217 protein-coding genes, 1 other RNA gene, 4 pseudogenes and 1 riboswitch (1 of these 223 only partly in view) are annotated in these 222,712 nt (G+C 61.6%); of the genes and pseudogenes, 121 read left to right on the forward strand and 101 right to left on the reverse strand.

All coding sequences use genetic code 11. The annotated features are described in order from the left end of the window. Positions 1–53: 53 nt before the first annotated feature. The 3 genes from M1D68_RS00725 to M1D68_RS00735 all read left to right on the forward strand — a co-directional run bounded on the left by M1D68_RS00725 (position 54) and on the right by M1D68_RS00735 (position 3,955). Positions 54–704, forward strand: coding sequence for a DUF1120 domain-containing protein (locus M1D68_RS00725; protein ID WP_457968969.1), 651 nt, complete (start codon positions 54–56; stop codon positions 702–704). A 132-nt stretch (positions 705–836) separates the two neighbouring features. Further along, a complete protein-coding gene (locus tag M1D68_RS00730) occupies positions 837–1,541 on the forward strand; it encodes a fimbria/pilus chaperone family protein (RefSeq protein WP_420767166.1) in 705 nt (234 codons plus the stop codon). Next, positions 1,541–3,955: a fimbria/pilus outer membrane usher protein gene (locus M1D68_RS00735; protein ID WP_457968971.1), complete on the forward strand. Its 2,415-nt coding sequence runs from the start codon at positions 1,541–1,543 to the stop codon at positions 3,953–3,955. The genes M1D68_RS00730 and M1D68_RS00735 overlap by 1 nt, the downstream gene beginning before the upstream one ends. Positions 3,956–3,994: 39 nt before the next feature. Here the strand turns inward: M1D68_RS00735 and M1D68_RS00740 are convergent, their stop codons facing one another. Beyond that, complete coding sequence (locus tag M1D68_RS00740; RefSeq protein WP_457968973.1) at positions 3,995–5,425, reverse strand: aminotransferase-like domain-containing protein; 1,431 nt, start codon at positions 5,423–5,425, stop codon at positions 3,995–3,997. A gap of 181 nt (positions 5,426–5,606) precedes the next feature. Between M1D68_RS00740 and M1D68_RS00745 the strand changes: the two genes are divergently transcribed. Continuing rightward, complete coding sequence (locus M1D68_RS00745) at positions 5,607–5,852, forward strand: DUF1127 domain-containing protein (protein WP_420767169.1); 246 nt, start codon at positions 5,607–5,609, stop codon at positions 5,850–5,852. A gap of 46 nt (positions 5,853–5,898) precedes the next feature. Here M1D68_RS00745 and M1D68_RS00750 read toward each other — a convergent pair whose 3' ends face one another. Beyond that, on the reverse strand, positions 5,899–7,212 hold the full coding sequence (locus M1D68_RS00750; protein ID WP_434561643.1) for an NAD(P)/FAD-dependent oxidoreductase: 1,314 nt from the start codon (positions 7,210–7,212) through the stop codon (positions 5,899–5,901). A 146-nt stretch (positions 7,213–7,358) separates the two neighbouring features. Here M1D68_RS00750 and M1D68_RS00755 point away from each other — a divergent pair, with 146 nt between their 5' ends. Beyond that, positions 7,359–7,712, forward strand: coding sequence for a YkgJ family cysteine cluster protein (locus tag M1D68_RS00755; RefSeq protein WP_457968975.1), 354 nt, complete (start codon positions 7,359–7,361; stop codon positions 7,710–7,712). A 5-nt stretch (positions 7,713–7,717) separates the two neighbouring features. Here the strand turns inward: M1D68_RS00755 and M1D68_RS00760 are convergent, their stop codons facing one another. After that, positions 7,718–8,206 (reverse strand): Lrp/AsnC ligand binding domain-containing protein, encoded by a 489-nt coding sequence (locus M1D68_RS00760; protein WP_003206849.1) that lies wholly within the window; start codon positions 8,204–8,206, stop codon positions 7,718–7,720. Positions 8,207–8,360: 154 nt separating this feature from the next. Between M1D68_RS00760 and dadA the strand changes: the two genes are divergently transcribed. The 5 genes from dadA to M1D68_RS00785 all read left to right on the forward strand — a co-directional run bounded on the left by dadA (position 8,361) and on the right by M1D68_RS00785 (position 14,199). Beyond that, positions 8,361–9,665, forward strand: coding sequence for a D-amino acid dehydrogenase (gene dadA / locus M1D68_RS00765; RefSeq protein ID WP_420767172.1), 1,305 nt, complete (start codon positions 8,361–8,363; stop codon positions 9,663–9,665). A 127-nt stretch (positions 9,666–9,792) separates the two neighbouring features. Then, complete coding sequence (gene alr, locus M1D68_RS00770; RefSeq protein WP_457968977.1) at positions 9,793–10,866, forward strand: alanine racemase; 1,074 nt, start codon at positions 9,793–9,795, stop codon at positions 10,864–10,866. Between the two features lie 128 nt (positions 10,867–10,994). After that, on the forward strand, positions 10,995–11,543 hold the full coding sequence (locus tag M1D68_RS00775) for a cupin domain-containing protein (RefSeq protein ID WP_030138196.1): 549 nt from the start codon (positions 10,995–10,997) through the stop codon (positions 11,541–11,543). A gap of 184 nt (positions 11,544–11,727) precedes the next feature. Further along, entirely contained in the window at positions 11,728–12,141 is a 414-nt protein-coding gene (locus M1D68_RS00780) for a c-type cytochrome (protein ID WP_420767177.1), read from the forward strand. 135 nt (positions 12,142–12,276) lie between these two features. Next, positions 12,277–14,199, forward strand: coding sequence for an acetyl-CoA hydrolase/transferase C-terminal domain-containing protein (locus tag M1D68_RS00785; protein WP_457968979.1), 1,923 nt, complete (start codon positions 12,277–12,279; stop codon positions 14,197–14,199). Positions 14,200–14,254: 55 nt separating this feature from the next. Here M1D68_RS00785 and M1D68_RS00790 read toward each other — a convergent pair whose 3' ends face one another. Further along, positions 14,255–14,827 carry a xanthine phosphoribosyltransferase gene (locus M1D68_RS00790; protein ID WP_420765163.1) on the reverse strand — a complete coding sequence of 191 codons (573 nt, stop codon included), beginning with the start codon at positions 14,825–14,827 and terminating at the stop codon, positions 14,255–14,257. A 46-nt stretch (positions 14,828–14,873) separates the two neighbouring features. Next, positions 14,874–16,883 (reverse strand): DNA helicase Rep, encoded by a 2,010-nt coding sequence (gene rep, locus M1D68_RS00795; RefSeq protein WP_420765162.1) that lies wholly within the window; start codon positions 16,881–16,883, stop codon positions 14,874–14,876. A 274-nt stretch (positions 16,884–17,157) separates the two neighbouring features. Here rep and M1D68_RS00800 point away from each other — a divergent pair, with 274 nt between their 5' ends. Continuing rightward, a complete protein-coding gene (locus tag M1D68_RS00800; protein ID WP_434561649.1) occupies positions 17,158–18,828 on the forward strand; it encodes a putative bifunctional diguanylate cyclase/phosphodiesterase in 1,671 nt (556 codons plus the stop codon). A gap of 42 nt (positions 18,829–18,870) precedes the next feature. Here the strand turns inward: M1D68_RS00800 and M1D68_RS00805 are convergent, their stop codons facing one another. After that, positions 18,871–20,271, reverse strand: a complete 1,401-nt coding sequence (locus tag M1D68_RS00805) for a NorM family multidrug efflux MATE transporter (RefSeq protein ID WP_457968981.1) — start codon at positions 20,269–20,271, stop codon at positions 18,871–18,873. Positions 20,272–20,423: 152 nt separating this feature from the next. Between M1D68_RS00805 and M1D68_RS00810 the strand changes: the two genes are divergently transcribed. The 3 genes from M1D68_RS00810 to M1D68_RS00820 all read left to right on the forward strand — a co-directional run bounded on the left by M1D68_RS00810 (position 20,424) and on the right by M1D68_RS00820 (position 25,038). Then, positions 20,424–21,344, forward strand: coding sequence for a LysR substrate-binding domain-containing protein (locus M1D68_RS00810; protein WP_420765159.1), 921 nt, complete (start codon positions 20,424–20,426; stop codon positions 21,342–21,344). A 183-nt stretch (positions 21,345–21,527) separates the two neighbouring features. Continuing rightward, positions 21,528–23,504 carry a methyl-accepting chemotaxis protein gene (locus M1D68_RS00815; RefSeq protein ID WP_434608886.1) on the forward strand — a complete coding sequence of 659 codons (1,977 nt, stop codon included), beginning with the start codon at positions 21,528–21,530 and terminating at the stop codon, positions 23,502–23,504. 319 nt (positions 23,505–23,823) lie between these two features. Further along, positions 23,824–25,038, forward strand: a complete 1,215-nt coding sequence (locus tag M1D68_RS00820) for an aldose 1-epimerase family protein (protein ID WP_457968983.1) — start codon at positions 23,824–23,826, stop codon at positions 25,036–25,038. 6 nt (positions 25,039–25,044) lie between these two features. Here M1D68_RS00820 and M1D68_RS00825 read toward each other — a convergent pair whose 3' ends face one another. Further along, complete coding sequence (locus M1D68_RS00825) at positions 25,045–26,538, reverse strand: YifB family Mg chelatase-like AAA ATPase (protein WP_457968985.1); 1,494 nt, start codon at positions 26,536–26,538, stop codon at positions 25,045–25,047. 257 nt (positions 26,539–26,795) lie between these two features. Next, entirely contained in the window at positions 26,796–27,056 is a 261-nt protein-coding gene (locus M1D68_RS00830; protein WP_420765155.1) for an accessory factor UbiK family protein, read from the reverse strand. A 413-nt stretch (positions 27,057–27,469) separates the two neighbouring features. Between M1D68_RS00830 and glnK the strand changes: the two genes are divergently transcribed. From glnK to sutA, 4 genes are all read left to right on the forward strand, one after another. Then, positions 27,470–27,808: a P-II family nitrogen regulator gene (gene glnK / locus M1D68_RS00835; protein WP_002555808.1), complete on the forward strand. Its 339-nt coding sequence runs from the start codon at positions 27,470–27,472 to the stop codon at positions 27,806–27,808. 33 nt (positions 27,809–27,841) lie between these two features. Next, a complete protein-coding gene (locus tag M1D68_RS00840; protein ID WP_420765154.1) occupies positions 27,842–29,176 on the forward strand; it encodes an ammonium transporter in 1,335 nt (444 codons plus the stop codon). A 213-nt stretch (positions 29,177–29,389) separates the two neighbouring features. Continuing rightward, positions 29,390–29,815 (forward strand): secondary thiamine-phosphate synthase enzyme YjbQ, encoded by a 426-nt coding sequence (locus tag M1D68_RS00845; RefSeq protein WP_420765153.1) that lies wholly within the window; start codon positions 29,390–29,392, stop codon positions 29,813–29,815. 101 nt (positions 29,816–29,916) lie between these two features. Continuing rightward, the gene (gene sutA / locus M1D68_RS00850; protein WP_420765152.1) at positions 29,917–30,240 is read left to right on the forward strand and encodes a transcriptional regulator SutA; all 324 of its coding nucleotides are present in this window, start codon (positions 29,917–29,919) and stop codon (positions 30,238–30,240) included. Between the two features lie 114 nt (positions 30,241–30,354). Here the strand turns inward: sutA and M1D68_RS00855 are convergent, their stop codons facing one another. Genes M1D68_RS00855 through lptM form a run of 6 tightly spaced genes read right to left on the reverse strand, consistent with a single transcriptional unit; the run spans position 30,355 to position 34,956 of the window. Then, complete coding sequence (locus M1D68_RS00855) at positions 30,355–31,059, reverse strand: HAD family hydrolase (RefSeq protein WP_420765151.1); 705 nt, start codon at positions 31,057–31,059, stop codon at positions 30,355–30,357. After that, positions 31,056–31,955, reverse strand: a complete 900-nt coding sequence (gene xerC, locus M1D68_RS00860) for a tyrosine recombinase XerC (protein WP_420765177.1) — start codon at positions 31,953–31,955, stop codon at positions 31,056–31,058. Before xerC ends, M1D68_RS00855 begins: the two co-directional genes overlap by 4 nt. 2 nt (positions 31,956–31,957) lie before the next feature. Further along, positions 31,958–32,680 (reverse strand): DUF484 family protein, encoded by a 723-nt coding sequence (locus M1D68_RS00865; protein WP_420765150.1) that lies wholly within the window; start codon positions 32,678–32,680, stop codon positions 31,958–31,960. 13 nt (positions 32,681–32,693) lie between these two features. Beyond that, positions 32,694–33,524 (reverse strand): diaminopimelate epimerase, encoded by an 831-nt coding sequence (dapF, locus tag M1D68_RS00870; protein ID WP_420765149.1) that lies wholly within the window; start codon positions 33,522–33,524, stop codon positions 32,694–32,696. 4 nt (positions 33,525–33,528) lie between these two features. Beyond that, complete coding sequence (gene lysA / locus M1D68_RS00875; protein ID WP_420765148.1) at positions 33,529–34,776, reverse strand: diaminopimelate decarboxylase; 1,248 nt, start codon at positions 34,774–34,776, stop codon at positions 33,529–33,531. 9 nt (positions 34,777–34,785) lie between these two features. Then, positions 34,786–34,956, reverse strand: coding sequence for an LPS translocon maturation chaperone LptM (lptM, locus tag M1D68_RS00880; protein ID WP_033034938.1), 171 nt, complete (start codon positions 34,954–34,956; stop codon positions 34,786–34,788). Positions 34,957–35,181: 225 nt separating this feature from the next. Here lptM and cyaY point away from each other — a divergent pair, with 225 nt between their 5' ends. The 3 genes from cyaY (at position 35,182) to rnk (ending at position 36,315) form a co-directional block, all read left to right on the forward strand. Further along, positions 35,182–35,514: an iron donor protein CyaY gene (gene cyaY, locus M1D68_RS00885; RefSeq protein ID WP_420765147.1), complete on the forward strand. Its 333-nt coding sequence runs from the start codon at positions 35,182–35,184 to the stop codon at positions 35,512–35,514. Between the two features lie 4 nt (positions 35,515–35,518). Further along, a complete protein-coding gene (locus tag M1D68_RS00890; RefSeq protein ID WP_420765146.1) occupies positions 35,519–35,737 on the forward strand; it encodes a DUF1289 domain-containing protein in 219 nt (72 codons plus the stop codon). Positions 35,738–35,904: 167 nt separating this feature from the next. Beyond that, positions 35,905–36,315: a nucleoside diphosphate kinase regulator gene (rnk, locus tag M1D68_RS00895; RefSeq protein WP_420765145.1), complete on the forward strand. Its 411-nt coding sequence runs from the start codon at positions 35,905–35,907 to the stop codon at positions 36,313–36,315. An 8-nt stretch (positions 36,316–36,323) separates the two neighbouring features. On the opposite strand, the gene M1D68_RS00900 is transcribed toward rnk, so the two are convergent. From M1D68_RS00900 to M1D68_RS00910, 3 genes are all read right to left on the reverse strand, one after another. Further along, on the reverse strand, positions 36,324–39,167 hold the full coding sequence (locus tag M1D68_RS00900; RefSeq protein ID WP_457968989.1) for a class I adenylate cyclase: 2,844 nt from the start codon (positions 39,165–39,167) through the stop codon (positions 36,324–36,326). A gap of 178 nt (positions 39,168–39,345) precedes the next feature. Next, positions 39,346–39,591 (reverse strand): TIGR02647 family protein, encoded by a 246-nt coding sequence (locus M1D68_RS00905; protein ID WP_030129110.1) that lies wholly within the window; start codon positions 39,589–39,591, stop codon positions 39,346–39,348. A 145-nt stretch (positions 39,592–39,736) separates the two neighbouring features. Then, complete coding sequence (locus M1D68_RS00910) at positions 39,737–40,027, reverse strand: hypothetical protein (protein ID WP_420765143.1); 291 nt, start codon at positions 40,025–40,027, stop codon at positions 39,737–39,739. A 124-nt stretch (positions 40,028–40,151) separates the two neighbouring features. Between M1D68_RS00910 and M1D68_RS00915 the strand changes: the two genes are divergently transcribed. After that, positions 40,152–40,811 carry a glutathione S-transferase family protein gene (locus M1D68_RS00915; protein ID WP_457968991.1) on the forward strand — a complete coding sequence of 220 codons (660 nt, stop codon included), beginning with the start codon at positions 40,152–40,154 and terminating at the stop codon, positions 40,809–40,811. Between the two features lie 131 nt (positions 40,812–40,942). On the opposite strand, the gene argH is transcribed toward M1D68_RS00915, so the two are convergent. Beyond that, a complete protein-coding gene (gene argH / locus M1D68_RS00920; RefSeq protein ID WP_434608903.1) occupies positions 40,943–42,337 on the reverse strand; it encodes an argininosuccinate lyase in 1,395 nt (464 codons plus the stop codon). On the opposite strand from argH, the gene M1D68_RS00925 reads away from it, so the two are divergent. The 9 genes and pseudogenes from M1D68_RS00925 to M1D68_RS00965 all read left to right on the forward strand — a co-directional run bounded on the left by M1D68_RS00925 (position 42,336) and on the right by M1D68_RS00965 (position 49,234). Beyond that, positions 42,336–42,608 (forward strand): hypothetical protein, encoded by a 273-nt coding sequence (locus tag M1D68_RS00925; protein WP_457968992.1) that lies wholly within the window; start codon positions 42,336–42,338, stop codon positions 42,606–42,608. The genes argH and M1D68_RS00925 overlap by 2 nt on opposite strands. 43 nt (positions 42,609–42,651) lie before the next feature. Continuing rightward, positions 42,652–42,801: pseudogene (locus tag M1D68_RS00930) on the forward strand (sensor histidine kinase); the annotation flags it as partial. Next, positions 42,798–43,544, forward strand: a complete 747-nt coding sequence (locus M1D68_RS00935) for a LytR/AlgR family response regulator transcription factor (protein ID WP_420765140.1) — start codon at positions 42,798–42,800, stop codon at positions 43,542–43,544. The pseudogene M1D68_RS00930 and the gene M1D68_RS00935, both read left to right, overlap by 4 nt. Before the next feature lie 127 nt (positions 43,545–43,671). Further along, positions 43,672–44,613, forward strand: coding sequence for a hydroxymethylbilane synthase (gene hemC, locus M1D68_RS00940; RefSeq protein WP_434561665.1), 942 nt, complete (start codon positions 43,672–43,674; stop codon positions 44,611–44,613). Next, positions 44,610–45,356, forward strand: a pseudogene (locus tag M1D68_RS00945) (uroporphyrinogen-III synthase); the annotation flags it as partial. The gene hemC and the pseudogene M1D68_RS00945, both read left to right, overlap by 4 nt. A 36-nt stretch (positions 45,357–45,392) precedes the next feature. Further along, entirely contained in the window at positions 45,393–46,523 is a 1,131-nt protein-coding gene (locus M1D68_RS00950; RefSeq protein ID WP_457970799.1) for a uroporphyrinogen-III C-methyltransferase, read from the forward strand. Then, entirely contained in the window at positions 46,520–47,767 is a 1,248-nt protein-coding gene (locus tag M1D68_RS00955) for a heme biosynthesis protein HemY (RefSeq protein WP_420765138.1), read from the forward strand. The genes M1D68_RS00950 and M1D68_RS00955 overlap by 4 nt, the downstream gene beginning before the upstream one ends. Positions 47,768–48,054: 287 nt before the next feature. Continuing rightward, complete coding sequence (locus M1D68_RS00960) at positions 48,055–48,597, forward strand: disulfide bond formation protein B (protein ID WP_420765137.1); 543 nt, start codon at positions 48,055–48,057, stop codon at positions 48,595–48,597. Between the two features lie 178 nt (positions 48,598–48,775). Then, positions 48,776–49,234, forward strand: a complete 459-nt coding sequence (locus tag M1D68_RS00965) for an Rsd/AlgQ family anti-sigma factor (protein WP_039590209.1) — start codon at positions 48,776–48,778, stop codon at positions 49,232–49,234. 57 nt (positions 49,235–49,291) lie between these two features. Here the strand turns inward: M1D68_RS00965 and M1D68_RS00970 are convergent, their stop codons facing one another. Further along, entirely contained in the window at positions 49,292–49,957 is a 666-nt protein-coding gene (locus M1D68_RS00970; protein ID WP_457968995.1) for an FKBP-type peptidyl-prolyl cis-trans isomerase, read from the reverse strand. A 193-nt stretch (positions 49,958–50,150) separates the two neighbouring features. Here M1D68_RS00970 and M1D68_RS00975 point away from each other — a divergent pair, with 193 nt between their 5' ends. After that, the gene (locus M1D68_RS00975; protein ID WP_457968997.1) at positions 50,151–51,326 is read left to right on the forward strand and encodes an AlgP family protein; all 1,176 of its coding nucleotides are present in this window, start codon (positions 50,151–50,153) and stop codon (positions 51,324–51,326) included. Here M1D68_RS00975 and M1D68_RS00980 read toward each other — a convergent pair. Continuing rightward, positions 51,323–51,787 (reverse strand): TIGR02444 family protein, encoded by a 465-nt coding sequence (locus M1D68_RS00980; RefSeq protein ID WP_457968999.1) that lies wholly within the window; start codon positions 51,785–51,787, stop codon positions 51,323–51,325. The genes M1D68_RS00975 and M1D68_RS00980 overlap by 4 nt on opposite strands. A 50-nt stretch (positions 51,788–51,837) precedes the next feature. On the opposite strand from M1D68_RS00980, the gene M1D68_RS00985 reads away from it, so the two are divergent. The 3 genes from M1D68_RS00985 (at position 51,838) to rhtB (ending at position 55,060) form a co-directional block, all read left to right on the forward strand. Continuing rightward, entirely contained in the window at positions 51,838–53,748 is a 1,911-nt protein-coding gene (locus tag M1D68_RS00985; protein WP_420765133.1) for an ATP-binding cassette domain-containing protein, read from the forward strand. Beyond that, a complete protein-coding gene (locus tag M1D68_RS00990) occupies positions 53,748–54,329 on the forward strand; it encodes a mechanosensitive ion channel domain-containing protein (protein ID WP_420765132.1) in 582 nt (193 codons plus the stop codon). The genes M1D68_RS00985 and M1D68_RS00990 overlap by 1 nt, the downstream gene beginning before the upstream one ends. A gap of 98 nt (positions 54,330–54,427) precedes the next feature. After that, positions 54,428–55,060, forward strand: a complete 633-nt coding sequence (gene rhtB / locus M1D68_RS00995) for a homoserine/homoserine lactone efflux protein (protein WP_420765131.1) — start codon at positions 54,428–54,430, stop codon at positions 55,058–55,060. Positions 55,061–55,117: 57 nt separating this feature from the next. Here rhtB and M1D68_RS01000 read toward each other — a convergent pair whose 3' ends face one another. From M1D68_RS01000 to M1D68_RS01015, 4 genes are all read right to left on the reverse strand, one after another. Further along, positions 55,118–55,861: a penicillin-binding protein activator LpoB gene (locus M1D68_RS01000; protein ID WP_457969002.1), complete on the reverse strand. Its 744-nt coding sequence runs from the start codon at positions 55,859–55,861 to the stop codon at positions 55,118–55,120. A 3-nt stretch (positions 55,862–55,864) separates the two neighbouring features. Beyond that, a complete protein-coding gene (gene lpoB / locus M1D68_RS01005; protein ID WP_030138155.1) occupies positions 55,865–56,452 on the reverse strand; it encodes a penicillin-binding protein activator LpoB in 588 nt (195 codons plus the stop codon). Between the two features lie 92 nt (positions 56,453–56,544). After that, complete coding sequence (locus tag M1D68_RS01010; protein WP_420765129.1) at positions 56,545–56,916, reverse strand: DUF1425 domain-containing protein; 372 nt, start codon at positions 56,914–56,916, stop codon at positions 56,545–56,547. 18 nt (positions 56,917–56,934) lie between these two features. Continuing rightward, entirely contained in the window at positions 56,935–58,329 is a 1,395-nt protein-coding gene (locus tag M1D68_RS01015) for a COG3014 family protein (RefSeq protein WP_457969003.1), read from the reverse strand. Between the two features lie 313 nt (positions 58,330–58,642). Here M1D68_RS01015 and M1D68_RS01020 point away from each other — a divergent pair, with 313 nt between their 5' ends. Together M1D68_RS01020 and M1D68_RS01025 are read left to right on the forward strand one after the other, a co-directional pair. Next, positions 58,643–60,541 carry an FTR1 family protein gene (locus M1D68_RS01020; RefSeq protein ID WP_434561677.1) on the forward strand — a complete coding sequence of 633 codons (1,899 nt, stop codon included), beginning with the start codon at positions 58,643–58,645 and terminating at the stop codon, positions 60,539–60,541. A 113-nt stretch (positions 60,542–60,654) separates the two neighbouring features. Beyond that, complete coding sequence (locus tag M1D68_RS01025) at positions 60,655–61,110, forward strand: YaiI/YqxD family protein (RefSeq protein ID WP_420765126.1); 456 nt, start codon at positions 60,655–60,657, stop codon at positions 61,108–61,110. A 35-nt stretch (positions 61,111–61,145) separates the two neighbouring features. Here M1D68_RS01025 and elbB read toward each other — a convergent pair whose 3' ends face one another. Continuing rightward, the gene (elbB, locus tag M1D68_RS01030; RefSeq protein WP_434561681.1) at positions 61,146–61,814 is read right to left on the reverse strand and encodes an isoprenoid biosynthesis glyoxalase ElbB; all 669 of its coding nucleotides are present in this window, start codon (positions 61,812–61,814) and stop codon (positions 61,146–61,148) included. Positions 61,815–61,939: 125 nt separating this feature from the next. Between elbB and M1D68_RS01035 the strand changes: the two genes are divergently transcribed. Continuing rightward, positions 61,940–63,172, forward strand: a complete 1,233-nt coding sequence (locus M1D68_RS01035; RefSeq protein ID WP_457969005.1) for a sterol desaturase family protein — start codon at positions 61,940–61,942, stop codon at positions 63,170–63,172. Here M1D68_RS01035 and M1D68_RS01040 read toward each other — a convergent pair. Next, positions 63,156–63,776 carry a DedA family protein gene (locus M1D68_RS01040; protein WP_420765123.1) on the reverse strand — a complete coding sequence of 207 codons (621 nt, stop codon included), beginning with the start codon at positions 63,774–63,776 and terminating at the stop codon, positions 63,156–63,158. The two genes, M1D68_RS01035 and M1D68_RS01040, sit on opposite strands and share 17 nt — an antisense overlap. Positions 63,777–63,982: 206 nt before the next feature. Between M1D68_RS01040 and hemB the strand changes: the two genes are divergently transcribed. Next, entirely contained in the window at positions 63,983–64,996 is a 1,014-nt protein-coding gene (gene hemB, locus M1D68_RS01045; protein ID WP_420765122.1) for a porphobilinogen synthase, read from the forward strand. Between the two features lie 17 nt (positions 64,997–65,013). Beyond that, on the forward strand, positions 65,014–67,230 hold the full coding sequence (gene ppk1, locus M1D68_RS01050) for a polyphosphate kinase 1 (protein WP_434649709.1): 2,217 nt from the start codon (positions 65,014–65,016) through the stop codon (positions 67,228–67,230). Positions 67,231–67,412: 182 nt separating this feature from the next. On the opposite strand, the gene ppx is transcribed toward ppk1, so the two are convergent. The 5 genes from ppx to M1D68_RS01075 all read right to left on the reverse strand — a co-directional run bounded on the left by ppx (position 67,413) and on the right by M1D68_RS01075 (position 71,878). Then, positions 67,413–68,915, reverse strand: coding sequence for an exopolyphosphatase (gene ppx / locus M1D68_RS01055; RefSeq protein ID WP_420765120.1), 1,503 nt, complete (start codon positions 68,913–68,915; stop codon positions 67,413–67,415). A gap of 119 nt (positions 68,916–69,034) precedes the next feature. Further along, positions 69,035–69,769 (reverse strand): amino acid ABC transporter ATP-binding protein, encoded by a 735-nt coding sequence (locus tag M1D68_RS01060; protein ID WP_434608936.1) that lies wholly within the window; start codon positions 69,767–69,769, stop codon positions 69,035–69,037. Further along, positions 69,756–70,406: an amino acid ABC transporter permease gene (locus M1D68_RS01065; protein ID WP_420765118.1), complete on the reverse strand. Its 651-nt coding sequence runs from the start codon at positions 70,404–70,406 to the stop codon at positions 69,756–69,758. Before M1D68_RS01065 ends, M1D68_RS01060 begins: the two co-directional genes overlap by 14 nt. Further along, the gene (locus M1D68_RS01070) at positions 70,403–71,071 is read right to left on the reverse strand and encodes an amino acid ABC transporter permease (RefSeq protein WP_420765117.1); all 669 of its coding nucleotides are present in this window, start codon (positions 71,069–71,071) and stop codon (positions 70,403–70,405) included. The genes M1D68_RS01065 and M1D68_RS01070 overlap by 4 nt, the downstream gene beginning before the upstream one ends. Positions 71,072–71,092: 21 nt before the next feature. Further along, positions 71,093–71,878 carry a transporter substrate-binding domain-containing protein gene (locus M1D68_RS01075; protein ID WP_434561687.1) on the reverse strand — a complete coding sequence of 262 codons (786 nt, stop codon included), beginning with the start codon at positions 71,876–71,878 and terminating at the stop codon, positions 71,093–71,095. Between the two features lie 254 nt (positions 71,879–72,132). Here M1D68_RS01075 and M1D68_RS01080 point away from each other — a divergent pair, with 254 nt between their 5' ends. The 6 genes from M1D68_RS01080 (at position 72,133) to M1D68_RS01105 (ending at position 78,322) form a co-directional block, all read left to right on the forward strand. Beyond that, positions 72,133–72,840, forward strand: a complete 708-nt coding sequence (locus M1D68_RS01080) for a FadR/GntR family transcriptional regulator (protein ID WP_420765115.1) — start codon at positions 72,133–72,135, stop codon at positions 72,838–72,840. 121 nt (positions 72,841–72,961) lie between these two features. Then, entirely contained in the window at positions 72,962–73,291 is a 330-nt protein-coding gene (trxA, locus tag M1D68_RS01085) for a thioredoxin TrxA (RefSeq protein WP_003206727.1), read from the forward strand. 240 nt (positions 73,292–73,531) lie between these two features. Further along, on the forward strand, positions 73,532–74,791 hold the full coding sequence (gene rho / locus M1D68_RS01090; RefSeq protein ID WP_003206716.1) for a transcription termination factor Rho: 1,260 nt from the start codon (positions 73,532–73,534) through the stop codon (positions 74,789–74,791). Between the two features lie 120 nt (positions 74,792–74,911). After that, positions 74,912–76,378, forward strand: a complete 1,467-nt coding sequence (ubiD, locus tag M1D68_RS01095) for a 4-hydroxy-3-polyprenylbenzoate decarboxylase (RefSeq protein ID WP_420765114.1) — start codon at positions 74,912–74,914, stop codon at positions 76,376–76,378. After that, positions 76,378–77,346 carry a CDP-6-deoxy-delta-3,4-glucoseen reductase gene (locus M1D68_RS01100; RefSeq protein ID WP_457969012.1) on the forward strand — a complete coding sequence of 323 codons (969 nt, stop codon included), beginning with the start codon at positions 76,378–76,380 and terminating at the stop codon, positions 77,344–77,346. Before ubiD ends, M1D68_RS01100 begins: the two co-directional genes overlap by 1 nt. A 307-nt stretch (positions 77,347–77,653) precedes the next feature. Then, positions 77,654–78,322: a gamma-glutamylcyclotransferase gene (locus M1D68_RS01105; RefSeq protein WP_434561695.1), complete on the forward strand. Its 669-nt coding sequence runs from the start codon at positions 77,654–77,656 to the stop codon at positions 78,320–78,322. On the opposite strand, the gene glpT is transcribed toward M1D68_RS01105, so the two are convergent. After that, positions 78,298–79,647, reverse strand: coding sequence for a glycerol-3-phosphate transporter (gene glpT, locus M1D68_RS01110; protein WP_434561697.1), 1,350 nt, complete (start codon positions 79,645–79,647; stop codon positions 78,298–78,300). The two genes, M1D68_RS01105 and glpT, sit on opposite strands and share 25 nt — an antisense overlap. A gap of 219 nt (positions 79,648–79,866) precedes the next feature. Next, positions 79,867–80,844, reverse strand: coding sequence for an NADPH:quinone oxidoreductase family protein (locus tag M1D68_RS01115; RefSeq protein ID WP_420765110.1), 978 nt, complete (start codon positions 80,842–80,844; stop codon positions 79,867–79,869). A 150-nt stretch (positions 80,845–80,994) separates the two neighbouring features. Between M1D68_RS01115 and M1D68_RS01120 the strand changes: the two genes are divergently transcribed. After that, the gene (locus M1D68_RS01120) at positions 80,995–81,402 is read left to right on the forward strand and encodes a flagellar basal body-associated protein FliL (RefSeq protein WP_420765109.1); all 408 of its coding nucleotides are present in this window, start codon (positions 80,995–80,997) and stop codon (positions 81,400–81,402) included. A gap of 135 nt (positions 81,403–81,537) precedes the next feature. Here M1D68_RS01120 and M1D68_RS01125 read toward each other — a convergent pair whose 3' ends face one another. Further along, the gene (locus M1D68_RS01125; RefSeq protein ID WP_434608942.1) at positions 81,538–81,990 is read right to left on the reverse strand and encodes an EVE domain-containing protein; all 453 of its coding nucleotides are present in this window, start codon (positions 81,988–81,990) and stop codon (positions 81,538–81,540) included. Positions 81,991–82,185: 195 nt separating this feature from the next. Between M1D68_RS01125 and M1D68_RS01130 the strand changes: the two genes are divergently transcribed. Further along, entirely contained in the window at positions 82,186–82,332 is a 147-nt protein-coding gene (locus M1D68_RS01130) for a hypothetical protein (RefSeq protein ID WP_420765107.1), read from the forward strand. A 39-nt stretch (positions 82,333–82,371) separates the two neighbouring features. On the opposite strand, the gene M1D68_RS01135 is transcribed toward M1D68_RS01130, so the two are convergent. The 4 genes from M1D68_RS01135 to M1D68_RS01150 all read right to left on the reverse strand — a co-directional run bounded on the left by M1D68_RS01135 (position 82,372) and on the right by M1D68_RS01150 (position 83,825). After that, positions 82,372–82,974, reverse strand: a complete 603-nt coding sequence (locus M1D68_RS01135; protein ID WP_420765106.1) for a 5-formyltetrahydrofolate cyclo-ligase — start codon at positions 82,972–82,974, stop codon at positions 82,372–82,374. 117 nt (positions 82,975–83,091) lie between these two features. After that, a non-coding RNA gene (ssrS, locus tag M1D68_RS01140) (6S RNA) lies at positions 83,092–83,271 on the reverse strand. Positions 83,272–83,301: 30 nt separating this feature from the next. After that, positions 83,302–83,619, reverse strand: a complete 318-nt coding sequence (locus M1D68_RS01145; RefSeq protein ID WP_039590276.1) for a cell division protein ZapA — start codon at positions 83,617–83,619, stop codon at positions 83,302–83,304. After that, positions 83,616–83,825, reverse strand: a complete 210-nt coding sequence (locus M1D68_RS01150) for a TIGR02449 family protein (RefSeq protein ID WP_030138125.1) — start codon at positions 83,823–83,825, stop codon at positions 83,616–83,618. The genes M1D68_RS01145 and M1D68_RS01150 overlap by 4 nt, the downstream gene beginning before the upstream one ends. A gap of 129 nt (positions 83,826–83,954) precedes the next feature. Between M1D68_RS01150 and M1D68_RS01155 the strand changes: the two genes are divergently transcribed. From M1D68_RS01155 to gcvH, 8 genes are all read left to right on the forward strand, one after another. Continuing rightward, entirely contained in the window at positions 83,955–84,509 is a 555-nt protein-coding gene (locus tag M1D68_RS01155; protein ID WP_420765105.1) for a YecA/YgfB family protein, read from the forward strand. Between the two features lie 27 nt (positions 84,510–84,536). Continuing rightward, the gene (gene pepP / locus M1D68_RS01160) at positions 84,537–85,871 is read left to right on the forward strand and encodes a Xaa-Pro aminopeptidase (protein ID WP_434649717.1); all 1,335 of its coding nucleotides are present in this window, start codon (positions 84,537–84,539) and stop codon (positions 85,869–85,871) included. Beyond that, positions 85,868–87,055, forward strand: coding sequence for a 2-octaprenyl-6-methoxyphenyl hydroxylase (gene ubiH, locus M1D68_RS01165; protein ID WP_457969016.1), 1,188 nt, complete (start codon positions 85,868–85,870; stop codon positions 87,053–87,055). Before pepP ends, ubiH begins: the two co-directional genes overlap by 4 nt. 61 nt (positions 87,056–87,116) lie before the next feature. Continuing rightward, positions 87,117–88,334: a 2-octaprenyl-3-methyl-6-methoxy-1,4-benzoquinol hydroxylase gene (locus M1D68_RS01170; RefSeq protein ID WP_457970664.1), complete on the forward strand. Its 1,218-nt coding sequence runs from the start codon at positions 87,117–87,119 to the stop codon at positions 88,332–88,334. A 223-nt stretch (positions 88,335–88,557) separates the two neighbouring features. Continuing rightward, entirely contained in the window at positions 88,558–89,562 is a 1,005-nt protein-coding gene (locus M1D68_RS01175) for an extracellular solute-binding protein (RefSeq protein WP_420765102.1), read from the forward strand. Positions 89,563–89,776: 214 nt separating this feature from the next. After that, positions 89,777–91,402: an ABC transporter permease gene (locus tag M1D68_RS01180; protein ID WP_457969017.1), complete on the forward strand. Its 1,626-nt coding sequence runs from the start codon at positions 89,777–89,779 to the stop codon at positions 91,400–91,402. A gap of 168 nt (positions 91,403–91,570) precedes the next feature. After that, entirely contained in the window at positions 91,571–92,653 is a 1,083-nt protein-coding gene (gene gcvT / locus M1D68_RS01185; protein ID WP_457969018.1) for a glycine cleavage system aminomethyltransferase GcvT, read from the forward strand. 53 nt (positions 92,654–92,706) lie between these two features. Continuing rightward, the gene (gcvH, locus tag M1D68_RS01190; protein ID WP_434561707.1) at positions 92,707–93,090 is read left to right on the forward strand and encodes a glycine cleavage system protein GcvH; all 384 of its coding nucleotides are present in this window, start codon (positions 92,707–92,709) and stop codon (positions 93,088–93,090) included. 95 nt (positions 93,091–93,185) lie between these two features. Here the strand turns inward: gcvH and M1D68_RS01195 are convergent, their stop codons facing one another. The 6 genes from M1D68_RS01195 to M1D68_RS01220 form a co-directional block, all read right to left on the reverse strand. Next, positions 93,186–94,055 (reverse strand): outer membrane protein, encoded by an 870-nt coding sequence (locus M1D68_RS01195; RefSeq protein ID WP_457969019.1) that lies wholly within the window; start codon positions 94,053–94,055, stop codon positions 93,186–93,188. Positions 94,056–94,065: 10 nt separating this feature from the next. Further along, entirely contained in the window at positions 94,066–94,383 is a 318-nt protein-coding gene (locus tag M1D68_RS01200; protein ID WP_186633889.1) for a DUF2388 domain-containing protein, read from the reverse strand. Positions 94,384–94,451: 68 nt separating this feature from the next. After that, on the reverse strand, positions 94,452–94,901 hold the full coding sequence (locus tag M1D68_RS01205) for an NfeD family protein (protein ID WP_434561713.1): 450 nt from the start codon (positions 94,899–94,901) through the stop codon (positions 94,452–94,454). Positions 94,902–94,908: 7 nt separating this feature from the next. Then, a complete protein-coding gene (locus M1D68_RS01210; RefSeq protein ID WP_457969021.1) occupies positions 94,909–95,829 on the reverse strand; it encodes an SPFH domain-containing protein in 921 nt (306 codons plus the stop codon). 125 nt (positions 95,830–95,954) lie between these two features. After that, on the reverse strand, positions 95,955–97,739 hold the full coding sequence (locus tag M1D68_RS01215) for a GspE/PulE family protein (RefSeq protein WP_457969023.1): 1,785 nt from the start codon (positions 97,737–97,739) through the stop codon (positions 95,955–95,957). Between the two features lie 150 nt (positions 97,740–97,889). Then, positions 97,890–98,228, reverse strand: a complete 339-nt coding sequence (locus M1D68_RS01220; RefSeq protein WP_434649722.1) for a hypothetical protein — start codon at positions 98,226–98,228, stop codon at positions 97,890–97,892. 126 nt (positions 98,229–98,354) lie between these two features. On the opposite strand from M1D68_RS01220, the gene M1D68_RS01225 reads away from it, so the two are divergent. Next, positions 98,355–98,825 carry an Lrp/AsnC family transcriptional regulator gene (locus M1D68_RS01225; protein ID WP_434561719.1) on the forward strand — a complete coding sequence of 157 codons (471 nt, stop codon included), beginning with the start codon at positions 98,355–98,357 and terminating at the stop codon, positions 98,823–98,825. 144 nt (positions 98,826–98,969) lie between these two features. Here the strand turns inward: M1D68_RS01225 and M1D68_RS01230 are convergent, their stop codons facing one another. Next, on the reverse strand, positions 98,970–100,337 hold the full coding sequence (locus M1D68_RS01230) for a CYTH domain-containing protein (RefSeq protein ID WP_434608963.1): 1,368 nt from the start codon (positions 100,335–100,337) through the stop codon (positions 98,970–98,972). Positions 100,338–100,494: 157 nt separating this feature from the next. Between M1D68_RS01230 and argE the strand changes: the two genes are divergently transcribed. From argE to M1D68_RS01245, 3 genes are all read left to right on the forward strand, one after another. Beyond that, positions 100,495–101,652, forward strand: coding sequence for an acetylornithine deacetylase (gene argE, locus M1D68_RS01235; protein ID WP_457969025.1), 1,158 nt, complete (start codon positions 100,495–100,497; stop codon positions 101,650–101,652). Positions 101,653–101,789: 137 nt separating this feature from the next. Further along, positions 101,790–103,088 (forward strand): amino-acid N-acetyltransferase, encoded by a 1,299-nt coding sequence (gene argA, locus M1D68_RS01240; RefSeq protein ID WP_420765091.1) that lies wholly within the window; start codon positions 101,790–101,792, stop codon positions 103,086–103,088. A gap of 473 nt (positions 103,089–103,561) precedes the next feature. Beyond that, the gene (locus tag M1D68_RS01245; RefSeq protein WP_457969028.1) at positions 103,562–104,884 is read left to right on the forward strand and encodes an OprD family porin; all 1,323 of its coding nucleotides are present in this window, start codon (positions 103,562–103,564) and stop codon (positions 104,882–104,884) included. 82 nt (positions 104,885–104,966) lie between these two features. Here M1D68_RS01245 and hepT read toward each other — a convergent pair whose 3' ends face one another. Continuing rightward, entirely contained in the window at positions 104,967–105,395 is a 429-nt protein-coding gene (gene hepT / locus M1D68_RS01250) for a type VII toxin-antitoxin system HepT family RNase toxin (RefSeq protein WP_420765089.1), read from the reverse strand. Continuing rightward, complete coding sequence (mntA, locus tag M1D68_RS01255; RefSeq protein ID WP_434608969.1) at positions 105,385–105,780, reverse strand: type VII toxin-antitoxin system MntA family adenylyltransferase antitoxin; 396 nt, start codon at positions 105,778–105,780, stop codon at positions 105,385–105,387. The genes hepT and mntA overlap by 11 nt, the downstream gene beginning before the upstream one ends. A 331-nt stretch (positions 105,781–106,111) precedes the next feature. Between mntA and M1D68_RS01260 the strand changes: the two genes are divergently transcribed. From M1D68_RS01260 to M1D68_RS01290, 7 genes are all read left to right on the forward strand, one after another. Then, positions 106,112–106,750: a peroxiredoxin gene (locus M1D68_RS01260; protein ID WP_304551669.1), complete on the forward strand. Its 639-nt coding sequence runs from the start codon at positions 106,112–106,114 to the stop codon at positions 106,748–106,750. A gap of 298 nt (positions 106,751–107,048) precedes the next feature. After that, positions 107,049–107,642, forward strand: coding sequence for an NADPH-dependent FMN reductase (gene ssuE, locus M1D68_RS01265; protein WP_434561727.1), 594 nt, complete (start codon positions 107,049–107,051; stop codon positions 107,640–107,642). Positions 107,643–107,733: 91 nt separating this feature from the next. Further along, the gene (locus tag M1D68_RS01270) at positions 107,734–108,699 is read left to right on the forward strand and encodes a sulfonate ABC transporter substrate-binding protein (protein ID WP_434561729.1); all 966 of its coding nucleotides are present in this window, start codon (positions 107,734–107,736) and stop codon (positions 108,697–108,699) included. 24 nt (positions 108,700–108,723) lie between these two features. Next, positions 108,724–109,872 carry an FMNH2-dependent alkanesulfonate monooxygenase gene (gene ssuD / locus M1D68_RS01275; RefSeq protein ID WP_420765085.1) on the forward strand — a complete coding sequence of 383 codons (1,149 nt, stop codon included), beginning with the start codon at positions 108,724–108,726 and terminating at the stop codon, positions 109,870–109,872. 7 nt (positions 109,873–109,879) lie between these two features. Then, entirely contained in the window at positions 109,880–110,662 is a 783-nt protein-coding gene (ssuC, locus tag M1D68_RS01280) for an aliphatic sulfonate ABC transporter permease SsuC (RefSeq protein ID WP_457969031.1), read from the forward strand. Next, positions 110,659–111,465, forward strand: a complete 807-nt coding sequence (gene ssuB / locus M1D68_RS01285; RefSeq protein ID WP_457969032.1) for an aliphatic sulfonates ABC transporter ATP-binding protein — start codon at positions 110,659–110,661, stop codon at positions 111,463–111,465. Before ssuC ends, ssuB begins: the two co-directional genes overlap by 4 nt. Before the next feature lie 25 nt (positions 111,466–111,490). Further along, positions 111,491–111,706 carry a TOBE domain-containing protein gene (locus M1D68_RS01290; RefSeq protein WP_003177394.1) on the forward strand — a complete coding sequence of 72 codons (216 nt, stop codon included), beginning with the start codon at positions 111,491–111,493 and terminating at the stop codon, positions 111,704–111,706. Positions 111,707–111,781: 75 nt separating this feature from the next. Here M1D68_RS01290 and M1D68_RS01295 read toward each other — a convergent pair whose 3' ends face one another. Next, positions 111,782–112,414 carry a TetR/AcrR family transcriptional regulator gene (locus M1D68_RS01295; RefSeq protein ID WP_457969034.1) on the reverse strand — a complete coding sequence of 211 codons (633 nt, stop codon included), beginning with the start codon at positions 112,412–112,414 and terminating at the stop codon, positions 111,782–111,784. A 239-nt stretch (positions 112,415–112,653) separates the two neighbouring features. Further along, a complete protein-coding gene (locus tag M1D68_RS01300) occupies positions 112,654–114,030 on the reverse strand; it encodes a glutamine synthetase family protein (RefSeq protein WP_420765081.1) in 1,377 nt (458 codons plus the stop codon). Between the two features lie 277 nt (positions 114,031–114,307). Here M1D68_RS01300 and M1D68_RS01305 point away from each other — a divergent pair, with 277 nt between their 5' ends. From M1D68_RS01305 to M1D68_RS01340, 8 genes are all read left to right on the forward strand, one after another. Next, positions 114,308–115,084 (forward strand): gamma-glutamyl-gamma-aminobutyrate hydrolase family protein, encoded by a 777-nt coding sequence (locus M1D68_RS01305; protein WP_457969036.1) that lies wholly within the window; start codon positions 114,308–114,310, stop codon positions 115,082–115,084. Positions 115,085–115,124: 40 nt separating this feature from the next. Beyond that, positions 115,125–116,483 carry a glutamine synthetase family protein gene (locus M1D68_RS01310; RefSeq protein ID WP_030138097.1) on the forward strand — a complete coding sequence of 453 codons (1,359 nt, stop codon included), beginning with the start codon at positions 115,125–115,127 and terminating at the stop codon, positions 116,481–116,483. 56 nt (positions 116,484–116,539) lie between these two features. Further along, positions 116,540–117,904 carry an aspartate aminotransferase family protein gene (locus M1D68_RS01315; RefSeq protein WP_457969038.1) on the forward strand — a complete coding sequence of 455 codons (1,365 nt, stop codon included), beginning with the start codon at positions 116,540–116,542 and terminating at the stop codon, positions 117,902–117,904. A 198-nt stretch (positions 117,905–118,102) separates the two neighbouring features. After that, entirely contained in the window at positions 118,103–119,200 is a 1,098-nt protein-coding gene (locus tag M1D68_RS01320) for a polyamine ABC transporter substrate-binding protein (RefSeq protein WP_420765174.1), read from the forward strand. Between the two features lie 184 nt (positions 119,201–119,384). After that, positions 119,385–120,482 carry a polyamine ABC transporter substrate-binding protein gene (locus M1D68_RS01325; protein WP_457969040.1) on the forward strand — a complete coding sequence of 366 codons (1,098 nt, stop codon included), beginning with the start codon at positions 119,385–119,387 and terminating at the stop codon, positions 120,480–120,482. 71 nt (positions 120,483–120,553) lie between these two features. Further along, positions 120,554–121,696 carry an ABC transporter ATP-binding protein gene (locus M1D68_RS01330; protein ID WP_420765077.1) on the forward strand — a complete coding sequence of 381 codons (1,143 nt, stop codon included), beginning with the start codon at positions 120,554–120,556 and terminating at the stop codon, positions 121,694–121,696. Continuing rightward, positions 121,693–122,610 carry an ABC transporter permease subunit gene (locus M1D68_RS01335; RefSeq protein WP_420765076.1) on the forward strand — a complete coding sequence of 306 codons (918 nt, stop codon included), beginning with the start codon at positions 121,693–121,695 and terminating at the stop codon, positions 122,608–122,610. Before M1D68_RS01330 ends, M1D68_RS01335 begins: the two co-directional genes overlap by 4 nt. Next, positions 122,610–123,497: an ABC transporter permease subunit gene (locus tag M1D68_RS01340; protein WP_420765075.1), complete on the forward strand. Its 888-nt coding sequence runs from the start codon at positions 122,610–122,612 to the stop codon at positions 123,495–123,497. Before M1D68_RS01335 ends, M1D68_RS01340 begins: the two co-directional genes overlap by 1 nt. Positions 123,498–123,625: 128 nt before the next feature. Here M1D68_RS01340 and M1D68_RS01345 read toward each other — a convergent pair whose 3' ends face one another. Beyond that, positions 123,626–124,264, reverse strand: coding sequence for an HD domain-containing protein (locus M1D68_RS01345; RefSeq protein WP_434561743.1), 639 nt, complete (start codon positions 124,262–124,264; stop codon positions 123,626–123,628). A gap of 183 nt (positions 124,265–124,447) precedes the next feature. On the opposite strand from M1D68_RS01345, the gene M1D68_RS01350 reads away from it, so the two are divergent. Next, entirely contained in the window at positions 124,448–125,413 is a 966-nt protein-coding gene (locus M1D68_RS01350; protein WP_420765173.1) for a GlxA family transcriptional regulator, read from the forward strand. Between the two features lie 2 nt (positions 125,414–125,415). Here M1D68_RS01350 and M1D68_RS01355 read toward each other — a convergent pair whose 3' ends face one another. The 3 genes from M1D68_RS01355 to M1D68_RS01365 all read right to left on the reverse strand — a co-directional run bounded on the left by M1D68_RS01355 (position 125,416) and on the right by M1D68_RS01365 (position 128,961). Further along, positions 125,416–125,757 (reverse strand): carboxymuconolactone decarboxylase family protein, encoded by a 342-nt coding sequence (locus tag M1D68_RS01355; RefSeq protein ID WP_014340738.1) that lies wholly within the window; start codon positions 125,755–125,757, stop codon positions 125,416–125,418. Positions 125,758–125,856: 99 nt separating this feature from the next. After that, on the reverse strand, positions 125,857–128,265 hold the full coding sequence (locus M1D68_RS01360) for a penicillin acylase family protein (RefSeq protein WP_457969043.1): 2,409 nt from the start codon (positions 128,263–128,265) through the stop codon (positions 125,857–125,859). A 108-nt stretch (positions 128,266–128,373) separates the two neighbouring features. Then, on the reverse strand, positions 128,374–128,961 hold the full coding sequence (locus M1D68_RS01365) for a DUF6436 domain-containing protein (RefSeq protein ID WP_457969045.1): 588 nt from the start codon (positions 128,959–128,961) through the stop codon (positions 128,374–128,376). Between the two features lie 107 nt (positions 128,962–129,068). On the opposite strand from M1D68_RS01365, the gene bipL reads away from it, so the two are divergent. Beyond that, positions 129,069–130,016, forward strand: a complete 948-nt coding sequence (gene bipL, locus M1D68_RS01370; protein ID WP_457969047.1) for a phospholipase BipL — start codon at positions 129,069–129,071, stop codon at positions 130,014–130,016. A gap of 98 nt (positions 130,017–130,114) precedes the next feature. Here bipL and M1D68_RS01375 read toward each other — a convergent pair whose 3' ends face one another. Continuing rightward, positions 130,115–130,858, reverse strand: coding sequence for a DUF2059 domain-containing protein (locus tag M1D68_RS01375; RefSeq protein WP_434608990.1), 744 nt, complete (start codon positions 130,856–130,858; stop codon positions 130,115–130,117). A gap of 140 nt (positions 130,859–130,998) precedes the next feature. Here M1D68_RS01375 and M1D68_RS01380 point away from each other — a divergent pair, with 140 nt between their 5' ends. Beyond that, positions 130,999–131,628 (forward strand): 2OG-Fe(II) oxygenase, encoded by a 630-nt coding sequence (locus M1D68_RS01380; RefSeq protein ID WP_420765069.1) that lies wholly within the window; start codon positions 130,999–131,001, stop codon positions 131,626–131,628. 2 nt (positions 131,629–131,630) lie between these two features. Beyond that, positions 131,631–132,122: a 2-thiouracil desulfurase family protein gene (locus tag M1D68_RS01385; protein WP_420765068.1), complete on the forward strand. Its 492-nt coding sequence runs from the start codon at positions 131,631–131,633 to the stop codon at positions 132,120–132,122. A gap of 156 nt (positions 132,123–132,278) precedes the next feature. On the opposite strand, the gene M1D68_RS01390 is transcribed toward M1D68_RS01385, so the two are convergent. Further along, positions 132,279–133,652: a GTPase/DUF3482 domain-containing protein gene (locus M1D68_RS01390; protein WP_457969049.1), complete on the reverse strand. Its 1,374-nt coding sequence runs from the start codon at positions 133,650–133,652 to the stop codon at positions 132,279–132,281. After that, positions 133,645–135,012, reverse strand: a complete 1,368-nt coding sequence (locus tag M1D68_RS01395; protein ID WP_434608996.1) for a DUF2868 domain-containing protein — start codon at positions 135,010–135,012, stop codon at positions 133,645–133,647. The genes M1D68_RS01390 and M1D68_RS01395 overlap by 8 nt, the downstream gene beginning before the upstream one ends. Positions 135,013–135,089: 77 nt before the next feature. On the opposite strand from M1D68_RS01395, the gene M1D68_RS01400 reads away from it, so the two are divergent. Further along, the gene (locus M1D68_RS01400; RefSeq protein ID WP_434561759.1) at positions 135,090–135,602 is read left to right on the forward strand and encodes a dihydrofolate reductase; all 513 of its coding nucleotides are present in this window, start codon (positions 135,090–135,092) and stop codon (positions 135,600–135,602) included. Positions 135,603–135,651: 49 nt separating this feature from the next. Here the strand turns inward: M1D68_RS01400 and M1D68_RS01405 are convergent, their stop codons facing one another. Beyond that, positions 135,652–137,043, reverse strand: a complete 1,392-nt coding sequence (locus M1D68_RS01405; protein WP_457969051.1) for an L-cystine transporter — start codon at positions 137,041–137,043, stop codon at positions 135,652–135,654. Positions 137,044–137,284: 241 nt separating this feature from the next. On the opposite strand from M1D68_RS01405, the gene M1D68_RS01410 reads away from it, so the two are divergent. Beyond that, the gene (locus M1D68_RS01410) at positions 137,285–138,340 is read left to right on the forward strand and encodes a haloacid dehalogenase-like hydrolase (RefSeq protein WP_457969053.1); all 1,056 of its coding nucleotides are present in this window, start codon (positions 137,285–137,287) and stop codon (positions 138,338–138,340) included. Between the two features lie 124 nt (positions 138,341–138,464). Here M1D68_RS01410 and ilvD read toward each other — a convergent pair whose 3' ends face one another. The 6 genes from ilvD to M1D68_RS01440 all read right to left on the reverse strand — a co-directional run bounded on the left by ilvD (position 138,465) and on the right by M1D68_RS01440 (position 146,051). Further along, positions 138,465–140,306 (reverse strand): dihydroxy-acid dehydratase, encoded by a 1,842-nt coding sequence (ilvD, locus tag M1D68_RS01415; RefSeq protein WP_420765062.1) that lies wholly within the window; start codon positions 140,304–140,306, stop codon positions 138,465–138,467. Between the two features lie 267 nt (positions 140,307–140,573). After that, entirely contained in the window at positions 140,574–141,779 is a 1,206-nt protein-coding gene (locus M1D68_RS01420; protein ID WP_457969055.1) for an MFS transporter, read from the reverse strand. Continuing rightward, positions 141,772–142,725, reverse strand: a complete 954-nt coding sequence (locus M1D68_RS01425) for a diiron oxygenase (RefSeq protein WP_457969057.1) — start codon at positions 142,723–142,725, stop codon at positions 141,772–141,774. The genes M1D68_RS01420 and M1D68_RS01425 overlap by 8 nt, the downstream gene beginning before the upstream one ends. After that, positions 142,722–143,789, reverse strand: a complete 1,068-nt coding sequence (locus M1D68_RS01430; RefSeq protein ID WP_457969059.1) for a SagB family peptide dehydrogenase — start codon at positions 143,787–143,789, stop codon at positions 142,722–142,724. The genes M1D68_RS01425 and M1D68_RS01430 overlap by 4 nt, the downstream gene beginning before the upstream one ends. Before the next feature lie 416 nt (positions 143,790–144,205). Further along, positions 144,206–145,402 (reverse strand): class I SAM-dependent rRNA methyltransferase, encoded by a 1,197-nt coding sequence (locus M1D68_RS01435; RefSeq protein ID WP_434609011.1) that lies wholly within the window; start codon positions 145,400–145,402, stop codon positions 144,206–144,208. Between the two features lie 109 nt (positions 145,403–145,511). Then, positions 145,512–146,051 (reverse strand): type 1 glutamine amidotransferase domain-containing protein, encoded by a 540-nt coding sequence (locus M1D68_RS01440; RefSeq protein WP_434561773.1) that lies wholly within the window; start codon positions 146,049–146,051, stop codon positions 145,512–145,514. 178 nt (positions 146,052–146,229) lie between these two features. Here M1D68_RS01440 and M1D68_RS01445 point away from each other — a divergent pair, with 178 nt between their 5' ends. The 3 genes from M1D68_RS01445 to M1D68_RS01455 are packed head-to-tail and all read left to right on the forward strand — an operon-like array spanning position 146,230 to position 148,319. Next, on the forward strand, positions 146,230–147,099 hold the full coding sequence (locus M1D68_RS01445) for an HDOD domain-containing protein (RefSeq protein WP_434609013.1): 870 nt from the start codon (positions 146,230–146,232) through the stop codon (positions 147,097–147,099). A gap of 30 nt (positions 147,100–147,129) precedes the next feature. Then, positions 147,130–147,942 (forward strand): bifunctional DNA-formamidopyrimidine glycosylase/DNA-(apurinic or apyrimidinic site) lyase, encoded by an 813-nt coding sequence (mutM, locus tag M1D68_RS01450; protein WP_420765055.1) that lies wholly within the window; start codon positions 147,130–147,132, stop codon positions 147,940–147,942. A 56-nt stretch (positions 147,943–147,998) separates the two neighbouring features. Then, positions 147,999–148,319, forward strand: a complete 321-nt coding sequence (locus M1D68_RS01455) for a multidrug transporter (protein ID WP_420765054.1) — start codon at positions 147,999–148,001, stop codon at positions 148,317–148,319. A gap of 131 nt (positions 148,320–148,450) precedes the next feature. On the opposite strand, the gene M1D68_RS01460 is transcribed toward M1D68_RS01455, so the two are convergent. The 5 genes from M1D68_RS01460 to M1D68_RS01480 form a co-directional block, all read right to left on the reverse strand. Then, complete coding sequence (locus tag M1D68_RS01460; RefSeq protein ID WP_009683359.1) at positions 148,451–148,702, reverse strand: YfhL family 4Fe-4S dicluster ferredoxin; 252 nt, start codon at positions 148,700–148,702, stop codon at positions 148,451–148,453. A 145-nt stretch (positions 148,703–148,847) separates the two neighbouring features. Continuing rightward, positions 148,848–149,327, reverse strand: coding sequence for a pantetheine-phosphate adenylyltransferase (gene coaD, locus M1D68_RS01465; RefSeq protein WP_007897855.1), 480 nt, complete (start codon positions 149,325–149,327; stop codon positions 148,848–148,850). A 115-nt stretch (positions 149,328–149,442) separates the two neighbouring features. Continuing rightward, positions 149,443–151,038, reverse strand: a complete 1,596-nt coding sequence (locus M1D68_RS01470) for a GMC family oxidoreductase N-terminal domain-containing protein (RefSeq protein ID WP_457969062.1) — start codon at positions 151,036–151,038, stop codon at positions 149,443–149,445. A gap of 49 nt (positions 151,039–151,087) precedes the next feature. Beyond that, positions 151,088–151,633, reverse strand: a complete 546-nt coding sequence (locus tag M1D68_RS01475; RefSeq protein WP_457969064.1) for a twin-arginine translocation pathway signal protein — start codon at positions 151,631–151,633, stop codon at positions 151,088–151,090. 27 nt (positions 151,634–151,660) lie between these two features. Next, positions 151,661–153,091 carry a coniferyl aldehyde dehydrogenase gene (locus M1D68_RS01480; RefSeq protein WP_457969066.1) on the reverse strand — a complete coding sequence of 477 codons (1,431 nt, stop codon included), beginning with the start codon at positions 153,089–153,091 and terminating at the stop codon, positions 151,661–151,663. Between the two features lie 148 nt (positions 153,092–153,239). Between M1D68_RS01480 and M1D68_RS01485 the strand changes: the two genes are divergently transcribed. Beyond that, the gene (locus M1D68_RS01485) at positions 153,240–153,911 is read left to right on the forward strand and encodes a TetR/AcrR family transcriptional regulator (protein WP_420765050.1); all 672 of its coding nucleotides are present in this window, start codon (positions 153,240–153,242) and stop codon (positions 153,909–153,911) included. Positions 153,912–153,948: 37 nt separating this feature from the next. Beyond that, complete coding sequence (locus M1D68_RS01490; protein ID WP_434561779.1) at positions 153,949–154,803, forward strand: sulfurtransferase; 855 nt, start codon at positions 153,949–153,951, stop codon at positions 154,801–154,803. Positions 154,804–154,925: 122 nt separating this feature from the next. On the opposite strand, the gene M1D68_RS01495 is transcribed toward M1D68_RS01490, so the two are convergent. The 4 genes from M1D68_RS01495 to M1D68_RS01510 are packed head-to-tail and all read right to left on the reverse strand — an operon-like array spanning position 154,926 to position 159,405. Beyond that, positions 154,926–155,924 (reverse strand): hydrolase, encoded by a 999-nt coding sequence (locus M1D68_RS01495; RefSeq protein WP_434561781.1) that lies wholly within the window; start codon positions 155,922–155,924, stop codon positions 154,926–154,928. Between the two features lie 31 nt (positions 155,925–155,955). Then, complete coding sequence (gene rsmD / locus M1D68_RS01500) at positions 155,956–156,567, reverse strand: 16S rRNA (guanine(966)-N(2))-methyltransferase RsmD (RefSeq protein WP_420765047.1); 612 nt, start codon at positions 156,565–156,567, stop codon at positions 155,956–155,958. Continuing rightward, a complete protein-coding gene (locus M1D68_RS01505; protein WP_434561783.1) occupies positions 156,567–158,057 on the reverse strand; it encodes a M16 family metallopeptidase in 1,491 nt (496 codons plus the stop codon). Before M1D68_RS01505 ends, rsmD begins: the two co-directional genes overlap by 1 nt. Further along, positions 158,050–159,405 (reverse strand): M16 family metallopeptidase, encoded by a 1,356-nt coding sequence (locus M1D68_RS01510; RefSeq protein ID WP_457969069.1) that lies wholly within the window; start codon positions 159,403–159,405, stop codon positions 158,050–158,052. The genes M1D68_RS01505 and M1D68_RS01510 overlap by 8 nt, the downstream gene beginning before the upstream one ends. A gap of 344 nt (positions 159,406–159,749) precedes the next feature. On the opposite strand from M1D68_RS01510, the gene ftsY reads away from it, so the two are divergent. The 4 genes from ftsY (at position 159,750) to rpoH (ending at position 163,832) form a co-directional block, all read left to right on the forward strand. After that, a complete protein-coding gene (gene ftsY / locus M1D68_RS01515; RefSeq protein WP_457969071.1) occupies positions 159,750–161,177 on the forward strand; it encodes a signal recognition particle-docking protein FtsY in 1,428 nt (475 codons plus the stop codon). Then, the gene (gene ftsE / locus M1D68_RS01520; RefSeq protein WP_024778908.1) at positions 161,174–161,845 is read left to right on the forward strand and encodes a cell division ATP-binding protein FtsE; all 672 of its coding nucleotides are present in this window, start codon (positions 161,174–161,176) and stop codon (positions 161,843–161,845) included. The genes ftsY and ftsE overlap by 4 nt, the downstream gene beginning before the upstream one ends. Beyond that, positions 161,842–162,864 (forward strand): permease-like cell division protein FtsX, encoded by a 1,023-nt coding sequence (gene ftsX, locus M1D68_RS01525; RefSeq protein WP_420765043.1) that lies wholly within the window; start codon positions 161,842–161,844, stop codon positions 162,862–162,864. The genes ftsE and ftsX overlap by 4 nt, the downstream gene beginning before the upstream one ends. 113 nt (positions 162,865–162,977) lie before the next feature. Beyond that, a complete protein-coding gene (rpoH, locus tag M1D68_RS01530; RefSeq protein ID WP_003177476.1) occupies positions 162,978–163,832 on the forward strand; it encodes an RNA polymerase sigma factor RpoH in 855 nt (284 codons plus the stop codon). 193 nt (positions 163,833–164,025) lie between these two features. Here rpoH and mtgA read toward each other — a convergent pair whose 3' ends face one another. Further along, entirely contained in the window at positions 164,026–164,748 is a 723-nt protein-coding gene (gene mtgA, locus M1D68_RS01535) for a monofunctional biosynthetic peptidoglycan transglycosylase (protein ID WP_420765042.1), read from the reverse strand. A gap of 73 nt (positions 164,749–164,821) precedes the next feature. Between mtgA and M1D68_RS01540 the strand changes: the two genes are divergently transcribed. From M1D68_RS01540 to trmB, 4 genes are all read left to right on the forward strand, one after another. Beyond that, a complete protein-coding gene (locus M1D68_RS01540) occupies positions 164,822–165,202 on the forward strand; it encodes a DUF423 domain-containing protein (protein ID WP_420765041.1) in 381 nt (126 codons plus the stop codon). A 91-nt stretch (positions 165,203–165,293) separates the two neighbouring features. After that, positions 165,294–165,494 carry a sulfur carrier protein ThiS gene (gene thiS / locus M1D68_RS01545; RefSeq protein WP_420765040.1) on the forward strand — a complete coding sequence of 67 codons (201 nt, stop codon included), beginning with the start codon at positions 165,294–165,296 and terminating at the stop codon, positions 165,492–165,494. Between the two features lie 54 nt (positions 165,495–165,548). Further along, on the forward strand, positions 165,549–166,343 hold the full coding sequence (locus M1D68_RS01550; protein WP_003177480.1) for a thiazole synthase: 795 nt from the start codon (positions 165,549–165,551) through the stop codon (positions 166,341–166,343). A gap of 9 nt (positions 166,344–166,352) precedes the next feature. Next, complete coding sequence (trmB, locus tag M1D68_RS01555) at positions 166,353–167,078, forward strand: tRNA (guanosine(46)-N7)-methyltransferase TrmB (protein WP_434561791.1); 726 nt, start codon at positions 166,353–166,355, stop codon at positions 167,076–167,078. A 129-nt stretch (positions 167,079–167,207) separates the two neighbouring features. Here the strand turns inward: trmB and M1D68_RS01560 are convergent, their stop codons facing one another. From M1D68_RS01560 to M1D68_RS01600, 9 genes are all read right to left on the reverse strand, one after another. After that, positions 167,208–167,531, reverse strand: coding sequence for a DUF3392 domain-containing protein (locus tag M1D68_RS01560; RefSeq protein ID WP_014340681.1), 324 nt, complete (start codon positions 167,529–167,531; stop codon positions 167,208–167,210). An 18-nt stretch (positions 167,532–167,549) separates the two neighbouring features. Further along, positions 167,550–168,683, reverse strand: coding sequence for a radical SAM family heme chaperone HemW (hemW, locus tag M1D68_RS01565; protein ID WP_420765172.1), 1,134 nt, complete (start codon positions 168,681–168,683; stop codon positions 167,550–167,552). A 62-nt stretch (positions 168,684–168,745) separates the two neighbouring features. After that, positions 168,746–169,342: an RdgB/HAM1 family non-canonical purine NTP pyrophosphatase gene (gene rdgB, locus M1D68_RS01570; protein WP_457969075.1), complete on the reverse strand. Its 597-nt coding sequence runs from the start codon at positions 169,340–169,342 to the stop codon at positions 168,746–168,748. Continuing rightward, entirely contained in the window at positions 169,339–169,773 is a 435-nt protein-coding gene (locus tag M1D68_RS01575) for a DUF4426 domain-containing protein (protein ID WP_434561797.1), read from the reverse strand. Before M1D68_RS01575 ends, rdgB begins: the two co-directional genes overlap by 4 nt. Before the next feature lie 25 nt (positions 169,774–169,798). Continuing rightward, a complete protein-coding gene (gene metW, locus M1D68_RS01580) occupies positions 169,799–170,419 on the reverse strand; it encodes a methionine biosynthesis protein MetW (protein ID WP_420765036.1) in 621 nt (206 codons plus the stop codon). A gap of 7 nt (positions 170,420–170,426) precedes the next feature. Further along, a complete protein-coding gene (gene metX / locus M1D68_RS01585) occupies positions 170,427–171,566 on the reverse strand; it encodes a homoserine O-succinyltransferase MetX (protein ID WP_420765035.1) in 1,140 nt (379 codons plus the stop codon). Between the two features lie 281 nt (positions 171,567–171,847). Further along, entirely contained in the window at positions 171,848–172,438 is a 591-nt protein-coding gene (locus M1D68_RS01590; RefSeq protein WP_420765034.1) for a YggT family protein, read from the reverse strand. Positions 172,439–172,448: 10 nt separating this feature from the next. Then, complete coding sequence (proC, locus tag M1D68_RS01595; protein ID WP_457969077.1) at positions 172,449–173,267, reverse strand: pyrroline-5-carboxylate reductase; 819 nt, start codon at positions 173,265–173,267, stop codon at positions 172,449–172,451. Positions 173,268–173,294: 27 nt separating this feature from the next. Further along, entirely contained in the window at positions 173,295–173,987 is a 693-nt protein-coding gene (locus M1D68_RS01600) for a YggS family pyridoxal phosphate-dependent enzyme (protein WP_457969079.1), read from the reverse strand. 56 nt (positions 173,988–174,043) lie between these two features. On the opposite strand from M1D68_RS01600, the gene M1D68_RS01605 reads away from it, so the two are divergent. Then, positions 174,044–175,078 carry a type IV pilus twitching motility protein PilT gene (locus tag M1D68_RS01605; protein WP_198796877.1) on the forward strand — a complete coding sequence of 345 codons (1,035 nt, stop codon included), beginning with the start codon at positions 174,044–174,046 and terminating at the stop codon, positions 175,076–175,078. 164 nt (positions 175,079–175,242) lie between these two features. Here the strand turns inward: M1D68_RS01605 and M1D68_RS01610 are convergent, their stop codons facing one another. After that, positions 175,243–175,854, reverse strand: coding sequence for a C40 family peptidase (locus M1D68_RS01610; protein WP_434649763.1), 612 nt, complete (start codon positions 175,852–175,854; stop codon positions 175,243–175,245). A gap of 249 nt (positions 175,855–176,103) precedes the next feature. Between M1D68_RS01610 and M1D68_RS01615 the strand changes: the two genes are divergently transcribed. Continuing rightward, positions 176,104–176,532 carry an NINE protein gene (locus M1D68_RS01615; RefSeq protein WP_420765029.1) on the forward strand — a complete coding sequence of 143 codons (429 nt, stop codon included), beginning with the start codon at positions 176,104–176,106 and terminating at the stop codon, positions 176,530–176,532. Between the two features lie 133 nt (positions 176,533–176,665). Here M1D68_RS01615 and M1D68_RS01620 read toward each other — a convergent pair whose 3' ends face one another. From M1D68_RS01620 to gshB, 7 genes are all read right to left on the reverse strand, one after another. Then, positions 176,666–177,937 carry a dihydroorotase gene (locus M1D68_RS01620; protein WP_457969081.1) on the reverse strand — a complete coding sequence of 424 codons (1,272 nt, stop codon included), beginning with the start codon at positions 177,935–177,937 and terminating at the stop codon, positions 176,666–176,668. Further along, positions 177,934–178,938 carry an aspartate carbamoyltransferase catalytic subunit gene (locus M1D68_RS01625; RefSeq protein WP_420765027.1) on the reverse strand — a complete coding sequence of 335 codons (1,005 nt, stop codon included), beginning with the start codon at positions 178,936–178,938 and terminating at the stop codon, positions 177,934–177,936. The genes M1D68_RS01620 and M1D68_RS01625 overlap by 4 nt, the downstream gene beginning before the upstream one ends. Positions 178,939–178,962: 24 nt before the next feature. Then, entirely contained in the window at positions 178,963–179,469 is a 507-nt protein-coding gene (gene pyrR / locus M1D68_RS01630; protein WP_420765026.1) for a bifunctional pyr operon transcriptional regulator/uracil phosphoribosyltransferase PyrR, read from the reverse strand. A gap of 82 nt (positions 179,470–179,551) precedes the next feature. After that, positions 179,552–179,989: a Holliday junction resolvase RuvX gene (gene ruvX, locus M1D68_RS01635; RefSeq protein ID WP_434649767.1), complete on the reverse strand. Its 438-nt coding sequence runs from the start codon at positions 179,987–179,989 to the stop codon at positions 179,552–179,554. Further along, the gene (locus M1D68_RS01640; RefSeq protein WP_186612059.1) at positions 179,989–180,558 is read right to left on the reverse strand and encodes a YqgE/AlgH family protein; all 570 of its coding nucleotides are present in this window, start codon (positions 180,556–180,558) and stop codon (positions 179,989–179,991) included. The genes ruvX and M1D68_RS01640 overlap by 1 nt, the downstream gene beginning before the upstream one ends. Positions 180,559–180,738: 180 nt before the next feature. Further along, the gene (locus M1D68_RS01645) at positions 180,739–181,635 is read right to left on the reverse strand and encodes an energy transducer TonB (RefSeq protein WP_420765024.1); all 897 of its coding nucleotides are present in this window, start codon (positions 181,633–181,635) and stop codon (positions 180,739–180,741) included. Between the two features lie 96 nt (positions 181,636–181,731). After that, positions 181,732–182,703: a glutathione synthase gene (gshB, locus tag M1D68_RS01650; protein ID WP_420765023.1), complete on the reverse strand. Its 972-nt coding sequence runs from the start codon at positions 182,701–182,703 to the stop codon at positions 181,732–181,734. A gap of 222 nt (positions 182,704–182,925) precedes the next feature. On the opposite strand from gshB, the gene pilG reads away from it, so the two are divergent. From pilG to madM, 15 genes are all read left to right on the forward strand, one after another. Next, positions 182,926–183,354 carry a twitching motility response regulator PilG gene (gene pilG, locus M1D68_RS01655; RefSeq protein WP_434561813.1) on the forward strand — a complete coding sequence of 143 codons (429 nt, stop codon included), beginning with the start codon at positions 182,926–182,928 and terminating at the stop codon, positions 183,352–183,354. A 45-nt stretch (positions 183,355–183,399) separates the two neighbouring features. Next, a complete protein-coding gene (gene pilH, locus M1D68_RS01660) occupies positions 183,400–183,765 on the forward strand; it encodes a twitching motility response regulator PilH (RefSeq protein ID WP_420765021.1) in 366 nt (121 codons plus the stop codon). Between the two features lie 10 nt (positions 183,766–183,775). Continuing rightward, on the forward strand, positions 183,776–184,315 hold the full coding sequence (locus tag M1D68_RS01665) for a chemotaxis protein CheW (protein WP_420765020.1): 540 nt from the start codon (positions 183,776–183,778) through the stop codon (positions 184,313–184,315). Positions 184,316–184,468: 153 nt separating this feature from the next. Further along, positions 184,469–186,529 (forward strand): methyl-accepting chemotaxis protein, encoded by a 2,061-nt coding sequence (locus M1D68_RS01670; RefSeq protein ID WP_434561815.1) that lies wholly within the window; start codon positions 184,469–184,471, stop codon positions 186,527–186,529. Positions 186,530–186,730: 201 nt separating this feature from the next. Next, positions 186,731–192,658, forward strand: coding sequence for an Hpt domain-containing protein (locus tag M1D68_RS01675; RefSeq protein ID WP_457969084.1), 5,928 nt, complete (start codon positions 186,731–186,733; stop codon positions 192,656–192,658). Beyond that, positions 192,651–193,112, forward strand: coding sequence for a chemotaxis protein CheW (locus M1D68_RS01680; protein WP_434561819.1), 462 nt, complete (start codon positions 192,651–192,653; stop codon positions 193,110–193,112). Before M1D68_RS01675 ends, M1D68_RS01680 begins: the two co-directional genes overlap by 8 nt. 163 nt (positions 193,113–193,275) lie before the next feature. Then, positions 193,276–194,946: a malonate decarboxylase subunit alpha gene (gene mdcA, locus M1D68_RS01685; protein WP_457969085.1), complete on the forward strand. Its 1,671-nt coding sequence runs from the start codon at positions 193,276–193,278 to the stop codon at positions 194,944–194,946. After that, a complete protein-coding gene (locus M1D68_RS01690; RefSeq protein ID WP_420765014.1) occupies positions 194,947–195,822 on the forward strand; it encodes a triphosphoribosyl-dephospho-CoA synthase in 876 nt (291 codons plus the stop codon). It begins immediately after the preceding gene. Beyond that, the gene (locus tag M1D68_RS01695) at positions 195,822–196,121 is read left to right on the forward strand and encodes a malonate decarboxylase subunit delta (RefSeq protein WP_420765013.1); all 300 of its coding nucleotides are present in this window, start codon (positions 195,822–195,824) and stop codon (positions 196,119–196,121) included. The genes M1D68_RS01690 and M1D68_RS01695 overlap by 1 nt, the downstream gene beginning before the upstream one ends. Next, positions 196,114–196,965, forward strand: coding sequence for a biotin-independent malonate decarboxylase subunit beta (locus tag M1D68_RS01700; protein WP_420765012.1), 852 nt, complete (start codon positions 196,114–196,116; stop codon positions 196,963–196,965). Before M1D68_RS01695 ends, M1D68_RS01700 begins: the two co-directional genes overlap by 8 nt. After that, a complete protein-coding gene (gene mdcE / locus M1D68_RS01705; RefSeq protein WP_457969087.1) occupies positions 196,962–197,765 on the forward strand; it encodes a biotin-independent malonate decarboxylase subunit gamma in 804 nt (267 codons plus the stop codon). Before M1D68_RS01700 ends, mdcE begins: the two co-directional genes overlap by 4 nt. Next, positions 197,762–198,382: a malonate decarboxylase holo-ACP synthase gene (locus M1D68_RS01710; RefSeq protein WP_457969089.1), complete on the forward strand. Its 621-nt coding sequence runs from the start codon at positions 197,762–197,764 to the stop codon at positions 198,380–198,382. The genes mdcE and M1D68_RS01710 overlap by 4 nt, the downstream gene beginning before the upstream one ends. After that, positions 198,379–199,299 carry a malonate decarboxylase subunit epsilon gene (mdcH, locus tag M1D68_RS01715; RefSeq protein WP_434675511.1) on the forward strand — a complete coding sequence of 307 codons (921 nt, stop codon included), beginning with the start codon at positions 198,379–198,381 and terminating at the stop codon, positions 199,297–199,299. The genes M1D68_RS01710 and mdcH overlap by 4 nt, the downstream gene beginning before the upstream one ends. Before the next feature lie 66 nt (positions 199,300–199,365). After that, complete coding sequence (madL, locus tag M1D68_RS01720; RefSeq protein ID WP_420765008.1) at positions 199,366–199,758, forward strand: malonate transporter subunit MadL; 393 nt, start codon at positions 199,366–199,368, stop codon at positions 199,756–199,758. Positions 199,759–199,763: 5 nt separating this feature from the next. After that, positions 199,764–200,528 (forward strand): malonate transporter subunit MadM, encoded by a 765-nt coding sequence (gene madM / locus M1D68_RS01725; RefSeq protein WP_420765007.1) that lies wholly within the window; start codon positions 199,764–199,766, stop codon positions 200,526–200,528. 119 nt (positions 200,529–200,647) lie between these two features. On the opposite strand, the gene M1D68_RS01730 is transcribed toward madM, so the two are convergent. Then, positions 200,648–201,562, reverse strand: a complete 915-nt coding sequence (locus M1D68_RS01730) for a LysR family transcriptional regulator (protein WP_420765006.1) — start codon at positions 201,560–201,562, stop codon at positions 200,648–200,650. A gap of 172 nt (positions 201,563–201,734) precedes the next feature. Between M1D68_RS01730 and trhA the strand changes: the two genes are divergently transcribed. After that, a complete protein-coding gene (gene trhA, locus M1D68_RS01735) occupies positions 201,735–202,352 on the forward strand; it encodes a PAQR family membrane homeostasis protein TrhA (protein WP_457969091.1) in 618 nt (205 codons plus the stop codon). Here the strand turns inward: trhA and M1D68_RS01740 are convergent. Next, positions 202,340–203,263, reverse strand: coding sequence for a LysR family transcriptional regulator (locus M1D68_RS01740; protein WP_434561833.1), 924 nt, complete (start codon positions 203,261–203,263; stop codon positions 202,340–202,342). The genes trhA and M1D68_RS01740 overlap by 13 nt on opposite strands. Before the next feature lie 105 nt (positions 203,264–203,368). On the opposite strand from M1D68_RS01740, the gene M1D68_RS01745 reads away from it, so the two are divergent. After that, positions 203,369–204,607 (forward strand): D-amino acid dehydrogenase, encoded by a 1,239-nt coding sequence (locus M1D68_RS01745; protein WP_457970667.1) that lies wholly within the window; start codon positions 203,369–203,371, stop codon positions 204,605–204,607. A 23-nt stretch (positions 204,608–204,630) separates the two neighbouring features. Continuing rightward, positions 204,631–205,533, forward strand: a complete 903-nt coding sequence (locus tag M1D68_RS01750) for a transporter substrate-binding domain-containing protein (RefSeq protein WP_434561835.1) — start codon at positions 204,631–204,633, stop codon at positions 205,531–205,533. Positions 205,534–205,648: 115 nt separating this feature from the next. Here M1D68_RS01750 and M1D68_RS01755 read toward each other — a convergent pair whose 3' ends face one another. Together M1D68_RS01755 and M1D68_RS01760 are read right to left on the reverse strand one after the other, a co-directional pair. Further along, on the reverse strand, positions 205,649–206,368 hold the full coding sequence (locus M1D68_RS01755) for a 16S rRNA (uracil(1498)-N(3))-methyltransferase (protein ID WP_434561837.1): 720 nt from the start codon (positions 206,366–206,368) through the stop codon (positions 205,649–205,651). Positions 206,369–206,456: 88 nt separating this feature from the next. Continuing rightward, positions 206,457–207,863 (reverse strand): adenosylmethionine--8-amino-7-oxononanoate transaminase, encoded by a 1,407-nt coding sequence (locus tag M1D68_RS01760; RefSeq protein WP_434609068.1) that lies wholly within the window; start codon positions 207,861–207,863, stop codon positions 206,457–206,459. 248 nt (positions 207,864–208,111) lie between these two features. On the opposite strand from M1D68_RS01760, the gene M1D68_RS01765 reads away from it, so the two are divergent. The 3 genes from M1D68_RS01765 to M1D68_RS01775 all read left to right on the forward strand — a co-directional run bounded on the left by M1D68_RS01765 (position 208,112) and on the right by M1D68_RS01775 (position 212,096). Then, complete coding sequence (locus M1D68_RS01765; RefSeq protein WP_457969094.1) at positions 208,112–209,890, forward strand: flavin monoamine oxidase family protein; 1,779 nt, start codon at positions 208,112–208,114, stop codon at positions 209,888–209,890. Between the two features lie 1,040 nt (positions 209,891–210,930). After that, positions 210,931–211,482 carry a cytochrome b gene (locus tag M1D68_RS01770; RefSeq protein WP_434609071.1) on the forward strand — a complete coding sequence of 184 codons (552 nt, stop codon included), beginning with the start codon at positions 210,931–210,933 and terminating at the stop codon, positions 211,480–211,482. Positions 211,483–211,514: 32 nt separating this feature from the next. Then, the gene (locus tag M1D68_RS01775; protein WP_420764999.1) at positions 211,515–212,096 is read left to right on the forward strand and encodes a YceI family protein; all 582 of its coding nucleotides are present in this window, start codon (positions 211,515–211,517) and stop codon (positions 212,094–212,096) included. 243 nt (positions 212,097–212,339) lie between these two features. Here M1D68_RS01775 and M1D68_RS01780 read toward each other — a convergent pair whose 3' ends face one another. From M1D68_RS01780 to ahcY, 5 genes and pseudogenes are all read right to left on the reverse strand, one after another. Next, on the reverse strand, positions 212,340–214,214 hold the full coding sequence (locus M1D68_RS01780) for a DEAD/DEAH box helicase (protein ID WP_445571198.1): 1,875 nt from the start codon (positions 214,212–214,214) through the stop codon (positions 212,340–212,342). 233 nt (positions 214,215–214,447) lie between these two features. Beyond that, a pseudogene (locus tag M1D68_RS01785) lies at positions 214,448–215,256 on the reverse strand (substrate-binding periplasmic protein); the annotation flags it as partial. Positions 215,257–215,311: 55 nt separating this feature from the next. Beyond that, the gene (locus M1D68_RS01790; RefSeq protein WP_457969096.1) at positions 215,312–216,394 is read right to left on the reverse strand and encodes a hypothetical protein; all 1,083 of its coding nucleotides are present in this window, start codon (positions 216,392–216,394) and stop codon (positions 215,312–215,314) included. An 81-nt stretch (positions 216,395–216,475) separates the two neighbouring features. Continuing rightward, a complete protein-coding gene (gene metF, locus M1D68_RS01795) occupies positions 216,476–217,321 on the reverse strand; it encodes a methylenetetrahydrofolate reductase [NAD(P)H] (RefSeq protein ID WP_420764996.1) in 846 nt (281 codons plus the stop codon). A 180-nt stretch (positions 217,322–217,501) separates the two neighbouring features. Further along, on the reverse strand, positions 217,502–218,911 hold the full coding sequence (gene ahcY, locus M1D68_RS01800; RefSeq protein WP_420764995.1) for an adenosylhomocysteinase: 1,410 nt from the start codon (positions 218,909–218,911) through the stop codon (positions 217,502–217,504). A gap of 23 nt (positions 218,912–218,934) precedes the next feature. Continuing rightward, a riboswitch (S-adenosyl-L-homocysteine riboswitch) is annotated at positions 218,935–219,041 on the reverse strand. 189 nt (positions 219,042–219,230) lie between these two features. Between ahcY and M1D68_RS01805 the strand changes: the two genes are divergently transcribed. Both M1D68_RS01805 and M1D68_RS01810 read left to right on the forward strand, forming a co-directional pair. After that, a complete protein-coding gene (locus M1D68_RS01805; RefSeq protein WP_420764994.1) occupies positions 219,231–219,632 on the forward strand; it encodes an acyl-CoA thioesterase in 402 nt (133 codons plus the stop codon). Positions 219,633–219,723: 91 nt separating this feature from the next. After that, the gene (locus tag M1D68_RS01810; protein ID WP_434561847.1) at positions 219,724–220,608 is read left to right on the forward strand and encodes a formate/nitrite transporter family protein; all 885 of its coding nucleotides are present in this window, start codon (positions 219,724–219,726) and stop codon (positions 220,606–220,608) included. Here the strand turns inward: M1D68_RS01810 and M1D68_RS01815 are convergent. After that, positions 220,559–221,728 (reverse strand): MFS transporter, encoded by a 1,170-nt coding sequence (locus M1D68_RS01815; protein ID WP_457969099.1) that lies wholly within the window; start codon positions 221,726–221,728, stop codon positions 220,559–220,561. The genes M1D68_RS01810 and M1D68_RS01815 overlap by 50 nt on opposite strands. Positions 221,729–221,918: 190 nt before the next feature. Here M1D68_RS01815 and M1D68_RS01820 point away from each other — a divergent pair. Both M1D68_RS01820 and M1D68_RS01825 read left to right on the forward strand, forming a co-directional pair. After that, positions 221,919–222,017 (forward strand): annotated as a pseudogene (locus M1D68_RS01820) (EamA family transporter); the annotation flags it as partial. A gap of 45 nt (positions 222,018–222,062) precedes the next feature. Beyond that, entirely contained in the window at positions 222,063–222,446 is a 384-nt protein-coding gene (locus M1D68_RS01825) for an MAPEG family protein (RefSeq protein WP_434561851.1), read from the forward strand. A gap of 80 nt (positions 222,447–222,526) precedes the next feature. Here the strand turns inward: M1D68_RS01825 and mltA are convergent, their stop codons facing one another. After that, positions 222,527–222,712: the final stretch of a murein transglycosylase A gene (mltA, locus tag M1D68_RS01830; protein WP_434675504.1), read on the reverse strand. The gene runs 1,002 nt beyond the window's last position; the window shows 186 of its 1,188 coding nt (coding positions 1,003–1,188); the start codon falls outside the window, past its right edge; its stop codon occupies positions 222,527–222,529.

Consider the following 222,712-nt stretch of genomic DNA (forward strand, 5'->3'; position numbering starts at 1 on the left):
CCCTGATAGCCATCGCATGACTTCACTCCCTCCCATTCCACAGGTAAGTAATCATGAAAAAAATATTCCTGGCCAGCATGCTGGCTGCTGCTTCCACGCCCATGATCGCCCAGGCGGCCAGTGTTGATTTGAATGTAACTGGCCGGGTCATTCCGACCTCCTGCGTTCCGGCATTTGCCGGTGGTAGCGATGTCAACCTAGGCCGGATTTTTTCGTCCACCCTGGCCCCCGATCGGCAGAACGATCTTCCTCAGCGGGACGTCAGCCTGCAAATCACCTGCTCCGCTCCGGCGGCCGTGGAAATTGCCGTGACTGACAACCGCGGTGCTTCCAAAGTGCCGGGCCTGTCCTTCAACGGAAGCCGAGGCGATGATCTGTATTACGGCCTGGGTAGCACCCAGGGGGTCGGCATCGGTGGTTTCGGTTTGTTGAGTGGCCAGCCTCGGGCCGACGGCGCTTTGCAGTCACTACTGCTACGAACGGCGGCCAATCCGGGCTGGAGCGTGCCGACCAATGGTTTGGTGACCAATGCGCCAACGACTTACTCCTGGGGGGGTAGCCCGGCAGCCGGTCCCGCACCGGCTCGTCTTCACACCTTCCCGATGAAAGTCGCCGCGGTCATTCGCGCCACGTCCGAATTACCGGCTACCACCGATGACTTCGATCTCGACGGTTCGGTTACGTTCGATGTGTTTTACCTCTGACTCCTGGCGCATGCGACGCGTGATGCGCGTCTGAAGGGCCATCGATTCGCCTGAGGAGCCGTGCTCCTGCAGGTAGTTTGATGCCGACGAGACGTGCCTGGCATGTCTCGGTCGGTGCCTCTGGAGATTCCCATGTTTGTTCGAAATTGCTCGCTGTGGACGAGTGCGATGGCAGCGCTGTGCCTGCCATTCATAGGCCTTGGCGCCCAGGCGGCCGGAATGGTCCCGGAAACGCCGGTTGTGATTGTCGACCAGGGCATAGGGGAGGCGACCCTGAATGTCAGGAATACGGACGATCAACCGGCATTGCTCTATAGCGCTGTCCTTGACCTTCCGGAGGACAAGGAACCGTTGCTCCTGGTCAACCCTCCCGTGGCTCGACTGGAACCCGGCCAGAGCCAGCAAGTGCGTTTTATCCTTCACAGTGCCGCTGTCTTGCAGACGGAGCGGCTCAAGCGCGTCGTGTTCGAGGGCATCAAAGCGCGTCCGGCGGCGAGCGGCGCACAAATCTCCATGGGCGTGCGCCAGAACATCCCGGTGATTATTCGTCCGGCTGGTCTGGCAACGGAGCGAATGCCTTGGAAACGGCTGGTCTGGAGCGCCAGGACCGGTGAGATAAGCGTGAGCAATCCCAGCCCCTATGTTGTAAGGCTGGCGCGATCGGTGAGTCTGATTCCCGGTGGTGCAACACTGGATATCGGCCGTACCTATATCCTGCCGGGGGAAACGCTGGCGTTCGCCACGCCATCGAGCCTGGGCACACATGTCCGGTTGTTCCCGGCCACCACCTACGGGTTTGCCGCTGGTAGCCACGACGCACGCTTGAGCTTGCAGTAGTGGGCCTGGGTGTCTTCTGGCGGCCTGTCGGCAGCCTGGTCCTGATGTCGATTGCCTGGACCGAAGCCTCGGCACAGGCGTCCGATGAATTTGACCGTTCGGTGCTCGAAGCCCGGGGGATCGATCCGAATGTCGCCGAGTACTTTCGCAGCGCCGCGCGGTTTGCCGCAGGACGCAACCGCGTCGCCCTGAATGTCAATGGCGTACCTTCCGGGCAGATCTTCGTGACGTTCGATGACGAAGGGCAGTTGTGCGTCGATGCGAACTTGTTTGAGCACGTGGGAATCGCCGCGCCGTCGAACGTGAATCCAGGCGTTGATGAGGCGCTGTGCCTGTCTGCCGTACAAGCGTTGGCCGGCTTCCAGGTGCAGCTTGATCCGGGACAGAACCTGGTTTCATTGGTGGTGCCCGCCGACTTGCTGGCGACGCCAGGGCAGCGTCCCGGCGGCTGGGACTCCGGAGGGGTGGCGGGTGTGTGGAATTACGATGCTCTGGTCATCGACGGTTCCGCTGCGGGGCAGTCCAGCCACTATCGCAGCTTGGGCACTGAGCTGGGTTTCAATGCCGGAGATTGGGTCGTGCGCAGCCGCCAGAATTACACGTCGTTCCAGGGCGTGACGCGTTTCGAGACGCTGTACACCCAAGCATCCAAGACCTGGGAGCGATTTGGCGCGCAGGTGCAGTTGGGCCAGTTGAACATGCGTTCCTCGTTGTTTTCCACGGGCCCGTTCACCGGGGTGCAAATCTTCCCGGAAACGGCGCTTTCCGCGGATGCGGGTGGGCTGGGCGCGGGATCCGAGGTCCAAGGGTTGGCCTATTCGACGGCCCGAGTCGAGGTCCGCCAGAGTGCCATCGTGATCTATACCACTCTGGTCCCCCCCGGGCCGTTCACCTTGCGCGACCTGCCGCTGATCAGTGATAGGCTGGATCTGGAAGTCAGCGTGTTCGAAGAAAGCGGTGAGCGTCGCGACTTTCATGTGCCTGCCGCGCAAGTGCGTCCCGCGAGACTAGGCACCCTGCCCAGTTATGGATTGGCGGCAGGCAGGATCCGGCAGATCGGGCGTGACCATGACACTCCGTCATTTTTTGCCGCCAGCCGGGACTGGCGATGGGGTCCGCGGACGCAGACGAGCGCAGGGTGGATGGGGGCCGACGGTTACCAATCCATTGGATGGGGCGTTTCTCAAGCGCTGACCCCAGCGACCGTGCTGACCCTGCAGCAGCTCGGTTCACGCACGACACGAGGCATCGGCGGCCAAGAGATCCAGGCCACACTCAACACGACGCTGGGCGACGGGCTATCGGTCGGTTTGACAGCGGGCCAGCGCAGCTCTGGGTTTCGATACTTGTCTGAGGCCGGGCGTGATGCCGTTGGAGGTGACCCGTTTGCCCGCGCGGCCAATCACTGGAGCCTATCGCTGAGGAGAGCGGATCCGGCTTGGGGTGCGCTGAGCGGATCATTGGCTCGGTATCAGGGCGGGGGTGGAAAAGCTCATTCGAGGGTCAGCGCGGCATGGTCGCGGGGTTTCGACTGGGTGACGTTTTCGCTGAGCCTTGAACACGACAGGTTTGAGCAAGCGGGTAAATCAGGTGCGTTCGTCAACGTGGGTGTGCCCCTGGGACGCAACCGAAGAATAAGCACTGCTGTACGTTACGATGATTCGAGAGGAGTGCGCAGTGGCGCACGTTATTCGGAGCAGGTCAGTGACAGCCTTGGCTACAGCATCGGTGCCGATCGCTTCGCCGACGACCGGAACGACTTCAACGCCAGGCTTAACGCCGTGCCCCGTTATACCAGCGCAGAACTGGGGTATTCCCGAAGCAGCGCCGGCGCGCGCCATTATGACCTGACGCTACGCGGCGGGTTGGCTTTGCATGACGAGGGCGTGACGCCTTCGCCGTATCCGCTGCGCGACACGTTCGGCCTGCTCAAAGTCGGCGACTACGCCGGAGTCAAGATTGGAACGCCCCAGGGGCCCGTCTGGACCGATGGAGCCGGGCGTGCGGTGGCGGCTGAACTGCCGCCTTACCAGGCGAGCCGTGTTGAAATCGACACGGTCAGCCTCCCTCGCAACATTGAGGTGCCAAATGGTTACCAAGAAGTGCGGGCAGCGCGCGGTGCTGTGCCGCGGCTCGACTTCCAGGCCGCCAGGGTTCGTCGCTTGTTGCTATACGTGCGCAACGAAGAGGGGGTACCCATGGCCAAGGGCCTTGGGGTTTACGACCACGCGGGTCAGTACTTGACGACGGTGGTCGACACGGGCCTGGTATATCTGGAGGATGCCCCTGTCGTGGCAAAACTCTCTATAGCGCTTGCCGATGAGCAAATCTGCCGCTTGGAAATCGATACTCGCCAGATGCCGGCATCCTCAGCGCCTATCGATCGTCTTGAGGTGGCTTGCCAGGTTGGCTGAGCGTACCTGCACCGCCGATCGTTCAGTGATCGATGAGCTTCATTGGACGTTGGCGACATCGCTCAACAGCTTGCTCGCGGCGGCACCCACCTTGCGTACAGCATCTTCGATTTGCGCCGTTGGCTTGGCAGCGTAGTTCATGCGCAGGCAATTACGGTATTTGCCAGATGCCGAGAAAATACTGCCGACCGCGATCTGGACCCCTTGGTCATGAAGCATGCGGTTGAGCTTCAGCGTATCGAAGCCTTCCGGCAACTCGACCCAGAGCATGAAGCTGCCACGAGGGCGGCTGGCGCGGGTGCCCTGGGGGAAATATCGGCTGACCCAGTCCATCATTACGTCGCGATTGCGCTGGTATTGCGCGCGCATGCGGCGTAAATGCGGCTCGAAATGACCAGCCTTGAGAAACTCGGCGATAGCGATCTGGGGCTGCGGCGCGGTAGATCCCGTGCTGATGTACTTCATGTGCAGCACCCGTTCCAGATAGCGACCGGGGGCAACCCAACCCACTCGCAGGCCCGGCGCCAAGGTCTTGGAAAAAGAACTGCAGAGCAGGACGCGCCCATCTTCGTCGAAAGACTTTATGGTGCGCGGACGCGGGTAGGTGTAGGCCAGTTCGCCATACACATCGTCTTCGATAATCGCCACATCAAAGCGCTGTGCCAAGGTCAGGAGGGCGCGTTTGTTGGCCTCGGGCATGATGTAACCCAACGGGTTATTGCAGCTCGGGGTCAACTGTATGGCCTTGATCGGCCATTGCTCCAGCGCCAGTTCCAAAGCTTCCAGGCTGATGCCAGTGAGTGGGTCGGTGGGGATTTCCAGGGCTTTCATGCCCAGGCCCTTCAGCGTCTGCATGGCGCCATGGAAGCTGGGTGAATCCACCGCGACGATGTCACCTGGCTCGCAGGTGGCGCGGACACTCACTGACAGCGCTTCGTGGCAGCCGGTAGTGACAATCAGGTCGTTGGCGCCCAGTTGGCAGCCGGAGTCCAAGGACAGCCGGGCGATCTGTTCCCGCAGTTCCAGGTTGCCGTAGATGTTGTCGTAATACAGGCCGGGCATGTCTTGCCGTCGGCTGATCTGCGCCAGGCTGCGAAGTAATGGCTTCATGGTTGGCGAATGGATATCCGGCATCCCGCGACCCAGCTGCACCACGTCTTTGCGCGGTACGGCGCGTATCAGTTCCAGCACTTGGTCCCATTGTGAAATGTCCACCGGGCGCTGGGCTGGACGGCCCACCGCCGGCAGGTCCGGCAGTTCCCGGCTGACCGGCACGAAATAGCCAGACTTGGGTTTCGGCATTGCCAGCCCGCTGTCCTCCAGCACGCGATAGGCCTGCTGGACCGTGCTCAGGCTGACCCCGTGTTCGGTGCTCAAGGCGCGCACCGACGGCAGCCGGTCACCGGGGCGGTAGAAGCCTTGTTCGATACGGGTGCCGAGCAGCTCGGCGAGGTTCACGTACAGCGTCATGGTGCGTTCTCAGTGAAGTGGGAAAGCGACAACCAATACAGTTGCGGCGCAAAAGTTCGATTCAGTGCCGAAAACGCCGATTCTGTATGCTTATAAAAGACATCGCCTGAATCTGTATTGCTTTTGGCCGTCCGCGCATCATGAAAGCTCTGGCTACCCAAGTAAACAGGAGCGATCAAAAATGAACGGCTTGAGCGATGTACGGCTGACGTTACACAGTCAGGAACTGGCGGCTGGGCAGGAAAAGGAGCTGCGCAGCGGGGCTTTGCGCAATGCGCCAGCCGGCCTGAGTCGCTGGGGACTGTTCTGGCATCGTTTGCATACACGCAAAGCCCTGTTGGACATGTCGACCGAACAGTTGCGTGATATTGGACTGAGTCGGGAGCAGGCGCGGGCGGAAGGCTTGAAGCCGTTCTGGCGGATTTGAATCGATAAGAAACCTGTGGCGAGGGAGCAAGCTCCCTCGGCCCCTGTCACACCAGTTCTTTCAATCTATGCCACAACATCCCCAATGCCAGCAGCGGTGAGCGCAAATGTTTGCCCCCTGGGAATGTCATGTGCGGCACCTGTGCAAAAAGATCGAAGCCACCTCCCTGTTGCCCACTGATTGCTTCGGCCAGCAGTTTGCCCGCCAGGTGCGTGGCGTTTACGCCATGGCCCGAGTAGGCCTGGGCGTAATACACGTTCGGCTGATCCTTGAGACGGCCGATCTGTGGCAAGCGGTTGGCGCCGATGCCGATCATCCCGCCCCATTGATAATCGATTTTCGCGTCCGCTAACTGAGGGAAAACCTTGAGCATTTTCGGACGCATATAGGCGCCGATGTCCTGCGGATCGCGCCCGGAATAATGACAAGCCCCGCCGAACAACAAGCGGCGATCCGCCGAAAGCCGGTAATAATCCAGCGCCACCCGCTGATCACAAACGGCCATGTTCTGCGGTAATAGCGCATGTGCCTGAGTTTCGCTCAACGGCTCGGTCGCGATGATGTAGCTGCCGGCCGGCAGCACTTTGCCGCTCAACTCCTGGTTCAAGCCATTGAGGTAGGCGTTGCAGCCCAGCACCAGGGTATTGGCGCGGACCGAGCCGTGCTCGGTATGTACTTTTACTTGATGGCCATAGTCGATGCGGGTGACGGCTGATCGTTCGAACAGTCGAACTCCCAATTGCTGGGCCGCCGTGGCTTCTCCCAGCGCCAGGTTGAGCGGATGCAGGTGACCCGAACCCATGTCGACCAAGCCGCCAACGTAACGATCCGAGCCCACCACGTTGTGCATTTCGTCAGCGCGCAGCAGTCGGGTCTCGTAGCGGTAGCCCAGGCTGCGCAATTCTTCGGCGTCTTCGGCGAAGCCCTGAAGGTCGCCGGGTTTGTTCGCAAGGTCACAATAACCCCAGGTCAGGTCGCAAGAAATCTGAAAGCGCTCGACTCGTTGTCGGACGATTTCCACCGCCTCAAGCCCCATCAGTTTCATCTGACGGACGCCGTCGTTACCGACGACCGAAGCAAACTGGTCGAGGCCGTGCCCAACGCCGCGAATCAACTGGCCGCCGTTGCGTCCGCTGGCACCCCAGCCAATTTTATGTGCTTCGAGCAACACCACGCTCATCCCGCGCTCGGCCAGTTCGATGGCCGTGTTCAACCCAGAGAACCCGCCGCCCACCACACAGACGTCCGCGATCAGCTCGCCTTGCAACACCGGATGGTCCGGCTGCGGCAGGCTGCTGGCGGCGTAATAAGAGGCGGCGTGCGCGTGGCTCGGGACAGGTTGCTGAACACGGGCGTTCATGTGCGTAATCCTGATTGATGTGTTTGAGAAATTTTACGGAGCATAAGCCGCGCTTTCCTCCATCGGCAACTCTGGTCGGCTGACGCTGTCTGGCCTGCGCCTTTTGAGGCAGAATCCAAGGCTGTCCCGACCCGGTACTCGCCTCGATGAGCTGCAACAGCCAAAAAATCCGCACGCTGCGTCAGCAGCTCCCTACGTTTGAGTGCGTGCCGGGCTGTCACGACTGCTGCGGCCCGGTGACCACCTCGCCCGAGGAAATGTCCCGGCTACCGCGCAAGACCCGCGCCGAACAGGACGCCGCCATGGAAGCGCTCGATTGCGTGCACCTGGGGCCGAACGGTTGCACGGTCTACGACGAGCGGCCGTTGATCTGCCGTCTGTTCGGCACCACGGCGACCTTGCCATGTCCCAATGGTCGACGGCCGGTGGAGCTGATCCACCCGCGTGTCGAGAAGCAGATTCATGAGTACATGGCGAGTACCCGGCAGGTGTTGGTCTAGGCCGCTCAATCCGGGATCGGCAGGTTCAGGCTCTCCTTCACTTCTTCCATCACGATATAGCTCTTGGACTCACGCACGTGGGGCAGCTTGAGCAGGATGTCGCCCAGCAGCTTGCGGTACGAGGCCATCTCGGAAATCCGCGCCTTCACCAGATAATCGAAGTCGCCCGATACCAGGTGGCATTCCAGGACGTGTGGCAATTTCAGCACTGCGCGTCGGAATTCTTCGAAGGTATCGCCGGACTTGTAGTCGAGGCTGATCTCGACAAACACCAGCAGGCTGCCCTTCAGGTGCTGCGGATTAAGCCGGGCGTTGTAGCCCATGATGATGCCTTCGCGCTCCAGGCGCCGGACCCGCTCGGTACATGGCGTGGTGGAGAGACCGACCTTTTCGCCCAGTTCGGTGAAGGAAATCCGCCCGTCCGCCTGGAGGATGCGCAGAATGTTGCGGTCGATCTTGTCCAGCTCGCGCTTGGTCTGGGTATTGGTACGCACAGGTGATGCGCCTCCATGAAAAGGGTTTTTGCCGAGAATTCTCGCCAAATATAGGGATTTATATAGTGAAAAGCACTGGCTGATCTTTTTTACACTGCGCCCATCTAAGCTTTGTACAACAAACGTCAGCGGTCATCCGCGATGAGGATTCAACATGCGCGTTCTGGTCTTGGGTAGCGGCGTCATCGGTACCGTCAGTGCTTACTATCTGGCCCGTGCCGGGTTTGAAGTGGTGGTGGTCGACCGTCAGCCGGCGCCGGCCATGGAAACCAGCTTCGCCAACGCCGGCCAGGTGTCGCCGGGTTACGCCTCGCCGTGGGCCGCGCCCGGTGTGCCGCTCAAGGCCATCAAGTGGCTGTTGCAGCGTCACGCGCCGTTGGCGATCAAGGCCACTGCCGACATCGATCAATACCTCTGGATGGCGCAGATGCTGCGCAATTGCACTGCCAGCCGCTACGCAATCAACAAGGAGCGCATGGTCCGCCTGTCCGAGTACAGCCGTGACTGCCTGGACGAGTTGCGCGCCGAGACCGGCATTGCCTACGAGGGCCGCAGCCTGGGAACTACTCAACTGTTCCGCACCCAGGCCCAGCTCGATGGCGCGGCCAAGGACATCGCCGTGTTGAAGGAGTCTGGCGTGCCGTTCGAAGTCCTCGACCGCGCAGGCATCGCCCGGGTCGAGCCGGCGTTGGCCAACGTCACCGACATCCTCGCCGGTGCGCTGCGCTTGCCCAATGACCAGACCGGCGACTGCCAGATGTTCACCACCCGCCTGGCGGAAATGGCCGTCCAGCTCGGCGTGCAATTTCGGTTCGACCAGAATATCGAGCGCCTGGATTTCGCCGGTGACCGCATCAACGGCGTCTGGATCGACGGCAAGCTGGAAACAGCCGACCGCTACGTCCTCGCCTTGGGCAGCTACTCGCCACAGTTGCTCAAGCCCCTCGGTATCCGCGCGCCGGTGTATCCGCTCAAGGGCTATTCCCTGACCGTGCCGATTACCGACCCGGCGATGGCGCCGACCTCGACCATTCTCGATGAGACCTACAAGGTCGCGATCACCCGGTTCGACAACCGTATTCGCGTCGGCGGCATGGCCGAAATCGCTGGATTCGACCTTTCGCTGAACCCGCGTCGGCGCGAAACCCTGGAGATGATCGTCAACGACCTTTATCCTCGGGGCGGCGACCTGGCCCAGGCCAGTTTCTGGACAGGCCTGCGCCCAACTACACCGGACGGCACGCCTATCGTGGGCGCTACCCCGTTCAAGAATCTGTTCCTGAACACTGGCCACGGCACCCTCGGTTGGACCATGGCCTGTGGTTCCGGTCGCCTGCTGGCGGACCTGATGGCGAAGAAAAAGCCACAGATCAGCGCCGAAGGCCTCGACATTTCCCGTTATGGCAGCAAACCCCAGGAGTCCGCAAAACATGGCAATCCAGCGCCAGCTCACCAATGACTGCTTGAGTGTTTCGGCCGCGCTGCCCTGACAGCTGTCAAAACTCTCCCTCTCCCGGCGCTGTTGGTGGTTGATGCTGTCAGCCTGCGCCGGTTTTTTATCCATGACTGCCTAGAAGCGTGCCGCCATGCGTCCTGCCCGTGCCCTGATCGACCTCCAAGCCTTGCGTCATAACTATCAATTGGCCCGCGAAGTCACGGGGGCCAAAGCCCTTGCGGTGATCAAGGCCGACGCCTATGGGCACGGGGCGGTGCGCTGCGCCGAAGCCTTGCAGGAAGCGGCCGACGGGTTTGCCGTGGCCTGTATCGAAGAGGCCCTGGAGCTGCGAGCGGGCGGTATTGGTGGACCGATCCTGCTGCTGGAAGGATTTTTCGAGGCCGATGAGCTTGCCTTGATCGTCGAACATGATTTCTGGTGCGTGGTGCATGCGTTGTGGCAACTCGAAGCGATCGAGCGCGCGACGCTGGGCAAGCCGATCACGGTCTGGCTCAAGCTCGATTCGGGTATGCATCGGGTCGGATTGCATCAGGACGAGTTCCAGCCGGCGTATCGTCGCCTCCTGGCCAGTGGAAACGTGGCGAAGATCGTACTCATGAGTCACTTCGCCCGTGCCGATGAACTGCATGACCCCAGCAGCCTGCAACAATTAGCAGTATTCGAGCAGGCCCGCCAGGGCCTGATGGCAGAGGTCAGCCTGCGCAATTCTCCGGCGGTGCTGGGTTGGCCGCAGATCCCCAGCGACTGGGTGCGGCCCGGCATCATGCTGTACGGCGCAACGCCTTTCGAGGAGGCCAATGCCGTTGCTTCGCGCCTGCAGCCGGTCATGACGCTGGAGTCTAGAATCATCAGCGTGCGCGAGCTTCCCGTCGGCGAGCCCGTGGGTTATGGCGCACGCTTTGTCACGGCGCAACCGACACGCGTGGGCGTGGTCGCCATGGGCTACGCCGACGGCTACCCGCGCCAGGCGCCCAACGGCACGCCGGTGCTTGTGGACGGGCAGCGTAGCCAACTGGTCGGGCGGGTATCGATGGATATGCTGTGCGTGGACTTGACCCATATCCCCCAGGCCGGGCTCGGCTCCACGGTCGAGCTATGGGGCAAAAATGTCCTCGCCAGCGACGTGGCGATGGCTGCCGGCACGATTCCCTACCAGATATTCTGCAACCTGCGGCGGGTGCCAAGGCTCTATTCCAAGGGGTGAGGCTGAGCGCGATCTACCGAAAGTCGCTTCACCGCACAGGATTCGGGCCAAAGTGTTGTAAATACTGAACGCTGTCGCCATGATAACGCTCACTTTACACACAACCTGATTCCCTGGAGGCTCCAGCATTGGACGTCGGTGAACGACTGCAATCCATTCGTAAACTCAAAGGCCTTTCCCAGCGTGAACTCGCCAAGCGCGCGGGCGTCACCAACAGCACCATTTCGATGATCGAGAAAAACAGCGTAAGCCCCTCGATCAGCTCGCTGCGCAAGGTCCTTGGCGGGATTCCCATGTCCATGGTCGAGTTTTTCTCCGAAGAAATCCTCCAGGAGAAACCGACCCAGATCGTCTACAAAGCCAACGAACTGATCGACATCTCCGATGGCGCCGTGACCATGAAACTGGTGGGCCGGGCGCATCCGAGCCGGGCGATTGCGTTTTTGAATGAAATCTATCCGCCTGGCGCCGACACGGGTGACGAGATGCTCACCCACGAAGGCGAAGAAACCGGGATCCTGGTGGAAGGGCGGTTGGAATTGGTGGTGGGCGCCGAAACCTTCGTGCTCGAAGCCGGTGACAGCTACTATTTCGAAAGCACCAAGCCCCACCGCTTCCGTAACCCGTTCGACGTGCCGGCGCGACTGATCAGCGCAGCCACACCGGCCAATTTCTAGACCAAGAGGCGCCGAGCCCGCAGGGGCAAAGGCGCCCGAAGGTTGGCCTGTCATGACAAACAAGACCCTTGCGACTTTGGGGTTGTTTCGGAGTGACAGGCTTACCGCTATACTTGCGCCCGCCTGCAAACCGTGGCCGCAGGCGTGACTAGCCACCATTGAGGGTGTACGCGTGAACCTAATTATGAAAATGCTGGCTGCACCAGCAACCGTATTGGCCCTATGGGCTGCGAGCGCTCAAGCGGCGCCCAACGATGACATCGCCAAGCGCCTTGAACCCGTCGGCCAGGTTTGCGTCCAGGGCAAGGAATGCAAGGGGATGGAAGTGGCTACTGCGGCGGGCGGTGCCGGCGGTGCCAAGGCGCCAAAAGACGTCATTGCCAAACATTGCAACGCTTGCCACGGTACTGGTCTGCTGGGCGCGCCGAAAATCGGTGACAAGGCAGCCTGGAAAGAACGCGCCGACCACCAGGGCGGTCTCGATGGCATCCTGGCCAAGGCCATCACGGGCGTCAACGCCATGCCGCCTAAAGGCACCTGCGCCGATTGCTCGGATGAAGAGCTCAAGGGCGCCATCAAAGAGATGTCTGGGCTGTAAAACGCCGGCATCGTTCACAAAAAAGCCGCTTACGAGCGGCTTTTTTGCGCCTGGGATTTTTCAGCGCTGTTCATCGCAACCAAGACCCGGCAAGCTCGGTCCAACCCACATTCATGGAAAGTCACGGAGGGTAGGATGGTGCAGTTGTGTTCAATCGAACAGGCGGTGGATGAGGTGCTCGAGCGCCTGCCCGCGCATATCCACCTCGGCATGCCCCTTGGGCTGGGCAAACCCAATCTGTTCGCCAACGCGCTGTACCGGCGCATCGCGCAACTGCCCGAGCGACAGCTGACCATTTACACCGCCTTGAGCCTGGGGCGGCCGACCTTGGGCGATGGGTTGCAGAAGCGCTTCCTCGAACCCTTCGTCGAACGGGTCTTTGGCGATTATCCCGAACTCGATTACCTGGCCGACCTGCAGCGCGACAGCCTGCCGGCCAATATCCGCGTCCAACAATTCTTCATGCAGCCCGGCAGCCTTTTACACAGCGCGTCGGCCCAGCAGGACTATGTCAGCAGTAACTACAGCCACGCGGCCCGGGACATCAACGGGGCAGGCTTGAACCTGATCGCCCAACTGGTGGCGAGCGACCCGGACCACCCGGATCGGCTTAGCCTGAGTTGCAATCCGGACATTACCCTGGATCTGTTGCCGATGATCGCCAAGCGGCGCGAGGCGGGGGAGACCATTCTCATGGTGGGCCAGGTCCACAGCGACTTGCCGTACATGCCCGGTGACGCGGAAATCGGCATCGACGGCTTCGACTTGTTGATCGACGAGAAGGACAGCCACACGTTGTTTTCCACACCCAACATGCCGGTAGGGTTCCAGGATCACTTGATCGGCCTGCATGCCAGCACCCTGGTGCGCGATGGCGGTACGTTGCAAATCGGCATCGGCTCCATGGGCGACGCACTGACAGCGGCACTGCTGGCGCGCCAAGCCGATAACGCCGGTTACCAGGCTCTGTTGGCGGAACTGAACCTCAGCCAGTGGGCGCAATTGATCGAGCGCGAAGGCGGGGTCGAGCCTTTCGCCAAGGGGTTGTACGGTTGCAGTGAGATGTTCGTCAACGGTTTGCTGGTGCTGGCGGAAGCCGGAATTATCCGGCGCAAGGTCTACCCCGACGAGCCGACCCAGGAGCGGGCCATTGCCGGAACCCTCGACGAGGCGGCGCAACCCGATGGCATCTGCATTCATGGCGGGTTCTTCCTCGGCCCGCGCAGTTTCTACGAGCGCTTGCGCGAGTTGCCGCAGAGCCGTCTGCTTGAATTCAACATGACGCGTATCAGCTACATCAACGAGCTGTACGGTCAGGAGCAGCTCAAGCGCTTGCAGCGCCTCGATGCTCGGTTCATCAACACGGTCTTCACCATGACTTTGATGGGCGCGGGAGTGGCTGACCAATTGGAAAACGGGCGGGTGCTCAGCGGCGTCGGTGGGCAGTATAACTTCGTCGCCCAGGGCCACGCGCTGGAAGGGGCGCGTTCGATACTGCTGTTGCGTAGCTGGCGGGAATCGGGAGGGGTGGTCAGTTCGAACATTGTCTGGGAATACGGTCACTGCACGATTCCACGCCATTTGCGTGACATTGTGGTAACCGAGTACGGCATCGCCGACCTGCGGGGCAAGACCGACGCCGCGGTGATCGAGGCGTTGCTGAACATCAGCGATTCACGCTTCCAACCCGGATTGATCGAGCAAGCGCAAAATGCCGGCAAGCTGCCGAAGGACTTTCGCCTCGATCCACGCTTTGCCGACAACACCTCGGAGCGTTTGCAGGGGATCCAGGCGCGGCATGCCAACCTGTTTCCGGAGTACCCGTTGGGCTGTGATTTCGATGAGGTCGAGCGGGACTTATTGCGGGCGCTGAATTGGCTGAAAAGCAAATTCAAGCTCACCGAGATCCTGGATCTGGGCAAAGCCGCCCTGGATGCGCCGCAGCCCTGGGAATATGCCGGGCATCTGGAGCGAATGCAGCTGACGAGCCCGGAGGGGCTGAAGGAAGAGCTGTATCAGCGGCTGTTGCTGGCGGGGCTCAAGGCGACTGCGCCTTAGAAATCGGCCATCCCCTGTGGGGGCGAGCAGGCTCGCTCCCACAGGGGAATGGGTATTAATCGAGGAAGGTCACAACCCCACCCGCCAACGACTTCACCCGGGCCAACGATTCGACGCGATAGCCCTGGGCATCCAGTTCGGCTCGGCCGCCCTGGAACGACTTCTCGATCACGATCCCCAGCCCGGCGACGGTGGCGCCGGCCTGCTTGATGATGGAAATCAGCGCCTGGGAGGCTTTGCCGTTGGCCAGGAAATCATCAATGATCAGCACGCGGTCGCTGCTGGTCAGGTGGCGCGGGCTGATGGCGACGGTGCTTTCGGTCTTCTTGGTGAAGGAATACACGGTGGCCGACAGCAGGTTCTCCGTCAGGGTCAGGGACTGTTGCTTGCGGGCGAAGATCACCGGCACGCCAAGATTCAGCCCGGTCATGATCGCCGGGGCGATGCCCGAGGCTTCGATGGTGACGATCTTGGTGATGCCCGAATCCTTGAACAGTGCGGCAAATTCATCACCGATCAGCTTCATCAACTGCGGATCGATCTGGTGGTTGAGAAACGCATCGACCTTCAATACCTGGTCGGACAGCACGATGCCTAGCTCTCGGATTTTCTGGTGCAGGGCTTCCATGAAGCCTCCTCTGGGACGCGTTCAGCGCCTGAAATAGTGGAAAATTCTAGCGCTTCAACATCGCGCGTATATCCGCCAGGGCACTGTTGCCGCGAACGGCTTTGACCTCTGTCGGCGTGTCGTCGTTGCCTTCCCAGGCCAGGTCGTCCGGCGGCAACTCATCGAGGAAGCGGCTCGGGGCGCAGTCGATGACTTCGCCGTATTGCTTGCGCTTGGCGGCGAAGGTGAAGGCCAGCGTCTGGCGCGCCCGGGTAATCCCGACGTAGGCCAGGCGCCGTTCTTCTTCGATGGTGTCGGCCTCGATGCTGGAACGGTGCGGCAGGATTTCTTCTTCCATGCCCATGATGAACACGTAGGGAAACTCCAGGCCTTTGGAGGCGTGCAGCGTCATCATTTGCACACCTTCGGCGCCTTCTTCCTCTTCCTGCTGGCGTTCTAGCATGTCCCGCAGCACGAGCTTGCCGATGGCGTCCTCGACGGTCATGTCGCCGTCTTCGTCTTTTTCCAAGGTGTTCTTCAACGCCTCGATCAAGAACCAGACGTTGCTCATGCGGTAATCGGCGGCCTTGTCGCTGGAGCTGTTGGTGCGCAGCCAGTTTTCGTAGTCGATGTCCATGACCATGCTGCGCAGCGCAGAGATCGGATCTTCCCCGGCGCACTGCTCGCGGACCTTGTCCATGAAACGCTTGAAGCGCGCCAGGCGATCGGTGAAGCGGCTGTCCAAATGCTCGCCAAGGCCGATTTCGTCGGTGGCGGCGTACATGGAGATCTTGCGCTCGGTGGCGTAGTTGCCGAGTTTTTCAAGGGTGGTCGAACCGATTTCCCGGCGCGGCACGTTGATCACCCGCAAGAAGGCGTTGTCGTCGTCCGGGTTCACGATCAGGCGGAAGTAGGCCATCAGGTCCTTCACTTCCTGGCGGCCGAAAAAGCTGTTCCCCCCCGACAGACGATAGGGAACCTGGTGATGCTGCAGTTTCAGCTCGATCAGCTTGGCCTGGTAGTTGCCGCGGTACAGGATCGCAAAATCGCTGTACGGCCGGTCGGTGCGCAAGTGCAGGCTGAGGATTTCCATGGCCACGCGCTCGGCTTCGGCGTCTTCGTTGCGGCAACGGATCACGCGGATCTCGTCGCCGTGGCCCATCTCGCTCCACAGTTGTTTTTCGAACTCATGGGGGTTGTTGGAAATCAGCACGTTGGCGCAGCGCAGGATCCGGCTGGTGGAGCGGTAGTTCTGTTCCAGCATCACCACTTTGAGCGACGGGTAGTCTTCCTTGAGCAGCATCAGGTTTTCCGGCCGCGCGCCGCGCCAGGCGTAAATCGACTGGTCATCGTCGCCCACCACGGTGAACTGGTTGCGTTTGCCGATCAGCAGTTTCACCAGCAGATACTGGCTGGCGTTGGTGTCCTGGTATTCGTCCACGAGCAGGTAGCGGACCTTGTTCTGCCATTTCTCGAGGATGTCGGCGTGGTCCTGGAACAGTTTGACCGGCAACAGGATCAGGTCGTCGAAGTCCACCGCATTGAACGCCTTGAGCGTGCGCTGGTAATGGGCGTAGACGATGGCGGCGGTCTGTTCCTTGGGGTTGCGGGCGTTTTCCAGTGCTTCGGGCGGCAGGATCAGGTCGTTTTTCCAGGCGCCGATCATGTTCTTGATCTCATCCACGCCGTCGTCGCCGGAATATTCCTTCTGCATGATGTCGGTCATCAGGGCCTTGACGTCGGCCTCGTCGAAGATCGAGAAGCCCGGTTTGTAGCCCAGCCGCGCATGTTCCTTGCGGATGATGTTCAAGCCCAGGTTGTGGAAGGTGCAGACCGTCAGGCCGCGACCTTCGCCGGCGCGCAGCAGGCCGCCGACCCGCTCTTTCATTTCCCGGGCGGCCTTGTTGGTGAAGGTCATGGCGACGATGTACTGGGCGCGGATGCCACAATTCTGGATCAGGTGCGCGATCTTGCGGGTGATCACGCTGGTCTTGCCGGAGCCTGCACCGGCGAGCACCAAAAGAGGGCCGCCGACATAGTTCACGGCTTCTTGCTGCCGGGGGTTGAGTCGGGACATGACAGGGTTCAGGGAGTCGTTTGCGAAATGGGCCGGCATTTTAACAGGCTCTGAGAATTGTGCTTCCCTGTCCGACTTGTGACGTTGCGCATCATTGCAATTGCCGCTTTCGTCACTTTCCCTCAGGATGCGGACGGAAATTGGTTCCAACGTTCGTTTTTTGGGATGAAAAACCTTCAAAAGCGGGTATCTGAGAACCATTGGCATTGGTGATTGCCCATCGGCGCGTCATAATGCCCCGCGCCTACCACCTTGCAGAGTCTAGGGAGTCAGCTTGTCCACGCCTGTCGAACCCTTGCGTTTGCTGTTGTTGGCCGAAACGCCTGAGTGGTCAGCGATATTGCGCGAGTGCCTGGCGCCTATGGGGCCCTCGGTCGTGTTGATCAGCGCCCCGAACTGGGACTCGGTCAGCAGCTTGTTCGAGGACAACCGCAACGCGGTGCTGCTCACCGTTGCCGCCCTGCAGCCGGCACCGGGTCGTTGTCGTTTGCCGACAGTTCTGTTGCTCGAGCATGAACCTTCGGTTTCCCCGGATGGCGTCAGCGACTGGCTGGTGCGCGACGCCCTCGATGAGGCGACCCTGCGTCGTTGCCTGCGTCACGTGCGCGAGCGGGGGATGCTCGAAAACACCCTGCAACGGCTCGCCGAGCAGGACCCGTTGACAGGCATCGCCAACCGCCAGGGTTTTCAGACCTTGCTGGCGGCTCGCCTGGCTGAAAACGAAGGCCGTGGCCTGGCCCTGGGTCACCTGGACCTCGACAATTTCCGCCACGCCAATGACGCCCTCGGCCACCAGGCCGGCGATCGGCTGATCCTGCAGGTTGTCTCGCGGCTCAAAGGCGCGCTTGAGGCCGGTGATCAGCTGGCACGGCTGGGGAGCGACGAGTTCGCCTTGTTGATAGACACCCGCCGGGCGCCCCAGCGAGCGGAGTGGATGGCCGAGCGCATCATCGAAGCCATGGCCGAACCCTACTGGGTCGACGGTGAAAGCCTGTTGATCGGTTGCAGCCTGGGCATTGCCCACGCCCGGGCGCAAGCCGGTGCGGACCCCTTGATGTGGCACGCCCACATCGCCATGCAGCAGGCCAAGAGCACCCAAGGCTGCACCTTTCATATTTTCAACGAGCGCATCAACCGCAACGCCCGCAGCCTCGCCGACCTGGAAAGCGAGCTGCGGCGGGCGTTGCGACGTGATGAGCTGGAATTGCATTACCAGCCTCGGCTGAACCTGGCGGATGGCACGATTGTCGGCCTCGAAGCCCTGGTGCGCTGGCGCCATGGCGAGCGCGGCTTGTTGCCACCGAGTGAGTTCGTGCCGCTGGCCGAGCAGAGCGGGCTCATCGTGCCGTTGGGTTACTGGGTGATTGCCCGGGCCCTTCGGGACATGCAGGACCTGCGTGAACGTGGGCAGGCGCCGTTGCACATGGCGATCAACCTTTCGTTCCGGCAGTTCCAGGACAGCCAGTTGCTGCCGACCCTGAGCCGGTTGATCGCCGAGCGGGGTGTCGAGGCCCAATGGCTGGAGTTCGAGCTCACCGAAACCGCCGTGATGCGTCGCAGCGAACTGGTCAAACAGACCATGGATGCCCTGGGTCGCCTGGGGGTACGGTTCTCCCTGGATGATTTCGGCACCGGATTCTCCTCGTTCGTGCACCTCAACAGCCTGCCCATCGCCCTGCTCAAGATCGACAAGAGCTTCGTCGGCGGCATGGAGCAGCGCGAAGAGAACCGCAAGCTGGTCCACGCGATGATCAACCTGGCCCATAACCTCAACCTCGAGGTGGTGGCTGAAGGCGTCGAGACCCGCGAGCAACTGGAGTTGCTGCGCGGTTTCGGATGCGACCAGGTGCAGGGGTTCCTGATCAGCAAGCCGTTGCCGCTGGCGGAGTTGGTTGAATACCTGATGTCCGAGGGTGATCAGCAGTCGATGCTGGAAATCAGCTAACCCAAAACCCGGTGGGAGCGAGCTCCCACAAGGGGCTTTGTTTCATTTGGCCTGGATCGCTTCGAAACCTTGCTGTCCCGGCTCGCTGCGAATCATCCGCTTCATCTTCCACTCGAACGCCAACGTCAGGCTCACCGCCGCGCAGGCCAGGCCCAGGGCGAGGCCCCACCAGACACCGGTCGGGCCCCAATGCAAATGGAACGCCATCCACCACGCCGCCGGCGCGCCGATCAACCAATAGCAAGCCAGGCCCACCAGGAACGTGGTCTTGGCGTCTTTCAATCCGCGGATGCAACCCATCGCAATGGTTTGAGTGCCGTCGAACAGCTCGAACCACGCCGCCACGGCCAACAGGCTCACCGCCAGGTCGATGACCGCCCGGAACGCCGGGTCCTCATGGTCCAGGAACAGGCCGATCAATTGATTCGGCAGCAGCCAGAACACCATGGCGAACGCCAGCATGGCGGCCGCGCCAAAACCAATCCCGACCCTCCCGGCCAGGCGCGCCATGAGCAATTGCCCGGCACCGTAATGCTGGCCGATACGCATGGTGATGGCGTAGGACATGCCCGCCGGAACCATGAAGGCCACCGAGACGATTTGCAGCGCGATCTGGTGGGCCGCCAGCGGCGTGCTGCCCATGGTGCCCATGCACAGGGCGGCGAATGCGAACAGGCCGACTTCCACCGCGTAAGTGCCACCAATCGGCAAGCCCAGTCGCCACAGTTCCTTGAGGTATTGGCGATTGGGTCGCGACAGGCCGGCAAGCAATGGATAAGCGCGGTAGGCCGAGTGCCGATGAATGTGCCAGGCCAGCGTCAGGGCCATGCAGTTGGCGACGATGGCCGTGACCAGGCCGATCCCCATCAGGCCGAGCTTCGGCAGGCCGAACATGCCGGTGATGAGCGCATAGTTGAGAAGGAAGTTGGCCACCGTGCCGCCGAGGCTGATCACCATCACCGGCGTGGCCCGCCCGATGGCGCTGGTAAAGCCACGCAGGGCCATGAAACTCAGGTAACCGGGCAGGGCGAACGGCAGTGCCAGCAAAAATTGCCCGGCAGAGAGCACGTTGGTTTCGGTCTGGCCGAACATCAACAGCACCGGCTTGAGATTCCACAACAGCAGGCCCGCCACCAGCGCCATCAACCAGGCCAGCCATAATCCGGCCTGGGTCAGCCGGGTGGCGCCTTCGATGTCGCCCGCGCCCTGGCGGATCGCTACCAGGGTGCCCACCGCCGCGATCACGCCGATGCAGAAAATCGATACGAATGAATAGCTCGCCGCCCCGAGCCCGCCGCCTGCCAGGGCTTCGGGGCTCAGGCGAGCCATCATCAGGGTGTCCGTCAGCACCATCAGCATGTGCGCCAACTGCGAAGCAATCAACGGTCCCGCCAGGCGCAGGATGGCCCAGAGTTCGGTACGCACAGGATGCCGCATGATCATCACACTCCATGTTCCAGCAAGGCAGTAAGACGAAGATTCTCGGCCCTCCCGCCGGATTGCACAAAAGGATAAAAAAGATCGCTGGCATGATTAAAACTCATGCTGGATGGGTTTCTGGTAGGGTTTGCAAACCACGCCATGGAGCTTTTGCGATGTCTCGCCGTCTTCCTCCGCTTTATGCGCTACGGGCATTCGAAGCCGCGGCGCGCTACAGCTCGTTTACCCGCGCCGCCGAGGAGCTGTCGATCACCCAGAGCGCCGTCAGCCGGCACATTCGCACACTGGAAGATCACTTTGCCTGTCGACTGTTCCAGCGCAGCGGGCGCAACCTGCAACTGACCGAGTCGGCGCGCCTGCTGCTGCCGGGCGTGCGGGAGGGCTTCATGGCGCTGGAGCGGGCTTGCCACACATTGCACGGAGAAGACGGCATCCTGCGGATGAAGGCGCCATCGACCCTGACCATGCGCTGGCTGCTGGCGCGCCTGAGCCGCTTTCGCCATCTGCAACCGGGCAACGAAGTGCAGCTGACAAGCGCCTGGATGGACATCGACTCGGTGGATTTCAATACCGAGCCTTTCGATTGCGCAGTCCTGCTGGGCAATGGGCATTTCCCTGCGGACTGGGAGGCCAGCCTGCTGTTTCCCGAGGAGTTGATACCGGTCGGCGCTCCGAACCTGCTCAATGACCAACCCTGGGATGTGGCGCGATTGGCCAAGGCCGAGCTATTGCATCCCACTCCGGATCGCCGCGACTGGCGCAATTGGCTGCAGCGCATGGGCTTGGCGGACAAAGTCTCGCTCAGGGGCGGTCAGGTGTTCGATACCCTGGAACTGGGCATGATCGCGGCCGCGCGCGGCTACGGCGTATCCATGGGCGATTTGTTGATGGTGGCCGAGGACGTTGCCCAGGGGCGCTTGAGCCTGCCATGGCCAACCGCTGTCGCCAGCGGCGAGCATTACTACCTGGTCTGGCCGAAAACCCGGCCCGGGGGTGAACGTTTGCGCCGGCTCAGCGACTTTCTCCAGAGCGAGGTGAAGGCCATGCAACTACCTGAGGTCAAGCGCCTGGGCTGAAACGTTGCAGTCGCCGTGCTAGCCACTTGGTATTATTCCTTCCAAAGCCCTCAAGTATTCGGCGTTACGGCCGAAGGTGAACATAGAACCTTCGTTCAGAAAGGGCCAATACCTACCTCATCGAATCAGATGCCGAGCGTGCGATGTGATCAAGATGATCCAGTCTCTCGGCCAGGAGCCGTCATGTCTCAACCTCGTGCCCGGATCGCCTCACAGCTAGGCCTTGCCCTTGCCGTGATACTGGCGGTCGTGATCTCCGGCAGTACTGTCTTTGCCTTGCGTTCGCTTGACGCTGCAAACCTTTCTACCCGTGAAGAGCATCTCGCGAGCGAAGCGCGACTGATGGCCGATCAGCTCAACACGTTCCACAGCACGTTGCGCGAAAGCACCCAACGGCTGGCGGGTCTGTTCGAAAAGCGTTTCAGCGCCGGTTTGAGCGTGCATCCGGACCAGCCGGTGACGGTGGCGGGCGTTCAGACGCCTGGCTTGAGCCTTGGCAGCGAAGTGTTGAACAACAATTTCAAGGAAGTGGATGATTTCAAGACGATGACCGCCGGCGTGGCCACGGTATTCGTGCGCAGCGGCGACGATTTTGTCCGCGTCAGTACATCCGTCAGCAAACAGGACGGTACGCGCGCCATCGGTACTGTGCTCGACCGCGCCGGACCGGCCTACGGCCCGGTGATCAGCGGCCAAAGCTACATTGGCCGGGCGTTGCTGTTCGGGCGCTTCTACATGTCGCAGTACACGCCTGTACGTGATGGCAGCGGCAAGATCATTGCCGTGTTGTACGTAGGATTCGATTACACCGATGCGCAGAATGCGCAGTTCGAAAACCTCAAGCGCTTCCGAATCGGACAGACCGGTTCGCTGGCGTTATTGGACGAGCAGAACAAATGGTTGGTGCCGCCGGCCGGCGTGCAGGCGCTGGACCGTGCTACCGCGGCCATCACAGCGTTGGTCAAGAAGCCTGGCAAGGGTGCTTTCTGGGACGACACCGCGGAGGAGTTCTATAGCGTTGCCGTGCCGTTCGAGGGCGGGCCCTGGTCGGTCGTGGCGAGCATGCCGAAAACCGAGATCAACGCAGTGACCTGGAACGTCGGTACGCAACTGGCGATCGGCAGTTTGCTGGCGATGTTGCTGGCGGTCGGTGCGGCGGTATGGCTGTTGCGCAGCAAACTGGCTCCCCTCGGTGACTTGGTGCGTCAGGCCGAAGCCTTGGGCGCCGGCGACCTGAGCGTGCGCCTGAATGTGTCGAGCCACGACGAGATCGGCCAACTGGCCCGTGCGTTCAACCAGATGAGCCAAGCCTTGTCGACCATGGTCGAGCACATTCGCAAAGCCTCCCAAGAGGTCAACAGCCGTGCCCAGGCGCTCTCCGGATTGTCCAGTGGCGCCTATGAAGGGATGGAGCAACAGTCCGGCGAGATCACCAGCATGGCCGGGGCGGTGGAAGAATTCAGCGCCACCTCCCTGAACATCGCCGACAACATGGGCAATACCGAGCGCCTGGCCCAGGACAATGCCCAACAGACTCGCATCGGCCGTACCTCGATGGACGAAGCGTCATCGTCCCTGGAACAGATCGCGGGCGCCTTGAACAGCACTGCAACGGTCATCAACACGCTGGGCCAGCGCTCCCAGGAGATCGGTGGCATTGTCGGTGTGATCACTTCGATCGCCGAGCAAACCAACCTGCTGGCGTTGAACGCCGCCATCGAAGCTGCACGGGCGGGCGAGCAGGGTCGTGGTTTTGCCGTGGTAGCTGACGAGGTTCGGAGCCTGGCCTCGCGCACTCGCCAGGCCACTGACGAAATTTCCGGCATGATCAACAGCATCCAGCAGGAAACCGGCAACGCCATCAGCACCATGGAGAAGGGCAACCTGCTCATGCAGGAAGGCTTGTCGCGTAACGCCAACGTGGCCTCGGCCCTGGCGCGTATCGATGAGCAAAGCCGCTCGGCCGGCCAGCAATTCGCCGCGATCACTACGGCTACGCAGGAGCAAAGCAGCACCGCGACCCTGCTCAGCAGCAACCTGCAGAGTATTGCCATGGCCAACAGCGAACAGCGCGAAGTGGTTTCGAACCTGGCGATCACCGCCAAGGAACTGGAAAAACTGGCGCAGGACCTTCGCAAAGAAGTCGATCGGTTCCGCTGAGACCGTCCCCTCACGAGCAAGCCAACCCAATCCCGTGGCGAGGGAGCTTGCTCCCGCGGGCCTGCACAGCAGGCCCGTGCCTTTTCAGGCAGACCTTATCGTCGCGTCTTGCGACTGCTGCGCAGTCGAGCGGGAGCAAGCTCCCCCGTCACGGGTTCTAGGCTGCCTAGGCAAAAAATCACCGCGAGCAAGCTCGTTTCCCGCAAAAAATCTCCAATCTGTAGCCGTGTAGTTTTTCAGGTAGTTGCTGTTTTTTGGCTTGCTGAAACGTTTCTTCAAGTCTATAAAAACCGCACAACTCCAACAAAAGGCCGTCTCCATGAATTCCCTAAGACTCTTCGTTGCCCTCGGCGCCTTGGGCGTAGCTTCCCATGCGATGGCGTGGGATTACGTACTGCTCGACACCGATAAAGCCGCCCAACCCTGGCGAATCACCAGTCAACAACTGGGCGTGAAAACCGATAAGCCGTTTTCCGTGACGATGCGCACCCTCCACGGGGGGCGTCAGGAAGGCGTGAGCATTGTCGACATCGACAACGGCACTCTGAAGCTGTCAGTCGTCCCGACCCGTGGCATGAACGTGCTTCAAGCCTCGGTCGGCGATGTGCGTATGGGCTGGGATTCGCCGGTCAAAGAAGTGGTCAATCCAGCATTCATCGAACTCAACGGCCGAGGTGGCCTGGGCTGGCTCGAAGGCTTCAATGAGTTGGTGACCCGCTGCGGCTTTGAGTGGGTCGGCCACCCCGGCATCGACAACGGTGAACTGCTGACCTTGCATGGGCGCGCCGCGAATATTCCGGCGAACAAAGTCACCTTGCACATCGATGAAAAGCCACCTTACGCCATCACCCTGCGAGGCGAGTTGAAGGAGCAGGCGTTCAAGAAGGTTGACTTCTCGGTCCAGACTGAATTGGTCACCGAGCCCGGCAGCGTGACCTTTTCCCTCAACGACACGCTGACCAACAATGGCGACTATCCGAAGGAATACCAGGCGCTCTATCACAGCAATTTCAGCACGCCATTCCTGGAGCAGGGGGCCCGCTTCGCCGCCCCGGTCAAACAGGTTTCGCCGTTCAACGACAAGGCCAAGGGCGACCTGAAGGATTGGACCACCTATCGAGCTCCCACCAAGGACTACGATGAAACCGTTTACAACGTCGTGCCTTACGCCGACGCCAAGGGCGATACGCTGACCGTCCTGCACAACAAGGCCGGTAGCCTCGGCGTTTCCGTGGGCTTCAATACCGGGACGCTTCCGGTGTTTTCCCTGTGGAAAAACACCGATACCCAAGGCCAGGGCTACGTGACCGGCTTGGAGCCAGGTACCAGTTTTTCCTATAACCGCCGCTACCAGCGTCCGCTGGGCCTGGTGCCCAGCATCGCACCGAAAGAGCGCAAGCAATTCCAGATCCACTACAGTCTTCTGGCGGACAAGGGGGCCGTGGACAAAGCCCTCAAGCGCATCGATGACATCCAGGGCGATCGAAAGGCCGAGGTGCGAGAAACACCGCTGGTGGACCTGAGCAAGCCGTGACCTGTTTCATGGCGTTGCGGGCCGGTATTGCAAGGCTTCGGCCAGGTGCTCGCGGCTGATCCGTTCCAACTGCTGAAGGTCGGCCAGCGTGCGGGCGACCTTCAGCAAGCGGTGGGCGGCTCGCAGCGACAGGGTCAGTCGTTCGCAGGCGGTTTCCAGCCACGCCTCGTCGGTCGAGGACAGTTTGCAATGGCGGCGCAGCCCCGGTAGATCGAGGAATGCGTTGGCACAGCCTTGGCGGGTTTGCTGGCGTTCCCGGGCTTCGGCCACCCGCTCGGCCGCGGTGGCGGTGTCGTCACCCGGTTCGCCTTTGGGATTGAGCGCCGTGGCTTCCCGCGCCACGGTCAGGTGCAGGTCGATGCGGTCGAGCAAGGGGCCGGACAGCTTGTTGCGATAGCGCTGCACCATGTCCGGTGTGCACGAGCAGCGGCCGCTGGGCTCGCCAAGGTATCCACAGGGGCAGGGGTTCATGGCCGCTACCAACTGGAAGCGGGCCGGGAAGCGCACGCGATCGCGGGCGCGCGAAACCACGATATGCCCCGACTCCAAGGGCTCCCTCAGGACTTCCAATACCTTGCGATCAAACTCTGGAAGCTCGTCCAGGAACAGCACGCCGTGGTGGGCGAGGGTGATTTCCCCCGGTTGCGGCTTGGAGCCTCCACCCACCAGGGCAGGGCCGGACGCCGAATGGTGTGGCTGGCGGAACGGCCGTTGCGGCCAATGGCTCAAGGGCACGCAACTGGCAACCGACTGTATAGCCGCGACCTCCAGGGCCTCGCTTTCGGCCAGCGGTGGCAGCAACCCCGGCAAACGACTCGCCAGCAGCGTCTTGCCCGTACCGGGTGGGCCACTGAACAACAGGTTGTGAGCTCCCGCTGCCGCGATCAGCAAGGCGCGCTTGGCTCCGGCTTGACCTTGTACTTCGCTGAGGTCGGGATAGGGCTTGCTGGCCGAGAGCAGCCCGTTGGACACAAAAGGCTCGACTGGGGCGTGGCCGTTGAAATGCGCCACTGCTTCGAGCAGATGGTCCACGGCGATCACCTTCAGCCCCGACGCCAGGCAAGCTTCCTCGGCGTTGGCCCGGGGTACCAACAGCATGCGTCCAGCCTTGCGTGCCGCCAGCGCCGCGGGGAGCACGCCGCGTACCGGTCTCACGGCGCCGGACAATGCCAGTTCGCCGAGGCACTCCACGTCGTCCAGCATCAAGGTCGGCACCTGCACGCTGGCCGACAGGATTCCCAAGGCAATCGCCAGGTCGAACCGGCCTCCGTCCTTGGGGAGATCCGCTGGCGCCAGGTTCAGGGTGATGCGCCGCGCCGGGAAATTGAGCCCTGAATTGATGATCGCGCTACGCACCCGGTCCTTGCTCTCCTTCACCGCCGCCTCCGGCAGGCCGACCATCGTCAGTGACGGCAAGCCGTTGGCCAGATGAACCTCAACGGTAACGGCAGGGGCTTCGACCCCCACTTGGGCGCGGCTGTGGACGATGGCGAGCGACATGAAGCGTTCCTTGACTGATGGAGAGCCGCATCCTGCGGCTCTTGAAGACTAGTCCGGGGAAACTGAGAGGGCGGGGCAATTGAAGGGGCAAATTTTCGCAGGATGTTGCGCAAGTGGGGGCATGAATGAACAACCGCCATTCAGGCGGTTGTTTTTCAGTTGCCGTTACAGGCGGCGAGCCCCTGCCGGCGCTTTGGATGATCTGGTGGGCCTTGGACAAATCACGCGCTTAACGCCGCATCCCTGGCAAGAGGTGCTCACTCGTCCTTGGGGTCGAGTCGCGCCTCCAGCTCGGCCACCTTGGCTTCCAGGCTCTCCAGCCGTGCCCGGGTCCGGGCCAGCACGACCATCTGGCTGTCGAATTCTTCCCGGCTGACCAGGTCCAGCTTGCTGAACCCGCTTTGCAACAGGGCCTTGAACTGGCTTTCGATTTCATTCTTGGGGAGTGGCGTGTCGCCGCTCAACAGGCGGGAGGCGTGGCCGCTCAGGGCGTCGAGGAGGTCTTTGGGCGCGAGCATGTCAGGTGTCCTGGAAACAATGGCGGGCAGTGTATCACGCAGTGTCTATAGTCAATTCGCGGCTCGGGTTGCACGCTTTTCGCGCACGGCCCCGGGCATCACCGCACCGTTGTTGTGCGTATCGCTGCGGTTCGTGGTTCGGCGCAGGCCGGCGCAACGGGTAAAGGGTTGAAATCAGGGGGGTTGGGTACAGATGGCAAGCTTTCTGCTTAGTGGCTGGTGACCCATGCACTGATGCAGTCGCTGTGACGAATGCAGTGCAGCAGGCGGAGCGGGGAGTTTCGTCAGGAGTAGTCAGCTGGCACCGGTCGGGCAACTTGGGCCGACGACGCGTTACAAAGCCAGGCACTGCGCTTAGACTTGAGTCGGGTTTGTTTTCCTGGGGCAAGTCCACCAATTCGGGAGAGAGTTTCATGAAGCTAGTCACTGCCATCATCAAGCCGTTCAAGCTGGACGACGTACGCGAGTCGCTGTCCGAAATCGGCGTGCAGGGCATTACCGTTACTGAAGTCAAAGGCTTCGGTAGGCAGAAAGGCCATACCGAGCTGTATCGCGGCGCGGAATACGTGGTCGACTTCCTGCCCAAGGTGAAGATCGATGTCGCCATCGACGACAAGGATCTTGATCGGGTCATCGAGGCGATTACCAAGGCCGCCAACACCGGCAAGATTGGTGACGGAAAGATCTTCGTGGTCAATCTGGAACAGGCCATTCGCATCCGTACCGGCGAAACCGATACCGACGCTATCTAAGCCGTCAAACCCAACGCCCCAGGAGAAAACAATATGACTCTGCGTAAATTCGCAGGGCTAGGAGCCCTGTTGTCCTTCGTAATGCCTGGCCTGGCCATGGCGGAAGAAGCGGCAGCCCCAGTCCTCAACTCCGGCGACACTGCCTGGATGCTGACTGCCACGATTCTTGTCCTGTTCATGACCATCCCTGGCCTTGCGCTGTTCTACGGCGGCATGGTTCGGTCGAAAAACATTCTTTCGGTGATGATGCAGTGCTTCGCCATCACCGGTCTGATCAGCGTCCTGTGGGTCATCTACGGTTACAGCATTGCGTTCGACACCACTGGCATGGAACAGGGCGTCGTCAACTTCAATTCCTTCATCGGCGGCCTGGGCAAGGCATTCCTGGCAGGCGTCACCCCGGCCAGCCTGACCGGTCCGGCTGCATTGTTTCCAGAAGCGGTGTTCATCACTTTCCAGATGACCTTCGCCATCATCACCCCAGCGCTGATCGTCGGTGCCTTTGCCGAGCGGATGAAATTCTCCGCCATGCTGATCTTCATGGGCGTGTGGTTCACCCTGGTGTATGCGCCGATTGCGCACATGGTCTGGTCCGGCAACGGCGGCCTGATGTGGGATTGGGGCGTGCTGGACTTCGCCGGCGGCACCGTGGTGCATATCAACGCCGGTATCGCCGGTCTCGTAGCCTGTCTGGTATTGGGCAAGCGCAAAGGTTTCCCGACCACCCCAATGGCACCGCATAACCTGGGTTACACCCTAATGGGCGCGGCCATGCTGTGGGTAGGCTGGTTCGGCTTCAACGCCGGCTCCGCCGTCGCGGCCAACGGCACTGCCGGCATGGCGATGCTGGTCACCCAGATCGCCACGGCTGCCGCGGCACTGGGCTGGATGTTTGCCGAGTGGATCACCCACGGCAAGCCAAGCGCGCTGGGCATTGCCTCGGGCGTGGTGGCCGGCCTGGTTGCAATCACCCCGGCTGCCGGCACCGTGGGCCCGATGGGCGCCTTGGTCATCGGCCTGGCGGCGGGCGTGGTGTGCTTCTTCTGCGCCACCACCCTCAAGCGCAAGCTCGGCTATGACGACTCCCTGGATGCCTTCGGCGTACATGGCATCGGCGGTATCCTCGGGGCGATCCTGACCGGTGTATTCGCTGCACCGGCACTGGGTGGCTTCGGCACCGTGACCGATATCGGCGCACAAGTGTGGATTCAATTCAAAGGCGTGGGTTTCACCGTGATCTATACCGCGGTCGTGACCTTCATCATTCTCAAGGTACTGGACGCCGTCATGGGCCTGCGTGTCTCCGAGGAAGAAGAAGCCGTGGGCCTGGACTTGGCCCAGCACAACGAGCGTGGTTACAACCTGTAAGCAACGCGCAAAAAAAATGCCCGGTTCGCCGGGCATTTTTTTGTCTGGAATTTGTCATTGCTCACAAGGTTCGCCGGTTTTTTCCGACGCCTTTTGTTGTGTATATGACATGGGTTTTTCTACCGCCAAAGACTTACATCGAGGCAGGAATATTAGGCCCTTTGTTTTTTTCCAGAGCGCGCTAGAATGCGCGCCGAACGTGCGGAGATCTGTATGTGGCAACAGACGCTGATAACCCTGCGGGCGAGGCCCCGGGGCTTTCATCTGGTGACGGACGAGCTACTCGCCGGCCTGCCTGAACTCAAGGCATGTCGTGTCGGTCTGTTGCATCTGTGGCTGCAGCACACCTCGGCCTCGTTGACCATCAACGAGAACGCCGATCCGGCGGTACGTCGAGACTTCGAACGATTTTTCAATCGGCTGATCCCACAAGGAACCGCCGGCTATGAGCACAACGACGAAGGCCTGGACGACCTCCCGGCGCACTTCAAGGCCAGTGTGCTGGGATGTCAGCTCAGCCTTCCGGTGACGGCGGGACGGTTGGCGTTGGGTACCTGGCAAGGCGTTTATCTGGGCGAGCACCGAGATCATGGCGGTGCTCGTAAAGTCCTCGCCACCTTGCACGGTGAAGGGGCATGACCGCTGCTTGTCAGCGGATCTTGAATTTTTTCTGGCAGCCTTCGACAGATGGCGAAGCTGGGCTATAACTAATCTGCTTTTCGCAAGTCATGAGGTAGAACATGAGCGACGATGATCTGGAAAACGACGACCTCGAAGTAGGTGACGAAGACGAGACCGAAGAAGGCCTGGAAGCGGCGGCTGAAGATGTTGCCGACGACGAAGGTGCCGATGTTCCGGTCCCCACTGCCAAAGGCAAGGCCAAGGCAGCGGTATCAGTCGACGAGTTACCGAGCGTAGAGGCCAAGAACAAGGAGCGTGACGCGCTTGCCAAGGCCATGGAGGAATTCCTGGCCAGGGGCGGAAAGGTGCAGGAAGTGGAGGCCAACGTGGTCGCCGATCCGCCCAAGAAGCCTGACAACAAGTATGGCAGTCGCCCTATCTGAGCCTCTGTTTCTTGCTTGCTGAAAAAGCCCGCCGTCGCTGCGGGCTTTTTCATGGGCGGGATAAACTCCACGGACAGGCTCGGCCCTGTGGGAGCAAGCTCGCTCCCACAAGGTTCAGGGTTGGCTATGCCACGCCGCCAATAACCCTGGCAGTTCGGTCAGGCTGCGAATCTCCGCATCCGGTGCGTGATCGGCATCCCAGGCCTTGCCCATCGGGTTGAACCACACCGCACGCAGGCCGGCCTGCTGGGCGCCGGCGATGTCGTCGCCCGGGTGATCGCCTACATGCACGGCGGTCTGTGCCGTGGCACCGCCGCGCTGCAAGGCCTCCTCGAACAGTCTTGCGTCAGGCTTGGCGATGCCAATGTCCTCGGCGCACAGGGCAAACTTGAAATAATCCGCCAGCCCCAGGCGTCGCACGTCGGCGTTGCCGTTGGTGACGACGCCAAGTGCGAAATGATTGGCGAGGATTTCCAGGGTCGGCTGTACGTCTGGAAAGATCTCCAGTTGATGACGAGCATGCAGGAATGCTTCGAATCCTTGGTCCGCCAACTCAGAGGCTCGCCACTGGTCGTAGCCGGCATCTTGCAGCGCCCGGAACAGCACGCGCCTGCGCAACGCACTGATGCGGTGCTTGAGGTTCGGTTCTTCGCTGAGCACTTGGGCGCGGATCGCCCACAAGCGCTCCACGGGAAAATCGCCCAGGTCGGGTGCGTTGTCGGTCAGCCATTGACGTAGTACGGCTTCGGCGCTGGCGATCACCGGCGCGGTGTCCCACAGCGTGTCGTCCAGGTCGAAGGTGATGAGCTCGATGGTCATGATTCGTCGCCCTTGATGCGTTTGGCCCTGGGGTGGGCACTGTCATAGACCGTCGCCAGGTGCTGGAAATCCAGGTGGGTATAGATCTGGGTCGTCTTGATGTCCGAGTGGCCAAGCAGTTCCTGGACGGCACGCAGGTCCTGGGAAGATTCCAGCAGATGACTGGCGAACGAATGCCGGAGCATATGCGGGTGCAGGTTCTGACCGAGCTCCCGTTCGCCGGCGGCCTTGACCCGCAGCTGGATGGTACGTGGGCCCAGGCGTCGGCCTTGCAGGCTGACGAAGACCGCGTCATCGACGGGGTTGGTCAGCGCTCGTAGTGGCAACCAAAGCTCCAGGGCTTCGCGGGCCTTGCGGCCGATAGGCAGCAAGCGGGTCTTGCTGCCTTTACCGAGTACCTGAACCAGGCCGTCGGCCAAGTCCAATTGGTCCAGGTTCAGCCCCGTCAGCTCGGAAAGCCGCAGGCCTGAGGAGTAGAAGAGTTCGAGGATCGCCTGGTCCCGTCGCGCCATGAAATCATCCTCGACGGCGCCATCGAGCAATTGCAAGGCACGGTCGGTGTCGAGGGTCTTCGGCAACCGGCGTTCGCCCTTGGGGGGTGCCAGGCCTGTGGCTGGATCGTGATCGCACAGGCCCTCGCGATTGAGGTATTGATACAGGCCGCGCACCGCCGACAACAGTCGCGCCAGGCTGCGGGAGGATTGCCCTTGCTGATGCAGGCGAGCAACGAGGCTGCGCAGGCGCTGGATATCGAGGGCCGACCAGTTGTCGATGTTTTGCTTCTGGCACCAGCCCCGCACCTTTTCGAGGTCACGACGGTAGGCCGACAGGGTGTGAGGGGACACCTGGCGCTCACTGCGCAGGTGTTCGCAGTAGGCGTCCAGTTGCCGCTCCATCATCAGCGTACCGAACGCAGCGAACCGGCAACCCGTGGCAGCACACGGCCGGTTACTTCGGCGATATAGCTCAGGAACAGCGTACCCACCGAGCTCTTGTAGTGCTGCGGATCGCGACTGGCGATGGCCAGCACGCCATGCACGCCTTGGTGGGCGATGGCGACAACGGCGGTGGAGCCGATCTGCTTGCGCTGTTCTTCGCCAAACAGGAAATCCAGCTCATGTTCGCGCAGGCTGCCACTGACGCTTTTGTTTTCGGTAAGCAGCCCGCCAATGGCCGTCTGCGCGTCGGCGTGGGTGACCCAGCGGCCCACCGGCATCGCGTTGTCGCCAAACAGGATCAGGCTGACAAAGGGCACCTGGAAATCCTGGCGCAGGCTGTCTTCGACGCTCATTACCAGGTCTTCAAGAGTACTGGCGTCCATCAGCGCGAGGATCAGCCGACGGGTCTTGTCGAAGAGCCGGTCGTTGTCCCGGGCGACGTCCATCAGGTGCGAGAGGCGATGGCGCATTTCGATGTTGCGCTCACGCAGGATCTTCATCTGGTGCTCGACCAGCGACACGGTATCGCCGCGCCGGTGGGGGATCCGCATCGTTGCAAGCAGGTCTTCATGCTCGACGAAGAAGTCCGGATGCGCCTCCAGGTAAGCGGCCACGGCCGCGGCGTCTGAGGGGCTCGAGGATTCGTCGGGCTGCGGGGCTGGAACCTTTGGCTTGTCGGTCATGGGTTTGGCTCACTCAAAGACGAACTTGTCCTTCGTATACGCGTACGGCCGGGCCGGTCATCATCACCGGTTGGCCTGGGCCTGCCCATTCGATGGACAGGCGCCCGCCTGGCAGGTCGATCAGCAGCGGCGAATCCATCCACCCCTGGCTGATCGCGGCGACGGCGGCGGCGCAGGCGCCCGTGCCGCATGCCTGGGTTTCCCCGGCGCCACGTTCCCATACACGCAGTTGGGCGCGGTGGCGATCGATGACCTGCAAAAAGCCGACGTTGACGCGCGCCGGGAAGCGCGGATGGTTTTCGATCTTTGGTCCCAGGTCGTGTACGGCAGCGCTGTTGATGTCGTCCACGCGCAGTACGGCATGGGGGTTGCCCATGGAGATCGCCGCCAGTTCCACCGCGGTGCCGTCGACGTCCACGGTATAGCTCAGGGCTTGGGCTGGCGCTTGGAATGGGATATCCGCCGGCACCAGGCGCGGGGCGCCCATGTTGACGCCGATCTGGCCGTCACTGCGCACATCCAGTTCGATGATGCCGCTTTTGGTCTCGACGCGAATCTGCCGCTTGGCGGTCAGGCGCTTGTCCAGCACGAAACGGGCGAAACAGCGCGCGCCGTTGCCGCACTGCTCCACTTCCGAACCGTCGGCATTGAAGATCCGGTAGCGGAAATCCACGTCCGGGTTGTTTGGTGCCTCGACGATCAGCAATTGGTCGAAACCGATGCCGGTGTGCCGGTCGCCCCATTGTTTGGCGTGCTTGGGCAGGATATGCGCGTGCTGGCTGACCAGGTCGAGGACCATGAAGTCATTGCCCAGGCCGTGCATCTTGGTAAAACGCAGCAGCATGGTTTTACTCCGGCAGCAGGCTTTCGCCGGCAAACAGTTCGGCTACCGTCTCGCGGCGGCGTACTTCGAATGCCTGATCACCGTCCACCAGCACCTCGGCGCAGCGGCCGCGGGTGTTGTAGTTGGAACTCATGACAAACCCGTAGGCGCCCGCCGAATGAACGGCCAGCAGATCGCCTTCTTCCAGCGCCAACTCCCGGCCCTTGGCAAGGAAGTCGCCGGTTTCGCAGATCGGCCCGACGATGTCGTAGGGGCGGGCCGCGGTATCGCGAGGGCGCACGGCTGTGACGTCCATCCAGGCCTGGTACAGCGCCGGGCGGATCAGGTCATTCATCGCCGCGTCGACGATGGCGAAATCCTTGTGCTCGGTGTGCTTGAGGTACTCGACCTGGGTCACCAGCACGCCGGCGTTGGCGACGATGTAGCGGCCGGGCTCGAACATCAGCGCCAGGTCACGGCCTTCGAGGCGCTCGCGCACGGTCTTGATGTAGTCGGCCACCAGCGGTGGCTCTTCATCGCGATAGCGCACGCCGACACCGCCGCCCAGGTCGATGTGACGCAGGTAGATGCCGCAATCGCCGAGGCGATCGACAAGCGCCAGCAGGCGGTCGAGGGCGTCAATGAACGGTTCCAGAGTGGTCAGTTGCGAGCCGATGTGGCAATCGACGCCCAGCACTTCCAGGTTCGGCAGTTGGGCGGCGCGTACGTACACGTCCTCGGCGTCGGCAATGGCGATGCCGAACTTGTTTTCCTTAAGGCCCGTGGAAATGTACGGGTGGGTGCCGGCGTCGACGTCCGGGTTCACGCGCAGGGAAACCGGCGCACGAACACCCAGTTCGGCGGCGACGACTTGCAGGCGCTCCAGTTCGTCAGTGGATTCGATGTTGAAGCAGTGCACGCCGACTTCCAGGGCGCGACGCATGTCTTCGCGGGTCTTGCCGACGCCGGAGAACACGATTTTGTCGGCGCTACCGCCCGCGGCCAGCACGCGCTCCAGCTCGCCACCGGACACGATGTCGAAGCCTGCGCCCAGGCGCGCCAGGACGTTGAGCACGCCCAGGTTCGAGTTCGCTTTTACAGCGAAGCACACCAGGTGCGGCATGCCTTCGAGGGCATCGGCGAACGTCCGGTACTGGGCTTCGATGTGGGCCCGGGAATAGACGTAGGTCGGCGTGCCGAAACGTTCGGCGATCGCGGACAGGGCAACCCCTTCCGCGAACAGCTCCCCGCCACGGTAGTTAAAAGCGTCCATGGCGGTCCCTTAGTAAGTGGTCTGGGTGTCGTGCGAGTGGGACTTGGATTGCGACGACTTGGCCTGCTCTTCAGGGGACTTGCTGTCATCAGGCAGGTACAGCGGACCTTTTTGACCACAGGCTGTCACAAGGCAGGCAACCGCGACGAGCGCAGCAAGGGAAGAGATCAGGCGCTTCATGGCGAAATCCTTGAAAATGCGTTAATTGCGCCGGAGTATACCGGCCACCCGACAGCTTGCCTATGCAACGGGGCGCCCGTCCGGCGGGCCTTGGGCTCCAGGGGCGTTCATTCGATGGACAATGTTCAGCACCCACGGGCCCTTGGTCGTTATCCTTTGCATTCAGCCGGGCGCGTCCGTATCTTGCGGCGCTTGAGCATGATCAGACATTTTGAGGTTGTCGCAATGAGTTTGACTGAAGCCCGTTTCCACGATCTGGTCGATGAAACCCAGGAAAAGCTGGAGGATATCTTCGACGAGAGCGACCTGGACATCGACCTGGAAATCTCCGCCGGCGTACTGACCGTCAAGTTCGAAAATGGCACCCAGCTGATTTTCAGCCGCCAGGAGCCGTTGCGGCAGTTGTGGCTGGCGGCGGTGTCCGGTGGTTTCCACTTCGACTACGACGAGGAAAGCGAGCGCTGGATGTGTGACAAGAGCGAAGAGCAACTGGGCGAGATGCTCGAGCGCATCGTCAAGCAGCAGGCTGGCGTCGAATTCGATTTCGAAGGTTTGTGATTCCGTGAGCCAGACCGTCCCGGCGCGGCCGCCCAAGCCGCTCTACAGCAATGTCAGCCCGGCCGTGCCGTCGCCGTGCACCAGTGTATGCAAGCTCGATGAACGCAAGGTCTGCCTGGGGTGTTTCCGGCATGTGGAGGACATACGCGAATGGCGCTCGGCTGATGATGAGCGTCGGCGGTTGATTTGCGCCGAGGCGCTCAAGCGCAAGTCGCTGGTTTAATCGCTGGATTGGCGAGAGCGCTTTTGTGGCGAGAGCCCTTGGGTTGTATATTTTTTGAGCTGTGGTAGTGTCCAGCAACGCCTCAACTCATCGAGGCGCGTGAAAACCCCGTCTTTATGTGGCGGGGTTTTGCTTTTTCGTGCAGAAGAAAGGAGTCTGCCTGAATCATGACCGCACCTTCCATCACCCTTACTCGCTTGGACGTGCAGCGTCTGGAGCGTTTGATCGACAGCCTGGATGAAACGCTTCCCGGCGTGATCGCCTTGCAAACCGAACTGGATCGCGCCGAGAACCTGGTGGGTCACGATGAAGTGCCTGCCGATGTCGTAACCATGAACTCGCGGGTGCACTGTCGCGAGGAAAGCAGCGGCAAGGATTATCACCTGACGCTGGTCTACCCCAAGGATGCCAACGCCGACGAGGGCAAGATTTCGATCCTGGCGCCGGTGGGCAGCGCCTTGCTGGGCTTGAAAGTCGGCCAGCACATCGACTGGCCGGCGCCGGGCGGCAAGACCTTGAAGCTGACATTGCTGGAGGTCGAGTCGCAGCCGGTCAACGGTGGCGACTGCGCATTCTGAAGCCTGCCTCAGACCTGGTTCAGCGCCTCGTTCAGTGCCCGTTCCAGGTCGGCTTTGTAGCGCAGGAACAGGATACTTGGGCTGGCGCCGTCACCCACCAGGCCCGAGAGGTCCAGGTCGGTGATGTAACAACGATAGCGTTCGGCGTCGCGGCGCTGCCCGACAATTTCCCTGGCGACCACATGAAACAATTGGTCGCCATGCTCCAGTTCCGAAAATTCCCGCTGATCGCAATACAGGGTGACGTGCACTTGTCCGTGCGCCGCTTTGCCGATGATTGCTTGTACGTCATAGAACGGTTTGTTGACCGGCGTCTGCGGCGCCTGTCGTGATTCGACCCTCCGGGCCCGCCCATTCCCTGAAGGCAGGAGCTGGTAATAGAGCATTTCCAGCGTGACCGGCTGGGCAGCGTCCATCGGTAGCAAGGCATCGCGGCGGTACAGCACCGATTGCAGGAACCGCTGCAGCGGTACCAGCAGGCTCTGTTCGTCGTGATAAGGCAAGCGCTGCTGCCACAAGGCGTTGAGCTCATCGAGCACGTACAGCTCGGCTTCGTCCTCATAGACCCGGTAGAACACCTGGATGCACTCGGGTTGGCCCATGGGCAGGATCAGCGCCACATCGTGATCTTCCAGCGCCATTGAGTCCAGGTGCAGCGGGCTGTAGGCCGTCAGCTCTTCCCCCAGGTAATCCATCAGTGCCGACAGGCTGCCCAGCGCCACGTGGCTGACCTGGCCCGGCACCAATTCCAATACGTGGTAGTGCTGCTGGACTTGCAGCAGATAACGGTAATTGAGCTTGCTCAATAGCAGGGTCTGGGTGGTCTCGATGACTTCTTCGACCCGGCGTGCGATGAATTGCGCGCGGTTGTGACAGAAGCACCGGACCTGCAAGCGCGGCTGGCTTTGTATCGCAGGCAAGGCGTTGAGGTAGTCGCGCAAGCAATCGAGCAGGGCATGCTCGCCGTCGAAGCGGTTGACCAGCACTTCATTCCAGCTATTGAGCGTGACCTGGTCGAGGGTCAGCACCAGGTTTTCCCGAACCCCGGCGTAGCTCAGGGAATCGGTGCGCTCGGTGGTCATCAGGATGTTCAGGTCGCGGTGATGCTTGAGTGGGTCGACGCCCACGTTTACCAGAATCAACACTTCACTGGGCACGCTGGCGTGGAGCAACTGTTCTTCGTCGACCGTGGCCAGGGGCAAAGCGATGGCCTGTTGCAAACTGCCCAACAGGTTGAACAGTTCAAACTCGCTCAGGTCGCTTTCGCCGGGGTGCAGCGCCAGACGCGTGCTGCTGTCGATCACACCGTTGCGATGGCACCAGGTGAGTAATTCGAGCAGCTCGCGGCTGCGTTTGATGGGGGCGAAATTTTCCCATTCCAGCGCGTTCAGGCTGCCGTTGTACAAACCCCATTGGTTTTGCCCGGGCTCTTTCTTGTTCGGCGACTGGACCAGGGTCAGGGTGTCTTCCGCCAGGTCCGGGGCAATCCCGGGATTGATGAACTCGACCTTGTCGGCCTTGCGCTCGAAGGCCGCGTACAGCCGGCGACCGAGAACATTGAGGTCGCGCTTGTTGATCAGGCTGACGGTTTTCTCGGTGCGGGCGAACTGGGTCAGGAAGCGATAGCTGTAGGTCAGCTCGTTGACCAGGGCCCGCCGCTCGTTGCTGACTTGGCGCACCTTCCACTGGCTGCGGCTGTCCAGCAGCGCCAGTTGACGTTGGTCCCAGCCCCAATCCCGGGCCAGGCGCTCCAGCAGGTTGCGCTGCCAGCCGCTGCTGCGAGCATGGCCGGTGAGCTTGCGATTGACCTTCAGGTACAGGGCGCGCCGGATCAGTTCCAGACGTTCCGGCTCGCCGCGGGCGATCAGGTATTCCTCGAGGCGGCGATAAACGACCATGTACGGATCCAGCTCATCCAGATCCAGGTGATTGGCGAACACCGCCTGCTTGAAACGCAGGCTCAGGCAGCGGACATCCGGATGTTCGCTGGCGTAGACCTCGGTCAGCAGTAGCTTGAGCACCGACTTGTAGGGCGATTCAATTCCCTTGAATAACTGCCAGAGCCCGGCGCCGATGAATTCTCCCGGCGGGATGTAGGCCAGGTGACCCAAGTCCAGAGTCTCGTCCGCACGAATGAAGCGTTTGGAGATCAGCGTATGGGTGTACTGCTGGTAGTTTTCTTCTTCGTAGACCGGCACCAGCCACCAGATTGGCGTGCGCCCGGCCAGCCAGATCGCGGTGCGATAGAACTCATCCAGCAGCAGATAATGCTGGGTGGTTCCACAGTCGTCGGAGCTGAGCTGATTGTCCCGTTCGCCGCGGACGAATCGCTGCGGGTCGATGAGGAAGAAGTGCGCTTCGGCGCCCTGGGTGGCCGCCCAGGTCTCCAGCAACTGGCATTTCTTTCGCAGTTCGGCCAGTTCGTCGTCGCTCAGGTCCGGGCCATGGCACACCCAAACGTCCATGTCGCTCTGATCGGCCTGGGCCAAGGTGCCGAGACTGCCCATCAGGAACAGGCCGAGGATGGGCCGCGGTGGGTTGCTACCGTGGCGAGGTTTGTACGAGAACGAGCGAGTCAGCCGCTGGGCCTCGGCGAGGACGTCGGTGTCGGGTTCGTAATTGGACAGCCCGGCCGGTGTGCTGCCCGAGACATAACCGGGCAACAAGGGATGGTTGACATGAAAAAACAGCGGAAGCAGCGTCAACACGCCCTGCTGGCGGGTCGACAGCCCTTCGAGGGCGCGCTCCATTCGGCCGCTGTTGAGCTTGAGGAAACGCGCGCGCAGCTGGCTCAGGACCTTGCGGTCGATTCCCTCGTCCAGATCGGGGCGTATTTCATGGTTGCGGGTCATGTCAGCTCAAACCGGATCGCGGCGTCGAACGTGGGGAAAAAAACAGGTGATGGCAGGATAGCGCCCGGTTCCTGGAATTCTTGAGCTGGAAAACGCGGTCGAGCCAAGTATTTTTGCGGAGGCGCCACGCGCCTGCGGAAATCCCGAGCAGAGGGATTTCCGTGGGCGAGGCGGAAAATCAGGCGGTTTCTTGGACGCTAAGAATCGTCAGGACCGTTTGCACATTCTGTGCGGCATCACGGCCCAGGCTGGTCAGGTAACCGCCATCGGGTTGGGTGATGAGTTCTTTGTCAAACAGGCGTTGGGCAGCGGCGATGGCTTTGGGGGCAGCGGTCTGATGAATTTTCAGGCCTTCCTGGGAACTGTCCAGGTTGAAGAGTGCAAGGATTTCCAGTTCGGCAACCAGCTCAGGGGTAAGCGACATAAGGACTCCAGACTTTCTAGGAATTTGGACGACAGCGTCACTAAGGTGAGCGCACTTGGGCGAGCTGTCCAGTGTCAGAGTCATGGTTTTTTGTCCGGGAACTTTTTTATGCCGAGGGAGCCAGCTACCTCGCCACAAGAACAGCTTAGTTTTTTTCCGGCGGCAACTCGGGCAGGGCGCGCAATGCAGCTTCGTACCACTCGGTATTGAACGGACGGTCTTCTTCGAGGATCGCGTCGATTTCCACCGCCAGTACGTGGGCCATCAGGTTGAGAATTTCTTCACGCTCATAACCCACCAGGGTCAGCTTGTTGAACGTGGCCTTGGCCGCTGGTGGATTGTCGCTTTCGATCTGATTCTCGATGGCCTGGATCAGCGTATTCTCGACGAACTCTTCTTCGTCAATGTCGTTGCCGTTGTCGATGGGCTCGCTCATGGCAGCCTCCTCTAGGAAAAGGCGCCAGTTTACCTGTATTCAGCGGCGTGATGCGCCTGGCGCGAAACACGCCGGCGGTCTATAACCCAAGGCTGCCAACCCCGCACGGCCTGGAGGCTATGGAATGCTCAAGCTTTATGGTTTTTCTGTCAGCAATTATTACAACATGGTCAAGCTGGCTCTCCTGGAGAAGGGAGTGCCCTTCGAAGAAGTCCAGTTCTTTGGCGCCCAGACTCCGGAAGCGCTGGCCATCAGCCCGCGCGGCAAGGTTCCGGTGCTGAAGACCGAGCAGGGTTTCATCAACGAGACCAGCGTGATCCTCGAGTACATCGAGCAAACCCAGCCAGGCAAGGCCTTGCTGCCAACGGACCCGTTCGAGCGCGCCCAGGTATTGGCCTTGTGCCGGGAAATCGAGCTGTACATCGAGCTGCCGGGGCGCGCCTGTTATCCGGAAGCGTTTTTCGGCATGTCGGTGCCCGATGCGATCAAGGAAAAGGCCAGAGGTGAATTGCTGTTGGGGTTCGCTTCGCTCAGCCGGCACGGCAAGTTTTCGCCTTATGTGGCGGGAGAGACGTTCAGCATCGCGGACCTGTATTTCTACTACAGCCTTTCGTTGGTTTTGCAGGTGGGCAGGAAAGTCTTCGACATCGATCTGTTGGCGGACATGCCGGCAGCCAGGAACTTGATGGAGTTGTTGGAGCAGAATCCGCACGTGCGGCGGATCGCGGCGGATCGGGATGCTGAGATGCCCGCGTTTTTGGCGAAGATCGCTGCCAGGAAGTGAAATTCAAGCGCCTTGCAGGTCGCCATCGCGAACAGGCTCGCTCCCACGGTTAGATCTTCAGTGAACACATATTGTGTGAGCCTGCGCAGATCAAATGTGGGAGCGAGCCTGCTCGCGATGCTTTTGGCTTTTTAGCGGCTGGCAATCAGCGCCTGGCCACGCATCACGGCGGCCTTGACCTGCGCCGGTGCGGTGCCGCCAATGTGATCACGTGCATTGACCGAACCTTCCAAGGTCAGCACGGCGAACACGTCTTGCTCGATCTGGTCGCTGAACTGGCGCAGTTCGTCCAGGCTCATCTCTGCCAGGTCCTTGCCGCTGTCTACGCCATACTTCACGGCATGGCCGACGATTTCATGGCAGTCCCGGAACGGCAGGCCACGGCGCACCAGGTAATCGGCCAGGTCGGTGGCGGTGGAGAAGCCGCGCAGGGCCGCTTCGCGCATGACCGCATGCTTGGGCTTGATGGCTGGGATCATGTCGGCGAACGCCCGCAGCGAATCACGCAGGGTGTCGGCAGCGTCGAACAGCGGCTCCTTGTCTTCCTGGTTGTCCTTGTTGTAGGCCAGCGGTTGGCCTTTCATCAGGGTCAGCAGGCCCATCAATGCGCCGAACACCCGACCGCTCTTGCCGCGTACCAGTTCCGGTACGTCGGGGTTTTTCTTTTGCGGCATGATCGAGCTGCCGGTGCAGAAACGGTCGGGCAAATCGATGAACTGGAACTGCGCGCTGGTCCAGAGCACCAGCTCTTCGGAGAAGCGCGACAAGTGCATCATGGCAATGCTCGCGGCGGCGCAGAATTCGATGGCGAAATCGCGGTCCGAGACATTATCCAGCGAATTGCCACCGACGGTGTCGAAGCCCAGCAACTGGGCGGTGTATTCACGGTCGATCGGGTAGGTGGTGCCGGCCAGCGCGGCGCTGCCCAGGGGCATGCGGTTGGTGCGCTTGCGGCAATCCACCAGGCGCTCGTAGTCGCGGCTGAGCATTTCGAACCAGGCCAGCATGTGATGCCCAAACGTTACAGGTTGGGCGGTCTGCAGGTGCGTAAAGCCCGGCATGATGCTCTCGGCCTCGCGCTCGGCTTGTTCCAGCAGACCTTTTTGCAAGCGGGTGATTTCGGCCAGGATCAGGTCGATCTCATCGCGCAGCCACAAGCGGATATCGGTGGCGACCTGGTCGTTGCGGCTGCGGCCGGTGTGCAGTTTCTTGCCGGTCACGCCAATGCGATCGGTCAGGCGCGCTTCGATGTTCATGTGCACGTCTTCGAGGTCAACGCGCCAGTCGAATTGGCCGGCCTCGATCTCGCCCTGGATGGTCTTCAGGCCATCGATGATGCTGTCGCGCTCGGCATCGGTCAGCACGCCGACCTTGGCTAGCATGGTGGCGTGGGCAATCGAGCCCATGATGTCGTGGCGATACAGGCGCTGGTCGAAGTTGACGGAGGCGGTGAAGCGGGCGACGAAAGCGTCGACGGGTTCACTGAAGCGGCCGCCCCAGGACTGATTGGTCTTGTCAGTGCTCATGAATTCGCTCGTGATCGGCTGGAAAAAGATAACGGTTAACGCTGGCCCGGATGATAACAGGGTTGCCGGGGCTGGCGCTGGCGCTGCTCGGCAGGTTTTTTACCGTGCGGGTCAACCATTGCACGGGTTTTTTGCACAAGGATATTTTTCGATTGAGCAATATCGTCTTGGCAACCGTCTACAGTGGACGGTAGGTCTTTGCTTTTTCATCCTGGACGCATCGGACGCACCATTAAAGGGGGGTGCTCATATTGGTCAGATCGAGTCTTAACAAACCCTGTGGCGACGCTGTGCGACAACAGGCCTCGAGCATCGGTGGGCAAGCGCTGGTAAAGATCGACAACCGCCTCGCGGCACTTTTTGGCCCTCGGACGAGTCTTAGCGTGGATCGCGGTGACGGATGTCACTTCCCCTGTCTACGCTATCCTTGTGCGAGACTCACGCAGGAATCCAGCGCTATATGAATGTCCTGATCGTTGACGACGAACCACTGGCCCGCGAGGACCTGAGCCGATTGCTCCGTGAACTCGAGGGTTACAGTGTCCTGGAGCCGAGCGCCACCAATGGCGAAGAGGCATTGGCCCTAATCGACAGCCACAAGCCGGATATCGTGCTGCTCGACATTCGCATGCCGGGTCTCGACGGCTTGCAGGTCGCGGCGAAGCTCTGCGAGCGCGAGTCACCTCCGGCGGTGGTGTTTTGCACCACGCGTGACGAGTTTCCTCCCGAGGTATTGCAGACCGGTGCCGTGGGCTATCTGCTCAAGCCAGTGTCCATCCAGGCGCTGGAGGAGGCGTTGCGCAAGGCCGAGCGGCCGAACCGCACGCAGTTGGCGGCGCTCACCCGCCCGGCCGCCGAAAGCGGCAGCGGCCCACGCAGCCACATCAGCGCGCGGACCCGCAAGGGCATCGAATTGATCCCCTTGAACCAAGTGGTTTATTTCATCGCCGACCACAAGTACGTGACCTTGCGTCACGAAAGCGGTGAAGTGTTGCTGGACGAGCCGCTCAAGGCTCTCGAGGATGAGTTCGGCGAGCGGTTCGTGCGTATCCACCGCAACGCCCTGGTGGCCCGCGAACGTATCGAGCGCTTGCAGCGTACGCCGCTGGGGCATTTCCAGCTGTACCTGAAGGGATTGAATGGCGACGCGCTGATCGTCAGTCGGCGGCATGTCGCCGGCGTGCGCAAGATGATGCAGCAGCTCTAGCGCGACGTCCTCGAGCGTTCCGTTTCCAGGATTGGCGGCCAGGGAGGCCGCGACGTCGTGATTCAAGTCAAAGCGGTTTTGGCTGAGCTGTTATTATCTGCCGTATCTTTTAAGTACGGATTGATCCATGTCCCCTCGCGAGATCCGCATCGCCACCCGTAAAAGCGCCTTGGCCCTTTGGCAGGCCGAATACGTCAAAGCCCGCCTCGAAACGGCCCATCCGGGGCTGGTCGTGACGCTGGTGCCCATGGTCAGTCGCGGCGACAAGCTGCTGGACTCGCCACTCTCCAAAATCGGTGGCAAGGGCTTGTTCGTCAAGGAACTGGAAACAGCCTTGCTGGACAATGAAGCCGATATCGCCGTGCATTCAATGAAAGACGTGCCCATGGACTTCCCCGAAGGCCTGGGCCTTTTTTGCATCTGCGAACGGGAAGATCCGCGCGACGCATTCGTCTCAAACGACTTTTCCAGCCTTGACGCGCTGCCCGCCGCGAGTGTGGTGGGCACATCGAGCCTGCGCCGCCAGGCACAGCTGCTGGCCCGTCGCCCTGATCTGCAGATCCGCTTCCTGCGGGGCAACGTCAACACGCGCCTGGCCAAGCTCGACGCCGGCGAGTACGACGCGATCATCCTCGCCGCAGCGGGCCTGATCCGTCTGGGTTTCGAAGAACGCATCACCTCGGCCATCAGCGTCGATGACAGCCTGCCGGCCGGAGGGCAGGGGGCGGTGGGCATTGAATGCCGCAGCGCCGACAGCGAGATTCACGCTCTGCTGGCGCCGCTGCACCATGAAGACACGGCTATCCGAGTCTTCGCCGAGCGGGCACTCAACAAGCATTTGAACGGCGGCTGCCAGGTGCCAATCGCCTGCTACGCCGTCCTTGAAGGTGAGCAGGTCTGGTTGCGGGGCCTGGTGGGCGATCCGAGTGGCGGCCAACTGCTCGCCGCCGAGGCCCGGGCGCCGCGTCGCGATGCCGAGGCGTTGGGCGTGCGCGTCGCCGAGGACCTGTTGAGCCAAGGCGCCGACGATATTCTCAAGAAAGTCTACGGCGAGGCCGGCGACGCGTGACGGGATGGCGGCTGCTACTGACCCGGCCGGCGGACGAGTCGTCTGCGTTGGCGGCCGTTCTGGCGCAGGCGGGCATCCATAGCAGCGCCATGCCGCTGCTGGATATCACGCCGGTCCCCCTGTCCGAGTCCGAGCGAGACAAGTTCCAGGCTCTGGATCGGTACAGCGCGGTGATCGTCGTCAGCAAGCCTGCGGCACGCTTGGCCGTGGAGTTGCTGCGTCAATACTGGCCGCGCCTTCCAGAGCAACCCTGGTTCAGCGTTGGCGCCGCGACCGGGCAAATTCTGGTCGATGCCGGCCTCCGCGTTTTTTACCCCGAAAACGGTGACGACAGCGAAGCCCTGCTTGAGCTGGCGGCGTTGCGCCAGGCTATCGACCGGCCTGACGCACGTGTCTTGATCGTGCGTGGCGAGGGTGGGCGCGGTTTGCTGGCAGAGCGTTTGCGAGAGCAAGGTGCTAGTGTCGACTACCTGGAGTTGTACCGTCGCGGCTTGCCGCACTACGGCGAAGGCGAGTTGCCAGCGAAGGTCGAGGCGGAACGCTTGAACGCGCTGGTGGTCAGCAGTGGGCAGAGCTTCGAGCATCTGCACCGGCTGGCCGGTGACGCGTGGCCCGCCCTGGCGCGGCTACCCTTGTTTGTTCCAAGCCCCAGGGTCGCCGAGATGGCGCGTGCCGCCGGGGCCAGGACAGTTGTGGATTGTCGTGGCGCCAGTGCCGCGGCTTTGCTGGCGGCTTTACGGGAACAGTCCGTGCCGTTTTCTAATGCAAAGGATGGATACGTGAGCGAAACAGCCTTGCCAAAAGATCAAGATCAGCCAGCGGTCGAAGCTCCGACTGACCCGTCGGTGCCGGTGGCGCCGCGTCGCGGTAACGGGCTTGCGATTGTCGCGTTATTGTTGGGCGCTGCCGGCGTGGCCGTGGGCGGATGGGGCATCTGGCAAGTGCGTCACCTGCAAGCCAATACCCAGCAGCAGGCCGCTCAGGTCCAGGCACTCAACGACCAGGCCCAGAACCTCAAGCTCAACGAGCAGCGGCTGAGCGAACGCCTGGAGCAGTTGCCTGCGGCTCAAGAGCTGGAAGAGCGGCGACGTCAGATCGCCCAGTTGCAAGGCGACCAGCAGCGCCTGAACCAGCGCCTGGAAACCGTGCTTGGTTCCAGCCGCAAGGACTGGCGCCTGGCCGAAGCCGAGCACCTGTTGCGCCTGGCCAGCCTGCGACTTTCCGCCCTGCAAGACATCAACAGTGCCCAGGCCCTTGTGCAGGGTGCCGATGAAATCCTTCGCGAGCAAAACGATCCTGGGTCCTTCGCTGCCCGCGAACAGCTGGCCAAGACCCTCGCTGCGTTGCGCAGCACAGAGCAGCCGGATCGCACCGGCCTGTTCCTCCAGTTGGGCGCCCTGCGTGACCAGGTCTTGCAGTTGTCGGAAATCGCTCCCGAATACAAGGACCGCGGTGAATCCCTGCTGGGGCTGACCGCCGATGGCGACGGCGCCAGCCAGTGGTCGCAGTGGTGGGATCGTATTTCGCGCTACATCCGCATCGATTTCAATGCCGATGAAAATGTCCGTCCGCTCCTCGCCGGCCAGAGCCTGATGCAGGTGCGCCTGGCCTTGAGCCTGGCCCTGGAGCAGGCGCAATGGGCCGCCCTCAACGGCCAGGCGCCGGTGTACACCCAGGCACTGGCCGAAGCCCGTGACGTCCTCAAGAACAATTTCAACCAGGACAACCCGCAAAGCAAAATCATGCTGGAGCGAGTCGTTGAGCTGGGCAAGATGCCGGTGACGGTGGTCACGCCAGACATGACCGGCACGCTCAGCGCCGTCCAGGCCTATCTTGAACGCCGCAACGTGAACGCCGAAGAATCGGTCAAGCCGTTGCCCAAGGCAGGTGAGCAGGAGGCCACGCCATGAAGCGCCTCTACGTGATTCTGTTCGTGGTCATCGCCGTTGCCGCTGTGCTGGGCGTCGCGATTGCCGAGCATTCGGGTTACGTGTTGGTGGCGTACAAGAACTTCCGCTACGAGGCCGGGTTGTGGGTCACGCTGGCATTGATCGCGGTGCTTTGGTTGCTGTGGCGAGGTGTCACCGCGCTGATTGGGCTGGTGACCACCTCGACCGGCGTGGTCAACCCGTGGTCGCGGCGCAACCGCAGTCGTCGAATCCAGGTTGCAATCGAGCACGGACAGTTGGACCTGGCAGAGGGACGCTGGGCCAGCGCCCAACGGCACTTGCATCGTGCCGCCGAAGCCGAGCGGCAGCCGTTGCTGTATTACCTCGGCGCCGCTCGCGCTGCCAACGAGCAGGGCCTTTACGATCAGAGCGACAGCTTGCTGGAGCGCGCCTTGGAGCGTCAGCCCCAGGCGGAGCTGGCTATCGCGCTGACTCACGCCCAGTTGCAGATGGACCGTGGCGACACAGACGGTGCATTGACTACCCTGCAAGCCATGCACGAACGCTACCCCCATAACACCCAGGCCTTGCGTCAGCTGCAACGCTTGCACCAGCAGCGGGGGGATTGGCCGGCGGTGATCCGGTTGCTGCCCGAGTTGCGCAAGGACAAGGTCCTGCCTGCCGCCGAACTGGCAGAACTGGAGCGCCGGGCCTGGGGCGAAAACCTCACCCTGGCAGCCCACCGCGAGGCCGATGGCAGTGTTGGCCTGCAATCGCTTGATCGCGCGTGGCAGCAACTGACTTCCGCCCAGCGCCAGGAACCGGCACTGGTATTGGCCTACGCCGAGCAGCTCCGGCAACTGGGTGCCCAGGTAGAGGCGGAAGAGGTGCTGCGCGCTGCGCTCAAGCGCAACTACGACAGCCACCTGGCGCGCCTGTATGGCCTGGTTCGTGGCGCGGATTCGAGCCGGCAACTGCAGGTGGCTGAAGGCTGGCTCAAGGATCATCCGAATGATCCGAGCCTGCTCCTGACGCTCGGGCGCCTGTGCCTGCAGAACAGCCTGTGGGGCAAGGCAAGGGATTATCTGGAAAGCAGCCTGCGCATGCAGCGCAACCCCGAAGCTTGCGCCGAGTTGGCGCGGCTGCTGGCGCAGTTGGGGGATGCCGAGCGAAGCAACCAGCTGTTCCAGGAGGGGTTGGGGTTGCTGGATGAGCGCTTGCTTGCGGCGCCGCTGCCGGTTTCGCCTCAAGTCCTGTCAACTTGAGGCGGGACGAAGACTCTTTGAGGTGGGTATGAACCGCAGGGAAGGGAGAGCACACTCTCTCGCCACGGCGTCGTGCCCATCCTGAGGCAAACGGTGGCGAATCCCGGCCCGGTTTTTGGAGGTCTGACCAAGCGCTCAGCGAAGTCCTACAGCACACTGAGCTGAATCCTCTTTGGCCTGTCGGGAATTCCCTACACCTCTGGTGAAGTGTCTGCGCGGGGCTGCCTTGAAAGGCCCAGGGGCTTTCCTCTACCGTTACAGCTTGTCTCTTCTGTTACGGATCCGCCATGTCTCTGGCCAGCTCACGCTTCTTGTTTCTCATGGCTTCCATCGCTGCTGCCCTGGCTATGGGCGTCGCCAGTTATCTGGAATACGCGGTTGGCCTGTCCCCTTGCAGCCTGTGTATCTTGCAGCGGCTGTGCCTGATGCTCTTCCTGGTGAATTGCCTCGTGGCGTGCGTGCATGGCCCAACCCGCAAGGGCTGCATCGCCTATGCAGCGATGGGGGCTGCCTTTGCATCGGCAGGGTTGGCGTTGGCTTGGCGCAATGTACTGGTGCAAAGCGAGTCACATGAGCTGCTGCCTGACTGCGTGGCCCAATTGCCGGAGGTGGACTCGTGGTGGAGTGCCGCGCATCGCGTCGCCAATGGTGCCCCCGACTGTGCGAGTGTCACCTGGACGCTGTTCGACCTGAGCATCCCCGAATGGAGCCTGCTGTTCTTCCTCGCCGTTGCTGTCTCGATGACTTACCTGCTGTTGCGCCTGGTCTGGGATGCCCTGGTACGGCCGCTCGGCGGCGAGACGTCGCAGTTGGTCCGGGCGCTGGATTAAACACTTGTATGAACTTTCTCTCCTGCGTACCTTGAAGCAGTTGTCGCGCGGGCATAATCTGGCCCGCACGTATCATTGGAATCATGCCACTCGATCATGTTGTGTCTGGCTTGCTCCTGATCATTCAGGCGGGTGTTTCAGACGGCGAGGGGCGTGACTCAGAAGGGAAGAAATCACCATGCTCGAAAGTTGTCAGAATGCTCAGGAACGCTGGGGTGGGGTGCATCTGCTGATCGACCGCTGGTTGCAGGAGCGTCACGAACTGGTTCGAGCCTATGATGCTCTTGGCGACAAGCCTGAAGCACTGAGTGAAAGCCGCAAGCCCTTGCAAGAGTTCTGTGGTGTGCTGGTGGACTATGTGTCCGCGGGTCATTTCGAGATCTACGAGCAACTCACGGGCGAGGCCAAGGCCTTCAATGACAAGCGCGGCCTGGAACTGGCCGACACGATTTACCCGCGCATCGATGTCATCACCGAGAAGCTGCTGGCCTTCAACGACCTGTGCGATGAAGGCAAATGCGTGGCGGAAAAATTCAAGGAACTGGGCGGCTTGTTGCACGAGCGTTTCGAGCTGGAAGACTGCCTGATCGAAGTGCTGCACAACGCCCACAAGGAAGAAGCTGCGGTCCAGGCTTGAGAACATCTTCGGGACAGAAAACGGTACGCATTGCGTGCCGTTTTTCTTTTCAGGGCGTCAAGTCGTCGCGCCCAGCAGTTCAATTTCAAATACCAGGGGCGTGAAAGGTGGAATAACGTCTCCGGCACCTTCGGCGCCATAGGCCAGGGCTGAAGGAATCACCAACCGCCACTTCGCGCCTACGGGCATCTGCGGTAATGCATTGCGCCAGCCATCGATCACGCTATCAAGATAGAACCACTGTGCCTGATGGTTGGAATCGAACACCGTGCCGTCCGGCAGACGACCGACATACAACACTTGGACCTTGCCGTGGGGGCCGGCTTTCGTGCCACTGCCTGGCTTGAGTTCGGTCAACAGGATGCCGTCCGGCAATTGCTGGACGCCTGGCCGGCCTTTTTCCTCGTTGAGAAACTTCTGCTCGGTCTTCAGCGCCACTTGGTCTTGCGGCGTCGCCGATTGCGCCGTCAACTGCGCCTGGTGTTCGGCCAGGATCCTTTCGATGCGTTCATCGTCCAACGCCAGCGGCTTGCCAAGATAGGCCTGTTGCAGGCCTTCGACCAAGGCTTGTATCTGCAGGTCGGGTACGTCTTGGCGCAGGCGTTCCCCCAGGCTCGCGCCAAGACTGTAGGCCAGCTCCCGGGCTTCGTTTGCGTTGGGTTTTTCTGTGGCTTGGGCCACTGGGAAAATCATGCAAAGAAGTAAAAAAAGATGACGCGACATGTGTACTTTCTCCGGCCTCGATTCGAGGGATTATGCCAGTGCCGCAAACAGTAAAAGTGAATTGCCCAGGCGCCGGCGCAGAAGATTTCTTGTGCCGTGCAACGCAACGCCTTGTGTAGTGTCAACATGCCCTAGCGGCGGTTGCAGCAGAGGTCTAGTATGAGCCGCACTCACGTCAGTCAGGAGGTAAACCATGTCGGCCACTAAGAAGCCTGTAAACACTCCGTTGCACTTGCTCCAACAACTGTCGGGCAGCTTGCTCGAGCATCTGGAAAATGCCTGCTCCCAAGCCCTGGCTGATGCTGAAAAACTACTCGCCAAGCTGGAAAAACAACGCGGCAAGGCGCAGGAAAAACTCCACAAGTCGCGCACCAAACTGCAAGACGCGGCAACCGCTGGCAAAGCCAAGGCACAAGCCAAGGCCAAGGATGCCGTGAAGGAACTCGAGAACCTGCTCGATGCCCTGAAGGATCGACAATCCGAAACCCGCGCCTACATCCTGCAACTCAAGCGTGACGCCCAGGAAAGCCTGAAGCTGGCCCAAGGCGTGGGTCGTGTCCAGGAAGCCGCAGGCAAGGCGCTGACGCTTCGCGCGGCCAAGCCTGCCGCTGTATCGGCCAAGAAGCCAGCGGCTAAACCTGTCGCGGCGAAAACTTCAACAAAAGTGGCCGCCAAGCCAGTGACCAAGGTAGGGGCAAAGGCAGCCAGCAAACCAGTGGCCAAACCTGCCGTGAAAAAACCGGTTGCTGCCAGCGCGGCGAAACCCGTTGCGAAAAAACCGGCCGCCAAAGCTGCCGCCAAGCCTGCCGTAAAAGCAGCCGCTGCCAAACCTGTCGCCGCTAAGCCTGCTGCCAAAGTGGCTGCCAAGCCCGCGGCGAAAACCGCTGCCGCCAAGCCTGCGGCAACGAAAGCCACCGCTGCCAAACCGGCTGTGAAAGCGGTCGCCAAACCCGCTGCGAAGCCGGCTGCCAAGCCAACTGCGACCAAGGCCACTGCTGCCAAACCTGCTGCTGCCAAACCTGCTGCGAAATCCGCGGCCAAGCCAGTCGCCGCCAAGGCGCCTGCCAAAGCTGCGGCTAAGCCTGCGGCTAAACCGGCTGCAGCCAAACCAGCGAGCACCGCTGCCGCCAAGCCTGCCGCGACCAAGCCTGCCGCCAAACCTGCCGCCGCCAAGCCCGCTGCGAAGCCGGCCGTGAAAAAGCCAGCCGCCGCCAAGCCAGCCGCTGCAAAACCGGCAACCGCTCCGGCTGCCAAACCTGCTGCGCCAGCTCCGGCAGCAACCCCCGCGCCAACGGTTGGTACGCCAGCACCGGCACTGAACCCCAGTGTAGCCACCGCCCCAAGCCCCACTCCAACCCGCGTTTCCTAAACGTCGGAAACCGCGACGCGCAGCTGATGCAGCGCGTCGTGGTTGGCTTGGCCGGCATTTGCCGCAAGCCTTTGCAGCCACTGCGCTGAATCCAAGGATTGTCCCGTTGGCCAGTCCTTGACCGTTGCCTCCAGCCGCTCAAGCAATAGCCGTTCGGCTTCCAGTTCCAGTTTCTTGACCTGTTCGCGCAAGCCACCCAGCCCTGGATCCTGAAGGGCAAGGTTTTTCCATTGGGTGCGTAACTTGCGCAACGGTTGCACGACGGTCGAGTCCCAAGGTCCGGCCAGATGCTTAAGCTGCTGCAGCTTTTGCTCATCACAGCTCACGCCGCGTTGTTCCAACCACAGCCCACAGAGCAGCAGGCACACGTTCGCGCCCCCTGTCTGTAGTGCCAGGCACGCGGATTCCACACCAGGCTTGGCGTAGAGGTTGATCGAAAAGCTCCACAGATCAGACGACATCGTGCTACTCGCGCCAGTTGCGGGCGAAGCTGGTAGACTCCGCCGCCATTATGATTCGACTTCAGAACCTGACTTTACAGCGTGGCCCGCAACGTCTGCTAGAAGACGCCGAGCTGACCCTGCACGCCGGCCACAAAGCCGGCCTCATCGGTGCCAACGGCGCCGGCAAATCGAGCCTGTTCGCCTTGTTGCGCGGCGAGTTGCACCCGGACTCCGGCAATTGCTTGCTGCCCGCCGATTGGCGCATCGCCCATATGCGTCAGGAGGTCGACACCCTCGAACGCTTGGCGGTGGATTATGTGCTCGATGGCGACCTGCGCCTGCGTCAGGTCCAGCGCGACCTCGCCGCAGCCGAAGCCGCCCATGACGGCGCCGCCCAAGCTCGCCTGCACGCGGAGCTCGACAGCGCCGACGGTTATACCGCCGACGCCCGGGCTCGTAAATTGCTCGCCGGGCTGGGCTTTACCAATGAACAGATGGACCGTCAGGTCGGTGATTTCTCCGGGGGTTGGCGGATGCGCCTGAACCTGGCGCAAGCCCTGATGTGCCCGTCGGACTTGCTGTTGCTCGACGAACCGACCAACCACTTGGACCTCGACGCCATCATCTGGCTCGAAGACTGGCTCAAGAGCTATCCGGGCACGTTGTTGCTGATTTCCCACGACCGGGATTTCCTTGACGCCGTGGTGGATCACGTGGCCCATGTCGATCAGCGCAAGCTCACCTTGTATCGCGGCGGCTACAGCGCCTTCGAGCGTGCCCGCGCCGAGCGCCTGGCCCAGCAACAGCAAGCGTATGAGAAACAGCAGGCGCAGCGCGCGCACATGGAAAGCTACATCGCTCGCTTCAAGGCCCAAGCCACCAAGGCTCGCCAGGCGCAGAGCCGGATCAAGGCCCTGGAGCGGATGGAAGAGCTGTCGGCGGCCCATGTCGATTCGCCATTCGATTTTGTTTTCCGCGAGTCGTCGAAGATCTCCAGCCCGTTGATTGACCTGTCGGATGCACGACTGGGCTATGGCGAAAAAACCGTGCTGGAGAAGGTCAAGTTGCAACTGACCCCCGGCGCGCGGATCGGTCTGTTGGGGCCTAACGGCGCCGGTAAATCGACCCTGATCAAAAACCTTTCCGGTGAGCTCCAGCCTCTGGCCGGGCGCCTGACGCGCGGTGAAAACACCGTGGTCGGCTACTTTGCCCAGCATCAGCTGGATTCCCTCGATGCCAAGGCCAGCCCGCTGCTGCACTTGCAGCGCCTGGCGCCAACCGAGCGTGAGCAGACACTCAGGGACTTCCTCGGTGGTTTCGATTTCCGCGGGGCGCGCATCGACGAGCCGGTTCTGAATTTCTCCGGCGGCGAAAAAGCCCGCCTGGCCCTGGCGTTGATCGCCTGGGGGCGGCCGAACCTGCTGTTGCTCGACGAACCGACCAACCACCTGGACCTGGAGATGCGCCTGGCCCTGACCATGGCCTTGCAGGAATTCAGCGGCGCGGTGCTGGTGGTTTCCCACGACCGGCACTTGCTCAAGAGCACCACGGACAACTTTTATCTGGTCGCGGACGGTAAAGTCGAAGAGTTCGACGGCGACCTTGAAGACTATGCGCGCTGGCTGGTGGATTATCGCCAGCGCAACGCACCGGTCAGCAGCGCGCCGGTCAACCCGGACAAAACCGACAAGAAAGCCCAACGCCAGGCCGCCGCGGCGTTGCGCCAGCAACTGGCGCCGCACAAGCGCGAAGCCGACAAGCTCGAAGGCGAGCTCGGCAAGCTGCATGAAAAGCTGCAAAAAATCGAAACCAGCCTCGGGGACAGTGGTCTCTACGAGGCGGCACGCAAGGACGAGCTGCGTGATCTGCTGGCCGAACAGGCCAAGCTGAAGGTTCGGGAAGCGGAACTTGAGGAGGCGTGGATGCAAGCCCTGGAGTTGCTGGAAAACCTGCAAGCGGAGCTGGAGGCGTTGTCCTGATGGAAGCGTTGTCCTTGCCCATACCGGTCCTGTGGATCGAGCCGATCTGGCTCGGTGTGCAAATCCTGCTGATCCTGTTGGTAGGTTATGTTGCCCAGCGGTTCGTGGCGCGCTTCCTCACGGGGCTCGGCGAGCGCTATCCATTGCCGACCCAGCTGATGATCATCCTGCGCGGCGTGCTGCGCTGGTTGATCATGGGCAGCGCAGTGCTGGTGGCGCTGGAGCGCCTCGGTGTCTCGGCCACGGTGCTCTGGACCGCGCTGTCGGGGTTCGTTGCCGTTGCGGCGGTCGCGTTCTTTGCCATCTGGAGCGTATTGTCGAATTTGCTGTGTGCCATCCTGATCTACACCGTCGGCCCGTTCCGCCTGGGCGACGTAGTCGAGCTGGTGGAAGCCACCGACAAGCCAGGCATCAAGGGGCGGGTGGTGGCGATCAATCTGCTCTACACCACATTGATCGAACCCGAGGAACTCGGCACCGGCAGTTCCATGGTTCAGGTGCCCAATAGCCTGTTTTTCCAACGGTCGGTGCGGCGCTGGCGCGGCAGCGAGGCGTTTCCGGTCGGCGGTTTCGTCGAATAACCCGACACCTACCCTGGCGACCCCTGAAAAAAAGAATGGCCACCGGCCCGGCGGCGCATTAGCTTAGTCGTTTCGATGGATCTGAGCCGAGGTGTGCAATGTTGCTGGAAACGTGGCTGGCGTTTTTCGCCGCTTGCTGGGTCATCAGTCTTTCGCCGGGCGCCGGTGCCATTGCATCGATGTCCAGTGGCTTGCAATACGGCTTCTGGCGCGGTTATTGGAACGCCTTGGGCCTGCAATTGGGCCTGGCGCTGCAAATCGCAATTGTCGCGGCAGGCGTGGGCGCGATCCTCACCGCGTCGGCAACCGCCTTCTATGCAATCAAGTGGTTCGGCGTGGCATACCTGGTCTACCTGGGCGTCAAGCAGTGGCGGGCCGTCCCCGGCGACCTCAGCGACGACGCGGCGGTGCGCCCCATCGGCAAGCCCTTGGCGCTGGTGTTTCGCGGCTTTCTGGTCAACATCAGCAACCCCAAGGCCCTGGTGTTCATGCTCGCCGTGCTGCCACAGTTCATCGATCCCCATGCACCTTTGGTCAAGCAATACCTGATCCTTGGCGTGACGATGATTTGCGTCGATCTGATTGTCATGGCCGGGTACACCGGACTGGCGTCCAAGGTGTTGCGCCTGTTGCGTACCCCTAAGCAGCAACGGCGGATGAACCGGACCTTTGCCGGATTGTTCATTGGCGCGGCGGGTTTGCTGGCGACGATCCGCAAGGCTGCGGTGTAAACCAATGGGGTGAGGGGAGCCATCCCCTCACCACAAAATCAGTTACCTGACCGAAAATCAGCGCAGGATCACTGGCGCCGTGTCCCTCGGCAGATTGTTGCGCTGCACAGGTTCGCCGACTTGCTCCTGGATCGGGCCGCCGAGCTGTTCGCTCAACTGCCGTGTCACATCTTCCCCCAGCGCCTTGGACACTTCACGCACGACCCGCGGACGATTGAGGCTGATGCGCACGTCACGGTGGTTCAGTAGCTTGGTGTCCTGGCCTTCGCCCATGGCGGTGAAGGCCGAGGTGATCTCAAAGGTCTTGGTGTTGATCAGGCTGAAATCCGCCACCAACGTCAGGGCCAGCACCGCCGAGTAGCTGTCGGCAGTGCCAAGTTCATTGATGTCGCGGGTGAAGTCGATGTCCGACACAGTGCCGAACAGCACGTAGTCGGCCCCCTTGAAGTTCCCCGCCTTGATACGCTTGATCACGTCGTATACATCGCCCTTGGACGACGCGGTATACGGCGTACCCTGCACCAGCTGGAACATGCCGCTGCGCAGCATCTCGCCCTTGATATCACCGGTGAACTTGCGCAGCTCACCCTGCTCGATGTAACTGCTGGTGGCCTCCATCTCGTCGTAGCTCGACGACGCACTGGCGCTGTACGGGCTCGCCTGGAAGTTGCTTTGGGCCGAAACCGTGTGGATGTATTCCTCGACGCGTTCTTGGTACGCCAGATCCGTCACCGCGACTTTTGGGGCCGCTTGCGCAGTGAATGCGCAAGCCAGGGCCATCATTGCGATCCATGTGCGCATGGCTTAACGCTCCGTGGTCTTGCGGATTTCTTTTTCGTCCATCCATTCGGCCAGGCCGCTTTCGACGTCGATCAGTTGCAGGCTGAACTTGTAGAACACGTCCTTGTAATCTTCGCTGCGCTTGACGATCGAGCTGATGGAGCCCTCGATACGATATTTGGCGGCGATCATGTTGCCGGTCTTGGCCACGGTGCTCTTTTTGTACAGGCCGCTCTGGTTCTGCAACTTCAGCTGGTCGACCTGGCTGTCCATGGCGTTGTTGTCGCTGGCGAAGCGCGCCGCGCCAGTCTTCATGAGTTGGGTCTTGATGCTGGTGGTGATTTCCCGGGTATCGATGTACTCGCTGGTCTTGTTCTTCACGTCATAGACCTGGACCACTGGGCGACCCTGCAGCACGCCGGACTGGGCGAGGGAGCGAGTCATGGATTCGGCGATCATTTGCAGATCGGTGGAGCCGAATTCGTTGGTGACGGTTTCCACGGCCTTGGTGTCGCCATAGCTGATGTTCTTGTTGCCCAGGACCGGTGAGTTGTTCGCACAGCCGCTGACGAGCAGGGCGGCGAGGGCAAGGGAGGAAATGCGTAGGAACATAGGGGTTGCTCTCAAAGCTGAATAAAGGGATCAGGCATCACTCGGGGGCTGGTGTGGGAGCGAGCAAGCCCGTTCCCACAGGTTTCAGCACCTCACGGGGTGTTGATTTCCAGTCGGAAATCCACCGCCTTGGGTGTCGGTGCGATGGCCGGCAGGAAGCGGGTCTGTTCGCCGTACAGTGTCAGGCTTTTCCAGCTTTCTTCCTCGGCGATGGGGAAGCCTTCCGGTCCCAGCCAGGCGAAGCGGTAATACATGTTCTTGTTGTTGAAGCTGGTGTTGCTCAGCTGCACATTGACGGTCATGTAGCCGTTTTCCCGAGCGACGCGCATGGCGCCCACCACGATGTTCTTGGTCTTGCCCATTGCCACGACCTTGCTGGCGGCGCTGCCCGGCTCCGGTGGCGGTGGGGTGGCGCAGCCGGCCAGCAAGGCCAGGGCGCCGACGGCGATCAGTTTTAAACGCATGTGAACAAGACTCCGTTCTTAAGGTTGCTTGAGGGCGATGGCGGTGGGATTGGCGCTCGGGATTACCTGGGCCGCCAGGCCGCCGGCGAACACCTGGTTGCCCACCGCCCGCAGGGTGATGACCTGGTAACGCTGATCGACCTTGACCTTCACCACCGAGCCGCCGACCACGCTTGGCAAGGTGACCTGGTGCTCGCCTTTTTTCAGGCGCAGGCGCACCACCTGGGTGTAATCCGGCAGGGTGCGCCAGGTCCGGGTGTCGGCCCCTTCAAGCACGGCCGAGGTAATGCCCACGGCCAGGCCGGCCAGGGGATTGGTTTCGTTGATCTGCTTTTGCGCCACGCCACGGCTCACCGCGCGTACGGTGGTACGCAGGATGATCCCCGGCATGTCATCGCGCAGGGCGCGGCGCGACATGGCCGTGGTGCTGTTGAGTGAGGTCAGGTCCAGTTGCCGGCCGTCGACGCCGACCTGGGCGAAGGTGGCGGTGGACGTGTCCGGCTTGATCAGCGGGAATGACAACGGCGTGATAACCACGTTGCCGCTGATGGGCAGGGGCAGCGGGATACGGATCGAATCCCGGGAGGGCGCCAGCCCGCTCTGCACCACGATCAGGATATCGCTGTCGTCGTCCTTGGCGGCGGGCTTGTCGAGATTGAGCAGCGCCTGCTCCAGCAGTGGGGTATTGGGGCGCAGTTCGGCGGCTTTACGGTAACCCGGCGCGGCCAGGTCTTTTTCGCCCAACGCCTCGTACACGAAGCCCGCCAGGTAATGGCTGAACGCGCTCTGGTAACTGTTTTTCAGGCTGACCACTTCCGGTGCGTCCAGGCTGGCAACCGGGTAACCCTTGAGGTCCTTGTATTCGGTCTGGACTCCTTGCTTTTCGGCGTCCTCTTCACGCTTGAGATATTCCTTGTCCCGCAGGTCGGCAATCACCGCTTCGCGCTCGTGGGTCTTTTTGATCTGCATCCGTGCGCCGTCGAAGTCATTCACCGCCAGCAGGTTCAAGGCCATCTGCGTGGTGAGCATGACCTTCTCATAGTCATAACCCTCGTAGCGCCGGACCTTGTCGTTGACCAGGAAGCTGCCGAACTGCGCCAGGTACTTGGCGGTGTCGAGCTTGACCGCGTCTTCCCATTGGCCAACCTGCTGGTCTGCGCTGCCCCAGGCCGCCTGGCTGCCGGAGAGGTCACCCTTGGCCCGCAGCAATTCGCCCTTCTCGAAGAAATACAGCAGGTCTTTATCTTGGCTGGAGTTGTTCTTCTCCAGCAGGGCCAGCGCCGCGTCGACATTGCCGGAGGCCAATTGCTGATTGGTCTGGGCCAATTCACTGTCGTAGTTGCGAAAGGCCGAGCAGCCGGACAGCAGAGTGATCGCGCAGAGGGCGACCGGAAAACAGGCACGGGATGCCATGAACACTTCTTCCCTGAATATCAGCCAGGTGTGCGGGTCGGGCTGGGGCGATCCACGAACGGGGCACTGGAGCGCCGTCGGTTCCTCATGGGGAGAGGAGCTCTTATGCCTTCAACAAATAAGAGGGCGGCGCATTATAAACAGGAGGATTGACCGCGTAGTGGCTTTTTAATCGCCAAATGATGTTTTTGTGATGTCACTTCCAAACCATGAAGATCCGATGAAAATGTGCGTGGAAAACACATCGGTACTTGAGTCAAGCGCATTGGAAGTGAACAATATGTTACTTCTTATTTCCAACCGAGAGTCATTCATGCCTGCCCCGTTTCGTTTCCTGGCTTGGCTAGCGCTGCCGTTGTTGGCGCTGTGCAGCGCCGATCTGCTGGCCGATACCACTGAAGGCGCTCCCCAGGCCTTGCACCTGCTTGATTACATCGGGGCGGATTACCCAGCGACTGTCGAAGCGGGAAAAGTCATTGACGATTCGGAATACCGCGAGCAACTGGAGTTCACCCAAGTGTTGGAGGGGTTGATTGCGGCGCTGCCGGCCAAGCCGGAAAAGGCTGAGTTGACCCAAGGCATCGGCACGTTGCGCGGGGCTATCACCGAACGCCGGGACGGCGACGACGTCGCCCGCCTGGCTCGGCAGTTGGGGGCAAGGCTGGCGGTGGCGTACGAAGTCAGCCAAGCGCCGATCATTACCCCGGATCCGGCGCGCGGTGCGCCGTTGTACGCGCAGAATTGCTCGGTTTGCCATGGTGACACCGGTGCTGGCGATGGTCCGGCCGGCGTCGGCCTGGAGCCGCCACCGGCGAACCTGCGTGATGGCCAGCGCCTGGATCGCCTGAGCCTCTACGCGATCTACAACACCCTGGGCATGGGCGTCGAGGGCACGGACATGCCAGCTTTCGCCGACCAGCTCGACGACCGCCAGCGCTGGGACCTGGCAACTTACATTGCCAGCTTCAGCGCCGACCCGGCCGCGACAAAAAGCGAGCTGACCTACAACCTGGCCGATCTGGCCCGCCAGACTCCGGCCGAAATCCTGGCTGCCCAAGGGCCCGCGGCAGCAGCGACGTTTCGCGCCCAACGTGCCCAGCCGCCGCAAGTGCAGCGCGGCCCGGCGCAGTTGCTCGACTACACCGCCACGACGTTGGACAAAAGCATCGCGGCGTATCGCGCCGGTGATCATGACCAGGCCTACGACCTTTCGGTCGCGGCTTACCTGGAAGGCTTCGAGCTGGTGGAGAGTTCGCTCGATAACGTCGACGCCAATGTGCGCAAAGACACCGAAAAGGCGTTGATGGCTTTCCGTCAGTCTTTACAGGATGGCTTGCCAGTGGACCAGGCCCAACAACGCCTGGACGCGGCGAAGGCCAAGTTGAAGGAATCCGCCGGCCTGTTGGGTGGCGATGGCTTGAGCTGGTCGTTGAGCTACATCTCCGGCTTGCTGATCCTGTTGCGCGAGGGGTTGGAAGCGATCCTGGTGCTCGCGGCTATCCTGGCATTCTTGCGCAACACCGGCCAGCAGTCGGCGGTTCGCAGCGTCAACATCGGCTGGGGGCTGGCATTGCTCGCCGGTCTGGCGACGTGGGGGCTGGCCGCCTATGTGATCGACGTCAGCGGCGCCCAGCGTGAGTTGCTCGAAGGCGCCACCGCGTTGTTCGCCAGCGTGATGGTGTTGTGGCTGGGTGTCTGGATGCACGACCGGCGTCACGCCGCGGCCTGGCAGGATTACATCAAAAGCAGCCTGGTGGGCGGCGGTGGCCGTTTCGGATTCGCGATCCTGGCGTTTTTCTCGGTCTATCGCGAATTGTTCGAAGTGATCCTGTTCTACGAGACCCTGTGGCTGCAGGCCGGTCCCGCCGGTCATGACGCCGTATTGGCTGGCGGCGCGACGGCGCTGGTGTTGCTGGTCGGGTTGGCCTGGGTGATCTTGCGGGGCTCTGCGAAACTGCCCCTGGCGCTGTTCTTCAGCATCAACGCCGCGTTGCTTTGTGCGCTGTCGGTGGTGTTCGCTGGCCATGGCGTGAAGGCGCTGCAGGAAGCCGGGATATTCGGCACGCGGCCGGTGGCATTCTTCGAGTTCGACTGGCTGGGCATTCATGCCGATGCTTATTCGCTGACCGCCCAGGTGGTGGCGATCCTGGCGATCGTCGTACTGTACGGGCGCAGTTGGGTGGCGGAGAAGCGTCGGGTCCAGGTTTCCTGAACGGCCGCATTCGCTGCGCTCATAATCGCGAGCAAGCTCGCTCCCACAGGATGTAGGCTGTCTCTGTGGGAGCGAGCTTGCTCGCGATGCTTTTTAGATAGAGGAAACCACTTATGCGCGTATGGATCGACGCTGACGCCTGCCCCAAGGCCGCGAAGGAACTGGTGGTCAAGTTCGCCTTGAAGCGCCAGTTCGAAGTGGTGCTGGTCGCTGGGCAGCCGCAAATAAAGCCGGGCCTGGCCCTGGTCAAGCTGATCGTGGTGCCAAGCGGTCCTGATGCGGCGGATGACTACCTGGTGGAGCACGCCGTCCCGGGTGAGTTGGTCATCTGCAGCGACGTGCCGCTGGCGGACCGCCTGGTCAAGAAGGGCGTCGCCGCCCTCGATCCGAGGGGCAAGGAATTCGACGCGCAGAACATGGGCGATCGACTGGCGGTGCGCAACCTGTTTACCGACTTGCGTGAGCAGGGCCATGTGGGCGGCGGGCCGGCGGCGTACAGCGAGCGGGACAAGCAGGGTTTCGCCAATGCGCTGGATCGAATATTGACGCGGTTGGCTCGCTTGTCCTGATGCTGGCCCCCTCCCACAGGAAAGAGGAAATGGGGTCAGGCGTCGTTCTCGTGGGTCAATTCCAACACCCGGTCCACCAGCTTGTTGATCCCCGAAGCCGCCTCGCTGATGTTCTTCGCCAGCATATAGGCGGGTGTGCTGACGAGTTTGCGCGCAGTGTCCTCGACGATATCGGTGACCAGGCATTCTTCATGGGTGCCGCCCATCTTGGTCACGGCAGCGGCGGTATCGGCATCCGTGCCGATGGTGCACGTCACGCCGGGGCCGTAGATCTTCGCCGCCAGGGCCGGTGAGATGCACATCAGCCCCACGGGTTTCCCCGCTTCGGCGAAAGCCTCGGTGAGCGCCAGGACGTCCGGCTGCACGACGCAACCGGCCCCTTCGACAGCGAAGTTGGACAGGTTTTTCGCCGAGCCGAAACCACCGGGCACGATCAGCGCGTCAAAGTCCTCGGCCTTGGCTTCGCGCAGGTCTTTCACATCGCCTCGGGCGATGCGCGCCGACTCCACCAGCACGTTGCGGCTTTCGGGCATTTCCTCGCCAGTCAGATGGTTGATGACATGCAGCTGGGCAATGTTCGGGGCGAAACATTGGACCTGTGCGCCACGCTGGTCGAGACGCAGCAAGGTAATCACGCTTTCGTGAATCTCCGCGCCGTCGTACACGCCACAGCCGGAAAGGATCACTGCAACTTTTTTGCTCATGGGCTTTTTCTCCAGATTCATGGCGTTAAATGTCTACTAATTTGTCACTCGTTGCCATAGGGGTCTCGGGCAGCTACACCTAATCTGCCGACTATCTTCCTTGCCTTGCCTGCCCGGGTCGCATCATGAATTTCATTCTGTATGCCGTGCCGTTTTTCTTCGTGTTGATCGCCGTCGAGTTGCTCGCCGATCGTTGGCGCGGCGTGAGCCATTATCGGCTGGCGGACGCCATCAACAGCCTGAGTACCGGCGTGCTGTCGACCACCACCGGGCTGCTGACCAAAGGTGTCGGCTTGGTCACCTATGCCTTTGCACTGGAGCACCTGGCAATCTTCCAACTGCCGGCTGACCAGGCCTGGACCTGGGTGGCTGCCTTCGTCTTCTATGACTTCTGCTACTACTGGCTGCACCGCATGGGCCATGAACGCAATATCCTCTGGGCCGCTCATTCGGTGCATCACCAGAGCGAGGATTACAACCTCTCCACCGCCTTGCGCCAGACCAGCACAGGCTTTCTGCTGAGCTGGATTTTCTATCTGCCGCTGGCGATCCTGGGCGTGCCGCTGGTGGTGTTCGTCAGCGTCGCGGCGCTGAACCTGCTGTATCAGTTCTGGGTCCACACCCAACACATTCCAAAGCTCGGCTGGCTGGAATGGTGCTTCGTCACGCCGTCCAATCATCGTGCCCACCATGCGCAGAACCCTCTCTACATGGATCGCAACTACGGCGGCGTGTTCATTATTTGGGACCGTCTGTTTGGCACCTTCCAGGAAGAGGACGAGGATGAGCCGGTGGTGTTTGGCGTGACTACGCCGCTGGCGAGCTGGAATCCGTTGTGGGCGAACGTGCAGTTCTATGGGCAGCTCTGGGCTGATGCCCGGCGGGCCGAGCGCTGGTGGGACAAGCTGCGGATCTGGTTCATGCCCACCGGTTGGCGCCCGGCCGATGTGGCCGCCAGATACCCGCTGAACAAGCCTGACCTGTCCCAATTCCGCAAATTCGAAGTGCCGCTGGACGCACGCCAGCGGTGGTATGTGGCGCTGCAGTTCTGTATCTACATCGCCCTGGGCAGCTATCTGATGAACTTTGAAAACAGCCTGCCGGTTGCCGCCCTGGTATTGGGCTGGGGGGCGATTGCGTTGGGGCTGTTTGCCTTGGGCGTGGCCCTTGAGAATCGCCCTTGGGCGCTGAAGCTGGAGCTGCTGCGGCTGGCGGCGAACCTGCCGCTGGTAGGGTTGGCGCCGGTGGCAGGGTTGTGGCCAGCGAGCCCGGTGGCTTGGGTGGGGTTGTTGAGCTACAGCCTGGTCAGTGGCATCGGGCTTTACTGCTGTCGCAACCGACTCACTCGCCTGGCGTAGATTCGCTGGCCCTGGCTTGTTCCTGTCGCTCGGTCTCGAGATTTTTCCTGGCCAGCCGGGCATTTTTGATGCGACGGCGCAGCCACAGGCCCAAGCCCAGCAACAGCAGGGCGCCGAGTACCCACAGTTCGTATTTCTTGATACTGCCCAGCATGCCTTCGAGCACCGCGCCAAAGTGATACGCGGCGGCAGCCAGTGCCGTGGCCCAGATCGCCGCACCGATACCGTTGAGCAACAGATAGCGGCCCGGTGGATAGCCTGACAAGCCGATCGCCACTGGCATCACGGTGCGCAGGCCATAGACGAAGCGGAAGCTCAGGACCCAGATGTCCGGATGCCGGCGGATGTGCTCCAGCGCCCGGTCACCCATCAACTGCCAACGCGGTTTGCGCGCCAGCAGCTTGCGACCGTGCTTGCGCCCCAGGAAATACCACAGCTGGTCACCGGCGTAGCTGCCGCAAAACGCCACGACGACCACCAGGTTGATGTCCATGTAGCCACGGAACGCCAGGAAACCTGCGAGCACGAGGATGGTTTCACCTTCGAAGAACGTGCCGATGAACAGGGCCAGGTAGCCGAAGTCGTGGAGAAATTGTTGGAGCATTGTCTGGGTGCTGGCGAAATGAACGCGCAGCCTAACCCTTCAGGCACATTCAGGAAAGTATCGAAATGTGTCTCGACGTGAACATTTCCTACAGAAGACAATGACTGCGACTACCGGTCACGCTTTAGCACAACTGTCATGTGTTCGTCATAATGGCCGCTTATAACTGTCACGCTCGCCCGTTTTTGCGGGCTCAGGAGTCTGCCGTGAGCTTTACCCCCGCCAACCGTCTGTTTCCCGCCACTCGCCTGCGTCGCAATCGCCGGGATGAGTTCTCTCGTCGGCTCGTGCGCGAAAACGTGCTGACCACCGACGACCTGATCCTGCCGGTGTTCGTGCTGGACGGCGAGAATCGCCGTGAGGCGGTGGCCTCGATGCCAGGCGTGGAGCGCCTGACCATCGACCTGTTGCTGGAAGCGGCGGCCGAGTGGGTCGAGCTGGGTATCCCGGCGTTGGCACTGTTTCCTGTCACGCCGCCGGGCCTGAAATCCCTGGATGCCGCCGAAGCGTGGAACCCCGAGGGCATCGCACAGCGCGCGACCCGTGCCCTGCGCGCACGTTTCCCGGAGCTGGGGGTGATTACCGACGTGGCGCTGGACCCGTTCACCACCCACGGGCAGGACGGCATTCTCGACGAAGAAGGCTATGTGCAGAACGACATCACCGTCGATGCGCTGGTCAGGCAGGCGCTGTCCCACGCCGAGGCCGGTGCCCAGGTGGTGGCGCCGTCGGACATGATGGACGGCAGGATCCAGGCAATCCGCGAAGCCTTGGAAGTGGCCGGGCATGTCAATGTGCGCATCATGGCCTACTCGGCCAAGTACGCCAGCGCCTATTACGGCCCGTTCCGCGACGCGGTCGGCTCGGCCCTGAACCTGGGCAAGGCCAACAAGGCCTCCTATCAGATGGACCCGGCCAATGCCCACGAAGCCCTGCACGAAGTGGCTGCCGACTTGTCAGAAGGGGCAGACATGGTCATGGTCAAGCCGGGGATGCCTTACCTCGACATTCTCTGTCGGGTAAAGGATGAATTCAAAGTGCCGACCTTTGTTTATCAGGTCAGCGGCGAGTATGCGATGCACATGGCGGCGATCCAGAACGGCTGGCTGAGCGAAGGGGTGATTCTCGAATCCCTGACCGCTTTCAAGCGCGCGGGTGCTGATGGCATCCTGACGTACTTTGCCGTGCGCGCCGCCCAATTGTTACGAGAGCAGAAATAGCCTCCCAGGAACTTGCGATGAATACCGAAGGACTCACAGAAGTTGCCGTAAAAGACGCTCAGCCCGTGGTCGAGCCAGTCGCCGAAACGCCACCGGAGCTGGAACCGGCCCCCGCTGCCGCGCCCGAGCCGGCCCCAGCGCCGGCGATTGCGGTGCCCAACCTGGATGACAGCAGCCTGTACATCCATCGTGAGCTGTCGCAACTGCAATTCAACATCCGCGTCCTTGAACAGGCGCTGGATGAGTCCTACCCACTGCTGGAGCGGCTGAAATTCCTGCTGATCTTCTCCAGCAACCTGGACGAGTTCTTCGAGATTCGCGTCGCCGGGCTGAAAAAGCAGATCACCTTCGCCCGCGAGCAGGCCGGTGCCGACGGCCTGCAACCGCACCAGGCCCTGGCGCGCATCAGCGAACTGGTGCACGGTCATGTCGATCGCCAGTACGCGATCCTCAACGACATCCTGTTGCCGGAGCTGGAAAAGCACCAGGTGCGCTTCATCCGTCGCCGCTACTGGACCACCAAGCTCAAGACCTGGGTACGCCGTTACTTCCGTGACGAAATCGCTCCGATCATCACCCCGATCGGCCTCGACCCGACTCACCCGTTCCCATTGCTGGTGAACAAGAGCCTGAACTTCATCGTCGAGCTGGAAGGCATCGACGCCTTTGGCCGTGATTCCGGCCTGGCGATCATTCCGGCGCCACGCCTGTTGCCACGGATCATCCGCGTGCCGGAAGACGTCGGCGGCCCGGGCGACAACTATGTGTTCCTGTCGTCGATGATCCACGCCCACGCCGATGACCTGTTCCAGGGCATGAAGGTGAAGGGCTGCTACCAATTCCGCCTGACCCGCAACGCCGACCTGTCGGTGGACACCGAGGATGTAGAAGACCTGGCCCGCGCCCTGCGCGGCGAGTTGTTCTCCCGTCGCTATGGCGATGCGGTGCGCCTGGAAGTGGCCGATACCTGTCCGAAGCACCTGTCCGACTACCTGCTCAAGCAGTTCAACCTACATGAGACCGAGCTGTACCAGGTCAATGGTCCGGTGAACCTGACGCGGCTGTTCAGCATCACCGGCCTGGACAGCCATCCGGAGCTGCAATATTCGCCGTTTACACCGCAGATCCCGAAACTGCTGCAAAACAGCGAAAACATTTTCAGTGTTGTCAGCAAGCAGGACATCCTGCTGTTGCACCCCTTCGAGTCGTTCACCCCGGTGGTCGACTTGCTGCGCCAGGCCGCCAAGGACCCACATGTCCTGGCGGTGCGCCAGACGCTGTACCGCAGTGGCGCCAACTCCGAGATCGTCGATGCCCTGGTGGACGCGGCGCGAAACGGCAAGGAGGTCACGGCGGTGATCGAATTGCGCGCGCGCTTCGATGAAGAGTCCAACCTGCAACTGGCCAGCCGTCTGCAAGCGGCCGGTGCGGTGGTGATTTACGGCGTGGTGGGCTTCAAGACCCACGCCAAGATGATGCTCATCCTGCGACGCGAGGCCGGCGAGATCGTGCGCTACGCCCACTTGGGCACCGGCAACTACCACGCGGCCAACGCCCGCCTGTACACCGACTACAGCTTGCTGACGTCCGACGACGCCTTGTGTGAAGACGTCGGCAAGTTGTTCAGCCAGTTGATCGGCATGGGCAAGACGTTGCGGATGAAGAAGCTGCTGCATGCACCGTTCACCCTCAAGAAGGGCATGCTCGACATGATCGCCCGGGAAACCCAGTTCGCCCTGGACGGCAAGCCTGCGCACATCATCGCCAAGTTCAACTCGTTGACCGATCCGAAAGTCATCCGTGCGTTGTACAAGGCCAGCCAGTCGGGCGTGCGCATCGACCTGGTGGTGCGTGGCATGTGCTGCCTGCGGCCGGGTATCCCGGGGGTGTCCCATAACATCCACGTGCGCTCGATCATCGGGCGTTTCCTGGAGCACACGCGGGTGTTCTATTTCCTCAATGGTGGCGAAGAGCAGATGTTTCTTTCCAGTGCCGACTGGATGGAGCGCAACCTCGACAAGCGCGTCGAGACCTGCTTCCCGGTGGAAGGCAAGAAGCTGATCCTGCGGGTCAAGAAAGAGCTGGAGAGTTACCTCACCGACAACACTCACAGCTGGAGCTTGCAGTCGGACGGTCGCTACATCCGCAACACACCGACCGGCAACCAGAACCCGCGCAGCGCCCAAGCGACTTTGCTGGAGCGCTTGAGCAGCCCGGTGTTGGCGGTTAGTTAAAGCCCGGAGTAGATTGGTTTTTCGTGGCGAGGGAGCTTGCTCCCGCTGGGCTGCGTGAAGCAGCCCCGAAGCCATTCAGCTCGGTGGGTCAGGAAAAATTCCATTTCAGGCAGATCCTGCGGCTGCTGCGCAGCCGAGCGGGAGCAAGCTCCCTCGCCACGGGGGAGCTTGCTGTGTGCCGATCAGTGGATGTTCAGCAAAATCCCCACCCGCGTCAGCCATTCGGCTTCCTGGGCAAAGTCCGCCTGGGTCAGTTGGTTCTCGTCCAGCCAGCCTTCGGGGAATATCACATCCAACTGATCGCCGTCGGCGTGCAGGGTGACCTGGGGCATTTGCTGGGTGCCACGGATGTGGTGGAACAGGATCGCGAAGCGCAACAGCACGCACAGGCGAATCAGCTTGATGCCGTCATCGCCGAATTCGGCGAATTTGTCCTTGGGAATATTGCGTCGATGACCACGTACCAATAGCGCCAGCATTTGCTGGTCTTCGCGTGAGAAACCCGCCAGGTCCGAGTGCTCGATCAGGTAGGCGCCGTGCTTGTGGTAATGGTAGTGGGCGATGTCCAGGCCCACTTCATGCACCTTGGCGGCCCAACCCAGCAGTTCGCGCCAAACGCCGTCGTTCAGGTCCCAATCGTCGGCCACCTGGTCGAAGGCATGCAGCGCCTTGCGCTCGACCCGCGCCGCCTGCTCCTGGTCGACGTGATAACGCTCCATGAGCGAGCCCAGGGTGCGTTCGCGCACGTCTTCGTGATGATGCCGCCCGAGCAAGTCGTAGAGCACGCCCTCACGCAGGGCGCCTTCGCAATGGTCCATGCGTTGCAATTCGAGCGCGTCGAAGATCGCCTCGAGGATCGCCAGTCCCGCCGGGAAAATCGCCCGGCGATCAGGCTTGATGCCCTCGAAATCGATCTTGTCCGAATCGCCGAGCTTGAACACCTTGCGCTTGAGCCAGGCCAGGCCCTCGGCGTTGACTTCACCGGTGCCGTGGCCGCCAGCCTTGAGCGCCAGGCCGATGGCGCGGATGGTCCCCGAGGAGCCGATGGCTTCGTCCCAGGTCAACCGGTGCAAGGCATGTTCGATGCTCATGATTTCCAGGCGTGCCGCCGTGTAGGCCTGGGCATAGCGGGCCGGGGTGATCTTGCCGTCGCGGAAATAACGCTGGGTGTAGCTGACGCAACCCATCTGGAGGCTTTCGCGCAACAGCGGTTCGAAGCGCTGGCCGATGATGAACTCGGTGCTGCCACCGCCAATGTCCGCCACCAGGCGTTTGCCGGGGGTATCAGCAAGGGTGTGAGAAACGCCGAGGTAGATCAGGCGGGCCTCTTCACGGCCGGAAATGACTTCCACCGGATGGCCGAGGATCGCTTCGGCGCGATGGATGAACTCGCCACGGTTGCGCGCCTCGCGCAGGGCGTTGGTGCCCACGATCCGCACCGCGCCCAACGGCATGCCGTTGATCAATTGGGCGAATCGCTTGAGGCAATCGAGCCCGCGTTGGATAGACTCCTCGCTCAACCTGCGTTCTTCGTCGATCCCGGCGGCCAGCTGAACCTTTTCACCGAGCCGCTCAAGAATGCGGATTTCCCCGTTCTGGGCCTTCGCGACGACCATATGGAAGCTGTTGGAGCCCAGGTCGATAGCGGCGATCAGGGACAGATTCTTGGCTTGGGATGGCGGCATGGTCAGAGAGTCTCGGTCGATAACCTTGCCATCCTGCCACGATCGACCGCCTACGCCAACGCACCTGATCCAAACCCTTGATCCAGAGCCGTTCACAGAGTGTTCTTTGGCAGCAAAAATCAGGCAGGCTCCACCGTCCCGATGAAGTTCGCCAGCTCCGCCGTCTGCGGATCGGCGAACAGCAGCTTGGGATCACCCACCTCGTGCACCTTGCCCTGGTGCATGAACACCAGTTTGTCGCCCACTTCCCGGGCGAAACGCATTTCATGGGTGACCATCACCAGTGTCATGCCTTCCTTGGCCAGTTGCCGCACTACGCTGAGCACTTCGTTGACCAGCTCTGGGTCCAGCGCCGAGGTGATTTCATCGCAAAGCAAGACTTTCGGCGACATCGCCAAGGCACGGGCGATCGCCACCCGTTGCTGCTGCCCGCCAGACAAGCGGTCGGGGAAGGCGTCGAATTTTTCGCCGAGCCCGACCCGTTCGAGCATCTGGCGGGCCAGTTCCACCGCCTTGGCCTTGGGCACTTTTTGTACAACCTGCGGCGCGAGCATGACGTTTTCGCCGACGGTCAGGTGCGGGAACAGATTGAACTGCTGGAACACCATCCCGACTTTCTGCCGCAGGCTGCGCAGGTCGGCGCGGGCCGCGTCGAGGTATTCGCCGTCCACTTCGATCACGCCATCGTTGATCGATTCCAGGCCATTGAGGGTGCGCAGCAGGGTGGATTTGCCCGAGCCGCTGCGACCGATGATCGCCACCACCTGGCCTTCTTCGATACTCAGGTCGATGCCTTTGAGCACATGGTGATCGCCGTAGTATTTATGCAGGGCGGAAATTCTAAGCAGAGGCATGCAGTCTCCTTTCCAGGTAGCGCGCGCTGAGGGACAGGGGGTAGCAAAGGAGGAAATAACCGAGGGCGACCAGGCCATACACCATGAACGGCTCGAACGTGGCGTTGGCGAGCATGCCGCCGGTCTTGGTCAGTTCGGTAAAACCGATGATCGACGTCACGGCCGTGCCCTTGACCACCTGCACGGAAAAGCCCACGGTCGGCGCCACGGCGATGCGCAGGGCCTGGGGCAGGATCACGTAGCGCAACTGCTCCAACGGGTTGAGGGCCAGGCTCGCGGAGGCTTCCCATTGGCCGTTGGCAATCGAGTCGACACAACCGCGCCAGATCTCCGCCAGGTAAGCGCTGGTGAACAGCGTCAGGGCAATCGCCGCCGCCATCCACGGCGAAATCTCCACCCCGGCCAGGGCCACGCCGAAGAACACCAAAAACAGCTGCATCAACAGCGGCGTGCCTTGGAACAGCTCGATATACGTGCGCGCAATGTTGCGGGGCAGGGCGCGTTTGGAGATGCGCAGCACCATCACCAACAAGCCGACCACACCACCGCCGATAAACGCCACCAGCGAAAGCGCCAGAGTCCATTGCAGGCCGGTGAGCAGGTTGCGCACCACGTCCCAGAACGTGAAATCGCTCATTGGCTGCTCCTGGCGATGTAGCGACGCCCGACCCAATTCAGGAACTGGCGGATCAGCAGTGCCATGCACAGGTAGATCAGCGTCGTCAGTGCGTAGGTTTCAAAGGCGCGGAAATTGCGCGATTGGATGAAGTTGGCGGCGAAACTCAGCTCTTCGGTGGCGATCTGCGAACAGACCGCCGAGCCGAGCATCACGATGATGATCTGGCTGCTCAAGGCCGGCCAGACCTTGCCCAGCGCCGGCAGCAGCACCACGTGGCGGAACGCTTCGAAGCGGCTCATCGCCAACGCCGCGGCGGCTTCCAGTTGCCCTCGTGCAATGGCCTGGATACCGGCCCGGATGATCTCGGTGGAATACGCCCCCAGGTTGATCACCATCGCCAGCACCGCCGCTTGCCACTCGGAAATCTGCAAGCCAAGGGACGGCAAGCCGAAGAAGATGAAAAACAGTTGGACCAGGAACGGCGTGTTGCGGATCAGCTCCACGTACACGCCAAAGATCGCCGCGAACGGACGGATATTCCACGCCCGCACCACCGCGCCGACGATGCCCAGGCCAACCCCGAGCAACGCGCCGATGGCTGTCAGTTCCACGGTGAACAGCGCACCGCGCAACAGCAGCTCGGTGTTTTGCACCACCGGCAGAAAATCGAACTGGTAAGCCATGCTCAGCCTCTCAAAGGACGATCAGAGGTCGGCCGGCAGCGGTTGCTTGAGCCAGGTCTGCGCGTTCTTTTCCAGGCTTCCGTCCGTCTTGGCGGTGGCGAGAATCTGGTTGACCTTGTCCAGCAACGCCGGCTCGTTCTTGTTCACGCCCACGTAGACCGGAGAATCCTTGAGTTTCACTTTCAGCGCCGGGACGCGCTTGGGGTTGCGCTCGCTGATGGCGACCATCACCACGTTACCGCTGGCGATCAGGTCCACCTGACCGGCCAGGTAGGCGGCGATCGTCGAGTTGTTGTCTTCGAAACGCTTGATGGTGGCGCCTTCGGGGGCGACCTTGGTCAACTCGATGTCCTCGATAGCGCCACGGGTGACGCTGATGGTCTTGCCCTTGAGGTCGTCCAGGCCGGTGATTGCGGCATCGGGCGGGCCGAACACGGCGAGGTAGAAGGGCGCATAGGCGCTGGAGAAATCGATGACCTTCTCACGCTCCGGATTCTTGCCCAGGCTGGAAATTACCAGGTCGACCTTGCCTGTGGTCAGGAAAGGGATGCGGTTGGTGCTGTTGACCGGCGTCAATTCCAGCTTGACCTTGAGCTGGTCGGCCAGCAGTTTCGCCGTGTCGATATCCAGGCCGCGCGGCTTCATGTCCGGGCCGACCGAACCGAACGGTGGAAAATCCTGGGGCACCGCGACCTTGAGCGTGCCGCGTTTTACCACGTCTTCCAGGCCATCGGCGTGGGCGGGCAATTGGCAAAGCATCAGGCTGGCAAACAGGGCAGTGAGCAGGACGCTGCATCGCTGGATCATGGTGAATCTCCGCGGTCGATGGTGTGATTTCTCCGATCGGACACAGCACAGGGCATGCCAAACCGGGCGTCGGTCCGCCAAAGCCACGGTTTTGCAGGCGCCGGTCGGTCTGACTGGTCTGAACAGTTGGGTTGTTTTTCGCACCGTTATCGAGCGTCGCTTCGGGCGGCCGAACCCCGCTGGGGCACGACTTGCCGGGGGCTTCGAATAGCTTTACAACTAGCCGCTCATTCGTCCGGGTTGTCTGGAAAACCATGAATTCCATCGCTCGTGCCGTGCCTGAAGTGGCGCTGCAAGCCATTCGCAAACTCATCGTCGACGAAGGCTTCGGCCCGGGCGATGCGCTGCCCTCTCAACGGGACCTGGCCTTGCAACTGGGGGTCAGCCGGGCGTCTCTGCGCGAGGCACTGTCATCGTTGAGCGCCCTGGGGTTGATCAGCGTCCAACCGGGTAGGGGCGTTTTCGTCCAGGGAGCAGCGCAGGTCGCGCGCGACGACTCGACAGCGCGCTGGCCGTTCGCCGCCCAGGCCTCGCCGGTGGATATCTTCCAGCTGCGCTATGCCCTTGAAGGTTTCGCGGCCGGATTGGCGGCCGTGACGTTGAGCGCCGATGAACTCGACGCGCTGGATGACAACGTCGAGGCCATGCGCCGCGAATTGAAGGCCGGGGAGTTCGACGCAGCGGCACAACTGGATTTCGAATTTCACCGGCGCATTCTGCTGGCCAGCGGCAACCAGGCGATGTTGAGCATTCTCACCGCCAGCGCCGATATCTTCCTTGAGAGTCAGAAGCTACCGTTCATCAGGGCGGAGCGGGCGATGGAAACGTGGCAGGAACACCGCAAGATCCTTCGCGCCCTGGCCCGTCGCGCATCGGTTTCGGCGCACAAAACCATGCAAGAACATGTACGTAATGCTGCGTTGCGCACCGGTATTTCCTTCATCGCCCCGACCGCTTCCTGACGTGGGCCATACGTAAACCCATCGGTCACCATAGGGAGACTCAATCAACTGTGGCTTCCTGAACCTGGGAAGGGCAGCTATGATGGGCCACGTTTTTTTGCTGATTACCCCGGAGATTTCCATGAGCAGCGATCTGATCAAACACGTTAGCGACGCTAGCTTCGAAGCTGACGTACTCAAAGCCGAAGGCGCAGTGCTGGTCGACTATTGGGCTGAGTGGTGCGGTCCTTGCAAAATGATCGCTCCGGTCCTGGACGAAATTGCCGAGACCTACAAGGGCAAGCTGACCGTTGCCAAGCTGAACATCGACGAAAACCAGGAAACCCCGGCCAAGCATGGCGTGCGTGGCATTCCGACCCTGATGCTGTTCAAGAACGGCAACGTCGAAGCCACCAAGGTCGGCGCGCTGTCGAAGTCGCAACTGGCCGCGTTCCTCGACGCCAACATCTAAGCGTCGAATGCCTTGCCAAAAGCCCCGCAAATCGCGGGGCTTTTTCGTTATCCGGGGCTAGACGCTCGCAAATCCAGGTGTTACATTCGGCCCCGCACTGGTTTCTCCATTGCCCCCTGCAAGCCGTCGCCGACGCTCTCCTTTCGAATAAGTACGCGATCCTGTCGCCTTCTCCGCGGCGCGGCCTCATTAAGCCAAAAGCTTAATTTTCCCCTCCATAAATGATTACGTCATTCCTATATGAATCTGACTGAACTCAAGCAAAAGCCGATTACCGAACTGCTCGAATTGGCCGAACAGATGGGCATAGAAAATATGGCCCGTTCGCGCAAGCAGGACGTGATTTTCTCCCTGCTCAAGAAGCACGCGAAAAGCGGCGAGGAAATCTCCGGTGATGGCGTGCTGGAGATTCTCCAGGACGGCTTCGGCTTCCTCCGCTCCGCAGACGCTTCCTATCTCGCCGGCCCGGACGATATCTACGTCTCGCCGAGCCAGATCCGTCGCTTCAACTTGCGCACCGGTGACACCATCGTTGGCAAGATCCGCCCTCCTAAGGAAGGCGAGCGTTACTTCGCACTGCTCAAGGTCGACACCATCAACTTCGACCGTCCGGAAAACGCGAAGAACAAGATTCTCTTCGAGAACCTGACTCCGCTGTTCCCGACCGTGCGCATGAAGATGGAAGCCGGCAACGGCTCCACCGAAGACCTCACCGGTCGTGTCATCGACCTGTGCGCGCCTATCGGCAAGGGCCAGCGTGGCCTGATCGTGGCGCCGCCGAAGGCGGGCAAGACGATCATGCTGCAGAACATCGCGGCCAACATCGCCCGTAACAACCCTGAAGTCCACCTGATCGTGTTGCTGATCGATGAGCGTCCGGAAGAAGTGACCGAGATGCAGCGCACCGTGCGCGGCGAAGTGGTTGCCTCGACGTTCGACGAGCCGCCGACCCGTCACGTGCAGGTTGCCGAAATGGTGATCGAGAAGGCCAAGCGCCTGGTCGAGCACAAGAAGGACGTGGTGATTCTGCTCGACTCCATCACCCGTCTGGCCCGTGCCTACAACACCGTCATCCCGAGTTCCGGCAAGGTACTGACCGGTGGTGTCGATGCCCATGCCCTGGAAAAGCCGAAGCGTTTCTTTGGCGCCGCGCGGAACATCGAAGAAGGCGGCTCGCTGACCATCATCGCCACCGCGCTGGTCGAAACCGGCTCGAAGATGGACGAAGTGATCTACGAGGAGTTCAAGGGTACCGGTAACATGGAACTGCCCCTGGACCGTCGCATCGCCGAGAAACGTGTATTCCCGGCCATCAACATCAACCGTTCCGGTACCCGTCGCGAAGAATTGCTGACGGCCGATGACGAGTTGCAGCGCATGTGGATCCTGCGCAAGCTGCTGCATCCGATGGATGAAGTCGCGGCCATCGAGTTCCTGGTCGACAAGCTGAAAACGACCAAGACCAACGACGAGTTCTTCCTGTCGATGAAACGCAAGTAAATCGAGCAGGCCAGCAAGAGCCGGGGAAACCCGGCTTTTTGCTATCCGTGCATTCACTATTCTGGACGGGCGGCGTTAAACTCGGGCCCCCGAACGCCACGGACACCATGAGGCTTTTGCATGCAGTATCGCGACTTGCGCGACTTTATCAGCGGTCTGGAACAGCGCGGCGAACTCAAGCGCATCCAGGTGCCGGTGTCACCCGTCCTGGAAATGACCGAGGTCTGCGACCGCACCCTGCGCGCAAAAGGCCCGGCGCTGCTGTTTGAAAACCCCACGGGTTATGACATTCCGGTGCTGGGCAACCTGTTTGGCACGCCGGAGCGCGTGGCCCTGGGCATGGGCGCCGAGGCGGTCAGCGAGCTGCGCGAGATTGGCAAGCTGCTGGCGTTCCTCAAGGAGCCCGAGCCGCCGAAAGGGCTGAAGGACGCTTGGTCCAAGCTGCCGATTTTCCGCAAAATCATTTCCATGGCGCCGAAGGTGGTCAAGGACGCGGTCTGCCAGGAAGTGGTGATCGAGGGTGACGATGTCGACCTGGCCATGCTTCCGGTGCAGACCTGCTGGCCGGGCGACGTCGGGCCGCTGATCACCTGGGGCCTGACCGTCACCAAAGGCCCGAACAAGGACCGTCAGAACCTGGGTATCTACCGTCAGCAGGTGATTGGCCGCAACAAGGTCATCATGCGCTGGCTGAGCCATCGGGGCGGCGCGCTGGATTATCGGGAGTGGTGCGAAAAGCATCCCGGCCAGCCATTCCCGGTGTCGGTCGCTTTGGGCGCCGATCCGGCGACCATCCTCGGCGCTGTCACGCCCGTGCCCGACAGCCTCTCCGAATATGCGTTTGCCGGCCTGTTGCGCGGCAACCGTACGGAGCTGGTGAAGTGCCGGGGCAACGATTTGCAAGTGCCGGCCACCGCAGAAATCATCCTTGAAGGCGTGATCCACCCCGGCGAAATGGCCGATGAAGGTCCCTACGGCGATCACACCGGTTATTACAACGAGGTAGACAGCTTCCCGGTGTTCACTGTCGAGCGCATCACTCACCGAATCAAGCCGATCTACCACAGTACCTACACCGGTCGTCCGCCTGATGAGCCGGCGATTCTTGGCGTGGCGCTGAACGAAGTGTTCGTGCCGATCCTGCAGAAGCAGTTTCCGGAAATCACCGATTTCTACTTGCCGCCCGAAGGTTGTTCCTATCGCATGGCCGTGGTGACGATGAAGAAGTCGTATCCTGGGCACGCCAAGCGAGTGATGCTGGGCGTCTGGTCGTTTTTACGACAGTTCATGTACACCAAGTTCGTTATCGTCACCGACGACGATATCAACGCACGGGATTGGAACGACGTGATCTGGGCCATCACGACGCGCATGGACCCCAAGCGCGACACGGTGATGATCGAGAACACGCCGATCGACTACCTCGACTTCGCCTCGCCGGTATCCGGCCTCGGGTCGAAGATGGGGCTCGATGCCACGCATAAATGGCCCGGTGAAACCACCCGCGAGTGGGGTCGGGTTATCGTCAAGGATGAAGCCGTTACCCAACGGATCGATGCCATTTGGAATCAGTTAGGAATAGATTGATGCGTGTAACCTTGCAGCCTTCCGGCGCGGTGCTGGAGATACAGCCGGCCGAGCGGATTCTCGACGGCGCGCGGCGTCTGGGCTACGACTGCCCCCAAAGCTGTCGTAATGGCAACTGCCATGTCTGTGGCGCATTGTTGGTGGAAGGTCGCGTGGAGCAGGCCGGTGAAGTGCGTGACCATGGCGAGATCTTCACGTGCATCGCCGAGCCGCTGGAGGACTGCGTGGTGTTGTGGGATGGCGTGTTGGCACCGGGCGAGCTGCCGGTGCGCAACCTGGCGTGCCAGGTCAGCGAATGCGTTGAAGTGGGCGGCGACGTCTGGCGGGTACGCTTGCGCGCGCCAGCGGGCAAACCGCCGCGCTACCACGCCGGGCAATACCTGTTGATCGAGCGCGACAACGGTGAAAAATCAGCCTTCTCCCTCGCTTCGGCGCCGCACTCGGGGCGCGACCTGCAACTACACGTGCTGGTGCGCGAAAGCAGTGCGCAAAAGCTCCTGGAGCAACTGCAGCGCAACCCCAATGTGCGCATCGAGATGCCGTTTGGCGACACCCACCTGTCCGAGCTTCCTGACGGTCCGCTCGTGCTGATCGCCGCCGGGACCGGCATGGCGCAGATGCACAGCTTGATCGAGCACTGCCGTGCCCAGGGGTTCAAGCACCCAGTGCATCTGTACTGGGGCGTGCGGCGGCCGGAAGACTTCTATGAAATCGAACATTGGGATGAGTGGAAGAAGTTGCCGAACCTGTATCTGCACAAGGTCGTCAGCGATCTTTGTGGTTGGGAAGGGCGCTGCGGGATGCTCCACGAGGCAGTGTGCGAGGACCTCAGCGATCTCTCCGGCGTCTACGTCTACGCCAGCGGCTCGCCGGCCATGATCTACGCCACGCTCGATGCGCTGGTGGAAGCCGGCATGGACGCTCACCAGATGCGCGCCGATGTGTTTGCGTATGCGCCAAGGGCTTGACCCAACCGAGCCTTGAGCTGTGCCGTTGTGGCGAGGGAGCTTGCTCCCGCTGGACCGGTCCGACGCCTCGGGCGAAGCAGTCCCAAAAGAGGCGGTCGCTGCGCAACCGAGCGGGAGCAAGCTCCCTCGCCACAAAAGCCCTGACCGCCCTCGATATAACTTCATATATTGCGTTTCGGTATTTAGTTGGCCGGCCAGATACCGATAACGTATATAGCGTCGGGCTGGCATTTAACTTGCCTCGCTCCTCACGAACGTCAACACACTGGCGTCCCTTTATTTTCTGAGAAGCCAACCGCTAACGGCTATGACCGCTATCGAATCCGCCATTACCTGCGCCTTGTACCCGCCACGACTCGAGCTGGGTGCGCAGCTGACCCATGAACAACTGCTCGCCTCGATGCGATTGACCATGAGTCTCCACCAGGGCGGTCCGGTCTGGTTGTTCGCGTACGGTTCATTGATCTGGCGGCCGGAATGCACGGCGGTGGAGCGGGTGCGCGGTCGGGTCCATGGCTACCATCGCGGTTTATACCTGTGGTCCCACGAACATCGCGGCACTCCGGAGTTGCCAGGGTTGGTGTTCGGACTGGATCGCGGCGGTTCGTGCAGCGGTTTCGCCTACCGGCTGCCGGAGGAAAACCTCGAGGATTCGCTGTTCGCGTTGTGGCAGCGGGAAATGCCGGTGCCGTCCTATCGCCCGCACTGGCTCAGTTGCCGTCTCGAGGGTGGCAATCGGGTGCAAGCCCTGGGCTTCGTGCTGGAGCGACACCTGCCCAGCTATGCCGGCAACCTGCCGGACCATGTGCTGAGCCAAGTGTTTGAAAGCGCTTGCGGGCGTTACGGCACCACTCGCGATTATGTCGAGCAGACCGTACACGCCCTGCGCAGCCACGCCATGCCAGACCGAAATCTGGAGGCGCGGCTCAAGCGCTGCCAATCAATGTGGGATCAGGCGACCGCTTCGCGGCTCTGACTGGCGATCTGCTTGTGCCACAAGGTTGGCGCAAGGAACGCCATCGCCAGCAGACAAGCGCCGACCAGCAGTACAAAACCGCCGTCCCAGCCGAAATGGTCGACGGTATAGCCCATGGCGGCGCTGGCCGCGACCGAACCACCCAGGTACCCGAACAGGCCGGTGAAACCGGCGGCGGTGCCGGCGGCTTTTTTCGGCGCCAGTTCCAATGCCTGCAAGCCGATCAGCATGACTGGGCCATAGATCAGGAAGCCGATGGATACCAGGGCAATCATATCGACGGTCGGGTTGCCGGCCGGGTTCAGCCAGTACACCAGGGTGGCCACGGTCACCAGGGCCATGAATACCATGCCGGTCAGGCCACGATTGCCACGGAAGATCTTGTCCGACATCCAGCCACACAGCAGCGTGCCGGGAATGCCCGCCCACTCGTAGAAGAAATAGGCCCAGGAGCTCTTGTCCACCGTGAAGCCCTTGGCTTCCTTGAGGTAGGTCGGTGCCCAGTCCAGCACCCCGTAGCGCAGCAGGTAGACGAAGACGTTAGCCATGGCGATGTACCAGAGCATCTTGTTGCGCAGCACGTACTTGACGAAAATTTCCTTGGCGCTGAATTCCTTTTCGTGGCTGTCGTCGTAGCCTTCCGGATAATCGTCCTTGTACTTCTCGATCGGCGGCAGGCCCACCGATTGCGGGGTGTCGCGCATGGTCGCGAAGGCAAACACCGCAACGGCAAGTGCTACGGTAGCGGGCACATAGAATGCCGCATGCCAGTCATTGAACCAGCCCATGCCCAGCAGGAACAACGGGCCGATAAGGCCGCCGCCGACGTTGTGCGCCACGTTCCATACCGACACCACGCCGCCGCGTTCCTTCTGCGACCACCAGTGCACCATGGTCCGTCCGCTCGGCGGCCAGCCCATGCCTTGTGCCCAGCCGTTGATGAACAGCAGGATGAACATGATCGTCACGCTGGACGTCGCCCAGGGCGCAAAACCGAAAATGAACATCACGCCGGCTGATACCAGCAAGCCGAATGGCAGGAAATAGCGGGGGTTCGAGCGGTCGGACACCAGGCCCATCAAGAACTTCGACAAGCCATAGGCAATGGCGATGGCCGACATGGCCAGGCCGAGTTGGCCACGGGTGTAGCCCTCGTCGATGAGGTAGGGCATGGCCAGGGAGAAGTTCTTGCGCAGCAGGTAGTAACCGGCATAGCCGATGAAAATCCCCGCGAAGATCTGCCAGCGAAGGCGTCGGTAGGTGCTGTCTATTTTTTCTTCAGGCAGGGTTGCCTGATGTGCGGCGGGTCGAAAGAAAGCAAACATTCAAGTGCTCCAGAATTCTTGTTTTGACTGCGGATGCGAATGTTACAGTTTCGTTACCGAAAATAGCATTGGTTCGAATCAGCAAAACAGTGGAAATGCTGGATTTGGCATGTTCTTTTATGAACATGTCGCTCAGATATAAATGAAGGGCGTTGCGGGAATGGCGAAGCCGGGTCGTAGGGCTTCGACCCGGTACAGATGAAAGAGAATCGCGGCCAATCAGCGAACCTGCACCACCACCTTGCCGACCGCCTTGCGCTGCCCCAAGTCATTGATCGCCTGGGCGGCATCGTCCAGCGGGTAGACCTGCGACACCAGCGGCTTGAGCTTGCCTTCGGCGAACCAGCCGAACAGCTGCTGGAAGTTGGCGGCGTTGTCCTGGGGCTGGCGCTGGGCGAAGGAGCCCCAGAACACACCGACCACCGAGGCGCCCTTGAGCAAGGCCAGGTTCACCGGCAATTCGGGAATGCGCCCGCTGGCAAAGCCAACCACCAACAACCGGCCGTTCCAGGCGATGGCGCGCACGGCCTGGTCGAACAGGTCGCCGCCCACCGGGTCGTAGATGACATCGGCGCCCTGGCCGTCGGTGAGGCGCTTGATTTCGTCCTTCAGGCTGGTTTCGTTGTAGTTGATCAACTCGTCAGCACCGGCGGCCTTTGCCACGGCGAGTTTTTCCGCGCTGCTGGCGGCCGCGATGACTCGCGCACCCATGGCCTTGCCGATTTCCACCGCCGCCAGGCCGACCCCGCCGGAGGCACCGAGCACCAGCAGGGTTTCTCCGGGCTTCAGGTTGGCGCGCTGCTTGAGGGCGTGCATCGACGTGCCGTAGGTCATGCTGAACGCGGCCGCGGTGTTGAAATCCATGGCGGAGGGAATCGGCAGCACGTTGTAGCCCGGTACCGCTACTTGCTCGGCGAAGCTGCCCCAGCCGGTCAGGGCCATGACCCGATCACCGACTTTCAGGTGGCTGACCTTTTCCCCTACTTCGCTGATGACCCCGGCCGCTTCGCCACCCGGGGAAAACGGGAAGGGCGGCTTGAACTGGTATTTGCCCTCGATGATCAGCGTGTCAGGAAAATTCACCCCGGCGGCGTGCACATCCAGCAACACTTCATTCTTCTTTGCGACAGGGCTGGCGACGTCTTCCAGCACCAGCGATTCGGCGGGACCGAATTCTTTGCACAGCACGGCTTTCATCAGGGCTATTCCTTTGGGAGTGATGGCCGATAAGTGTAGGTGTGAGAGTCAACGGGTCAACGAGCATGCCCCGCCCTGATAGCCGGCCATAAGCTTGTGCTTGGACGGCGGGTCGGTATGCTGGGCCGCAAACCGGATGAGGAGTGGAATGTGAAAGCGTGGATGATGTTGATGCTGGCCCTGTCGCTGCCTGTGGCGGCGATGGCCGAAGAGAGCAAGGAAGGCGAGGCACCCAAGGTCAGTTACATCACGTTGAGCCCGCCGTTCGTGGGCAACTATGGGCTGGATGGTACGACCAAGCTGAAGGTCTACAAGGCTGACGTCGCCTTGCGCGTGACCGGCGATGCCGCCGCTGCGGCGGTGAAAGCGAACGAGCCGTTGATTCGCAACCAATTGGTCGCGCTGTTCGCTCAGCAGACGACCGAGACCATGAACAACCTTGAAGCCAAGGAAAAGCTGCGTCAGGAAGCGTTGAAGCAGACCCAGCAAGTGATGAACGACGAGACCGGCAAGCCGATGGTTGAGGATCTGTTGTTCAACAACCTGATCATTCAATAAGTCTTGTGGTAACCAGGCGGGCCCTTTCGCGAGCAGGCTCGCTTCCACAGTGGATCTGCAGTGAACAGTGAGCAACCGAGATTCCCTGTGGGAGCGGGCTTGCTCGCGATGGTGGCCTACCCGACAGCGAATCACTCAAGGCTTCAGAGCAACCACCGCCGCCCATTGCTCCGCCGTCACCGGCATCACTGACAGTCGCGAGCCTTTCTGCACCAGCGGCATTTCTGCCAGGGCGGTCTGTTGCTTGAGGTGGTCGAGCTTCAGGACGTGGCGGAACGTTTCGACATGGGCCACGTCGATCGCGGTCCAGGGGTTTTTCTCCGGGCTGGCCTTGGCGTCGAAGTAGTGGCTGTCAGGCTCCAGCGCCGTGGGATCGGGGTAGGCGGCCTTGATGATTTTTCCGGTGCCCGCGATGCCAGGCTCCGGGCAGCTGGAGTGATAGAAAAAAAATAAATCGCCTTCTGCCATGGCGCGCAGGAAATTGCGTGCCTGATAGTTGCGAACTCCGTCCCAGCGAGCTTGGCCGAGCTTTTCCAAGTCCTGGATGGACAATTCGTCGGGCTCGGATTTCATCAGCCAATAAGCCATGATTTCTACTCCTGGGCGATATATTTAAAAATAGTTCAGCGATTTTATGACAAACCGACAGTCGGTTGACGCCAGAGTTTGCGTGTGGGTCCGGGTTATCGCAAAATGCCGGCCTTCCAAGCTTGACGCTGCTGCACGGCCAATAAGAAAACCGCTGCTGTCATCGTGTGTGATATGCCTTGAGGGGGGCAATCGATGAAACGCAAACCGGATTTGTTGTGGATACTGGTCATTCTGTTCGGCCTGGGTGTCGTGACCACGGGTTACGCCCAGAGCTTGTGGAGCAGCAAGAACGATGTTCCGATGAACATCGCCCAGCCTGCCCCATCGCTCAAGCGCTGAGCGCTTTCTTTCAGGCGCCGCTGGTTCCGGTGGCGCCTATCATGCGATGTACCAACGCCTGTCGCTGACTGTTCCTTGCAGCGGCACGTCCCAGCTTGCCTGTACCAATCGCTCGACCCGTTGGCATTCGTGGGCCAGCCCCAGCAAGGTCGGCTTGCGCCATTGTTTGCGGCGCGACAGATACGCCAGGCTGCGATCGTAGAATCCCCCGCCCATGCCCAGCCGACCCCCGGCATCGTCAAACCCGACCAGCGGCAACAGCACCAGGTCCAGCGTCCAGACCTTGCGTTGCCGGGCTATATTCTTGCGTGGTTCCGGGATGCGAAAGCGATTGGGCTGCATCTTCTCGCCGGGATGGATTCGCTGGAAAACCATTTTCGTCTGCGGCCATGGGCTGAGCACCGGCAGGTACGTCGCCTTGCCCCGACGCTGGGCCGCGCGCAGTAGCAGGCGTGGATCGATCTCGCCGTCGTTGGGCAGGTACAGGGCGATGTGTCGCGCGCGGCGAAACAGCGGGTGCTGGGCCAGTTGCCGGTAGAGGCCTTGGGCGGCGTCCCGTTGCTGGGCCGGGGTCAGGGAGCGACGCGCCTGGCGCAGCAGGCGGCGAAGTTGCGGGCGGGTCGGCAACGCAGGTTCGGTCATATCGGGGTTTCCGAGGCGGTGGCATCGAAACAGCGTAACCGCAAACAACGGCGCCAGAAATGCCAAACGCCAGAAACGACAATGCCAGTCATGATGACTGGCATTGTTTCGAGAATCAGGCTCCCCGGATGAACCGCTGTCGGCTTAGCCCTTGAACCCGAAAGTTCAAGGTGGAAGTTGCAGGAGGCGTTAAGGCTTTCCGTCAAGCGGACATGCACACCGGCCCCAACGTGCAACCCCCGTGGTTGTGCGTATCGGCTCAGGGACATCACCAACTGGCAAGCACCCCAGGGAGTGACGCAAGTATACCCCAGGCAGCCTCGCGAATCAGCCCTTGCTGACGTCCGGATCGGTGGCCAGTACCAAATCCACTCGATCCAGCAGGTCGCGGACTTGTTCGCGGGTCGAGCCGCTGACCTGTACGTCCGGCGTATCCTGGCGGTGCAGCAGGTCGTGGGTGATGTTCAAGGCGGCCATCACGGCGATGCGATCGGCGCCGATGACTTTGCCGCTGCTGCGGATCTCGCGCATCTTGCCGTCCAGGTAACGGGCGGCACTCACCAGGTTGCTACGCTCTTCCTGGGGGCAGATGATCGAATATTCTTTATCGAGGATCTGCACGGTAACGCTATTGCTTGAACTCATGAGTCTTGCTCCAGGGCCTTGAGGCGCGAAATCATCGATTCGACCTTACGCCGGGCGATTTCGTTTTTTTCAATGAGGTGCGCGCGTTCCTCGCGCCAGGTTTTTTCCTGAGCTAATAGGAGTCCGTTTTGGCTCTTAAGTTGCTCGACCCGTTCAATTAGCAGCTCGAGTCTGGCCATCAGCGCTTGCAGGTCGGTGTCTTCCATTGTGTCCACTGAAGATTGTGTCTGATGGGGGATAAAGGTCGCACAGCCTTTAATGGTCTTGGCGAGTCTGTCGATGTAGGATACAAGGCCTCCATTCTAGACATAGCGCCGTCTGGCGCCTAGCTGCCCATGCCCATTCAGAATTCCCCGTATCAAGCGTTCGCCACCCTGCTGAGCACCAGCGGTCATCCTGTCTCGCCCGCCGAACTCCACGGCCTGTTGCTTGGCCGCAGCTGCGCCGGCGCCGGCTTCGAGGCCGACGGCTGGTTGGCCGACGCCGCCGAGCTGCTCGAAGGCGAGCCGGCGGACAACGTGCGTAATGCGCTCATCGGCCTGCAGGAAATGGTCAAGGGCGAGCTGACCAGCGATGACATGACCGTCGTCCTGCTGCTGCCGACTGACGATGCGCCGCTGAGCGAGCGCGCCGCTGCGCTGGGCCAGTGGTGCCAGGGCTTTCTCGCCGGTTTCGGCCTGACCCGCCGCGAATACGCCCTGAGCGATGAAGCGAAGGAAGTCCTGCAAGACCTGGCGGCGATTTCCCAGGTACAGGATGCCCTGGAAGAGTCCGACGACGGCGAAAGCGACTATATGGAAGTGATGGAGTACCTGCGGGTCGCGCCTCTGCTCCTGTTCACCGAGACCAAGAAGACCGCTGAACCGGCCGCCAAACCGTCCTTGCACTGATCGCTTGAAAGGGAACACCGTCTGCCCATGATTCATATCCCGAAGTCGGAATACAGCCGTCGCCGCAAGGCCCTGATGGCGCAGATGGAGCCCAACAGTATCGCAATCCTGCCCGCCGCCGCCGTTGCGATCCGCAACCGCGACGTCGAGCATGTCTATCGCCAGGACAGTGATTTCCAATACCTGAGCGGCTTTCCCGAGCCGCAGGCCGTCATCGTGCTGATGCCCGGCCGGGCCCATGGCGAATACATCCTCTTCTGCCGCGAGCGCAATGCCGAGCGGGAAATGTGGGATGGCCTGCGTGCCGGCCAGGAGGGAGCGATCCGTGACTATGGCGCCGACGACGCGTTCCCGATCACCGACATCGACGACATCCTGCCGGGGCTGATCGAAGGCCGCGACCGGGTGTACTCGGCCATGGGCAGCAACCCGGAGTTCGACCGGCACCTGATGGAGTGGATCAACGTGATCCGCTCCAAGGCCCACCTCGGTGCCCAGCCGCCGAACGAATTCGTTGCCCTGGATCATCTGCTGCACGACATGCGCCTGTATAAATCGGCGGCGGAAGTGAAAGTGATGCGCGAAGCGGCGCGGATTTCCGCCCAGGCGCATATCCGGGCGATGCAGGCGGCGCGGCCTGGGCTGTATGAGTACAGCCTGGAAGCCGAGCTCGATTATGAGTTTCGCAAGGGCGGGGCAAAGATGCCGGCGTACGGTTCCATCGTCGCGGCGGGGCGCAACAGCTGCATTTTGCATTACCAGCAAAACGATGCCGTGCTCAAGGATGGCGACCTGGTGTTGATCGATGCCGGGTGCGAAATCGATTGTTATGCCAGCGATATCACCCGCACCTGGCCGGTCAGCGGGAAGTTTTCTGCCGAGCAGAAGGCGATCTACGAAGTAGTGCTGGCGGCCCAGGAAGCCGCATTTGCGCAAATCGCGCCGAACAAACATTGGAACCAGGCCCACGAGGCGACCGTCAGGGTAATTACTGAGGGGCTGGTCCGCCTGGGGCTGCTGGAAGGCGAAGTGGACGAACTGATCGCAAGCGAAGCCCACCGGGCGTTCTACATGCACCGCGCCGGCCACTGGCTGGGGATGGATGTACACGATGTGGGCGAATACCGCGTGGGTGGCGAGTGGCGAGTGCTGGAGGTCGGAATGACTTTGACCGTCGAGCCGGGCATCTACATTGCCCCGGACAATCGCGGCGTAGCGAAGAAATGGCGCGGCATTGGCGTGCGCATCGAGGATGACGTGGTAGTGACCAAGACCGGTTGTGAAATCCTGACCCGCGGCGTACCGAAGACGGTCGCCGAAATCGAGGCCTTGATGGCCGCCGCACGGACACAAGCGGCATGAACCGGGTCAACGTTGCAATCATCGGTGGCGGCCTGGTCGGCGCGAGCCTGGCGCTGGCGCTGCAAGCCGGTGCCAAGGCACGGGGTTGGAAGATCATGCTGATCGAGCCCTTCGCTCCCGGTGACGCCTGGCAGCCGAGCTACGATGCGCGCTCGTCGGCGCTTTCGTTCGGCGCGCGGCAAATTTATCAACGCTTGGGCCTGTGGCAGGAAGTTTCCCGCCGGGCCGAGCCGATCAAGCAGATCCACGTGTCCGACCGCGGGCGGTTTTCGACGGCGCGGTTGTCGGCCATGGAGGAGGGCGTGCCGGCCCTTGGCTACGTCGTGGAGAATGCCTGGCTCGGCCAATGCCTGTGGCAAGGCCTGGACAAGGATGTCGTCAGTTGGCGCTGCCCCGCGCAGGTCGCTCGGATGGAGCCGCAAATCGCGGGCTATCGCCTGACGCTGGACGACGAAACTGTTGTGGAATGCGACCTCGCGGTATTGGCCGACGGCGGTCGCTCCGGCCTGCGGGAGCAGATGGGGGTCGGGGTGCGCAATCGTCCCTACGACCAGAGCGCCTTGATTGCCAACATCACGCCCAGCGAAGCGCACAACGGCATGGCTTTCGAGCGCTTCACCGATGACGGCCCGATGGCGTTGTTGCCGCTGCCGGAAAATCGCTGTGCATTGGTCTGGACTCGCCAGGGCATGGATGCGCAACGACTTGCGGCCCTTGACGAGCGCAGCTTCCTCAATGAATTGCAAAATGTGTTCGGCTATCGCCTGGGCACGCTGAAGCAAGTAGGCGCGCGTCATCTTTATCCATTGGCGCTGGTGGAAGCCGAGGAACAGGTGCGTCCGCACCTGGCCATCCTGGGCAATGCTGCCCACAGCTTGCATCCGATTGCCGGGCAAGGCTTCAACCTGTCCCTGCGTGACGCCCAGGCCTTGGCCGATACCTTGCTTGAGAGCGACAGCACGCCCGGCGATTTCACCGTATTGCAAGCCTATCGCGAGCGTCAGCGGATGGATCAGGCCTTGACCGTGGGCTTCTCCGACCGGGTGACGCGGCTGTTCAGCAGCGATCTGCCGCTAGTGTCCCTGGGCCGTAATCTCGGCCTGCTGGGCCTGGACCTGCTGCCGCCCGCCAAGCGCTGGTTCGCCCGTCAGGCCATGGGTTTGGGAACACGCCCTGATGCTTGATACGGATCATTCCTTTCACCGGCGGCTGATGTCGCCAGCAACACAGGCTTAAAGCATGGAATTGCGTGCAGATCTGTTGATTGTCGGTGCCGGCATGGTCGGCAGCGCCCTGGCGCTGGCGTTGCAGGGCAGTGGCCTGCAAGTGCTGCTGCTCGACGGCAGCCCGATGAGCGTCAAGCCCTTTGATGCCCAGGCCGCATTCGAGCCACGGGTCAGTGCTCTGTCGGCAGCCAGCCAACGGATCCTCGAACGCCTGGGTGTCTGGGACGGGATCACCGGCCGACGGGCCAGCCCATACACCGACATGCACGTCTGGGATGGCAGCGGCACTGGGCAGATTCACTTTTCCGCCGCCAGTCTGCATGCCGACGTGCTGGGGCATATCGTTGAAAACCGCGTCGTCCAGGACGCGCTGCTGGACCGACTGCACGATTGTGATTTAGGCCTGCTTGCCAACGCGCGCCTGGAGCAGATGCGCCGCTCAGGTGATGACTGGCTGCTGACGCTGGCCGACGGCCGTACCTTGCGCGCGCCGCTGGTGATTGCCGCTGACGGCGCGAATTCAGCCGTGCGTCGCCTGACCGGGGTGGCCACGCGGGAGTGGGATTACCTGCACCACGCTATTGTCACCAGCGTGCGTAGCGCCCGTCCTCATCGGACGACGGCTTGGCAGCGTTTCACCGACAACGGCCCGCTGGCGTTTCTGCCACTGGCCCGCGAGGGTCAGGAAGACTGGTGTTCGATCGTCTGGTCCACCACTCCCGATGAAGCGCAGCGCTTGATGGCTCTTGATGACACTGTGTTTTGCAACGAGCTGGAGCGTGCCTTCGAAGGCCGGCTCGGCACGGTACTGAGCGCCGACCCGCGCCTGTGCGTGCCACTGCGCCAGCGCCATGCCAAGCGCTATGTGGCCGAAGGGCTGGCACTGATCGGTGATGCGGCCCACACCATCCATCCGCTGGCCGGGCAGGGCGTGAACCTGGGCTTGCTGGATGCCGCCGTGCTGGCCGAAGTGCTGCTGCAAGCGGCCGGGCGTGGCGAACGCTTGGCTGACGTGAAGGTATTGAGCCGCTACGAGCGCCGCCGCATGCCCCACAACCTGGCGTTGATGGCGGCGATGGAAGGTTTCGAGCGGTTGTTCCAGGCTGATCCGTTGCCGGTTCGCTGGTTGCGCAACGCCGGTCTGAAGTTGGTGGACCGCCTGCCTGAAGCCAAGGCGTTGTTCGTGCGCGAGGCGCTGGGGTTGACCGGGGATTTGCCGGAACTGGCCAGGGCCTGAGAGGTGTGTCGGGGCTCATGACCTCATCGCGAGCAGGCTCGCTCCCACAGGGTTATGTGAAAGCAAGTCAATGTGGGAGCGAGCCTGCTCGCGATGAGGCCGGAACCGCTACCTCGACCCCACCGCTGCAACATTTGGAAACGTGTCTGCCCACTGTTCGATTGTGGTGCTAAATGTGAGTCCTTATCATTTGCGCTCTGTTCACAATCGAGAGATCGCCACCATGTCGGCCACAAAACGCCTGCTGTCCGCCCTCGCCTTGGCCCTGATTGGCACTACCACGGCCCAGGCCGCCGATGAGGTGGTGGTCTATTCCTCGCGCATCGATGAATTGATCAAACCGGTTTTCGACGCGTATACCAAGAAGACCGGCGTAGCGGTGAAGTTCATTACCGACAAGGAAGCGCCGTTGATGCAGCGGATCAAGGCCGAAGGTGAAAACGCCACCGCCGACCTGTTGCTCACCGTGGACGCCGGGAACCTCTGGCAGGCCGAGCAGATGGGGATCCTGCAGCCCTTCACCTCGTCGGTCATCGACGCCAACATCCCGCCTCAATATCGCGCGTCCTCCCATGCCTGGACTGGCCTGAGCCTGCGGGCGCGGACAATCGCCTATTCCACTGACCGGGTCAAACCGGGTGAGTTGACCACTTATGAGGCGCTGGCGGGCAAGGAGTGGGAAGGCCGCCTGTGCCTGCGGACTTCGAAGAAAGTCTACAACCAGTCCCTGACCGCGACGCTGATCGAAACCCACGGCGCGGAAAAAACCGAGGAAATCCTCAAGGGTTGGGTCAAGAACCTCTCCACCGACGTGTTCTCCGACGACACTGCGCTGCTTGAAGCGATCAATGCCGGCCAGTGTGATGTCGGCATCGTCAACACCTATTACTACGGTCGCCTGCACCAGCAGAAGCCGGACCTGAAGGTCAAGTTGTTCTGGCCGAACCAGGCCGATCGGGGCGTGCACATCAACCTCTCGGGCATCGGCCTGACCAAGCACGCGCCGCACCCGGAAGCCGCGAAGAAGCTGGTGGAATGGATGACCACGCCTGAAGCGCAAAGCATCTTTGCTGACGTGAACCAGGAGTTTCCGGCGAATCCAAAAGTGGAACCCTCCAAGGAAGTCGCTGCCTGGGGCAAGTTCAAGGCCGATACCTTGCCAGTGGAAGTGGCCGGTAAGCGCCAGGCCGAAGCCATCCGCATGATGGACCGTGCTGGCTGGAATTGAGACGGGATCGCTCAGTCCATCGATGAAGTGTGGCGAGGGAGCTTGCTCCCGCGGGATCGGGCTGGCGCTCCAGGGCAAAGCCCTCCCCAACTATCGACCGGGTCTATCTGACGGGGCATGATCCGGATCGTTAGGGCTACTTCGTAGCCCAGCGGGAGCAAGCTCCCTTGCCACATGAGCCCTTTGTCAGTAATGACGCGAACGAGAACTTTCCTTGACCCACCCCGCCCAACGCCGCTGGTATCCCCTGGTCTTCGCCGTCGCTGCGCTAGTCTTGTTGCCCTTGAGCGTGCTGCTGCTGTCCTGGCAGAGCATTGATCTACAAATCTGGTCCCATTTGTGGGAGACCCAGATGCCACGCCTGTTGGGTAACACCCTCACGCTGATCTTTGGTGTGGGTGTCGGGGTGACGCTGCTGGGCGTGAGCCTGGCCTGGCTCACGAGCCTTTGCGAATTTCCCGGCCGTCGATGGCTCGACTGGGCGCTGATGCTGCCGTTCGCGGTGCCTGCCTATGTATTGGCATTTGTCTTCGTAGGCCTGCTGGACTTTGCCGGTCCGGTGCAAACGTTGCTGCGCGAATGGTTTGGCAGTGGCCTGCGCCTGCCTCGGGTGCGTTCCACTGGCGGTGTGATCCTGGTGCTGGTCCTGGTGTTCTACCCCTATGTCTACCTGCTGGCGCGAAGCGCTTTCCTAGCGCAAGGCAAGGGCCTGATGGAAGCGGCGCGGGTGCTCGGGCAATCGCCTTGGCAGGCGTTCTGGCGTGTGGCGCTGCCGATGGCCAGGCCGGCAATCGGCGCCGGCGTGGCGCTGGCGCTGATGGAAACCCTGGCGGACTTCGGTGCGGTATCAGTGTTCAACTTCGACACCTTCACCACGGCCATCTACAAGACCTGGTACGGGTTTTTCAGCCTTTCCAGCGCAGCCCAGCTGGCCAGTCTCCTGTTGTTGACGGTCATGGTGGTCCTCTACGGCGAACGCCGCGCCCGGGGCGCCCAGCGGGCCGGCAACGAGCGACCGCGAGCCCAGGCGCTATACCACCTGCGAGGACTCAAGGCGGTGGCGGCCAGCGGCTGGTGCCTGCTGGTTTTCGCCTGTGCGTTTGTCATTCCGCTCATGCAATTGGTGGTCTGGTTTTGGCAGCGCGGTCGTTTCGACCTGGATGAGCGTTACGCCGGGTTGATTCTCCATACCCTCTACCTGGGCGGACTCGCGGCACTTGTCACGGTTTGCGTCGCCTTGCTGCTTGCCTTCGCTCGACGTCTGGCGCCGACCCGGTCGATCCGCGCCGGGGTCGGTCTGGCGAACCTGGGCTACGCCTTGCCCGGTTCGGTGCTGGCGGTATCGATCATGCTTGCGTTCAGTTATCTGGATCGCGAGTTGGTCATCCCGCTGTCGACACTGCTCGGAGGCGCGGGCAAGCCGTTGCTGCTGGGCAGTTTGTCGGCACTGTTGCTGGCGTACCTGGTGCGTTTCCTGGCCGTGGCCTATGGCCCGTTGGAAAGCAGCCTGGCGCGTATTCGCCCGTCGTTGCCCGAAGCCGCACGAAGTCTCGGGGTGAGTGGGCCGCGACTGTTTTTTAAAGTGTATCTGCCGTTGCTGCTCCCTGGCACCCTGAGCGCCGCGCTGCTGGTATTCGTCGATGTGCTCAAGGAAATGCCGGCGACTTTGCTGATGCGCCCGTTTGGCTGGGACACGCTGGCGGTACGGATCTTTGAAATGACCAGCGAAGGGGAGTGGGCGCGGGCCGCCCTACCGGCGCTGAGCCTGGTGCTGGTGGGGCTGCTGCCAGTCATCGGATTGATACGGCGTTCGGCCCATCGACGCGTTCTGAGTGAATAGAGCACACGCCTAGGTGCCAGCCTTGGATCATGCGGATACAATGCGCGGCATTCGGTGCGGTCCGTCTGTCGGACCGGGTAGCTAGGAGCGTCGGAAAATTCTTTTTTCAGGCGTTCGGGCTGTGGCAGTACCCATCCGCACCTTCGCCAAGCCCGGAAGGAGAAACCCATGGGACAGCGTACGCCTCTGTATGACCTTCATCTCGCCCTCGGCGCGAAAATGGTCGATTTTGGCGGTTGGGATATGCCCTTGCACTATGGATCGCAAGTTGAAGAGCACCATCAGGTGCGTCGCGACTGCGGTGTGTTCGATGTATCCCACATGACCGTGATCGATGTAGCCGGCCCCCAGGCCAAAGCCTGGCTGCAGCGCCTGCTGGCCAACGACGTCGATCGCTTGCAGGACACTGGTCGCGCGTTGTACAGCACGATGCTCAACGAGCGCGGCGGCATTGTCGACGACATGATCATCTATCGTGTCGAGGACGGTTACCGGTTGGTGTTCAACGCCTCGACACGCGACCAGGACCTGGCCTGGATGCAAGCGCAACTCGGCGATTACGCAGTGCAGCTGCACGAGCGTGCCGAACTGGCGATGCTGGCTATCCAAGGCCCCCAGGCCCGGCACAAGATTGCCGAGCTGGTTACGCAACCACGCGGCCAGTTGATCCAGCAACTCAAGCCCTTCGAAGGTCGCGCCGACGGTGATTGGTTCATTGCCCGTACCGGCTATACCGGAGAAGACGGCCTGGAAATTGTCCTGCCGGCCCGTGAGGCCCCGAGTTTCTTCAACGACCTGGTGGGTGCCGGTATTCCTCCCATGGGACTCGGCGCCCGCGATACCTTGCGCCTGGAAGCCGGCATGAACCTCTACGGCCAGGACATCCACCAGGATATTTCACCGTTGGCCTCGAACATGGCCTGGAGCATTGCCTGGGAACCGGCGAGCCGTCAGTTCATCGGTCGCGCTGCGCTGGAGGCTGAACTTGCCGCCGGCGTGCAGCACAAACTGGTGGGGTTGGTGCTGGAAGAGCGCGGTGTATTGCGCGCCCACCAAGTGGTCCGTATCGCCAATGTTGGCGAAGGAGAGATCACCAGTGGTAGTTTTTCTCCTACGCTTAGCAAGTCGATTGCCCTGGCACGCGTTCCGATGGCTACCGCCGACCGTGCCGAGGTGGAAATTCGTGGCAAGTGGTATCCGGTACGAGTGGTCAAGCCGACCTTCGTCCGCCATGGCAAAACCCTGATCTGATTTTTTACGGCGGGCCGCCGGCCGCTGACACTTTTTCTTGAGGACACAGAATTATGAGCGATATCCCTGCCGAACTGCGTTTTGCCGAAAGCCACGAGTGGGCACGCCTGGAAGCCGACGGTACCGTCACCGTGGGCATCAGCGACCATGCACAGGAAGCGTTGGGCGACGTGGTGTTTGTCGAGCTGACTGAAGTCGGTAAAGTTTTTGCTGCAGGCGATCAGGCCGGCGTGGTGGAATCGGTCAAGGCCGCTTCCGATATCTATGCCCCGGTTTCGGGAGAAGTGATTGCAATCAACGAAGAGCTGGGTGGTTCACCAGAGCTGCTGAACTCTGATCCGTACGGCGCCTGGATTTTCAAGCTCAAGCCAAGCGACGAGGCCGAGCTGGACAAGTTGCTTGATGCGGCCGGCTACAAAGCTGCAATCGGCGAATAACCCGGACCTGGCTAGAGCTCACCGGGCCAAAAATGCCGCTCAACTGAGCGGCATTTTTTTTGAGTGTGCACCGCAGTTCTGATTTGTGTCTCAGATCAGAACGCCATCCGTGCCTCGACGTAGAGGTTCTGTTCACGCAATTTGCCCTTGAGCTGTTCGTCCCGAGCGTTGATGCGATTGGCAAAGGTGTTGTAACCGGTTTCGATATCGCCCATGTCAACGTAGCGATAACCAGTGCCAAGGGTGAGTCGCTGGCTGAGCTTGATATCCGCCCCTACGCCCAGTGCATAGGCGAAGTTGTTCTGGCTGTTGTTTGCGAATCGTCGCGAAGGGTTGGACTGGTAACCCTCGGAATCGATAAACGCCACACCCAGGCCAGCCATGGCGTACAGCGAAAAATGTTGGTTAAGCGGGAAGTTTTTGTACCCGTTGATCATCAAGCGGCTGGACGAAACTTGCATATTGTTGACGTTGGCATCGAACGGCGCCCAATGACTCTTGAACTCCGAATTCTGTTTGAGTGAATACTCGGTTTCCAGCCGCCAGTTGCCTTCGAATCCATAGCCAACCGCTACAGATCCGCCAACGTCTTTGTTGCTGGTCGGGCTGACAACACGATTGTTGACTCTGGGGCTGGTAAGGAGGGCATCGGAAAGATCTTGCTGCACGCTCAGGATTTTTATCGAGCCGTATAGGCCCTCGGCATGTGACGTGGTGCTAAGTGTGGCGGTGATCAGCAGCAACGAAAGGCATGGCTTGTTCATGAATATCGGTTCGCTTTGTGGGGAATGTTCGAATCGATAGAGTTTGCGGTGCCAGCCTCGCACGTTTGTATCAGAGCCTTCCTCCGCGGGCCGGTGAACTTTCATCGTAGCGGCGGGGTTGTTGGCCGGTTCGATGTAGGAAAGAAGCTCAGCAGTTGTTTGCCCATAAAAAATGCCGCTCGATCGAGCGGCATTTTTCATGGGGCGGGAATCACTCCTGGGCGATGGCGTTCTTCGCCAGGATCGCGTTGGCCAGTTCCATGTCGGTGGCTTGCAGGCCAGGGTTGTCGGCACGGACTTTCTGCATGGCCGCTTCCAGGTAAGGGCCACGAATGCCGCCGTCACTGGCGACGAAGCTGCCGGCGTCGTCCTGGGCGGCGACGATCAGCTTGTTATCCTTGAAGGTCAGGTAGGTGGAACCGGTGGTTGCGCCGGACGAAATGACGTTACGCCAAAACGTGTCGGCCATTGCCGAGCCCACGGGGAGAGAAAGCAAGGCCAGGGTCGCGACAGCAAGTTTGAGACGCATGATAGGTGACTCCACAGGGTTAACTATGACGTTGGATTACGGTTGCCCCGGTTCAGTTCCATGGCACGTCAGTCAGCCCTTTCCACTGTCAATACCGTACCTTCCTGTGCCACCACCCTGACCCGCGTGCCAATGGACAGGTCGGGGCCCTTCGCCAACCAGACGCCGTCGGCCACCCTGATCTTGCCGCGCCCATCGACAATCGCCTCGTGGACCTGGAACACCTTGCCGATCAGCTCCTGCCCGCGCAGGTTCAGGTGCGGCTGGTCGCTTTGGCGGATGGCGCTGCGCTGGCGTCGCCACCAATACAGGGCTGTCGCGATAGCGAACAGGCCGAACAGCAGGAACTGGATCTCCCACACCAATTGCGGCAGGACGAACGTCAGCACGCCGACCGCTGCGGCGGCCATGCCAATCCACAGTAGGTATCCGCCCGCGCCGAACACTTCCAGTATCAACAGGATGACGCCCAGCGCCAGCCAGTCCCAATAAGACAATTGCTGCAGGAACAGCCACATACGCGCCTCAGGCTTTCTTGTTGTCGAAGGTGGCCTTGACGATTTCGCCAATGCCGCCCACTGCACCGATGACCTGGCTGGCTTCCAGCGGCATCAGGATCACCTTGCTGTTGTTGGCCGAGGCCAGTTGCCCCAGCGCGTCGATGTATTTTTGCGCAACGAAGTAGTTCACGGCCTGTACGTTACCGTCGGCGATTGCCTGGGACACCACCTGGGTGGCGAGGGCTTCGGCTTGCGCCTGGCGTTCACGTGCCTCGGATTCAAGGAACGCGGCCTGGCGGCTGCCCTCGGCTTCGAGGATCTGGGCCTGTTTCTTGCCCTCGGCGGTAAGAATCGCCGACGCTCGCAGCCCCTCGGCTTCCAGGATCTGTGCACGCTTGATACGTTCGGCTTTCATCTGCCCCGACATGGCGGCCATCAGGTCGGCCGGCGGGCTGATGTCCTTGATCTCGATCCGCGTGATCTTGATGCCCCATGGCGCCGTGGCTTCGTCGACCGTGCGCAGCAACTTCTCGTTGATACCGTCGCGCTGGCTCAACATGGCGTCCAGTTCCATGGAGCCCAGCACCGTGCGGATGTTGGTCTGCAACAGGTTGCGGATGGCGTGTTCGAGGTTGTTGACCTCGTAGGCGGCCTGGGCGGTATTGACCACCTGGAAGAAGCACACGGCGTCGATCTGCACTGTAGCGTTGTCGGCGGTGATGACTTCCTGGGGCGGGATGTCCAGCACGCTTTCCATGACGTTGATCTTGCGCCCGATGCGGTCCATCACGGGAATGATGATGTTCAGGCCAGGCTTGAGCGTATTGGTATAGCGGCCGAACCGCTCGACCGTCCATTGATAACCCTGGGGCACCACTTTGAACCCCATGAGCAGGATGGCGACCACGAGGCCGATGAAGAATAGAAGCACGCTGCCGATCTGCATGACGGTTCCCTGTACGAATTGAATGGACCTGCTAACCCTGAGTGTAGGGCAAGCGGCCATTATCTTCGCTACGGTCCGTTCCGGTATGTCTGTGGGACGTTTCCGGTCCCTGAGCCGGACCGTGCCTACTTCTGCTCGCTCTGTGGTGTCACTCGTAATACTTCCTCGACCGTGGTCAAGCCCGCCGCCACCTTTTGCGCGCCTGAAAGCCGCAGGCTTCGCATGCCTTCCTTGAACGCCTGGCGGCGCACGGCAAGCAGGTCGGTGTCGGGGTGGATCAAGGCTCTGACGCTGTCGCTCAGTTGCATGATCTCGTACACCCCGGCGCGACCGCGATAACCGGTGTCACGGCATTCCGAGCAACCCACGGCCTGATGGGCATTGGTGGGCAACGGCGCCTGCCAGGGACGCGTCAGGGTTTGCCAGTCGTCTTCGTCCAGGGTCAGGGGAGCCTTGCAATGCGGGCACAATGTTCGCACCAGGCGCTGGGCCATGACGCCGAGCACCGTCGCTTTGATCAGGTAATGCGGCACGCCGAGTTCCAGCAGCCGGCTGATGGCGCTCGGTGCATCGTTGGTGTGCAGGGTCGAGAGCACGAGGTGCCCGGTGAGCGCTGCCTGGATCGCCATTTCAGCGGTCTCGAGGTCGCGGATCTCGCCGATCATGATGATGTCCGGGTCTTGCCGCATCAATGCGCGTACCCCCGCGGCAAACGACAGCTCGATGTTGTGCTGGACCTGCATCTGGTTGAAGGACGCCTCGACCATTTCAATCGGATCTTCGATGGTGCAGAGATTCACTTCAGGCGTCGCCAGTTTCTTCAGCGTGGTGTACAGGGTCGTGGTCTTGCCAGACCCGGTGGGGCCCGTGACCAGGATGATGCCGTTGGGCTGGCGAGTCATGTCCTGCCAGCGGCGCAGGTCGTCGACAGAGAAGCCGAGCTGGTCGAAATCCTTGAGCAGCACTTCCGGGTCGAAGATCCGCATGACCATTTTCTCGCCGAACGCGGTCGGCAAGGTCGACAGTCGCAACTCCACCTCGCCGCCGTCCGGGGTCTTGGTCTTCACGCGGCCGTCCTGGGGCTTGCGCTTTTCGGCAACGTTCATCCGGCCCAGGCTCTTGAGCCGGCTGATGATGGCCATCGTCACCTGTGGCGGAAATTGATAGACGGTGTGCAGCACGCCGTCGATGCGGAAGCGCACGGTGCCTTGCTCGCGGCGCGGTTCGATATGGATATCGCTGGCCCGTTGCTGGAAGGCGTATTGGAACAGCCAGTCGACGATATTGACGATATGCGCGTCGTTGGCATCCGGCTCCTGATCGCTGGCGCCCAGGTTGAGCAGTTGTTCGAAGTTGGTCAGATTGCTGGGTTGCTGGTCGACCGTGGTCGCGCCGCTGACCGACTTGGCCAGTCGATAGAACTCCACGCTCAGGCGCTGGATGTCCACAGGGTTGGCCACCACGCGCTTGACCGGCAACTTCAGTACGTGGGTCAGGTCCGCTTCCCAGCTGCTGACATAGGGCTGGGCGCTGGCGACCGTCACGGCGTCCCGGTCCACCGCTACCGCGAGAATCTTGTGGCGTTGCGCAAAGGCGTAGGACATCAGCGGCGTAACGGCCGCGACGTTGATCTTCAATGGATCGATGCGCATGTAGGGCTGGTCGGCCTGCTGGGCCAGCCACAACGTCAGGTTTTCCAGGTCCAGGCGCTTGCCGGGACGGCTGAGGTCGTCGAGATGCTGGTTGGCGATGAACTCCAGTGGATGCAGCTGGCTGTTGGCGTTATGGCGCCGGCGGGCATTGAGCGCAGTCTCGGCAGAGTCCTGGCTGATGATGCCTTGGGCAACCAGTTGGCGCAGCAGGTCGTTGAGGTCCAGCCAGCGGTCCTGAGTGGCGTGTTTGGTGGACATGGGCGTTCGGGTTCCTATTGGACAATTGCAGCAAAGCCGCGATACAGACGCTTCGGCGTCGTGGCTCGTTCTGCAAAAGAATAGTCCCGACCCTGCGGACCGTTGGGCCACTACCCGACCAATGCGTTTCCAATTCTTGCCTGGTGGCCCTCAACCGGCCGCCAGCACCGGCTCGGCCCGCGCGATATCAGCGTCTTGCAAGTCGACTGAACAGACGCTTATCAGGTTACGCAATTTTCCAGCGATGACTTGGGCGCGGTGCCAGCTCAGCCCGGTCAGGAGGCATTCCATCGAGAGCAATTCGTCGAGACGTTCGATGCGTGCGGTTTCCAGAACAAGGCCCTGCAAGGCGAACAGGTTGAGCACCCGGCAGGGCAGGTCCGCCTCGGCTTCCCCGAGCAAATGAAAGCGGGCGCGACAATAGGGATTGGCGGTGTGCCAGACGTCGGCGCGGAGCGCGGCGGTGCCGGGGGCTTGCAAAGAGGGCATGGCATTTCTCCTGAGATTGGAGCGAAATCTTTGCATGGGATTGGGGGTATTTCTTATCTAAAATAGGCTTATTCGCCAGCTTGGTGAATTGGATAAATCATGTGATGGCCTTATCGGGGTTTTTTTATGCAAAGCGAGCTGGACGGGTTTGATCGCAAGATATTGGCCTTGTTGCAGGAAGACGCTTCGCTCTCCAGCGCGCAGATCGCCGAACGGGTAGGTTTGTCCCAATCGCCATGCTGGCGGCGGATTCAGCGGATGAAGGAAGAAGGGATCATTCGCGGGCAGGTGACGTTGCTGGATCGTAAGAAAATCGGCCTGAACACGCAGATCTTCGCCGAAATCAAGCTCAACGCCCATGGACGCTCGAATTTTACCGAGTTCACGGAGGCGATCCGCGGCTTCCCTGAGGTCTTGGAATGCTACGTGCTGATGGGGTCGGTGGATTTCTTGCTGCGCATTGTCACGGCGGACATCGAGGCCTACGAGCGCTTCTTCTTCGAGAAGCTGTCGATGGTGCCGGGGATCCAGGAAGTGAATTCGATCGTGGCGCTGTCGGAGATCAAGTCGACGACGAGTTTGCCGGTGGTGCGCTGAGCTTGTTTTTGCGATGTTTGGGCTGGCCTCATCGCGAGCAAGCTCGCTCCCACAGTTGATCTTCAGCGGCCACAAGATCTGTGTGCAACGCTGGACCCCTGTGGGAGCGAGCTTGCTCCGGGCGGCGATCCGACGATGGCGATCTTACAGGCGCAACAAAGTCTTCCAGGCCCGATTCTGATACACCGCGATCGCCTGTTGCTTGCGCGCGTCCAGGAGTTCGTCGGTGATCGGTTCGTTGGCCAGCTGCGCCAGCTTGTTCAGCTCACCGTAGAGTCGGTCCATTTCAGGGATTTCCAGCACCTGGCGGGCGTGATGCAGCCAGGCCTGGATGCGTTCGATGCGCGGCAGTTGTTCGGCGAGGTCTTCCGGCTGCTGTTGGTAGCGTTGCAGTTGCAGCGACGAAGCTTCTTCGCCCAGCAGCCGTGGCAGCCAACTGCCCAGTTGCGCCGCGCCCTGGCGATTGCCCCGGGTGTTGCGGTCGGCGGCCCAACTGCGGGCCAGCAGCCAGCGTGACGCTTGGAGAGAGAAGAGGCCCCAACGCGGGTCCTGCAGCTCCTCGAGGAATTGCTCCGGCGCGGCCTTGCGCACGTCTTCGTCTTCGATGCCGGCCTGAACCAGTGGACGCCAGTCCTCCAGCAGCGCGTCCAGGGCCACCCGCAGGTCGTGGGTCGACTGGCGCGGCGCGGCCTGGCCGAGGCTGCTGAGCAGGGCACGCAGTTCGGCGAGGTTTTCCACCCAGTCTTGCAGCAGGCGCCAATGGCCGTTGAAACGGTACTGCTCGGCCAGGCGCTGGCTGCTCCCTAGGAGGTGCCAGCTCAGTGCGGCGAAGGCGTCGTCCAGCGGCGTTTCAGCGGTCAATTGCGGGGCCGGAAGGCTCAGGGCATAACTGCTCGCATCATGCAGGCGATAGCCGCGTTCGGCCTTGCTGATGTCGCACGGCATCAAGGGCAGGGTCACGGCCAGTTCGGCGGCCAGTTCCAGCAAGGCGGCGGGTTCGCCTTCGCGCAGTTCAAGTTCCAGCTCGCAGATTTCTTCCTTCTGCTTGCCCACCACGACGTGGCCCAGGTCCAGGGCGGCTTCGATGACCACTTTGCTCTTGCCACGGCCCCAGGCGATTTCGGCGCGTTCGCGAACGAAGTCGGTGGTGAAGATCGCTTTGAGGGTTTTTTTGTCCAGGTCAGCCAGCGCCTCGGGCCAGCATTCGCCGTCGAGTTTCTTCAGGTCGAGCTTGGCCTTGGGCAGGTGCCAATCGTATTCGTTGCGCTCGGACAGGCCAGCGATGCTCTGGCCCCGCGTCTTGAGGGTCTGGATCACTGCTTCGCCATCGCGGCGCAGGCGCAGGGCGACCTTGGCCCGAGCCAGGTCGCGTTCTGGTGTGTCGAAGTACTGGTTCATCAGTTCGTGGCGTTCCCAGCCACTCTTGTTGCGTTTTTTCAACAGCGGATGCTCACGCAACGCTGCCAGGGTCTCGCGGCTGACGCGGAGTTTGATTTCGGTTTCTTTCTGCATGGCCGGAAAATCCAGGGATCGGGTGCGCAGCCGGGGGAAGGTGTGGCTGCCAAGGCCGTGCAGTGTACAGGACTCGTCGAGCCTACGCGCCGAACGGTTCCATCCTTGCGCTCGATGGCTCTATGATGGACTTCAATTTGCAAGTCCGGAGCCAGCGATGCCTTTGCCGTCCATGAAAGACCAATTCGCTGCCCTGATCGCTGCACCGTCGGTCAGCTGCACCCAGCCCGCGCTGGATCAGTCCAACGGCACCGTCATCGAACTGCTGGCGGGCTGGCTCTCCGAGCTTGGGTTTCGCTGCGACATCCAACAGGTCAGCCCCGGCAAGTTCAACCTTTTGGCCAGTTTCGGCACGGGCCCTGGCGGGCTGGTACTGGCCGGCCACAGTGACACGGTGCCGTTCGACGGCGCGTTATGGCAGACCGATCCGCTGAAGCTCACCGAAGTCGATGGGCGTTGGGTGGGCCTGGGCAGTTGCGACATGAAAGGCTTCTTCGCCCTGGCCATCGAGGCGGTCAGGCCGCTGCTGGACCAACCGTTCAAGCAACCGTTGCTGATCCTCGCCACCTGCGATGAAGAGAGCTCCATGGCCGGCGCCCGGGCCCTGGCGGATGCCGGTCGTCCGTTGGGCCGCGCTGCGGTGATCGGCGAGCCCACCGGCTTGCGACCGATTCGCCTGCACAAGGGCGTGATGATGGAGCGCATCGACATCCTCGGGCGCAGCGGCCATTCCTCCGACCCGAGCCTGGGCCACAGCGCCCTCGAGGCCATGCACGACACCATGGGCGAACTGCGCGGTTTGCGCCTGCAATGGCAGCGTGAATTCCGTAATCCACAATTCACCGTGCCGCAACCGACGCTGAACTTCGGCTGCATCCACGGCGGTGACAATCCCAATCGAATTTGTGGGCAATGTTCCATGGAGTTCGACTTGCGCCCCCTTCCGGGCATGGACCCTGAAGTGCTGCGGGCGGCGATCCGGCAGAAGCTCGACCCCATCGCCGAGCGGCATAAGGTCAAGATCGACTACGCTCCGTTGTTCCCTGAAGTCCCTCCGTTCGAACAGCCCGAAGACTGCGGATTGGTGCGCGTAGCCGAGCGGCTGACCGGTTATCGCGCCGAAGCAGTGGCGTTCGGCACCGAAGCGCCTTATCTTCAGCGCCTTGGCTGCGAAACCCTGGTGTTGGGCCCTGGCGATATCGCCTGCGCTCATCAGCCGGGCGAGTACCTTGAAATGTCACGTTTGCAACCTACCGTGCAATTGCTCCGTCAGTTGATCGGTCATTACTGCCTGACGCCGACCACGGCCGATTAAATTGCCCGCGTGCGGGCCCGTATCCATTACATGAGGAGAGCGCGCGTGTCGCCAAGCCTGTTCCGACGATAACCACCAGCCCGCTGTGCGTTCTGTTTCGTCTTTTTTCGGCTGTTATTTATTACAGGTCCAGGTTCATGCCCGAATACGTCAATTGGCTTCGTCACGCTTCGCCTTACATCAATGCCCACCGCGATTGCACCTTCATCGTCATGCTGCCTGGCGACGGGGTCGAGCACCCCAACTTCGGCAACATCGTCCATGACCTGGTGCTGCTGCACAGCCTCGGCGTGCGCCTGGTGCTGGTCCATGGTTCTCGCCCGCAGATTGAAACCCGCCTGGCCGCACGGGGCCTGACGCCCCATTACCATCACGGCATGCGCATCACCGATGCCGCGACGCTGGAATGCGTGATCGACGCGGTCGGCCAGTTGCGCATCGCCATCGAGGCACGCCTGTCCATGGACATGGCGTCATCGCCGATGCAGGGTTCGCGGTTGCGGGTCGCCAGTGGGAACCTGGTCACCGCCCGGCCGATCGGCGTGCTCGAGGGTGTGGATTATCACCACACCGGCGAAGTGCGCCGGGTCGATCGCAAGGGCATCAATCGCCTGCTGGACGAGCGTTCCATCGTGCTGCTGTCGCCGTTGGGCTATTCGCCCACCGGGGAGATCTTCAACCTCGCCTGCGAAGACGTCGCCACTCGGGCCGCCATCGACCTGGCGGCGGACAAGCTGCTGCTGTTCGGCGCCGAGCAAGGCCTGATTGGCGAAGATGGCCGACTGGTCCGTGAGCTGCGCCCGCAACAGGTCCCGGCCCATATGCAGCGCTTGGGCAGCGACTACCAAGCCGAACTGCTGGATGCGGCGGCCCAGGCCTGCCGCGGCGGTGTTGCCCGCAGCCATATCGTCAGCTATGCCGAAAACGGCGCGCTGCTGGCAGAATTGTTCACTCGCGATGGCAGCGGCACACTGGTGGCCCAGGAGCAGTTCGAGGTGGTGCGCGAAGCAGCCATCGAAGACGTCGGCGGATTGCTCGACCTCATCAGTCCTCTGGAAGAACAGGGCATCCTGGTGCGCCGTTCCCGTGAGGTGTTGGAGCGTGAGATCGAACAGTTCAGCGTGGTAGAGCGCGAAGGAATGATCATCGCTTGCGCGGCGCTCTACCAGATCGCCGATTCGGATGCCGGTGAGCTGGCCTGCCTGGCGGTGAATCCGGAGTATCGCCACGGTGGCCGGGGCGATGAGTTGCTGGAACGGATCGAAACCCGGGCCCGTGCCCAGGGGCTCAAGACGTTGTTCGTATTGACGACGCGCACGGCCCATTGGTTTCGTGAGCGGGGCTTCGAACCCAGCAGCGTCGAGCGCCTGCCTGCGGCCCGGGCATCGCTTTACAACTACCAGCGCAATTCGAAAATCTTCGAAAAAACCCTGTAGGCAGCCATTCGGAAAACTGGCGTTACCGCGGTCTTCTTGATTTCAGACAATGAGCAGCTAGTCTGGATCCCGTCAAGATCGCGGCATACGCGAGCGGTTGTTGACTGGATCGAAGGCGCAGGAGGCGCGCAAACACATCTCTGCGCCAGACTTTTGCGGGTCTCCAAAGCTGGCGACAAAACACCATTCAGTAATCCTTTGCGCCGCCGATAAGACGTTTCACGGCTTGATGACGCAGTGATGGCACTTATATGTCAAAAAACGCTGAAAACTGCCGAAACAATTCTTTTTGGATTTATAAATAATCCTTTATTCTCCGGGCCGGTGTCGCGGGGTTAGACCATGGTCGTAGGCCGAAAGGGTTACGGTTGACTTGCCAGTCACGGTCTGGCGCTAATCGCGCATCCGCGGATTCCGGGCGTTCGATTCGGAACCAAAGACACACAAGAATTAGAAAACGAGAGGAGCGAAGCATGAAGAAGTCTACCTTGGCCATGGCAGTGGCCTTTGGGGTATTGGCGCAGCAGGCAGGCGCCGCCGGTTTTATCGAAGACAGCAAGGCGTCCGTCAGTTCCCGCACGCTGTACTTCAACAACGACAACCACGAGACGGGCAGTGAAGACCTGCGCGAAACGGGCACTGGCCTTAAGTTCGACTACAAGTCTGGCTTCACGCAAGGTGTCGTTGGCTTCGGTATCGACGCCCAGGCTCTGGTGGGTATCCGTCTCGATGGCGGCAGGGGTCGTAACAACGGTTCCTATATGCCAGCCGATACCGACGGTGCGGCGGTCCACGAGTGGAGCCGTTTGTCCGGTAACGTAAAGGCTCTTTTCTCCAAGACCGAAGCTCACCTGGGCGGTGCCTTGGCGCCTAGCCTGCCGATCCTGGTGGCCAACGACAGCCGCCTGCTGCCGCAGACCTTCGAGGGTGGCACGATCACCTCCAAGGAAATCGACAACGTCACGCTCAACGCTGGTCAGCTGGAGCAGGCCACTGGCCGTGCATCGAGCAACAGCACTGGCCTGGCCGTGGCGGGCGGTACCCAGGACAGTAACCAGTTCCGTTACGCGGGTGCTGATTGGAAGGTCACCAAAGACCTGACGCTGCAGTACTACTACGCGAACCTGCAGGATTACTACAAGCAACACTTCCTGGGCGCGGTCCATGTTTTCCCGATCAGCGAAGGTCAATCCTTCAAGACCGATCTGCGTTACTTCGACAGCAGTTCGGATGGCCGTAATGGTGATGCGGGCTATCGCTTCAGCAACAACGGTGGTTATGAGAAGAATCCGGGCGAGGTCGATAACAAGACCTGGAGCGCCATGTTCACCTACACCTTGGGCGGCAGTGCCTTCCTGTTGGGTCATCAACAAGTCGGCGATGACGGTGGCTTTGTCTACCTGAACCAGGGCAACGTGGTTGACGGCAACAACCGTCCAGAAGGTGCGGGTGGTGCGAGCTTCTACCTGTTCACCGACAGCATGATCAACGGTTTTGTCCGTGCCGGTGAGAACACCACCTTCGGCCAGTACTCCTACGACTTCGCTTCCATGGGTGTTCCAGGCCTGAAAGCCTCGGTTGCCTACCTGCGCGGTGACGACGTCAAGTCCCGCACCGCAGGAGGAAGCGATTACTCCGAGTGGGAACGCGACATGCGTGTGGATTACGTGATCCAGCAAGGCGCCTTGAAAGGCTTCGGCACCACCGTGCGTCACGGTAGCTACCGCAGCAGCGGTGTGGGCGACGACCAGGATCAGACCCGCGTGATCTTCAACTACACTTACAGCTTCATGTAAGACGTAGCGAAGTAAAAAGCCCCGCCCGGCATCGCGCCCGGCGGGGCTTTTGCGTTTTTGGCTCAACGAGCCGGCTATCGCCTTATCCCCTGGGTTCCATCGCGTCCTTACGCAGGATGAATGCGCTGAACGCCAGGAAATCATCCAGATGGCCGGTAATGATCGCGACCATGATCGGCAATTGCAGGGCTTGGTAGTCATGCACGGCGATATTCCTGAACCCCACCATGTTCTTCAGGTTTTTCACCAGACCTTCTTCGACCCAACCGCCTTGAAAAAGCAACTCGAACGTATCGCGGGCGCTTTGCGGGACCCCCAATCGTTCACGCCGAATCAGATGCTGTCCCATGTCCAGCGCGGCTTCACAGGCACGCTGAATGTTCAGGACGGCCGAGTCCTGGCGAGTGAAATCCGTAGCAAAGGTAGCGGGGTCCTTCTCGTATTCCTCCCGCACCCTGGCAACGCAACGCTCGATGCTTGCTGCTTTATTGATCAGTACATCATCGACCATACACCCTGCCTTCTTCCTGGATATCCTTGAGCAATCGCGCTCGAGCCTCATCGAGAGCAGTCTTCTCGCTGAGAATGAAGCATTCGAACAACCCCGCCTGTACGTCCTTGGCCCAGAGTCTTCGGCCTCGGGTCACGATCTGGTGCTGCATGACGGTGGAGGCCGCCCGTAGATCAATCAGATCCACCGGGCTGCCAGCGATGTCCGCCAAATCGCCTGAAAGTTGCCACAACGACACTGGGTCGACCTTGCCTGACAACAGCACAGCCAAATCCACATCACTGTCAGGCCCGGCGGTCTCCTGGGCGTGGCTGCCGAACAGGTAAACAGCCAACAGGTCAGGCAGATGATTTTGCAAGTGAGTCAACAAGGCATGAGCGTTCATGCTGCCTATCCTAGCCGCTCGTCCGGAGATCGCGTCAACAATTTCCGAAATGTACCTACAAAACAAAAAAGCCCCGCCCGGCATCACGCCCGGCGGGGCTTTTGCGTTTCGGGTCCGGCCCACCCCTGTAGCCTTTCCCGAACCTTCTCCTCTTTTCAGCAACTCGAGGCCTTCTCGAAACCTCGGGAATGATCTTGGGCCGCTATGCGCTGCGGCACCAGTAAACAGTTTTTTATATTTCTTAATGATCTAGATAAATGGGTATTCATTCTTTTTAAAGCAACGAAAACCGGTGCACAGTTGGGCTCCAAAAACATTCAGGAGCCGCATCATGAGCCTCAGACTCGGCGACATCGCCCCCGATTTCGAACAGGATTCCAGCGCCGGCAAGATTCGCTTCCACGAATGGCTCGGCGACAGCTGGGGCGTGTTGTTCTCCCATCCGGCGGACTTCACCCCGGTGTGCACCACCGAGTTGGGTCTCACTGCCAAGCTCAAGGACGAGTTCGCCAAACGCGGCGTCAAGGCCATCGCCCTGTCGGTGGACCCGGTGGACTCGCACCACAAGTGGATCGACGACATCAACGAAACCCAGAACGCCGTGGTCAATTTCCCGATCCTGGCCGATGCCGACCGCAAGGTGTCCGACCTGTACGACCTGATCCATCCCAACGCCAGCGACACCTTGACCGTGCGCTCATTGTTCGTGATCGACCCGAACAAAAAAATTCGCCTGACCATCACCTACCCGGCCAGCACCGGACGCAACTTCAATGAAATCCTCCGGGTCATCGATTCCCTGCAACTGACCGACAACTACAAAGTCGCCACGCCCGCCAACTGGCAGGACGGTGACGAAGTGGTGATCGTGCCGTCGCTCAAGGATGAAGAAGAACTCAAGCAGCGCTTCCCCAAGGGCTACCGTGCCGTGAAGCCCTATCTGCGCCTCACGCCTCAACCTAATCGTTGACGCAGAACCTGTGGGAGCGAGCCTGCTCGCGAAAGCGGTCTGTCGGATGCATTTATATTGACTGGTACGCCGCCTTCGCGAGCAGGCTCGCTCCCACAGGAATGGATTTGTACCAAAGGATTTTGGCCGTTTCGACGGCCTTTTTTATTGTGCCGAGAAAAGCAAAACTTATATCTCTGTAAAGAATAACTAAATGAATAAATATGATTTAAAGATATATCAAAGCGCTGTTATGGTTTGATCCATACAGCGAGATCGCCCACCGCGAATCGCGCACGACTCTTAAGGAATGGTTGGCATGTTGGTTGTCTCGCTCGGCGGCAGTCCCAGCCAGCGCTCACGTTCAGGTGTGCTGTTGGAGCGCTCGCAACGTTGGTTGCAACATCAAGGTGTGGAAGTGGTGAGTTATCAGGTACGGGACTTCCCGGCCGAGGATCTGCTCCATGCCCGCTTCGACAGTCCCAAGGTGGTAGACCTGCTGGCACAGATCGAAAACGCCGATGGCCTGTTGATCGCCACGCCGGTATACAAGGCGTCTTTTTCCGGTGCGTTGAAGACCGTCCTTGATCTGCTGCCGGAACGGGCTCTAGCCCACAAGGTGGTGTTGCCCATGGCGACAGGTGGCAGCATCGCCCACATGCTGGCGGTGGATTACGCCCTCAAGCCGGTGCTGTCGGCCCTCAAGGCCCAGGAGATGCTCCATGGGATCTTCGCTGAAGACAACCAGATAGCCTACGGCGAAGGCAGCGCTCAAGCGCGGTTGACGCCTGCCTTGCAACAGCGCCTGGATGAAGCGCTGGAGCAGTTCTACAGCGCCATGGCCCGTCGGCCCAAACCGTTGGACCCCAGCGTACTGAACGAACGTCTGTTGAGTGCTCGCTGGAGCATTTGACGCGCTACATCCCTGATTCAACTCCACCTTACTCAGCCGCCAACGGCCCAGCAGGTGCAGCCAAAACCCCATAGCAAAAAGGAGAGGCGCCATGCGCACTGTCATTTTGCGTCGCGGGCTGGTCGCTCTGTTTGCTGCGGCTGTGTCCTTCGGCGTCATCACCCAGGCTCAAGCCGAAACCTTGCGGATCGGTTATCAAAAGTACGGCACCCTGGTGCTGCTCAAGGCCAAGGGCACCCTGGAAAAACGCCTCGCCGCCCAAGGCGTGGACGTGCAATGGACCGAGTTTCCTGGCGGCCCGCAACTGCTTGAAGGCTTGAACGTCGGCTCCATCGATTTTGGCGTGACCGGCGAAACCCCGCCGGTGTTTGCCCAGGCAGCCGGTGCGGACCTGCTCTATGTGGCCTATGAACCGCCGGCGCCCAACAGTGAAGCGATCCTGGTGCCCAAGGGCTCGCCGATCCAATCGGTGCAGGATCTCAAGGGCAAGAAAATCGCGCTGAACAAAGGCTCCAACGTCCATTACCTGCTGGTACGGGCGCTGGAAGATGCGGGCCTGCAATACACCGACGTCCAGACGGTTTTCCTGCCACCGGCCGATGCCCGCGCGGCGTTCGAACGAGGCAGCGTGGACGCCTGGGTGATCTGGGATCCGTACCAGGCCGCCGCTGAGCAGCAATTGCAGGCGCGCACCCTGCGTGACGGCAAAGGCATCGTCGACAACCACCAGTTCTACCTCGCCACCAAACCCTATGCGCAGAAAAATCCCCAGGTGATTACGGCTCTGGTGGAAGAGGTGCGGGCGGTAGGGGAGTGGTCCAGGGCCAATCCTGAAGACGTGACGCGGCAGGTCTCGCCGCTGCTCGGCTTGCCTGCCGATATCACGCTTACCTCGGTCAAGCGGCAAGGCTACGGGGCGTTGTTCCTGACGCCGGAAGTCGTCGCGGCGCAGCAGAAAATCGCCGACAGCTTCTACCAGCTCAAATTGATTCCCAAGCCCTTGAGCATCAAGGACGTGATCTGGACGCCGCCGGCGGCCGTTGCGAACGCGCAGTAATTCGATCCCTTAGGAGACCACTCCATGAGCCTTAATATTTTCTGGTTCCTGCCCACCCACGGCGACGGCCATTACCTTGGCACCGCTGAAGGCGCCCGCGCCGTCGATCATGGTTACTTGCAACAAATTGCCCAGGCGGCCGATCGACTGGGTTTCGGCGGCGTGCTGATTCCTACCGGGCGTTCCTGCGAAGACTCCTGGCTGGTGGCCGCTTCCCTGATTCCGGTGACCCAGCGCTTGAAATTCCTGGTAGCCCTGCGGCCCGGGATCATTTCCCCGACGGTGGCGGCGCGTCAGGCCGCGACGTTGGATCGACTCTCGGGAGGACGCGCGCTGTTCAACCTGGTCACTGGCGGCGACCCGGACGAGCTGGCCGGCGACGGGCTGTTCCTCGATCACGAACAGCGCTACCAGGCCTCGGTGGAATTCACCCGGATCTGGCGCCGGGTGCTGGAAGGCGAGACCGTGGATTACGACGGCGAACACATCAGCGTGAAGGGCGCCAAGCTGCTCTATCCGCCGATCCAGCAACCGCGCCCGCCGCTGTACTTCGGTGGCTCGTCGGAAGCTGCCCAGGACCTGGCCGCCGAGCAGGTGGAAATGGTGCTGACCTGGGGCGAACCGCCCGCAGCCGTCGCCGAAAAAATCCAACAGGTGCGGGCCAAGGCCGCAAAGCAAGGACGCACCGTGCGCTTCGGCATTCGCCTGCATGTAATCGTACGGGAAACCAACGCCGAGGCCTGGCAAGCGGCCGACCGCTTGATCTCCCATTTGGACGACGAAACCATCGCTCGCGCCCAGGCCTCCCTCGCGCGCTTCGACTCGGTGGGTCAGCAGCGGATGGCCGCGCTGCACGGCGGTCGCCGCGACAAACTGGAGGTGAGCCCCAATCTGTGGGCCGGTGTCGGCCTGGTTCGCGGCGGTGCCGGGACGGCGCTGGTGGGCGATGGCCCGACCGTGGCCGCGCGGGTGAAGGAGTACGCCGACTTGGGCATCGACACGTTCATCTTCTCGGGTTATCCACACCTGGAAGAGTCGTATCGGGTGGCGGAGCTGCTGTTTCCGCACCTGGACGTGGAACGCCCGCAATTGCCGAAAAGCCAGGGCTACGTGAGCCCGTTCGGTGAGATGGTCGCCAACGACATTCTGCCCAAAGCCGCGTCCCAGAGTTGAGGTGGCCATGAAGAAAGTTATCCACAACCTGGCGCCGTGGGCGGTGCCGCTGCTGTTATTGGCGGTGTGGCAATTGTCGGTATCGGCCGGCTGGCTCTCCACGCGGATCCTGCCGGCGCCAGTGGCAGTGATCGAGGCTGGCGTGAGCCTGGTGCGCAGCGGCGAGATCTGGACTCACCTGGCGATCAGCGGTTGGCGCGCGGCGGTCGGCTTCCTGATCGGCGGCGGCATGGGCCTCGCGCTGGGCTTTATCACCGGCCTGTCGAAGTGGGGCGAGCGGCTGCTGGACAGCTCTGTGCAGATGGTGCGGAACGTGCCGCACCTGGCATTGATTCCGCTGGTGATCCTGTGGTTCGGCATCGACGAGTCGGCGAAGATTTTCCTGGTGACGCTGGGCACGCTGTTTCCCATCTACCTCAACACTTACCACGGGATCCGTAACGTCGACCCGGCGCTGGTGGAAATGTCCCGCAGCTACGGCTTGTCCGGTTTCAGCCTGTTTCGCCAGGTGATCCTGCCGGGTGCCTTGCCTTCGATCCTCGTGGGTGTGCGTTTTGCCCTGGGCTTTATGTGGTTGACGCTGATCGTGGCGGAAACCATCTCGGCCAGTTCCGGCATCGGTTACCTGGCGATGAATGCCCGGGAATTCTTGCAAACCGATGTGGTGGTGCTGGCGATTCTTCTGTACGCCGTGCTTGGCAAGCTGGCTGACCTCGCCGCCCGTGGCCTTGAACGGGTCTGGCTGCGTTGGCATCCGGCCTACCAAGTGAACAAGGGAGGTGTCGCATGACCGCCCAACAACCACCGCGCCTGCTGCGAGGCATTCCGCTGGCGGTGCGCAATCTGCAAAAGACGTTTGGCTCGCGACAGGTATTGCATGACATCGACCTGCATATCCCGGCTGGGCAGTTCGTCGCGGTAGTGGGGCGCAGTGGCTGCGGTAAAAGCACCTTGCTGCGTTTGTTGGCCGGGTTGGATCAGCCCTCGGGCGGCCAGTTGCTGGCCGGCTCGGCAGCGCTGAGCGCCGCGCGAGAAGACACTCGGCTGATGTTTCAGGAAGCGCGTCTGCTGCCTTGGAAGAAGATCATCGACAACGTCGGCCTTGGCCTGAAGGGCAACTGGCGGCCACAAGCCTTGCAGGCGCTCGATGCCGTGGGCCTGGCGGATCGTGCCCATGAATGGCCGGCGGCGTTGTCCGGCGGCCAGAAGCAACGGGTGGCGTTGGCTCGCGCGCTGATCCATCAACCGCGCCTGTTGTTGCTGGACGAGCCCTTGGGCGCGCTTGATGCCTTGACCCGGATAGAAATGCAGCAACTGATCGAGCGTCTGTGGCAGCAACACGGCTTTACCGTGCTGCTGGTGACCCATGACGTCAGCGAAGCAGTGGCGATTGCCGATCGGGTCATCCTGATCGAGGACGGCCAGATCGGTCTCGACTTGGCCATCGACCTGCCACGCCCCCGTGCTCGCGGCTCGCATCGCCTGGCGAGCCTGGAAACCGAAGTCCTCAACCGTGTGCTGTCCTTGCCCGGCCAACCGCCGGAACCCGAACCCGTTTCACCCTTGCCCACGCAGTTGCGTTGGGCGCAATAACTTCATCCAGACAGGAATCGACACCATGACCATCAAAGCCATCAACGTACGCAACCAGTTCAAAGGCACCATCAAGGAAATCGTCGAGGGCGACGTGCTGTCGGAAATCGACGTGCAGACCGCTTCGGGCATCGTCACGTCGGTCATCACCACGCGTTCGGTCAAGGAGTTGGAGTTGGCGATCGGCAGCGAAGTGATTGCCTTCGTCAAATCCACCGAGGTGTCGATCGCCAAGTTGTGAGCCGTGTTTTACCCCGGGCCCCGGACGGCGTGAGCCCTTCGGGGCTTATCGTTCCCACGCGGAGCGTGGGCACGATCAATCAGGGCGCTTGGGCAGATACGGTGGCAGATACAGCCCCAGGTACGCGTCAAACACACGCATCCCTTCTTCAGCCATTCGCGGAGTGATCTGGCCGTGTTGCTGGACCGAGCGGGCGTAGACGCGGTCGCCCAGTTCCATGGCCAGGGCGAATACGTCGACGTCGGAGGGGAGCGTCGGCAGCTCGAAATGCCGGGCGAACACGGTGTGCATCAACGCGCCCAGTTCCAGGTCGTGCTGGCGGTCAGCCTGGGTGACTTCGGTGAGGCCATGCTGGGCCAGGATCAGTTGCCGAGCGGCGGCGTCCTCGCTGTAGATCACCAGCATCCGTTGTTCCACCAGCCGCGACAGGTCGTGCCAATGGTTCAGCGCGCCATGGTCGATAGGTGCTTGCAGGCAGGCGCGAAAGGCGGCGTGAACGTCGGCGGTCAGGGCTTCGAGCAGTACCGGGACGCTGGCAAAGAAGTGGTAGACGGAGGAGGGCGGGATCCCCGCGCGTTCGGCGACGCTGTAGATCGACAGGCTGGCCACGCCTTCGGCGGCAAGCAGCGTACGGGCGGCATCGAGGATCGAGTCGATCCGGGCCTGGCTGCGGGCGCGAGGTTTGCGAGGGGTGGCGGTGCGCGTCATGAATGTCTCCTGCGGGGCTGCCGGGCATTGTACGAGTCGGGTCTTGTGTTGTCTGCCAGGCCGTCATCGCGAGCAAGCTCGCCCCCACATTGAGTGTGCGGTGCCCCTTGAATCATGTGCGCTGAAAATCCATGTGGGAGCGAGCTTGCTCGCGATCGGCCGAAGGCGGCCACCCGCCCAGACATAAAAAAACGCCGCAGGCCATAAGGCCTGCGGCGTTTCTTTTTTACCGCAACCGCTTACACGGTATGCAGGTACCAGTTGTATTCAAGGTCGGAGATGGAATGTTCGAACTCTTCCAGCTCACTTTCCTTGCAGGCCACGAAGATATCGATGTATTTCGGGTCGATGTACTTGGCCATGACTTCGCTGTCGTCCAGTTCGCGCAAGGCATCGCGCAGGTTGTTCGGCAGGCTTTGCTCGTTCTGCTCGTAGCTGTTGCCTTCGACCGGCGCGCCGGGCTCGATCTTGTTGACGAGGCCGTGGTGAACGCCCGCCAGCACGGAGGCCATCAGCAGGTACGGGTTGGCGTCGGCGCCGGCAACCCGGTGTTCCAGGCGCACGGCATCGGCTGAGCCGGTCGGCACGCGCAAGGCCACGGTGCGGTTGTCCAGGCCCCAGGACGGCGAGTTCGGCACGTAGAACTGCGCGCCGAAACGACGATAGGAGTTGACGTTCGGGCAGAGGAAAGCCATCTGCGCGGGCAGGGTCTCGAGCACACCGCCGATCGCGTGACGCAGCGCGGCGTTCTGCTCGGGATCCTCGCTGGCAAAGATATTCTTGCCGTCTTTGTCCAGGATCGAGATGTGAACATGCAGGCCATTGCCAGCCTGGCCCGGATACGGCTTGGCCATGAAGGTGGTGTCCATTTCATGGTCGTAGGCAATGTTCTTGATCAGCCGCTTGAGCAGTACCGCGTAGTCGCAGGCCTTGATCGGGTCGGCCACGTGGTGCAGGTTCACTTCGAACTGCGCCGGGGCGCTTTCCTTGACGATGGCGTCGGCGGGAATGCCTTGCTCCTTGGCCCCTTCGAGGATGTCCTGGAGGCAATCGACGTATTCGTCCAGGTCATCGATCAGGTAGACCTGGGTCGAATGCGGGCGTTTGCCGGAGATCGGTGAGCGGGGTGGTTGCGGACGGCCGTTCACGTTCTCCTGGTCGATCAGGTAGAACTCCAGCTCGAATGCCGCGCAAATGGTCAGGCCCAATTCGTCGAACTTGGTCACGACCTGGCGCAAGACTTCCCGAGGGTCGGCGAAGAACGGGTCGCCTTCGAGTTCGTGCATGGTCATCAGCAGTTGCGCGGTCGGGCGCTTCTGCCAGGGTTCATTGCTCAGGGTGCCGGGGATGGGATAGCAGATGCGGTCGGCATCGCCGATGTCCAGGCCCAGGCCGGTGCTTTCCACCGTCGAGCCGTTGATATCCAGGGCAAATAGAGAGGCCGGCAGGTTGATGCCTTTCTCGTAAACCTTGTGGAGGCTGGTGCGTTCGATGCGCTTGCCGCGCACCACACCATTCATATCCGCAATCAGAAGGTCAACGTACAGAACCTCAGGATGTTCCTTAAGGAACGCGTTCGCTTCGTTAAGCTGAACGGCACGCGGGGGTACCGACATGATGCAACACCTTTGTTGTTAAAAATATCAATCATTGATCTCTTCGAAAGCCAGTCAACCCGAACGGCATGCCGAAGTCAAGCTGGGCCTTTTGTGCCCTAAAAAAGCACCCGAGGGGCATTTTTGAGGCAGTTTGGGGCGTTTTTTTTCTTTTGAGGGCCTTCGCGCCCGCAGGCTTGAGCGTGCCGTGTTGTATTTTTTACGGGGTGTTGTGTAAAAAAATGAACAAGGCTAAGCTCGATTCAAACCCATAACAGCAATAATACCGGGGTGCTTCATGTCTCGCCTGCCGTTAATCGGCGTCACCACCTGCTCCAGGCAGATCGGTTTGCATGCGTATCACACCACTGGCGACAAATATGCCCGGGCTGTCGCAACAGCCGCCAAGGGTTTGCCGGTGCTGATTCCCTCCCTGGCGGATCTGTTCGCACCGTCCGATATTCTGGACGCCCTGGACGGTATTCTTTTTACCGGCTCTCCTTCCAATGTAGAACCTTTTCACTATCAAGGCCCCGCCAGCGCGCCAGGCACTGCCCATGATCCTGCACGGGATGCCATTACCCTTCCACTGATACGCGCTGCCGTCGATGCGGGCGTTCCGGTGCTGGGCATCTGTCGGGGTTTCCAGGAGATGAACGTAGCCTTTGGCGGCAGCCTGCATCAGAAAGTTCATGAAGTCGGAACCTTCATCGATCATCGTGAAGACGGCACCCAGCCGGTGGACATTCAATACGGCCCCGCCCATGCCGTGCATGTCCAGCCAGGCGGGGTCCTCGCGGCCCTGGGCCTGCCGCCGAACATTGAGGTCAACTCGATTCACAGCCAGGGCATCGAGCGCCTGGCACCGGGGCTGCGGGTTGAAGCGCTGGCGCCGGATGGCCTGATCGAAGCCGTCTCGGTTGTACAAGGCAAGGCTTTTGCTTTAGGTGTGCAATGGCACCCGGAATGGGCGGTAGGCTCTAATCCGAACTATCTTGCGATTTTCCAGGCATTTGGCGATGCCTGCCGAGCAAGGGCAACACAACGCGACGCCGATGCGTCAAACAACGCCTGACTACTAATAGCAGCCAGGAAACTCACGCCTAGAGGCATTTATGAGTAACAACCTCGACCAGCTCACCGATTGGTTGAAAGACCACAAGATCACAGAAGTCGAATGCATGATTGGCGACCTGACCGGCATCACCCGGGGCAAGATTTCGCCGACCAACAAGTTCATTGCCGAAAAAGGCATGCGCCTGCCCGAGAGCGTCCTGCTCCAGACCGTAACGGGCGACTATGTCGAAGACGACATCTATTACGAACTGCTCGACCCTGCCGACATCGACATGATGTGCCGCCCGGACGAAAACGCAGTCTTCCTGGTGCCCTGGGCCATCGAGCCCACCGCTCAAGTGATCCATGACTCCTACGACAAGCAGGGCAACCCCATCGAGCTGTCGCCCCGCAACGTATTGAAGAAGGTGCTCAAGCTCTACGCGGACAAGGGCTGGCAGCCGATTGTCGCGCCGGAGATGGAGTTCTACCTGACCAAGCGCAGCGACGACCCGGACTTTCCGCTGCAACCACCGATCGGCCGCTCCGGCCGGCCGGAAACCGGTCGCCAGTCGTTCTCGATCGAAGCGGCCAACGAATTCGACCCGCTGTTCGAAGACGTCTATGACTGGTGCGAATTGCAGGAGCTGGACCTCGACACACTGATCCACGAGGACGGCACCGCGCAGATGGAAATCAATTTCCGTCACGGCGATGCGCTGTCCCTGGCCGACCAGATCCTGGTGTTCAAACGCACCATGCGCGAGGCCGCGCTCAAGCACGACGTGGCCGCCACGTTCATGGCCAAGCCCATGACCGGCGAGCCGGGCAGCGCCATGCACCTGCACCAGAGCATTATCGACAAGGAAACAGGCAAGAACGTCTTCTCCAATGAAGACGGGACCATGAGCGATCTGTTCCTGCACCACATCGGTGGCCTGCAGAAATTCATCCCTGAGCTGTTGCCGCTGTTTGCACCCAACGTCAACTCGTTCCGCCGCTTCCTGCCCGACACCTCGGCGCCGGTGAACGTGGAGTGGGGCGAAGAGAACCGCACCGTGGGCCTGCGGGTTCCGGATGCCGGGCCGCAGAACCGTCGGGTGGAAAACCGCCTGCCGGGCGCCGACGCCAACCCGTACCTGGCGATTGCCGCCAGCCTGCTGTGCGGCTACATCGGCATGGTCGAAGGCATCAACCCGAGCGCGCCGGTGGTGGGTCGAGGGTATGAGCGCCGCAACCTGCGCCTGCCGCTGACCATCGAAGACGCCCTGGAACGCATGGAGAACAGCACCACCATCGAGAAGTACCTGGGCAAGAAATTCATCACGGGCTACGTCGCGGTCAAACGGGCCGAGCATGAAAACTTCAAGCGCGTCATCAGTTCGTGGGAGCGGGAATTCCTGCTCTTTGCCGTCTGATGCGCCGGGCGGGGCTGCCATAGGCCCCGCCCTCATGGAATAAAAGGAGAATTCGCATGACCCGCAACAACCCGCAAACTCGCGAATGGCAGGCTCTTAGCAGCGATCATCACCTGGCACCGTTCAGCGACTTCAAGCAACTGAAAGAGAAAGGCCCGCGCATCATCACCCACGCCAAGGGCGTGTACCTCTGGGACAGTGAAGGCAACAAGATTCTCGACGGCATGGCCGGCCTCTGGTGCGTGGCCGTTGGCTACGGTCGCGATGAACTGGCGGACGCCGCCAGCCAACAGATGCGTGAGCTGCCGTACTACAACCTCTTCTTCCAGACCGCTCACCCGCCCGTGCTGGAATTGTCCAAGGCCATCGCCGATATCGCGCCGCAAGGCATGAACCACGTGTTCTTCACCGGCTCTGGCTCCGAAGGCAACGACACCATGTTGCGCATGGTCCGCCACTACTGGGCGATCAAGGGCCAGCCGAGCAAGAAAGTCATCATCAGTCGAAAGAACGGTTATCACGGTTCGACCGTGGCCGGCGCGAGCCTGGGCGGCATGACCTACATGCACGAGCAAGGCGACCTGCCGATCCCGGGCATCGTCCACATCGCCCAACCGTACTGGTTCGGTGAAGGCGGCGACATGAGCCCTGAAGAGTTCGGCACCTGGGCGGCCAATCAGCTGGAAGAAAAAATCCTCGAGATCGGCGTGGATAACGTCGGTGCGTTCATCGCCGAGCCGATCCAGGGCGCCGGTGGCGTGATCGTGCCGCCGGACAGCTACTGGCCGCGCATGAAGGAAATCCTCGCCAAGTACGACATCCTCTTCGTGGCCGACGAGGTCATCTGTGGTTTCGGGCGCACCGGCGAGTGGTTCGGTACCGACCATTACGGGTTGAAACCACACATGATGACCATCGCCAAGGGCCTGACCTCCGGCTACATCCCCATGGGTGGCCTGATCGTGCGCGACGACGTGGTCGCGGTGCTCAACGAAGGCGGCGACTTCAACCACGGGTTCACCTACTCCGGCCATCCGGTGGCTGCGGCAGTGGCCCTGGAAAATATCAGGATCCTGCGCGACGAGAAGATCATCGAGCGTGTCCACGGCGAGACGGCACCCTATTTGCAGCAACGTCTGCGGGAACTGAACGATCATCCGCTGGTGGGTGAAGTGCGCGGCGTCGGTTTGCTGGGGGCGATCGAGCTGGTCCAAGACAAGGCCACGCGCAAGCGTTACGAAGGCAAGGGCGTGGGCATGATCTGCCGGCAGTTCTGCTTCGATAATGGGCTGATCATGCGCGCCGTGGGCGACACCATGATCATTGCGCCACCGCTGGTGATCAGCAAGGCCGAGATCGACGAACTGGTGGCCAAGGCGCGGCAATGCCTGGACCTGACGCTCAGTGCGTTGCAGGGCTAAGTGCTAGGCTCTGAGCGAGGCGCCGGCATGGGCCTCGCCCAGCGTGAACAAAAGGCTGGGCTTTTGTTGAAAGCTTGCCCTGTAACTTGCCAGACTACCCCCGCTGTTCAAGTTGCCAGAGAGCCGGCTACGCAACCGTGGCCAAGAAGAATAACTGGAGCACTTTTCATGAAGGCATTAGGCATGAAGACATTAGGTATGAAGTTAGCTGGCAAGACCCTCCTCGCCATGTCCCTGATGGGCGTGATGGCGGGCGCCGTCCAGGCGGACGACAAGGTGCTGCACGTCTATAACTGGTCCGACTACATCGCGCCGGACACGGTCGCCAAGTTCGAGAAGGAAACGGGGATCAAGGTCGTCTACGACGTATTCGACAGTAACGAGACGCTGGAAGCCAAGTTGCTGGCCGGCAAATCCGGCTATGACGTCGTGGTGCCGTCGAACAACTTCCTCGCCAAGCAGATCAAGGCCGGCGTCTACCAGGAGCTGGACAAGTCCAAGCTGCCGAACTGGAAGAACCTGGACCCCGACCTGCTCAAGGCCGTCGGCGATGCCAGCGACCAGGGCAACAAGCACGCGTTTCCGTACATGTGGGGCACCATCGGCATCGGGTACAACCCCGAGAAGGTCAAGGCCGCGTTGGGCGTCGACAAGATCGACTCCTGGGACGTGCTGCTCAAACCCGAGAACATTGCCAAGCTCAAGAGCTGCGGCGTGAGCTTCCTCGATTCGCCAACCGAAATGATTCCCGTGGCTCTGCATTACCTCGGCTACCCGACCGACAGCCAGGACAAGAAGCAACTGGCCGAAGCCGAAGCACTGTTCCTCAAGCTGCGCCCATCGATCGGTTACTTCCACTCTTCCAAGTACATTTCGGACCTGGCCAACGGCAACATCTGCGTGGCCGTGGGTTACTCGGGTGATATCGAGCAATCCAAGAGCCGTGCGGCTGAAGCTGGCGGCAAGGTGAAAGTGGCCTACACCATTCCGAAGGAAGGTGCCGGTTCGTTCTACGACATGGTCGCCATTCCAAAAGATGCCGAAAACGTCGAAGCCGCCTACAAGTGGATGAACTTCATCATGCAGCCGGAAATCATGGCTGAGATCACCGATAACGTGCGTTTCCCTAACGGCAACAAGGCCGCCACCGCGCTGGTGGACAAGGAAATCTCCGGTGACCCGAGCATCTACCCATCGGACGAAGTGAAGGCCAAGCTGTACGCCATCGCCGACCTGCCGTCGGCGACCCAGCGGATCCTGACCCGCAGCTGGACCAAGATCAAATCCGGCAAATAAGCCGGCTTGAAGCACGCTCCGGTTGTCGCCGTCCCCGGGAGGGCGGCAACAGGAGCAATTAAATAACTAAAAGTTTTGCTGGATCGGTTTATCGAGGGTAAGTTGCGCGCCGGTTTTGTTGCAGGGCATATCGTTGCCCGGTAACGGGGGCAACTTGGGCCCAACTATTTAAGAGGACCTCCACGTGCCTGTCTTTTCTTTGTTGCGCAACGCCTTGCTGGTCGGTGCTGGCCTGACACTCGCTGTCAGTGCCCAAGCGGCTTCCAGCGTGCATATTTATAACTGGTCGGACTACATCGGCGAATCCACCCTGGCGGACTTCGAGAAAGCCACCGGGATCAAGCCGGTCTACGATGTGTTCGATTCCAACGAAACCCTGGAAGGCAAGTTGCTGGCCGGTCGCACCGGTTACGACGTGGTCGTGCCATCCAACCATTTCCTGGGCAAGCAGATCAAGGCCGGGGCGTTCCAGAAGCTCGACAAATCGCAGCTGCCGAACTACGCCAACCTCGATCCTTCGCTGCTCAAGCGTCTGGAAAAAAACGACTCGGGCAATCAATACGCCGTGCCTTACCTGTGGGGCACCAACGGCATCGGCTATAACGTCGAGAAGATCAAGGCGGTACTGGGTGTCGAAAAAATCGACTCGTGGGCCATGCTGTTTGAACCGGAAAACATCAAGAAGCTGTCCAGCTGCGGCGTTTCGTTCCTCGACTCGGGCGACGAGATGATCCCGGCGATGCTCAACTACCTGGGCCTGGACCCCAACAGCCAGAACCCCGAAGACTACAAGAAGGCCGAGGCCCAGCTCCTCAAGATCCGGCCTTACGTGACCTACTTCAACTCCTCCAAGTACATCTCGGACCTGGCCAACGGCAACATCTGCGTGGCTGCCGGGTTCTCCGGCGATATTTTCCAGGCCCGTGAACGTGCCAGCGAGGCCGGCAAGGGCGTCGAAATCGCCTACGTGATTCCCAAGGAAGGTGGCAACCTCTGGTTCGACATGCTGGCAATCCCACGCGACGCCGCCAACGTCAAGGAGGCCCACGCGTTCATCAACTATCTGCTCAAGCCTGAGGTCATCGCCCAGGTGAGCGACTACGTCGGTTATGCCAACCCGAACCCCAAGGCTGGCGAACTGATGGACCAGGAAGTGCGCACCGACGAAGCGGTTTATCCCCCGCAGGAGGTTGTCGACAAGCTCTACGTCAACTCCGAGTTGCCGCCCAAGATCCAACGACTCATGACCCGCAGCTGGACCAAGGTCAAGTCGGGTAAATAGCGTCAAGCGCTCTAACTTTTCCAAGGTTCGCCCGTCTTGGGCGAGCTGCAAATTTTGTGGGAGTTTCGTAAATGGCAGTTGCCTCCGGCGCCTATAAGAAAGCCCTCGAGGGCGACCAGACACCCAAGCAGGTGCTGGTCAAGATCGACCGGGTCACGAAGAAGTTCGACGAGACGATTGCCGTGGACGACGTGTCCCTGGAAATCAAGAAAGGCGAGATCTTTGCCTTGCTCGGCGGTTCGGGATCGGGCAAATCCACTTTGCTGCGCATGCTGGCAGGCTTCGAGCGGCCCACGGAGGGGCGGATTTTCCTCGATGGCGTGGACATCACCGACCTGCCGCCCTACGAGCGGCCGATCAACATGATGTTCCAGTCCTACGCCTTGTTCCCCCACATGACCGTGGCACAGAACATCGCCTTCGGCCTGCAACAGGACAAGATCCCGAAAGCCGAGATCGATGCCCGCGTGGCTGAAATGCTCAAGCTGGTGCAGATGAGCCAGTACGCCAAGCGCAAGCCGCACCAACTCTCTGGTGGCCAGCGCCAGCGCGTGGCCCTGGCCCGATCCCTGGCCAAGCGGCCCAAACTCTTGCTGCTCGACGAGCCAATGGGCGCGCTGGACAAGAAGCTGCGCTCGCAGATGCAACTTGAGCTGGTGGAGATCATCGAGCGGGTCGGCGTGACTTGCGTGATGGTGACTCACGACCAGGAAGAGGCCATGACGATGGCCGAGCGCATTGCGATCATGCACCTGGGATGGATCGCCCAGATCGGCAGCCCGATCGATATCTACGAGACCCCGACCAGCCGCCTGGTCTGTGAATTCATCGGCAACGTCAACATCTTCGAGACCGAAGTGGTGGACGACGCCGAGGGCCACGCGGTGCTGACGTGCAAGGACCTGGACCGCAACATTTACGTCGGCCACGGCATCAGCACCTCGGTGCAGGACAAGTCCGTCACCTACGCCATCCGCCCGGAAAAACTCCTGGTCACGCCCGAGCAGCCAACCTGCGAGCACAACTGGTCCAGTGGCAAGGTCCATGACATCGCCTACCTGGGCGGCCACTCGGTGTTCTACGTCGAGCTGCCGAGTGGCAAGCTGGTGCAGTCGTTCGTCGCCAACGCCGAACGCCGAGGCCAGCGTCCGACCTGGGGCGACCAGGTATTCGTCTGGTGGGAAGACGACAGCGGCGTGGTGCTTCGCTCATGAACATGCGCAAGTTCAAACGCCGACTCGCCCGAATAACGCCCGGTGGCCGTCAGATGGTCATCGGGGTGCCCTTCATCTGGCTGTTCCTGTTCTTCATGCTGCCGTTCTTCATCGTCCTGAAGATCAGTTTCGCCGAAGCCGACGTGGCGATCCCGCCTTACACCGAAATCTACAGCTACATCGACCAGAAGCTGCAGGTGCTGCTCAACCTTGGCAACTATGTGATGCTCAGCGAGGATGAGCTGTACATCTCCGCCTATCTCGGCTCGCTGAAGATGGCGCTGATCAGCACCACGTTGTGCCTGTTGATCGGCTACCCCATGGCCTATGGCATCGCCAACGCCCGCAAAGAGATGCAGACGGTGCTGGTGCTGCTGATCATGATGCCGACCTGGACCGCGATCCTGATTCGCGTCTACGCGTGGATGGGTATCCTCAGCAACAACGGCTTGCTTAACGGCTTCCTGATGAGCATGGGTTGGATCAGCGAACCCCTGCAAATTCTCAACACCAACCTGGCGGTCTATATCGGCGTGGTCTATTCCTACCTGCCGTTCATGATCCTGCCGCTCTATGCCAACCTGGTGAAGCATGATGCCAGCCTGCTGGAAGCCGCGTCGGACCTGGGTTCGAGCACCTTCAACAGCTTCTGGAAGATCACCGTGCCGCTGTCCAAGAACGGCATCATCGCCGGCTGCATGCTGGTGTTCATCCCGGTGGTGGGCGAGTTCGTGATTCCGGAACTGCTGGGCGGCCCGGAAACGCTGATGATCGGCAAAGTGCTGTGGCAGGAATTCTTCAATAATCGAGACTGGCCGGTGGCATCCGCCTTGGCGGTGGTGATGCTGGCGATCCTGATCGTGCCCATCATCCTGTTCAACCGCAGTCAGGCCAAAGAAATGGAGGGCAAGTAATGAAGCGCTTCAGTTTTTCAAGCCTGATGCTGGTGCTGGGTCTGTTGTTCATCTACGCGCCGATGCTGATTCTGGTGATCTACTCGTTCAACGCCTCCAAACTGGTGACGGTGTGGGGCGGTTGGTCAGTCAAGTGGTACGTCGGCCTGTTGGACAACAGCCAGCTGATGGGCTCGGTGATGCGCTCGTTGGAAATCGCCTGCTACACGGCGATTGCCGCGGTGGCCCTGGGCACGCTGGCGGCCTTCGTGCTGACCCGCATCACCCACTTCAAGGGTCGGACGCTGTTCGGCGGCCTGGTCACCGCGCCATTGGTGATGCCGGAAGTAATCACCGGCCTGTCGCTGTTGCTGTTGTTCGTGGCCATGGCGCAAATGATCGGCTGGCCCCAGGAACGTGGCATCGTCACGATCTGGATCGCCCACACCACGTTCTGCGCGGCCTACGTGGCGGTGGTGGTCTCGGCGCGCTTGCGTGAGCTGGACCTGTCCATCGAAGAGGCGGCCATGGACCTCGGCGCGCGGCCGTGGAAGGTGTTCTTCCTGATCACCATTCCAATGATCGCGCCGTCGCTGGCGGCGGGCGGCATGATGTCGTTCGCGCTGTCCCTCGACGACCTGGTGTTGGCAAGCTTCGTCTCCGGCCCTGGCTCGACCACCTTGCCGATGGAAGTCTTCTCGGCGGTGCGCCTGGGGGTGAAACCGGAAATCAACGCCGTGGCGAGCCTGATCCTGCTGGCGGTGTCCCTGGTGACCTTCCTGGTCTGGTACTTCAGCCGCCGTGCCGAAGAAAACCGCAAGCGGGCGATCCAGCAAGCGATCGAGGAAAGCGCCGCCGATTCCTGGAAGCAACCGGAAGTACGCCGGGCGGAAACCGCTTCGGCCTAACCGACTCTGGGACCAAAATGTGGGAGCGAGCTCGCTCCCACTGGTGTTTTTTTGCCTGCAAATCCGTGGCTCAGCGCAGATCCCCTTGTGGGAGCGAGCCTGCTCGCGATAGTGGCGGGGTGTGCTGGCTATGAATTCCAGGGCGAGCTGCGGATCACTTCAACGAAGTTCATCGGCTTGAACCCCGGCTCCTGATCCCTCAGCACATCGGTCTTCACATTGCCGAAGGTGGTATGTGGACGATGCCGCAAGCCGTCGGCGAAGGCGCAGATGATGCACTCCTTGAAGCCTTCTCCCCGGGGATGCGCATGCACCACGGCGTCGCGCTGTGCGGCGGGGAACGCGGCGTAATCCATGCCCAGCACGTCCATTTCCACGCCAGCGGTCACCAGGGCGACGTTGGGCCGCAGGTGCTTCGGCACGCCGGGCGTGGTGTGCAGCGCGATCGACAGCCACACTTGCTCGATGTCGTCATCGCTCAACCCGTAGGGTTTGAGGAAGGCCGCGGCGGCGTTCGCGCCGTCCACTTCGAAGCGCTCATCGTCGCTGCGGTAGCCTTCCACCAACCCGAGGTCGTGGAACATCGCGCCGACGTAGAGCAGCTGCGGATCGTAAGCCAACTGCTGGCGCTGGCCGCTCAAGGCGCCGAACAGGAACACCCGGCGGGAATGGTGATACAGCAGGTCCGATTCAATGTCGCGGATGTATTCGGTGGTGGCCCGGGCGAGGGCGCTGTCGGGAATCTGGATGCCGGCGATGCGGGTCATGCTGCTCTCCTCTGACGGTGCGCCGTGGCGGCGCTGAGGGTTCAGTCTGTTCGCCGGGATACGGCGCAGCAATCGCGCCATGGCTGCGATTACGGCCAATGAACTTGGGTTTCATGCCATCTGGCTTCTGCACGCCGGATTGGCTAGGGTTCTGTGGTCAACCCGGACAGGTAAGTGAGCACCATGGAAAAAACCGTCGCCATCGTGGTGTTCACGGGCGTCCAGTCCCTGGACGTCAGCGGCCCCCTGGATGTGTTCTGCGAAGCCAATCGCTTTCTCGCCGCGCAGGATCACTATCGGCTGGAAGTGATCGGCGTCGAGCGCGGCGCGACGTCTTGCTCCAACGGCATGTCCCTCAATCCCCACCGCCATTTCAGCGCAGCGTCAGGGCCGTACGACCTGCTGCTGGTCGCGGGCGGGCCGCAATTGCCGTTCATGGACGTTGGCCCAGCGTTCAATGCCTGGCTGCGCGAAGCCTGCGCCCGGGCCCGGCGCTTCGGTTCGATCTGCAATGGCGCGTTCATGCTCGCTCGGGCGGGATTGCTCCAGGGGCGGACCGTCACCACCCATTGGGGCGATGCTTCGGCGCTGGCGCAGCTGTGCCCCTCGACCCGGATCGAAGCCGATCGGCTGTACGTGCAGGACGGCGAGCTGTATACCTCGGCGGGCGTTACGGCGGGAATCGACCTGTCGCTGTTTCTGCTGGCTCAGGACCATGGGCCGGAGGTGGCACTGAATGTCGCCAAGCGGCTGGTGGTGTTCACCCAGCGTTCAGGCGGCCAATCACAGTTCAGTCCGTTTCTCGCGCCCCATGCCGAGCCGACCTCCACCGTGGCCCAGGTCCAGGCGTACGTGCTGGCGAATCTCAACGGTGATCTGGGCATCGCCAACCTCGCCAGCGCGGCGAACATGAGCCCACGCAATTTCTCCCGCGTGTTCGCCCGGGAGGCGAAGGTCACGCCAGCCGAGTTCGTCGAACAGGCCCGGGTAGACGCGGCGCGCGTGATGCTGGAAAGCACTCGGGCACCGCTCAAGACCGTCGCTTACCAATGCGGCTTTCGCGATGCCCAACACATGCGCAGCGTCTTCAATCGGCGGTTGGGCGTGACGCCGCAACAGTTCAGGTTGAATTTTGCCGCGTTGCTTTAAGCTCATTTTTTCAGTGCGTCATGGGCCTCCAGCGCCCGCAGGGAATAGATATAAGCCGCTCCGGCATTCAGCGAGACCGCCGTTGCCAGGGTGGCGGCGATTTCTTCGCGGGTCGCGCCGGCCTTGATCGCGGCGTCGGTGTGTACGCCGATGCAGCCGTCACATCGGGTGGTGATCGCCACGGCGATGGAGATCAGTTCACGGGTCTTGGCGTCGAGCACGTTGTTCTCGGCGGCAGCCTCATCCAGGGCCATGTAGGCCTTGACCATTTTCGGATTGCTTTTGCCCAGGGCGCCAAAGGCACTCTTGATGGTGGGCAGCAGTTCGGACCAGTTATTGAACATTGCATCGACTCCATTGAGATAAACGGGTTGGGCTTTTGCAGTCCTGACGATCATTGATGTCCAAGCCTGTCGATCGTCAGAAACATTCCGATGCCATGGTCAGGGCTCGGCCCTGGCGGGCAGCAGTTTCAGTGTGCCGTGGGTGTTGGCGGTGACTTCTTCCTCGGCCAGGTGCGCCTGGTGATACAGCCCTTCGATATAGGCGTCGGCCTGGTCCTTGTAGTGCTTGTCGAATGGTACGCCGCTCTGGCCGACAGGGTTGATGGTGACGCTGTGGGCCGGGTCGGCGAAGTCAATGATGCGCCGGGTGGAAGGGCCATAGGTCACGGGCCAGGGCGCTGGTCCGATCTTGGCCGAGAGATTGTTCGGCACTTCATGGGTGCCGGGTGCGGCGAACGGTCCAACGTTGAAGACCCGGTCCAGTGGCTTTTGCTGGCCCAGGGGATGCCCGTGGGTCAGGGTGTGTGCCTGACCCCACCGCCATTGGGCGGGGTCGGCCCCCAGCGTCGCCCTCAAGTGCGCCAGGGCTTTGTCCCAGGCTTTGATCACCGTGTCGGCGCGGGTTTCGGTGCCCAGCGTCGATCGGTCGTCCCACCACGGAGAGTCTTTCTCGGCGGCCAGGCGTGGCAGCGCGGCGTCGATGACACGGGTCGATAGCGCGGTTTCGAAGAATCCGTCGCCCAGTTCGTCCCGCAGGGCGGTGTTGGCCAGGTCATACAGGAACTGGTTGAACAACGTGGCGCTGAAGGAGTCCAGCGGGTAGTCGCCCTTCCACTCAGCCAGTTGTTCCACCCACTTGCGCTCCTGCGGGTCGCTGACCGCTTCGCGCAGGATCGGCAACAAAGGTGCAAGCAGGCGCGGGCCATAGGCGGTGGCGGTGCCCAGTTGCAGTTTCTGGGTGGTCTGGATGTCCCATTTGGCCTGTTTGTCGCTCAGTTGTCGGTCGAGTTGCTGACCCCGGTCGGCGAGGTTGTAGTAGCCAGGGATCTCGATCCCGCTGGCCGCCACCGGCTGGAAATTCGCTGAGAGGATGTAGCCCCGGGCCGGGTTCTCTTCCTGGGGATTGCTGCTGAAAGGGTAGAAACCGTCTTTTTCCGCTTCGGCGCTGGTGCCGTCGAGAATGAAGCCGGGTTTCACGCCAGCCGGCCGCTTGGGCAATTGCGCCGCGGCCCACCAGCCGATGTCGCCCTTGGCATTGGCCCAGACCACGTTTAGCCCCGGCGCATGGATATTGGCCGACGCACCGCGGGCCTTCACCAAGGTGTCGGCGCGGTTGAGCTGGTAGAACGCCTCGAGGATCGGATTGCGGCTTTCCAGGAACCCCCACCACATGGCGATTGGCGTCTTGCCCGCATTGGCGCCGAGGGCATCGTTGACGATCGGGCCGTGGGGCGACTGGCGCAACACCAGCGTTACCGGGGCCTGGCCTTTGACGGCGATCTGCTGTTCGCTGCGGGTCATGTCCACCCACTGGCCGCGATACCAGACCTGTTCGGGGTTGTCCGGGTTGATCTTCTCGGCGATCAGGTCCAGGTCGTCGTTCTGGAACATGGTGATGCTCCAGCCGAAATCCTTGTTCATGCCCAGGGAGGCGAACGGCATGAGGGCCTGATACTGGCCGTAGAGTTCGAAACCTGGCGCCGACAGGTGGGCTTCGTACCACACCGACGGCGTGGAAAAGCGGATATGCGGATCGCCCGCCAGCAAAGGCTTGCCGCTGTGGGTGCGGTTGCCCGAGACCGCCCAGGCGTTGCTGCCTTCGAACTGCGGCAGGCCATGGTCGGCCAAGGCCTGCTCACTCAGGCGGGCGAGGGCGTTGAGGCCTTTCCAGTCAGTGGCGGACAGTGTCGTGCCGCCTGCCGGATCCTGAGGCAGGACGCCCTGAGGCTGCCAGTCGAGGTCGAAAATATTCAGGTACTCGGCACCGAGTTCGTCGCGCACATAGCTCAACAAGGGTTCGGTGCGAAAGGCCGCGGCGAAGCTGTAGGCCATGTAGCCGACGATGCTGGCGGTGTCTTCAGCGGTAAAGGGACGCTTGGGAATGCCCAGCACATCGAACTCCAGCGGCCGCGTGTGGGTTTGGTGATAGGCGTTGATGCCGTCCAGGTACGCTTGCGTAGCGATCCAGGCCGGCGACTGTCGATCCTGCTCGGCGACGTAGCTGGCGGCGCGCTCGCGAATGCGCAGGCTGCGCATCAGCTTGTCGGTGTCGAGCAACTTGGGCCCGAGGATCTCGGCCAACTCGCCCCGGGCGAGGCGCCGCATGATCTCCATCTGGAACAGCCGATCCTGGGCGTGGACGTAACCGAGGGCACGGTACAGGTCGGTTTCGTTCTCGGCGCGGATATGCGGCACGCCGCGTTCGTCGTAGCGCACCGTCACCGAGCCTTGCAGCCCTTGCAACTGCACCGTGCCCTGGCGGGTGGGCTGCTTGCTGTAGAGGTAGCCGCCCGCGACGATAACGGCGGTGACGACCAGTGACAGGAAGGCGACGAGGGTCCGTTTCATGGTCATTCCTTATTCGAGTGGCAGCGGTCCCACGATCTCGCTGTGGATCGCCTGTTTAACACGTGACCGCTTCCCGGTGCATCGTTCCTCGGAGGGATATCTTCGGCCCTACTGTTTGCTGGATGTGTCCTGGGCCCACGGACAATAACAACCCACCGCCATGGTGTGGGTTGCGTCGACTTGCCGGCCGGTACTCAACGCTTCGAGAATCGGTTCGATAAAGCTGTTGCTCGAATTGCAGGTCAAGCCTTCGCTGTACGGGCCGAAATACGCCAGTTTGCCGTGGCGGTCCCAGATCGCCACGGCGGGGCTGGCAGGAATCTGTTCCGAACCGGGAAGCGCCGGCAGTGTCTTGAGGCTATTCAGCGTGGCAGGCAGGCGGCCCAGGCTGCCGGTTTTTTGTACTGCGTAGAACGCCACGCCAAGGGGGGTGTATTTCTCGACCAGCTCGGAGAGGTGCTGCTGATTGCCAACGTTGCACGGGCAGGCCGGATCCCAGAAATGCACCAGGCGGATTGCGCCGGGGCCGGCCAGGTCGTGGGGCAGGCGCAGGGGGTCGCCGGAAAATACTGCCGTGTGTTGGCTGAACGTCCTCAGGAATCGGCCCTGGAACCAGTCGTAGGCGAGCCACAGCACGACGGCGCACGCGAGGGCGAGCAGGCTGGCAAGCAAGGTCGTGCGGTGGGACGGGCGCATGGAGTCGATCCTCTGGAGCCGCGTAGCTTGCCATGCCCGACGCGACAGATGAATATCACAGGCTTACAAAGCCTGTTTCGCGCGATGCGCTCCTGCCTGGAATACCAATGCCCGCTTCTTTTGACCCTGATCATCTGCGCGCCAGCCTGCAACCTTTGGCGCAGTGGCAGCCGCTGTCTGCGCAAGCGCAGGCCTACCAGCAATTCTATGGATTGGATTTCCCTGCACGCACGCTGCGCAGCGGCCTGGGTCGTTTCGACGTTGCGGGGTATGAGCTGGTCGGCCAGGTCTGGTGGCCGGAAAAAGCCGTGGCGACCCTGTTCCTTTTCCATGGCTATTACGACCACATGGGCCTTTACCGGCACTTGATCGACTGGGCGCTGGAGCAGCGGTTCGTGGTGATCAGCTGCGACTTGCCGGGCCATGGATTGTCCAGTGGCGAGCGCGCCAGCATCGGCGATTTCGCCGACTACCAGGCGACATTGCAAGGTTTGCTGGCAGAAGGGGAGAGCCTTGGCCTGCCGCAACCCTGGCACCTGTGCGGACAAAGCACCGGCGGGGCAATTGTGGTCGACCATGTCCTCAACCAGGGCGCAAACAGCCCGGCCCAGGGCCAGGTCATCCTGTTGTCGCCCCTGGTCCGGCCTCGCGCCTGGGGCTGGTCGCGCTTCAGTTATTACCTGCTCAAGCCGTTCGTGACCGGCATTGCCCGGCGGTTCACCGAGAATTCCACCGACCCGGATTTCCTTCCGTTCCTGCAGGCCGACCCGCTGCAACCGCTGCGCCTGCCCACCGCGTGGGTCGGGGCGCTCGCGCAGTGGATCAAGCGCATAGAGGCGGCGCCGAGCAGCCCGCGCCAGCCGTTGATCGTCCAGGGGCAGGCGGACATGACGGTGGATTGGCGACACAACTTGCAAGTGTTGCAGGCCAAATTCGACCGGCCGCAGGTTCTGATGTTGCCGCAGGGGCGGCATCACCTGGCGAATGAGAGGTTGGCGATGCGTCAGGAAATGTTTGAGTTCTTGAGCAGGCGGATGAGTCGGGTCCGGCGGTGATCGATCTATCGCGTTCGCGAGCAGGCTCGCTCCCACAATGGATCTGTGCAATCAGTCCCTGTGGGAGCGAGCCTGCTCGCGATAGCGATGTTGAATCCCTACTGCCCTAAGTTCTGCCCCACCGCCAACCCCGCCCGAATCGCCGCCAGCGCCGCCTGGTAATAGGCCTGCCCCTCGGCCGACTCGGCGAAGGTGGCGAATTCTTCCAGCTCGGTGTCGGTCAGGTCACGGTAGACGTACAGCAACGTGTTGTTCAGGTCCGCACCGATCTGGTCCATCAGGCGCTGGCGCTGGCCGTTCAACATGCCTTGAGCCTGCCCGCCGCCCAGTAAGCCTGGAATCATCGAACTCAGGCTGTCGGCCGCCACGCCGGCGATCGCCAGGCTGACTTCGGCGCCGGCTTCACGGGCGGGCAGGGCCTGGGCCAGATGGCCGATGATCAGCAGGCGGTTATCGCTGGCCTGCATCTTCGGCAGGCCCTTGGCGTTCTTCGCCAATTGGTCGCGGCGGGTGGCGAGCAGTTCGGCCGCGACGACTTTGCGGCCCAGGGGCGATTGGAAAAAGGTCAGGGCCGGGTCCGGATCGGCAAGGTTCTTGCGCAGCTGGGCCTCGGCCCGCTGGTCCATGGCCTGGGGCGCGAACCGTTGGTTGCTGTTGTTCACCAACGCCTGGAATACCGCTGGCGGCAGGCTGTTCTGATAGCGCTGCTGCGCGGCATTCAAGGCGTCATTGAAATGCGCCCGTTGTTCCGGCCAGCCGGCGACCTTGTACAACTGGTCGTAGCTGTCTGCCCAGGCGGGCAATACGCAGAACATCAACAGTGAGAAAAGCAAACGGCGCATAGGGACTCCTGTCAGCAGCCGACTATTCTCCGTGGGGTGCGGGAACTTGTCGAGAATTCGTATCAAGTTCGTACGGCGGTGCCACCTGGCGCAGCGAACCCGCTGCGCGGCGCTGTCGGTTTTGCAGGCACAGGAATACTATGCGCGCCATGCAAATACCTTCTGATCATCCGTTGCTGTTACGTATCGTCGACGACCTGGCCGAGCGCGGCTGGTCGCAGCAGAACATCTTCCTGCCGGATGCGCTGACGCGCGCCCTGGCGGCCGAGTGCCGCCAGCGCGCCGCTGAAGGTGAACTGGCCCCGGCCGCCGTTGGGCGCGGGCCGTTTTCGGAAATTCGCGAAGGGATCCGTGGCGATCACATCCAGTGGATCGAGCCCGGCCAGGTTGACGCCTGCGACCGTTACCTGGGGTTGATGGACAGCCTGCGCGAGGCCTTGAACCGGGGCCTGTTCCTGGGCCTGGAGGATTTCGAGAGCCACTTCGCCCTGTACCCGCCCGGCGCGTTCTACCTCAAGCACGTCGACCGCTTCCGTGACGATGACCGGCGCATGGTCTCGGCGGTGCTCTATCTCAATGACGCCTGGCTGCCGGAACACGGCGGTCAGCTGCGCATGTACCTGGGCGAAAGTGAGCACGATGTAGTGCCCACCGGCGGCTGCCTGGTGGTGTTTCTCTCGGGGGACATTCCCCATGAAGTGCTGCCGGCGACGCGTGAGCGCCTGTCCTTGACCGGTTGGTTCCGACGCCGCGGCAACGAGTTGTTCTGAGCATGGAAAAAATCCTCGTCAGTCGCTGTCTGCTCGGTCATCGCGTGCGTTACGACGGTGGCGCCAGCGGGCCATTCGATCAGCTCCAGCAATGGCTCGACGAGGGTCGTGTCGTGCCGCTGTGCCCGGAGGTCGCCGGCGGCTTGCCCACGCCCCGGCCGGCGGCGGAGATTCCTGGCGGGCAAGGAGTGAAAGTGCTCGATGGCGACGCGGCGGTCATCACCACCGATGGCGAGGATGTGAGCGCGCAGTTTTTGTCGGGTGCCTATCAAGCGTTGGATTTGGTGCGCGAACACGGCATTCGGATCGCCGTGCTGAAGGCCAACAGCCCCTCCTGCGGCAACCTGCTCACCTATGACGGAACATTCAGCGGTGTGAAAGTCCCCGGCGAGGGCGTGACGGCGGCGTTGCTCAAGCGCCATGGCGTACGGGTGTTCAGCGAGCTGGAGCTGGCGGAAGCGGCGTCGGCGCTAAAAGCGTTGGCCGCGGAATAATTGCGGCGAACCGTTTTTTTGTGGCGAGGGGATTTATCCCCGCTGGGGTGCGAAGCGCCCCCAAAAAAATATCGACCACAGCAGCACATCCAAAAAGCAGGGGGCCGCTTCGCGACCCAACGGGGATAAATGCCCTCACCACAGAAACGACGGTGTCTAAAGCTGCTCGGCCAATAGCTCGATCTGCTCTTGCCGCTCGGCCTGGCTCAAGCGGGGATTGGGGTTGAGCGACGACCACTGCGGATACGCTCGGGCCTTGTTCAATGCTTCGGGCAACCTGCCTTCGCGCCATGTCTTATCGTGGGGCGTGGCGATACGGATACTGTCCATCGCCGCATGACCGCGCTGATTGATCGCTTGCAGCAATTGCCGTTGGCGCAAGGCCAGGAGGCGCAGCACGCTGTCGTCCACGGTCAGTTCGCGCTGGCCCTTGAGCTTGCCCATCAACCGGTTGCCATAGCTGCGGGCGGTTTGCAGCGCACCGCCGGCAATGGCTCCGGCCAGGGCGGCGGCGCCAAGGGTCAACCCTCCCACCAGCAAATCCACGCCCGCACCCGCCGCTGCCCCGGCCGCGATCCCGCCACCGACTCGCACGCCCAATTGCTTGAGGGTGTCGGGATTGAACAGGTCATCGCCCCAGCGACCGTCCAGCAGAGGCAAATCGCTGGCGGCCGCGTCCTGGGCACGGAAAGCGTAAAGCTTGAGCAGCGCTTCAACGCAGCGCTGCTCGCGCTGACGGACGGCGTCGCGCAATTGGCCGATGGCCTGGTGCTCCAGATCCGCATCGCTGGCGACGCTGCGTCGGCAGGCGGCACAGTCGATCAGAAGTTCGGCGATCAGGCGCTTTGCGCTCTGCTGGCGAGCCTGGCGCTGGGCCTGTTGATCATCGATCAGTCGCTCCAGCTGTTCGCGAGCGTTTTCCAGCAACAGTGCAAGGCTTTCGTACAGGCGTCGTTCGCCGTCTTCCGGCGGGGCGACGCTGTCGAAGCGCACCAGCGCATGCAGGCCCAATCGCGCCAGGGCTTCGCGCCACTCAGGTTCGCGATGCTGGGCGCTGCTGACGAAGTTGAGCACCGGTAGCAGCGGTTTGCCGCAACTGGCGAGGACTTCCAACTCATCGCGATATTTGGCCAGCACTGGCTCGCGGGCATCAATGACATACAGTCCGGCATCGCTGGCGAGCAACTGCCGCAGCACCTTGGCTTCCTGCTCGAAGCGTTGCCGGGCCTCACTGCCATCGAGGAAGCGCGCCAGGCGTGCCGGGCCGTCCAGGCGTTCGCCCGGCCGCTCCAGGCGTTCCAGGTAATCGAGCAGGGCGATGGCGTCTTCCAGCCCCGGCGTGTCGTACAGTTCCAGCAGCGCCTGGCCATCCACCGACAGGCGAGCCCCTTCGACGTGACGGGTGGTGCTCGGGCGATGGGACACCTCGCCGAAGCCGACGTCGCGGGTCAGGGTGCGCAGCAAGGAGGTCTTGCCGACATTGGTGTGGCCGACCACCGCGAGCTTCAGGGGCTTGAGGGATTCAGTCATGGCCGGTCTCCAGCCAGTTCATCGGAGCGCAATCGGCGAACGGCAACTCCAACTGTTGCAGCGCGTTATGCCAATCACCCAGGCGCTCGCCGTCCAGCGCTTCGCCGGGTGGCGCCTGCAATAACCAGATACGGGTAGCGCTGGCGCTGCGGGCCAGCTCGGCAATCAACGCTAGGCTTCCACGGTCCGGCGAACGCCGGGGGTCGCAGGCAATCGCCAGGCGCGCGGGTGGGAAACGCGACAGTTGTTCCAAGAGTCTGTGGCGGGACTCGCGGCTGTCGAGGATGCCGGCGTTTTTAACGGAGTCGGGCAGCTTGGGCGGCCAGGGACGTTCGTCCAGCTCGATCGCCACCAGCAACGCGCCGTCACTTTCCATTGCCCCGACGGCGCTGTCGATTCTGTGCAACTGTGCGGGCGCGGCATCGTTGACCCCCAGGCGCTCGCTGCTGGGCATCAACCGCTCGCGCAACTGCGCGTAACCGGGCAGGTTCAAGTCCAGGCGAAGTCTGGCGCGGCCACGACGCCATCGCCAAAGACACAGCAGCGCCAGGCACAGGCGCGGCAGCACGCCGTAGACCAGCAAGACGCCGACCAACCACCCGGCCCAGGCCTGGCGGGCGCTCTCGATATCCAACGCGGCGTCACCGCTGGCGCGGATCATCTCGACGGTCGGCACGCTGAAGCCCAGCAGGGCGGGCAGCGCACCGAGGGCCTGGGTCATGGCGACAAAGGTATCGCCGCCCAGAATCGTGGTTTCCCAGACGAAGCCATAACGCCGGGTCGCCATCAGCATCAGTACGATGACCAGCGCGCTGAGCATCGCCAGTAGCCACAAGCCGTTGACCAGCACGCCGAGCGCCCAGCGATTGAGCCGGTGCCGTTGCAACAACAGCAGCAGGGCTGGCGCCAGTTGGGCAGCCTTGGCATCGCGCGCCAGTTTTTCGCTGAGCCACAGCCAAAGGCGTCCCAGCGTGGCGCCTTGCTCCCCAGCGAACAGCAGGCCCAGGAGCCAGCCAATGAGCAGGAGCAGGTTCAGCCCCAACAGGCTGCCCAAGGCCCAGAAAACGTTGACCGGCGCGCGTCCATCGCCGAGGGCGGCGAAGCCCAGGCCGGCGCCGCTGGCGATGGCGAGCACCGCCAACGCCATCAGCGCCAGCCGCGCTCCCTGCAGCCAGTGGCGCAGGGCTTGAGCAAGGCCGTCGCGGTCGGCCAGCCAGCCGGCGCGGTGGCGGATGCGGGTAGATAGATCGCCTCCTGCCGCGCGGGCCAGGCGATTGGCTTCCTGGTCCTCGAGCGGGCCGGCGTGTTCTTCACGCAGGCGTATCGTCTCGGTCAACCAGAGGTTCTGCAGTTCTGTCACGGGCGCTTCCGTTGCTCGAATGAGCAAAGAGCATAACCGCTGTGGCGCCAGTCCGGGCCTCTGGTATCCTCGCCCCCATGAAAAAAACTCTTCCCTTAAGCCTGATCGCAGCCCTCGGTGAAAACCGCGTGATCGGCATCGACAACACCATGCCCTGGCACTTGCCGGGGGATTTCAAATATTTCAAGGCCACCACTCTGGGCAAGCCGATCATCATGGGCCGCAAGACCTGGGACTCCCTCGGTCGACCGCTGCCGGGTCGCTTGAATATCGTGGTGAGCCGCCAACCCGGCCTGGTTTTGGAAGGCGCGCAGGTTTATTCCACGCTTGAAGCCGCAGTGGAACGGGCCGAAGCCTGGGCGTTGGAACAGGGCGTGGACGAGCTGATGCTGATCGGCGGTGCCCAGCTCTATGCGCAGGCATTGGATCAGGCGGATCGGCTGTACCTGACCCGCGTGGCGCTGAGCCCGGAAGGGGATGCTTGGTTCCCGGCGTTTGATTCGAACCAGTGGAAGCTGGTTTCGAACCAGCCGAATCCGGCCGAAGGGGACAAGCCGGCCTACAGTTTCGAAGTCTGGGAAAAACGCTGAAGCATCGCGAGCAAGCTTGCTCGCGATAGCCGATTTAACAGGCCCCCCGTCAAGCCTGCGCCAACTCCCCATGCTCGTCGGCATCGAGCAGTGCTTTGTCAGTCTGCTGCATCACCTGGCTGGTAATCGCCCCCGCAGTGATCGAGCCACTGACATTCAATGCAGTGCGGCCCATGTCGATCAGCGGCTCCACCGAAATAAGCAGCGCCACCAGCGAGACCGGCAAACCCATGGCCGGCAGCACGATCAGCGCGGCGAACGTCGCGCCACCACCGACTCCTGCCACGCCCGCCGAACTCAAGGTCACGATGGCGACCAGCGTTGCGATCCACACCGGATCCAGCGGGTTGATGCCCACGGTGGGCGCGACCATCACCGCCAGCATCGCCGGATACAGCCCGGCACAACCGTTCTGGCCGATGGTGGCGCCGAACGAGGCGCTGAAGCTGGCGATCGCCCGGGGAATGCCGAGGCGACTGGTCTGGACCTCGATGCTCAACGGAATGGTCGCGGCGCTGGAACGGCTGGTGAAGGCGAACGTCAACACCGGCCAGATCTTGCGGAAGAAACGCAGCGGGTTGATCCCGGCGGCCGACACCAGCAGGCCATGGACCACGAACATCAAGCCCAGCCCCAGGTACGACACCACTACGAAACTACCGAGCTTGATGATGTCCTGCAGATTCGAGCCGGCGACCACCTTCGTCATCAGCGCCAGCACGCCGTATGGCGTGAGCTTCATCACCAGGCGCACCAGGCGTGTCACCCAGCTTTGCAGGGTGTCGATGGCGTCGACCACCTTCTGGCCTTTCTCGGCGTCATCCTTGAGCAACTGCAACGCGGCGACACCGAGGAACGCGGCGAAAATCACCACGCTGATGATCGACGTCGGCTTCGCCCGGGCGAGGTCGGCAAAAGGATTCTGTGGAATGAACGAAAGCAGCAGCTGCGGAATGTTCAGGTTGGCGACCTTTGCAGCGTAGTCGCCCTGGATCACTTGCAGGCGCGCCAGTTCCTGGGTGCCGGCCACCAGGCCCTCGGCGGTGAGGCCGAACAGGTTGGTCAGGCCGATGCCGATCAGCGCCGCGATGGCGGTGGTGAACAGCAGCGTACCGATGGTCAGGAAGCTGATCTTGCCCAGGGACGCGGCATTGTGCAGGCGGGCCACGGCGCTGAGGATCGAGGCGAAGACCAGCGGGATCACGATCATCTGCAGCAACTGCACATAGCCATTGCCCACGAGATCGAACCAACCGATCGACGCTTTGAGCACGGGATTCGCTGCCCCATAAATCGTATGCAGGGCGATACCGAACACCACGCCCAGCGCCAGCGCCAGCAAGACCTTTTTGGCCAGGCTCCAGGTGCTGTGGCGGGTTTGCGCCAGGCCGAACAGCAGGCCAATGAACACCAGCAGATTGAGTATCAGCGGCACATTCATGAAAAGCTCCGATAAGACTTTGCCAGTCGCCACGAGCCGCGACTGTGAGCCGGAAAGCCTAACAGTCTGATATCTAAAGAATTATTACTAAAAAAGAATGTTCACTGTCGCTTTTGGAATAAGGCGCTGGCGTCCACGGACATGCCGCTGCCGTTATCGAGACGCAAGCGGTCGCCCACAGGCGGGATCCGTCACAGGCATTTGTTAGCGTCGACCTCTTACAAACTGGGAGTAAACGCCGATGAAGCTCGTACCGCACCTGCTCGCTGTCGCTCTAGGCTTGGGCCTCGTCGGCCAAGCGCTCGCCACCGATCTCAAGCACTGGCCGGCGGAACAGGCCAAGGCGCTGGAAGCGATGATCGCGGCCAACGCCAACAAGGGTAACTACGCGGTCTTTGACATGGACAACACCAGCTACCGCTACGACCTGGAGGAGTCGCTGTTGCCGTTCATGGAGAACAAGGGCCTCATCAGCCGTGAAACCCTGGACCCATCCCTGAAGCTGATGCCGTTCAAGGATACGGCTGAACACAAGGAAAGCCTCTTCAGCTATTACTACCGCCTGTGCGAACTGGACGACATGGTTTGCTACCCGTGGGTGGCCCAGGTGTTCTCAGGGTTCACGCTCAAGGAGCTGAAGGGTTATGTCGATGAATTGATGGCTTCAGGCAAACCGGTGCCGACCACCTATTACGATGGCGAAAAGGTGGTCCAGTACAACGTCAACCCACCGAAAATCTTCACCGGCCAGACCGAGCTGTACAACAAACTGATGGAAAACGGTATCGAGGTCTACGTCATGACCGCGGCTTCCGAAGAGCTGGTGCGCATGGTCGCGGCCGATGCGAAGTACGGCTACAACCTCAAGCCGCAGAACGTGATCGGCGTGACCACGCTGCTCAAGGACCGCAAGACCGGCGAGCTGACCACCGCGCGCAAACAGATCACAAACGGCAAATACGACGAGAACGCCAACCTGAGCCTGGAGTACACCCCCTACCTCTGGACTCCGGCGACCTGGATGGCCGGCAAGCATGCGGCGATCCTGACCTACATCGACGAATGGAAAAAACCCGTACTCGTCGCAGGCGATACGCCGAGCAGCGACGGCTACATGTTGTTCCACGATGTGGACGTGGCCAAGGGCGGCATCCACCTGTGGGTCAACCGCAAGGACAAGTACATGACCCAGATCAACGGCATGATGGCCAAGCACGCCGCCGCCCAGGCCAAGGAAGGATTGCCGGTGACGGCTGACAAGAACTGGGTGATCGTCAAGCCCGAGGACATTCAGTAAACCCGTCCCCCACACTGATACCAAGTAACCCTGTGGCGAGGGAGCACTTGGCCCAAAAGGGTCAGACTGAAGCCCAAAAAAATGCCCCGCGCTTGGCGGGGCATTTTGTTCGAAGCTAGGACGCTTACAACCCGTCAAGCATCGCCTTGTTGCGCACCGCACCTTTGTCGGCGCTGGTGGCGAGGAGGGCGTAGGCCTTTAGGGCGGTGGTGACTTTGCGCGGACGCACTTCCACCGGCTTCCATCCTTTCTTGTCCTGCTCGACGCGGCGTTCGGCCAATTCTTCGTCGCTGATCAGCAAGTTGATCGAGCGGTTGGGAATGTCGATCAATACCTTGTCGCCATCGCGCACCAGGCCAATGGCGCCGCCAGCCGCCGCTTCCGGCGAAGCGTGGCCAATGGACAGGCCAGAGGTGCCGCCAGAGAACCGCCCGTCCGTCAGCAGCGCGCAGGCTTTGCCCAGGCCTTTGGACTTCAGGTAGGACGTCGGGTAGAGCATTTCCTGCATGCCCGGGCCGCCTTTCGGGCCTTCGTAGCGAATGATCACGATATCGCCGGCCTTCACTTCATCGGCAAGGATGCCGCGCACGGCGCTGTCCTGGCTTTCGAAGATCTTGGCGTTGCCTTCGAATACATGGATCGACTCGTCGACGCCGGCGGTTTTTACCACGCAGCCGTCCAGGGCAATGTTGCCGTACAACACAGCCAGGCCGCCTTCCTTGGAGTAGGCGTGCTCGACGCTGCGGATGCAGCCGTTTTCACGGTCGTCATCCAGGGTTTCCCAGCGAGTCGATTGGCTGAAGGCAGTTTGGGTCGGGATGCCCGCCGGACCGGCCTTGAAGAAGTGATGCACGGCTTCGTCGGTGGTCTGGGTGATGTCCCACTTGGCGATGGCCTCGGCCATGGTCTTGCTGTGTACCGTTGGCAGGTCGGTATGCAACAGACCGCCTCGGGCCAGGGAGCCGAGGATGCTGAAGATGCCGCCGGCGCGGTGCACGTCTTCCATATGGTACTTCTGGATGTTCGGCGCGACTTTGCACAGCTGCGGTACGTGACGGGACAGGCGGTCGATGTCGCGCAGATCGAAGTCGATCTCGGCTTCCTGAGCGGCAGCGAGCAAGTGCAGGATGGTGTTGGTGGAACCGCCCATGGCGATGTCCAGCGTCATGGCATTCTCGAACGCCTTGAAGTTGGCAATGTTGCGTGGCAGCACCGATTCATCGTTTTCGCCGTAGTAACGCTTGCACAGTTCGACGATGGTCCGGCCGGCCTGCAGGAACAGTTGCTCGCGGTCGCTGTGGGTGGCCAGGGTCGAACCGTTGCCTGGCAATGCCAGGCCCAGGGCTTCGGTCAGGCAGTTCATCGAGTTGGCGGTGAACATGCCGGAGCACGAACCGCAGGTCGGACAGGCGCTGCGCTCGTACTCGGCGACCTTCTCGTCAGAAGCGCTGGAGTCGGCGGCGATTACCATCGCGTCCACCAGGTCGAGGCCGTGGCTGGCGAGCTTGGTCTTGCCGGCTTCCATCGGGCCGCCGGAAACGAAGATTACCGGGATGTTCAGGCGCAGTGCGGCCATGAGCATGCCGGGGGTGATCTTGTCGCAGTTGGAGATGCAGACGATGGCGTCGGCACAGTGGGCGTTGACCATGTACTCGACCGAGTCGGCGATGATCTCGCGACTGGGCAGCGAATAAAGCATGCCGTCGTGGCCCATCGCGATGCCGTCGTCCACGGCGATGGTGTTGAATTCCTTGGCAACACCGCCGGCACGTTCGATTTCACGGGCAACCAATTGGCCCAGGTCCTTGAGGTGGACGTGACCCGGTACGAACTGGGTGAAAGAGTTGGCAATGGCGATGATCGGCTTCTTGAAGTCGTCATCCTTCATCCCCGTGGCGCGCCACAATGCACGGGCGCCGGCCATGTTGCGGCCATGGGTGGATGTTTTCGAACGGTAATCAGGCATGGAGCACTCCGGGCGGCTAATCAGGTACTTATCAGGTATCAATGGGGAGTGAGCTTCTGTCGACGTCTGGAACACTCGGGATTGGCGGTGTGTCCGGAAGTGGCCGATGACTTTGCAGGATCGCTGCGTGCCTCAGCATGAGCTCATAAACCCGCCGGGGATGAATGGCGATGAATGCCCCGATTCTACACCGCTGGCGCCAGGATGAAATGACGCAAAGCGCCGATCTGTCGCCAATGTCACGCTCGGGATGACGACTGGCAGCGTTCAGCCGGGCAATAACCTTCGGTGACGAAGCCTGACCAGCGTGTTGAGCGTCATGCCAAGGAGGCTGAACGCGGTCAGGCATAGCGCAAGCGTGAAAGGCAAGGGTAAGGGAGAGAGGCTGATTCCGGCGCTGGCCAGGCCGCCCGTGACGAAGATCATCACGCTGCCCGCCGATGCGGAGGTACCCGCTTGCTCCGCAAAGGTGTTCATCGCCCGGGTATGGGCGGCCGCGCGCGCAATCGTTGTGCCAGTGGTGCATACAACCATGGGCAGCAGAACGGTCGTGATGGACAGGCCAATGATGTAGAAAAGCACCAGCATCGATAGACCCGCCGTCAGGATCAGGCTCAGGCCGGTGATGATCTGAGTGTGCGAGTCGATTCGGTTGTCGAGTATGGTCGCGAATGCGCCGCCGCCGATATAGGCCAGCCCGTAGCCCAGCAGCATCACTGAGAAAGCCTGCTGCGAGAGCTGCAATTGGTCGATGAAGATCAATGGCGAAATGACAATGAATGAAAAATGACAGGAAAACGCGAGTGCCGAAATCAGCCAATAGGCCATGAAGCTGAAATGACCGCAGACTCTGCGATAAGACGCAAAGAAGTTCATCCGCGTGGATCGGCAGTTTTGGGCCGGGCCTTCAAGTAAAAGACAGGCGCCGGCAAATGCGCCGATTGCCAGTACGATGAACACCAGAAAACTGCCGCGCCACCCCATCCAACCTTGTAGGCCAGTGCCGGCCAGTGGCGAGATGGAAATAAAGACGCCGCCGCAGGTGACCAGAAAGATACGCAGCCGCTGCTGTTGCGTTCCGGTAAACAGGTCCTGGACCAGTGCCTGGGAGAGCACAAAGCAACCGCACCCCAACGCCTGGATGATCCGAAAAACCAGGAACAGCCGGAAGTCGTCAGTCAAGGTGCACCCCGCTGCGCCGACAACCGAGACGGCGATGCCGACCAACAACAGTGTCTTGCGGCCCATGGCATCGGAAAGCGGGCCAATCAATAGCTGTGAGAGCGCAATGCCTACGGCAAACAGGCTGACAGACAGGGCAATGTCTGAGGATGAGTTGCGAAAGTGCCCAGCCAGCGCCGGAAACGAAGGCAGTACAACATCGATCGGAAACACGCCAAGCAGCGTCAACATCGTCAGGAGCCCGACGATGGCTGGCTTGTCCACAGATGGACGACTGGATAGGTCAGCCATCAAGGAACCCCGCCTCGCAAAAGAGCGCTCGGTTGTGGTCATTGTCAAAAAAACCGGCTCGTTGCATGGCCGCGAATGTCGATACCGCACCTGAGCAAACCCGTGCGGCATGGGCGTGTGGCGGCACGATGTCGGCAACGACCTGAAGGGATGCCGTCTCCTCGAAGCCCACGCTGGCGAGGCTGCCCATCAACCAGGGGATATCCGGTTCGAAATAGAGCTCGATGATTTCCAACAGCAGCCTCGCCGCCCACTCGTGTTGTGTTGCGTCGAGAATCGGCCAGAGGTAGCCGAAGACCTCGCTGAAGTATCGGCTGTGGCGCGCTTCGTCCTGCAGATGAGTTTTGAGCATGCGGTAGACCGTACAGACCAAGGTTTTCCGGGTGAGGGTGAGCAGCTCCCGGGCAATGATCGTTTCGGAGACAAACCCCAACAGGAACCACGCGAGGGGGCGGTCCGGGGGTGGGCATTTTTGGATCACGCCCAACAGCCGACCGATTCGCCTGGCCGGAGGGCGATCCTGGATGCCGTACAAGGCAGCGATCTGTTCAGCCACCTCGTTGGAAAACAGTGCGTGGTAGCCCTCGTCCGTATACAGCTGCAGGGCCGCGGTTTTCATTTCGGTCGGAATCGGCACGGCCAGTTCGCCATGGACCAGTGCCTCCACGGAGCGGTTGACGATCCGGTGTTCCAGCATCGTCGTGTAATCGAGGAAGTACACCAGGTGATTGGCCGCCAGCCGTTGGGCAACGGATTGACCTGCGTGTATGACCAACGGGTGTTCGACATAGGGAATGAAGGCTGGTGGAAACCAGTGCCGGCTCGATAACTGTCGCTCCAGATCGTCAGGCAGGCGATAGTCGTCCTTACACGCTCGTACGGCGGCTTTGCGATTCCAGTCGGCCAAGGAGTAAAGCGGTGCGTGGACAAAGGTCTGCTCGCTCATGGCGCAGCGTCCTGTTCGTCGAGCAACGTTATCAACTCGCGGCAGTGGACCTGGCCGTCACCGTGGCCGCAGCCGACAAAGAACAACGGTTGTTCGGGGGTTCCCTCAAGGCCGAGCAAGTGCTCCACCTGGCAGTCGGCCAAGGCCCCTGTCAGCCATGTATCGAGGCCCATGGCGGTGGCTACCATCAGGAAGCTCTGGGAGACATGGCCGGTCTCGACAAAAGCCATCCGATAGGCGCGCGAATGTTCGTACTTCCACCAGAGCTTGTCGAAGCGCGAAGTAATGAACAGCCCGAACGGCAGGTTGTTGATGAAATGCTGGCCGCACAGCAGTTGGCCCAGGGATTCATCCGGCAGCGTCCGGATCAGGCTGACCGAATGTTCGTCCGGGTGATAGGCATAGAGGCCCGCATCGAGTCCCGTGACGTTACGCACGTACAAATAACCTTCGCAGGCATTAAGACCACCACCCGAGGGGCTGCTTCTTCGCGCGGCGAACCGTTCGAGAGGGCATGATCGTTCGTTCAGGTAACCCAAGGCCAGGTAAAGGAGAGTGCTGACCTGAGCAATGGAAATGGCGCGATTGTCGAATGAGCGGGAGGTGCTTCGGCTGACGAGCGTCCGTACCAGCGACACCTCTTTGAGTTCCTCCCATGAAGGGCGCTCAAGGACGGTTCGCCCGACGGGACAGGGTGTTGTCCTGGCTGGGGGCGCGGGTGAGGAGAGGACTTCGGCGCAATGATGCAGGTAAAGCGTCGCCCATTCGTTCACATCTTGGGGGACGCTCTCGCAGGGAATGTTTTTTGTTCCGATATGAAAGATCCTGGAGAGTTCGTCCCACTTCCAGTCAATATTCTTAGTCCGACCCTCGACCAATATATCGACTTTGGCAAATTCCCTGTCGATGGGGTTTGAACGATCAAATCGTGAAGGGTCGTTTATAAGTTGCGCCAGTCTGGTTGCGTAATAAATGTCCAGTTCGAACTGGGTGTGTTGCTCATAATTCCATACGACTTGATGGGGTGGGCGCGCCAATATGAACAGGCAAGGGTTTATTTGCATGGCATCGTTTCCGCTGTGGCGAAGAGAAAGAAGGGGGCGAGGCGCCGGCAACCGCGTCCCCGTCGTCTTGCTTAGCGGGCTTTAGGCGTCACCAAGCCTGCCAGGTTGGCAATTTTGCTGACTTCGAGGGTAATTGTTTTCATGACGAAACTCCTTGTCCGTTAAGTGTTGTTTTTTACTATGGGTTGTCACTTCCGGTGTGACAGCTCAATCATAGTTTCTAACGAATGCATGGCAAGCAAATATCAGGTAGGACGGCTCCAGTAATTGCGTGGGATAGTTCATACAAGATCTACAATTATTTGCTTCCTGATGCGGTAACTTTTCTTACGACCAAAAAAAACGCAGCCTGGGCTGCGTGGGGACGTTCTAATTGTTGCAGGCTGGGCGCAGCAGCGGCTACGCCCAACAAGGCCTTAGCTGTTGGGCAGCAGACGGCAAGTAATGCTCTTGATGTAGCGCGTTTCGGCGATTGCCGGGTGCACCGGATGGTCTGGGCCTTGGCCGCCGCGTTCGAGCAATTGGATGTTGCGGTCCAGGTGACGGGCGCTGGTCAGCAGGATGTTTTGCAGGTCGTCCTCGGGCAAGTGCATCGAGCACGAAGCGCTGACCAGGATGCCGTCCTTGCTGAGCAGGCGCATGGCTTGCTCGTTGAGGCGTCGGTAGGCGCCTTCGCCGTTCTTCAGATCCTTCTTGCGCTTGATGAAGGCGGGCGGGTCGGCCACGATGACGTCGAAACGCTCCTCGCCGGCCTTGAGCTCCTTCAAGGCTTCGAATACGTCGCCTTCGATGCAGGTCAGCCGTTCGGCGAAGCCGTTCAGGGCAGCGTTGCGCTCCACGCCGTCAAGGGCGAATGCCGATGCGTCGACGCAGAAGACTTCGCTGGCCCCGAACGCGGCGGCTTGCACGCCCCAGCCGCCAATGTAGCTGAACAGGTCCAGCACGCGCTTGCCCTTGGCATACGGCGCCAGGCGCGCGCGGTTCATGCGATGGTCATAGAACCAGCCGGTCTTCTGGCCTTCCATCACCGGGGCTTCGAACTTCACGCCGTTCTCTTCCAGGGCGACCCATTCCGGTACCAGGCCGAACACGGTCTCGACGTAGCGTTCGAGGCCTTCGGCGTCACGGGCCGCGGAGTCGTTCTTGAACAGGATGCCGCTGGGCTTGAGGACCTGGGTCAGAGCGGCGATCACGTCGTCTTTATGGGCTTCCATGGTGGCGGAAGCGATCTGGACCACCAGGATGTCGCCGAAACGGTCGACCACCAGCCCCGGCAGCAAATCGGAATCACCATAGACCAAGCGATAGAACGGCTTGTCGAACAGGCGCTCGCGCAGGGACAACGCCACGTTGAGGCGATGCACCAGCAGCGATTTGTCCAGGGGCAGCTTCACGTCACGGGACAGCAATCGGGCGCAGATCAGGTTGTTGGGGCTCATCGCGACGATGCCCAGCGGCTTGCCGCCCGCAGCCTCCAGGATGGCCTGGTCGCCAGCCTTGAAACCGTGCAGCGGGGTGGCGGCTACGTCGATTTCGTTACTGTAGACCCACAAATGGCCGGCGCGCAGGCGACGGTCGGCGTTGGCTTTCAGGCGCAGGCTAGGCAGGGACATGACGTCGCTCCGGAAAAAAGAGCGGGAGTATACCGTGTTGCAACCGTTGCGGGGCTTGTGCTGGACATGCGGCGAAGGAGCGCGCTCGCCTCGCCGCAATGTAACGGCTTCAGGCGGACAGCGCGCTGATCAGCTCGCGGTTGAAAGCAGGAATGTCATCAGGCTGGCGGCTGCTGATCAGTTTGCCATCCTTGACCACTTCCTGATCGACCCAGTTCGCGCCGGCATTGGTCAAATCATCCTTGAGGGTCTTGTAGCTGGTCATGGTCTTGCCTTTGACCAGCCCGCTCGACACCAGCAACCAGCCGCCATGGCAAATCACTGCGATGGGCTTGCCGGCCGCCTCGAAGCCCTTGACCAGGTTCTGGGCGTCGGGGTCGATACGGATCGTGTCGGAGTTCTGTACCCCACCGGGCAGCACCACGGCATCGTATTGCTCGACATTGGCGGCCTTGAACGTCAGGTCGACCTGGAAATCGTCGGCCGGCTGGTCATGGTTCCACCCTTTGACCTGGCCTTCGCTGGCCGAAACGATTTCCACCTTGGCCCCGGCCTGCTCCAGCGCCTGCTTCGGACCGGTCAGTTCGGCCTGTTCAAAACCATTTGTCACCAAGATGGCCACGCGTTTGTCATTCAGGGAGCCGGGCATGAAAAATCTCCTCAAGCTGAGTGGGTGAGCTGCCGACCTAAGCCGGTATGCAGGCTTGGTTGTCGGTCCTACAAAATCCGAAGCCGAGGCTTGAATGAAAGTTCCGCCGGTCTACCCGGCGGTGTGCCGGATTTATCTTTAAGGGTTAGAATCCCCGCCTGGCCCAGAGTGCGTACCCATGTCCAAAGAGCTTTCCACCGAACAGATCCAACAGTCCCTGCAAGGGATCAGCGTCCCGCCGCAGCCGCAAATCATGGTGGATCTGCAGATGGAGCAGTACATGCCCGATCCGGACCTGGAGACCATCGCCAAGCTGATTTCCCAGGATCCGGGCCTCTCCGGGGCCTTGCTCAAGATCGTCAATTCGCCGTATTACGGCTTGAGCAACAAGATCACCTCGATCCAGCGCGCGGTGAACCTGCTGGGCAGCCGTTCGATCATCAACCTGATCAATGCCCAATCGATCAAGGGAGAGTTGCACGACGACACCATCGTGACCTTGAATCGTTTCTGGGACACCGCCCAGGACGTGGCGATGACCTGCCTGACCCTGGCCAAGCGCCTCGGTATGCAGAATGGTGACGAAGCCTACGCTCTCGGGCTGTTCCACGACTGTGGCGTGCCGCTGATGCTCAAGCAATTCCCAACCTACATGAGCGTGCTGGAGGAGGCCTACGCCAACGCCAGTGCCGAATGCCGGGTGGTGGACACCGAAAACCGTGTGTTCAATACCAACCATGCCGTGGTCGGTTACTACACGTCCAAGTCCTGGCGCCTGCCGGACCATGTCAGCCAGGCCATCGCCAATCACCACAACGCCCTGGCGATCTTCAGCGACGAAAATGCGCGCAATAACTGCCCGCTGAAAAACCTGCTGGCGATCCTGAAGATGTCGGAAAACATCTGCTCGTCCCACCGCGTGCTGGGTAACCAGGCCGACGATCACGAGTGGGAATGCGTCGGACCGCTGGTGCTCGACTATATCGGGTTGTCGGAATATGACTTCCAGACCCAGAAACAGGAAATACGCGACCTGGCCAGTCGTTGAATGCCAGTCTTCGCCTGATTCGAGAACCCCATGCCAGAACTGCCGGAAGTCGAAACCACTCGCCGCGGAATCGCGCCACATCTCGAGGGGCAGCGGGTCAGCCGCGTGGTGGTGCGCGATCACCGCTTGCGCTGGCCGATTCCTGAAGACCTCGATGTGCGCCTCTCGGGGCAGCGCATCGTTCAAGTGGAACGGCGGGCCAAGTATTTGCTGATCAACGCCGAAGTCGGCACGTTGATCAGTCATCTGGGCATGTCCGGCAATTTGCGGCTGGTTGAAACCGGCATGCCCGCCGCGAGGCATGAGCATGTCGATATCGAACTGGAGTCGGGCCTGGCTCTGCGCTACACCGACCCTCGTCGCTTCGGCGCGATGCTCTGGAGTCTTGATCCGCTCAACCACGAACTCCTGATCCGCCTTGGGCCTGAGCCGCTGACCGATCTGTTCGACGGCGAACGGCTTTTCCAGCTTTCCCGCGGCCGCTCGATGGCGGTCAAGCCGTTCATTATGGATAACGCGATCGTCGTGGGCGTGGGCAATATTTATGCGACGGAAGCGCTGTTCGCCGCCGGAATCGACCCGCGCCGCGAAGCGGGGGGCATTTCCCGGGCGCGCTATTTGAAACTGGCGATCGAGATCAAGCGCATCCTCGCCCATGCCATCGAGCGCGGCGGGACCACACTGCGGGATTTCATTGGCGGCGACGGCCAACCTGGGTATTTCCAGCAGGAACTGTTTGTGTACGGACGAGGCGGGCAGACGTGCAAGATGTGCGGCACGGGGCTGCGGGAGATCCGCCTGGGGCAGCGAGCGAGTGTCTGGTGTCCACGCTGCCAGAGTTGATTCGTCCTACGGTCTATAGTCAGTAGTCATATTGATTTAGCCGAAGGATCGCACCCATGAGTCTGATTCGACCTGTCGTTCTGGCGCTCTCGCTGAGTGTCGGTTTGCCTGTATTCGCAAACACCGAAAGCGGTGATCCGCGCTACACCATCCAGAACCCACCGGCCTACGCCATGATCGGCGACTTGCTGATCGCGCGACCGCTGCTGCTCGCTGCCACTGTGATCGGCGCCGGCGCGTTTGTCGTGTCGTTACCCTTTACCGCGCTGGGCGGCGGCGTGGGCGATGCGGGCAAGGCGTTGGTGGTGGACCCGGCGAAGGCCACATTCGTGCGATGCCTGGGGTGTATCGGTGAGGGGTTCGAGCGGCAGGAGTGAATCGTCACTTGTGTGCATTTGTGGTGTGGCTGGATGGCCCTGTCGCGAGCAGGTTCGCTTCCACAGGGATCTGCTGTGTGGCAGAAATAAATCACTTGCTCGCGATAGGGCCGGCAAGGCCGTCCAGAAGCTCAAGCCTTGCCAGTAATCCTGCGATATTTCGCCATCAGCTGTTCTTCCGTCTCCGGATGAGCCTCGTCCAGCGGGATGCAATCCACCGGGCAGACTTGCTGGCACTGGGGTTCGTCGTAATGGCCGACGCACTGGGTGCACAGGTTCGGGTCGATGACGTAGATCTCTTCGCCTTGGGAAATGGCCTCGTTCGGGCACTCGGGTTCGCAGACGTCGCAGTTGATGCAGTCGTCGGTGATGATAAGGGACATGCAGACTCCGGCCGGGGCGTAGGGCCCGGGCAGTTGAAAACGAATAGACGCAATTGTGCCGCAATCACGCGCGCAGTGCACGCGGGCGCGATGGACTGCGCACGCATGACTGTCGAGCCGCGTTAGGGATCGTCGCCCGTAGGGGTTATTTCTTGAAGCGCAGGGTCAGCGCGTCGGCCACCGCCGGGTGGACGAACTTGGTGATATCGCCGCCCAGGGCCGCGATTTCTCGCACCAGCGTCGAAGAAATGAAGGAATAGCGTTCCGACGGCGTCAGGAAAAGACTCTCGACGTCCGGCGCCAGCTGGCGATTCATGTTCGCCAATTGGAACTCGTACTCGAAATCCGAGACCGCTCGCAGGCCACGAAGGAACACGTTGGCGTTCTTTTCCTTGGCAAAATGCGCGAGCAGGGTCGAGAAACCGACCACTTCCACGTTGGGCAGGTGCTTGGTGACCTCGCGGGCCAGCTCCACTCGTTGTTCCAGCGGGAACAGCGGGTTTTTCTTCGGGCTGGCGGCGACGGCGATGATCACATGGTCGAACAGGCGCGAGGCGCGTTCGACCAGATCGCCATGGCCCTTGGTAATAGGGTCGAAGGTACCTGGGTACAACACTCGGTTCATCGCGTCGTCCTGGCGGGAGTCCGTTGGGGAGTCGGATGGTATCGCAGCCATCTCGGCCGGCCAAGTCGGCTGTTGGCGAAGAAAGCACTATAGACGCTGCGAATAATCCATGTTTTCAAGGTTTTTCCAGACGTTCGGCCAGGGATGTCGCCAGTTGTGCCGTCAATCCATACACCGCCAATTGCGGGTTGGCGCCGACGCTGGTGGGGAACAGCGAGCCGTCGTGAATGGACAGATTACCCAATTGATGATGTCGGCCGAGGCTGTCCGTCACGGCAGCCTTCGGATCTTCTCCCATGGCGCAGCCGCCCATGACATGGGCACTGCCCAGGCGCGTGCGGTACAGGACCATATCAAGCCCGTCGATCATTTCGCGGGCCTCCGCCAGGGTTTTCACATAATGGGCATCGCTGTGCAGGGGCATCACGGCCCGGGCGCCTCCGGCGAACTGGATTTCGGCCATGCTGTGAAATGCCCGGCGCAGGCCATCCCAGGCGTAGGGCGACAGCTGATAGTCGAGCACTGGCGTGCCGTCGCTGCGCAATTCGACGCTGCCGCCGGGGCTATCCGGATGGAAGCCGTCACGCAGCAACGCCAGCATGGCATGGGTATGGGGCAGGTGAGCCATGTGCGCCGCATTTTCGCCGCCGAAGCCACCCAGCAGCGTGGCGGCAAGGGCGGGATGCAATGGCGGCACCTCCAGCTTGTACGACATCCTGCCGCTGACGCCGTCCTGCCATTGGAAATGATCCGAATAAATCGACTGCGGAGCGCCGTAGAACGGGTTGATCACTTCATCGAACTGGCCGGCCGACATGTTCACGAGGTGCAGGAACGTGCGCTGGCCCAGCCGTCCGTGCGGGTCCGGTGCCTCGGAGCGCAACAGCAGGGCAGGGCTGTTGATACCGCCGCCGGCCAATACATAATGCCGCGCCTTGACCGTGATGCGCCGCCCGGTCGGTGCCACGCAATGCTCGTCCATGGCCAGGCAATTCAAGCCGACGACCGCATCGTTTTTGATGACCAGACGCTCAGCCCTCGCGAGGTAAAGCAGCGCGCCGCCCTTGTCCAGCGTGGCGGGTATGGTGGTGACGAGCATCGATTGCTTGGCGTTGGTCGGGCAGCCCATGCCGCAATATCCCAGGTTCCAGCAACCTCGCACGTTGCGTGGGATGACATGCCAGGCGTAGCCCAATTGTTCACAGCCCTTACGGATCACGTCGTTGTTGGCGTTGGGTGGAATCATCCAGGGTGCCACGCCGAGGCGTTGTTCCATCCGTTCAAACCAAGGGGCCATGTCGGCGGGGCCGTGGCCTTTGACGTTGTGTTCGGCCGCCCAGTGCTCAAGGGTTTGCGTTGGGGTGCGCAAGCTTGAAGTCCAATTGATCAACGTCGTGCCGCCCACCGCACGTCCCTGGAGGATGGTGATGGCGCCGTCCTTGCTCATGCGTCCGAGGCCTTCCTGGTACAGGCTGGTATAGGCCTGGTCCTCCCGCAGCGTGAAGTCGTGGCTGGTCTTCAGCGGACCTTCTTCGATGAGCAATACCTTGTAACCGGCGGCGCTGAGGATCTCCGCCGTGGTGCCACCGCCGGCGCCGCTGCCGATGATCGCCACGTCCGCTTCCAGCGTGAGGTCCTGGCTCAGTTGCGCGCCGTTGTAGGTGGTCCAGCCACGGGCGAGGCCTTCACGGAACGGGTCGGGTACGGGCATGCTAGGGGTCCCTTGTTGTTATGGACGGCGCTGGAGTCCACTGTGGCTTTCAAACCATCGGTGGTCCCGGGTACCCGCAATGGGCCCAGGACTCGGGCCGGCTGTACCACGCCATCATCACCATTTGCAGCAACGAGCCGTGGCCTTGGCGCAACAAGCTCAGCGAGCTGTTTTCCCACCGCGTCAGAAACTGTCGAATGTCATCGGCGCTGGCGTTTTCCCACGCGCCCCAGATCCCGGTCAGCGGCCCGCGGGTAATCCCCAGCGTCAGCACGTCGAATAGCTGGTGCGTTAGCTTGAGCATGGCGGGCGACAGGTGCGCCAGCCCTCGATCCAGGCTTTGCAGCGTGGCATCGGTGGCGGCGGGGAGCGTTCCAGCTGTTGTGGCCCCGTCGAGCATGACGGCAATCACGGCACGCAAGAACGGCAAGTCGCTGTCGCGCAATGCCGCCAGCCCGAGGGCCGGTTGGCTGGAGGAGCAGCCGCTCAGGCTGGCGCCCACTCCCACCGTGGCCAGGAAGGCGCTGGCGCCGAAGCTCAGTTGCAGTAAACCGCGTCGTGACAGGGCGGGCTTATCGGTCAGGCTTGGGTTCATTATTGTTATTACCCGGGAAGACACTGGTTAGCGGATAAACAGCTTCTGGATCAGTTTCTGCAACGGCTTTCCATAGGGCGGGTAGATCAGTTTCGCCGCGTTGAACCGCTGCTTGACCAGCACGCCCTTGGCCTTGCTGAAGGTCAGGAACCCCTCATGTCCGTGGTAGTGCCCCATCCCCGAGGCGCCAATACCGCCAAACGGCATATCGTCCTGGGCCACGTGCAACAGCGTGTCGTTGAGGCAGACGCCGCCGGAATGGGTTTCGTCGAGCACGCGATTCTGTTCGGTCTTGTTGTAGCCGAAATAGTAGAGCGCCAAGGGGCGAGGTCGCTGATTGATGTAGGCAAATGCCTGGTCGAGGTTCTCATAAGGGACGATGGGGAGCAGCGGCCCGAAAATCTCGTCCTGCATGACCGTCATGTCGTCCGTGACATTGAGCAAAAGGCTGTGGGCCATGCGTTGTCCCTGGCTTTGCTCGAACAGCTCGATCAGCAACGCCCCTTTGCTTGTTGCATCGCCGATGTAGCCGTTAAGCCGCGCCAATTGTCGTTCGTTAATTACGGCGGTGTAGTCCGGGTTGTCAATCAACGTCGGATAGAACCCGCGTACGGCCTCGCGATACGCCTCGACGAACGCCCCGACACGGTTTTGCGGCACCAGCACGTAATCCGGTGCGACGCAGGTTTGCCCGGCGTTGAGGGTCTTGCCGAAGGCGATGCGCTCGGCAGCGTGTTCAAGCGGGACGTCATCGGAAACGATGGCCGGAGATTTCCCGCCCAGTTCCAGGGTGATGGGCGTCAGGTTTTCCGCGGCCGCACGCATGACGTGCTTGCCGATGCTGGTGGCGCCGGTAAACAGCAGGTGATCGAACGGCAGCCTGGAGAACGCGATGCCTACGTCTGCTTCGCCAAGCACGACGGACACCAGGTCCTGGGGAAATATCCGGGCCAGCAGTTGCTTGAGCAACAAGCCGGTGGCAGGGGTCGATTCGCTGAGTTTTAGCATCACCCGGTTGCCCGCCGACAAGGCTCCGACCAAAGGCCCTATGGCCAGGAAGAGCGGATAGTTCCAGGGCACGATGACCCCGACCACCCCCAGCGGCTGATAGACCACTTTGGCCGATGCCGGCTGGAAGGCCAGGCCAACCTTGCGTCGAGAGGGCTTCATCCAGCCTTTGAGGTGTCGCCTGGCGTAATGGATACCGTGCAGGCTCGGCATCAGCTCGGCCAACAATGTTTCGTCCGCGCTGCGGTGGCTGAAATCCTGGCTGATGGCGTCGATCAAGGCCTGCCGTTCATTGCTCAACAGTTCGCCCAATGCCTTGAGCCATTGCAGTCGCTGCGCCGCCGGTGGCATCGGGTGAGCCGCGTAGGCTTGGCGCTGGGCGATGAAGAGCGCTTGGAGCTCGTCCAGCTGCTGTTGAGACTCGTGCAGGTAAGCGACATCGGCAGGCATGGCGGGCACCGGATTATTATTGGAATCGGTGTTTTCTAGAGCTTATGCTCTAGAAAGTCAAATGAGCCTCTGTAAATCCCTTGGGTTTTATCCTGTGACCGATAGGTCGTAAGATGCCCTTCGATCACTTTTTATTAAAGCCCAAGCCATGGCCCCACGAATGAAAACCAGCGAGCGCATCGTGCAGAACAGCCTCGAGTTGTTCAACCGCCAGGGCGAGCGCAGCGTCAGCACCAACCATATTGCCGCTCACATGGAGATGTCCCCCGGCAACCTCTACTACCACTTCCCCAACAAGCAGGCGATCATCGCCGTGCTGTTCAGTGAGTATGAAAACCTGGTGGACAGCTTCTTGCGCCCGCCCCAAGGCCGCCTGGCCACGGTGGACGACAAGCGCTTTTATCTGCAAGAGCTGCTGTCGGCGATGTGGCGTTACCGGTTCCTGCATCGCGACCTGGAACACCTGCTCGACAGCGACCCGGAACTTGCGGCGCGTTATCGGCGGTTTTCCCAGCGCTGCCTGATCCATGGCACCGCCATCTACGAGGGCTTCGTCGAAGCCGGTATCCTGAAGATGGACCGCGTGCAGATCGAATCCCTGACCCTCAACGCCTGGATCATCCTCACGTCCTGGGTACGGTTCCTGTGCACGACCCGTGAAAACTCCAGCCACTTGAGCGAACAAGCCATCAAGCGTGGCGTATACCAGGTCCTGGTGCTCGAGGCGGGTTTCGTGACTGACCAGGCCCGTGAAGCGGTGGATGCGTTGTTCAAAGAATTTTATGTCCCCCTGGCCCAGACCCTGGAGGAAGGGCAATAAGGATCGGACCTGCTTGATTCAGCCACAGGAGTTCACCATGCCCATCGCGCAACTCATCAGCCCCCAGGCCCTTGAACAGAGGCGATCACAGCCTGGGCTGGTGATCCTTGATTGTCGTTTTGCCCTGGAGGACCCGGACTACGGCCAGCGCAGTTATGCCGAAGGCCATATCGCCGGTGCGTCTCACGCGGACCTTGAGCGCGACCTGAGCGGTCCGGTGGTCAAAGGCGTGACCGGGCGCCATCCTTTGCCCGCACCTGAAGCCTTGGTTACGCGTCTGCAGGCCTGGGGCATCAACAATGAGAGCGACGTCGTGCTGTACGACGATGGTCCCGGTGCCTACGCTGCCCGGGCCTGGTGGCTGCTGGCCTGGCTGGGCAAGCGCGAGGGCGTCTACATTCTCGACGGCGGCCTCAAGGCCTGGCACACGGTCGGTTTGCCCCTGAGTCTCGATCCGCCGGCCATCCAGGCCGGCTCCTTCAGTGGTTCGCCGGACGCGAATCTGCTGGTCAATGCCGACATATTGCAACAACGTCTCGGCCAGCCGGACATGACGTTGCTGGATGCGCGGGCGTTGCCGCGATTCAAAGGTGAGGTCGAGCCGATCGATCCGGTGGCCGGGCATATCCCGGGCGCGCAATGCGCGGCCTTCACCGATAACCTTGGCGCCGATGGGCGGTTCCTGCCGACCGACCAGCTCAAGCAGCGCTTTGCCGCAAAATTCGGCGATCGCTCGCCGAGCGGCCTGGTGGCCTATTGCGGCTCGGGCGTGACGGCATGCCATAACCTGTTCGCCTTGTGCCTGGCAGGGTATCCGTTGGGCAAGCTGTACGCCGGCTCGTGGAGCGAGTGGATCAATGATCCGCGGCGGGGCGTGGCGAAGGGCGAATAACGAGGCACCTACAACCAATTGGGAGCGAGCTTGCTCGCGATGGCGGTGTATCAGTCATGTCGCTGATCTGTCGCTATCGCGAGCAAGCTCGCTCCCACAAAAGTTTTCTCGCTTGCGAATCGTCAACCATGGCCCAGGGTGGCGAGCCATTTGGGGATGCGTCGTTCCAGATAGTAGCCGGGACGCCGTAACGTCCCGTCGACGAATCCGACATGTCCGCCTCGGGCATGCAATTCAAGCCGGGTCGACGCTGACAACTCTTCAGGGGCGGGCAGGCTGTGGGGAAATACGAACGGATCGTCGGCGGCCTGGATAAGCAAGGTCGGCGTTTTGATCCCCGCCATGAAATAACGGCTGGAGGCGCGACGATAATAGTCCGCCGCATCCGAGAATCCGTGTAGGGGCGCGGTGACGCGCCCATCGAAATCCCAAAACGTGCGCATATTGTCCAGCGAGCCCAGCGCGGCCAGGGCCGCAAGCCCTTCCTGGCGTCCGTCGTGCTGGAATTGGCGCTGTTTGTTGCGCATGTAGGCGATCATCTCCCGCATGAAATGCGCTTGGTAGAATTTGGAGAAGCCCTGCCCGATACGATCGGCGCACTGGTCCAGGCGAAACGGCACCGAAACGGCCACCGCGCCCAGCAGTTGGCTGTCGCTGCCGGTCTCGCCCAGATGCTTGAGCAAGACGTTGCCGCCCAGTGAATAGCCCACGGCAAACAATGGCGCCAGAGGTCGCCGGGTGCGCAGATGCGTCAGGGCGGCGGCCAGGTCTTCGCTCACTCCTGAATGGTAGCTGCGGGGCAGCAGGTTCGGCTCCCCCGAACACCCGCGCCAGTTCAACGCGACGCTGGCCCAGCCTTGGTCGTTGAGTGCTTGTTGCAGCCCGGTCACGTAGGGCGAGTTGGAAGAACCGGTCAGCCCGTGAAGTACCAGTACCAATGGCGCCTCGGCGCTATGGGGTCCATACCAGTCGAGGTCGAGAAAGTCGCCGTCTTCCAGCCACAGCCGCTCCCGTTCGCGATCGATGGGGCAGGACTTCCGCCATAACGGCCCCCACAATGTTTGCAGGTGCGGGTTGCCAAGCCCAGGGGCAGGGACGAAAGGTTCGGATGCGGCGGACATTCTGACTATTTCTCGATGCACGGCCAGCCGTTCAGCCAATGTCCTTTGGTAAACGCTGCCACAACGCGTAATGCACCTGTCCGGATTTCTGCTCGCGATGCAAGCGCCAATTGCTCGGCAAGCCCAGGGTGGACGGAGCGGTCTCGCTTTCAGTGTAGACCCAGGCATCCTCGGCCAGCCACTGACGTTCCTCGAGCAAGGCGCATACCGTCGGCAGCAGATTCTGGTTGAATGGCGGGTCGAGGAAGACGAGGTCGAATGGAGTTGCCGGCTGGCTGTCAAGGTAACGCAGCGCATCGGCTGTCTGCACCTGGCCGACGGTGCAGCGTAGGGTGCCGAGGTGTTCCTTCAGGCTGGACACGGCCAGGCTGCTGGCGTCCAGCGCCTGGCCCATGGCGGCACCACGGGACAACGCCTCGAGAAACAGTGCGCCGCTGCCGGCAAACGGGTCGAGCACCTTGGCGCCCGCCACGTAAGGCGCTAGCCAGTTGAACAGGGTTTCACGAACCCGGTCCGGTGTCGGTCGCAACCCTGGAGCATCCGGGAAACTCAGCCGCCGGCTGCGCCATTCGCCGCCAATGATGCGCAACTGGTTCACGCCGTTGTGCACGGGTTTCTTGCTGGAATTCGATGGGCGGGCCATTAGTGCTCCGGAACCCCGAGCGGCTGCTCGGCAGGTTTGTCAGTGGGGGCCGGCAATGGCTTTTGCGGCACGGTCGGGCCAGCGGTGACGATGACCATCTTGTCGGTGCTCAGGTGTTTATTCAACGCAGCCTTGACCTGCTCAACCGTCAGCGCCTGGGACTGGCGCATGAAATCTTCCAGGTAGCTCAGCGGCAAATCATAGAAGCCCATCGCGCCGAGCTGGCCAACGATGTCGGCATTGCTGGCGGTGGACAGCGGGAAGCTCCCGGCCAACTCGCGCTTGGCGTCGTCGAGTTCTTTCTGGGTCGGGCCATTGTTGAGGTAATCGGCAAACACGTCCTGCACCAGCTTGAGCGTGCCCTCGCTCATTTCCGCGCGGGTTTGCAGATTGATCATGAACGGACCGCGAGCCTGCATTGCCGTGAAGCCGGAGTACACGCCATAGGTCAGGCCGCGTTTTTCCCGGACCTCGGTCATCAGTCGTGTACCGAAACCCCCGCCGCCCAGGATCTGGTTGCCCAGGGACACGGCGGCATAATCCGGATCGTCCCGGTCGATGCCCAACTGCGCGAGCATAAGGTTGGTCTGCTTGGACGGGAACTCGATATGGTTGACGCTCGCTTTCGGCTCCACCGGTGGCGGGGTCTTGGCCAGCGCAGGGCCCTTGGGCAGCGCGGCTGATACTTGGTTGGCGATGGCTTCGGCGTCAGCGCGGGACAGGTCCCCCACCAGGGCGATCACGGCGTTGCCGGCGGCATAGGCCTTGGCATGGAAGGCCCGGGTTTGGGCCAGGGTAATCGGTGGAATGCTCTGTTCGGTGCCGTCGCTGGAGTGGGCGTACGGATGATCGCCATACAGGCGCTTCATCAACTCCAAGCCCGCCAGTTTGCCGGGGTTCTGCTTCTGATACTCGAAACCGGCGAGCATCTGGTTCTTGATTCGGGCGAACGAGTCGGCGGGGAAGGTCGGTTTGCCGACGACTTCGGCAAACAGCTTCAGCGCCGGCTCACGCTTGTCCGTCGCGCTGAGGCTGCGCAGGGAGGCCACGGCCATGTCCCGATAGGCGCCGTTGCCGAAGTCCGCGCCGAGGCTTTCGAAGCCTTGGGCGATGGCGCTGACATCCTTGCCGGCCACGCCTTCGTTGAGCATGGCATTGGTCAGCAGGGCCAGGCCGGGGGCGTCGCCGTCCTGGCTGCTGCCGGCGGCAAAGGTCAGGCGCAGGTCGAACATTGGCAATTCCCGGGCCTCGACGAACAGGACCTTGGCACCGTCAGCGGTTTTCCAGGTCTGCACATCGAGCTGGCGGCGGCTCGGTGCCTTGTCATCCAGTTCGGCCAACGATTGCAACTTGTTGCCTGACTTGGCCTTGTCCAATGCCTGGCTGGCATCGGTGTTCTTCGATGGCGACAGGTAGACGGCCAGGGAAGCGGCCAGGGCAACCAACACCAGGCCCATCAGCACCAGGCGTGATGATTGGCGCTTACTCATGGGCTTTCTCCTCGGGCAGGACGTGCGCAACGCTCAAGCGCGAGCGGGTGAAATACAGCTGGGCTGCCTTCTGGATATCCTGCGGGGTCACGCTTTGCAGTTCGGCGAGCTCGGTGTCCATCAGCCTCCAGGACAGGCCGACGGTTTCCAATTGCCCGATGGCGGTGGCCTGGCTGGTGATCGAGTCGCGCTCATACACCAACCCGGCGATGACCTGGGCGCGGACGCGCTCCAGTTCGTCGACGGTCGGGGCCGTGGTTTTCAGTTGTTCGAGCAGGCGCCACAAACCTGCTTCGGCCTGGGCGAGGGTTTTGTTTTTCTGTGTGTTAGGCGTTGCCGACAAAGTGAACAACGAGTCGCCACGGGTGAATGCGTCATAATTCGACGAGCCCCCTGACACCAGTTCCTCGCCACGCTCCAGCTGGGTCGGGATGCGGCCGCTGTAGCCGCCGTCCAGCAAGGCCGAGATCAAGCGAAGCGCGTTGACCGAACCCTTATCCGTCGCGGTGGCGATGCTGGGCACGTTGAAGGCCAGCATGACGCTGGGCAGTTGGGTCTGTACATGCAGGGTGAGCTTGCGCTCGCCCGGTTCGGCCAGCTCCAGAGGGATCTTGGCGGCGGGCACCGGGCGCCGCGCTATGGGACCGAAATAGCGCTGGGCCAGGTTCTTGACCTCATCCGGCGTCACGTCACCCACCACCACCAGGGTTGCGTTGTTCGGGGCGTACCAGGATTCGTACCAGTGACGTAACTCGCCGACGGTCATCCGGTCCAGATCGGCCATCCAGCCGATGGTCGGCGTGTGATAGCCGCTGGCTGGATAGGCCATGGCCTTGAAGCGCTCGAAGGCCTTCGACATCGGCTTGTCGTCGGTGCGCATGCGGCGCTCCTCCTTGATCACCTCGATCTCGCGGCTGAACTCTTCCGGCGGCAGGCGCAGGCTGGCCATGCGATCGGCCTCCAGTTCGAAGGCGACGCCCAGGCGATCCCGGGCCAGCACTTGGTAGTAGGCAGTGAAGTCATCGCTGGTGAAGGCGTTTTCTTCGGCGCCCAGGTCGCGCAGGATCAACGATGCTTCGCCGGGGCCGATTTTATCGCTGCCTTTGAACATCATGTGTTCCAAGGCATGGGACAAACCGGTCTGGCCCGGCGTTTCGTAGCTGGAACCGACCTTGTACCAGACCTGGGAAACCACGACCGGGGCGCGATGGTCTTCACGCACCACGACCTTGAGGCCGTTGTCGAGGGTGAATTCGTGGGTAGGTTGTGGATCGGCAGCAAAGACTGAAAAGGGCAGACAAACCGTGCTGAGCAGCAGGCCTGCGGCGCGGCGGGCAAGAGCATTCATTCGTGTTTAAACCTGTCGGGCTGCCTGCCGGGTCTTAGCCTCAGCAGGCGAGGAGGTGCTAGGATAACGGTCCGTTTTACTGGCGGCCACGCCTATCGGGTCTTTTATCGGCCCAAGGCTGTCTGGGTTCCGTGCACAAACGTTGGGTTTGTTCCTGTATCCCCGCGTTTTCGCCGACGATGCCGTACCAGTCCTTCGAAAAAATCGACCATGAGGTGTCCTGGCGACATTTCGACAATCTGTTGCGCGTGAACAAGCTCGATGAAACGCAGTCTGTTCAGCATCGAATATTTATCACCGAGGCGCCCTCCAGGCGCGTCGCTACCGTGAGATAGCCGTCCTCCATGTTTGGTTCCAACGACGACAAGAAGACCCCAGCTGCGGCTGGCGAGAAAAAAAGCCTGTTCGGATGGCTGCGCAAGAAGCCGCAGGAAACCGTGGGTGAACAGCCGCAACCGCAGCCTGAGCCCGCCGACGAGACGGTGGTCGAAGAGGCTGCGCCCATTGTCCTGCCGATCGCCGAGCCGGTGCTGCAACCGGCCGAGGCCGAAGCCGAGCCAGTGGCTGAACCGGTGGATGAGCCGGTGATCGAGCAATCCCTGACCCCGCCTCCCGGGCAGGCCCCTTGGCTCACCTTGCCCGTGGCGGAAGAACCGGTCGCGCTGGTAGAGGACGCCCAGGCACCCCACGTCACGCCGCCAATCCCAGCCCCGACGCAACCGGAGGAGACGCCGGCTGCCGTGCTCGCGCCTTCGACCCCGGAGCTCGCCCCCGAGCCTGAACCTGTCGTGGTAGAGGCTTCGGCCCCGGTCGAACCGCCGCGGCCCGTTGAAGAGAGCAAGGTCGGTTTTTTTGCCCGCCTCAAGCAGGGCCTGTCCAAGACCAGCGCCAGTATTGGCGAGGGCATGGCCAGCCTGTTCCTGGGCAAGAAAGTCATCGATGACGAGCTGCTGGAAGACATCGAGACCCGCCTGCTCACCGCCGACGTAGGGGTCGAGGCCACCTCGGTGATCATCCAGAGCCTGACCCAGAAAGTCGCGCGTAAACAGTTGACCGATGCCGATGCGCTGTACAAGTCCCTCCAGGGCGAACTGACCAACCTGCTCAAGCCCGTGGAGCAGCCGCTGGTGATTGCCTCGCAGAACAAGCCTTTCGTGATCCTGGTCGTTGGCGTCAACGGTGCCGGCAAGACCACCACCATCGGCAAGCTGGCGAAGAAGCTGCAGCTCGAAGGCAAGAAGGTCATGCTTGCCGCCGGCGACACCTTCCGCGCCGCCGCCGTCGAGCAACTGCAAGTGTGGGGCGAGCGCAACAAGATCCCGGTCATCGCCCAGCACACCGGTGCCGACTCCGCTTCGGTGATCTTCGACGCCGTGCAGGCCGCCAAGGCCCGTGGCATTGATGTGCTGATCGCCGACACGGCCGGTCGCCTGCACACCAAAGACAACCTGATGGAAGAGTTGAAGAAGGTCCGCCGGGTGATCGGCAAGCTCGACGCCGATGCGCCCCACGAAGTGTTGCTGGTGCTGGATGCCGGGACCGGCCAGAACGCCATCAACCAGGCCAAGCAGTTCAACCAGACCGTCGAACTGACCGGGCTGGCCCTGACCAAGCTCGACGGTACCGCCAAGGGCGGGGTGATCTTCGCCCTGGCCAAGCAGTTTGGCCTGCCAATTCGCTACATCGGCGTGGGTGAAGGCATCGATGACCTGCGCACCTTCGAAGCCGAGCCCTTTGTCCAGGCGCTGTTTGCCGAGCGGGAGCATTCATGATTCGTTTCGAACAGGTCGGTAAACGCTATCCGAACGGTCACGTCGGCTTGCACGAGCTGAGCTTTCGGGTCCGTCGGGGCGAGTTTCTGTTTGTGACCGGCCACTCCGGTGCCGGTAAAAGTACCTTGCTGCGCCTGCTGCTGGCGATGGAACGGCCCACCACCGGCAAGCTGCTGCTGGCCGGCCAGGATTTGAGCACCATCAGCAACGCCCAGATCCCTTATCTGCGGCGCCAGATCGGCGTGGTATTCCAGAATCACCAACTGCTGTTCGATCGCACGGTATTCAATAACGTGGCGCTGCCTTTGCAGATCCTTGGGCTGTCCAAGGCCGAAATCAACAAACGCGTGGATTCGGCCCTGGAGCGCGTGGCTCTGTCGGACAAGACCGATCTGTACCCGGGCGACCTGTCCACCGGCCAGCAACAGCGCGTCGGCATTGCCCGCGCAATCGTCCATCGCCCGGCCTTGCTGTTGGCGGACGAACCCACCGGTAACCTCGACCCGCGACTGGCGGCGGAGATCATGGGCGTATTCGAAGACATCAACCGCTTGGGCACCAGCGTGCTGATCGCCAGCCACGACCTGGCACTGATCGCGCGTATGCGTCACCGCATGCTGACCTTGCAACGCGGTCGACTGATCGGCGACGGGGAGGCAGGCGTATGAGTGCTACTCGCAGCCCGAAAGTGGCCGAACGCGTGGCCCCGAAGGGCACCGATCCGCAGCCGCAGAAGAAAAAGCGCGACGATGACGATGGCCCGGATTTCACCACGCTGTTGCACGCCTGGATCGAAAGCCATCGCGCCAGCCTGCTGGACAGCCTTCGGCGCCTGGGCAAGCAACCGATCGGCAGCTTCTTTACCTGCATGGTAATGGCGGTGGCCTTGAGCCTGCCCATGGGCCTGTCATTGCTGCTGAGTAATGTGGAGCGCCTGGGCGGTTCCTGGCAGCGCGCGGCGCAGATCTCCCTTTATTTGCAACTGGATGCGACGCCAGGCGAAGGCGAGGCGCTGCGTGAGCAGATCAAGACCATGCCGGGCGTGGCCGATGCCGAATACGTGGGGCGCGAGCAAGCGCTGGAAGAGTTCCAGCAGCAGTCGGGCCTGGGCGAAGCCCTCAAAGAGCTGCCGGAGAACCCGCTGCCAGGCGTTGTGCTGGTCACCCCCAATGAGGTCGACAAGCCGACCCTTGAAGCATTAAGACAAAGACTTTCCGAGCTGCCGAAGGTACAACAGGCGCAACTTGATCTAGTCTGGGTCGAGCGTCTTGCGGCGATCCTCAAGCTCGGCGACAGGTTTGTCTTCGGCCTGACGGTGCTCTTGGTTTCCGCATTACTTTTGGTGATAGGCAATACCATTCGTCTTCATATTGAAAACCGCCGCACCGAGATAGAAGTGATTAAACTCGTCGGCGGTACGGACAGTTATGTACGCAGGCCTTTCCTTTATATGGGAGCGTTGTATGGCTTCGGCGCAGGCATCCTGTCCTGGGGCGTATTGGCGTTCGGCCTGGACTGGCTGAACGATGCGGTAGTGGGACTGGCCGGTTTGTATGGCAGTGACTTCGCGCTGGCCGGAGTGCCAGTCGCTGACGGTCTGTCGCTCTTGCTTGGCGCGGTGCTGTTGGGTTATATCGGTGCATGGATTGCGGTAGCACGCCACCTACGTGAGCTTGCGCCAAAATAGTTGTTTTTTGCGCGTATTGACCTTTCGGTTTTTGTGGGAACTTGTCCTACGGTTCCCGGTCAATTTTCGCAGTGCTGAACTGCACGAGTTATGTGAGTCGGAGGTTTTTTCGTATGACCACTTCTTTGCAACCTGCTTATGCTCTGGTCCCAGGTGCGAACCTGGAGGCCTATGTGCACACGGTCAACAGCATCCCGCTGCTGACCCCCGAGCAGGAGCGTGAACTGGCCGAGAGTCTCTACTATGAGCAGGATCTTGAGGCGGCTCGGCAGATGGTGCTCGCCCACCTGCGTTTTGTCGTACATATTGCCCGCAGCTATTCCGGCTACGGGCTGGCCCAGGCCGACCTGATCCAGGAAGGCAACGTTGGCCTGATGAAGGCGGTCAAGCGTTTCAACCCGGAAATGGGTGTGCGCCTGGTGTCGTTTGCAGTGCACTGGATCAAGGCGGAAATCCACGAGTTCATCCTGCGCAACTGGCGCATCGTGAAAGTCGCGACCACCAAGGCCCAGCGCAAGCTTTTTTTCAACCTGCGCAGCCAGAAGAAGCGCCTGGCCTGGTTGAACAACGAGGAAGTTCATCGCGTGGCCGAGAGCCTCGGTGTGGAACCTCGTGAAGTGCGCGAAATGGAAAGTCGCCTGACCGGCCATGACATGGCTTTTGACCCGGCCGCCGAAGCGGACGACGACAGCGCTTTCCAATCGCCGGCCAACTACCTGGAAGACCACCGGTACGACCCGGCGCGTCAACTGGAGGACGCCGACTGGAGTGACAACTCCAACACCAACCTGCACGAAGCGCTGGAAGTGCTGGACGAGCGCAGCCGCGACATTCTCTACCAGCGCTGGCTGGCCGAGGAGAAGGCCACGCTGCACGACCTGGCGCAAAAGTACAACGTGTCGGCCGAGCGAATTCGCCAGCTTGAGAAGAGCGCGATGAACAAGCTCAAGGTGTCGATTGCGGCTTGACCTGCGACAGCTATCACAAAAACGCCCCGATCATTACTGATCGGGGCGTTTTTGTTTGTGCGATGCAAGCGTCAACTCAGCCTTTGTGGGAGCGAGCTTGCTCGCGATGGCGGTGGGTCAGGCGACATCTCTGCTGAATGCTCGATTGTCATCGCGAGCAGGCTCGCTCCCACAAGAATCCGTGGTATCGCGGCTATTGAGCCCAGGGCGCCGGCCGAGACTCATCTAACCGCAACAGATAACCATCACCTCCCAATTGGCTCATCTGCTGGCGAATCCAACTCGCACGCCTGAGCACATAAGGGCTCGGCCGACTGGCGCTCCAGGCCCTCGGGTTGGGCAGGACTGCGGCGAGCAGGCTGGCCTGTTGTCGGGACAAGGCGTTTGCACCGACACGAAAATGATGCCGCGCCGCCGCTTCGGCCCCAAACACCCCGTCGTCCCACTCGACGCTATTGAGGTACACCTCGAGGATCCGCTGCTTGGGCCAGAACACTTCGATCAGCGCGGTGAACCAGGCCTCCAGCCCCTTGCGCAGCCAACTGCGGCCCGACCACAGGAAAAGGTTCTTGGAAACCTGCTGGCTAAGGGTGCTGGCGCCACGAATCGAACCGCCGCGCCCGTTGTGGGCGAACGCGGCCTGGATTGCGCCGATGTCAAAGCCCCAATGCTCGGGAAATTTCTGGTCTTCCCCGGCAATGACCGCAACCTTGAGATGATTGGAAATCTTGTCCCAGGGTTGCCAGTCACGCTGCAGGTCGATCGGTTCGCCTCCGAACCAGGATTGCACCTTGCGCTCGATCATCAGCGCGGTGAACGGCGGTGGCACCACGCGAAACAGCAGCACCAGCACAACGCTGCAGGCGGCGAACCAGAACAGGGCTTTAATGAATCGTCGAAACAATGAACGCAGCATAGAGATGGCTTGGCCGAACCCGTCGAGCGGGCCATTATACAGACCCTGTCCATCGAGTCTGACCGGAGTTCCCATGTTGCGTAGCTTTCTGATGCTGGCGGCTTTTTTCGGCTTCACGGGCGTGGCGCTGGGGGCGTTTGCCGCCCATGGCCTGAAAAACCGCCTGAGCGCCGATTATCTGGCGATTTTCCACACTGGGGTGACCTACCAACTGGTGCATACCCTGGCGCTGTTCGGCGTTGCGCTGTTGGCCACGCATATCCCGGGTCGTATCGTCACTTGGGCCGGAATTTCATTCGTGATCGGCATTCTGCTGTTCTCCGGCAGCCTGTATCTGCTGACCCTTACCGGTGTCACCAAGCTGGGCATGATCACGCCCCTGGGCGGCGTGGCTTTCCTGATCGGTTGGTTGTGCCTGGGCATCGCGGCCTGGCGCCTGCAACTTGCCGCTTGAAGCTTGTCGCTCGTAGCTGACCAAGGGGCTTGGGTCACCCAGACTGATCGGGCTAGAATGCCAGCCCCTAAAAATGATGGCGGCATCCGGCATGCGCATTCAGTTGAACGGCGAACCCCTTGATCTGCCCGACGGTGAAACCGTCGCGGCCCTGCTGACCCGTCTGGAACTCACCGGACGCCGCGTCGCGGTGGAACTCAATCTGGATATCGTCCCGCGCAGCCAGCACGCCGAAACCAAATTGAACGACGGTGATAGCGTCGAAGTGGTCCACGCCATCGGTGGCGGTTAGTCGCCTCGGTTTCGCAGCCTTTCGCAAGAACCTCACCCCAACAGAGGATTTCCCATGAGCATCGTTCGTAGCGACAAGCCCTTCGTCCTGGCCGGTCGTACCTACCAGTCGCGCTTGCTGGTAGGTACCGGCAAATACCGCGACATGGAAGAAACCCGCCTGGCCATCGAGGCCTCGGGTGCCGAGATCGTGACCGTCGCCGTGCGCCGCACCAACATCGGCCAGAACCCGGGCGAACCGAACCTGCTGGATATCCTGCCGCCGGATCGCTACACGATCCTGCCGAACACCGCCGGTTGCTTCGACGCCATCGAGGCCGTGCGCACCTGTCGCCTGGCCCGTGAGCTGCTCGACGGTCACAACCTGGTGAAGCTGGAAGTGCTGGCGGACCAGAAAACCCTGTTCCCCAACGTGATCGAAACCCTCAAGGCCGCCGAGACCCTGGTCAAGGAAGGTTTTGACGTGATGGTCTACACCAGCGATGACCCGATCATCGCCCGTCAGTTGGCGGAAATCGGCTGCATCGCGGTCATGCCGTTGGCCGGCCTGATCGGCACCGGCCTGGGGATCTGCAACCCATACAACCTGCAGATCATCCTGGAAGAAGCCAAGATCCCGGTGCTGGTGGATGCCGGTGTCGGTACCGCATCCGACGCCACCATCGCCATGGAGCTGGGTTGCGAAGCGGTGCTGATGAACTCGGCCATCGCCCATGCCCAGCAGCCGATCCTGATGGCCGAAGCCATGAAGCACGCCATCGTTGCCGGCCGCTTGGCCTACCTGGCCGGCCGCATGCCGAAAAAACTCTACGCCAGCGCGTCCTCGCCGCTGGATGGTCTGATCAAGTAAGAGCCATTGATGACTGAATCGAACGACACGCCTGTCCTGCCGGAAGAAGGCGAAGAGCGCCAGCACCGCCGCATCAAGAGTTTCGTGATGCGCGCCGGGCGCATGACCGAAGGCCAGCAACGCGGCCTGGAACAGGGCGCCCCGCTGTATGTCCTGCCCCTGGCCGATGCACCGGTCGACTTCGACCAGGTCTTCGGACGCTCGGCGCCGCGCTCGCTGGAAATCGGTTTTGGCATGGGCCACTCGCTTCTGGAGATGGCCGCCGCCGCGCCGGAACAGGATTTCATCGGCGTGGAGGTCCATCGTCCGGGTGTCGGTGCGCTGCTCAACGGTGTGCTGACCCAAGGGCTGACCAACCTGCGGGTCTACGATTGCGACGCTATCGAAGTGCTTAATCGTTGCGTGGCCGATAACAGCCTCGATCGGCTGATGCTGTTCTTCCCGGATCCGTGGCACAAAAGCCGACACCACAAGCGCCGGATCGTCCAGGCGTCGTTCGCTGAGCTGGTGCGTAGCAAGTTGAAGGTCGGCGGTGTGTTGCACATGGCCACCGACTGGGAGCCCTACGCCGAATACATGCTGGAAGTGATGAACGTCGCGCCGGGTTATCGCAACCTGGCCGAGGACGGCAAGTGCGTACCGCGCCCGGCTGAACGGCCGATCACCAAGTTCGAACGCCGTGGCGAACGGCTTGGGCATGGGGTTTGGGACTTGAAGTTCGAGAAGCTGCCTTAAGCATCACGCAATAAAACTGTGGGAGCGAGCCTGCTCGCGAATACGGTGTGTCAGCCAACAAAACATTGCCTGACACTCCCTCTTCGCGAGCAGGCTCGCTCCCACATGTGTTTTATGTGATGGCTTAAATCAGCGGCGGTCAGCCACCACACCAATCAACACCAACACCACCAATAACACCGGCGCCAGGCTGTAGTTGTTGAACTGGCTCAACCCCCGGACGATCCACGGCGTGGCGTAGATCAGCGCGGCGCCGCTGCCGATCATGCACAGCAGGGCGATCAGCGGGACGCGCAAGGCGCCGGCGATGCTGCCCAGGCGCTGTTCGACCCAGCCCTTGATATCCGCACCAAACAACACCAGCAGGCAGCCTACCAACGCCAGGGAGATTTCCGACAGGTTGCTGCGGCTCCAGCGGGATACGGTGGCGAGCAGGTCGAGTACCAGATCCATTCGATTTCCTTGTGTTGATCAGCTCAGAAATTTCTGCAGCAAGTCGTTGAGAAACAGCTGTCCGCGCTCGGTCGCCGCCAGACGTGACGGTTCGACCTGCAACAACCCACTTTGTTCGGCCTCGCGCCGGCCGTCGGCCAGGCTTTCCAAAGACAGGCCGGTGCGCTGTGGATAAAGCTGCGCCGCTACACCTTCGGTAAGACGCAGCGCGTTCATCAGGAACTCGAAAGGCAGTTCTTCGTTGGCCAGGCTCTTTTCGCCGGCCAGGAAACGTTTGGCCGGGTTGAGATAATCCTTGGGCAGGCGAGTCTTCCAGGTGCGCACGATGCGCCCGTCCGGATGGCTGAGCTTGCCGTGGGCCCCGGCGCCGATGCCGATGAAGTCACCGAAGCTCCAATAATTGAGGTTGTGCCGCGCCGCGCGCCCTGGCTGGGCATAGGCGGAGACCTCATATTGGGCGTAGCCATGCTCGGCGAGCAGCGCCTGCCCGGCTTCCTGGATGTCCCACAGCGTGTCGTCTTCCGGCAAGATTGGCGGCTGGTTCCAGAACACCGTGTTCGGCTCCAGCGTCAGTTGATACCAGGACAAATGGGTGGGCTTCAGGGCAATGGCCTGGCGCAGATCGCTCAAGGCATCTTCGAGGGATTGATCCGGCAGGCCATGCATCAAGTCGAGATTGAAATTATCGAACCCGGCCTGGCGGGCCATGCCAGCGGCACGCACCGCCTCGTCGCCGTTATGGATTCGGCCAAGCGCTTGGAGCTTGGCCTGTTGGAAGCTCTGGATGCCAATGGACAGACGATTGATGCCCAGCGCCCGGTAGGCGACGAATTTCTCTTGCTCGAAGGTGCCTGGGTTGGCTTCCAGGGTGATTTCAATATCGGGCGCAAAAGGGATGCGCGCCTCGACGCCCCGCAGCAGACGCCCCAGGGCTTGGGCGCTGAACAGGCTCGGCGTGCCGCCGCCAAAGAAAATGGAGGACAACGGCCGGCCGTGAACCCCATGCAAATCCTGGTCGAGATCGGCCAGCAAGGCGTCGACGTATTCCTCCTCCGGCAGCTGCGGGCTGGCGGTGTGGGAGTTGAAGTCGCAATACGGGCATTTGCGCACGCACCAGGGGATATGGATGTACAACGCCAAGGGCGGCAGCATGGGCAGCGGCGCCCGAGGTGTCTGTGCGCCGCCGTGGATCAGCGGTGCGGGGGAGTCGGTGGTCATTGCAGGCCCAGGCTTTGGCGCAGCAGGGCCATGGCGCGGGCGCGGTGGCTCAGTTGGTTCTTTTCAACGGGGCCCAGCTCGGCGCTGGAACAATTGCGCTCAGGCACCCAGAACAACGGGTCGTAGCCAAAGCCGTGTTCGCCGCTGGCCTTGGCGAGGATGCGCCCGTGCCACAGGCCTTCGCAGAGGATCGGCAGTGGATCGTCGGCATGGCGCACAAGCGCCAGCACACAAACGAATTGCGCGCCGCGCTCGGCTTCGGGCACGTCCTTGAGGGCTTCGAGCAGCTTGGCGTTGTTCGCTGCGTCACCTTTGCCATCGGCGTAACGGGCCGAATAGATGCCCGGCGCGCCGCCGAGGAAGTCCACCGCCAGACCGGAATCGTCGGCCAGCGCCGGCAGGCCGGAAATGCGCGCCGCATTGCGGGCCTTGAGGATGGCGTTCTCGACGAACGACAAACCGGTTTCCTCCGGCTCGACCTGGCTGAATTCACCGATCGAGCGCAGCTGCACCGATCCGCCGAGCATCGCCTGGAGTTCCTTGAGTTTGCCGGCGTTGTGGCTGGCCAGTACGAGTTGGGTAAGGTTGATCATTGGCCCGGAAACAGTTCCTGGTTGAAGTTGATGGTGTTGATTTTGTCGCCGGTTTGCACCTTGATCTCGAAGGTGCGGGTTTCCTGCTGTTCCACTGGATATTGGGCGATGTAGTAGATCGCGCCTGCTTCGGTGACCTGACGGAAGGTGAGCGGGACTGTCTTGCTGGTCAGGTCCTTGACCGTACCGCTGACCTGGGCCATCAACGGCTTGCCTTCCTTGATCACCGAGACGTTGATGACGCCCTGGTGCTTGCTGCGAATCAGCTCGGCGCCCTTGGCGATGTCGGGGGTCAGGAAGGTGGAGTTGAACGTGTTGTAGTGAACGGTGACGTCACCGAACACTTCCTTGCGCTCGGCCTTGATGACATCGGCGGCCATGGCGCCGATGCTCAGGCAGGAGGTGATTAACAGCAACGCTAGACGCTTCATGTCGTGCTCCTGAAAAGGCGGGTGCTCACACCGCGACCTGATGGTCGGCAAGGCCCGGGCTGCTGACCCGGTAAATGCCAATCTCACCTAACAGATTAGGCCATAGCTTGCTGGCCCACCCGTGGCGGTGCTGCTGGTCCACCGCCAACCGGTCGATGACCTTGGCCTTGCGCTCGCGGCACAGTTCTTCGAAATCCTCGAACGTACAGAAATGGATGTTCGGGGTGTTGTACCAGGTATAGGGCAGGAATTCCGACACCGGCATCCGTCCCTTGCTCGCCAGGTACCAGCGGCAGCGCCAGTGACCGAAGTTGGGGAAGGTAATGATGCACTGGCGCCCGACGCGCAGCATTTCGTCGAGAATCTTGTCTGGGTAATGCACGGCTTGCAGGGCCTGGGTCATGACCACGATGTCGAAGCTGTTGCTGGCGAAGTTGCCCAGCCCTTTGTCCAGGTCTTGTTCGATGACGTTGATGCCCTTGGCCACGCATTCGGCGATGTTGTCCGGGTCGTTTTCCAGCCCGTAGCCCGTCACTTGCTTGTTGTCGCGCAGCCAGGTCAGCAGTTCGCCGTTGCCGCAGCCCAGGTCGAGCACGCGGCTGCCGGCGGGGATCCATTCCTGGATGATGTCCAGATCGGCTCTCATGGCGTCCTCACAGCGTAATACGGTTCATGTAGTTGCCGAACGCCTGCAGGTAGCGCGGGATCGGAATCAAAAAGGCGTCGTGGCCCTGGGGTGCGTCGATTTCCAGGTAGCAGACGTCCTTGCGCGCGGCCATCAGTGCGTCCACCAGCTCCCGGGAACGGGCCGGGGAGAAGCGCCAGTCGGTGGTGAAAGACATCACGCAGAACTTGGCGGTGGCATTGGCGAAGGTTTTCGCCAGGTCATCGTCGAAGTTCGCCGCCGGATCGAAGTAGTCCAGCGCCTTGGTCATCAGCAGGTAGGTGTTGGCGTCGAAGCGCCCGGAGAATTCCTCGCCCTGATAACGCAGGTAGCTCTCGACCTGGAATTCCACGCTGTGGAAGTCGTAGTTGAGCTTTTCGCTCTTGAGGCCTCGGCCGAATTTTTCACCCATGGAATCGTCGGACAGGTAGGTGATGTGCCCGACCATCCGCGCCAGCATCAACCCGCGCTTGGGAATCACGCCATGTTCCTGGAACGAACCTCCGTGAAATTCGGGGTCGGTGAGGATCGCCTGGCGCGCCACTTCGTTGAAGGCAATGTTCTGCGCCGACAGCTTGGGCGCCGAGGCGATTGCCAGGCAATGGCGCACGCGATCCGGGTAGGTGATGGTCCATTGCAGGGCCTGCATGCCGCCGAGGCTGCCACCGATCACCGCCGCCCATTGACCGATGCCGAGGCGGTCGGCCAGGCGGGCCTGGCTGTGGACCCAGTCTTCCACGGTCAGTACCGGGAAATCGGCGCCGAAGGGCTTGCCGGTGTCGGGGTTGAGGCTGCTGGGGCCGGTGGAGCCGTTGCAACCGCCGAGGTTGTTCAGGCTGACCACGAAGAACCGGTTGGTGTCGATGGGCTTGCCGGGGCCGATGCAACTGTCCCACCAGCCGGGCTTGCGGTCATCGACGCTGTGGTAGCCGGCGGCGTGGTGATGCCCCGACAAGGCGTGGCAAATCAGCACGGCATTGCTCGCCGTGGCGTTGAGGGTGCCGTAGGTTTCGTAGATCAGGTCATAGGCTGGCAACGAACGGCCGCAGGCCAGGGCCAGGGGCTCGCTGAAATGCGCCGTTTGCGGCGTCACCAGACCAACGGAATCGGGGGGAAAGGCAGCTGGCATCGACCCTGCTCTCGTTGAAATGAGGCGTAAGTCTAAAGACCGCTGGGGTTAGCGGCAAGCAAAGGGCGGCGCTGATTGTCCGCTGATGCAAACCCTGTGGTGACTGGATCAATCTGTGGCGAGGGAGCTTGCTCCCGCTGGGCCGGGCTGGCGCTCCAGCGCGAAGCGGCCCTGAATGCTGCCGCCCGGGGCTGTCTGGACGACGGTGGCGCCCGGTTTGGGGCTGCTTCGCGGCCCAGCGGGAGCAAGCTCCCTCGCCACAGGAAAAGTTGCAGCGTGCTTTAGATCAGCACCCGCAGGATCTCCGGCATCATCGTCATCGCCGCCAGGTTGTTGATCACCAGCATGTCGATCAGTTTGAGCACCATGAATGCCAGGATCGGCGAGATGTCCAGGCCGCCGAGGTTCGGCACGATGCGGCGGAACGGCGCCAGGGCCGGCTCGCAGATCTGGTTCACCAGTTCGGCGCCCGGGTTGTGGCTGCCCGGCGCGACCCAGGACAGGATCACGCTGATGATCAGGGCAAAGAAAAATATCTTCAGGAACAGTGCGGTAACGCCGATGATCGACCAGATCAGCAATTGCAGCGGATTGCCGGTGATGCCATAGGTCAGCAGCAGCGTCAGGGCCATCAGCGCCATTTGCAACAGGATCGCCAGCAACAGCGAGGACATGTCCAGGCCGAACAGGCTCGGAATGATCCGGCGCAAGGGTTTAAGCAGCGGTTGGGTCGCCTTGACGATGAACTGGCACAACGGGTTGTAGAAGTTGGCGCGCACCAGTTGCAGCACGAAGCGCATCAGCACGATCAGCAGGTACAGACTGCCGAGGGTTTGCAGGACATAGACCGCTGCAGTGTTCAATCCAATCATGAATGGCTCCTTATTGGCCCAGTTGTTCGGCCATTTCGGCCGAGCGGTGCGCGGCGGCGCCGAGTGCTTTTTCAACCAGGGCTTCGAAGCCTCCGGCCTGGAATGATTTGATGGCCGCTTCGGTGGTACCGCCCGGCGAAGTCACGCGGCGACGCAGCTCCGCCGCATCGACATCGCTGGCGACCGCCATATGCGCGGCGCCCAGGGCAGTCTGCAAGGTCAGCTGAGCGGCGGTTTCCCGGGGCAGGCCGAGTTTCTCGCCGGCGGCGGTCATGGCTTCGATCAGCAGGAAGAAGTACGCCGGACCAGAGCCGGAGACGGCGGTGACCGCGTCCAGTTGCTGCTCGGTTTCCAGCCACAGCGCAAGACCCACGGCCGACAGCAGCTCTTCAGCCTGCTGGCGTTGGGCGGCCGTCACCTGTTCGGTGGCGAACAGGCCGCTGACGCCCTGGCGCAGCAGTGCCGGGGTGTTGGGCATGCAGCGCACGATGGGCTGGGCGCCGAGCCAGTTGTTCATGCTCGCGCAAGTAATACCAGCGGCAATCGACACGATCAGCTGATGTGGCTTGAGATGCGGGCGAAGGGCTTCGCACACGCTTTTCATTGCTTGCGGCTTGACCGCGAGCACCACGACGTCCACGCCGTCGATGGCCTGGGCGTTGTCGGCGAAGGCTTCGATGCCGTGCTCTGCGCTCACCCGCTGGCGGGTTTCTTCACCCGGATCGCTGGCGCGGATCTGCGCTGCATCCAGGCCCTTGGCCCGCAGGCCGCCGATCAGGCTGGCGGCCATGTTGCCGGCGCCGATAAAGGCAATACGCGTGTTGCTCATAACGGATCCTTATGAAAGATGAGTGAGTCAGCTGGGCGATTGACCGTAGTCGCGAGCCCCAAACAGCGCAGTACCGACGCGCACCCAGGTGGCGCCTTGAGCAATGGCGGATTCGAGGTCATGGCTCATGCCCATGGACAGCGTATCCAGGGGCAGGTCCAGGCTGGCTTGCAGGCGCTGGACAGCAGCAAAAGCCGCGTCCTGTTCAGCGCGATCGTCGGTCGGTTCGGGAATCGCCATCAACCCGCGCAACGTGAGGCGTGGCAACGTGCTGATGGCGCTGGCAAGGGCGGGCAGGTCCGCTGGCGCGCAGCCGGATTTACTGGCTTCGCCGCTGACGTTGACCTGAATGCAGATGTTCAATGGTGGCAGCTCGGCTGGCCGCTGCTCGGACAGGCGCTGTGCAATTTTCAAGCGATCCACGGAATGCACCCAGTCGAAATGTTCGGCAATAGCGCGCGTCTTGTTCGATTGAATGGGGCCGATGAAGTGCCAGATCAAGGGCAAGTCAGTCAGTTCGGCCTGCTTGCCCAAGGCTTCTTGCAAGTAGTTCTCGCCAAAGTCACGCAGGCCGGCGGCGTAGGCTTCGCGCAGGGCCTGGGCGGGCTTGGTCTTGCTGACGGCCAGTAGATGGACGCTGTGTTCGGCGCGTCGGGCGGCCTGTTCCGCCGCATGGATGCGCGATCTAACCTGAGCAATGTTGTCTGCTATCGTGGTCATAAAGAAAGGCCAGCGGGTCTGAGGTTCGCGGCATTCTACTGGAATTGAGGAGCGCTATGGATATCACTGAACTGCTGGCGTTCAGCGCCAAACAGGGGGCGTCGGACCTGCATCTGTCCGCCGGGTTGCCACCAATGATCCGTGTCGATGGCGATGTGCGGCGTATCAACCTGCCGGCGTTGGACCACAAGCAGGTCCATGAACTGATCTACGACATCATGAATGACCGGCAACGAGTGGATTACGAAAAGTTTCTGGAGACCGACTTTTCCTTCGACGTGCCAGGCGTTGCGCGGTTTCGGGTCAACGCCTTCAACCAGAATCGTGGCGCGGGGGCGGTGTTCCGGACCATCCCTTCGAAAGTCCTGACCATGGAAGACCTGGGGATGGGCGAGGTGTTTCGCAAGATCACCGAGGCCCCACGTGGGCTCGTGCTGGTGACCGGGCCGACGGGGTCCGGCAAGTCCACCACCCTGGCCGCGATGATCGATTACCTGAACAGCCACAAGCATCATCACATCCTCACCATCGAGGACCCGATCGAATTCGTCCATGAACCGCGCAAATGCCTGATCAACCAGCGCGAGGTGCACCGCGATACCCAGGGCTTTTCCACGGCGCTGCGCTCGGCCCTGCGGGAAGATCCGGACGTGATCCTGGTGGGGGAAATGCGTGACCTGGAAACCATCCGGCTGGCGCTGACTGCCGCAGAAACCGGGCACTTGGTGTTTGGCACGCTGCATACCACATCGGCGGCCAAGACCATTGACCGGGTGGTGGACGTGTTTCCCGGTGACGAGAAGTCCATGGTTCGTTCGATGCTGTCGGAGTCGTTGCAGGCGGTGATCTCCCAGACGCTGGTCAAGAAGATCGGCGGCGGCCGGGTTGCGGCGCATGAAATCATGCTCGGCACCTCGGCGATCCGCAATCTCATCCGGGAAGACAAGATCGCGCAGATGTATTCGTCGATTCAGACCGGCGGCTCGCTGGGGATGCAGACGCTGGACATGTGCCTGAAGGAGTTGGTGAACAAGGGACTGATCAGCCGCGAGCATGCGCGGGAGCGGGCGCGTACGCCGGATAATTTCTAGGGCAAGAAGGCAGTACCGCTCTTGTGGCGAGGGAGCTTGCTCCCGCTGGGCTGCGAAGCAGCCCCAAATCAGACGCCACCTTCACCCAGGCATGCACCGTCGGGGCCGCTCCGCGCCCCAGCGGGAGCAAGCTCCCTCGCCACAAGGACCAAGTGGTCTTCAGATCAGCGCTGAACCACCCGCATCGCACCCGGCTCTTTGGGCAGTACCCGCTTGGCAACCACGTAATGGGTGTTCCAATACGGCTTGTTCAGCGTGTCGATGGTCACCGACTTGCCACGGCGCGGGGCGTGGATGAAGCGGTCATTGCCCAGGTAGATGGCCACATGGTTGACTCGCCGGCTCTTGAGCTTGAAGAAAATCAGGTCCCCAGGCTTCAAGTCCTTGCGCTCGATTTTTTCACCGTGGCCGGCTGCCATCGCGTTGGATGTGCGCGGCAAATCGAAGGTGGCGTCGTTGAAGGCGTATTTCACCAGCCCACTGCAATCGAAACCTTTACTTGGGCTGCTGCCGCCCCAACGGTAAGGTGTGCCGAGTACATTCACGGCGCGGCTCAAGACATTGCTGGTGGTCTTGGTCGCCATGGGTGGCACCAGTCGGCTCTGAGCCGTGCTCACGCGCTGGACGCCTTGCTTGTTCTTGCTCGACGGAGCAGAAACATGGGATTTAGGGGTGTAGCCATTGATGTTGGGAAGACGTTGCTCACGGTTGGTGGCGTGGGCGGCCAGTGGCAATAATAGGCAGATGGTCAGCCATGTCTTTAAAAATGGACGCATTAGGCAGGGCTCATAAAGGTTAGCGCGCAACTTTATAACAGCTTTTTTTCGCTTTCCGAGGCCGTTTGTCGATCCGGAACCTAGCATAAACGCCGCGCAATACCGTCATTTTGGCCTGATTGTCCGACACAGGCCCCGTAGTACGGGCGTTTCCCCGGCTCGGGTCGACCAGGACCGCTTGTCGGCGAGACACAAAAAAGTCACAAAAAGTCCGAACAAATTTTTCTATCGAGGCAAAAGAGACCATTCATGAACAGCTATCAACAGGACGCAATCCGCGATACCCACAGCAAAGTCATCGGGTATCTGCTCTGGATTCTCGGGTTTACCGGCGCTCACCGTTTCTATTACGGCAAGCCGGTGACCGGCACGATCTGGTTTTTCACCTTCGGCCTGCTGGGCATTGGCTGGCTGATCGACCTGTTCCTGATCCCTGCCATGGACCGCGAAGCGGACCTGCGCTTTACCCCTGGCCCCATCGAATACAGCGTGGCGTGGATCCTGCTCACGTTCCTCGGAGTGCTTGGTGTGCATCGCATGTACCAAGGCAAGTGGCTCAGTGGGCTCCTTTACCTACTGACCGGTGGGGTGTTTTTCCTGGGGGTGCTGTATGACTTCTGGACGCTGAATGACCAGGTCTCGATTCGTAATGCGCAGAAGCGTGGGGCTTTCCATTAAGACAGGTAGATCGTGTCGCCTGCATTCGCGAGCAGGCTCGCTCCCACACTGAATCGAGGGTGTTCACATATCCTGTGTTCACCAAAGATCCCCTTGTGGGAGCGAGCTTGCTCGCGATAGGGACGACGCGGTATCAAACCTGGTGAGTGATCCGCCCATCCATCAGGGTATAGCGCACCACCCCCGGCAGGCTGTGACCCAGGAACGGACAGTTGTCACCCTTGGAACGCCAGGCTTCACCGGCCACGGTGGACGCGGCGGGGTCGAACAGCACCAGGTCCGCCGCGGCACCCACGGCCAGTTTCCCGGCAGGCAATTGCAGCGCCTGGGCCGGGCCGGCGCTCAGGCGTGCCAGCAGGGTCGGTAGATCCAGTAATCCGTCTTCCACCAGTGTCATGGCCAGCGGCAGCAACAGCTCGACGCTGCTGATGCCCGGCTCGGTGGCGCCGAAGGGGGCCAGCTTGGCATCGCGCTCGTGGGGTTGGTGATGGCTGGAAATGGCCGAGATCACCCCGGACTTCACCGCCTCGCGCAAGCCATCGCGGTCGGCGCGGGTGCGCAGCGGCGGCTGGACGTGATAGACGCTATTGAAGTCGATCAGCGCTTCGTCGGTGAGGATCAACTGGTACAGCGCCACATCGGCGGTCACTGGCAAACCACGTGCCTGGGCCTGGGCGATCAGCGCGGCGCCGCGGGCGCTGGTCAGTTGGCTGAAGTGCGCGCGCACGCCGCTTTGCTCCACCAGCAGCAGGTCCCGGGCAAGTGCCACGGTCTCGGCGGTTTCCGGGATGCCCGGCAGGCCAAGGAAACTGGCGGTGGGGCCTTCGTGGGCCAGGCCGCCTTCGGCCAGGTCAAGGTCCTGCGAGTTGAAGATCACCGTCAGGCCGAAGGTCGCCGCATATTCCAGCGCGCGGCACAGGGTACGGGTGTTGCGGAAATTGTTCAGGCCATTGCCGAACGCCACGCAACCGGCATCGCGCAGAGCGATGAGCTCGGCCAGTTGCTCGCCTTCCAGGCCCTTGCTCAGTGCGCCAATGGGGAAGACCTTGGTGTTGCCGGCTTCGCGGGCGCGGTCGAGGATCAGTTCGGCCACGGCCGAGGTGTCCAGCACCGGTTTGGTTTGCGGCGGGCAGCACAGGCTGGTCACGCCACCGGCGGCGGCCGCCCGGGTTTCGCTGATGATGCTGCCTTTGCGGCTGTAGCCCGGCTCGCGCAGGGCGACGTTGAGGTCAACCAGACCGGGGGCGGCTACGAGGCCTTGGGCGTCGAGGGTCTCGACCGCCGCGAAGCCTGCCGGCGCGGCGCCCAGAGCGACGATCTTGCAGGCATCGATATGAATGTCAGTCACTTGATCCAGGCCGCTGGCCGGATCGATCACGCGTGCGCCGAGAATGCTGAGCTTCACTGGGCGTTCTCCTGGTCGAGTTGGCGCTGGGCCGTTTGCCCGCTCATGGCCATGGACAGCACGGCCATGCGGATGGCGATGCCGTAGGTCACTTGGTTGAGAATCACCGAACGCGGCCCGTCGGCCACCGCCGACTCGATCTCCACGCCGCGGTTGATCGGCCCCGGGTGCATGACGATGGCGTCCGGCTTGGCTCCGGCCAGGCGTGCCGTGGTCAGGCCGAACAGGCGGTAGAACTCGCCTTCGCTGGGCAGCAGGCCGCCGGTCATACGCTCGCGTTGCAGGCGCAGCATGATCACCACGTCCACGTCCTTCAAGCCTTCGGTCATGTCGGTGTAGACCTTCACGCCGTACTGCTCGACGCCGATGGGCAGCAGGGTTTTCGGCGCGATTACGCGGATGTCCGGGCAGCCCAGCGTCTTGAGGGCCAGCATGTTCGAGCGCGCCACCCGCGAATGCAGGATGTCGCCAACGATCGCTACCGACAGGTTTTCAAAGCTGCCTTTGTGACGACGGATGGTCAGCATGTCGAGCATGCCCTGGGTCGGGTGGGCGTGACGGCCGTCGCCGCCGTTGATGATCGCCACTTGCGGGCAGACATGTTCAGCGATGAAGTGCGCCGCGCCGGAGTCACCGTGGCGCACGACGAACATGTCGGCGGCCATGGCCTCGAGGTTGCGCAAGGTGTCGAGCAGGGTCTCGCCCTTGCTCGCCGAGGATGTGGACACGTTGAGGCTGATTACATCCGCCGACAGCCGCTGGGCCGCCAGTTCGAAGGTGGTGCGGGTGCGGGTGGAGTTTTCAAAAAAGACGTTGCACACGGTCTTGCCGCGCAGCAAAGGGACTTTCTTCACCGCTCGGGCGCCGACTTCGAGGAATGAGTCGGCGGTGTCGAGGATTTCCGTCAGCAGCTCGCGGCGCAGGCCGTCGAGGGACAGGAAATGCCGCAGCTGGCCCTGATCGTTGAGCTGCAGCGGGCGCTTGGTTTCGAGAGGCGTCATCGCGATGGACTCTTACAAGGGCAGTTAAAGGGCAAGATCTTGCAGTTCGAGTTGCAGCGGCGACGGCCCGGAGAGCTTGACCCGCTCATGGGTGGCCAGCGTCAGCGTCGCGCCGACCACGTTCGGGCGGATCGGCAGCTCGGCGGCGTCCAGGTCCAGCAGGCACACCAGCGTCACGCTGGCCGGGCGGCCATAGTCGAACAGTTCGTTCATGGCGGCGCGGATGGTCCGGCCGCTCATCAGCACGTCGTCGATCAGCACCAGGTGCTGGCCTTCGATCTCGAACGGCAGGGCCGAGGGACGTACTTGTGGATGCAAGCCGTTCTGGCTGAAGTCATCGCGGTAGAAGGACACATCCAGGGTACCCAGCGGCGAATCGCTGCCCAGTTCATCGAGCAAGGCCTGGGCAACCCAGACGCCGCCGGTGCGAATGCCGATGTAGCGCGGTTCGCTAATGCCGCGTTGTTCCAGGTGCGCCGTGAGACGGATCGCCATCTGGCTGATCAGTTCGGCGGGATTGGGCAGGCTCATGCTGGCTCCTTCAGGTTTCCGGGTCGGTGCTGGTGACTCGGTTTATCGCTAAAAGAAAGCGCCTCGCGGCGCTTTCAAAAAATCAGGTTTCGAACAGGGCGGCGTTGGCATCGAGCCAGCCTTGCAGCAGCAGGGCGGCGGCGATGGCGTCCACCGGGTTGTCGCGGTAACTGCCTTTCTGCCCACCGCGGACCAGGCGTTCGCCCTTGGCCTCGAACGTGGTCAGGCGTTCGTCATGGGTATAGAAGGGCAGATTGAAGCGGCCGTTGAGCCGTCGGGCGAACTTCTCCGCGCGCACGCACATGTCGCTGGGCGTGCCGTCCATGTTCAACGGCAGGCCGACCACCACGGCGTCGGGTTTCCATTCCTTGATCAGCGCTTCGACCTGGTTCCAGTCCGGAACGCCGTTCTGTGCTTTCAAGGTGCACAGTTCGCGGGCCTGGCCGGTGACGACCTGGCCGACCGCAACGCCGATCTGTTTGGTGCCGTAGTCGAAGCCCAGCAGCAGGCGGAGAGCCATCAGGCGTGTCCTGCCTGGCTGGTGAGCAAGCTGAGGTTGACGCCCAGCCTGCTGGCGGCCGCTTCCAGGCGCAGTTCGCTGCTGGTGTTGAACAGGATGTCGGCGTCGAACGGGCAGGTCAGCCAGGCATTGTCGGCCAGTTCGGCTTCCAGTTGCCCGGGTTCCCAGCCGGCATAGCCAAGGGCGATCAGGCTCTTTTCCGGGCCGACGCCGTCGGCGATGGCAAACAGCACGTCCTGGGATGTGGACAGCGACACACCGTTCAAATCGACGGTGGCCTGGAATTTGGGACCCGACGGGTGGAGCACGAAACCGCGATCGGTCTGCACTGGGCCACCGATGAAAATCGGCACATGCTGGCACAGCAATGGCGGCTCGACCTCGGGGCGCAGTTGCTCGAGGATGTCCGCCAGGTTCAGCTCCTGTGGGCGATTGACCACCAGTCCCATGGCCCCATTGGCCGTGTGCTCGACGATGTAGGTCAAGGTATGGGCAAAATTCGGATCGGCCATGTGCGGCATGGCGATCAGGAAGTGATGCTTGAGGTAGGTGGGGCTGACGTTTTTCATAGGCGCTAGTGTGGCGGCGTGGGGGCGAACTGACAAGCTGGGAAATGCTTGGGGCTGTCACCAATCCCCTGTGGGAGCGAGCTTGCTCGCGATGCGGTGTGTCAGTCGCCATTCATGCTGAATGATCGATGGCAATCGCGAGCAAGCTCGCTCCCACAGGGTATTGATACTGTCTGAAGATCAGTTACTGGACAGCCGATCACCTCGGGCGAACTTCCAGGTGCGGATGATTTCCAGGCGGTCGATGTCCGACAGGTCACCAGTAAACGGTGCGAAGGGCGCGGCCAGGCGCACGATTCGCTGGGCCGCCTGGTCCAGCAGCGGCTGGCCGGAGGATTCGAGCACCAGCACTTCGTACAGCGAGCCATCACGGTTGATCGAAACCATCAATCTCAGGTTGCCGTAGATCTGCTTGCGCCGGGCTTCGTCGGGGTAGTTCAGGTTGCCGATGCGCTCGACCTTCTTGCGCCACTCGTCCTTGTACCAGGCGCCCTTGTCGCGCATGGTCGAAGCTGCGCTCAGGCGATGGATGCGCGGGCGCTTGGCGTACAACTGCTGTTCCTGGGCCAGTTCGGCTTCCAGGCTGGCGATATCGCTGGACAACTGCGAGCTGTCGAAAGTCGGTTCTGGCGCCTTGGGTTTCGGATCGGGCTTGACCTCTTCCTTTACCGGGGCTTTTTTCGGCTTCGGCGCCACGGTGGTCACGGCAGCCTTGGGCGCCGTCTCCTGGACCTCCGGCTTGGCCGTGGGCGGCGGGGTCACCTTCTGCACTTTATTGTCTTGAAACGGCGCGATCTCGGTGGTCTTGGGGGTCGCTTTCTTTTCCAGGGTGCCACTGCCCTGCTGGTTTTCCTGGGCCAGGAAGTCCGCCTTCTGTGGCTTGGTTTCGCTCTTGAAGGTGGCCAGGGTGATTTCCAGGGTCTGGCTGATCTGCTTGGGTTCGACCGTGGCAAAGCCGACGCCCAACAACAGCGCCAGGTGGATCAATGCCGCCAGGAAAAGGGTGAAGCCAAGGCGATCAGCCGGGCGCACGCCACGATGGGCGAGCTCTTGGGGCAGATCGGACGGGAGTGTCATGGCAAAAAAACCAACATCGCGGGTTTCACAGGCCGGGCATGATAACGCAATGTTGGTTTTTAGCTTCAAGCCTCAAGCAGCAAGCGACAAGCTGCATCAAGCTTGCCGCGTGTGGCTTGCCGCTTGCAGCTGCTTCTCGATGGCGTCCATCAGCATGCCGCCGATGTCCGTGCCGAAGGCATTGTCGATCTCGCGGATGCAGGTCGGGCTGGTGACGTTGATCTCCGTCAGATGCTCGCCGATCACGTCCAGGCCGACGAATAGAAGGCCTTTCTCGCGCAGCGTCGGGCCGACCTGGGCGGCGATCCAGCGATCCTTGTCGGTCAGCGGACGAGCTTCGCCACGACCACCGGCCGCCAGGTTGCCACGGGTTTCGCCGGCCGCCGGGATGCGCGCCAGGCAATAATCGACGGGTTCGCCGTCGATCATCAGGATGCGCTTGTCGCCGTCGACGATGGCCGGCAGGTAGCCCTGGATCATGATCTGTTGCTGGCCATGCAAGGTCAGGGTTTCCAGGATCACCGACAGGTTCGGATGGCCTGCGGTGTGGCGGAAGATCGAAGAGCCGCCCATGCCGTCCAGGGGCTTGAGGATGACGTCGCCATGATGATCGGCAAATTCGCGCAACACGTCCGGGCGACGGCTGACGATCGTGGGCGGCGTGCATTGCGGGAATAGCGTGGCGAATAGCTTTTCGTTGCAGTCGCGCAGGCTCTGCGGCTTGTTGACCACCAGCACGCCCGCGCTCTCAGCTTGTTCCAGCAGATAAGTGGAATACACGAATTCCATGTCGAACGGCGGATCCTTGCGCATCAGGATCACGTCCAGGTCGCTTAGCAGCGCGTCGTTCTCGTCACCCAATTCGAACCATTTCTCGGGGTTGGCGAAGACTTTCAGCGGCTTCATCCGTGCCCGGGCCTGGCCTTCGGCCTGGTAGAGGTCGCGCTGTTCCATGTAGAACAACTCCCAGCCGCGCTTTTGAGCGGCCAGCAGCATGGCCAGCGAGCTATCCTTCTTATAGGAAATGCTGGCGATTGGGTCCATGACAATGCCGACGCGTACGCTCATGGCTTGGTTCCTCGAAATTTGATGGGCACAAATGGCTGAAAAAGTGGCGTCAGAGTGGCGCCCCGAAGATTGGCGGTCAAGGAAAAACCACCGTACCGAGCGGCGGATAGATCGTTGCTGGAGACTGTGCTAAAAAGGCTGCCATGTGACGTGCGGGCCTTGAACATCAAGGGTTTGCGCTGTCGATCACACTTATGCGTTAAAAACCGGTTCGCAGTGGCAATGGCAGAGCATCTTACGCAGCAGCAACCCAGCGCTTTGAAGGTGATGGTCATCGACGACTCGAAGACCATCCGCCGCACCGCCGAAACCCTGCTGCGCAACGTTGGTTGCGAAGTGATAACGGCGGTCGACGGCTTCGATGCCCTGGCCAAGATCGTCGATCATCATCCAGGCATTATCTTTGTCGATATCATGATGCCGCGCCTGGACGGTTACCAGACCTGCGCCCTGATCAAGAACAACAGCGCCTTCAAGGCGACGCCCGTGATCATGCTGTCGTCCCGCGATGGTCTGTTCGACAAGGCCAAGGGGCGCATTGTCGGCTCCGATCAATTCCTGACCAAGCCTTTCAGCAAGGAAGAACTGCTGGGCGCGATACAGGCCCATGTCCCGGGCTTTGCCGCTGTCCAGTCGCACCAGGCACATTAATGACGCTCGGCCTCGGGCCCGAGGTCCAGAAGAATGGGGAACACCATGGCACGCGTTCTGATCGTCGATGATTCGCCGACTGAGATGTACAAGCTCACTGGCATGCTGGAAAAGCACGGCCACGAGGTCCTGAAGGCCGAAAACGGCGCCGATGGCGTGGCATTGGCCCGCCAGGAAAAACCCGATGCGGTATTGATGGATATCGTCATGCCCGGCCTCAACGGTTTCCAGGCCACGCGCCAGCTGACCAAGGACCCTGATACCGGACACATCCCCGTGATCATCATCACCACCAAGGACCAGGACACCGACAAGGTCTGGGGTACGCGCCAGGGTGCGAAGGACTATCTGACCAAGCCGGTGGACGAGGACACCCTGATCACGACCCTGAACAAAGTGCTGGAAGGCTGACGACGCGGGCATGAGCCACTCCCTGACCGCATTCGAACTGTTGCTTCAGATCGATCGACGCTGCCGGTTGCTGGGCGCGGACCTCCCGTCCCAGCCCATGCACCGGGACAGCTGGAGCGGCATCGGTTTTCGCCTGGGCGAACATTGGTACGTGGCGCCCATGGGCGAAGTGAGTGAAGTGCTGCATGAGCCGCGCCACACCTCGTTGCCCGGGGTCAAACCATGGGTTCGCGGAGTCGCCAACCTGCGGGGGCGTTTGTTGCCGCTGATGGACCTGTGCGGTTTTTTCGGCCATGAACTGTCCAGCGTGCGCAAGCAGCGGCGGGTATTGGTGGTGGATCATGACGAAGTCTTCGCCGGGTTGCTGGTGGATGAAGTCCTCGGCCTGCAGCATTTTGCCAAGGACAGCCTTGAAGCGATTCCCACGGCCTCCTTGGATCGCCCGGAATCGGCGTACGTCCAGGGCCGTTTCGCCGGCGAGCGGCAATGGCAGGTGTTCAGCCCGTTTGCCTTGGCGCGTTCGCCGGGGTTCATGGATGTGGCGGTTTAACAGGCCGCAGCGCGGCCCCTGTGGGAGCGAGCTTGCTCGCGATGGCGCCAGTGCAGTCAACATTGATGCAAGCTGTACCGCCGCTATCGCGAGCAAGCTCGCTCCCACATTTGAATGGCGGTGGTTTGGGGTTTTGGGGACAGGCGAGAACCGATGATCAAAGCAAAAACAGGCAAGCCACTGGAAGCGTCGCGCAGTCGTTCGCAGATCATCGTGCTGTTCGTCGCGCTGATTGTCTTCATCATGCTGTTGTTCGCCAATTTCGCGTACCTCAACGTCCAGTCCACCTATGACAAACAGTACATCGGCCATGCCGGTGAGCTGCGGGTGTTGTCCCAGCGCATCGCCAAGAACGCCACAGAGGCCGCGGCCGGCAAAGCGGCTGCGTTCAAGCTGCTGAGCGATGCGCGCAACGACTTCGCTCAGCGCTGGGGCTACCTGAAACAGGGCGATCCGGTGACCGGCCTGCCGCCAGCGCCCGCCACCCTGCGTCCGCAGATGCGTGCCGTGCAGTTGGACTGGGAGCGGCTGCTGAAGAATACCGATGCCATCCTCTCCAGCGAGCAAACCGTCCTGTCGCTGCATCAAGTCGCGGCGACCCTGGCCGAAACCGTTCCGCAACTGCAGGTCGAGTATGAAAAAGTCGTCGAGATCCTCCTGCAACGTGGCGCGCCGGCCGCCCAGGTGGCCATGGCCCAGCGCCAGTCGCTGCTGGCCGAACGCATCCTCGGCGCGGTGAATACCGTATTGGCCGGCGATGAAAATGCCAGCCAGGCCGCCGATACCTTTGGCCGCGACGCCGCTCGTTTCGGCCAGGTGCTCAACGGCATGCTGCAAGGGGACCCGACCTTGAAGATCCCCCAGGTACAGGATCGCGATGCCCGGGCGCGCCTGTCGGAAATCAGCGAGCTGTTCGAGTTCGTCTCGGGCTCGGTGGATGAAATCCTCGAGACCTCCCCGGAACTGTTCAAGGTCCGCGAGTCGGCGAGCAATATCTTCAGCCTGTCGCAAACCCTCCTCGATGAGGCCTCGCACCTGGCCACGGCGTTCGAGAACCTGGCGGGCGGGCGTTCGGTCAACACCATTGGCGGCTATGTGTTAGGCCTGCTGGCGCTGATGTCGATTATCCTTATCGGCCTGGTCATGGTTCGCGAAACCAACCGCCAGTTGAGAGAGACGGCGGAAAAGAACGAGCGCAACCAGAATGCAATCATGCGATTGCTCGACGAAATCGAGGACCTGGCCGACGGCGACCTGACCGTCACTGCCTCGGTCACCGAGGATTTCACCGGGACCATCGCCGACTCGATCAACTACTCGGTGGATCAGTTGCGTGATCTGGTGGCGACCATCAACCTCACCGCCGGCCAGGTCGCTGCCGCCGTGCAGGAAACCCAGGCCACGGCGATGCACCTGGCCCAGGCATCCGAGCACCAGGCCCAGCAAATTTCCGAAGCATCGACTTCAATCAATGAAATGGCCCAATCCATCGATCAGGTGTCGGCCAATGCCGCCGAGTCGTCGGCGGTGGCCGAGCGCTCCGTGGAAATCGCCAACAAGGGCAACGAGGTGGTGCACAACACCATCCATGGCATGGACAACATTCGCGAACAGATCCAGGACACCGCCAAGCGCATCAAGCGGTTGGGCGAGTCGTCCCAGGAAATTGGCGACATTGTCAGCCTGATCGACGACATCGCCGACCAGACCAACATCCTGGCACTCAACGCGGCGATCCAGGCGTCCATGGCCGGTGATGCCGGTCGCGGCTTCGCAGTGGTGGCCGACGAAGTGCAGCGGTTGGCGGAGCGTTCCTCGGCGGCGACCCGGCAGATCGAGACGCTGGTGCGGGCGATCCAGGCCGACACCAATGAAGCGGTGATCTCCATGGAACAGACCACCACCGAAGTGGTGCGCGGTGCCCGACTGGCCCAGGACGCCGGCGTCGCCCTGGAGGAAATCGAAGGTGTGTCCAAGACCCTGGCGGCGCTGATCCAGAGCATTTCCAACGCGGCGCAGCAGCAGACCACCTCCGCAGGGCAGATTTCCTTGACCATGAACGTGATTCAGCAGATCACCTCGCAGACCTCGTCCGGCTCCACCGCCACCGCCGAGAGCATCGGCAACCTGGCGAAGATGGCCAGCCAACTGCGCCGCTCGGTGTCGGGTTTCACCTTGCCGCCGGCACCGGCTGGCGATGAGGACAAGCAGTGACTGACCAGCGCTGCACATTGAAAAAACGCATCTGGCGAGGAAGCTTTTGTGGCGAGGGAGCTTGCTCCCGCTTGAGCGCGCAGCGCTCATAAGATCCTTGGCCGCTGCGCCCGAGGCGTCGAACCGGCCCAGCGGGAGCAAGCTCCCTCGCAAAAAGGGCTGAGGTGCTCTGCTGCATATGACTGTTGATTTGGAGTGGATATGGGTGATCGGCACGACTACGTGGCCCTGGAGTGGGTCAAGGGCGAGATTGCCGAAACGCTGAGGCAGGCTCATCTGGCACTCAATCGTCCGGAGGACGACCCGCAGGCGCCGGATGCACTTGCCCTATGCCTGGCCTGTATCCATCAGGTCCACGGTGGCCTGCAGATGGTCGAGTTTTATGGCGCGGCGTTACTCGCCGAAGAAATGGAGCAACTGTGCATCGCGCTGCAGGACAATCGTATTGCCCACCGCGACGAGGCCGTCAGCCTGTTGCGCCAGGCCCTGGGCCAATTGCCGGCCTATCTTGAACGTGTGCAAGGCGCCCGTCGCGACCTGCCGCTGGTGGTGCTGCCGTTGATCAACGACTTGCGCAGCGCCAGGGGCGAAAGCCTGTTGTCGGAGACCAGCCTGTTCAGCCCGCAGTTGCCTGATGTCGCGCCTCTCAGGGATGACGCCTTGAAACGGCTCGAACCCGCCGATCTGCCAGGCACCCTGCGCAAGCTGCGCCAAACCTTGCAGGTCGCGTTGGTGGGGTTGTTGCGCGAACAAGACGACGCCACTCACCTCGGCTACCTGGCCAAGGTCTTCCACCGTTTGGAAACGCTGTGCGCCGGGGCGCCACTCAATGCGTTGTGGCAGGTCGCTTCGGCATTGGTCGAGGGCATGCGCGAGGGGCGCATCGCCAACAGCCCGGCGTTGCGCAGCCTGTTCAAGGATGCCGACAAGGAGCTCAAGCGCCTGCTGGTGCAGGGCATGCCAGGCGTCAATCAACCGGCCCCGTCACACCTGGTCAAGAGCCTGTTGTTCTATATTGCCAAGGCCGAACATCCCAGCGGGCAGATGCAGATCATGAAAGAACGCTACTCACTGGACGACGCGCTGCCCGACAGCGCCATGGTCGATGAGGAACGGGCCCGCCTGGCCGGGCCCGACCGCGATGCCATGCGCTCGGTGCTGGCGGCGCTCTGCGAGGAGCTGGTCCGGGTCAAGGAACGCCTGGACCTGTTCGTGCGCAGCGATCGGCAGCACGTCACGGAGCTGGACAGTTTGCTGGCGCCCCTGCGCCAGATCGCCGACACCCTGGCGGTGCTGGGTTTCGGCCAGCCCCGAAAAGTGATCATCGACCAGTTGGCGGTGGTCCTGAGCCTGGCCCAGGGCCAACGCGAGCCGGATGACGCGACCCTGATGGACGTCGCCGGTGCCCTGCTCTATGTCGAGGCGACCCTGGCTGGCATGGTCGGCACTGTCGAGCCGGAGAGCCGCGAAGACAATCGTCTGCCGACCACCGACCTGACCCAGATCCACCAGATCGTCATCAAGGAAGCCCACACCTGCCTGCAGCAGGCCAAGGACCTGATCGTCGACTACATCGACGCGGACTGGAACAGCGAGCAGCTCCAGCCATTGCCGGCGCTGCTGACCCAGGTGCGCGGTGCGCTGGCGATGATCCCGTTGACCCGTGCTGCCAGCCTCGTGGAGGCTTGCCACGGTTTCATCCACGAGCACCTGTTGCTCGAGCATGCCCGACCGGGCTGGGAAGAGCTGGATCACCTGGCCGACGTGATCACCGGCCTGGAATATTACCTGGAGCGCTTGAGCGAAGACCCCCACAAGCCTGCCGAGAACCTGCTTGATGGGGTCGAGCGCAGCCTGGGCGCCCTCGGGTATTTCCCCGACGAAGCCCGCGTGCCGTTACTCGATGACGTGCTCAGCCCCAACGAAGCCCAGGTCATGCAGGATCTGCAAGAGCTGGACGACCCGCAGACCGTGCAATCCTTGGCCGAAGTCCTGGCCAGCCCGGTCTCGGCGGTCAACCCGCCGGCGAGAAACATGCCGGCCAGCCTGCTGCCGCCCCCGGCGGACGAAAGCCCGATAGACGATGAGCTGCGCGAGGTGTTCCTCGAGGAAACCGCCGAAGTGCTCGATGTCTTGAATGAGTACCTGCCGCGCTGGGCTGCCCATCCGGACGATCATGGCGCCCTCACAGAACTGCGCCGAGCCTTCCACACCCTCAAGGGCAGCGGCCGGATGGTTCGGGCGCTGATCCTCGGTGAGTTGGCCTGGGCCGTGGAAAACCTGCTCAACCGGGTGCTGGAACGCAGCGTGGAGCCGGGCGCTTCGGTCCGGCAGTTGATTGAAGAAACGGTGCAACTGCTGCCGGCCCTGGTCGCCGAATTCGCCGCGCACCGCCAATCCCAGCGTGACGACGTCGATCGTCTGGCGGCTCGCGCCCATGCTCTTGCCAAGGGCAGCGATGAAGACGATGACGACGAGCGAGACGTGACGGCTCTCGACCCGCTGCTCCTGAACATTTTCGACAACGAAGCCCAAGGGCACCTCGCCACGCTCGATCGCTTCCTTGATCAAGCCGCCGAACAACTGCCGTTGCAGGCCAGCGACGAACTGCAACGGGCGTTGCACACCCTCAAGGGCAGCGCATCGATGGCCGGTGTGCTGCCCATTGCCGAGCTTGCCGGGGCGCTGGACGAGCTGGCCCGGGAATACAAGGCGCATTCGCTGGCGCTGGACCTGGATGAGATTGAACTGCTGCTTGAGGGCGAGGGGCTGTTGCGACGCGGCCTGCGCCAGTTGCACAGCGAACCGTTGGCTTCGATAGCCGGTGCCGCCGATTTGATCCAGCGGGCCCGGGCGCTGCTGGCCGAGCGCTTGCAGGCGGCGGTTGGCGCGGCGGATCAAGGCGCGCGGACCAAGCGTGATCCGCAGTTGATCAATAACTTCCTCGCCCAAGGCATGGATATCCTGCTGGACGCAGAGAACCTGTTGCAGCGTTGGCAGCAGCATCCCGCTGAAAGCCAGGAATTGAGTGCCTTGCTCGATGAGCTGACCACCCTGGGCGAAGGCGCGCACCTGGCCGACCTGCACCCGGTGGACGAGCTCTGCGAAGCGTTGCTCGACCTCTACGGCGCGGTGGAGGAAAGCAGCCTCGCAGTCAGCGACGCCTTTTTCCAGGAAGCGCAACGCGCCCACGAAGCATTGATCGACATGCTCGACGAGTTGGCGGCCGGCCAGCATGTGCATTCGCGGTCCGAGCGGGTGCAAGCCCTGCGCAAACTGCTCGAAGAGAGTCTCGACCCAGCCGCCACGGGGCTGATTCGCAGCGACGGCAGTCGCACCCTTAGCATCCGCGAGCTGGGACAGGCGACCGCCGAAATGGAGCAGGGCGCGACCACCGATACCTCGTTCGACGACGACATCGCCTCGATCTTCCTCGAAGAGGCGCAGGACATCCTAGAAAGCGCCGCCCAGGCCTTGCAGCGCTGGCTCGCCGATCCGGACAACGGCGCGCCGCTGTCGTCGCTGCAGCGCGATCTGCATACGCTCAAGGGTGGCGCGCGCATGGCGAATATCCGGCCCGTCAGTGACCTCGCCCAGGAGCTCGAAAGCCTCTATGAGGGACTGGTGGATCGCCGCTACAGCTACAGCGAGGAACTGGCGCAACTGCTCGACAGCAGCCACGCGCGCCTCGATCTTTTGCTCGGGCAGTTGCAGCAAGGCCAGCCACTGGGCGATCCCGTTGCGCTGATCGACGCTATCCATCGGTTCCGCCAGGACCGGCCGAACGCCATCGAGACACCGGGGGCGAGTCCGAGCGATGCCACGGGGCATGACCCGGAGCTGCTGGAAATCTTTCTCGAGGAGGGTTTCGACATCCTCGACAGTTCCGGCGCTGCTTTGCTGCGCTGGCAGGAAGACCCGGGCAACCGCCAGGCCGTGGAAACCTTGCTGAGGGACTTGCATACTCTCAAGGGCGGCGCACGGATGGTGGAAATCGCCCCCATCGGCGATCTCGCCCATGAACTGGAAAACCTTTACGAAGGCCTGTCGGCGGGTCTGCTGCAACCGGGCCCCGAGCTATTTGTCCTGCTGCAAAGCAGTCATGACCGACTGGCGCAGATGCTCGACGCGGTCCGCGCAGGACAGCCGTGTCCGCCAGGCGATCGGTTGATCGCGCGGATCCACGCGGTGGGCCATCCGCAGGAGAACGAGGCGCCCGAACCTGTTGCAACACCGGAGCCTGCCTCGATCCAGACGCCAGCAACGCTGCCGTCGCGACCCGAGCCCGCAATGTCGGGCGACGGCGTGGACACAGTGAAGGTCTCCGCCGAATTGCTCGACGACTTGGTCAACCTCGCTGGCGAAACATCGATCTTCCGTGGCCGTATCGAGCAACAAGTCAACGACGCGCGTATTGCCCTGGGCGAGATGGAAACCACCATCGAGCGCATGCGCGATCAGTTGCGTCGCCTGGATACCGAAACCCAGGGGCGCATTCTCAGCCGCCAGCAAGCGGAAGCCGAGCGGTTGGGCTACGAAGAATTCGACCCCTTGGAGATGGACCGCCATTCCCAGTTGCAGCAATTGTCCCGGGCGCTGTTCGAGTCCGCTTCGGACTTGCTCGATCTCAAGGAAACCCTTGACCGCAGCAATCACGACGCGGAAAACCTGCTGCAACAGCAAGGGCGCATCAATACCGAACTCCAGGAAGGCCTGATGCGTACGCGCATGGTGCCGTTCGAGCGCATGGTGCCGAGACTCAAGCGCATCGTCCGGCAAGTCGCCCAAGAGCTGGGCAAGGACGTCGAGTTCGTGGTCGACAATGCCGAGGGCGAGATGGACCGCAACGTGCTCGAACGCATGGCGGCGCCTTTGGAGCATATGTTGCGCAACGCCGTCGACCATGGCCTTGAACCCGCCGATGTGCGTATCGCCGCCGGAAAGCCGGCCAAGGGGCGCATCAGCCTCGACCTGTCCCGGGAGGGGGGCGACATCATCTTCGACATTCGCGACGACGGTGCCGGAGTGCCACTGGACGCGGTGCGGCGCAAGGCGATCAAGCGTGGCTTGCTGGCGCCCGACAGCGACATCAGTGACCGTGATGTGCTGCAGTTCATTCTCCAGCCAGGCTTTTCCACGGCGGAAAAAATTACCCAGATTTCTGGGCGTGGCGTCGGCATGGACGTGGTCCACGAAGAGGTGCGGCAGTTGGGCGGCACGATGTCCATCGACTCGACGCCGGGGCAGGGTGTGCACTTTCGCATTCGCCTGCCGTTCACGGTGTCGGTGAACCGGGCGTTGATGGTGCAGTGCCATGAAGACCAGTACGCAATTCCGTTGAACACCATCGATAGCATCGTCCGGGTATTGCCCGCTGAACTGGACGGCTATTACCAGCTCGATCCGCCCACCTACACCTACGCCGGGCAGCGCTACGAGCTGTGTTATCTGGGGGAGCTGCTGAAAACCGCGGCCCGCCCGAAATTACTGGGGCAAAGCCAGCCCTTGCCGGTGCTGCTGGTGCAGTGCAACGAACGGCACGTCGCGGTGCAGGTGGACGCCACCGCTGGGACCCGGGAGATCGTGGTCAAGAGTCTCGGCTCGCAGTTCTCAGCGGTACGGGGCCTGTCCGGGGCGACAATCCTGGGAGACGGCCGGGTGGTGCTGATCCTCGACCTGCTGGCGCCGATCCGCGCCTTGCCGCACCAGGTGCCGCGCCGCCAGTTGTCTACCCAAAGTGAGAGCGAACCCCAGCGACCGCTGCTGATTTTGGTGGTGGACGACTCGGTGACGGTGCGCAAGGTTACCAGCCGCTTGCTGGAGCGCCATGGCATGCATGTCCTCACGGCCAAGGACGGAGTTGACGCCATGGCCCTGTTGAGCGAACACACGCCTGACCTGATGCTGTTGGACATCGAAATGCCGCGCATGGATGGCTTCGAAGTCGCCACCCAAGTGCGCAACGACCCAAGCCTGGCGCACTTGCCGATCATCATGATCACCTCCCGCACCGGCCAGAAGCATCGCGACCGCGCCATGACCATCGGTGTCAACGATTACCTGGGCAAGCCGTACCAGGAATCGGTGCTGCTCGACAGCATCGCCTACTGGAGCAAAAACCATGGATGAATTTCGCGCCAGTCATCTCACCGGGTTATTGCTGCCCTTGGCCGACCGGCATCTGGTATTGCCCAATGTCGCGGTGGCGGAGCTGATCGACTACCAAAGCAGCGCGTTCGACATGGACACACCGCCCTGGTTTCTGGGCTGGGTGAGCTGGCGCGAACGCCAGATCCCACTGCTGAGTTTCGAGTCGGCCTGTGGCCAGAAAACCATGATCGGCGAGCGCGCGCGCATTGTCGTGCTCAACGCCCTGGGCGGCCGCCCGGAGTTGCGCTTCATTGCCCTGCTGGTCCAAGGCATCCCGCGCTCCTACAAGCTCGACAGCCAGTTGAGCTACGTTGACGTGCCGCTGTGCGGGCTGGAGCAGGCCGCCGTGCAGGTCGGGGAACATGTGGCGAAAGTACCGGATCTGTTGGCGTTGGAGGAGCTGGTCCTTGCCGCGGGGCTGTCCCAGAGCTGATATCCGTGGTGAGGGAGCAAGCTTTCTCGCCACGAAAAGCGCTGTCCATCGCGCCGCACTCAACCATTACTCCCACCGTAACGATCCACCATCGAGCTTGATTGATGCCCTCGCCACAACACTCCTAAGGTAAGCCCCACGAAAGCGAACCCGTGGAGTGGTCATGACAACAATAATATCCCCCGACTCGCGATGGACGCGGCGGCGCAGCGAAAAGCAGCGGCGCCTGGCGTTGGTCAAGGACCTTGCCGATGGCGTGGTGTTGCCCACCGATAACATCGTTGCGGCGTTGGAGGCATTGATCTTGCCCGGCGACCGTGTGGTGCTGGAGGGCAATAACCAGAAGCAGGCGGATTTTCTTTCACGCTCCCTTGCCAAGGCCGATCCATCGAAGCTGCACGACCTGCACATGATCATGCCCAGCGTCGGCCGTTCCGAGCACCTGGACCTCTTCGAGCGTGGCATCGCTCGCAAGCTGGATTTTTCCTTTGCCGGCACCCAAAGCCTGCGCATCAGCCAATTGCTGGAAGACGGCCTGCTGGAAATCGGCGCGATCCACACCTACATCGAACTCTATGCCCGGCTGGTGGTGGATTTGATTCCCAACGTGGTGCTCTCGGCCGGTTTCATGGCCGACCGCGCCGGCAACATCTACACCGGCCCCAGCACTGAAGACACCCCCGCGCTGATCGAGCCGGCGGCTTTCAGCGATGGCATCGTCATTGTCCAGGTCAACCAATTGGTGGACGACGTCAGCGACCTGCCCCGTGTGGACATCCCGGCGTCTTGGGTGGATTTCGTGGTGGTGGCCGACAAGCCGTTCTACATCGAGCCGCTGTTCACCCGCGACCCGCGCCACATCAAGCCTGTGCATGTGCTGATGGCGATGATGGCCATCCGTGGGATCTACGAAAAACACAACGTCCAATCCTTGAACCACGGCATTGGGTTCAACACGGCCGCCATCGAATTGATCCTGCCGACCTACGGCGAATCCCTCGGCCTCAAAGGCAAGATCTGCCGCAACTGGACCCTCAACCCGCACCCGACCCTGATCCCGGCCATCGAAAGTGGCTGGGTCGAAAGCGTGCATTGCTTCGGCACCGAACTGGGCATGGAGAACTACATCGCCGCCCGGCCCGACGTGTTCTTCACCGGCCATGACGGCTCGCTGCGTTCAAACCGCATGGTCTGCCAACTGGCCGGGCAATACGCGGTGGACCTGTTCATCGGCGCTACCCTGCAAGTGGACGGCGACGGTCATTCCTCCACCGTGACCCGTGGCCGACTCGCCGGTTTTGGCGGCGCGCCGAACATGGGCCACGACCCGCGCGGCCGTCGTCATGGCACCCCGGCCTGGCTCGACATGCGCCACGGCGACGGCGAAGCGCCGCTGCTCGAGCGCGGCAAGAAGCTGGTGGTGCAGATGGTCGAGACGTTCCAGGAGGGCGGCAAACCGACCTTCGTCGACACCCTCGACGCGGTGGACGTGGCGAAGAAGGCCGGCATGCCCCTGGCGCCGATCATGATCTACGGCGACGACGTTACCCACCTGCTCACCGAAGAAGGCATCGCCTACCTGTACAAGGCTCGCTCCCTCGAAGAGCGCCAGGCGATGATCGCCGCCGTGGCCGGGGTGACGGTCGTCGGCTTGCGCCATGACCCGAAAGACACCGCGCGCATGCGCCGCGAAGGGTTGATTGCCTTACCCGAAGACCTCGGTATCCGCCGCACCGACGCCACCCGCGAGTTGCTCGCGGCCAAGAGCGTGGCCGATCTGGTGGAGTGGTCCGGTGGCCTCTACAACCCGCCCGCCAAGTTCAGGAGCTGGTAAATGCGCGCCTTGAATCTGCAACCCAAGCCAATTTCCCTGGCTGAACGTCTGGCCGACCTGGCGGTGGACGCGTTGATCGATGAGGCCGACCTCTCGCCGAAACCGGCGCTGGTGGATCGGCGCGGCAGCGGTGCCCACACCGATCTGCACTTGGGTCTGATGCACGCTTCGGCGTTGTCATTGTGGCCGGCCTTCAAGGAAATGGCCGAAGCCGCCCTCGACTGTGGCGAGATCGGCCTGCCATTGCGCGAAGCCCTGGGCCGCATCGGCCGCGACGGTGAAGCCGCGATGCTCGCCACCACGGGTGGGGTAAATACTCATCGTGGCGCGATCTGGGCCTTGGGCCTGTTGATCGCTGCGGCGGCGCTGAAGCCTGAATCCAACGTCGCGGGCGCCGTCACCCTACGCGCCGCTCGTCTGGCCTTGCTCAACGACCGTTATGCGCCCCAACCCTTGAGCCATGGCGTCCAGGTCGCCCAGCGTTACGGCGTACGCGGTGCCCGGGAAGAAGCGCAGCTGGCGTTCCCGGCCGTCACCGGCCTGGGCCTGCCGCAACTCAAGCGCAGCCGCGCGGCTGGGGCGGGCGAACAGAACGCCCGGCTCGATGCCTTGCTGGCGATCATGACCACCCTGGCCGACACCTGCGTGCTCTACCGCGCCGGCGAAGCGGGGCTGCAAGCCATGCAACAGGGCGCCAAAGCGGTGCTCGACGCCGGTGGCAGCGCGAGCCTGGTGGGTCGCCGCCAACTCCATGCGCTGGACCAACAATTGATTGCCTTGAACGCCTCGCCCGGCGGCGCTGCCGACCTGCTTGCCGCCTGCCTCTTTCTCGACCGTATCGAGCGCGGCGATGACCTCTTTCCAGGAGTGTGCTGATGGAAACCTTGTCCTTTGAATTTTCCGCCGGACAGCCGCCACGAGGCCGGGCGCTGGTGGGCTGCGTCGGCTCGGGCGATCTGGAGGTGCTGATCGAACCGGGGCTGGCGGGAAAATTGACCATTCAGGTGCAGACCTCGGTCAATGGCAGCGAGCAACGCTGGCAGCATTTGTTCGCCCGCATGTTCGACGGCCAGACGCCCCCGGCAATGAACATCGACATCCATGATTTCGGCGCCACCCCAGGCGTGGTGCGTCTGCGCCTGGAACAAGGCTTCGAGGAGATCGGCCATGACTGACAGCGCAACGCTGCTCAACAAGCACAGCTTCGTCGAACTCGGTGCCCGGCAACGGGCCAAGGCCTTGCTCGACGAGGGAACATTCCGTGAACTGCTCGACCCCTTCCAGCGCGTCATGTCGCCATGGCTGCTGCGCCAAGGCGTGGTGCCGCAGAGCGACGATGGTGTGGTAATCGCCAAGGGCACGCTCGATGGCCTACCGGTGGTGATCGCCGCCATCGAAGGTGCGTTCCAGGGCGGCAGCCTCGGCGAAGTCGGCGGGGCAAAAATTGCCGGTGCGCTGGAACTGGCGGCTGAAGACAACCGCAAAGGCATCGCGACCCGCGCCGTGCTGCTGCTGGAAACCGGCGGCGTGCGGTTGCAGGAGGCCAACCTCGGGCTCGCGGCGATCGCCGAGATCCACTCGGCGATCGTCGACCTGCGCCAGTTCCAACCGGTGATCGGCGTGGTAGCGGGCAGCGTCGGCTGCTTTGGCGGCATGTCGATTGCCGCCGGGTTGTGCAGTTACCTGTTGGTGACCCAGGAAGCGCGGCTGGGGTTGAACGGCCCGCAAGTGATCGAGCAGGAGGCCGGCATCGACGAGTACGACTCCCGCGATCGTCCGTTCATCTGGAGCCTGACCGGCGGCGAGCAGCGCTACGCGACCGGGCTGGTGGACCGATACGTTGCCGATGACGTCGCGCAGATCCGTCGGCAGGTCGGCGAACTGTTGCACCTGGGTGTACCCGACGAGCACCGCAGCGGTCAGGCAGATTTGTTCCTGCAACGCCTGGCCCGCCTGGACACCGACGTGCAAATCGAACCGTCAGCGGTTCGCCAGCTGTATCAGGGAGAACGCCCATGAGTTCGTATTCAATGAGAGGCGCGCGCTGGTTCGAGGCCTTGAGCGGCGGCGCCAAGCCGTTGGATGGCTTGCCGGCTTCGCTGCAAGTGGCCGACGTCCAACTGGGCGAACAAACCGCACGTTTGATCGCCGTGGTGGCCGACCCCGACAACCGTTTTCCTCGGGCGCGCAATGGCGAAGTCGGTTTGCTCGAAGGTTGGGGCTTGGCCAAGGCGGTGGACGATGCCATCGAAGCCGACCGCAACGCGCCTCGCAAACGTGCGCTGATCGCCATTGTCGATGTGCCCAGCCAGGCTTATGGCCGTCGCGAAGAAGCCCTCGGCATTCACCAAGCACTGGCTGGCGCGGCAGACAGTTATGCCCGCGCCCGATTGGCCGGGCATCCGGTGATTGGCTTGCTGGTGGGCAAGGCGATGTCCGGCGCGTTCCTGGCCCACGGCTACCAGGCCAACCGGCTGATTGCCCTGCGCGACCCGGGGGTGATGGTCCATGCCATGGGCAAGGCCTCGGCGGCGCGGGTGACCTTGCGCAGTGTCGAAGAACTTGAAGCCCTGGCTGCCAGCGTGCCGCCAATGGCCTATGACATCGACAGTTTTGCCAGCCTGGGTTTGCTCTGGGAAACCTTGTCGGTTGAGCAGATCGAGCAACCGACGGCAGCGGATCTGGGGCGGGTGACTGATTGCCTGCAACAGGCGATCAACGACGTGGCGGGTGCGCCTCGGGATCTGAGCGGGCGATTGGGGGCGGCCCATCGCGCAGCTTCCAGCCAAGTTCGCCAGTTGTTGAGGGCGCAGTGGTGAGCACGTTCCTGGCCCATGACCTGCTCTGGGGGATGACTGCCTTGCAGTTGCCTGTGGATGCGCCGGGTTGGGCTGTCGAATCGCTCGACCTCGGGCAGCCGGTGGTGGTGCGTCGAGCGCTAACCTTGCCCGGGCACGTCGCGGTGGGCCTGCGCGGCCCCTCCCGGGAACAGCGTTACGCCGCGTCGATGCCTGTGGTTGCGGTCCAGCGCCGGGTAGGCCCGGAAGATCTTTGTCATGTCGAATGCCGTCGTGACCTGCCTGCGCTGATCGCCCTGGCGCAGCTCCGCCCCTTGCTCGACGCCAGTGGTTGGATCTGGGGCGTGAGCGGCAGCGCCGGGTTCGAATTGGCCACGGGTGTCGAGTCGCTGCATGAACGCAGTGACTTGGATTTGATTCTGCGCGCGCCGCGTCGTCTGAATCGTCTCCAGGCCAAGGAACTGCTGGCGCTGTTGGATGCCTCGGTCTGCGCCGTGGACATGCAGTTGCAAACGCCTTGCGGCGCCGTCGCCCTACGCGAGTGGGCGGGCTCGTCGCGTCGGGTCTTGCTCAAGGATGATGTCCAGGCGCGCCTGGTGAGCGACCCTTGGCAATCTTCAGTGGAGCAGGTCGCGTGAGCAGCCTTTTCGTCTTTCCCGGCCAGGGTGCGCAGCGCGTGGGCATGCTCCATGGGTTGGCACCGCTGATCCTCGAAGAGGCGGGGGATGTGCTGGGTGAAGATGTATTGCGATTGGACAGTGCCCAGGCTTTGCAATCGACTCGCGCCGTGCAGCTGTGCCTGCTGATCACAGGCGTGGCGGGGGCTCGTCGGTTGCTTGAGCAGGCTCGCGCTCCGGATTACGTCGCGGGGCTGTCCATCGGTGCTTATCCGGCGGCGGTCGTGGCTGGGGCGCTGGATTTTGCGGATGCGCTGCGCCTGGTCAGCCTGCGGGGCGAGCTGATGCAGCAAGCGTATCCACGAGGCTACGGCATGACGGCGATCATCGGCCTGGACCTCGCGGTGGTGGAGACCTTGCTTGCCCAGGTGCACAGCGAAACAGCGCCGGTCTACCTCGCCAATATCAATGCCGATAACCAGGTAGTCATCGCCGGCAGCGACGAAGCCATGGGCCTCGTCGCCGAAAAGGCCCGGCGTCAAGGCGCGGGCAAGGCTTGCCGGCTGGCGGTCAGCGTGCCGTCCCATTGCCCGTTGCTGGAGGCACCGGCCCGGACGTTGGCCCAGGCATTCGCCGACGTGCCGTTGAAGGCGCCAACATTGGGCTATCTCAGTGGCAGCCGCGCCCGGCCGATGTTCAAGACCGATGCGTTGCGCGACGATCTGGCGTTCAACATGTGCCGTGTCGTCGATTGGCGCGGCACGGTGCAGAGCGCCTATGAGCGTGGCGTGCGCCTGCAAATCGAATTGCCGCCCGGCGCGGTGCTCACCGGGCTGGCGCGCCGGGTGTTCGAGCAAGGCACTGTCATGGCGTTTGATGGCGCGCGGCTGGATACGCTGCAAGCGCTACTGCATGAGGAGGGACGCCGCCAACCCTAGACACCGACTCAAGCTGGCGAAGCACAAAAACAACAACTTCGACGATGCATTTTGAGGATTACGACAATGATTATCTACGGTGTGGCGTTTCTGGCCTTTTGTACCCTGGCGGGTATTTTCATCGGTGAGCTGCTGGGCAAATTGATCGGCGTGCCAGCCAATGTCGGCGGTGTCGGCATTGCGATGCTGCTATTGATCGGCCTGGGCAGCTATCTGAACAAGCGCGGCCTGTTCAAGGGCAAGTCTGAAGCTGGCGTGGAATTCTGGAGTGCCATCTATATCCCGATCGTGGTGGCGATGGCGGCGCAGCAAAACGTCTATGGCGCGCTGAAAGGCGGGCCGATGGCGATCCTGGCCGGGACCCTGGCCGTGGCGATTGCCTTTGCGTTGGTACCGGTGCTGGTGCGCATTGGTAACAAGGACCCTCAATCCAACGTGTCCGTGAAAACGGTCGGGTGATCGCCATGTACGAATCCATGATGAAAGTCATCACCGGCTACGGCCTGATCAGTGGTTTTGCGATTGTCGGGATCACCATGTGGGTGTCCTACTGGATGAGTAACACGTTCACCAAAGGTCGCCTGCATGGCTCGGCCATCGCGATCCTGCTGGGCCTGGTGCTTTCATACATCGGCGGGGCCATGACCGGCGGGCAGAAGGGCGTAGTGGACATCCCGCTGCTGTCCGGGATCGGCTTGCTGGGTGGCGCGATGCTGCGTGATTTTGCGATTGTCGCCACGGCGTTCGGTGTCAGCGTCGAGGAGCTCAAGCGCGCCGGCTTCGTGGGGATACTGGCCTTGTTCGTCGGGGTCGGGACTTCATTCATCGCCGGTGTTGGGGTGGCGATGGCCTTCGGTTACACCGATGTGGTGAGCCTGACCACCATTGGCGCCGGGGCGGTGACCTATATTGTCGGGCCGGTGACCGGGGCAGCGATTGGCGCCAGTTCCGAGGTGATGGCGCTGTCCATCGCCGCCGGGTTGATCAAGGCGATCCTGGTGATGGTGGCGACGCCGTTCGTGGCGCCCTTCATCGGCCTCAACAACCCGCGCAGCGCGGTGATCTTCGGTGGGCTGATGGGTACTTCCAGTGGCGTGGCCGGCGGCCTGGCGGCGACCGATCCGAAGCTGGTGCCGTATGGCTGCCTGACGGCGGCGTTCTATACGGCGCTTGGGTGCTTGCTCGGGCCTTCGTTGTTGTTTCTGATCATGCGCGGGTTGATGGGGTAGGGCTTCAGTTATTCTTTGAATGGACTGGCATCATCGCGAGCAAGCTCGCTCCCACAGGGGATTTGTGAACACCGATCCAATGTGGGAGCGAGCTTGCTCGCGATGAAGGCGGCTCGGTTTCAAGCCAGGCGATTGGCATACATCCGGCACTCCGCCAACAGCGCCAGCAGGTTCGGGTCGCGCTCCTTGGCTTTCAAAAAGACTACGCCGATGTGCTGCTGCAAACGGTACTTTTCCTGCAACGGGATCAGTTTCACCCGGTTTTCGTACACCGCCGCGATCCTGCCCGGCAGCAAGGCATAGCCTACCCCTGAGCTGACCATGCTCAGCAGGGTGAAGATGTCGTTGACCTGCATCGCCACCTTCGGCTCGAACCCCGCCTGCTTGAATACCCGAACGCCGTCCTGATGCGTGGCGAAGCCTTGGGTCAGGGTGATGAAGGTCTCGTCGCGCACTTCGGCCAGGTCCACTTCGCTGCGCTGGGCGAAGGGGGAGTCGGCCGGCGTGGCGAGGAAGATGTCATCGGAAAACAGCTGGATCTGCTCGCAGTCCGGGTCGTTGACGCTGTCGTCCAGCGACACCAGGATCGCATCGACTTCCATGTTCTTGAGCTTGTACAACAGGTCGATGTTGGAGCCCATGATCAAGTCGATATTGAGCTCGCTGCGGCGGATCTTCAGGCCCATGATCAGCTGCGGCACGGTCTTGACCGTCAATGAATACAACGAACCCAACTTGAAACGTTCGGCGGAAAAACCAGCCGCCTCACGGGTCAGGCGCACGCTTTCGATCACGTCCTGGATCAATTTCTGCGCACGCTCTTCCAATACATAGGCGCTTTCCAGCGGCGTGAGGTTGCGGCCCTCATGCTTGAACAATGGACAACGCAGGGCGCTCTCCAAGGAGTGAATGGCCCGGTGCACGCTGACGTTGCTGGTTTGCAGATCGGCCGCCGCCCGCGCCAGGTTGCCGGTGCGCATGAAAGCCAGGAACACCTCGAGTTTTTTCAGGGTCAATTCTTCGTCGATCAGCATGGGAGGCAGACTCTTATTCGTATGGGCTGATTGTGCCCGAACCTGCCTTTGTGGCGAGGGGATTTATTCCCTCGCCACACGTGCTGTATCGCAATTTGAAAAGCAATTCATTGCAGTTTCAGGCGCCAGGCCTGAGCCTTGGCGCCAGTTTCGGAATGTGGGGTGGGATTGGATGTATCACGGAGAACGACTCAACGCCTGGACGCACCTGGTGGGGGCTGTCGCGGCGTTTATCGGCGCGGTGTGGTTGTTGGTGATTGCCGGGATGGCCGGCGATCCCTGGAAGATTGTCAGCGTGGCAATCTACGGGTTCACCTTGCTGGCGCTCTACAGCGCCTCGACGGTTTATCACAGCGTGCGCGGACGCAAAAAAGAAATCATGCAGAAGGTCGATCATTTTTCGATCTACCTGTTGATTGCTGGCAGCTACACGCCGTTCTGCCTAGTGACCCTGCGCGGGCCGTGGGGCTGGACGTTATTCGGGATTGTCTGGGGACTGGCCCTGATCGGCATCCTGCAGGAGATCAAGCCACGCTCCGAAGCGCGGGTCCTCTCGATCGTCATCTACGCGGTGATGGGCTGGATCGTCCTGGTGGCGGTCAAGCCGTTGTTGGCGGCGCTGGGTAGCACCGGGTTCGCCTGGCTGGCCTCGGGCGGCGTGTTCTACACCGTGGGCATCGTTTTTTTCGCGCTCGACCAACGCCTGCGCCATGCCCATGGCATCTGGCATTTGTTCGTCATTGCCGGCAGCCTGCTGCATTTCGTGGCGATTCTGTTCTACGTGCTTTGAGCACTTGTAAACAGACGATCCAGTTGCGCCTGGGCCTGGCTGGCGAAAATCTCCAGCAGGGCACCCATTGTATGGGCTGGGGCCTCGTTGGCCCGGGTCACGGCGTACAGGGAAATGGGCAGCGCAGGTGACAACGGGCGGATGGCCGTGCGGGTGCTCGAAGCGCCCAAGGCCGTGAACGGGTCGATCACCGCCAGCCCGGCACCGGACTCGACCATGGCCCGGGCCAGTGAGTACGTCTGCACGGCGATGTTGATGCGCGGCGGCGGTTCCACTGACTTGAGATAGCCGTCCAGCCTGGCCGATAGCGGGTCGGTGCTGGACAGGCCGATCAACGGCGCATCGGCCAGGGCCTGCAATGGCATGGGCGTGCCGATGGCCATTTCGGGCCAGTGCCCGCTGGGCGCCAGGGCCACCAGCACGCCGCTGGCGAGGGGCTGGGCCTTGAGGCCGGGGTGATCGGGCGGTTGCAAAGTCAGGGCGACGTCGATCTCACGCATCAGCAGGTTTTGCGTCAATTCGCGGCTGTGGGCGCTGGATAATTCGCACACGATGTCTGGATACAATCGGGTCCAGTGATGGATCGCCGCCGGCATCAGCGACAAGGCCAAGGCTGGCGTGGCGCCGATCCGCAGGCTGTGGCCGGGCTCGCGGCGCAGGCTCTGGGCCAGGCGCCGAACGCCTTGCAGGCTTTCGCTGACCTTGTCCACCTCGCGTTCCAGTTCCAGCGCTTCGGGCGTGGCCTGCAGCTTGCCGCGCACCCGCAGGAACAGCGCAAACCCCAGTTGCTGTTCGGCATGCTGCAGCACCTTGGTCACGGCCGGCTGGGAGACGTGCAACAACTGCGCCGCCCCGCTGATGGAGCCGGTCTGGCGGATGGCCTGGAAAATCTCGATATGACGAAGGCGCATGGCGAGTCCATAACCTTTGTTTATAGGAGGCCCATCTTTATTCATTGTTCGAACGCTGTCATCCGATCCTAACCTTGACCCATTCAAAACAGGTGTGGGATGAACATGGCTCAGCGGGTTTGCATCATCGGGGGAGGCGTGATCGGGTTGGCGACGGCTTACGCGCTGGTCCGCGAAGGCGTCGATGTCACACTGGTGGAAGCCCGCGACGCGTTGGGCAGCGAAACCAGCTTCGCCAATGGCGGGCAGTTATCTTATCGCTACGTCACGCCGCTGGCGGATGCCGGGGTGCCGTGGCAGGCCCTTGGCTGGATGTTGCGCGCGGACTCGCCACTCAAGCTGCGCCCACGCCTCGACCCGGCCCAATGGCGCTGGATGGCGGCGTTTATCGCCAAGTGCCGGACCTCGGTCAACCGCCGCAACGGTGAACACCTGTTGCGTCTGGCACTACTGAGCCAAGCGACATTGCAGACCTGGCGTGAAGAGGATCGCCTCGACGGCTTTGACTGGCGGCGCAACGGCAAATTGGTGACGTTTCGCAATGCCAGCCATTTCGAACACGCTCGGCGGCGGGTAACGGATCCTGCTCAGCAGGTACTGGGCCACGCCGATTGCGCGAGCCTGGAACCCGCATTGGCCGACGTGCCGTTCGCGGGCGGGATCTATACGCCGGACGAGGAGGTTGGCGATTGCCATGGCTTCTGCCAGCAATTGGCGGCGCGGTTGCGGGCTTCGGGGCGTTGCGAGTTCCTGTTGGGGCGTGCGGTGACTGCTATCCATCATGCCAACGGTGAGGTGCGGGCTATCGACCTGGGCGGCCATCGCCTGGACGTGGACGCCTTGGTGATCGCCGCTGGCCACCGCAGCGCAGCGCTGGCGTTGCCTGGCGTACGAATGCCGTTGTACCCGCTCAAGGGCTACAGCCTGACGGTCCCCATCGAGGCGCGGCACCGGGCGCCGGACCTGAGCATCACCGACTATGACCGCAAGGTCGTCTACGCTCGCATCGGCGAACAATTGCGAGTGGCGGCGATGGTGGACATTGTCGGTTTTGACCCGGCACCGGACCCCAGGCGCCTGGCCTTGATCCGCCGCCAGGCCATGGAAACCTTCCCACAGGCCGGGGACTACGAACGCGCCGTCGAGTGGGCGGGCATGCGTCCGGCCACGCCCAGCGGCGTGCCCCTGATTGGCGCCACCGGCTATCGCAACCTGTGGCTCAACCTGGGCCATGGCGCCTTGGGCTTTACCCTGGCCTGTGGCAGCGGCCGCTTGCTCAGTGAACTGATCCGCCAACGTACACCTTCCATCGACATGCGAGGCCTCGCGCCCCGCGCCGCCTGACCCACCCGCAACGGAGAATAACAATGCAAAGAATCACGTTGATCGGCTGCACCCTGAGCCTGCTGTTGAGCGCCCCGGCATTCGCCAACGAAGCGCCGCCGGCCGGCACGCTGGACAAGATCGCCAGCAGCAAGAGCATCACGCTGGGTTATCGCGACGCCTCGGTGCCGTTTTCCTATGTGGGGGACAACAGCGGCAAACCGATGGGCTACTCCGTGGAGCTGGCGAGCAAGATCGTCGAGCGGATCAAGCAGCAACTGGCGCTGCCGCAACTGAACGTGAAATACAACCTCGTCACTTCCCAGACCCGCATCCCACTGGTGCAGAACGGCACCGTGGACCTGGAATGCGGCTCCACTGGCGTAACGGCCGAGCGGCAGAAGCAAGTGGCGTTTTCCTACGGTTTCATTTACGTGAAGGGCCAGTTGCTGACGGCCAAGGACAGCGGCATTCACAGCTTCGCCGACCTGCGGGGCAAGAACGTGGTGACCACCGCCGGCACCACCAACGAGCGGTTCCTCAAAAGCTACAACCTGGACAACAAGGTCGAGATGTTCGTCATCAGCGCCAAGGACCACGGTGAAGCCTTCCAGATGCTCGAGACCGGTCGGGCGGCGGCGTTCTACATGGACGACGCGCTGCTCTATGGCGAACGGGCCAAGGCGCGCGATCCACACAAATGGGTCGTGGTCGGGGAAGAGCAGTCGCGGGAAATCTACAGCTGCATGGTGCGCAAGGACGATCCGCAATTCCTGGCGCTGGTCAACTCGACCCTGGCGGACCTGTACAAATCAGGAGAAATCAACACCATCTACGACCGTTGGTTCCAGAAGCCGATCCCGCCGAAGGGGCTGAACCTGGAGTTCCCGATGACCAGCGAGTTGAAGGCGATCATTGCCAAGCCGACGAGCGATCCGGTGCAGTAGCTGTCATGTGCCGGTGAGCCCTTGCTCGCGATAGCGCCGGATCAGTCAGCATCGATGTTGACTGGCCCACCGCCATCGCGAGCAAGCTCACTCCCACAGGGATCTACATTCGGCTTCAGAAATCCCCCCACAACTGCTGCGCCACCGCCAGCGCCACCACCGGAGCGGTTTCGGTGCGCAGCACGCGGGGGCCGAGGCGGGCGGCGTGGTAGCCGGCGGCCTTGGCCTGCTCGACCTCGCCATCCGACAACCCGCCCTCGGGGCCGATCAAGAACGCCAGGGACGAGGGCTTGGCATGGCTGGTCAGCGGATCGGCCACCGGGTGCAACACCAGTTTCAATTCGGCGTCGGTCTGCTTCAGCCAGTCGGCCAGCAGCAGTGGAGGGTGGATCACCGGCACGGTGGAGCGCCCGCATTGCTCGCAGGCGCTGATCGCCACCTGGCGCCAATGCAGCAGGCGCTTGTCGGCGCGCTCGTCCTTGAGGCGCACTTCGCACCGCTCGGTGAAGATCGGCGTGATCTCGGTGACTCCCAGCTCGGTGGCCTTCTGGATCGCCCAATCCATGCGCTCGCCCCGGGACAGGCCCTGGCCCAAGTGAATGCGCAACGGCGACTCGGCTTGCCCGGCAAATTGCTCGTCGAGCTGCACGCGCACGCGTTTCTTGCCGACCTCGGCCAGGGTGCCACGAAACTCCTGGCCCGAGCCATCGAACACCTGCACCGCATCGCCCTCGGCCATGCGCAGCACCCGGCCGATGTAATGGGCCTGGGCTTCAGGCAACTCGTGATCGCCAAGGCTCAGGGGGGTGTCGATGAAGAAGCGGGACAGTCTCATGTGGAGTCTCTGAAAAGTTAAATCTGTGGCGAGGCGACGTTTCGCTAAATCCCCTCACCACAACAGTGTTTCAACAGGAGGCCGGGATTCAGCCCGGATCGCGATAACCCGGATGGAAGTCCTTCGGCACTGCCACGCTAACCTTTTCCCGGGTGGCAACGTCGATGCCTTCGCTGGCCACTTGCGCCAGGAAATCGATCTGCTCCGGCGTGATGACATAAGGCGGCAGGAAATACACCACGCTGCCCAGCGGCCGCAACAACGCACCGCGCTCCAGGGCATGCTGGAACACCGCCAGCCCACGCCGTTCCTGCCACGGATAGGCGGTTTTGCTGGCCTTGTCCTTGACCATCTCGATGGCCAGCACCATGCCGGTCTGGCGCACTTCGGCCACGTTCGGGTGATCGGCCAGGTGCGCGGTGGCGCTCGCCATGCGTTGGGCCAGGGCCTTGTTGGTTTCGATGACGTTGTCTTCTTCGAAGATATCCAGCGTTGCCAGGGCTGCGGCGCAGGCCAGCGGGTTACCCGTGTAGCTGTGGGAATGCAGGAAGGCGCGCAGAGTCGGGTAGTCGTCGTAGAACGCGCTGTACACCTCGTCGGTGGTCATGCATGCCGCCAGCGGCAGGTAGCCGCCGGTCAGTGCCTTGGACAGGCAAAGGAAATCCGGGGTGATGCCGGCCTGCTCACAGGCAAACATCGTCCCGGTGCGACCGAAGCCGACAGCGATTTCATCGTGGATCAGGTGTACGCCGTAGCGGTCGCAGGCTTCGCGTAACAGCTTCAGGTACACCGGGTGATACATGCGCATGCCGCCGGCGCCCTGGATCAGCGGTTCGACAATCACGGCGGCGACGCTGTCGTGGTGTTCGGCGAGGGTCTGTTCCATGGCCGCGAACAGGTTTCGCGAGTGCTCTTCCCAGCCCATGCCCTCGGGGCGGTGGTAGCAGTCGGGGCTGGGTACCTTGATCGTGTCCAGCAGCAACGCCTTGTAGGTTTCGGTGAACAGCGGTACGTCGCCCACCGACATCGCCGCGATGGTTTCGCCGTGGTAACTGTTGCTCAGGGTGACGAAGCGTTTTTTGTCCGGCCGGCCGCGATTGATCCAGTAGTGAAAGCTCATCTTCATCGCCACTTCGATGCAGGACGAACCGTTATCGGCGTAGAAGCACCGGGTCAGTCCTTCAGGCGTCATCTTCACGAGACGCTCGGACAGCTCGATCACCGGCTGGTGGCTGAAACCGGCGAGAATCACGTGCTCCAGTTGATCGACCTGATCCTTGATGCGCTGGTTGATGCGCGGGTTGGCGTGGCCGAAGACGTTGACCCACCAGGAACTCACCGCGTCGAGGTAGCGCTTGCCTTCGAAGTCTTCCAGCCACACGCCTTCGCCGCGCTTGATGGGGATCAGCGGCAACTGTTCGTGATCTTTCATCTGCGTGCAGGGGTGCCACAGCACCGCGAGATCGCGTTGCATCCACTGGTTATTCAGGCCCATGTACAGTCTCCTCGAGGCGGCTCGCGGCGGGCGCGGGCAAAACAATCGCGCAAGCCTATGCAATGGCGGCCCCGCGGACAACCCATTGTGTCATTCACGCGACTTTGGGCCAGGCGATAGACGTCGCTGGCGGCGCTTTGATGGCTGACGTATTCTTCGCCGTTCCCTGAGCCGACTGGCTCGAAAGACCGAGAGCCGACTGGCTCAAAAAACCGAAAATTCTTACGCTTTGTTCCGGAGTTCGTTGAATGTCTGCTGGTTGGCTGCGCGCCTGTGCGCTGGTGATGATAGGGCTGTTCAGCGTTTCGGCGCTGGCCAAGGACAAGCAACCGACGGCCATCGTCATCGGCGGTGGATTGGCCGGGCTGACGGCGGCCTACGAATTGCAGAACAAAGGCTGGGCCGTGACGCTGCTGGAAGCCAAGCCGAGCCTGGGCGGCCGCTCGGGCATGGCCACCAGTGAGTGGATCGGCAACGAAAAGACCCAGCCGGTGCTGAACAAATACGTCTCCACCTTCAAGCTGAGCACCACGCCGGCGCCGGAATTCGTGCGCACCCCGAGTTACCTGATCGACGGTACTTATTTCACCGCCGCCGACCTGGCGACCAAGCAGCCCGCCACCGCCGAAGCGCTCAAGCGCTATGAAACCACCCTGGACGAGCTGGCGCGGTCCATCGACGATCCGCTGAACCCGACGGCCACCAACACGCTGCACGCCCTCGACCAGATCACCGTGTCCAACTGGCTCGACCGCTTGCAGCTGCCCGCTACCGCGCGGCAGTTGGTCAATCAGGAAATTCGCACGCGCTATGACGAGCCGTCCCGCCTGTCGCTGCTGTATTTCGCACAGCAGAACCGCGTCTATCGCGGCGTATCCGACCGTGACCTGCGCGCCTCGCGCCTGCTCGGTGGCAGCCCGGTATTGGCCCAGGCGTTCGTCAAGCAACTGAAAACCATCAAGACCGGCTCCCCGGTCTCGGCCATCTCCCAGGACAAGGACGGCGTCACCGTCAAGGTCGGCAGCGTGGGTTACCAGGCGGACTACGTCGTGCTCGCGGTGCCGCTGCGGGCGTTGAACAAGATCCAGCTGACCCCGGCCCTCGATGCCCAGCACCAGGGCGCGATCAAAGGCACCAACTACGGCTGGCGCGACCAGATCATGCTCAAGTTCAAGACCCCGGTCTGGGACAGCAAGGCGCGCATGTCGGGCGAGACCTACAGCAACGCCGGCCTGGGCATGATGTGGATCGAGCCGGCTTTGAAGGGCGGGGCGAATGTGGTCATCAACCTGTCCGGCGACAATGCCCGGGTGATGCAGGCTTTTGGCGACAAGCAGATGGTCGACCAAGTGCTGATCCGCCTGCATGCGTTTTATCCCCAAGCGCGCGGTGCGTTCACCGGTTATGAAATCCGTCGCTACAGCACCGACCCTTCCATGGGCGGCGCGTACCTGGCGTTTGGTCCGGGTCAGATCAGCAAATACTGGCGCCTGTGGGAAAAGCCCTTGCAGCGCGTAGCTTTTGCCGGTGAACACACCGACGCCATGTATCCAGGCACGTTGGAAGGCGCGCTGCGCAGTGGCCAACGTGCCGCCAGCCAGGTGCAAGACTTGGCCGCCGGCAAATCATTCGAACCGGCTAAGGTGGCTCCGGTGGCGGTGGCGGCGGCGGCAGCGGGTGCGGTGGCTGCGAAGAAGGGCAACTTCTTCACCAACCTGTTCGGTGGCTCGGATGACGACAAAAAGCCGGAACCGGTCAAGGCTCCCGAGCCGGTAGCGCCGCCTCCAGCACCAGCACCAGCGCCCGCGCCAGCACCTGCTCCAGCGCCGGCCCCGGTCGAACCACCCGCGCCGGCGCCGGCGAAGACCGAGCCAGCCAAGAAAGCCACGGCCAAGCCAGCGGCGAAGAAGCCGGCGGCCAAGACCCCGGCTAAAAAGGCCCCGGCCAAGGCACCAGTGAAAAAGGCTGAGCCAGTGAAGAAACCCGCCGCCAAGCCGGCAGCGACTACTGAGATCAAGGCTCAGTAAGGTCAGGTGCAAAGAACGCTGCCGTTCACTTAAGGCAATCAATAAACCCGTGGCGAGGGAGCTTGCTCCCGCTGGGCCGCGAAGCGGCCCCAGTCCTGCCGAATGCGGAGCATCAGGCACACCGCACCCGCCGGTTTACGACTGCTTCGCAGCCGAGCGGGAGCAAGCTCCCTCGCCACGGGTGGATCATTACGCCGACGTCCTACAGGGCTAGACGAGATATCGGAAACTTCCCACCCTTTAATCGGAAGCAGGCGATATAGCGCACCAAGCCAAAAGTCTAGGCTCCTCGAAAAACAGGAGCGCGTATGAAAATACTAATGGCAATGGTCGTATCGGTTTCGCTGTACGGGTGTGTGTATGGTGAATGTCGGGAACCCCTGATTATTCCGATGATTCCAGAACGGGACCCTCAGTTGGCGTACAAATGCACCTTTGATCCATACAAGCCTGAGTGCTCGGTTAATTGATTCAAAGCGTTAGACGCCTAGAACTGGAGCAACATATGAAACCGGTGGCGGCATTAATATTATTGATCATGCTCTTTGGCAGCGGCTGTACAGATGGCCGTATGATACTTAAAAAACACGATCCTCAATTGTCGTACAGATGCGACATGGATCCTTACAGGCCTGAGTGCGTCAACAGGTAACTCTAGAGAGGCGGTAGCGAAAACGACCAAGTTTTAAATTTCCACGTCCTCAAATAAAATTTTGACCCGCTTTGGCTTGGACATCCGTCCCGGGACGAAGCCACGGAAAAATATCGATACGAGCGCTTCCCCGGGGCTTGAGGAGACAGGGAATATCACCCAGCACGGCCTTTCGTGGAGCGAGCCTGCTCACGATGAGCCCCTTCCATCTTGCGGGATCCATGCCCGCTTCCCCTCGCCACCACGCAACGCATCCGCTTTAATCTTTCCTTAACCCACCCTCTGCAGACTGATCATCGTATTTCTCGATATTTCAAAGCGAAATTTTCCGCTTTAAATCGATAGATAAGTCGCTAGTCTTGATCGCAGTTTTTACAGGATATGAGCAATGCAGCTTCGCAACTCCTCTTCTCGTTATGGCTGGGTCAGCATCGTTTCCCATTGGGCCGTTGCCTTGGCGGTGTATGGGCTGTTTGCGCTGGGCTTGTGGATGGTCGGTTTGGACTACTACAGCACCTGGCGCAAAGACGCGCCGGAGCTGCACAAGAGTATCGGCCTGGTGCTGTTGGCGGTGATGGTGTTGCGGGTGCTCTGGCGTTTTGTCAGCCCGCCGCCACCGACCCTGGAAACCTACGGGCGACTGACCCGCGTAGGCGCCAAGCTTGGCCACAGCGCGCTGTATCTCGGGCTGTTCGCCGTGATGATTGCCGGTTACCTGATTTCCACCGCAGACGGTGTCGGGATCTCGGTGTTTGGTCTGTTTGAAGTACCCGCGCTGGTGTCCGGACTGCCCGATCAGGCAGACGTCGCCGGCCAGATCCACTTTTACCTGGCATGGGCGTTGGTAATTTTTTCCGGCCTTCATGCGTTGGCAGCATTGAAACACCACTTTATCGACCGTGACGCGACCCTCAAGCGCATGCTGGGGCGCCAAGCCTGATGTTCAACCTCGACTCCAAAGGAATAGAAAGCATGTTGAAAAAGACGCTCGCCGCCCTGGCAATCGGTTCTGCCCTGCTGTCCGCCGGCCAGGCCATGGCCGCAGACTACGTGGTCGACAAGGAAGGCCAGCATGCCTTCGTTGATTTCAAGATCAGCCACCTGGGCTATAGCTTCATCACCGGTACCTTCAAGGATATTGACGGCAAGTTCAGCTTCGACGCCGCCAAGCCTGAAGACAGCAAGATCGAGTTCAACGTCAACACCGCCAGCGTGTTCACCAACCACGCCGAGCGCGACAAACACATCGCCAGCGCTGACTTCCTGAACGCCAGCAAATTCGGCAAGGCCACGTTCGTGTCCACCAGCGTCAAGTCAACCGGCGAAAACACCGCCGACGTGACCGGTGACCTGACGCTGATGGGCGTGACCAAACCGGTCGTGGTCAAGGCGACCTTCCTGGGCGAAGGCAAGGACCCGTGGGGTGGCTACCGTGCCGGCTTCGAAGGCACTACCACCATCAAGCGTTCCGACTTCGGCAAGCAGAAAGACCTGGGTCCGAAATCCGACGCGGTCGAGTTGTATGTCTCGTTTGAAGGCGTCAAGGCGAAGTAACGTTCGCCCCTGACGAAAAACGCCCCTGGTCTTGCGGCCAGGGGCGTTTTTTATTGCTCTGGATTTCGGCGATACAAAGGATGCTGGGGGGAGCGAGCTTGCTCGCGATAGCGGTGCTTCAGCCAACATCAATGTGGCAGGCCTGCCGCCATCGCAAGCAAGCTCGCTCCCACAGCTGGAAGAGTTCACAAAAAAATGCCCCGTGTCGTGAGACCCGGGGCATTTTTCATGGCTTGGAGAAACTCAGCGATTGCGTGTCAGCAAGGCCGGTTTTTCGCCACGCGGACGGCTTGGCAATTGGTCCAGCTGCTCAGGCGTCGGGAAACGATCGGTTTTCGATTCCTTGTGGATGATTTTCGGCTGGTTGCCTCGCGGGTTCTGCACGGCGGGTTCCTGGCGAGGCTGGTCGTCACCACGGGCCTGGCGGCGAGGTCGGGAGTCTTCGCGCCGGGCCTGGCCGTCACGTGGGGCGCCGCTGCGCGGGCCGTTGCGCTTGGCCGGCGGGGTGCCGGTGGAAGAACCGTTGCTGTTGCGCGGGCCGTTCTGGCGACCTTGTGACTGGCCACCGCGCGGTGCGCCCGAACCTGCGCCTTGTGCCGGGGCGCCAGGACGGCGACCGCGACCCTGGGCCGGTTTCTGCTGTGGCACGTAGTCGACACGGTTACCGAAGTTATCGATATCGTCGTCGAGGAACTCGTCCGGGGCGCGATCGGTCGGGCCGCGATCAGCTGCGGCGCGAGGGGCAGGGCGCTGCTGTTCGCGGGCCGGCGTACCTTCGCGTGGTTTCTGCTCGCGGGCCGGGCGCTCGCCGCGCCCGTTGCTGGCCGATTTGTCCTTGCCCTTGTCCTTGCCTTTGTCCTTGCGACCGCCGCCACTGCCATTCGGGCCGTCGCCCCGCGGGCCACGTGGGTTGCGCGGGTTGCGCACATCCGGACGCTCGCGCACTTCAGGCTTTTCGGCCTCGATCGTGCTGGCATCGAAGCCCATCAGGTCGCCGTCGGGGATTTTTTGCTTGGTCATGCGCTCAATGCTCTTGAGCAGTTTTTCTTCGTCCGGCGCGACCAGGGAAATCGCTTCGCCCGAACGACCGGCCCGGCCGGTACGGCCGATACGGTGCACGTAGTCTTCATCGACGTTCGGCAGTTCGAAGTTGACCACATGGGGCAACTGGTCGATATCCAGGCCACGGGCGGCGATGTCGGTGGCGACCAGGATGCGCACTTCGCCGGCCTTGAAGTCAGCCAGGGCCTTGGTGCGAGCGTTCTGGCTCTTGTTGCCATGGATCGCCACGGCCGGCAGGCCATGTTTGTCGAGGTATTCAGCCAGGCGGTTGGCGCCGTGCTTGGTGCGGGTGAACACCAGGACCTGTTCCCAGGCGCCTGTGGTGATCAAATGCGCCAGCAGGGCACGCTTGTGGCTGGCCGGCAGGCGGAATACGCGCTGTTCGATGCGCTCGACCGTGGTGTTCGGCGGCGTGACTTCGATGCGTTCCGGGTTGTGCAACAGCTTGCCAGCCAGGTCGGTGATGTCCTTGGAGAAGGTCGCCGAGAACAACAGGTTCTGGCGCTTGGCCGGCAGGCGTGCCAGCACTTTCTTCACGTCATGGACAAAACCCATGTCGAGCATGCGGTCGGCTTCGTCCAGCACGAGGATTTCCACGTGGGACAGATCGACGCTGCCCTGGCCGGCGAGGTCCAGCAGGCGACCGGGGCAGGCCACCAGCACGTCGACGCCGCGCGCCATGGCCTGGACCTGCGGGTTCATGCCGACACCGCCAAAGATGCAGGCACTGACAAATTTCAGGTCGCGCGCATAGACCTTGAAGCTCTCGTGCACCTGGGCGGCCAGTTCGCGGGTCGGGGTCAAGACCAGGACGCGCGGTTGGCGCGGGCCGTGGCGCTGGGATTTGTCTGGGTGACCGTTAGGGAACAGCCGCTCCAGGATCGGAAGGGCGAAACCGCCGGTCTTGCCAGTACCTGTCTGTGCGGCGACCATCAGGTCGCGACCTTGCAACACGGCGGGGATGGCCCGCTGTTGCACCGGGGTAGGCTGGGTGTAGCCGGCGGCTTCGATGGCGCCGACTAAAGCCTCGGAGAGACCGAGGGAAGCAAAGGACATGAGTAATCCTGTTTTTAGTGAGGGCCTGGCCCAATGGGATAGTCTTGCCTGGCGCGAATGCGGTCGATTGGAGACCTCATCCCGTCCGGTCCCGCCGGGTCTGGAAGACACGTCCGGACAGGGCTCGCGCGGGCTGGAAGCTGCGCTGTAGCGGTGTCGGGATGCCTTTTGCAAGACCGGGCGTCCGGGCGTGAGCCTGGCGGGAAGGCCGGAGTATAACAGAGCAATCGCCCTGCGCTGCTTTCCTGCTGCTCAACGGTGCATTTCAGCGTGACACCGCGTTGTGCCCAGCCGCCTTGGCCGCCGGAGCAGCGCCATAACGAGCACTCAGCTCGGCATAGGCCGGTTCGTGCTTGAAGCGCTTGAGCTCGGCGCCGAAGCGTTGCACGAGCAAGTCCATGCCCGCCTTGCGTCGTACCGCCAGGTATTGGCTCTGGCGGCTCACCACGGTGGGATTCTCGGTGATCTGGTTGTCCAATTGAAGCGCCTTGACTGCGTGTCGGCCTACACGACGGTCGGTGATGAGCAGGTCGATGCGGCCCAGCTGTAACTTGCCGAAGTTGGCTTCGTGGGTCGGAGCCGCTTCCCGTTTGAATCGGCTCGATTCCCTGAACGCCTGGCTATACAGATAACCGGGCGACGTGCCGACGGTCAGCCCGTCCAGGTCGTCGAGCGTGCGAAAAGGGTGGGGGCGGGCGTTGGCATAGAACATGACGAATTCCACCTCCGACAGCGGTTCGCTGGGGTATAGCAGAAGGGCATCGCGCTCGTCGCTGTGAAATATGTCGAGCGCGCCGTCCGCCAAACCTTGCTCCAGCATGGCCAGGCAGCGCTTCCACGGCAGCAGTTGCCATTCCACATCGATGCCCAGGCGTTTGAACACAATGGCCGTGGTTTCATAGTCCAGGCCAAGGGTCTTGCCGTTTTCCTCGTAGACATAAGGTGCCCAGGGTTCGGTGACAATGCGCAACTTCTCGGCCTGGGCGGCAACGCTCAGGCACGAGAGAAGGAGGGCTGTCAGCAACGGGAGGATTACGGGCATGACCGGAGGTTACGACGAGAACTCATCAAATAGCTAGAGCGCTCTAGCACGTGGCTCAGTTGCTCTTTGTCTGCATCAGGTGTCGATAGATGGCTTCTCGGCGTTTACCCAGCACCAGGCGAATCACGGGATGGCTGAGCCAATGTTTGAGCTCATGGTCTTCCAAAGGCTTCTTCAACCGGTGCTCGACGTTCTCCAGGGCCTTTTCCCACCAGACCGGGCCGCACGCCTGGTCGAATGGATTGGTATGGCGATAGCAGCCGTACAGGATCTCGCGCATGAACTGACGTTTGTGACCGGGCAACGCCACGGTAATGAATTTGTAGGCCAGGCGCTGGAAGGTAGGTGGGCGCGGTAGTATGGCAGTGACTTGCCGCGTTTCATCCAGGGCATGTTGGCCCACGGGGGCTGCGCGGTGTTTGTCATACCAGGCCTTGGTCTTGGCCCGAAACAGCTGCTTGCGGCTCCAGTAGTGGTGGATCAGGTCTGGACATTCACGCACCTTGACCTTGCGATAGGCCGCCACCGAGAGGCAGAACTCTTCCAGGGTATAGGCTCCTTGGGCCAACGGATAAAATTCGTCCATCAGCGCAATGGAGTGTTCGAGGATTGCCGCATCGACTGCGTACAGGCCAATCACGCCGGAATTGAGTAGCGGCATGTTGTCGTCGGCCAGTTCTCGTTGAGCCAAGGGCTTGGCGAGGGTCAGGTAAAGCCCGGCATCCTTGTTGGCGCCATAGTTCATGCCGACGGCATTGCACAACAGTGTGCCCGGCTCGATCCGCTTGAACAGCTCGATCGGCGAGCAATGGAAGAAGGTGTCCGTGTCGATCAGCAATGCCAGTTCGCTTTCCTCGAGCACCTTCCGCATGACCACGTGCTTGGCGCGGAAATGATAGCCGTGGGGAGCGATCCACCCTTGGCGCGTTTCGTTGTCCAGGTGGCGCACTCGAACGGGCAAATCCACGTACGGCGCGGCATTGTCGGTGAACACTTGGATGTCCAATGCCTCATCGGGGGTCTCCCGCAGGCCCGCCAAGGCGCTGGCGATACTGAACACCGCTTCCTGGTGATAGGTCTCGGCCCCATAGACCAGATAGATAAGTTGTGGGGTCGTCGACCTTTGACCATTCGGCATCGAGTTGCTCCTGATGTCCTTTTTTTAAAGAAAAAGGCCCTGGTTTTTGCCAGGGCCCTTTTGTACCACTGCATTAAGTCATTAACGCGGCAGTTTGAGATTGTTCCATACCGCGAGGCTAGGCTCGGCCTGGTTCAGGGTATAGAAATGCAGCCCCGGTGCGCCGCCTTGTAACAAACGCTCACACATTTGCGTGATGACCTCTTCGCCGAAGCGCTGGATGCTGGCGGTGTCGTCACCATAGGCTTCCAGCTGCTTGCGGATCCAGCGCGGGATTTCCGCGCCGCAGGCGTCCGAGAAACGCGCCAGCTTGCTGTAGTTGGTGATTGGCATGATTCCCGGAACCACAGGAATGTCCACACCCATCTGGCGAACACGTTCGACAAAGTAGAAATAGCTGTCGGCATTGAAGAAATACTGGGTGATCGCGCTGTTGGCGCCGGCGTTGGCCTTGCGCACGAAGTTGTGCAGGTCATCCTCAAAATTGCGCGCTTGCGGGTGCATCTCCGGATAAGCGGCGATTTCGATGTGGAAGTGCTCGCCGGTTTCCTCGCGAATGAATTCAACCAGTTCATTGGCGTGGCGCAGCTCTCCGCTGGCCATGCCCATGCCCGACGGAAGGTCGCCGCGCAGGGCAACGATGCGCTTGATGCCGGCTGCCTTGTATTGGGTCAGCAGGCTGCGCAGGTCGTCCTTGCTGTCGCCCACGCAAGAGAGGTGTGGGGCGGCAGGGACTTTGACTTCGCTTTCGAGCTGCAACACGGTGTTCATCGTGCGGTCGCGGGTCGAACCGCCAGCGCCGTAGGTGCAGGAGAAAAAATCAGGGTTGTAGCTTGCCAGCTGGCGGGCAGTGGCGATCAGCTTTTCATGCCCAGCATCGGTCTTCGTCGGGAAGAATTCGAAGCTGTAGCGACGGTCTTGGGACATGGTCATATCCTTGGAAACTCGTAGGCCGTGAGGCTTGCAGAGCCCTGTGGAGGCGGGCCAGTGTGGGAGCGAGCCTGCTCGCGATGCAGGCACCTCGATCGGACTGTCAGACCGAGGCGACGTCGATCGCGAGCTGGCTCGCTCCTACAAAAGTGCATCCCCCCGGAAGGGGGGCGCCGATCAGTAACGGTAAGCGTGCGGCTTGAACGGGCCTTCGACGGTAACGCCGATGTAGTCAGCCTGTTGCTTGGTCAGCTTGGTGACCACGCCGCCGAAACCGCGGACCATTTCCAGGGCCACTTCTTCGTCGAGTTTTTTCGGCAGTACTTCCACGGTCAGGCGCTCGGCTTTCTGGGCCGGTGGCAGGTCGGCGTATTTCTGGCCGAACAGGAAGATCTGGGCCAGGACCTGGTTGGCGAACGAGCCATCCATGATGCGGCTTGGGTGGCCGGTGGCGTTGCCCAGGTTGACCAGGCGGCCTTCGGCCAGCAGGATCAGGTAGTCATCGTTTTGCGGATCGAAGCTGCCAGTGCCGGTGCGGTGAACCTTGTGGACTTGTGGCTTCACTTCTTCCCATGCCCAGTTCTTGCGCATGAAAGCGGTGTCGATCTCATTGTCGAAGTGGCCGATGTTGCAGACCACGGCACGCTTCTTCAAAGCCTTGAGCATATTGGCGTCGCAGACATTGACGTTGCCGGTGGTGGTCACGATCAGGTCGATCTTGCCCAGCAGGGCCTTGTCGATGCTGGCTTCGGTGCCGTCGTTGATCCCGTCGATGAACGGCGAAACCAGTTCGAAGCCGTCCATGCAGGCTTGCATGGCGCAGATTGGGTCGACTTCGGATACCTTGACGATCATGCCTTCCTGACGCAGGGACTGGGCCGAGCCCTTGCCCACGTCACCGTAGCCGATCACCAGGGCCTGCTTGCCGGACAGCAAGTGGTCGGTGCCGCGCTTGATGGCGTCGTTGAGGCTGTGGCGGCAGCCGTACTTGTTGTCGTTCTTGCTCTTGGTCACCGAGTCGTTGACGTTGATGGCCGGGATTTTCAGCTCGCCCTTGGCCAGCATGTCCAGCAGGCGGTGTACGCCAGTGGTGGTTTCTTCGGTCACGCCATGGACCTTGTCCAGCACGGCCGGGTACTTCTTGTGCAGCAGCTCGGTCAGGTCGCCACCGTCGTCAAGAATCATGTTGGTGTCCCACGGCTGGCCATCCTTGAGGATGGTCTGCTCCAGGCACCACTCGTACTCTTGCTCGGTCTCGCCTTTCCAGGCGAAGACCGGGATGCCGGCAGCGGCAATGGCGGCGGCAGCCTGGTCCTGGGTCGAGAAGATGTTGCAGGAGGACCAGCGCACTTCGGCACCCAGTGCAACCAGGGTCTCGATCAGCACGGCGGTCTGGATGGTCATATGGATGCAGCCGAGGATCTTCGCGCCCTTCAATGGCTGTTCGCCAGAGTATTTGCGACGCAGGCCCATCAGGGCTGGCATTTCGGATTCAGCGATGATGATTTCGCGACGGCCCCAGTCAGCCAGGGACATGTCGGCGACTTTGTAGTCGGTAAAAGCAGCAGGCGTGATAACAGCGCTCATCAAGAGCCTCCATTCGTAATGTATGCGAATGGGCGCCGTTGTGCGTTTAGTGCCTGTGCGGGGAGCCCCGTACAAGCAACGCCCCATCCGAGCCTGACAGGTCGAGCCTGCTGCAGCGCCCCTCGGACAGGTGGCGGGACCGGACCAAAGGGTGGGCCGGGTAAAGCGGGGCGATTATAACGGGCTAAGCGGATCTTCCAAAGGGTTTCTGTCGGCAAATCAAAATTGCCGATGATCGTTATAGGCGCCGCGGCGTAGAGCGGATCTGCACGGTCTGCCATGATGCGGGCATTCATCGGCCAGACGTCCAGGAGTGATCATGAATTTCCACACCCGCAAATGGGTCAAGCCCGAAGACCTCAATCCCAATGGCACGCTGTTCGGTGGCAGCCTGTTGCGCTGGATCGACGAAGAAGCGGCCATCTATGCCATTGTTCAGTTGGGTAACCAGCGCGTGGTCACCAAGTACATCTCCGAGATCAATTTTGTCAGCGCTTCGCGCCAGGGCGACATCATCGAACTGGGTATCACCGCCACGGAGTTTGGTCGTACCTCTATCACCCTCACCTGCGAAGTGCGCAACAAGATCACCCGCAAAAGCATCCTGACGGTGGAAAAAATGGTCTTCGTCAATCTTGGCGAAGACGGCTTGCCCGCCCCCCATGGCCGGACCGAGATCAAGTACGTCAAGGATCAATTCCAGGACGATGCCATCGAATAGGATGGCGATATGCCTCTCATTTGCGGGCACCACTGAACAGCTCCGTACGCCGCGTGTCGTAGCTACATCACGCCACCGGTTCAGGAGCTGTATGGACACTCATAAAGACGGCAAGACCCCTGATCTCTCGGCAGAGGAGCAGCACGAAGTCGACCGCAACCAGCCGCCTCGCGCCGCGGTGTTGCATGAAATCATCCGCACCCAGGGTGACCAGGAATTGGAGCGCAGCGTGGCGGCGCTGTGGTGGTCGGCCCTTGCGGCCGGGTTGACCATGGGGCTGTCGCTGATGGCGATGGGGCTGCTCAACTCGCGGTTGCCGGATCATGAAGGTTTCAAGGTGATCGCCAGCCTCGGCTATTGCGCGGGCTTTCTGGCGGTGATACTCGCGCGCCAGCAATTGTTTACCGAAAATACCCTGACCGCTGTGCTGCCGATCATGAGCAAGCCGACACTGGGCAACTTCGGCCGGTTGTTCCGGCTATGGAGCGTGGTGCTGGTGGGTAACCTCTGCGGCACGCTGCTGGTGGCCTACGTGATGCTGCATCTACCGATTTTTGACCAGCGCACCGACCTGGCCTTTCTCGATATCGGTCGCAAGGTCATGGAGAACGACACGGGCCAGATGTTCGCCAAGGGCATCATCTCCGGCTGGATGATCGCCACCATGGTCTGGATGATCCCGTCCATGGAAAGCGCCAAGATGTGGATCATCGTGCTGATCACTTACCTCATGGCGCTTGGGGATTTCACCCACATCGTCGTCGGCTCGGCCGAGGTGTCTTACCTGGTGTTTGCCGGCCAGCTGTCGTGGGAGGACTTCTGGATGGTGTTCGCCGCACCGACGTTGGCGGGGAACATTATTGGCGGCAGTTTCATCTTCGCGCTGATCAGCCACGCCCAAGTGCGCAGCGAGACCAATACGCCCCTCAGTCGGCAAGGCGTGCCACGGCGCCCAAGCGACGCTGCCGAAAAATAAAATAAAGCGCGGCCAGTACGGTCAGCCCGCCAACCAGGGCGCCGGTCCACGGCAGATCCGCAAGGTCGGCCCCGCTGGCGACGACCAGGCCGCCGATCCACGCGCCGGCGGCATTGCCAAGGTTGAACGCGCTCTGGTTCAGGGTCGAGCCGAGGTTCGGGGCCTCATGGGCCTGGTCAATGATCAGCAGTTGCAGGATCGGACAAAGGGCGAAGGCAAAGACGCCCCACAGCACCAAGGTAATCGCCGCCGGGATCACCGATCGGCTGGTCTGGCTGAAGGCGGCGAGCACCAGCACCACGGCCAGCGCCATGCCCACCAGGGATGGCAGCAAGCGCCGGTCGGCCAGGCGTCCACCGAGGAGACTGCCCGCCGTCAGGCCGACCCCGAATAGCAACAGCATGACGGTGACGCCGTGAGGGCTGACGCCGGTGATGTCCTGCAGGATCGGCGCGATGTAGGTGAATACGCTGAACAGGCTGGTGGAGGCCAGCACGCTCATGCCCAGGGCCAACAACACGTTGGCCTTGCCCAATACCTTGAACTCGCTGGCGAGGTTGGCCTTGTCCATCGGGATTTCCTTGGGCAGCCAGACCCACTGGGCGATGGCCGCGATCACACCGATCACCGACACAGCCCAGAACGTCGACCGCCAGCCGGCATATTGGCCCAAGGCCGTACCCAGCGGCACGCCCAGGACATTCGCCAAGGTCAGGCCGGTGAACATCATCGCGATCGCCTGGGCTCGTTTGTTCGGCGCCACCAACCCGGCCGCCACCACCGAGCCGATACCAAAAAACGCCCCGTGGCATAACGCGGTGATGACCCGGGCGGCCATGAGGGTGGTGTAGTTCGGCGCCAGGGCGCAGAGCACGTTGCCCAGAATGAACATCAGGGTCATTCCCAGCAGCGTGGCCTTGCGCGGCATGTTCGCGGTGCCGATGGCCAGGATCGGCGCGCCGAACACAACCCCCAGGGCATAACCGGTAATCAGCAACCCGGCGTGAGGAATACTCACGGCCAGGTCTCGGGCGACGTCGGGCAGCAAGCCCATGATGACGAATTCGGTCGTGCCGATGCCAAAAGCGGCAACGGCCAAAGCAAGCAAGGCGAGTGGCATGCGCAAGGTCTCTGTCTGTAGTCTTGACGCTCGGATCAGGCATACGCATGCCGACGCCTTGGTTCGGACGAACGAGGCGGCGGCAGAATTATTGGAATTGGTCTATGCGCAACTGAGTGCGGCGTGGTCGAGTGCAGTATAAACGGCTGCTAACGGATCGCGAGTCTATTCTGCAGGCGTAATGGAGCGCGTGTTCTTAGGCATGCACTGCCTGAAAGAACCTTTCGGCTGGCAGCGACTCTTAGCCTGCGGGCTGGTGCAGGTTGGCATGCTGGTGATGAAATCCTGAGATGCTTGCGTTCGAATCTCTAAAACTAAAAAAGGAAAATGCGGTATGACGGTTGCCCTGTGGTGTGTTTTGATCGCTTTTCTCCTGCCTTACCTGTGTATCGGCATCGCCAAGGCAGGCGGGAAATATAGGCTGCAAGATAACCACGATCCCCGGGACTTTCTCGACTCACTCGAAGGTGCTCCCCGGCGCGCCTACGCCGCGCAACTGAACAGTTTCGAAATCGCTCCGTTCTTTGCCGCCGCCGTGATCGTTGCGCACCTGGCCGGCAATGCCGAACTGGTGACCATCAACGTCCTGGCTGTGTTGTTCATCACCAGCCGCCTGCTCTACATCATTTGCTATTTGGCCGACTGGGCAGTCTTGCGTTCGCTGGTATGGTTCGTGGGGGTAGGGTTGGTGGCGAGTTTCTTCTTCGTTTCGGTTTGAACCCGGCTTTGGCGTTTCGGTGTTTTTGCCGGCCTCTCGCGAGCAAGCTCGCGATGGGGCCGGGACAATAAACACGTCCTTCAAGGATTGGCGCTGACCGCATTCGCCACCTGCGGCACCTGAGGCAACGCCATCCCCTTGGGCCACAGCATCCAGATCTGGCCTTGTTGCTTCATATCCCCCGCCAACTGCCCGGCGGCGTCGCCCGTACCCCAGAACAGGTCCGCACGCACTTCGCCGGTAATCGCACCTCCCGTGTCCTGTGC

Source organism: Pseudomonas sp. R4-84, assembly GCF_054130985.1.

Bases quoted from the DNA above. Each gene is read 5' to 3' on its own strand.
- M1D68_RS01590 (WP_420765034.1), bottom strand. From the start codon at position 172,438: ATGATTGGATTGAACACTGCAGCGGTCTATGTCCTGCAAACCCTCGGC.
- M1D68_RS01320 (WP_420765174.1), top strand. From the start codon at position 118,103: ATGAAGTTAGCTGGCAAGACCCTCCTCGCCATGTCCCTGATGGGCGTG.
- M1D68_RS01420 (WP_457969055.1), bottom strand. From the start codon at position 141,779: ATGGCTGACCTATCCAGTCGTCCATCTGTGGACAAGCCAGCCATCGTC.
- M1D68_RS01495 (WP_434561781.1), bottom strand. From the start codon at position 155,924: ATGTCCGCCGCATCCGAACCTTTCGTCCCTGCCCCTGGGCTTGGCAAC.
- M1D68_RS01175 (WP_420765102.1), top strand. From the start codon at position 88,558: ATGTCGGCCACAAAACGCCTGCTGTCCGCCCTCGCCTTGGCCCTGATT.
- M1D68_RS01460 (WP_009683359.1), bottom strand. From the start codon at position 148,702: ATGTCCCTTATCATCACCGACGACTGCATCAACTGCGACGTCTGCGAA.
- M1D68_RS01760 (WP_434609068.1), bottom strand. From the start codon at position 207,863: ATGGGCCTGAATAACCAGTGGATGCAACGCGATCTCGCGGTGCTGTGG.
- M1D68_RS00825 (WP_457968985.1), bottom strand. From the start codon at position 26,538: ATGTCGCTCGCCATCGTCCACAGCCGCGCCCAAGTGGGGGTCGAAGCC.
- M1D68_RS00990 (WP_420765132.1), top strand. From the start codon at position 53,748: ATGGAAGCGTTGTCCTTGCCCATACCGGTCCTGTGGATCGAGCCGATC.
- mdcA (WP_457969085.1), top strand. From the start codon at position 193,276: ATGACAACAATAATATCCCCCGACTCGCGATGGACGCGGCGGCGCAGC.
- M1D68_RS01270 (WP_434561729.1), top strand. From the start codon at position 107,734: ATGCGCACTGTCATTTTGCGTCGCGGGCTGGTCGCTCTGTTTGCTGCG.
- ubiD (WP_420765114.1), top strand. From the start codon at position 74,912: ATGCAGTATCGCGACTTGCGCGACTTTATCAGCGGTCTGGAACAGCGC.
- cyaY (WP_420765147.1), top strand. From the start codon at position 35,182: ATGAGTTTGACTGAAGCCCGTTTCCACGATCTGGTCGATGAAACCCAG.
- M1D68_RS00730 (WP_420767166.1), top strand. From the start codon at position 837: ATGTTTGTTCGAAATTGCTCGCTGTGGACGAGTGCGATGGCAGCGCTG.
- M1D68_RS01225 (WP_434561719.1), top strand. From the start codon at position 98,355: ATGCAAAGCGAGCTGGACGGGTTTGATCGCAAGATATTGGCCTTGTTG.
- M1D68_RS00925 (WP_457968992.1), top strand. From the start codon at position 42,336: ATGAATTCGCTCGTGATCGGCTGGAAAAAGATAACGGTTAACGCTGGC.
- M1D68_RS01490 (WP_434561779.1), top strand. From the start codon at position 153,949: ATGCCCATCGCGCAACTCATCAGCCCCCAGGCCCTTGAACAGAGGCGA.
- M1D68_RS00740 (WP_457968973.1), bottom strand. From the start codon at position 5,425: ATGACGCTGTACGTGAACCTCGCCGAGCTGCTCGGCACCCGTATCGAA.
- ilvD (WP_420765062.1), bottom strand. From the start codon at position 140,306: ATGCCTGATTACCGTTCGAAAACATCCACCCATGGCCGCAACATGGCC.
- M1D68_RS00900 (WP_457968989.1), bottom strand. From the start codon at position 39,167: ATGACCCGCAACCATGAAATACGCCCCGATCTGGACGAGGGAATCGAC.
- M1D68_RS00755 (WP_457968975.1), top strand. From the start codon at position 7,359: ATGAGCTGCAACAGCCAAAAAATCCGCACGCTGCGTCAGCAGCTCCCT.
- M1D68_RS01550 (WP_003177480.1), top strand. From the start codon at position 165,549: ATGAGCATCGTTCGTAGCGACAAGCCCTTCGTCCTGGCCGGTCGTACC.
- M1D68_RS01295 (WP_457969034.1), bottom strand. From the start codon at position 112,414: ATGACGCGCACCGCCACCCCTCGCAAACCTCGCGCCCGCAGCCAGGCC.
- M1D68_RS01440 (WP_434561773.1), bottom strand. From the start codon at position 146,051: ATGCCCGGCTCCCTGAATGACAAACGCGTGGCCATCTTGGTGACAAAT.
- M1D68_RS00745 (WP_420767169.1), top strand. From the start codon at position 5,607: ATGAACGGCTTGAGCGATGTACGGCTGACGTTACACAGTCAGGAACTG.
- M1D68_RS01480 (WP_457969066.1), bottom strand. From the start codon at position 153,091: ATGCCTGCCGATGTCGCTTACCTGCACGAGTCTCAACAGCAGCTGGAC.
- M1D68_RS00965 (WP_039590209.1), top strand. From the start codon at position 48,776: ATGCTCGAAAGTTGTCAGAATGCTCAGGAACGCTGGGGTGGGGTGCAT.
- pepP (WP_434649717.1), top strand. From the start codon at position 84,537: ATGATTCATATCCCGAAGTCGGAATACAGCCGTCGCCGCAAGGCCCTG.
- proC (WP_457969077.1), bottom strand. From the start codon at position 173,267: ATGAGCAACACGCGTATTGCCTTTATCGGCGCCGGCAACATGGCCGCC.
- M1D68_RS01100 (WP_457969012.1), top strand. From the start codon at position 76,378: ATGCGTGTAACCTTGCAGCCTTCCGGCGCGGTGCTGGAGATACAGCCG.
- M1D68_RS01780 (WP_445571198.1), bottom strand. From the start codon at position 214,214: ATGTCCTTTGCTTCCCTCGGTCTCTCCGAGGCTTTAGTCGGCGCCATC.
- M1D68_RS01365 (WP_457969045.1), bottom strand. From the start codon at position 128,961: ATGCGCCCGTCCCACCGCACGACCTTGCTTGCCAGCCTGCTCGCCCTC.
- ruvX (WP_434649767.1), bottom strand. From the start codon at position 179,989: ATGGCTCTCCGCCTGCTGCTGGGCTTCGACTACGGCACCAAACAGATC.
- M1D68_RS01195 (WP_457969019.1), bottom strand. From the start codon at position 94,055: ATGAAAAATGCCGCTCGATCGAGCGGCATTTTTTATGGGCAAACAACT.
- M1D68_RS00815 (WP_434608886.1), top strand. From the start codon at position 21,528: ATGTCTCAACCTCGTGCCCGGATCGCCTCACAGCTAGGCCTTGCCCTT.
- M1D68_RS01300 (WP_420765081.1), bottom strand. From the start codon at position 114,030: ATGTCGGTACCCCCGCGTGCCGTTCAGCTTAACGAAGCGAACGCGTTC.
- M1D68_RS01700 (WP_420765012.1), top strand. From the start codon at position 196,114: ATGACTGACAGCGCAACGCTGCTCAACAAGCACAGCTTCGTCGAACTC.
- M1D68_RS01390 (WP_457969049.1), bottom strand. From the start codon at position 133,652: ATGACTGAATCCCTCAAGCCCCTGAAGCTCGCGGTGGTCGGCCACACC.
- ppx (WP_420765120.1), bottom strand. From the start codon at position 68,915: ATGCCGCCATCCCAAGCCAAGAATCTGTCCCTGATCGCCGCTATCGAC.
- M1D68_RS01610 (WP_434649763.1), bottom strand. From the start codon at position 175,854: ATGCGTCCATTTTTAAAGACATGGCTGACCATCTGCCTATTATTGCCA.
- M1D68_RS01025 (WP_420765126.1), top strand. From the start codon at position 60,655: ATGCGCGTATGGATCGACGCTGACGCCTGCCCCAAGGCCGCGAAGGAA.
- M1D68_RS01125 (WP_434608942.1), bottom strand. From the start codon at position 81,990: ATGGCTTATTGGCTGATGAAATCCGAGCCCGACGAATTGTCCATCCAG.
- M1D68_RS01675 (WP_457969084.1), top strand. From the start codon at position 186,731: ATGGGTGATCGGCACGACTACGTGGCCCTGGAGTGGGTCAAGGGCGAG.
- M1D68_RS01645 (WP_420765024.1), bottom strand. From the start codon at position 181,635: ATGACACTCCCGTCCGATCTGCCCCAAGAGCTCGCCCATCGTGGCGTG.
- M1D68_RS00985 (WP_420765133.1), top strand. From the start codon at position 51,838: ATGATTCGACTTCAGAACCTGACTTTACAGCGTGGCCCGCAACGTCTG.
- M1D68_RS00975 (WP_457968997.1), top strand. From the start codon at position 50,151: ATGTCGGCCACTAAGAAGCCTGTAAACACTCCGTTGCACTTGCTCCAA.
- M1D68_RS01615 (WP_420765029.1), top strand. From the start codon at position 176,104: ATGAACAGCTATCAACAGGACGCAATCCGCGATACCCACAGCAAAGTC.
- M1D68_RS01310 (WP_030138097.1), top strand. From the start codon at position 115,125: ATGAGTAACAACCTCGACCAGCTCACCGATTGGTTGAAAGACCACAAG.
- M1D68_RS01385 (WP_420765068.1), top strand. From the start codon at position 131,631: ATGGAAAAAATCCTCGTCAGTCGCTGTCTGCTCGGTCATCGCGTGCGT.
- ppk1 (WP_434649709.1), top strand. From the start codon at position 65,014: ATGAATACCGAAGGACTCACAGAAGTTGCCGTAAAAGACGCTCAGCCC.
- trxA (WP_003206727.1), top strand. From the start codon at position 72,962: ATGAGCAGCGATCTGATCAAACACGTTAGCGACGCTAGCTTCGAAGCT.
- ubiH (WP_457969016.1), top strand. From the start codon at position 85,868: ATGAACCGGGTCAACGTTGCAATCATCGGTGGCGGCCTGGTCGGCGCG.
- M1D68_RS01155 (WP_420765105.1), top strand. From the start codon at position 83,955: ATGCCCATTCAGAATTCCCCGTATCAAGCGTTCGCCACCCTGCTGAGC.
- M1D68_RS01770 (WP_434609071.1), top strand. From the start codon at position 210,931: ATGCAGCTTCGCAACTCCTCTTCTCGTTATGGCTGGGTCAGCATCGTT.
- M1D68_RS01205 (WP_434561713.1), bottom strand. From the start codon at position 94,901: ATGTGGCTGTTCCTGCAGCAATTGTCTTATTGGGACTGGCTGGCGCTG.
- M1D68_RS01330 (WP_420765077.1), top strand. From the start codon at position 120,554: ATGGCAGTTGCCTCCGGCGCCTATAAGAAAGCCCTCGAGGGCGACCAG.
- M1D68_RS01455 (WP_420765054.1), top strand. From the start codon at position 147,999: ATGAGTCTGATTCGACCTGTCGTTCTGGCGCTCTCGCTGAGTGTCGGT.
- M1D68_RS01750 (WP_434561835.1), top strand. From the start codon at position 204,631: ATGCAAAGAATCACGTTGATCGGCTGCACCCTGAGCCTGCTGTTGAGC.
- pilH (WP_420765021.1), top strand. From the start codon at position 183,400: ATGGCACGCGTTCTGATCGTCGATGATTCGCCGACTGAGATGTACAAG.
- M1D68_RS00785 (WP_457968979.1), top strand. From the start codon at position 12,277: ATGGTGCAGTTGTGTTCAATCGAACAGGCGGTGGATGAGGTGCTCGAG.
- metX (WP_420765035.1), bottom strand. From the start codon at position 171,566: ATGCCAGCTGCCTTTCCCCCCGATTCCGTTGGTCTGGTGACGCCGCAA.
- alr (WP_457968977.1), top strand. From the start codon at position 9,793: ATGCGTCCTGCCCGTGCCCTGATCGACCTCCAAGCCTTGCGTCATAAC.
- gshB (WP_420765023.1), bottom strand. From the start codon at position 182,703: ATGAGCGTACGCGTCGGCATTGTCATGGACCCAATCGCCAGCATTTCC.
- M1D68_RS01065 (WP_420765118.1), bottom strand. From the start codon at position 70,406: ATGAGCGATTTCACGTTCTGGGACGTGGTGCGCAACCTGCTCACCGGC.
- hemC (WP_434561665.1), top strand. From the start codon at position 43,672: ATGTCCCCTCGCGAGATCCGCATCGCCACCCGTAAAAGCGCCTTGGCC.
- M1D68_RS01145 (WP_039590276.1), bottom strand. From the start codon at position 83,619: ATGAGTTCAAGCAATAGCGTTACCGTGCAGATCCTCGATAAAGAATAT.
- M1D68_RS01640 (WP_186612059.1), bottom strand. From the start codon at position 180,558: ATGAAAAACGTCAGCCCCACCTACCTCAAGCATCACTTCCTGATCGCC.
- M1D68_RS00970 (WP_457968995.1), bottom strand. From the start codon at position 49,957: ATGTCGCGTCATCTTTTTTTACTTCTTTGCATGATTTTCCCAGTGGCC.
- M1D68_RS01765 (WP_457969094.1), top strand. From the start codon at position 208,112: ATGTCTGCTGGTTGGCTGCGCGCCTGTGCGCTGGTGATGATAGGGCTG.
- M1D68_RS01350 (WP_420765173.1), top strand. From the start codon at position 124,448: ATGGAAAAAACCGTCGCCATCGTGGTGTTCACGGGCGTCCAGTCCCTG.
- mutM (WP_420765055.1), top strand. From the start codon at position 147,130: ATGCCAGAACTGCCGGAAGTCGAAACCACTCGCCGCGGAATCGCGCCA.
- xerC (WP_420765177.1), bottom strand. From the start codon at position 31,955: ATGGAGCGGCAACTGGACGCCTACTGCGAACACCTGCGCAGTGAGCGC.
- M1D68_RS01825 (WP_434561851.1), top strand. From the start codon at position 222,063: ATGACGGTTGCCCTGTGGTGTGTTTTGATCGCTTTTCTCCTGCCTTAC.
- M1D68_RS01430 (WP_457969059.1), bottom strand. From the start codon at position 143,789: ATGCAAATAAACCCTTGCCTGTTCATATTGGCGCGCCCACCCCATCAA.
- M1D68_RS01150 (WP_030138125.1), bottom strand. From the start codon at position 83,825: ATGGAAGACACCGACCTGCAAGCGCTGATGGCCAGACTCGAGCTGCTA.
- thiS (WP_420765040.1), top strand. From the start codon at position 165,294: ATGCGCATTCAGTTGAACGGCGAACCCCTTGATCTGCCCGACGGTGAA.
- ftsE (WP_024778908.1), top strand. From the start codon at position 161,174: ATGATTCGTTTCGAACAGGTCGGTAAACGCTATCCGAACGGTCACGTC.
- M1D68_RS01060 (WP_434608936.1), bottom strand. From the start codon at position 69,769: ATGCCTCTGCTTAGAATTTCCGCCCTGCATAAATACTACGGCGATCAC.
- M1D68_RS01070 (WP_420765117.1), bottom strand. From the start codon at position 71,071: ATGGCTTACCAGTTCGATTTTCTGCCGGTGGTGCAAAACACCGAGCTG.
- M1D68_RS01305 (WP_457969036.1), top strand. From the start codon at position 114,308: ATGTCTCGCCTGCCGTTAATCGGCGTCACCACCTGCTCCAGGCAGATC.
- M1D68_RS01215 (WP_457969023.1), bottom strand. From the start codon at position 97,739: ATGTCCACCAAACACGCCACTCAGGACCGCTGGCTGGACCTCAACGAC.
- mtgA (WP_420765042.1), bottom strand. From the start codon at position 164,748: ATGCTGCGTTCATTGTTTCGACGATTCATTAAAGCCCTGTTCTGGTTC.
- lptM (WP_033034938.1), bottom strand. From the start codon at position 34,956: ATGAAGCGCCTGATCTCTTCCCTTGCTGCGCTCGTCGCGGTTGCCTGC.
- M1D68_RS01485 (WP_420765050.1), top strand. From the start codon at position 153,240: ATGGCCCCACGAATGAAAACCAGCGAGCGCATCGTGCAGAACAGCCTC.
- M1D68_RS01400 (WP_434561759.1), top strand. From the start codon at position 135,090: ATGAAAAAAACTCTTCCCTTAAGCCTGATCGCAGCCCTCGGTGAAAAC.
- mdcE (WP_457969087.1), top strand. From the start codon at position 196,962: ATGAGTTCGTATTCAATGAGAGGCGCGCGCTGGTTCGAGGCCTTGAGC.
- hepT (WP_420765089.1), bottom strand. From the start codon at position 105,395: ATGGTCGATGATGTACTGATCAATAAAGCAGCAAGCATCGAGCGTTGC.
- ftsY (WP_457969071.1), top strand. From the start codon at position 159,750: ATGTTTGGTTCCAACGACGACAAGAAGACCCCAGCTGCGGCTGGCGAG.
- M1D68_RS00905 (WP_030129110.1), bottom strand. From the start codon at position 39,591: ATGTCGCTTACCCCTGAGCTGGTTGCCGAACTGGAAATCCTTGCACTC.
- ssuE (WP_434561727.1), top strand. From the start codon at position 107,049: ATGTTGGTTGTCTCGCTCGGCGGCAGTCCCAGCCAGCGCTCACGTTCA.
- M1D68_RS01410 (WP_457969053.1), top strand. From the start codon at position 137,285: ATGAAGCTCGTACCGCACCTGCTCGCTGTCGCTCTAGGCTTGGGCCTC.
- mntA (WP_434608969.1), bottom strand. From the start codon at position 105,780: ATGAACGCTCATGCCTTGTTGACTCACTTGCAAAATCATCTGCCTGAC.
- dadA (WP_420767172.1), top strand. From the start codon at position 8,361: ATGCGCGTTCTGGTCTTGGGTAGCGGCGTCATCGGTACCGTCAGTGCT.
- argA (WP_420765091.1), top strand. From the start codon at position 101,790: ATGCCCGAATACGTCAATTGGCTTCGTCACGCTTCGCCTTACATCAAT.
- M1D68_RS01775 (WP_420764999.1), top strand. From the start codon at position 211,515: ATGTTGAAAAAGACGCTCGCCGCCCTGGCAATCGGTTCTGCCCTGCTG.
- madL (WP_420765008.1), top strand. From the start codon at position 199,366: ATGATTATCTACGGTGTGGCGTTTCTGGCCTTTTGTACCCTGGCGGGT.
- pilG (WP_434561813.1), top strand. From the start codon at position 182,926: ATGGCAGAGCATCTTACGCAGCAGCAACCCAGCGCTTTGAAGGTGATG.
- ftsX (WP_420765043.1), top strand. From the start codon at position 161,842: ATGAGTGCTACTCGCAGCCCGAAAGTGGCCGAACGCGTGGCCCCGAAG.
- M1D68_RS00810 (WP_420765159.1), top strand. From the start codon at position 20,424: ATGTCTCGCCGTCTTCCTCCGCTTTATGCGCTACGGGCATTCGAAGCC.
- rpoH (WP_003177476.1), top strand. From the start codon at position 162,978: ATGACCACTTCTTTGCAACCTGCTTATGCTCTGGTCCCAGGTGCGAAC.
- M1D68_RS01690 (WP_420765014.1), top strand. From the start codon at position 194,947: ATGCGCGCCTTGAATCTGCAACCCAAGCCAATTTCCCTGGCTGAACGT.
- M1D68_RS01680 (WP_434561819.1), top strand. From the start codon at position 192,651: ATGGATGAATTTCGCGCCAGTCATCTCACCGGGTTATTGCTGCCCTTG.
- M1D68_RS01130 (WP_420765107.1), top strand. From the start codon at position 82,186: ATGAAACGCAAACCGGATTTGTTGTGGATACTGGTCATTCTGTTCGGC.
- M1D68_RS01445 (WP_434609013.1), top strand. From the start codon at position 146,230: ATGTCCAAAGAGCTTTCCACCGAACAGATCCAACAGTCCCTGCAAGGG.
- coaD (WP_007897855.1), bottom strand. From the start codon at position 149,327: ATGAACCGAGTGTTGTACCCAGGTACCTTCGACCCTATTACCAAGGGC.
- M1D68_RS01625 (WP_420765027.1), bottom strand. From the start codon at position 178,938: ATGACGCCTCTCGAAACCAAGCGCCCGCTGCAGCTCAACGATCAGGGC.
- M1D68_RS01260 (WP_304551669.1), top strand. From the start codon at position 106,112: ATGAGCCTCAGACTCGGCGACATCGCCCCCGATTTCGAACAGGATTCC.
- M1D68_RS01080 (WP_420765115.1), top strand. From the start codon at position 72,133: ATGAATTCCATCGCTCGTGCCGTGCCTGAAGTGGCGCTGCAAGCCATT.
- M1D68_RS01290 (WP_003177394.1), top strand. From the start codon at position 111,491: ATGACCATCAAAGCCATCAACGTACGCAACCAGTTCAAAGGCACCATC.
- M1D68_RS01575 (WP_434561797.1), bottom strand. From the start codon at position 169,773: ATGAAGCGTCTAGCGTTGCTGTTAATCACCTCCTGCCTGAGCATCGGC.
- M1D68_RS01605 (WP_198796877.1), top strand. From the start codon at position 174,044: ATGGATATCACTGAACTGCTGGCGTTCAGCGCCAAACAGGGGGCGTCG.
- rhtB (WP_420765131.1), top strand. From the start codon at position 54,428: ATGTTGCTGGAAACGTGGCTGGCGTTTTTCGCCGCTTGCTGGGTCATC.
- ssuD (WP_420765085.1), top strand. From the start codon at position 108,724: ATGAGCCTTAATATTTTCTGGTTCCTGCCCACCCACGGCGACGGCCAT.
- M1D68_RS01105 (WP_434561695.1), top strand. From the start codon at position 77,654: ATGACCGCTATCGAATCCGCCATTACCTGCGCCTTGTACCCGCCACGA.
- rsmD (WP_420765047.1), bottom strand. From the start codon at position 156,567: ATGGCCCGCCCATCGAATTCCAGCAAGAAACCCGTGCACAACGGCGTG.
- M1D68_RS01665 (WP_420765020.1), top strand. From the start codon at position 183,776: ATGAGCCACTCCCTGACCGCATTCGAACTGTTGCTTCAGATCGATCGA.
- sutA (WP_420765152.1), top strand. From the start codon at position 29,917: ATGAGCGACGATGATCTGGAAAACGACGACCTCGAAGTAGGTGACGAA.
- M1D68_RS00855 (WP_420765151.1), bottom strand. From the start codon at position 31,059: ATGACCATCGAGCTCATCACCTTCGACCTGGACGACACGCTGTGGGAC.
- rdgB (WP_457969075.1), bottom strand. From the start codon at position 169,342: ATGATCAACCTTACCCAACTCGTACTGGCCAGCCACAACGCCGGCAAA.
- M1D68_RS01810 (WP_434561847.1), top strand. From the start codon at position 219,724: ATGGACACTCATAAAGACGGCAAGACCCCTGATCTCTCGGCAGAGGAG.
- M1D68_RS01790 (WP_457969096.1), bottom strand. From the start codon at position 216,394: ATGCCGAATGGTCAAAGGTCGACGACCCCACAACTTATCTATCTGGTC.
- metW (WP_420765036.1), bottom strand. From the start codon at position 170,419: ATGAGAGCCGATCTGGACATCATCCAGGAATGGATCCCCGCCGGCAGC.
- ssuB (WP_457969032.1), top strand. From the start codon at position 110,659: ATGACCGCCCAACAACCACCGCGCCTGCTGCGAGGCATTCCGCTGGCG.
- M1D68_RS01755 (WP_434561837.1), bottom strand. From the start codon at position 206,368: ATGAGACTGTCCCGCTTCTTCATCGACACCCCCCTGAGCCTTGGCGAT.
- M1D68_RS00830 (WP_420765155.1), bottom strand. From the start codon at position 27,056: ATGCTCGCGCCCAAAGACCTCCTCGACGCCCTGAGCGGCCACGCCTCC.
- metF (WP_420764996.1), bottom strand. From the start codon at position 217,321: ATGTCCCAAGACCGTCGCTACAGCTTCGAATTCTTCCCGACGAAGACC.
- lpoB (WP_030138155.1), bottom strand. From the start codon at position 56,452: ATGTTCCTACGCATTTCCTCCCTTGCCCTCGCCGCCCTGCTCGTCAGC.
- gcvH (WP_434561707.1), top strand. From the start codon at position 92,707: ATGAGCGATATCCCTGCCGAACTGCGTTTTGCCGAAAGCCACGAGTGG.
- trmB (WP_434561791.1), top strand. From the start codon at position 166,353: ATGACTGAATCGAACGACACGCCTGTCCTGCCGGAAGAAGGCGAAGAG.
- M1D68_RS01540 (WP_420765041.1), top strand. From the start codon at position 164,822: ATGTTGCGTAGCTTTCTGATGCTGGCGGCTTTTTTCGGCTTCACGGGC.
- M1D68_RS01405 (WP_457969051.1), bottom strand. From the start codon at position 137,043: ATGAATGTGCCGCTGATACTCAATCTGCTGGTGTTCATTGGCCTGCTG.
- rnk (WP_420765145.1), top strand. From the start codon at position 35,905: ATGACCGCACCTTCCATCACCCTTACTCGCTTGGACGTGCAGCGTCTG.
- M1D68_RS01745 (WP_457970667.1), top strand. From the start codon at position 203,369: ATGGCTCAGCGGGTTTGCATCATCGGGGGAGGCGTGATCGGGTTGGCG.
- argE (WP_457969025.1), top strand. From the start codon at position 100,495: ATGCCTTTGCCGTCCATGAAAGACCAATTCGCTGCCCTGATCGCTGCA.
- M1D68_RS01220 (WP_434649722.1), bottom strand. From the start codon at position 98,228: ATGCCCTCTTTGCAAGCCCCCGGCACCGCCGCGCTCCGCGCCGACGTC.
- glnK (WP_002555808.1), top strand. From the start codon at position 27,470: ATGAAGCTAGTCACTGCCATCATCAAGCCGTTCAAGCTGGACGACGTA.
- M1D68_RS01020 (WP_434561677.1), top strand. From the start codon at position 58,643: ATGCCTGCCCCGTTTCGTTTCCTGGCTTGGCTAGCGCTGCCGTTGTTG.
- M1D68_RS01670 (WP_434561815.1), top strand. From the start codon at position 184,469: ATGATCAAAGCAAAAACAGGCAAGCCACTGGAAGCGTCGCGCAGTCGT.
- M1D68_RS01230 (WP_434608963.1), bottom strand. From the start codon at position 100,337: ATGCAGAAAGAAACCGAAATCAAACTCCGCGTCAGCCGCGAGACCCTG.
- hemW (WP_420765172.1), bottom strand. From the start codon at position 168,683: ATGCTGCCGCCCTTGGCGTTGTACATCCATATCCCCTGGTGCGTGCGC.
- M1D68_RS01510 (WP_457969069.1), bottom strand. From the start codon at position 159,405: ATGAATGCTCTTGCCCGCCGCGCCGCAGGCCTGCTGCTCAGCACGGTT.
- M1D68_RS00955 (WP_420765138.1), top strand. From the start codon at position 46,520: ATGAAGCGCCTCTACGTGATTCTGTTCGTGGTCATCGCCGTTGCCGCT.
- M1D68_RS01075 (WP_434561687.1), bottom strand. From the start codon at position 71,878: ATGATCCAGCGATGCAGCGTCCTGCTCACTGCCCTGTTTGCCAGCCTG.
- M1D68_RS01340 (WP_420765075.1), top strand. From the start codon at position 122,610: ATGAAGCGCTTCAGTTTTTCAAGCCTGATGCTGGTGCTGGGTCTGTTG.
- gcvT (WP_457969018.1), top strand. From the start codon at position 91,571: ATGGGACAGCGTACGCCTCTGTATGACCTTCATCTCGCCCTCGGCGCG.
- M1D68_RS01695 (WP_420765013.1), top strand. From the start codon at position 195,822: ATGGAAACCTTGTCCTTTGAATTTTCCGCCGGACAGCCGCCACGAGGC.
- M1D68_RS01435 (WP_434609011.1), bottom strand. From the start codon at position 145,402: ATGTCCCTGCCTAGCCTGCGCCTGAAAGCCAACGCCGACCGTCGCCTG.
- ssuC (WP_457969031.1), top strand. From the start codon at position 109,880: ATGAAGAAAGTTATCCACAACCTGGCGCCGTGGGCGGTGCCGCTGCTG.
- M1D68_RS00865 (WP_420765150.1), bottom strand. From the start codon at position 32,680: ATGACCGACAAGCCAAAGGTTCCAGCCCCGCAGCCCGACGAATCCTCG.
- M1D68_RS01815 (WP_457969099.1), bottom strand. From the start codon at position 221,728: ATGCCACTCGCCTTGCTTGCTTTGGCCGTTGCCGCTTTTGGCATCGGC.
- M1D68_RS01245 (WP_457969028.1), top strand. From the start codon at position 103,562: ATGAAGAAGTCTACCTTGGCCATGGCAGTGGCCTTTGGGGTATTGGCG.
- lysA (WP_420765148.1), bottom strand. From the start codon at position 34,776: ATGGACGCTTTTAACTACCGTGGCGGGGAGCTGTTCGCGGAAGGGGTT.
- rep (WP_420765162.1), bottom strand. From the start codon at position 16,883: ATGTCCCGACTCAACCCCCGGCAGCAAGAAGCCGTGAACTATGTCGGC.
- M1D68_RS01730 (WP_420765006.1), bottom strand. From the start codon at position 201,562: ATGCTGATCGACGAAGAATTGACCCTGAAAAAACTCGAGGTGTTCCTG.
- trhA (WP_457969091.1), top strand. From the start codon at position 201,735: ATGTATCACGGAGAACGACTCAACGCCTGGACGCACCTGGTGGGGGCT.
- M1D68_RS01475 (WP_457969064.1), bottom strand. From the start codon at position 151,633: ATGAACCCAAGCCTGACCGATAAGCCCGCCCTGTCACGACGCGGTTTA.
- M1D68_RS01425 (WP_457969057.1), bottom strand. From the start codon at position 142,725: ATGAGCGAGCAGACCTTTGTCCACGCACCGCTTTACTCCTTGGCCGAC.
- M1D68_RS00750 (WP_434561643.1), bottom strand. From the start codon at position 7,212: ATGAACGCCCGTGTTCAGCAACCTGTCCCGAGCCACGCGCACGCCGCC.
- M1D68_RS01805 (WP_420764994.1), top strand. From the start codon at position 219,231: ATGAATTTCCACACCCGCAAATGGGTCAAGCCCGAAGACCTCAATCCC.
- bipL (WP_457969047.1), top strand. From the start codon at position 129,069: ATGCCCGCTTCTTTTGACCCTGATCATCTGCGCGCCAGCCTGCAACCT.
- M1D68_RS01040 (WP_420765123.1), bottom strand. From the start codon at position 63,776: ATGCTCCAACAATTTCTCCACGACTTCGGCTACCTGGCCCTGTTCATC.
- M1D68_RS01360 (WP_457969043.1), bottom strand. From the start codon at position 128,265: ATGAAACGGACCCTCGTCGCCTTCCTGTCACTGGTCGTCACCGCCGTT.
- M1D68_RS01600 (WP_457969079.1), bottom strand. From the start codon at position 173,987: ATGACCACGATAGCAGACAACATTGCTCAGGTTAGATCGCGCATCCAT.
- M1D68_RS00980 (WP_457968999.1), bottom strand. From the start codon at position 51,787: ATGTCGTCTGATCTGTGGAGCTTTTCGATCAACCTCTACGCCAAGCCT.
- M1D68_RS00960 (WP_420765137.1), top strand. From the start codon at position 48,055: ATGTCTCTGGCCAGCTCACGCTTCTTGTTTCTCATGGCTTCCATCGCT.
- M1D68_RS01010 (WP_420765129.1), bottom strand. From the start codon at position 56,916: ATGCGTTTAAAACTGATCGCCGTCGGCGCCCTGGCCTTGCTGGCCGGC.
- M1D68_RS01315 (WP_457969038.1), top strand. From the start codon at position 116,540: ATGACCCGCAACAACCCGCAAACTCGCGAATGGCAGGCTCTTAGCAGC.
- argH (WP_434608903.1), bottom strand. From the start codon at position 42,337: ATGAGCACTGACAAGACCAATCAGTCCTGGGGCGGCCGCTTCAGTGAA.
- glpT (WP_434561697.1), bottom strand. From the start codon at position 79,647: ATGTTTGCTTTCTTTCGACCCGCCGCACATCAGGCAACCCTGCCTGAA.
- M1D68_RS01335 (WP_420765076.1), top strand. From the start codon at position 121,693: ATGAACATGCGCAAGTTCAAACGCCGACTCGCCCGAATAACGCCCGGT.
- M1D68_RS00840 (WP_420765154.1), top strand. From the start codon at position 27,842: ATGACTCTGCGTAAATTCGCAGGGCTAGGAGCCCTGTTGTCCTTCGTA.
- M1D68_RS01200 (WP_186633889.1), bottom strand. From the start codon at position 94,383: ATGCGTCTCAAACTTGCTGTCGCGACCCTGGCCTTGCTTTCTCTCCCC.
- M1D68_RS00910 (WP_420765143.1), bottom strand. From the start codon at position 40,027: ATGAGCGAGCCCATCGACAACGGCAACGACATTGACGAAGAAGAGTTC.
- rho (WP_003206716.1), top strand. From the start codon at position 73,532: ATGAATCTGACTGAACTCAAGCAAAAGCCGATTACCGAACTGCTCGAA.
- M1D68_RS01505 (WP_434561783.1), bottom strand. From the start codon at position 158,057: ATGAGTAAGCGCCAATCATCACGCCTGGTGCTGATGGGCCTGGTGTTG.
- M1D68_RS01210 (WP_457969021.1), bottom strand. From the start codon at position 95,829: ATGCAGATCGGCAGCGTGCTTCTATTCTTCATCGGCCTCGTGGTCGCC.
- M1D68_RS01375 (WP_434608990.1), bottom strand. From the start codon at position 130,858: ATGCGCCGTTTGCTTTTCTCACTGTTGATGTTCTGCGTATTGCCCGCC.
- M1D68_RS01135 (WP_420765106.1), bottom strand. From the start codon at position 82,974: ATGACCGAACCTGCGTTGCCGACCCGCCCGCAACTTCGCCGCCTGCTG.
- M1D68_RS00790 (WP_420765163.1), bottom strand. From the start codon at position 14,827: ATGGAAGCCCTGCACCAGAAAATCCGAGAGCTAGGCATCGTGCTGTCC.
- M1D68_RS00935 (WP_420765140.1), top strand. From the start codon at position 42,798: ATGAATGTCCTGATCGTTGACGACGAACCACTGGCCCGCGAGGACCTG.
- M1D68_RS01015 (WP_457969003.1), bottom strand. From the start codon at position 58,329: ATGGCATCCCGTGCCTGTTTTCCGGTCGCCCTCTGCGCGATCACTCTG.
- pyrR (WP_420765026.1), bottom strand. From the start codon at position 179,469: ATGAGCCTGCCCAATCCCGCCGAACTGATCAGCCAGATGGCGATCCGT.
- M1D68_RS00845 (WP_420765153.1), top strand. From the start codon at position 29,390: ATGTGGCAACAGACGCTGATAACCCTGCGGGCGAGGCCCCGGGGCTTT.
- elbB (WP_434561681.1), bottom strand. From the start codon at position 61,814: ATGAGCAAAAAAGTTGCAGTGATCCTTTCCGGCTGTGGCGTGTACGAC.
- ahcY (WP_420764995.1), bottom strand. From the start codon at position 218,911: ATGAGCGCTGTTATCACGCCTGCTGCTTTTACCGACTACAAAGTCGCC.
- M1D68_RS00915 (WP_457968991.1), top strand. From the start codon at position 40,152: ATGCTCAAGCTTTATGGTTTTTCTGTCAGCAATTATTACAACATGGTC.
- M1D68_RS01035 (WP_457969005.1), top strand. From the start codon at position 61,940: ATGAATTTCATTCTGTATGCCGTGCCGTTTTTCTTCGTGTTGATCGCC.
- dapF (WP_420765149.1), bottom strand. From the start codon at position 33,524: ATGCTGCTGCGTTTTACCAAGATGCACGGCCTGGGCAATGACTTCATG.
- M1D68_RS00780 (WP_420767177.1), top strand. From the start codon at position 11,728: ATGAAAATGCTGGCTGCACCAGCAACCGTATTGGCCCTATGGGCTGCG.
- M1D68_RS00725 (WP_457968969.1), top strand. From the start codon at position 54: ATGAAAAAAATATTCCTGGCCAGCATGCTGGCTGCTGCTTCCACGCCC.
- M1D68_RS01355 (WP_014340738.1), bottom strand. From the start codon at position 125,757: ATGTTCAATAACTGGTCCGAACTGCTGCCCACCATCAAGAGTGCCTTT.
- M1D68_RS00805 (WP_457968981.1), bottom strand. From the start codon at position 20,271: ATGATCATGCGGCATCCTGTGCGTACCGAACTCTGGGCCATCCTGCGC.
- M1D68_RS01380 (WP_420765069.1), top strand. From the start codon at position 130,999: ATGCGCGCCATGCAAATACCTTCTGATCATCCGTTGCTGTTACGTATC.
- madM (WP_420765007.1), top strand. From the start codon at position 199,764: ATGTACGAATCCATGATGAAAGTCATCACCGGCTACGGCCTGATCAGT.
- M1D68_RS00820 (WP_457968983.1), top strand. From the start codon at position 23,824: ATGAATTCCCTAAGACTCTTCGTTGCCCTCGGCGCCTTGGGCGTAGCT.
- M1D68_RS01470 (WP_457969062.1), bottom strand. From the start codon at position 151,038: ATGCCCGTACCCGACCCGTTCCGTGAAGGCCTCGCCCGTGGCTGGACC.
- M1D68_RS01740 (WP_434561833.1), bottom strand. From the start codon at position 203,263: ATGCGCCTTCGTCATATCGAGATTTTCCAGGCCATCCGCCAGACCGGC.
- M1D68_RS01000 (WP_457969002.1), bottom strand. From the start codon at position 55,861: ATGCGCACATGGATCGCAATGATGGCCCTGGCTTGCGCATTCACTGCG.
- M1D68_RS01560 (WP_014340681.1), bottom strand. From the start codon at position 167,531: ATGGATCTGGTACTCGACCTGCTCGCCACCGTATCCCGCTGGAGCCGC.
- M1D68_RS01115 (WP_420765110.1), bottom strand. From the start codon at position 80,844: ATGAAAGCCGTGCTGTGCAAAGAATTCGGTCCCGCCGAATCGCTGGTG.
- M1D68_RS01345 (WP_434561743.1), bottom strand. From the start codon at position 124,264: ATGACCCGCATCGCCGGCATCCAGATTCCCGACAGCGCCCTCGCCCGG.